This window comes from Clostridium kluyveri DSM 555 (assembly GCF_000016505.1).
GTDB classification, from domain to species: domain Bacteria; phylum Bacillota; class Clostridia; order Clostridiales; family Clostridiaceae; genus Clostridium_B; species Clostridium_B kluyveri.
Map to the genome: position 1 here is coordinate 403,509 of NC_009706.1, position 230,686 is coordinate 634,194.

212 protein-coding genes, 1 other RNA gene, 7 pseudogenes, 2 riboswitches and 2 other annotated features (2 of these 224 only partly in view) are annotated in these 230,686 nt (G+C 31.0%); of the genes and pseudogenes, 154 read left to right on the top strand and 66 right to left on the bottom strand.

Annotation, left to right across the window (positions count from 1 at the left end):
- Both CKL_RS02135 and CKL_RS02140 read right to left on the bottom strand, forming a co-directional pair.
- Positions 1-1,540, bottom strand: partial view of a DsrE/DsrF/DrsH-like family protein gene (locus tag CKL_RS02135; protein WP_011989001.1) — the 5' portion only. It extends 935 nt beyond the left edge of the window; 1,540 of the gene's 2,475 nt are visible here — the first part of the coding sequence; the start codon lies at positions 1,538-1,540; its stop codon lies beyond the left edge, outside the window.
- A gap of 40 nt (positions 1,541-1,580) precedes the next feature.
- Positions 1,581-1,859 carry an ArsR/SmtB family transcription factor gene (locus CKL_RS02140; protein ID WP_011989002.1) on the bottom strand — a complete coding sequence of 93 codons (279 nt, stop codon included), beginning with the start codon at positions 1,857-1,859 and terminating at the stop codon, positions 1,581-1,583.
- A gap of 193 nt (positions 1,860-2,052) precedes the next feature.
- Between CKL_RS02140 and CKL_RS02145 the strand changes: the two genes are divergently transcribed.
- Positions 2,053-3,180, top strand: a complete 1,128-nt coding sequence (locus CKL_RS02145) for a THUMP domain-containing class I SAM-dependent RNA methyltransferase (RefSeq protein ID WP_011989003.1) — start codon at positions 2,053-2,055, stop codon at positions 3,178-3,180.
- A 32-nt stretch (positions 3,181-3,212) separates the two neighbouring features.
- Here CKL_RS02145 and CKL_RS02150 read toward each other — a convergent pair whose 3' ends face one another.
- A complete protein-coding gene (locus tag CKL_RS02150) occupies positions 3,213-4,658 on the bottom strand; it encodes a DEAD/DEAH box helicase (RefSeq protein ID WP_011989004.1) in 1,446 nt (481 codons plus the stop codon).
- 158 nt (positions 4,659-4,816) lie between these two features.
- On the opposite strand from CKL_RS02150, the gene CKL_RS02155 reads away from it, so the two are divergent.
- On the top strand, positions 4,817-5,779 hold the full coding sequence (locus CKL_RS02155; protein ID WP_011989005.1) for a hydroxyacid dehydrogenase: 963 nt from the start codon (positions 4,817-4,819) through the stop codon (positions 5,777-5,779).
- A 71-nt stretch (positions 5,780-5,850) separates the two neighbouring features.
- On the opposite strand, the gene CKL_RS02160 is transcribed toward CKL_RS02155, so the two are convergent.
- On the bottom strand, positions 5,851-6,711 hold the full coding sequence (locus CKL_RS02160) for an AraC family transcriptional regulator (RefSeq protein ID WP_011989006.1): 861 nt from the start codon (positions 6,709-6,711) through the stop codon (positions 5,851-5,853).
- Positions 6,712-6,874: 163 nt separating this feature from the next.
- On the opposite strand from CKL_RS02160, the gene CKL_RS02165 reads away from it, so the two are divergent.
- The 7 genes from CKL_RS02165 (at position 6,875) to CKL_RS02195 (ending at position 15,400) form a co-directional block, all read left to right on the top strand.
- Positions 6,875-8,143, top strand: coding sequence for a dicarboxylate/amino acid:cation symporter (locus CKL_RS02165; RefSeq protein ID WP_011989007.1), 1,269 nt, complete (start codon positions 6,875-6,877; stop codon positions 8,141-8,143).
- 439 nt (positions 8,144-8,582) lie between these two features.
- Positions 8,583-9,773: an aminotransferase-like domain-containing protein gene (locus CKL_RS02170; RefSeq protein ID WP_011989008.1), complete on the top strand. Its 1,191-nt coding sequence runs from the start codon at positions 8,583-8,585 to the stop codon at positions 9,771-9,773.
- 198 nt (positions 9,774-9,971) lie between these two features.
- Positions 9,972-11,648 carry a formate--tetrahydrofolate ligase gene (locus CKL_RS02175; protein ID WP_011989009.1) on the top strand — a complete coding sequence of 559 codons (1,677 nt, stop codon included), beginning with the start codon at positions 9,972-9,974 and terminating at the stop codon, positions 11,646-11,648.
- 20 nt (positions 11,649-11,668) lie between these two features.
- Positions 11,669-12,301 carry a cyclodeaminase/cyclohydrolase family protein gene (locus CKL_RS02180; RefSeq protein ID WP_011989010.1) on the top strand — a complete coding sequence of 211 codons (633 nt, stop codon included), beginning with the start codon at positions 11,669-11,671 and terminating at the stop codon, positions 12,299-12,301.
- A gap of 57 nt (positions 12,302-12,358) precedes the next feature.
- Complete coding sequence (locus CKL_RS02185; RefSeq protein WP_011989011.1) at positions 12,359-13,213, top strand: bifunctional 5,10-methylenetetrahydrofolate dehydrogenase/5,10-methenyltetrahydrofolate cyclohydrolase; 855 nt, start codon at positions 12,359-12,361, stop codon at positions 13,211-13,213.
- Between the two features lie 279 nt (positions 13,214-13,492).
- Positions 13,493-14,752 (top strand): NAD(P)/FAD-dependent oxidoreductase, encoded by a 1,260-nt coding sequence (locus tag CKL_RS02190; protein ID WP_011989012.1) that lies wholly within the window; start codon positions 13,493-13,495, stop codon positions 14,750-14,752.
- Between the two features lie 27 nt (positions 14,753-14,779).
- Positions 14,780-15,400 (top strand): DUF1836 domain-containing protein, encoded by a 621-nt coding sequence (locus tag CKL_RS02195; RefSeq protein WP_011989013.1) that lies wholly within the window; start codon positions 14,780-14,782, stop codon positions 15,398-15,400.
- A 33-nt stretch (positions 15,401-15,433) separates the two neighbouring features.
- On the opposite strand, the gene CKL_RS02200 is transcribed toward CKL_RS02195, so the two are convergent.
- The gene (locus tag CKL_RS02200; protein ID WP_011989014.1) at positions 15,434-16,066 is read right to left on the bottom strand and encodes a RusA family crossover junction endodeoxyribonuclease; all 633 of its coding nucleotides are present in this window, start codon (positions 16,064-16,066) and stop codon (positions 15,434-15,436) included.
- 170 nt (positions 16,067-16,236) lie between these two features.
- Here CKL_RS02200 and tsaD point away from each other — a divergent pair, with 170 nt between their 5' ends.
- The 6 genes from tsaD to CKL_RS02230 all read left to right on the top strand — a co-directional run bounded on the left by tsaD (position 16,237) and on the right by CKL_RS02230 (position 26,536).
- Positions 16,237-17,262, top strand: a complete 1,026-nt coding sequence (gene tsaD / locus CKL_RS02205; protein ID WP_011989015.1) for a tRNA (adenosine(37)-N6)-threonylcarbamoyltransferase complex transferase subunit TsaD — start codon at positions 16,237-16,239, stop codon at positions 17,260-17,262.
- Between the two features lie 478 nt (positions 17,263-17,740).
- Positions 17,741-21,190: a pyruvate carboxylase gene (locus tag CKL_RS02210; protein ID WP_012620136.1), complete on the top strand. Its 3,450-nt coding sequence runs from the start codon at positions 17,741-17,743 to the stop codon at positions 21,188-21,190.
- A gap of 242 nt (positions 21,191-21,432) precedes the next feature.
- On the top strand, positions 21,433-22,293 hold the full coding sequence (locus tag CKL_RS02215) for a patatin-like phospholipase family protein (protein WP_011989017.1): 861 nt from the start codon (positions 21,433-21,435) through the stop codon (positions 22,291-22,293).
- A gap of 82 nt (positions 22,294-22,375) precedes the next feature.
- A complete protein-coding gene (locus CKL_RS02220) occupies positions 22,376-25,297 on the top strand; it encodes an insulinase family protein (RefSeq protein WP_011989018.1) in 2,922 nt (973 codons plus the stop codon).
- Between the two features lie 263 nt (positions 25,298-25,560).
- Positions 25,561-25,836 carry a thiamine-binding protein gene (locus tag CKL_RS02225; protein ID WP_011989019.1) on the top strand — a complete coding sequence of 92 codons (276 nt, stop codon included), beginning with the start codon at positions 25,561-25,563 and terminating at the stop codon, positions 25,834-25,836.
- 166 nt (positions 25,837-26,002) lie between these two features.
- Positions 26,003-26,536, top strand: a complete 534-nt coding sequence (locus CKL_RS02230; protein WP_011989020.1) for a response regulator — start codon at positions 26,003-26,005, stop codon at positions 26,534-26,536.
- Between the two features lie 53 nt (positions 26,537-26,589).
- On the opposite strand, the gene CKL_RS02235 is transcribed toward CKL_RS02230, so the two are convergent.
- Complete coding sequence (locus tag CKL_RS02235; RefSeq protein ID WP_011989021.1) at positions 26,590-28,500, bottom strand: ABC-F family ATP-binding cassette domain-containing protein; 1,911 nt, start codon at positions 28,498-28,500, stop codon at positions 26,590-26,592.
- Positions 28,501-28,813: 313 nt separating this feature from the next.
- Between CKL_RS02235 and CKL_RS02240 the strand changes: the two genes are divergently transcribed.
- The 37 genes and pseudogenes from CKL_RS02240 to CKL_RS19640 all read left to right on the top strand — a co-directional run bounded on the left by CKL_RS02240 (position 28,814) and on the right by CKL_RS19640 (position 61,384).
- Entirely contained in the window at positions 28,814-29,446 is a 633-nt protein-coding gene (locus CKL_RS02240) for a redox-sensing transcriptional repressor Rex (protein ID WP_011989022.1), read from the top strand.
- 214 nt (positions 29,447-29,660) lie between these two features.
- Positions 29,661-30,440 carry a short-chain-enoyl-CoA hydratase gene (locus CKL_RS02245; RefSeq protein WP_011989023.1) on the top strand — a complete coding sequence of 260 codons (780 nt, stop codon included), beginning with the start codon at positions 29,661-29,663 and terminating at the stop codon, positions 30,438-30,440.
- A gap of 175 nt (positions 30,441-30,615) precedes the next feature.
- Entirely contained in the window at positions 30,616-31,755 is a 1,140-nt protein-coding gene (locus CKL_RS02250) for an acyl-CoA dehydrogenase (RefSeq protein ID WP_011989024.1), read from the top strand.
- Positions 31,756-31,771: 16 nt separating this feature from the next.
- The gene (locus CKL_RS02255) at positions 31,772-32,551 is read left to right on the top strand and encodes an electron transfer flavoprotein subunit beta/FixA family protein (protein ID WP_011989025.1); all 780 of its coding nucleotides are present in this window, start codon (positions 31,772-31,774) and stop codon (positions 32,549-32,551) included.
- A gap of 19 nt (positions 32,552-32,570) precedes the next feature.
- On the top strand, positions 32,571-33,575 hold the full coding sequence (locus CKL_RS02260) for an electron transfer flavoprotein subunit alpha/FixB family protein (RefSeq protein ID WP_011989026.1): 1,005 nt from the start codon (positions 32,571-32,573) through the stop codon (positions 33,573-33,575).
- A 223-nt stretch (positions 33,576-33,798) separates the two neighbouring features.
- Positions 33,799-34,608 (top strand): 3-hydroxybutyryl-CoA dehydrogenase, encoded by an 810-nt coding sequence (locus CKL_RS02265; RefSeq protein ID WP_423200914.1) that lies wholly within the window; start codon positions 33,799-33,801, stop codon positions 34,606-34,608.
- A 247-nt stretch (positions 34,609-34,855) separates the two neighbouring features.
- Complete coding sequence (locus CKL_RS02270; protein WP_011989028.1) at positions 34,856-35,749, top strand: sulfide/dihydroorotate dehydrogenase-like FAD/NAD-binding protein; 894 nt, start codon at positions 34,856-34,858, stop codon at positions 35,747-35,749.
- The gene (gltA, locus tag CKL_RS02275) at positions 35,749-37,140 is read left to right on the top strand and encodes an NADPH-dependent glutamate synthase (RefSeq protein ID WP_011989029.1); all 1,392 of its coding nucleotides are present in this window, start codon (positions 35,749-35,751) and stop codon (positions 37,138-37,140) included. Before CKL_RS02270 ends, gltA begins: the two co-directional genes overlap by 1 nt.
- 196 nt (positions 37,141-37,336) lie before the next feature.
- A complete protein-coding gene (locus tag CKL_RS02280; protein ID WP_011989030.1) occupies positions 37,337-38,245 on the top strand; it encodes a DNA-3-methyladenine glycosylase family protein in 909 nt (302 codons plus the stop codon).
- Between the two features lie 130 nt (positions 38,246-38,375).
- Positions 38,376-39,095 carry a TVP38/TMEM64 family protein gene (locus CKL_RS02285; protein WP_011989031.1) on the top strand — a complete coding sequence of 240 codons (720 nt, stop codon included), beginning with the start codon at positions 38,376-38,378 and terminating at the stop codon, positions 39,093-39,095.
- Between the two features lie 354 nt (positions 39,096-39,449).
- Positions 39,450-39,734, top strand: coding sequence for a co-chaperone GroES (groES, locus tag CKL_RS02290; protein ID WP_011989032.1), 285 nt, complete (start codon positions 39,450-39,452; stop codon positions 39,732-39,734).
- Positions 39,735-39,801: 67 nt separating this feature from the next.
- Positions 39,802-41,436: a chaperonin GroEL gene (gene groL / locus CKL_RS02295; protein WP_011989033.1), complete on the top strand. Its 1,635-nt coding sequence runs from the start codon at positions 39,802-39,804 to the stop codon at positions 41,434-41,436.
- Positions 41,437-41,804: 368 nt separating this feature from the next.
- Positions 41,805-43,259: an IMP dehydrogenase gene (gene guaB / locus CKL_RS02300; RefSeq protein WP_011989034.1), complete on the top strand. Its 1,455-nt coding sequence runs from the start codon at positions 41,805-41,807 to the stop codon at positions 43,257-43,259.
- Between the two features lie 152 nt (positions 43,260-43,411).
- Positions 43,412-44,944, top strand: a complete 1,533-nt coding sequence (guaA, locus tag CKL_RS02305) for a glutamine-hydrolyzing GMP synthase (protein WP_011989035.1) — start codon at positions 43,412-43,414, stop codon at positions 44,942-44,944.
- 127 nt (positions 44,945-45,071) lie between these two features.
- Positions 45,072-46,043: a tyrosine-type recombinase/integrase gene (locus CKL_RS02310; protein ID WP_012620141.1), complete on the top strand. Its 972-nt coding sequence runs from the start codon at positions 45,072-45,074 to the stop codon at positions 46,041-46,043.
- The gene (locus CKL_RS02315; RefSeq protein WP_011989037.1) at positions 46,043-46,414 is read left to right on the top strand and encodes a hypothetical protein; all 372 of its coding nucleotides are present in this window, start codon (positions 46,043-46,045) and stop codon (positions 46,412-46,414) included. Before CKL_RS02310 ends, CKL_RS02315 begins: the two co-directional genes overlap by 1 nt.
- Before the next feature lie 6 nt (positions 46,415-46,420).
- Positions 46,421-46,978, top strand: coding sequence for a hypothetical protein (locus tag CKL_RS02320; RefSeq protein ID WP_011989038.1), 558 nt, complete (start codon positions 46,421-46,423; stop codon positions 46,976-46,978).
- Between the two features lie 553 nt (positions 46,979-47,531).
- Positions 47,532-47,762 (top strand): type II toxin-antitoxin system MqsA family antitoxin, encoded by a 231-nt coding sequence (locus CKL_RS02325; protein WP_011989039.1) that lies wholly within the window; start codon positions 47,532-47,534, stop codon positions 47,760-47,762.
- A 20-nt stretch (positions 47,763-47,782) separates the two neighbouring features.
- Positions 47,783-48,145: a cyclic-phosphate processing receiver domain-containing protein gene (locus tag CKL_RS02330; RefSeq protein WP_011989040.1), complete on the top strand. Its 363-nt coding sequence runs from the start codon at positions 47,783-47,785 to the stop codon at positions 48,143-48,145.
- A gap of 6 nt (positions 48,146-48,151) precedes the next feature.
- The gene (locus CKL_RS02335) at positions 48,152-48,490 is read left to right on the top strand and encodes a hypothetical protein (RefSeq protein WP_011989041.1); all 339 of its coding nucleotides are present in this window, start codon (positions 48,152-48,154) and stop codon (positions 48,488-48,490) included.
- A gap of 239 nt (positions 48,491-48,729) precedes the next feature.
- Entirely contained in the window at positions 48,730-49,728 is a 999-nt protein-coding gene (locus CKL_RS02340; protein ID WP_011989042.1) for a DUF6483 family protein, read from the top strand.
- A 19-nt stretch (positions 49,729-49,747) separates the two neighbouring features.
- Positions 49,748-50,260, top strand: coding sequence for a hypothetical protein (locus CKL_RS02345; protein WP_011989043.1), 513 nt, complete (start codon positions 49,748-49,750; stop codon positions 50,258-50,260).
- A gap of 581 nt (positions 50,261-50,841) precedes the next feature.
- Positions 50,842-51,909, top strand: a complete 1,068-nt coding sequence (locus CKL_RS02350; protein WP_011989044.1) for a hypothetical protein — start codon at positions 50,842-50,844, stop codon at positions 51,907-51,909.
- A 141-nt stretch (positions 51,910-52,050) separates the two neighbouring features.
- Positions 52,051-52,701 carry a hypothetical protein gene (locus tag CKL_RS02355; protein WP_011989045.1) on the top strand — a complete coding sequence of 217 codons (651 nt, stop codon included), beginning with the start codon at positions 52,051-52,053 and terminating at the stop codon, positions 52,699-52,701.
- A gap of 109 nt (positions 52,702-52,810) precedes the next feature.
- Entirely contained in the window at positions 52,811-52,963 is a 153-nt protein-coding gene (locus CKL_RS20545; protein WP_011989046.1) for a hypothetical protein, read from the top strand.
- Positions 52,964-52,978: 15 nt separating this feature from the next.
- On the top strand, positions 52,979-53,380 hold the full coding sequence (locus CKL_RS02360; protein WP_011989047.1) for a hypothetical protein: 402 nt from the start codon (positions 52,979-52,981) through the stop codon (positions 53,378-53,380).
- A gap of 116 nt (positions 53,381-53,496) precedes the next feature.
- A complete protein-coding gene (locus CKL_RS02365) occupies positions 53,497-53,901 on the top strand; it encodes a hypothetical protein (RefSeq protein ID WP_011989048.1) in 405 nt (134 codons plus the stop codon).
- Complete coding sequence (locus CKL_RS02370) at positions 53,901-55,466, top strand: phage terminase large subunit family protein (RefSeq protein WP_011989049.1); 1,566 nt, start codon at positions 53,901-53,903, stop codon at positions 55,464-55,466. Before CKL_RS02365 ends, CKL_RS02370 begins: the two co-directional genes overlap by 1 nt.
- A 15-nt stretch (positions 55,467-55,481) precedes the next feature.
- Positions 55,482-56,501 (top strand): phage portal protein, encoded by a 1,020-nt coding sequence (locus CKL_RS02375; RefSeq protein WP_011989050.1) that lies wholly within the window; start codon positions 55,482-55,484, stop codon positions 56,499-56,501.
- A 679-nt stretch (positions 56,502-57,180) separates the two neighbouring features.
- A complete protein-coding gene (locus CKL_RS02380) occupies positions 57,181-57,435 on the top strand; it encodes a hypothetical protein (protein WP_011989051.1) in 255 nt (84 codons plus the stop codon).
- A gap of 113 nt (positions 57,436-57,548) precedes the next feature.
- The gene (locus CKL_RS02385; protein ID WP_011989052.1) at positions 57,549-57,851 is read left to right on the top strand and encodes a hypothetical protein; all 303 of its coding nucleotides are present in this window, start codon (positions 57,549-57,551) and stop codon (positions 57,849-57,851) included.
- Between the two features lie 61 nt (positions 57,852-57,912).
- Positions 57,913-58,275: a hypothetical protein gene (locus CKL_RS02390; RefSeq protein ID WP_011989053.1), complete on the top strand. Its 363-nt coding sequence runs from the start codon at positions 57,913-57,915 to the stop codon at positions 58,273-58,275.
- A gap of 4 nt (positions 58,276-58,279) precedes the next feature.
- Complete coding sequence (locus tag CKL_RS02395) at positions 58,280-59,422, top strand: Ig-like domain-containing protein (RefSeq protein WP_011989054.1); 1,143 nt, start codon at positions 58,280-58,282, stop codon at positions 59,420-59,422.
- A gap of 249 nt (positions 59,423-59,671) precedes the next feature.
- A pseudogene (locus CKL_RS19635) lies at positions 59,672-59,821 on the top strand (GMP synthase (glutamine-hydrolyzing)); the annotation flags it as partial.
- Positions 59,822-60,335: 514 nt separating this feature from the next.
- Complete coding sequence (locus CKL_RS02400) at positions 60,336-61,013, top strand: manganese catalase family protein (RefSeq protein ID WP_011989056.1); 678 nt, start codon at positions 60,336-60,338, stop codon at positions 61,011-61,013.
- A 75-nt stretch (positions 61,014-61,088) separates the two neighbouring features.
- On the top strand, positions 61,089-61,232 hold the full coding sequence (locus CKL_RS20550) for a hypothetical protein (protein ID WP_155814012.1): 144 nt from the start codon (positions 61,089-61,091) through the stop codon (positions 61,230-61,232).
- Positions 61,205-61,384 (top strand): hypothetical protein, encoded by a 180-nt coding sequence (locus CKL_RS19640; protein WP_242652520.1) that lies wholly within the window; start codon positions 61,205-61,207, stop codon positions 61,382-61,384. Before CKL_RS20550 ends, CKL_RS19640 begins: the two co-directional genes overlap by 28 nt.
- A gap of 399 nt (positions 61,385-61,783) precedes the next feature.
- Here the strand turns inward: CKL_RS19640 and CKL_RS02405 are convergent, their stop codons facing one another.
- Complete coding sequence (locus tag CKL_RS02405; protein WP_011989059.1) at positions 61,784-62,815, bottom strand: alpha/beta hydrolase; 1,032 nt, start codon at positions 62,813-62,815, stop codon at positions 61,784-61,786.
- Positions 62,816-63,227: 412 nt separating this feature from the next.
- Here CKL_RS02405 and CKL_RS02410 point away from each other — a divergent pair, with 412 nt between their 5' ends.
- From CKL_RS02410 to CKL_RS20555, 3 genes are all read left to right on the top strand, one after another.
- On the top strand, positions 63,228-63,524 hold the full coding sequence (locus tag CKL_RS02410; RefSeq protein WP_011989060.1) for a hypothetical protein: 297 nt from the start codon (positions 63,228-63,230) through the stop codon (positions 63,522-63,524).
- Between the two features lie 5 nt (positions 63,525-63,529).
- Positions 63,530-63,727: a helix-turn-helix transcriptional regulator gene (locus CKL_RS02415; protein WP_011989061.1), complete on the top strand. Its 198-nt coding sequence runs from the start codon at positions 63,530-63,532 to the stop codon at positions 63,725-63,727.
- Positions 63,728-64,004: 277 nt separating this feature from the next.
- Complete coding sequence (locus CKL_RS20555; RefSeq protein ID WP_011989062.1) at positions 64,005-64,175, top strand: hypothetical protein; 171 nt, start codon at positions 64,005-64,007, stop codon at positions 64,173-64,175.
- A gap of 325 nt (positions 64,176-64,500) precedes the next feature.
- Here the strand turns inward: CKL_RS20555 and CKL_RS02420 are convergent, their stop codons facing one another.
- Positions 64,501-65,454, bottom strand: a complete 954-nt coding sequence (locus CKL_RS02420) for an IS3 family transposase (RefSeq protein ID WP_148204824.1) — start codon at positions 65,452-65,454, stop codon at positions 64,501-64,503.
- On the bottom strand, positions 65,427-65,756 hold the full coding sequence (locus CKL_RS20560) for a transposase (RefSeq protein WP_011989064.1): 330 nt from the start codon (positions 65,754-65,756) through the stop codon (positions 65,427-65,429). The genes CKL_RS02420 and CKL_RS20560 overlap by 28 nt, the downstream gene beginning before the upstream one ends.
- 895 nt (positions 65,757-66,651) lie before the next feature.
- On the opposite strand from CKL_RS20560, the gene CKL_RS02430 reads away from it, so the two are divergent.
- Both CKL_RS02430 and CKL_RS02435 read left to right on the top strand, forming a co-directional pair.
- Positions 66,652-67,167, top strand: coding sequence for a VanZ family protein (locus tag CKL_RS02430; protein WP_011989065.1), 516 nt, complete (start codon positions 66,652-66,654; stop codon positions 67,165-67,167).
- Positions 67,168-68,301: 1,134 nt separating this feature from the next.
- Positions 68,302-68,766, top strand: coding sequence for a pyridoxamine 5'-phosphate oxidase family protein (locus CKL_RS02435; RefSeq protein WP_011989066.1), 465 nt, complete (start codon positions 68,302-68,304; stop codon positions 68,764-68,766).
- A 143-nt stretch (positions 68,767-68,909) separates the two neighbouring features.
- Here CKL_RS02435 and CKL_RS02440 read toward each other — a convergent pair whose 3' ends face one another.
- Positions 68,910-69,179, bottom strand: coding sequence for a hypothetical protein (locus CKL_RS02440; RefSeq protein ID WP_011989067.1), 270 nt, complete (start codon positions 69,177-69,179; stop codon positions 68,910-68,912).
- Positions 69,180-69,704: 525 nt separating this feature from the next.
- On the opposite strand from CKL_RS02440, the gene CKL_RS02445 reads away from it, so the two are divergent.
- Positions 69,705-70,394, top strand: a complete 690-nt coding sequence (locus tag CKL_RS02445) for an MBL fold metallo-hydrolase (RefSeq protein ID WP_011989068.1) — start codon at positions 69,705-69,707, stop codon at positions 70,392-70,394.
- Positions 70,395-70,479: 85 nt separating this feature from the next.
- Here CKL_RS02445 and CKL_RS02450 read toward each other — a convergent pair whose 3' ends face one another.
- Both CKL_RS02450 and CKL_RS02455 read right to left on the bottom strand, forming a co-directional pair.
- Positions 70,480-70,941: a DUF3189 family protein gene (locus tag CKL_RS02450; protein ID WP_011989069.1), complete on the bottom strand. Its 462-nt coding sequence runs from the start codon at positions 70,939-70,941 to the stop codon at positions 70,480-70,482.
- Positions 70,942-71,183: 242 nt separating this feature from the next.
- Positions 71,184-71,411 (bottom strand): DUF3892 domain-containing protein, encoded by a 228-nt coding sequence (locus CKL_RS02455; RefSeq protein ID WP_011989070.1) that lies wholly within the window; start codon positions 71,409-71,411, stop codon positions 71,184-71,186.
- Between the two features lie 419 nt (positions 71,412-71,830).
- Here CKL_RS02455 and CKL_RS21175 point away from each other — a divergent pair, with 419 nt between their 5' ends.
- The 3 genes from CKL_RS21175 to CKL_RS02470 are packed head-to-tail and all read left to right on the top strand — an operon-like array spanning position 71,831 to position 72,851.
- Positions 71,831-72,178 carry a ribosome small subunit-dependent GTPase A gene (locus CKL_RS21175; protein WP_011989071.1) on the top strand — a complete coding sequence of 116 codons (348 nt, stop codon included), beginning with the start codon at positions 71,831-71,833 and terminating at the stop codon, positions 72,176-72,178.
- Between the two features lie 38 nt (positions 72,179-72,216).
- Positions 72,217-72,516 (top strand): GTPase RsgA, encoded by a 300-nt coding sequence (gene rsgA, locus CKL_RS21180; RefSeq protein WP_242649471.1) that lies wholly within the window; start codon positions 72,217-72,219, stop codon positions 72,514-72,516.
- 17 nt (positions 72,517-72,533) lie between these two features.
- The gene (locus CKL_RS02470; RefSeq protein WP_011989073.1) at positions 72,534-72,851 is read left to right on the top strand and encodes a hypothetical protein; all 318 of its coding nucleotides are present in this window, start codon (positions 72,534-72,536) and stop codon (positions 72,849-72,851) included.
- Between the two features lie 286 nt (positions 72,852-73,137).
- Here CKL_RS02470 and CKL_RS02475 read toward each other — a convergent pair whose 3' ends face one another.
- Positions 73,138-73,551 carry an acyl-CoA thioesterase gene (locus CKL_RS02475; RefSeq protein ID WP_011989074.1) on the bottom strand — a complete coding sequence of 138 codons (414 nt, stop codon included), beginning with the start codon at positions 73,549-73,551 and terminating at the stop codon, positions 73,138-73,140.
- Between the two features lie 274 nt (positions 73,552-73,825).
- On the opposite strand from CKL_RS02475, the gene CKL_RS02480 reads away from it, so the two are divergent.
- The 24 genes and pseudogenes from CKL_RS02480 (at position 73,826) to CKL_RS20570 (ending at position 102,772) form a co-directional block, all read left to right on the top strand.
- Positions 73,826-74,413, top strand: a complete 588-nt coding sequence (locus CKL_RS02480) for a TetR/AcrR family transcriptional regulator (protein WP_242649445.1) — start codon at positions 73,826-73,828, stop codon at positions 74,411-74,413.
- Between the two features lie 318 nt (positions 74,414-74,731).
- The gene (locus CKL_RS02485; RefSeq protein WP_011989076.1) at positions 74,732-76,123 is read left to right on the top strand and encodes an alanine/glycine:cation symporter family protein; all 1,392 of its coding nucleotides are present in this window, start codon (positions 74,732-74,734) and stop codon (positions 76,121-76,123) included.
- A gap of 185 nt (positions 76,124-76,308) precedes the next feature.
- Positions 76,309-76,365, top strand: a sequence feature (sodium ion sensor (DUF1646 type); this cis-regulatory element may regulate processes involved in with the transportation of sodium ions).
- A 44-nt stretch (positions 76,366-76,409) separates the two neighbouring features.
- Complete coding sequence (locus CKL_RS02490; RefSeq protein WP_011989077.1) at positions 76,410-77,591, top strand: cation:proton antiporter; 1,182 nt, start codon at positions 76,410-76,412, stop codon at positions 77,589-77,591.
- 233 nt (positions 77,592-77,824) lie between these two features.
- Complete coding sequence (locus tag CKL_RS02495) at positions 77,825-78,814, top strand: D-cysteine desulfhydrase family protein (RefSeq protein ID WP_011989078.1); 990 nt, start codon at positions 77,825-77,827, stop codon at positions 78,812-78,814.
- Between the two features lie 160 nt (positions 78,815-78,974).
- Positions 78,975-80,195 (top strand): DUF445 domain-containing protein, encoded by a 1,221-nt coding sequence (locus CKL_RS02500; protein ID WP_011989079.1) that lies wholly within the window; start codon positions 78,975-78,977, stop codon positions 80,193-80,195.
- A 52-nt stretch (positions 80,196-80,247) separates the two neighbouring features.
- Complete coding sequence (locus CKL_RS02505) at positions 80,248-81,582, top strand: DUF445 domain-containing protein (RefSeq protein ID WP_011989080.1); 1,335 nt, start codon at positions 80,248-80,250, stop codon at positions 81,580-81,582.
- Positions 81,583-81,690: 108 nt separating this feature from the next.
- Positions 81,691-83,256: an Hsp70 family protein gene (locus CKL_RS02510; RefSeq protein WP_011989081.1), complete on the top strand. Its 1,566-nt coding sequence runs from the start codon at positions 81,691-81,693 to the stop codon at positions 83,254-83,256.
- A 21-nt stretch (positions 83,257-83,277) separates the two neighbouring features.
- Positions 83,278-84,846, top strand: coding sequence for an Hsp70 family protein (locus CKL_RS02515; protein WP_041700763.1), 1,569 nt, complete (start codon positions 83,278-83,280; stop codon positions 84,844-84,846).
- A gap of 90 nt (positions 84,847-84,936) precedes the next feature.
- On the top strand, positions 84,937-86,427 hold the full coding sequence (locus CKL_RS02520) for an Hsp70 family protein (RefSeq protein ID WP_011989083.1): 1,491 nt from the start codon (positions 84,937-84,939) through the stop codon (positions 86,425-86,427).
- A 34-nt stretch (positions 86,428-86,461) separates the two neighbouring features.
- Positions 86,462-88,276 (top strand): Hsp70 family protein, encoded by a 1,815-nt coding sequence (locus CKL_RS02525; RefSeq protein ID WP_011989084.1) that lies wholly within the window; start codon positions 86,462-86,464, stop codon positions 88,274-88,276.
- 23 nt (positions 88,277-88,299) lie between these two features.
- Positions 88,300-89,568: a MotA/TolQ/ExbB proton channel family protein gene (locus CKL_RS02530; protein WP_011989085.1), complete on the top strand. Its 1,269-nt coding sequence runs from the start codon at positions 88,300-88,302 to the stop codon at positions 89,566-89,568.
- Positions 89,569-89,623: 55 nt separating this feature from the next.
- Complete coding sequence (locus CKL_RS02535; protein ID WP_070104652.1) at positions 89,624-90,343, top strand: OmpA family protein; 720 nt, start codon at positions 89,624-89,626, stop codon at positions 90,341-90,343.
- Positions 90,344-90,379: 36 nt separating this feature from the next.
- Positions 90,380-91,621: a DUF6273 domain-containing protein gene (locus CKL_RS02540; RefSeq protein ID WP_011989087.1), complete on the top strand. Its 1,242-nt coding sequence runs from the start codon at positions 90,380-90,382 to the stop codon at positions 91,619-91,621.
- 127 nt (positions 91,622-91,748) lie between these two features.
- Positions 91,749-93,776, top strand: coding sequence for a cell wall-binding repeat-containing protein (locus tag CKL_RS02545; RefSeq protein ID WP_011989088.1), 2,028 nt, complete (start codon positions 91,749-91,751; stop codon positions 93,774-93,776).
- Between the two features lie 202 nt (positions 93,777-93,978).
- Positions 93,979-95,814 (top strand): SGNH/GDSL hydrolase family protein, encoded by a 1,836-nt coding sequence (locus CKL_RS02550; protein ID WP_011989089.1) that lies wholly within the window; start codon positions 93,979-93,981, stop codon positions 95,812-95,814.
- A 112-nt stretch (positions 95,815-95,926) separates the two neighbouring features.
- Positions 95,927-96,910, top strand: a complete 984-nt coding sequence (locus CKL_RS02555; RefSeq protein WP_011989090.1) for an ABC transporter substrate-binding protein — start codon at positions 95,927-95,929, stop codon at positions 96,908-96,910.
- Complete coding sequence (locus tag CKL_RS02560; protein ID WP_011989091.1) at positions 96,907-97,596, top strand: GTP-binding protein; 690 nt, start codon at positions 96,907-96,909, stop codon at positions 97,594-97,596. The genes CKL_RS02555 and CKL_RS02560 overlap by 4 nt, the downstream gene beginning before the upstream one ends.
- 66 nt (positions 97,597-97,662) lie before the next feature.
- Positions 97,663-98,469 carry an ATP-binding cassette domain-containing protein gene (locus tag CKL_RS02565; protein WP_011989092.1) on the top strand — a complete coding sequence of 269 codons (807 nt, stop codon included), beginning with the start codon at positions 97,663-97,665 and terminating at the stop codon, positions 98,467-98,469.
- A 44-nt stretch (positions 98,470-98,513) separates the two neighbouring features.
- Positions 98,514-98,681 carry a hypothetical protein gene (locus CKL_RS20565; RefSeq protein ID WP_172634746.1) on the top strand — a complete coding sequence of 56 codons (168 nt, stop codon included), beginning with the start codon at positions 98,514-98,516 and terminating at the stop codon, positions 98,679-98,681.
- A gap of 92 nt (positions 98,682-98,773) precedes the next feature.
- Entirely contained in the window at positions 98,774-99,235 is a 462-nt protein-coding gene (locus tag CKL_RS02575; protein WP_011989093.1) for a putative ABC transporter permease, read from the top strand.
- A 333-nt stretch (positions 99,236-99,568) separates the two neighbouring features.
- Positions 99,569-99,676: riboswitch (SAM riboswitch) on the top strand.
- A gap of 308 nt (positions 99,677-99,984) precedes the next feature.
- Positions 99,985-100,425, top strand: coding sequence for a NifB/NifX family molybdenum-iron cluster-binding protein (locus CKL_RS02580; RefSeq protein ID WP_011989094.1), 441 nt, complete (start codon positions 99,985-99,987; stop codon positions 100,423-100,425).
- 15 nt (positions 100,426-100,440) lie between these two features.
- Positions 100,441-101,112: pseudogene (locus CKL_RS19655) on the top strand (PLP-dependent cysteine synthase family protein).
- Between the two features lie 241 nt (positions 101,113-101,353).
- Positions 101,354-102,502 carry a nitrogenase component 1 gene (locus CKL_RS02590; protein WP_011989096.1) on the top strand — a complete coding sequence of 383 codons (1,149 nt, stop codon included), beginning with the start codon at positions 101,354-101,356 and terminating at the stop codon, positions 102,500-102,502.
- A 117-nt stretch (positions 102,503-102,619) separates the two neighbouring features.
- Positions 102,620-102,772: a hypothetical protein gene (locus CKL_RS20570; protein ID WP_155814014.1), complete on the top strand. Its 153-nt coding sequence runs from the start codon at positions 102,620-102,622 to the stop codon at positions 102,770-102,772.
- Between the two features lie 132 nt (positions 102,773-102,904).
- Here the strand turns inward: CKL_RS20570 and CKL_RS02600 are convergent, their stop codons facing one another.
- Genes CKL_RS02600 through CKL_RS02615 form a run of 4 tightly spaced genes read right to left on the bottom strand, consistent with a single transcriptional unit; the run spans position 102,905 to position 105,835 of the window.
- Complete coding sequence (locus tag CKL_RS02600) at positions 102,905-103,339, bottom strand: hypothetical protein (RefSeq protein ID WP_011989097.1); 435 nt, start codon at positions 103,337-103,339, stop codon at positions 102,905-102,907.
- Between the two features lie 12 nt (positions 103,340-103,351).
- Positions 103,352-103,900, bottom strand: a complete 549-nt coding sequence (locus CKL_RS02605) for a LytTR family DNA-binding domain-containing protein (RefSeq protein WP_011989098.1) — start codon at positions 103,898-103,900, stop codon at positions 103,352-103,354.
- 18 nt (positions 103,901-103,918) lie between these two features.
- A complete protein-coding gene (locus CKL_RS02610; protein ID WP_011989099.1) occupies positions 103,919-104,449 on the bottom strand; it encodes a hypothetical protein in 531 nt (176 codons plus the stop codon).
- Positions 104,450-104,452: 3 nt separating this feature from the next.
- The gene (locus tag CKL_RS02615; protein WP_012620154.1) at positions 104,453-105,835 is read right to left on the bottom strand and encodes an NAD(P)H-dependent oxidoreductase; all 1,383 of its coding nucleotides are present in this window, start codon (positions 105,833-105,835) and stop codon (positions 104,453-104,455) included.
- 239 nt (positions 105,836-106,074) lie between these two features.
- Here CKL_RS02615 and CKL_RS02620 point away from each other — a divergent pair, with 239 nt between their 5' ends.
- From CKL_RS02620 to CKL_RS02635, 4 genes are all read left to right on the top strand, one after another.
- Positions 106,075-106,902 (top strand): alpha/beta hydrolase, encoded by an 828-nt coding sequence (locus tag CKL_RS02620; RefSeq protein ID WP_011989101.1) that lies wholly within the window; start codon positions 106,075-106,077, stop codon positions 106,900-106,902.
- A gap of 131 nt (positions 106,903-107,033) precedes the next feature.
- Positions 107,034-107,255 (top strand): YdbC family protein, encoded by a 222-nt coding sequence (locus tag CKL_RS02625; protein WP_011989102.1) that lies wholly within the window; start codon positions 107,034-107,036, stop codon positions 107,253-107,255.
- Between the two features lie 37 nt (positions 107,256-107,292).
- Positions 107,293-107,850: a beta-class carbonic anhydrase gene (locus CKL_RS02630; protein ID WP_011989103.1), complete on the top strand. Its 558-nt coding sequence runs from the start codon at positions 107,293-107,295 to the stop codon at positions 107,848-107,850.
- 173 nt (positions 107,851-108,023) lie between these two features.
- The gene (locus CKL_RS02635) at positions 108,024-108,284 is read left to right on the top strand and encodes a hypothetical protein (protein ID WP_011989104.1); all 261 of its coding nucleotides are present in this window, start codon (positions 108,024-108,026) and stop codon (positions 108,282-108,284) included.
- Between the two features lie 168 nt (positions 108,285-108,452).
- Here CKL_RS02635 and tlp read toward each other — a convergent pair whose 3' ends face one another.
- Positions 108,453-108,680, bottom strand: a complete 228-nt coding sequence (tlp, locus tag CKL_RS02640; protein WP_011989105.1) for a small acid-soluble spore protein Tlp — start codon at positions 108,678-108,680, stop codon at positions 108,453-108,455.
- A gap of 346 nt (positions 108,681-109,026) precedes the next feature.
- Here tlp and CKL_RS02645 point away from each other — a divergent pair, with 346 nt between their 5' ends.
- Entirely contained in the window at positions 109,027-110,499 is a 1,473-nt protein-coding gene (locus tag CKL_RS02645; RefSeq protein ID WP_011989106.1) for a L,D-transpeptidase family protein, read from the top strand.
- Positions 110,500-110,615: 116 nt separating this feature from the next.
- Here CKL_RS02645 and CKL_RS02650 read toward each other — a convergent pair whose 3' ends face one another.
- The 4 genes from CKL_RS02650 to CKL_RS02665 all read right to left on the bottom strand — a co-directional run bounded on the left by CKL_RS02650 (position 110,616) and on the right by CKL_RS02665 (position 115,142).
- Positions 110,616-111,419: a protein-glutamine gamma-glutamyltransferase gene (locus CKL_RS02650; protein ID WP_011989107.1), complete on the bottom strand. Its 804-nt coding sequence runs from the start codon at positions 111,417-111,419 to the stop codon at positions 110,616-110,618.
- Positions 111,416-112,405, bottom strand: coding sequence for a hypothetical protein (locus CKL_RS02655; RefSeq protein WP_011989108.1), 990 nt, complete (start codon positions 112,403-112,405; stop codon positions 111,416-111,418). Before CKL_RS02655 ends, CKL_RS02650 begins: the two co-directional genes overlap by 4 nt.
- Positions 112,406-112,496: 91 nt before the next feature.
- Positions 112,497-112,967 (bottom strand): ferritin family protein, encoded by a 471-nt coding sequence (locus CKL_RS02660; protein ID WP_011989109.1) that lies wholly within the window; start codon positions 112,965-112,967, stop codon positions 112,497-112,499.
- 78 nt (positions 112,968-113,045) lie between these two features.
- Positions 113,046-115,142, bottom strand: a complete 2,097-nt coding sequence (locus tag CKL_RS02665) for a M1 family metallopeptidase (RefSeq protein ID WP_011989110.1) — start codon at positions 115,140-115,142, stop codon at positions 113,046-113,048.
- A 187-nt stretch (positions 115,143-115,329) separates the two neighbouring features.
- On the opposite strand from CKL_RS02665, the gene CKL_RS02670 reads away from it, so the two are divergent.
- Together CKL_RS02670 and CKL_RS02675 are read left to right on the top strand one after the other, a co-directional pair.
- A complete protein-coding gene (locus tag CKL_RS02670) occupies positions 115,330-117,228 on the top strand; it encodes a sigma-54-dependent Fis family transcriptional regulator (RefSeq protein WP_011989111.1) in 1,899 nt (632 codons plus the stop codon).
- A gap of 234 nt (positions 117,229-117,462) precedes the next feature.
- Entirely contained in the window at positions 117,463-118,629 is a 1,167-nt protein-coding gene (locus CKL_RS02675; RefSeq protein WP_011989112.1) for an iron-containing alcohol dehydrogenase, read from the top strand.
- Between the two features lie 164 nt (positions 118,630-118,793).
- Here the strand turns inward: CKL_RS02675 and CKL_RS02680 are convergent, their stop codons facing one another.
- A complete protein-coding gene (locus CKL_RS02680) occupies positions 118,794-120,131 on the bottom strand; it encodes an MFS transporter (RefSeq protein WP_011989113.1) in 1,338 nt (445 codons plus the stop codon).
- Between the two features lie 327 nt (positions 120,132-120,458).
- On the opposite strand from CKL_RS02680, the gene CKL_RS02685 reads away from it, so the two are divergent.
- Positions 120,459-121,490, top strand: a complete 1,032-nt coding sequence (locus tag CKL_RS02685) for a hypothetical protein (protein WP_012620159.1) — start codon at positions 120,459-120,461, stop codon at positions 121,488-121,490.
- A gap of 123 nt (positions 121,491-121,613) precedes the next feature.
- On the opposite strand, the gene CKL_RS02690 is transcribed toward CKL_RS02685, so the two are convergent.
- Positions 121,614-122,819 (bottom strand): NADP-dependent isocitrate dehydrogenase, encoded by a 1,206-nt coding sequence (locus tag CKL_RS02690; protein ID WP_011989115.1) that lies wholly within the window; start codon positions 122,817-122,819, stop codon positions 121,614-121,616.
- A 322-nt stretch (positions 122,820-123,141) separates the two neighbouring features.
- Between CKL_RS02690 and CKL_RS02695 the strand changes: the two genes are divergently transcribed.
- The 5 genes and pseudogenes from CKL_RS02695 (at position 123,142) to CKL_RS02710 (ending at position 125,168) form a co-directional block, all read left to right on the top strand.
- Positions 123,142-123,708, top strand: coding sequence for a cyclase family protein (locus CKL_RS02695; RefSeq protein ID WP_011989116.1), 567 nt, complete (start codon positions 123,142-123,144; stop codon positions 123,706-123,708).
- Between the two features lie 10 nt (positions 123,709-123,718).
- Positions 123,719-123,904: pseudogene (locus tag CKL_RS19660) on the top strand (DUF2975 domain-containing protein); the annotation flags it as partial.
- Positions 123,905-123,913: 9 nt separating this feature from the next.
- Positions 123,914-124,087, top strand: coding sequence for a helix-turn-helix domain-containing protein (locus CKL_RS02700; protein ID WP_012620161.1), 174 nt, complete (start codon positions 123,914-123,916; stop codon positions 124,085-124,087).
- A gap of 171 nt (positions 124,088-124,258) precedes the next feature.
- Complete coding sequence (locus tag CKL_RS02705; RefSeq protein WP_011989117.1) at positions 124,259-124,618, top strand: cupin domain-containing protein; 360 nt, start codon at positions 124,259-124,261, stop codon at positions 124,616-124,618.
- 142 nt (positions 124,619-124,760) lie between these two features.
- A complete protein-coding gene (locus CKL_RS02710) occupies positions 124,761-125,168 on the top strand; it encodes a GNAT family N-acetyltransferase (RefSeq protein ID WP_011989118.1) in 408 nt (135 codons plus the stop codon).
- Positions 125,169-125,360: 192 nt separating this feature from the next.
- On the opposite strand, the gene CKL_RS02715 is transcribed toward CKL_RS02710, so the two are convergent.
- The 3 genes from CKL_RS02715 to CKL_RS02725 form a co-directional block, all read right to left on the bottom strand.
- Positions 125,361-126,566, bottom strand: a complete 1,206-nt coding sequence (locus CKL_RS02715; protein ID WP_011989119.1) for a MerR family transcriptional regulator — start codon at positions 126,564-126,566, stop codon at positions 125,361-125,363.
- A 211-nt stretch (positions 126,567-126,777) separates the two neighbouring features.
- Positions 126,778-127,872 (bottom strand): acyltransferase family protein, encoded by a 1,095-nt coding sequence (locus CKL_RS02720; protein WP_049759119.1) that lies wholly within the window; start codon positions 127,870-127,872, stop codon positions 126,778-126,780.
- Positions 127,873-127,954: 82 nt separating this feature from the next.
- Positions 127,955-128,185, bottom strand: a complete 231-nt coding sequence (locus tag CKL_RS02725) for an AbrB/MazE/SpoVT family DNA-binding domain-containing protein (RefSeq protein ID WP_011989121.1) — start codon at positions 128,183-128,185, stop codon at positions 127,955-127,957.
- A 359-nt stretch (positions 128,186-128,544) separates the two neighbouring features.
- On the opposite strand from CKL_RS02725, the gene CKL_RS02730 reads away from it, so the two are divergent.
- The 5 genes and pseudogenes from CKL_RS02730 to CKL_RS02755 all read left to right on the top strand — a co-directional run bounded on the left by CKL_RS02730 (position 128,545) and on the right by CKL_RS02755 (position 133,999).
- Positions 128,545-129,549, top strand: coding sequence for a DUF3231 family protein (locus tag CKL_RS02730; protein WP_011989122.1), 1,005 nt, complete (start codon positions 128,545-128,547; stop codon positions 129,547-129,549).
- Positions 129,550-129,888: 339 nt separating this feature from the next.
- A complete protein-coding gene (locus CKL_RS02735; protein ID WP_242649447.1) occupies positions 129,889-130,164 on the top strand; it encodes a hypothetical protein in 276 nt (91 codons plus the stop codon).
- A gap of 356 nt (positions 130,165-130,520) precedes the next feature.
- Positions 130,521-132,410, top strand: coding sequence for an endonuclease MutS2 (locus CKL_RS02740; RefSeq protein ID WP_011989124.1), 1,890 nt, complete (start codon positions 130,521-130,523; stop codon positions 132,408-132,410).
- A gap of 122 nt (positions 132,411-132,532) precedes the next feature.
- Complete coding sequence (locus CKL_RS20575) at positions 132,533-132,739, top strand: hypothetical protein (protein WP_011989125.1); 207 nt, start codon at positions 132,533-132,535, stop codon at positions 132,737-132,739.
- A gap of 72 nt (positions 132,740-132,811) precedes the next feature.
- Positions 132,812-133,999 (top strand): annotated as a pseudogene (locus CKL_RS02755) (IS256 family transposase).
- 227 nt (positions 134,000-134,226) lie between these two features.
- On the opposite strand, the gene CKL_RS02760 reads toward CKL_RS02755, so the two are convergent.
- Positions 134,227-136,581 (bottom strand): type IA DNA topoisomerase, encoded by a 2,355-nt coding sequence (locus tag CKL_RS02760; protein ID WP_011989128.1) that lies wholly within the window; start codon positions 136,579-136,581, stop codon positions 134,227-134,229.
- A 303-nt stretch (positions 136,582-136,884) separates the two neighbouring features.
- On the opposite strand from CKL_RS02760, the gene CKL_RS02765 reads away from it, so the two are divergent.
- The 4 genes from CKL_RS02765 (at position 136,885) to CKL_RS02780 (ending at position 141,047) form a co-directional block, all read left to right on the top strand.
- Positions 136,885-137,559: a response regulator transcription factor gene (locus CKL_RS02765; RefSeq protein WP_011989129.1), complete on the top strand. Its 675-nt coding sequence runs from the start codon at positions 136,885-136,887 to the stop codon at positions 137,557-137,559.
- Positions 137,556-138,617 carry a HAMP domain-containing sensor histidine kinase gene (locus tag CKL_RS02770; protein WP_011989130.1) on the top strand — a complete coding sequence of 354 codons (1,062 nt, stop codon included), beginning with the start codon at positions 137,556-137,558 and terminating at the stop codon, positions 138,615-138,617. Before CKL_RS02765 ends, CKL_RS02770 begins: the two co-directional genes overlap by 4 nt.
- Before the next feature lie 305 nt (positions 138,618-138,922).
- Positions 138,923-139,933, top strand: a complete 1,011-nt coding sequence (locus CKL_RS02775) for an NAD-dependent epimerase/dehydratase family protein (protein ID WP_011989131.1) — start codon at positions 138,923-138,925, stop codon at positions 139,931-139,933.
- Positions 139,934-139,952: 19 nt separating this feature from the next.
- Positions 139,953-141,047 carry a zinc-dependent alcohol dehydrogenase gene (locus CKL_RS02780; protein WP_011989132.1) on the top strand — a complete coding sequence of 365 codons (1,095 nt, stop codon included), beginning with the start codon at positions 139,953-139,955 and terminating at the stop codon, positions 141,045-141,047.
- A gap of 156 nt (positions 141,048-141,203) precedes the next feature.
- Here the strand turns inward: CKL_RS02780 and CKL_RS02785 are convergent, their stop codons facing one another.
- The 3 genes from CKL_RS02785 to CKL_RS21770 all read right to left on the bottom strand — a co-directional run bounded on the left by CKL_RS02785 (position 141,204) and on the right by CKL_RS21770 (position 142,449).
- Entirely contained in the window at positions 141,204-141,866 is a 663-nt protein-coding gene (locus CKL_RS02785) for an HAD family hydrolase (RefSeq protein ID WP_011989133.1), read from the bottom strand.
- A gap of 243 nt (positions 141,867-142,109) precedes the next feature.
- Positions 142,110-142,280 carry a winged helix-turn-helix transcriptional regulator gene (locus CKL_RS21765; protein WP_423200911.1) on the bottom strand — a complete coding sequence of 57 codons (171 nt, stop codon included), beginning with the start codon at positions 142,278-142,280 and terminating at the stop codon, positions 142,110-142,112.
- A gap of 16 nt (positions 142,281-142,296) precedes the next feature.
- Complete coding sequence (locus tag CKL_RS21770; RefSeq protein ID WP_011989134.1) at positions 142,297-142,449, bottom strand: transcriptional regulator; 153 nt, start codon at positions 142,447-142,449, stop codon at positions 142,297-142,299.
- A 134-nt stretch (positions 142,450-142,583) separates the two neighbouring features.
- Here CKL_RS21770 and CKL_RS02795 point away from each other — a divergent pair, with 134 nt between their 5' ends.
- The gene (locus CKL_RS02795; RefSeq protein ID WP_242652522.1) at positions 142,584-143,048 is read left to right on the top strand and encodes an amidohydrolase family protein; all 465 of its coding nucleotides are present in this window, start codon (positions 142,584-142,586) and stop codon (positions 143,046-143,048) included.
- 354 nt (positions 143,049-143,402) lie between these two features.
- Positions 143,403-143,804, top strand: a complete 402-nt coding sequence (locus tag CKL_RS02800) for a hypothetical protein (RefSeq protein WP_012620171.1) — start codon at positions 143,403-143,405, stop codon at positions 143,802-143,804.
- 313 nt (positions 143,805-144,117) lie between these two features.
- On the opposite strand, the gene CKL_RS21460 is transcribed toward CKL_RS02800, so the two are convergent.
- Complete coding sequence (locus CKL_RS21460) at positions 144,118-144,246, bottom strand: hypothetical protein (protein WP_278184181.1); 129 nt, start codon at positions 144,244-144,246, stop codon at positions 144,118-144,120.
- 137 nt (positions 144,247-144,383) lie between these two features.
- On the opposite strand from CKL_RS21460, the gene CKL_RS02810 reads away from it, so the two are divergent.
- A complete protein-coding gene (locus CKL_RS02810) occupies positions 144,384-144,884 on the top strand; it encodes an IS982 family transposase (protein WP_011989137.1) in 501 nt (166 codons plus the stop codon).
- A gap of 47 nt (positions 144,885-144,931) precedes the next feature.
- Positions 144,932-145,222: a TetR/AcrR family transcriptional regulator C-terminal domain-containing protein gene (locus tag CKL_RS02815; protein WP_011989138.1), complete on the top strand. Its 291-nt coding sequence runs from the start codon at positions 144,932-144,934 to the stop codon at positions 145,220-145,222.
- 278 nt (positions 145,223-145,500) lie between these two features.
- On the opposite strand, the gene CKL_RS02820 is transcribed toward CKL_RS02815, so the two are convergent.
- Positions 145,501-146,556 carry an FtsZ/tubulin family protein gene (locus tag CKL_RS02820; RefSeq protein ID WP_011989139.1) on the bottom strand — a complete coding sequence of 352 codons (1,056 nt, stop codon included), beginning with the start codon at positions 146,554-146,556 and terminating at the stop codon, positions 145,501-145,503.
- 177 nt (positions 146,557-146,733) lie between these two features.
- Here CKL_RS02820 and CKL_RS02825 point away from each other — a divergent pair, with 177 nt between their 5' ends.
- Positions 146,734-147,570 carry a helix-turn-helix domain-containing protein gene (locus tag CKL_RS02825; RefSeq protein ID WP_011989140.1) on the top strand — a complete coding sequence of 279 codons (837 nt, stop codon included), beginning with the start codon at positions 146,734-146,736 and terminating at the stop codon, positions 147,568-147,570.
- Positions 147,571-147,809: 239 nt separating this feature from the next.
- Here the strand turns inward: CKL_RS02825 and CKL_RS02830 are convergent, their stop codons facing one another.
- The 4 genes and pseudogenes from CKL_RS02830 to CKL_RS21465 form a co-directional block, all read right to left on the bottom strand.
- Positions 147,810-148,235 carry a PaaI family thioesterase gene (locus CKL_RS02830; protein ID WP_011989141.1) on the bottom strand — a complete coding sequence of 142 codons (426 nt, stop codon included), beginning with the start codon at positions 148,233-148,235 and terminating at the stop codon, positions 147,810-147,812.
- A gap of 203 nt (positions 148,236-148,438) precedes the next feature.
- Complete coding sequence (locus CKL_RS02835; RefSeq protein WP_011989142.1) at positions 148,439-149,482, bottom strand: protein-glutamate methylesterase/protein-glutamine glutaminase; 1,044 nt, start codon at positions 149,480-149,482, stop codon at positions 148,439-148,441.
- A gap of 13 nt (positions 149,483-149,495) precedes the next feature.
- Entirely contained in the window at positions 149,496-149,933 is a 438-nt protein-coding gene (locus tag CKL_RS02840) for a CheR family methyltransferase (RefSeq protein ID WP_172634785.1), read from the bottom strand.
- 59 nt (positions 149,934-149,992) lie between these two features.
- Positions 149,993-150,685: pseudogene (locus CKL_RS21465) on the bottom strand (methyl-accepting chemotaxis protein); the annotation flags it as partial.
- A 132-nt stretch (positions 150,686-150,817) separates the two neighbouring features.
- Between CKL_RS21465 and CKL_RS20580 the strand changes: the two are divergent.
- A complete protein-coding gene (locus tag CKL_RS20580; RefSeq protein WP_155814016.1) occupies positions 150,818-150,958 on the top strand; it encodes a hypothetical protein in 141 nt (46 codons plus the stop codon).
- A 475-nt stretch (positions 150,959-151,433) separates the two neighbouring features.
- Here the strand turns inward: CKL_RS20580 and CKL_RS20225 are convergent, their stop codons facing one another.
- From CKL_RS20225 to CKL_RS02855, 3 genes are read right to left on the bottom strand one after another with little or no spacing between them, the layout of a single operon-like run.
- On the bottom strand, positions 151,434-151,604 hold the full coding sequence (locus CKL_RS20225) for a DUF2188 domain-containing protein (protein ID WP_011989146.1): 171 nt from the start codon (positions 151,602-151,604) through the stop codon (positions 151,434-151,436).
- Positions 151,605-151,655: 51 nt separating this feature from the next.
- Positions 151,656-152,078 (bottom strand): DUF2000 domain-containing protein, encoded by a 423-nt coding sequence (locus CKL_RS02850; protein WP_011989147.1) that lies wholly within the window; start codon positions 152,076-152,078, stop codon positions 151,656-151,658.
- 23 nt (positions 152,079-152,101) lie between these two features.
- Entirely contained in the window at positions 152,102-152,926 is an 825-nt protein-coding gene (locus tag CKL_RS02855; protein WP_011989148.1) for an AraC family ligand binding domain-containing protein, read from the bottom strand.
- A 2,272-nt stretch (positions 152,927-155,198) separates the two neighbouring features.
- Between CKL_RS02855 and CKL_RS02865 the strand changes: the two genes are divergently transcribed.
- From CKL_RS02865 to CKL_RS02895, 8 genes are all read left to right on the top strand, one after another.
- Entirely contained in the window at positions 155,199-155,660 is a 462-nt protein-coding gene (locus CKL_RS02865) for a glyoxalase/bleomycin resistance/dioxygenase family protein (RefSeq protein ID WP_011989150.1), read from the top strand.
- 68 nt (positions 155,661-155,728) lie between these two features.
- Positions 155,729-155,920, top strand: a complete 192-nt coding sequence (locus CKL_RS02870) for a DUF6366 family protein (RefSeq protein WP_011989151.1) — start codon at positions 155,729-155,731, stop codon at positions 155,918-155,920.
- 811 nt (positions 155,921-156,731) lie between these two features.
- Entirely contained in the window at positions 156,732-158,552 is a 1,821-nt protein-coding gene (gene ltrA, locus CKL_RS02875) for a group II intron reverse transcriptase/maturase (protein ID WP_011989152.1), read from the top strand.
- A gap of 224 nt (positions 158,553-158,776) precedes the next feature.
- Positions 158,777-159,340 (top strand): methyltransferase family protein, encoded by a 564-nt coding sequence (locus tag CKL_RS02880; protein WP_011989153.1) that lies wholly within the window; start codon positions 158,777-158,779, stop codon positions 159,338-159,340.
- An 824-nt stretch (positions 159,341-160,164) separates the two neighbouring features.
- Positions 160,165-160,503: an ATP-binding protein gene (locus CKL_RS02885; RefSeq protein ID WP_011989154.1), complete on the top strand. Its 339-nt coding sequence runs from the start codon at positions 160,165-160,167 to the stop codon at positions 160,501-160,503.
- Between the two features lie 138 nt (positions 160,504-160,641).
- Entirely contained in the window at positions 160,642-161,079 is a 438-nt protein-coding gene (locus CKL_RS02890) for a hypothetical protein (protein ID WP_011989155.1), read from the top strand.
- A gap of 516 nt (positions 161,080-161,595) precedes the next feature.
- Positions 161,596-161,739: a zinc ribbon domain-containing protein gene (locus tag CKL_RS20585; protein WP_172634742.1), complete on the top strand. Its 144-nt coding sequence runs from the start codon at positions 161,596-161,598 to the stop codon at positions 161,737-161,739.
- Positions 161,740-161,768: 29 nt separating this feature from the next.
- Positions 161,769-162,026 carry a hypothetical protein gene (locus CKL_RS02895; protein WP_011989156.1) on the top strand — a complete coding sequence of 86 codons (258 nt, stop codon included), beginning with the start codon at positions 161,769-161,771 and terminating at the stop codon, positions 162,024-162,026.
- Positions 162,027-162,117: 91 nt separating this feature from the next.
- Here the strand turns inward: CKL_RS02895 and CKL_RS02900 are convergent, their stop codons facing one another.
- The 3 genes from CKL_RS02900 to CKL_RS02910 form a co-directional block, all read right to left on the bottom strand.
- Entirely contained in the window at positions 162,118-162,420 is a 303-nt protein-coding gene (locus tag CKL_RS02900; protein WP_011989157.1) for a transposase, read from the bottom strand.
- Positions 162,389-163,006: a transposase gene (locus CKL_RS02905; RefSeq protein WP_011989158.1), complete on the bottom strand. Its 618-nt coding sequence runs from the start codon at positions 163,004-163,006 to the stop codon at positions 162,389-162,391. Before CKL_RS02905 ends, CKL_RS02900 begins: the two co-directional genes overlap by 32 nt.
- A 289-nt stretch (positions 163,007-163,295) precedes the next feature.
- Entirely contained in the window at positions 163,296-164,222 is a 927-nt protein-coding gene (locus tag CKL_RS02910) for a LysR family transcriptional regulator (protein WP_011989159.1), read from the bottom strand.
- 255 nt (positions 164,223-164,477) lie between these two features.
- On the opposite strand from CKL_RS02910, the gene CKL_RS02915 reads away from it, so the two are divergent.
- Together CKL_RS02915 and CKL_RS02920 are read left to right on the top strand one after the other, a co-directional pair.
- The gene (locus CKL_RS02915; protein WP_011989160.1) at positions 164,478-166,421 is read left to right on the top strand and encodes an oxidoreductase; all 1,944 of its coding nucleotides are present in this window, start codon (positions 164,478-164,480) and stop codon (positions 166,419-166,421) included.
- Between the two features lie 53 nt (positions 166,422-166,474).
- Positions 166,475-167,677: an MFS transporter gene (locus CKL_RS02920; protein ID WP_011989161.1), complete on the top strand. Its 1,203-nt coding sequence runs from the start codon at positions 166,475-166,477 to the stop codon at positions 167,675-167,677.
- Positions 167,678-168,125: 448 nt separating this feature from the next.
- On the opposite strand, the gene CKL_RS02925 is transcribed toward CKL_RS02920, so the two are convergent.
- From CKL_RS02925 to CKL_RS20590, 6 genes and pseudogenes are all read right to left on the bottom strand, one after another.
- Positions 168,126-168,428, bottom strand: coding sequence for a hypothetical protein (locus tag CKL_RS02925; protein ID WP_011989162.1), 303 nt, complete (start codon positions 168,426-168,428; stop codon positions 168,126-168,128).
- 209 nt (positions 168,429-168,637) lie between these two features.
- Positions 168,638-170,244: pseudogene (locus CKL_RS19675) on the bottom strand (IS1182 family transposase).
- Positions 170,245-170,420: 176 nt separating this feature from the next.
- Positions 170,421-170,778, bottom strand: a transfer-messenger RNA (tmRNA) gene (gene ssrA / locus CKL_RS19680).
- A 468-nt stretch (positions 170,779-171,246) separates the two neighbouring features.
- A complete protein-coding gene (locus tag CKL_RS02940; protein ID WP_011989166.1) occupies positions 171,247-172,635 on the bottom strand; it encodes a membrane protein in 1,389 nt (462 codons plus the stop codon).
- A 91-nt stretch (positions 172,636-172,726) separates the two neighbouring features.
- Positions 172,727-172,849, bottom strand: a complete 123-nt coding sequence (locus CKL_RS21470; protein ID WP_265874612.1) for a hypothetical protein — start codon at positions 172,847-172,849, stop codon at positions 172,727-172,729.
- 18 nt (positions 172,850-172,867) lie between these two features.
- The gene (locus CKL_RS20590) at positions 172,868-173,014 is read right to left on the bottom strand and encodes a hypothetical protein (protein WP_011989167.1); all 147 of its coding nucleotides are present in this window, start codon (positions 173,012-173,014) and stop codon (positions 172,868-172,870) included.
- A 156-nt stretch (positions 173,015-173,170) separates the two neighbouring features.
- On the opposite strand from CKL_RS20590, the gene CKL_RS02945 reads away from it, so the two are divergent.
- Both CKL_RS02945 and CKL_RS02950 read left to right on the top strand, forming a co-directional pair.
- Entirely contained in the window at positions 173,171-174,109 is a 939-nt protein-coding gene (locus tag CKL_RS02945) for a fused DSP-PTPase phosphatase/NAD kinase-like protein (RefSeq protein WP_011989168.1), read from the top strand.
- Positions 174,088-174,876 (top strand): polysaccharide deacetylase family protein, encoded by a 789-nt coding sequence (locus tag CKL_RS02950; protein WP_011989169.1) that lies wholly within the window; start codon positions 174,088-174,090, stop codon positions 174,874-174,876. The genes CKL_RS02945 and CKL_RS02950 overlap by 22 nt, the downstream gene beginning before the upstream one ends.
- A 55-nt stretch (positions 174,877-174,931) precedes the next feature.
- Here CKL_RS02950 and CKL_RS02955 read toward each other — a convergent pair whose 3' ends face one another.
- A complete protein-coding gene (locus tag CKL_RS02955) occupies positions 174,932-176,545 on the bottom strand; it encodes a GxGYxYP domain-containing protein (RefSeq protein ID WP_011989170.1) in 1,614 nt (537 codons plus the stop codon).
- 135 nt (positions 176,546-176,680) lie between these two features.
- Positions 176,681-176,897 (top strand) — a binding site (T-box leader).
- A 63-nt stretch (positions 176,898-176,960) separates the two neighbouring features.
- On the opposite strand from CKL_RS02955, the gene proS reads away from it, so the two are divergent.
- From proS to CKL_RS03000, 10 genes are all read left to right on the top strand, one after another.
- Positions 176,961-178,397, top strand: coding sequence for a proline--tRNA ligase (gene proS / locus CKL_RS02960; protein ID WP_041700903.1), 1,437 nt, complete (start codon positions 176,961-176,963; stop codon positions 178,395-178,397).
- A gap of 206 nt (positions 178,398-178,603) precedes the next feature.
- On the top strand, positions 178,604-180,433 hold the full coding sequence (gene ftsH / locus CKL_RS02965) for an ATP-dependent zinc metalloprotease FtsH (RefSeq protein WP_011989172.1): 1,830 nt from the start codon (positions 178,604-178,606) through the stop codon (positions 180,431-180,433).
- A 54-nt stretch (positions 180,434-180,487) separates the two neighbouring features.
- Positions 180,488-182,617 carry a HelD family protein gene (locus tag CKL_RS02970; protein ID WP_011989173.1) on the top strand — a complete coding sequence of 710 codons (2,130 nt, stop codon included), beginning with the start codon at positions 180,488-180,490 and terminating at the stop codon, positions 182,615-182,617.
- Between the two features lie 69 nt (positions 182,618-182,686).
- On the top strand, positions 182,687-183,730 hold the full coding sequence (gene hydE, locus CKL_RS02975) for a [FeFe] hydrogenase H-cluster radical SAM maturase HydE (protein WP_011989174.1): 1,044 nt from the start codon (positions 182,687-182,689) through the stop codon (positions 183,728-183,730).
- 107 nt (positions 183,731-183,837) lie between these two features.
- A riboswitch (Lysine riboswitch) is annotated at positions 183,838-184,010 on the top strand.
- 229 nt (positions 184,011-184,239) lie between these two features.
- Positions 184,240-185,439 carry an aspartate kinase gene (locus tag CKL_RS02980; RefSeq protein WP_011989176.1) on the top strand — a complete coding sequence of 400 codons (1,200 nt, stop codon included), beginning with the start codon at positions 184,240-184,242 and terminating at the stop codon, positions 185,437-185,439.
- Between the two features lie 45 nt (positions 185,440-185,484).
- Positions 185,485-186,780, top strand: coding sequence for a diaminopimelate decarboxylase (lysA, locus tag CKL_RS02985; RefSeq protein ID WP_011989177.1), 1,296 nt, complete (start codon positions 185,485-185,487; stop codon positions 186,778-186,780).
- A 95-nt stretch (positions 186,781-186,875) separates the two neighbouring features.
- Positions 186,876-195,494 carry a glycoside hydrolase family 94 protein gene (locus CKL_RS02990; RefSeq protein WP_041700767.1) on the top strand — a complete coding sequence of 2,873 codons (8,619 nt, stop codon included), beginning with the start codon at positions 186,876-186,878 and terminating at the stop codon, positions 195,492-195,494.
- 258 nt (positions 195,495-195,752) lie between these two features.
- Positions 195,753-196,778 carry a tryptophan--tRNA ligase gene (trpS, locus tag CKL_RS02995; protein WP_011989179.1) on the top strand — a complete coding sequence of 342 codons (1,026 nt, stop codon included), beginning with the start codon at positions 195,753-195,755 and terminating at the stop codon, positions 196,776-196,778.
- Between the two features lie 255 nt (positions 196,779-197,033).
- Positions 197,034-197,252 carry a hypothetical protein gene (locus tag CKL_RS19685; protein ID WP_155814018.1) on the top strand — a complete coding sequence of 73 codons (219 nt, stop codon included), beginning with the start codon at positions 197,034-197,036 and terminating at the stop codon, positions 197,250-197,252.
- Positions 197,230-197,961, top strand: a complete 732-nt coding sequence (locus CKL_RS03000; protein ID WP_011989181.1) for a serine/threonine protein kinase — start codon at positions 197,230-197,232, stop codon at positions 197,959-197,961. Before CKL_RS19685 ends, CKL_RS03000 begins: the two co-directional genes overlap by 23 nt.
- A 133-nt stretch (positions 197,962-198,094) precedes the next feature.
- Here CKL_RS03000 and CKL_RS03005 read toward each other — a convergent pair whose 3' ends face one another.
- Complete coding sequence (locus CKL_RS03005) at positions 198,095-199,483, bottom strand: radical SAM protein (protein WP_011989182.1); 1,389 nt, start codon at positions 199,481-199,483, stop codon at positions 198,095-198,097.
- An 807-nt stretch (positions 199,484-200,290) separates the two neighbouring features.
- Between CKL_RS03005 and CKL_RS03010 the strand changes: the two genes are divergently transcribed.
- The 3 genes from CKL_RS03010 (at position 200,291) to CKL_RS03020 (ending at position 203,033) form a co-directional block, all read left to right on the top strand.
- A complete protein-coding gene (locus CKL_RS03010; RefSeq protein ID WP_011989183.1) occupies positions 200,291-200,812 on the top strand; it encodes an HD domain-containing protein in 522 nt (173 codons plus the stop codon).
- Positions 200,813-201,050: 238 nt separating this feature from the next.
- Complete coding sequence (locus CKL_RS03015; RefSeq protein WP_011989184.1) at positions 201,051-201,710, top strand: helix-turn-helix transcriptional regulator; 660 nt, start codon at positions 201,051-201,053, stop codon at positions 201,708-201,710.
- Positions 201,711-201,764: 54 nt separating this feature from the next.
- On the top strand, positions 201,765-203,033 hold the full coding sequence (locus CKL_RS03020; RefSeq protein ID WP_012620182.1) for an L-cysteine desulfidase family protein: 1,269 nt from the start codon (positions 201,765-201,767) through the stop codon (positions 203,031-203,033).
- A 67-nt stretch (positions 203,034-203,100) separates the two neighbouring features.
- On the opposite strand, the gene CKL_RS03025 is transcribed toward CKL_RS03020, so the two are convergent.
- The 7 genes from CKL_RS03025 to CKL_RS03055 all read right to left on the bottom strand — a co-directional run bounded on the left by CKL_RS03025 (position 203,101) and on the right by CKL_RS03055 (position 208,652).
- A complete protein-coding gene (locus CKL_RS03025) occupies positions 203,101-203,967 on the bottom strand; it encodes a diguanylate cyclase (protein WP_011989186.1) in 867 nt (288 codons plus the stop codon).
- Positions 203,964-204,314 (bottom strand): hypothetical protein, encoded by a 351-nt coding sequence (locus CKL_RS03030; protein ID WP_011989187.1) that lies wholly within the window; start codon positions 204,312-204,314, stop codon positions 203,964-203,966. Before CKL_RS03030 ends, CKL_RS03025 begins: the two co-directional genes overlap by 4 nt.
- A 274-nt stretch (positions 204,315-204,588) precedes the next feature.
- Positions 204,589-205,386, bottom strand: a complete 798-nt coding sequence (locus CKL_RS03035; RefSeq protein ID WP_011989188.1) for an ABC transporter ATP-binding protein — start codon at positions 205,384-205,386, stop codon at positions 204,589-204,591.
- Entirely contained in the window at positions 205,361-206,251 is an 891-nt protein-coding gene (locus tag CKL_RS03040) for an ABC transporter permease (RefSeq protein WP_011989189.1), read from the bottom strand. The genes CKL_RS03035 and CKL_RS03040 overlap by 26 nt, the downstream gene beginning before the upstream one ends.
- Entirely contained in the window at positions 206,251-207,270 is a 1,020-nt protein-coding gene (locus CKL_RS03045; RefSeq protein WP_011989190.1) for an ABC transporter substrate-binding protein, read from the bottom strand. The genes CKL_RS03040 and CKL_RS03045 overlap by 1 nt, the downstream gene beginning before the upstream one ends.
- 356 nt (positions 207,271-207,626) lie before the next feature.
- Positions 207,627-208,043, bottom strand: a complete 417-nt coding sequence (locus CKL_RS03050; protein WP_011989191.1) for a HutP family protein — start codon at positions 208,041-208,043, stop codon at positions 207,627-207,629.
- Positions 208,044-208,076: 33 nt separating this feature from the next.
- Positions 208,077-208,652: a class I SAM-dependent methyltransferase gene (locus tag CKL_RS03055; protein ID WP_011989192.1), complete on the bottom strand. Its 576-nt coding sequence runs from the start codon at positions 208,650-208,652 to the stop codon at positions 208,077-208,079.
- 182 nt (positions 208,653-208,834) lie between these two features.
- Between CKL_RS03055 and CKL_RS03060 the strand changes: the two genes are divergently transcribed.
- The 16 genes from CKL_RS03060 (at position 208,835) to CKL_RS03135 (ending at position 220,595) form a co-directional block, all read left to right on the top strand.
- The gene (locus CKL_RS03060) at positions 208,835-209,671 is read left to right on the top strand and encodes an Mrp/NBP35 family ATP-binding protein (RefSeq protein ID WP_011989193.1); all 837 of its coding nucleotides are present in this window, start codon (positions 208,835-208,837) and stop codon (positions 209,669-209,671) included.
- Positions 209,668-210,027: a NifB/NifX family molybdenum-iron cluster-binding protein gene (locus tag CKL_RS03065; RefSeq protein ID WP_011989194.1), complete on the top strand. Its 360-nt coding sequence runs from the start codon at positions 209,668-209,670 to the stop codon at positions 210,025-210,027. Before CKL_RS03060 ends, CKL_RS03065 begins: the two co-directional genes overlap by 4 nt.
- Positions 210,028-210,052: 25 nt before the next feature.
- The gene (locus tag CKL_RS03070) at positions 210,053-210,883 is read left to right on the top strand and encodes a P-loop NTPase (RefSeq protein WP_011989195.1); all 831 of its coding nucleotides are present in this window, start codon (positions 210,053-210,055) and stop codon (positions 210,881-210,883) included.
- Positions 210,874-211,773, top strand: a complete 900-nt coding sequence (locus CKL_RS03075; RefSeq protein WP_011989196.1) for an ATP-binding protein — start codon at positions 210,874-210,876, stop codon at positions 211,771-211,773. The genes CKL_RS03070 and CKL_RS03075 overlap by 10 nt, the downstream gene beginning before the upstream one ends.
- Positions 211,748-212,107, top strand: a complete 360-nt coding sequence (locus CKL_RS03080) for a C-GCAxxG-C-C family (seleno)protein (RefSeq protein WP_011989197.1) — start codon at positions 211,748-211,750, stop codon at positions 212,105-212,107. The genes CKL_RS03075 and CKL_RS03080 overlap by 26 nt, the downstream gene beginning before the upstream one ends.
- Before the next feature lie 38 nt (positions 212,108-212,145).
- Complete coding sequence (locus CKL_RS03085; protein WP_011989198.1) at positions 212,146-212,502, top strand: NifB/NifX family molybdenum-iron cluster-binding protein; 357 nt, start codon at positions 212,146-212,148, stop codon at positions 212,500-212,502.
- A gap of 11 nt (positions 212,503-212,513) precedes the next feature.
- Positions 212,514-212,954, top strand: coding sequence for a Fur family transcriptional regulator (locus CKL_RS03090; RefSeq protein WP_012620188.1), 441 nt, complete (start codon positions 212,514-212,516; stop codon positions 212,952-212,954).
- A 3-nt stretch (positions 212,955-212,957) separates the two neighbouring features.
- Positions 212,958-213,404, top strand: a complete 447-nt coding sequence (locus CKL_RS03095) for a DUF134 domain-containing protein (RefSeq protein WP_011989200.1) — start codon at positions 212,958-212,960, stop codon at positions 213,402-213,404.
- 24 nt (positions 213,405-213,428) lie between these two features.
- Positions 213,429-213,812 carry an iron-sulfur cluster assembly scaffold protein gene (locus CKL_RS03100; protein ID WP_011989201.1) on the top strand — a complete coding sequence of 128 codons (384 nt, stop codon included), beginning with the start codon at positions 213,429-213,431 and terminating at the stop codon, positions 213,810-213,812.
- Positions 213,813-213,964: 152 nt separating this feature from the next.
- Positions 213,965-215,653, top strand: coding sequence for an acyl-CoA dehydrogenase family protein (locus CKL_RS03105; RefSeq protein WP_011989202.1), 1,689 nt, complete (start codon positions 213,965-213,967; stop codon positions 215,651-215,653).
- 108 nt (positions 215,654-215,761) lie between these two features.
- Positions 215,762-216,130, top strand: a complete 369-nt coding sequence (locus CKL_RS03110) for a DUF134 domain-containing protein (RefSeq protein WP_011989203.1) — start codon at positions 215,762-215,764, stop codon at positions 216,128-216,130.
- A 121-nt stretch (positions 216,131-216,251) separates the two neighbouring features.
- The gene (locus CKL_RS03115; protein ID WP_011989204.1) at positions 216,252-216,599 is read left to right on the top strand and encodes a FlxA-like family protein; all 348 of its coding nucleotides are present in this window, start codon (positions 216,252-216,254) and stop codon (positions 216,597-216,599) included.
- A gap of 365 nt (positions 216,600-216,964) precedes the next feature.
- Positions 216,965-217,825 carry a Rossmann-like and DUF2520 domain-containing protein gene (locus CKL_RS03120; protein ID WP_012620190.1) on the top strand — a complete coding sequence of 287 codons (861 nt, stop codon included), beginning with the start codon at positions 216,965-216,967 and terminating at the stop codon, positions 217,823-217,825.
- Positions 217,818-218,660: a 3-methyl-2-oxobutanoate hydroxymethyltransferase gene (gene panB / locus CKL_RS03125; RefSeq protein WP_011989206.1), complete on the top strand. Its 843-nt coding sequence runs from the start codon at positions 217,818-217,820 to the stop codon at positions 218,658-218,660. Before CKL_RS03120 ends, panB begins: the two co-directional genes overlap by 8 nt.
- A 1-nt stretch (position 218,661) precedes the next feature.
- Complete coding sequence (gene panC / locus CKL_RS03130) at positions 218,662-219,540, top strand: pantoate--beta-alanine ligase (RefSeq protein WP_011989207.1); 879 nt, start codon at positions 218,662-218,664, stop codon at positions 219,538-219,540.
- 209 nt (positions 219,541-219,749) lie between these two features.
- Positions 219,750-220,595, top strand: a complete 846-nt coding sequence (locus tag CKL_RS03135; protein WP_011989208.1) for an HAD family hydrolase — start codon at positions 219,750-219,752, stop codon at positions 220,593-220,595.
- A gap of 70 nt (positions 220,596-220,665) precedes the next feature.
- Here CKL_RS03135 and CKL_RS03140 read toward each other — a convergent pair whose 3' ends face one another.
- The 8 genes and pseudogenes from CKL_RS03140 to CKL_RS03175 all read right to left on the bottom strand — a co-directional run.
- Positions 220,666-221,931, bottom strand: a complete 1,266-nt coding sequence (locus CKL_RS03140) for a SpoVR family protein (protein WP_011989209.1) — start codon at positions 221,929-221,931, stop codon at positions 220,666-220,668.
- A gap of 5 nt (positions 221,932-221,936) precedes the next feature.
- Entirely contained in the window at positions 221,937-223,148 is a 1,212-nt protein-coding gene (yhbH, locus tag CKL_RS03145) for a sporulation protein YhbH (RefSeq protein WP_011989210.1), read from the bottom strand.
- Positions 223,149-223,152: 4 nt separating this feature from the next.
- Positions 223,153-225,075 (bottom strand): PrkA family serine protein kinase, encoded by a 1,923-nt coding sequence (locus tag CKL_RS03150; protein WP_011989211.1) that lies wholly within the window; start codon positions 225,073-225,075, stop codon positions 223,153-223,155.
- A gap of 475 nt (positions 225,076-225,550) precedes the next feature.
- Positions 225,551-226,033 carry a MarR family winged helix-turn-helix transcriptional regulator gene (locus tag CKL_RS03155; RefSeq protein ID WP_011989212.1) on the bottom strand — a complete coding sequence of 161 codons (483 nt, stop codon included), beginning with the start codon at positions 226,031-226,033 and terminating at the stop codon, positions 225,551-225,553.
- Positions 226,005-227,594 (bottom strand): DHA2 family efflux MFS transporter permease subunit, encoded by a 1,590-nt coding sequence (locus CKL_RS03160; protein WP_011989213.1) that lies wholly within the window; start codon positions 227,592-227,594, stop codon positions 226,005-226,007. Before CKL_RS03160 ends, CKL_RS03155 begins: the two co-directional genes overlap by 29 nt.
- A gap of 14 nt (positions 227,595-227,608) precedes the next feature.
- On the bottom strand, positions 227,609-228,262 hold the full coding sequence (locus tag CKL_RS03165; protein WP_011989214.1) for an HlyD family secretion protein: 654 nt from the start codon (positions 228,260-228,262) through the stop codon (positions 227,609-227,611).
- Between the two features lie 24 nt (positions 228,263-228,286).
- Positions 228,287-229,267, bottom strand: coding sequence for an efflux RND transporter periplasmic adaptor subunit (locus tag CKL_RS03170; protein ID WP_011989215.1), 981 nt, complete (start codon positions 229,265-229,267; stop codon positions 228,287-228,289).
- A 314-nt stretch (positions 229,268-229,581) separates the two neighbouring features.
- A pseudogene (locus tag CKL_RS03175) lies at positions 229,582-230,686 on the bottom strand (amino acid permease); it runs 308 nt beyond the window's last position.

The following is a 230,686-nucleotide window of genomic DNA, read 5'->3' on the forward strand; positions in this document are numbered from 1 at the left end:
CCTTACAATAGGCTATGATTTCTTTATTTTTATCTAGTTCTTCCAGTCTGTTTCTTAGTTCATCTAAAGGAATATTTAAGGCACCTTCAATATGCTGGTTTTCAAATTCTATTTTTGCATGTACATCTAAAATAAGGGTATTTTCTTTGTTATAATTTAAAAATTCTTCTGGAGTTATAACTTCTACTTTCCCGGATAAAATATTTTCTGCCACAAAGCCTGCCATATTCACAGGATCTTTTGCGGATGAAAATGGAGGGGCATAACTTAGTTCAAGTTTGGTCAAATCCTTTACTGTACCCCCAAGGCGAATGACTGCGGCAATAATGTCAATTCTTTTATCCACACCATCATAACCTGTACTTTGTGCACCTAAAATTTTACCTTCCTGATTAAAGATGAGTTTTAAAGATAATGGAAGTGCATCAGGGTAATAGGATGCGTGGGATGTTGGGTGAACATATATAACTTTATATGGAATGTTAAATTTCTTTAAAGTTCTTTCATTATTTCCTGTACTTGCCCCAGTTAAACTGAATACTTTAATTATTGCAGTACCTTGGGTTCCATCGTAGGTAGAATCTACTCCACATATATTGTCTGCTGCTATTCTTCCCTGCTTATTGGCAGGACCTGCCAGTGCAATTGCAGTATTATTACCATTTATGAAATCTATTACTTCTATGGCATCTCCCACAGCATAAATATTTTTAATATTTGTCTGCATTTTATTGTTGACTAATATATGTCCTTTAGTTCCCAAGTTTATTCCACTGTCTTTTATAAAATTTGTATTAGGTGCCACACCTATGGCAAGTATAACTAAATCCGCAGTGACCTTTGTATTGCTGTCAAGGGTTATTTCCACTTTTTCTTCATTATCTTTAAAAGATTTAACTCCGTCATTTAAAATTATATTTACGCCATTGTCCTCCAGCTCTTTTTCAAGAGCAGTTACCATATCTGAATCAAAAGGTGCTAAAATATGGGGCGCAGCTTCAATTAAAGTTACATCAAGACCTCTTTCTTTTAAATTTTCTGCCATTTCAATTCCAATAAAACCGCCGCCTATAATGGCTGCACTTTGAATATTTTCCCTGTCTACCAAAGATTTTATGTTATCTGTATCTGGTATATTTCTCAAGGTCAAAATCCTTTTACTGTTTATACCTTCAATATTTGGTCTGATGGCTTTTCCGCCAGGAGATAATACCAGGTAATCATAACTTTCTTCATAGGTTCCAAGGTCTTTGCTTTTTACCTTTACCGTGTTTTTATTCACATCTATATCGATGATTTCACTATTGATTCTGGCATCTATATTAAACTTACCTTTCATACCTTCCGGGGTTTCAACCAGCAGTCTTTCTCTATCTTTAATAGTATTTCCTATGTAGTAGGGAAGGCCACAATTTGCAAAGGATATATATTCATCCATCTCAAACATGATTATTTCTGCATTTTCATCTAGTCTCCTGAGTCTTGTAGCTGTGGAAGCTCCGCCTGCTACTCCACCTACAATCAATATTTTTTTTCTCATGAAAATTCCTCCCTCTATAATCTTAGTGTTTAATTATAAGTTACTTAAACAAAGCATTAACTAAGTCAATAACTAGTTCATTGCAGACTTTATAATTAATTTCTACCCCATTTCTCATACCTTTTATAATTCCAGCAGCTTTTAATTTCTGAAGATGCTGGGATAGTGTAGATTGAGGTATATTCAGGCACTGCTGCATATGACTTACATTGCAGCTTCCTGTTTCAAGTAATCCCTTAATTACACATAATCTAATGGGATGAGCCATTACTTTAAGAATTTCTGATACTTCTGCATATTTCATATAATTACTGTCCATAACGTACCTCTTTTCCATGGAATTTATTTATCGTTATATTTATATATTACAATATATTGATGTAATAGTCAACAACCTAATTTAAAAATAATTTGTTGGCTGCTTTAAAAAATGTTAATATATTTATACTATATTTTATAATACAATTGTATTATAAGTATTAAGTAAAGCTAAATGGTTTAAGGAGAAAAATATGGAATATACATTGATTGCCACCTCCACTTTTGGATTGGAAGCTGTGGTGGCTGGAGAACTTAAAGAACTTGGATATGATAATTTGAAGCTTGAAAATGGAAAGGTTACTTTTTGTGGAGATGAAATGGATATAGTTACTTGTAATTTATGGCTTAGGACAGCAGATAGAGTACTTATAAAAATGTCGGAATTTAAGGCAGAAAGTTTCGAAGAACTTTTTCAAGGTACACTTTCTGTGGATTGGGGAAATATCATGCTTGAGGATGCATTTATGCATGTGACGGGTAAATCTATAAAATCTAAATTGCATAGTGTGCCAGATTGTCAATCCATAGTTAAAAAAGCTGTGGTTGAAGCCATGAAAAGAAAGTATAATAGGGAAAGATTTCATGAAACTGGAGTGGAATATAAAATAGAAGTGGGTATACTTAAAGACAGGGTAACTTTGACTTTAGATACTTCAGGGGAAGCCCTTCATAAAAGAGGATATAGAGAAAATTCTGGAGGAGCACCTATCAAGGAAACACTGGCTGCTGCTCTGGTACTTTTAAGCAAATGGAATCCTTCACAAATACTTGCAGATCCTATGTGCGGCTCCGGCACTATTGCCATTGAGGCTGCATTAATAGCAAGAAATATGGCTCCGGGATTAAATAGAAGTTTTGTTTCGGAAAAATGGCATATAATTCCTCATAGCTTGTGGCAAGATTTGAGGAAACACGCCCAAAATTCTATTAATAGTAATGATTTTAGAATTCTTGCTTCAGATATAGATGGTAGAGTAATTAAAACTGCCAGAGCCAATGCAAAAAAAGCAGGAGTGGAAGATTATATCGCCTTTCAAAAAATGCCCCTGAAGAAGTTTAGTTCTAGTAAGAAGTATGGGTTCATAATAAGCAATCCTCCCTATGGAGAAAGACTTGGAGAAAAAAAGGAAGTGGAAAATTTATATAAGGATATGGGAGAAGTATTTTCAAGACTTGAAAATTGGTCTTACTTTATAATAACAGCCCACACTGAATTTGAAAAATACTTTGGTAGAAAATCTCATAAAAATAGAAAACTTTATAATGGAAGATTAAAGTGCTATTATTATCAGTATTTTGGAGAAAGAGATGAAAGGTAAAAATCAGGTATACTAAGTACACCTGATTTTTTCTACTTTTGTGCTTTTTCAGCTCGTATTGTTTTACCCTTTATGGTTTTATGTTGAAGTCCTTCGAGAACCATTTCAGCTTTACCAAAAAGTATATCCACGTAGGAAAAATTATCCTTTATATCTATTATTCCAATATCTTCAGGATTTACCCCAGGAATACTTGAAATGGTACCTGCCACATCTCTAGGTCGTATTTTTTTCCTTTTACCTGCACTTATATATATTTTTGTAATATCTCTGTTGAATTTTGTTGATTTATCTTCTTTCCGTTTAGGTGCAGATTTAAGTTTTTCATAAAATAGCTTTTTTCCTGTTTCAACTTCTTCTAAAGAGGGAATACTGCCTTCTTTAATAGTAATATGAAAATATTCTTCTATCTTTTTCAAATAGAGATATTCTTTAGGAGTAACAAAAGTTATGGCAGTTCCATTACTTGTAAAACGTCCTGTTCGTCCTATTCTGTGAATGTAGTTTTCCCTTTCCATAGGTATATCATAATTTATTATGTGGGTTATATTTTCCACATCGATTCCTCTGGCGGCTATATCTGTACATATAAGAAAAGTAAATTCCCCTCTTTTAAAGCTTTCGATTTTATCAATTCTTTCATTTTGAAGCATTCCTCCATGAAGAGCCTCACAGGAATACTTTCTAGCTTTCATTTGTAGAACTAAATCATCTACGTTCTTCTTAGTTCTGCAAAATATCATGGAACTGTCTGGTCTTTCAGTATATATTATTTTATTCAATAGAGAAAATTTATAAGGTGCTTCTATTTTGTAGTACATTTGTGTTATTCTGTCTTTTACTGAGCTTTCACACTGAACCTCTATGTTGAGTGGATTTTCCATATATACATTGCATAATTTTAGTATTTCATCAGGGATAGTTGCAGAAAAGAGAAGAGTAGTTCTATTCTTAGGAAGACTGCCTATAACGGATTCCACCTGTTCCATAAATCCTCTACTTAGCATTTCATCTGCTTCATCTATAACTAAATATTTTATTTTTTCAAGGACTAAAGTATTTCTTTCTATATGATCCAAAATTCTTCCTGGGGTTCCAGTTACCACATGAACTCTTTGTTTTAGTTTTTTTATTTGAAGGCTTATAGGTTCCTTGCCGAATACAGCAGTACAGTTTATCTTTTTTAACCTTCCAATGTATGAAAAATCTTCTTTAATCTGAAGGGCAAGTTCTCTTGTAGGAGTAAGCACCAATGCCTGTGGATTTTTCTCTTCTATTTCTATTTTTTCACAGATTGGTATTGCAAAAGCTGCGGTTTTTCCACTGCCTGTTTGTGATTTCACTATAATGTCTTTATTTTTTAAAATTAGGGGTATAACTTTTTCTTGAACTTCAGAGGGAGAATTATATCCAAGTTTTTGTAATGATTCTAATATAGTATTACTTAATTGAAAATCTTTAAAATTTAATTTATCCATAGTTTTACCTCATATGTTTTTAATAATACTATAATACTATTATGTACTGATAAAGTATAGTAAAAGTTATTTTTACATTAATGTAGTTTGTGAAAGGTAGAATTGTAAATTGATTTAAGATAGAATAGAAAACAAAGATTGTGCAGGGAGGTTTTAATATGAGTTACAAAATTTTAATTACAGAAAGTATAGAAGAAGAAGGGGTAGAATATCTAAAGAAATTCGGATATGAGATAAAAATGCCACGGGATACCTCCGAGGATGTTCTTATAGAGGAAGTTAAAGATTGTGATGCCATACTTGTTAGAATGGCAAATATCACAGAAAAGGTAATAAGGGCAGGAAAAAAGTTAAAGGTTATCTCAAGGTTTGGTGTAGGTGTAAATAATGTAGATATTAAAACAGCATCGGAGCTTTCCATACAAATTACCAATGCTCCAGAGTCAAATAAAAATACGGTGGCAGAATATACCATGGGTCTTATTATAGCATTGGCTAAGAAGTTCTTTCTCTATGATAGAGGGCTAAGAAAGGGAAATTTCAAAGTAAGGGATATTTTAGGCATTGATCTTGAGGGAAAGGTGCTTGGAATTGTGGGCCTTGGAAGTATAGGAAAGCTTCTGGCATTAAAAGCTTCAAAAGGTTTTGGGATGAAGGTTATAGGCTTTAAACGCCATATTGATGAAGAGTCCAAATCACTGGATTATGTTGAACTTACAGATAGCCTGGATTATGTGCTTGAAAATTCCGATTTTGTAAGTTTAAATGTTCCACTTACTAAAGCTACCACAAAAATTATAGGAAAAAGAGAATTGTCTTTTATGAAAAAGGATGCATTTCTTATAAATACAGCTCGTGGAGAAGTGGTAGATAATGATGCCCTTTGTAATGCTCTTTTAAATAAACAAATTGCAGGGGCGGCAACTGATGTATTTGATGGAGAGATACCTTCAAAGGATAATCCCATTTTTAAGATGGAAAATGTAATTGTAACCCCTCATAGTGCGGCTCATACCATAGAAGCCATGAAAAGAATGTCTGTTCATGCAGCTATTGGCATACATGAGGTTTTAAGTGGGAATAAGCCTTCCTGGCCTGTAAATATCAAAAATAATCTATAATAAGCAAAGGGAATGTATTTGGATTTTTTGTAAATTAAATTCGGATATATTCCCCTAAATTTACGGGAAAGTTACTGCTTATAAGTCTTATAATATTTATTTGGAGAAACTCCAAACATTTTTTTAAAAGCTCTTATAAAGTTGGAATAATCACCAAATCCAGATTGTACACAGGCTTCTGCTATATTTTTGCCATTTTTTATCAATAAATTTGACATAATGAGTCTTTTTTGAAGTATGTATGCATGGATTGTATAACCTGTTTGTTCTTTAAACTTGTGCATCAGATAATATTTACTCACATAAAACTCAGAGGAAAGAAAATCTATAGATAGGTTTTGATCTAAATGTCCATTTATATAATTTAAAATATCATTTATGCGTTCGTCATATTTAATGTCGTATAATTCTTTAGTATTTTTTTGTTTTAAAAATAATCTGTTAATGTACACTATAAATTGTAAAAGTAAAGAAATTCTCAGTGTTTCATAACCAAGGTCTTTGCTTTTAAAAGTATCTTTAATATCAAAAAGTATTTTTTTTATTATGTCAATCCAGTTATCTTCTAGTCTCAAAAGATTGAATCCTTGTTTTGAAGCTAATTCAAAGCAACTTAGTAAATTACAATTGTTATTATATCTTATTAAAAAATCTAAATTTATCCACATAATTATTCGCTCGTAGATTTTGTCGGGATCTATTATTGCCTTGTGTATGTCATTGTTATTTATTAAAAGTATATCCCAGGGCTTTAATTTATAGGATTTACCTTCTATCAAATAAGTTACATTTCCACCTATAAATATTACTATTTTATCAAAATTATGATAGTGGAATTCGAAGGAAATGTCTTCTTGCTCTTTTAAATAAAATATTTGAAAATCAGTTTTTAAATAACCTCTCTTTATCTTTAAACCTTTATTTTCTTCCATAGATGATTTACCTCAATAAATATTTATTATATAGAAGTTATAGTATAAATATAATTATATAGTAGGGCATTTTTTGCCATATTTCAAGCACTTTTAGCAATAAAAATAGCAAAAAATTAGAATATAATAATTATTAGATAATATAATTAGGAGGAAATTCACAATGAAAAAGTTTCTTGGGGGATATAAATTTTCTATAGTACTGTTAGGCTCAATAATTATAGGTGCAATTTTAGGTATTTTTTTAGGACATAAGGCATCCGTATTAAAACCTTTTGGTGATTTATTTCTAAATCTAATGTTTATGATAATAATACCACTGGTATTTTTTAGTGTTACTTCAGCCATAGCTAATATGAAAGGCATGAAAAGATTTGGTAAAATTATTGGAAGTACATTTATAGTGTTTCTGTTTACAGCGCTGGCAGCTTCTATAATAGGGATAATAGGTGTTTTTATAGTGGAGCCTGCAAAAGGCATAGATTATATGGCATTAAAACAAATTGTATCTGGAAGTAATGATTCATTGCAGCAAGTTAAGCACGTAGGAGTTTTTCAGCAGATTGTAAATACTATTACAGTTTCAGAATTCACATCTTTATTTTCTAAAAGTAATATGCTTCAATTGATTGTATTTTCAGTACTTTTTGGTATTTCAACAGCAGCACTTGGAGAAAAAGCAGAAACTGTTACCAAATTTTTCACTGCAGCTTCCCGTGTAATGATGGAAATGGTAAGAATAATAATGTATTATGCTCCTATAGGACTTGGATGCTATTTTGCTTCAGTAATAGGGGAGCTTGGACCTCAAATATTGCAGGGCTATTTAAAGGTTTTTATCCTTTATATAATTATATCCATTATTTATTATTTTGGTTTCTTTACTTTATATGCTTTTTTAGCAGGGGGGAAAAATGCAATTAAAATATTCTGGAAAAATGCTGCAGTTCCTACTATCACAGCTCTTGCCACCTGTTCCAGTGCTGCTAGTATTCCTGTTAACCTGGAATTCACAAAAAAGATGGGCGTTCCAAAGGATGTGACAGAAACAGTAATTCCACTTGGGGCAAATATTCATAAGGATGGTTCTGTAATTGGGGGAGTTATGAAAATTGCTTTTTTATTTGGATTGCTTAATAAGAATATGGCAAGCATCTCATCAGTACTTTCTATAATTTTTATATCTTTTTTAGTAGGGGCTGTAATGGCTGCTATCCCTAGTGGAGGCATGATTGGTGAAATGCTCATACTTAGTATATATGGTTTTTCTCAAGGATTACTTCCTATAATTATGGTTATAAGTGTCATAATAGATGCACCAGCTACTGTTTTAAATTCAACAGGAAACACAGTATGTAGTATGATGATATCACGGCTTGTAGAAGGGAAAGAGTGGATTTATAATAGAGTAAGCGGAAATAATAATATTTAACTTTATTTTTTATGTTGACAAACTAAGGATAAAGTGATATTGTATGCAAATAAGAACTATTATCTATAGGTAATAAATTACTAATGATATGGAAGTTACAAATATGTTAGTAACACTTAAATATAGTAAATCGTTGACAAGGAGATAAAACTATACGTGCACTTAAAAGAGAGTTGGCGGTGCTGGGAAGCTGACAGAACGCAGTATAGAAAAGTAGCCTTTGAGAGTGTGGGTCAAAAGGACTTTATGAAGTTCTGAGTAATTCACAACATTGGGATTATGTTATAAATCCGGAATGTGTTTGCATTCTTTAATGAGTGGATGTTTTACATCAATTAAGGTGGTACCGCAGGAAGATGAATTTAAATCCTGTCCTTTGTATTTATACAAAGGACAGGATTTTTTATTTTTATATATTATTAAAAAAGGAGAGATAAACATGAATTTTAAATATGCCCATAGAATGAATGGTTTAAATGCCTCTGAAATTAGAGAATTGTTAAAGATTACTCAACAACCGGAAGTTATATCATTTGCAGGAGGACTTCCAGCACCGGAGCTTTTTCCAATTGATGAGATAAAAGAAGCAAACAGACTTGTACTTGAAGAGGATGGAAAAAGTGCACTTCAATATTCAACTACGGAGGGATATGATCCTTTGAGAAAATGGGCTGCAGACAGAATGAATAAAATGTTAGGCACTTCCTTTGATTATGAAAATATATTAATTACACATGGTTCGCAACAGGCTCTTGATCTTTCAGGAAAAGTCTTTTTAGATGAAGGAGATATTGTAATATGTGAAAGCCCTACATACCTTGCAGCAATCAGTGCTTTTAGGGCATATGGATGTGAGTTTATTGAAGTACCTACAGATGAAGACGGTATGGTTATAAGTGAGCTTGAAAAGATACTTAAAACTACTGAAAGAATTAAACTAATATACGTTATTCCTAATTTTCAAAATCCTACAGGAAGAACCTGGAGTATTGAAAAACGTAAAGAATTATCAGAACTTGCTGCAAAGTATAATGTAATTGTTATTGAGGATAATCCTTATGGTGAGCTTCGCTATGAAGGTGAGCAACTACCCTCTGCTAAATCATTTGATAAAAGTGGAAATGTTTTATGTCTGGGCACTTTTTCAAAAATATTTTGTCCAGGATATAGAATTGGATGGATTGCTGGAGAGAAGGAGATTATAAAAAAATATGTATTGGTAAAACAGTCCACTGATCTTCAGTGCAATACAATTGCTCAAAGAGATATTGCAAAGTATCTTGAATTATATGATATTGATAAACATATAGCAGAAATTCTTAAGGTTTATAAGAAAAGGCGTGATTTAGCTATAAAAACAATGGAAGCAGAATTTCCAAAAGAAGTTACGTTTACAAGACCCCATGGTGGATTATTTATGTGGGTGCAACTGCCAGAAAATATAAATGCAAGGGATGTGCTTGAAAAATGTCTTGAAAGAAATGTTGCGTTTGTTCCAGGTGGCTCTTTCTTTCCAAATGGCGGAAAAGAAAATAATTTTAGAATTAACTACTCAAATATGCCAGAGGATAAAATTGTTGAGGGAATAAAATGTATTGGTGAAGTGTTGGGGAAATTTATTAGGGGGTAGCATCCTAAGGGATTTTGAATTGTAGAAGTACTGATATATCTTAATTTTAATTTCTTTGCAAGCTATTTGTTAATATGTTAATATATAAAATATATTTTGGATAAAAAATGTTTTTTATATATTCTTCTTATAATATCGTTAAGATTTTAACATTTGGAAACAAATTAAATGATCAAAATAGATACGGGGGTACTTTGAATGAATTTTAAATCAGATATACAAATAGCACAGGAATGCAGCATGGAAAATATAAAGGATATTGCAAAGAAATTGAATATTTTTGAAGATGAAATTGAATTATATGGGAAATACAAGGCCAAGATTGATTACAATCTTTTAAAAACTACTAAAGGTAAAAATGGAAAACTTATCTTATGTACAGCTATAAATCCGACACCTGCTGGAGAGGGAAAAACCACTACATCAATTGGAGTGGCAGATGCTCTGGCAAGGCTTGATAAATCTGTAGTTGTTGCACTAAGGGAACCTTCTATGGGACCTGTATTTGGAATAAAAGGAGGAGCTGCTGGAGGGGGATATGCTCAAGTAGTACCTATGGAAGATATAAATTTACATTTTACAGGGGATATACATGCTATGACCGCTGCTAATAATTTACTGGCAGCCCTTATAGACAATCATATATATCAGGGAAATAAGTTAAATATAGATTCTAGGAGGGTTGTTTGGAGAAGATGTGTAGATATGAATGACAGACAACTTAGATTTGTAGTTGACGGATTAGGGGGAAAGGTAAATGGAATACCACGAGAAGATGGTTTTGATATAACTGTTGCTTCAGAAATAATGGCTATATTTTGTTTATCAACGGACATAAATGATTTAAAAGAAAGAATTTCAAAAATAGTTGTAGGATATACTACAGAGGGTAATCCTGTAACCGCCCATGACCTAAAGGCTGAAGGAGCTATGGCAGCACTTCTTAAAGATGCTTTAAAACCCAATCTAGTTCAGACACTGGAAGGAACACCAGCCTTTGTACATGGTGGGCCTTTTGCTAATATAGCTCATGGATGTAATTCCATAATGGCAACTAGAATGGCAATGCATTTTGGAGATTATGTAGTTACAGAGGCAGGTTTTGGTGCAGATCTTGGTGCAGAAAAATTCCTAGATATCAAATGTAGAATGGCAGGGTTGAGACCAGATGCAGTAATAATAGTTGCTACGGTAAGGGCACTTAAATATAATGGAGGAACACCAAAGACAAAATTAAATAATGAAAATTTAGAAACTCTTGAAAAAGGTATTCCAAATCTGTTAAAGCATGTGGAAAATATAACTAAGGTATTTAAGTTGCCGGCAGTAGTAGCATTAAATGCATTCCCTACGGATACAGAGGCTGAACTTAAGTTAGTAGAGGAAAAGTGTAGAGAATTTGGAGTGAGTGTGAAGTTATCGGAAGTTTGGGCAAAGGGCGGAGAAGGCGGAATAGAGGTGGCAAAAGAAGTACTGAGACTTATAAATGAGGGTAAAAATGATTTTCAGTTCGCATATGATGAAAAATTGCCAATCAGGGACAAAATAAGAGCTATAGCCCAAAAAATATATGGTGCAGATGGTGTTACTTTTACCAATCAGGCGGAAAAGGAAATAGATGAGCTTGAAAAGTTAGGCTTTGGGAAAACACCAGTTTGTATAGCTAAAACTCAATATTCCCTGACAGATGATCAAAATAAACTTGGAAGACCAAAAGGATTTAAAATTACAGTAAGACAGGTTAGCATTTCTGCAGGAGCAGGTTTTGTAGTGGCAATAACCGGTTCAATAATGAAAATGCCGGGACTTCCAAAAGTTCCTGCTGCAGAAAAAATAGATGTGGATGAAAATGGAGTAATAAGTGGATTATTTTAAATAGCCGGGGAGGAAATATTATGAAATTAAGAGATAAAAGTTGTATGGATTTTGTGGAAGTACTGGGATCCAAGAGTGCAGCTCCGGGAGGGGGCAGTGCTTCTGCTTTAGTGGGAGCTTTGGGAGCAGCACTTTGTAGTATGGCTTGTAATCTTACCCTAGGAAAGAAAAAATATGCAGAATATGAGGAAAAATTGGAATTTATATTACAAAAGACCTATAAGCTGCAGAGAGAACTTTTAAATATGGTAGATGAAGATGCAAAATGTTTTCTCCCTCTTTCTAAGGCCTATGGGATGTCAAAAGGTACCAAAGAAGAAAAAATGATAAAAGAGAAGACTTTGCAAAGATGTTTAAAAGATGCCTGTGAAGTACCCATAAATATCATTAAAAAGGCATATGATGCTATTAAACTTCATGAGGCTTTAGTGGACAATTGTTCAAAACTTGTAATAAGTGATGTAGGGGTAGGAGTTCAGTGTTTAAGAGCTTCAATAGTTGGAGCACAACTTAATGTAATAATCAATATAGGTTCCATAAATGATGAGGAGTATGTCCATAAAGTAAAATCAGAAATAGAATCTTTAGTTAAAGAAGGTATTGAAATTGCAGATAGGGTATATAGTAAGGTAGTGGAGATACTTTCTATGTAGCAGCATATTTTTAAATAATTACTGTAATATATTTTGAATATAAAGGAGAACGTAAGTATGGGTCTAATAATTAAAGGTAAACCCGTGGCAGATGCTATAAGTGAAACTTTGATTAAAGAAGTGGATAATTTTAAAATACAAGGTATTATTCCTAAACTAGTTATAATAAGAGTCGGAGCCAAGGCAAGTGACCTTGCTTATGAGAAGGGAATATTGAAAAGATGTAATGGAATTGGAATAGAAACATATGTAAAAGAATTTCCAGAAGATATATCACAAAGAGAATTTATAAGGGAATTAAGAAGGTTAAATGAAGATAGAAATGTAGATGGCATAATGGTATTTAGGCCCTTACCCAAACATTTAGATGAAAATATTATAAAATATGTAATTACACCTGAAAAAGATATAGATTGTTTTAATCCCATAAATTTAGCTAAAGTAATTGCAGGGGATAGCACTGGTTTTGCACCTTGTACACCACGTGCAGTTATGGAGATATTGAAGTACTATAATATTGACGTAGAGGGTAAGTTTTCGGTGGTAATTGGAAGAAGCATGATAGTTGGAAAGCCTATGTCAATGCTTCTTTTAAATGAAAATTCCACAGTTACAACATGTCATTCAAAAACTGTTCACCTAGATAAAATTTGTTCTCAGGCAGATATATTGGTGGCAGGTATCGGAAAGGCTGAATTTATAGATTCAAAATATATTAAAGAAGGGGCTGTAGTTATAGATGTAGGGATAAATGTAGATAAATACGGAAAACTATGTGGAGATGTGGATATAAAAAGCTGTCAGTGGAAAAATGTAATTGTGACGCCGGTTCCAGGAGGAGTGGGAACAGTTACTTCTTCTGTATTGGCACAACATGTTGTAGAGGCATGTAAACATAAAAACAAGCTGTAATTGAGTAATTAAATACTATAGACAAGAGAGTCATCTTTTTAGATATAATAATCTCGAATGGACTCTTTTTTTCTATAATGGTATTTTTTAATAAACAATATGGTAAAGTATATATAGATGTGAAATAGTTGTATTTAACAATAATTAAATTTGAAAATCATTCACGTGAGTTATCTTATTAAGTAATTCTCAAAAATTACTTATCCCCAGTTTAAAAGGAGTCAGAGTGCTAGTGATATCACTCTTAGGATAAATTTAGGATGGTTGGAGGTTTTATATGTGGAAAAGTATGATCTTGTGATAATAGGGGGGGGACCGGCAGGGCTATCGGCAGCTGTAACTGCTAAAGAAGAAGGCGTAGATAATATATTAATACTTGAGAGGGAAAATCAGCTTGGAGGGACATTAAATCAATGTATACACAGTGGTTTTGGATTTAGTATATTTAAGGAAGAACTGACAGGTCCAGAATATGTGGAGAAGTCTATAGAAAAGGTAAAAGATATAAAAATTCCATATAAATTAAATACCACTGTATTTAATTTAACCAGAAATAAAATCATAACTGCAGTAAATGAAGAAGAAGGTATAATTGAGATAAAGGCTAAATCTATAATTTTATCAACAGGCTGTAGGGAAAGACCATGGGGTATTATGAATATATCAAGTAGTAAATGTGCAGGTATACTTACAGCAGGCTCCGCTCAGAGGTTTATAAACATAGAAGGCTATATGCCAGGGAAAGAAGTTGTAATATTAGGTTCTGGAAATATAGCTCTTATAGTTGCAAGGAGAATTACTTTAGAAGGTGGAAAGGTGAAGGCAGTTATAGAACCATTATCTTATTATAGTGGGCTTAAAAAAAATATAGTACAGTGTCTTTATGATTTTAAAATTCCCTTAAGATTAAATCATACAATAGTAGATATAAAAGGGAAGGGTAGAGTAGAAGGTGTAACTATTTCTAAAATAGATAGAAACAAAAAAATCATTAAAGGTAGTGAGGAGCATATACCTTGCGATACGGTAGTTTTATCTGTAGGATTATCCCCGGAAAATGAACTTTTAAGAAGTGCAGGAATAAAAATATCAAATATAACTGGAGGCCCCCTGGTGAATGAAAGTCTAGCTGCAAGTATAGATGGGATATTTACCTGTGGAAATGTACTTTATATTCATAATTTAGTTGACAATATTATTTTGGAAAGTATAAATGCAGGTAAAAATGCAGCAGCCTATATACAAGGCAAAAAATTTAATGGTAGTAAAATAAAAATATTGGCTCTTCATGGTGTTAAATATACAGTTCCCCAGTATATAAATATAGAAAATGTAGACAAAACCATAAATATTATATTCAGGGTGACAAATTTATTCAGAGATAAATTTATATCCGTATATTTTGATGGTGTCAGGGAAATGCATATTAAAAAGAAAATGCTTACCCCATCGGAAGTAGAAGAAGTTAAATTTACTAAGGAATTGTTGGGAAAATATCCTAAATGCAGACAAATAACTATAAGTGTACAAAAAGATTGATATACTTTCATATTAGGAGGATGCTGTATGTATAAAGATGAATTGGAAAAATTGATACAGGAGTTTGGCAATTTTACACAGTTAAAGCTTGAAAATATACCAGATATAGATTTATACATGGATCAAGTTACAACTCTTATTGAAGAAAAATTGGGACATTTAAAAAGAACAGAAGGAGAAAGTACTCTTACTAAGACTATGATAAATAATTATACTAAATCGGGAATACTTATGCCTCCTAAAAAGAAAAAATATTCTAAACAACACATTATATTGATAGTATTGACATACTATTTGAAACAAATCTTATCTATAGGCGATATACAAAAGTTATTTTCTCCCATAGTAACATCTATAATAAAAGGAGAAGACCGCAGAGAAGAATTAAATAGTGTCTATAAAAGTTTTCTGGAAATAGAGAAAAGTGAAATAGAAAGTTTTATAAAGAATTTTGAGCATAAAATTGGATTAGAAAATATTCTTAAAATTGAAGGAAATGATGAAAAAACAGTCTTTGAAGACAAATTCCAGTTAGAAGGGGAAAAGGATATAGTTGATCTTATACTAGTGGTAATCATGTTAATTGTAAAGGCCAATATGGAAAAGAGAATGGCTGAAAAGATAATTGATAAATTTTTTACAAAATAAAAATATACATAAATTTATGTATATTTTATTTCATTATTTAAATAGTTTATTAAAGCATTTCCTGCACAGTATAGTTTTCCCTTTATTCCCAGATATCATATCATCCTTGGTTACCTTTTTTCCACAGATTTCACAGTGACAATTTATATATTCCCTGCTGTAGTTTAATGTTTTTTCTGACTTTTTAAGCTTATTTCCTCTATTAGGTGGAGGAGAATAATTTATAGGCTCTCTTATTACAGGATTTTCTGAAATTTTATACTCTACATTATACAAACTTTCTCCAAATAGTTCTAATTCAAAGCGAGGATTGTCCTTATCGTAAAATTCTTCTATGATTATTTTTCTTATTTGGGCATCATTTACTATTAATCCGCTTTTTTCAATTCCATCGAATATACTCTTGGTTATATTGTTTGTATCGGGATGTCTTTTTTTACTTTTATAGTATACTTTAAGTAGTGCTATTAAAGATTCGGATATAACAAGTCCGGGATTTTGATTTCGACATTCATAAGCTATCTGTTCTTCATACAGGGCATATCTGTCATGATATTTACCCGAGTTATAAGGTAATATGGCTCTTCCCTGTACATTGAATAACTTAAAATTTGATTTTGATATAGGGGAACCATTGATAATTATTTTTGCATAGGGTTTATTCATTTTTCTATCTCCAGTATCATAGATTACATATTGTATTAATAAAAACTTGTATTGTTTAAATATATCATAATTCTAGCCTCCATAGGGTATTTTAATGTATTAACTTGTATTTTTAATAAACTAATACTAAAATAAGTACAGTTAAATAACATTAAGAAAGGTATAGAATCATGGATAAAGATTTAAGAATACTTGCCATTGAAAGCAGCTGCGATGAAACTTCTGCAGCTGTAGTAGTTAATGGGAGAATTGTATTGTCTAATATAATATCTTCCCAGATAGATATTCATAAAAAATTTGGAGGAGTGGTACCGGAAGTAGCATCCAGAAAACATATAGAGGTTATAAGTGTGGTAGTAGAGCAGGCTTTAGAAGAAGCCCAAATAACATTTAAAGATATAGATGCCATAGGAGTAACTTATGGTCCCGGTCTTGTAGGGGCACTTCTTGTAGGACTTCAATATGCAAAAGCATTATCCTATGCCTTAAACAAACCCTTAATAGGAGTAAATCATATAGAAGGACATATAAGTGCTAATTTTATACAATATAAAGACTTAAAGCCACCTTTTGTATGTCTGGTGGTATCTGGAGGCCATACCTATCTAGTGTATATGAAAGATTATGGAAAGTTTGAAGTGTTGGGGCAGACTAGGGATGATGCTGCTGGAGAAGCATATGATAAAATAGCAAGAGCTATTGGCCTTGGATATCCAGGAGGACCTAAAGTTGATAAAATAGCAAGAGAAGGAAACCCAGATGCCATCAAATTTCCAAGGGCAAATTTTCATGATAATAAAACTCTGGATTTTTCTTTTAGTGGTTTAAAATCTTCAGTATTAAACTATTTAAATCAAAAAAGTATGAAAAAAGAAGATATAAACAAAGCGGATGTAGCGGCTTCTTTTCAAAAAGCTGTAGTCAGTTTTTTAGTGGATAATTCATTAAGGGCGTGTAAATTAAAAAATGTAAACAAAATAGCAGTAGCAGGAGGGGTAGCTTCCAATACTTGTCTTAGGGAAACATTCAAAAGTCAGGGAAGTAAAAATAAAGTAGATGTTTTATTCCCTGAACCTATACTTTGTACAGATAATGCAGCTATGATAGGCAGTGCTGCTTATTTTGAATACATGAGGGGAAATACAAGTTCTTTAAATTTAAATGCAATTCCAAATTTGAAGTTGGGGGAAAGATAATATATATTTTTGTGTCAAACTCCACTTGAACCTATGAAGGATTTGATCGAAATAATTCAAGAAAATGTAACATATATGACACTAAATTAAATGTCATATATGTTATTATTGTTACTATATTTACATATAATATAGAGTAGCATAATTATTATATATAATACACTATTTACAAAAGCAATTTTAAGATATATAATAATTTGTGTTGAGATTGATTTTTTATATAAAAAGAAGTTGCAAATATTACTTTAATCTATAGCTTTAGTTTATGAAAAATAAACGTATAAGTCTGTTTGGACGTACTATCATATGTATGACATAGAGATATTTTGGGGCAATTAGTTATAATTAATATATGCAAGCATAAAAAAAATAAAATTCAATTGAAATAATTTTAATACTTATATATAATAGTACTATATTGTCTAGATTTAATACTAGTTGTTAATAAATATGCAAAATATATTTTTTATAAAAGGGGATGGTTGATTTGGCAAATAAATTTAAAAGAGTTCTGGTAGCCAATAGAGGAGAAATCGCTATAAGAATATTTAGGGCATGTGAAGAATTGGGAATAACTACAGTTGCTATATATTCAAAGGAAGATAAAAGAGCCCTCTTTAGAACTAAAGCAGATGAATCTTATCTATTAAGTAGTGATAAAGGACCTATTGAGGCATATTTAGATATTGATGAAATAATAAATATAGCTTTAAAGAAAAAAGTTGATGCAATACATCCAGGCTATGGGTTTTTAGCAGAAAATCCTGAACTGGCAAGAAAATGTGAACAAGCAGGTATCGAATTTATAGGACCTACTTCATCTATGATGGAAATGCTTGGGGACAAGATAAAATCCAAAATTGTTGCCAAAAAAGCAGATGTTCCTACAATACCAGGGATACAGGAACCTATAAAAACAGAAGAACAAGCCCTTGAATTTGCAAGATATTGCGGATATCCTGTTATGGTTAAAGCAGCTGCCGGCGGCGGCGGTAGAGGAATGAGAATAGTGAGAGAAGAAAAAGATCTTTTAGAATCCTATAATAGTGCTAAAAGTGAATCCATGAAGGCCTTTGGATCAGAAGATATATTTATTGAAAAGTATATTGAAAGTCCAAAACACATAGAAGTTCAAATTCTCGGAGACAAACATGGAAATGTAGTTCATTTATATGAAAGAGATTGTTCCATACAAAGAAGGCATCAGAAAGTAATAGAATTTACACCTTCTATAGCATTATCGGATGAAAAAAGAAATGAAATATGTGAAGATGCGTTAAAAATTGCAAGAAGTGTAGGATACAGAAGTGCGGGTACTTTGGAATTTTTAGTAGATAAGCATGGAAATCATTATTTTATAGAAATGAATACCAGAATTCAGGTAGAACACACAGTAACTGAAATGGTTACAGGAATAGATTTAGTTCAAGATCAAATACTTGTTGCGGAAGGGTATGAACTTGGTTCCAAAGAGGTAGGAATAAAATCTCAAGATGATATAAAGATGAATGGTTATGCTATTCAGTGTAGAATTACCACAGAAGATCCATTAAATAATTTTGCACCAGACACTGGAAGAATCGATATGTATAGGACTGGCTCCGGCTTTGGTATAAGACTTGACGGGGGTAATGGATTTACAGGAGCCGTCATAAGTCCTTATTATGATAGTCTACTAGTAAAAAATATATCATGGGCAAGAACTTTTGAGGATGCTATAAGAAAGTCAATACGTTCCATAAAGGAGACTATTATATCGGGAGTAAAAACTAACAGCGATTTTTTGATTAATGTTTTAAAACATGAAAAATTTATAAAAGGAGAATGTGATACTAATTTTATTGCAGATACTCCAGAGCTTTTTAATATAACTCCAAAACTTGATCCAGAACTTAGTATAATGAAGTATATAGGAGAAAAAGTAGTAAATGAAACTCGTGGTAAAAAGCCGTCCTTCAATGTACCTGTGGTTCCTAAAGTAGATGAAAGCCTTAGACCAAAAGGTACAAAGCAGATATTGGACGAACAAGGACCACAGGGGTTAGTTAATTGGATAAAATCCCAAAAGAAACTTTTGGTTACAGATACTACCATGAGGGATGCCCATCAATCACTTATGGCAACTAGGGTTAGAACTAGGGATATGGAAAAAATAGCAGCAGCTCAATCTGTTCTAGCCGGAGATATATTTTCTATGGAAATGTGGGGAGGAGCAACTTTTGATGTAGCATATAGATTCTTGAAGGAATGTCCATGGGAAAGGGTTGAAAAACTTAGAGAAAAAATACCTAATGTATTATTCCAAATGCTTTTAAGAGGAGCTAATGCAGTAGGATATAAAAATTATCCAGACAATGTTATAAGAGACTATATAACAGAATCTGCAAAAGTAGGTATTGATGTATTTAGAATATTTGACTCACTAAATTGGCTTAAGGGAATGGAAGTTGCAATAGATCAGGTATTAAAAGAAGGCAAGATAGCAGAAGCCTGCATGTGTTATACAGGAGATATACTCGACAGCAGCAGAGGCAAGTATACTCTTAAATATTATGTAAATTTAGCTAAAGAAATAGAAAAGACAGGAACTCATATTTTAGGTATAAAAGATATGTCTGGATTATTGAAACCTTATGCAGCATATGAGCTTATAAAGGCACTTAAGGATGAAATATCAATACCAATACATCTTCATACTCATGATACCACAGGTAATGGAGTTGCAACTGTACTTATGGCTACTCAAGCAGGTGTGGATATAGCGGATCTTGCATTTAACAGTATGTCAGCTCTTACCAGTCAGCCAGCGTTAAATTCTGTAGTTGCAGCGCTTAAAAATACAGAAAGAGATACTGGACTTGATGCAGATAACCTTCAAAAAATAGCTAATTACTGGGAAGATGTTAGACCTGTATATAGCCAGTTTGAATCAGGACTTAAGTCAAGTACTGCAGAAATATACAAATATGAAATTCCAGGAGGACAGTATTCTAACTTGAAACCTCAGGTTGAGAGTTTTGGCCTTGGAGATAGATTCGAAGATATAAAGGAAATGTATAAAAAGGTAAATGCTTTGGTAGGAGATATAGTTAAGGTTACCCCTTCCTCTAAAATGGTAGGAGATTTAGCTATATTTATGGTGCAGAATAATTTAGATGAAAACACTATATATGAGAAAGGAAAGAATTTGAATTTTCCTGATTCTACAGTTTCATACTTCCAGGGGATGATGGGTCAACCTATGGGTGGATTTCCAGAAGAATTACAAAAATTGGTATTAAAAGGAGAAAAGCCTTTAGATGGAAGACCAGGAGAATTTCTACCACCAGAGGATTTTGAAAAAATAGAAGAACATTTGACTAAAAAGTTCAAGAGGAAGTTTAATAAAAAAGAGATTTTAAGTTATGCGCTCTATTCTGATGTGTTTGAAAATTACTTGAAGTTCATAAATGAATACGGTGATCTCAGCCGTATGGACAGTGATGTGTTTTTCTATGGACTTACTGAAGGAGAAATGTGTGAAGTTGAAATAGGAGAAGGAAAGAGCTTGTTTATACAGCTCCTTGATATTACTAAAGTTAATGCTGAGGGATGTAGGTTCTTAGTATTTGAAGTTAATGGAAATAAGAGGGACATACAGATTAAAGATAAGCATGCTTTTGAAGGAGGTTCAGCAGTTCAACAAGCCGAAGCAGTTATGGCTGATGAAGACAATGAAAAAGAAATTGGGGCAAGTATACCAGGAAGTGTTATTAAGGTGCTTGTAAAAGCAGGAGATGAAATTGAAGAAGGACAGACTTTAATTGTAATAGAGGCCATGAAAATGGAAACTAACGTTACTGCTAGTGTTCCAGGTGTTGTTGAGGGAGTTTTTGTAAAAGAGGGTCAAAGGGTTAAAACTGGTGAACTTTTAGTTAAGTTGAAGTAAGCTGGTTTCAAAATAAAAGTTTCATGATTTAACCAAAAAACAATGTTTATTCTAAAATAACTGTAATATTTAATTATTATATAAGTAGGCACTATTTAAAATTTTTTAAGATAAGAAATTTTAAATAGTGTTCTTTTTTATAATTTATTATTTAAAATAGGTAACTTCACTAACTTAACCAGTTATGTTAAAATATATTAACAATAAAATATGAGATTATTCACAAGCGAGGTGTAGAACACATGGAGAATATAGGTTTAGTTTTAGAAGGAGGAGGTATGCGAGGGTTATATACTGCAGGAGTATTGGATTTTTTCATGGAAAAAAATTTGTATTTTCCATATGTTATAGGAGTATCTATGGGAGCTTGCAATGGATTGTCGTATATATCCAGGCAGAAGGGTAGGAATAAAAATATAAATGTGAATTATGTAAATGATCCAAGGTATTTAAGTTATAAAAATCTAATACTAAAAAAGGGCCTGTTTGGAGCAGAATTCATATTTGACGAGTTACCTAATAAATTGGAAATATTCGATATAGAAACTTTTACTAAGGCAAAGGAGAAATTTGTAGTTGCTGTTACAGATTGTGATAGAGGTGAGGCTGTATATTTTGAAAAAAGTGAATGTAAAGATAAAGATGTATATGATGTAGTAAAAGCTTCAAGCAGCTTACCTTTTATGGCACCTGTTGTGAAATTCAGGGGATTAAACTTATTGGATGGAGGAGTGGCAGATCCTATACCTATAAAAAAATCTATGAAAGATGGAAATAATAAAAATGTAATTATTTTAACTAGAAATAGGGGATATGTTAAGAAACCTTTTAAGATGAAATTCTTGGCACGAAAAATATATTCACAGTATAAGGGACTGACAGATGCCATGGTGTATAGATATAAAAAGTATAATAGTACCCTAGCCTATATAGAAAAGCTGGAAAGAGAAGGCAGGGTTTTTGTTATGAGACCCAGGGAGAATTTAAAGGTTAAAAGAATAGAAAAAGATAAAAATAAACTTATAGAATTATATAATCAGGGATATAAGGAAGCATCACAGTGTTATGATAGATTAAAAGAATGGATTAAACAATCAAATTAAGTTATATAATATAAATATAAGTTTTAATTTTAGTTAATGATATTAGTAAAATATATAAGATTAATAGGAGAGAATTGATAATATGGATTTAGGAAAAATATATAATGGTTTTAAACTATTAGAGAAAAAAAACTTGGAAGAAATAAACTCCATGGGAATGCTTTTTGAACATGAGAAAAGTGGTGCAAGGTTGTTTTTTTTAAAAAATGAGGATGAAAATAAAGTGTTTTCAATAAGCTTTAGAACTCCACCAGATGACAGCACTGGAGTTGCACACATACTTGAACATTCTGTACTTTGTGGCTCTAGAAAATTTCCGGTAAAGGAACCTTTTGTGGAATTGGTAAAAGGCTCCTTAAATACATTTTTAAATGCAATGACCTTTCCAGATAAGACTATGTATCCTGTAGCCAGTGTAAATGATAAGGATTTCTCAAATCTTATGGACGTATACCTAGATGCAGTTTTTTATCCTAATATATATAGGTATCCAGAAATTATGATGCAGGAAGGATGGCATTATGAACTGGATAGTATAGATAAGGAAATAACTTATAAAGGGGTAGTTTATAATGAGATGAAAGGAGCTTTTTCATCTCCAGAATCTATATTGTTTAGAAAAATATCAGAATCATTATATCCGGATACCCAATATGGAGTGGAATCAGGAGGAGATCCAGATGTAATACCAGAATTAACTCAACAACAGTTTTTGGCTTTCCACAGTAAATATTATCACCCGTCTAATAGTTATATATATTTATATGGAGATATGGATATACTGGAAAAATTAGAGTCTATAGATAGAGAGTATTTGAGTAATTTTAATAAAAGACAAATAGATTCTAACATATTAGAACAGCTTTCTTTTGATTCCCAAAGGGAATTTACAATAAAATATCCCATTTCAAGTGGTGAAAAAGAAGAGGGTAAAACTTTCCTGAGCATGAATTATTCAGTGGGAAAAGTTATAGATAATGAATTATATCTGGCTTTTGATATACTTGAACATTTACTTTTAGAAACTCCTTCTTCTCCTCTAAAAAAAGCTTTAATTGATGCCAATATAGGAAAAGATGTATTTGGAATATTTGAGGCCAGTATGCTTCAGCCTATGTTTAGTATAGTAGTTAAAAATTCTAATGAAGATAAAAAGAATGATTTTAAAGAATTGGTGGAAAAAACTTTAAAGAATATTGTGAATAAAGGTATGGATAGAAAACTTATAGAGTCTTCCATAAATATAAAGGAATTTCAGCTCAGGGAGGCGGATTACAAAGGGTACCCTAAAGGATTAATATATGGAATGAAGTGCATGGATAGTTGGTTGTATGGTGGAGAACCTTGGACGCATCTTTCCTATGAATCAGTATTGAATAAGATAAAATCACAGGTAGATGATAATTATTTTGAAAATCTTATAGATAAATATATTTTGAAAAATAATCACAGTTCTATGCTGATAGTTAAACCTGAAAAGGGACTGGCAGAGAATAGAGAAGCAGAATTAAAGAAGAAGTTGAAGGATTTTAAGGAAAGTATTTCAGATAATGATATAGATAGTATAATTAAAGATACCTTAAAATTGAAAGAAAGACAAAATATAAAGGATAGTAAAGAGGACTTGATGAAAATACCTCTTTTGTCCATATCAGATATAGAGCCAGAGCCTAAAAAATTGGAACTCAGAGAGAGAGAAGAAAATGATATAAAAATATTGTTTTATCCTACATTCACCAATGGCATATATTATGTAAATCTATATTTTGATACTCAAGGAGTAAAAGAAGATCTAATACCATATTTATCCCTTTTAAGTACAGTACTTGGAAAGGTCAGCACAAAAAATTATGATTATGAGGATTTGACGAAAGAAATAAATATATATACAGGAGGTATAAGTTATTCACCACAGATATTTGGAGAAAATAAGAGCAATAAAGAATTTTATCCTAAATTTATAGTTAAGTCCAAAGTTTTGGTTAATAATCTGGAAAAATTAATTTTACTATTGAAAGATATAATAAATTATACTAAATTTGATGAAAAAAAGAGATTAAAAGAAATAATTCAAGAGACTAAATCCAGGATGGAAATGACTATGTTTCAAAGAGGACATATAGTGGTTGCAAACCATGTTTGTTCCTATTTTTCACCTATGAGTAGATATGAAGATATATTAGGTGGACTGGAGTTTTATAATTTTATATGCCAGTTGGAAAAGAATTTTCAAGATAAGGTAGAGGATATAATAAGAAAATTAAAAGAAGTTTCTAATGAAATATTTAATAAGAGAAATCTAATTATAAACTTAACTTGTGAGGAAAAAGATTATGGTATTTTTAAAAATAAGATAAATGAGTTACTTTCTGAATTAAAAGATGAAGAAGTAACTAAGGTAAAATATAAATTTGATTTAGGAGCTAAAAATGAAGGTCTTATGACTTCTTCAAAAGTTCAATATGTAGCTAAAGCTTATAATTATATGGAACTTGGCTATCCTTATACCGGAAAACTCTTGGTCTTAAAAGCTATAGCCAATTATGAATATTTATGGAATCAAATAAGAGTTCAGGGAGGGGCTTATGGGAGTTTTGCTTCTTTCCAAAAAAATGGCAATGCTTTTTTTACCTCCTATAGAGATCCTAATTTAAAACGTACTATTGAAGTTTATAATAATGCAGCAGAATATTTTAAAAATTTCAAGGCAGATAGTAGACAAATGACTAAATATATAATAGGAACTATATCAGATCTGGATTTTCCATTATCACCGTCTATGAAAGGAGAACGTGCTGCGGAATATAATATAAAGCATATAACCTATGAGGATTTACAAAGGGAAAGGGAAGAAATATTAAATACTAAAGAAGAAGATATAGTTGCTTTTGCAGATCTGATTTATCATATTATGAGTAAAGATAATATATGTGTCATGGGAAATGAAGATACCATAAGAGAGAATAAAGACATATTTGAAAATTTAGTAAATCTATTTGAATAAATTATTATAAAATATACAATTAATTTAGTGGTTAAATTCCACAGTGTAATAATTTTATTTATACTGTGGATTAGACTTTTATCCGAAGGCGGGAATTAGCTAATACTTCTACCTTCTTTAAAGGAATAAGCACTGCTGTGCGCCTTTATAAGTTTTTTAAAGGTTCAGATGGAGATAAGCATTTCTCTATAGCAAACTCCACCTGAACCTTTGAATCACTTGATATTATTATAAAGTATTTTTAAATAACTAGGAGGGACATTATGGCATTAGCAAATGTTAGTATACAGGTTTTGCCTGTAGTTGAAGAGATAAATTTATACAAAGTGGTGGATAAGGTTATAGAATATATAGATTCTTGTGGAGTGAAGTATGAAGTGGGGCCTATGGAAGGTGAGTTAAGTGAGCTTTTAAAAATAGTAGAAGCTGCACAGGAAATATGTATAAAATGGGGTGCATCCAGAGTGGTATCTGTAGTGAAAATAGATTATAAACCACAGGGAGTTACTATGGGAGAAAAAATTAAAAAATATAGATAATAGGTCAGAATATTTTTCAATTCGAAGTATATGAACTGTATTATCCATTGTATAAATGAGTATAATATAATTTTTATGGTATGATTAATGCTAAAATTTAGTTGAAAAATAGCAGCTTATGATTTAATATATAGAGTATATAAAGGATATGGTGGTGGGTGAAACCATGAGGAAAATATTATTAGTAAACGATTGTAAACTTGAAAGTATTATTATGAAAGATAAACTAATAAATATGGGCTATGAAGTGGAAATTTCTAATGAGTATGGTGTCTTTTCAAAAGTTAATAAATTTAATCCAGAAGTTGTTATAGTAAATTTTGTGATGAAGGAGATTACTGGAGATAAACTTATAGAGAAAATAAAAATCAAAAATCATAATATTGTCTGTATCCTTTCTTCCTGTGATAGAATAAATTTAAAAGATTTTAAAGGAAAAGGCGTAGATGAGGTTATAAATACACCTATAGAGGAAAAAGAACTTTCTATGCTGATAAATAAAGCTATATTAAAGTATCAGGTAAAGGATGCTGATTCCGAAGATAATAGAATTGACCATAAAGAAAATAATAAAATTGAACATAATAATGTAGTAGCTATATTAAAAAAAGTAATTTTGTTTTGTCCTTATTGTGGAGGAAAATTAAAAAATGGAAGTAATTCTTTTGTATTTTGTCCATACTGCGGTGAAAAAATATAATAGAAATCATGGAGGAAATTAGTGCATATTCTAACGCCCTCCATATCTGTATCTTAAAACATTTCTTCCCATGTATTATATAAATCATCTAGTTTATTTTGTGTAATTAAAATTTCTGAGTGTATTTCACTACTTTTATTGGGATCTGAATAAACTTCCTCTAGACATAGTTTCTGTTGTAGCTCTAATATATAATCTTCTAACTTTGATATTTGGTCTTCAGTAGTTTTTATGAGAAGATTTTTTTTTCGTTGATTTTTTTCATAATCTTTTTTTCTCTTTTTATCATGCCGTGTTTGAGTTTTAGTCTTTGAAATACTTATCTCCTCTTGAAATCTCAAAGGATTTTTTTTCTTTTCTGTATAGTAGGTATAATTACCTACATATTCTTTTATTTCACTTTGGCTTAATTCATATATTCTGTTTATTGATTTATTCAAAAAATATCTGTCATGAGATATTACAAGTATAGTACCATCATAATCCAGTAAAGCTTCCTCTAAAGCTTCCCGAGAAGCTATATCTAAATGATTTGTAGGCTCATCCAGAAGCAAAAAATTAGATTTAGACAGCATTAGTTTTAATAGATTTATTCTGCATTTTTCTCCACCACTTATGGAAGAAATTTTTTTAAATACATCCTCCCCTGTAAATAGAAAACTGGCTAGTGCATTTCTAATTTCGGTAGTAGTAAGTTTTGGGAACTTATCCCATACTTCGTCTATTATAGTTTTTTCAGGATCTAAATCAGATTGTTCCTGATCATAATACCCTATTATGATATTTTTACCTAATTTACAAATCCCTGTATTGGATTCTATTTGTCCCATGATTATTTTAAAGAGAGTGGTTTTACCACAGCCATTTTTACCTACAATTGCTGTTTTATCCCCTTTTTTTACTTGGAAATTTACGTTCTGGAATAATAATTTCTCATTAAATCCTTTACTTAAGTTTTCCACATAGAGTACATCATTACCGCTATTTATCTCAGTTTTAAATATTATATTTTTAATTTTTATATCTTTATCTGGAGGAGGCAGCCTATCCATTTTATCCAACATTTTTTGACGGCTTTCTGCTGCTCTTATGCTTTTTTCTCTATTAAAGGATCTGTATTTTTCTATAATTTCTTCCTGCTTTTTTATTTCCATCTGTTGTATGTTATACGCTTTTAATTGAGTCTCGTAGTTCTTTTTTTTAAGCTTCAAAGAGTTAGTATAATTTCCATTGTAAAAATTTATATGACCATTTATAAGCTCCATAGTTGACTGTGTTATAGTATCTAAAAAATATCTGTCATGGGATATTATAATTATGGTTCCTTTATAAGATTTTAAATAGTCTTCAAGCCATTCTATAGCTTCTAAATCCAAGTGATTAGTAGGCTCATCTAGTAAAAGTATATCCGGTTTTGTTAAAAGCAATTTACAAAGGGCAACTCTTGTCTTCTTACCTCCACTTATTATGCTTATAGGATCATGAAATTCATTCATGGAAAAACCTAGTCCTGTTAAAATTTTATTTATTTCTGCTTTATAGGTGTATCCTCCTCTATTTTTATAAAGTTCTGAATAGGTAGTATAATCGTTAATCAATTTGTTTCTATAGTCTTCATCTTTGGAATCGTAGGGCTCATTCATTAAAGTTTCTAATTTATTTAATTTATTCTCTAAGTCAGTTATGGCTTGAAATACGGTGAGCATTTCATCGTATATGGTATTTGAAGAATCAAGTGATAAATGCTGGGTCAAATAGCCTATTGTTTTAGTCTTATCTATAAACATATCTCCACTATCTGGAGCTATATTATTAGTTAAAATTTCAAACAGGGTAGACTTTCCAGCTCCATTTGGACCTATTAGTGCTACACGATCTTCTTCGTTTATATTGAAAGTTATATTTTCTAATATGACATCTATTCCATAACTCTTATGAATATTTTTACAGCTTAAAATAATCATAGCAATAACACCTTCCTCAATTTAATATTTTACTATGTAAAATGATTTTTTTATAGATTTTATTTAAAATATAGAGAGTATTTATTGATATAATAGAAATCATTGATATAATAGATGTAATATAAATATTATAAAGATTGAAAAACCTTAATAAAAAATATAAAATAATAAAAAATAGGAGATTAACATATGTTATAATTGAGATAATACTATATAGGAATAAAATTGAATTATGAACTTATAGTATAATTTATTTTGATATATAAATTTTAGTATATAATTAAAACATATAGTTATGGATATGAGGTGCGGTATGGATAAGAAAAAAGATATATCAATGTCTGTTATAAAGAGACTGCCTAAATATCATAGATATTTAGGCAACTTAATGAGAAATGATGTAGATAGGATATCTTCAAAGGAGTTAAGCGAAAAAATAGGATTTACAGCTTCACAAATAAGACAGGATTTAAATTGCTTTGGAGATTTTGGTCAACAAGGATATGGGTATAATGTAAGTGAATTATACAGCCAAATGTGCAATATACTTGGACTTACGAAAGTATATAGAACAGTTATAATAGGCGCAGGGAATATAGGGCAAGCTATATCTAATTACATCGGTTTTGAAAAATTAGGTTTTGAATTAAGAGCTATATTTGATATAAATCCAAAGCTCATAGGTATCAGTATTAGAGATATTGAAATAAGGGATATAGATTATTTGGGTGATTACCTAAGAGAAAATGTTATAGATATAGGTATAATATGTGTTCCTAGTAATAATGGTCAAAAGGTTTGTAATATTTTGGTTAAAAATGGAGTAAAAGGTATATGGAATTTTGCTCCGGTGGATCTTATTGTACCAGAGGATGTAAAAGTAGAAAATGTTCATTTAAGTGACAGTTTATTGACCTTGAGTTGTCTCCTGAATGATATAGAATGATCCTTAAAGTTATATATTTTTATCGTAAATGCTAAAATGAAATATTAAATAAAATTTATTTAATATTTTATATTAATTTATATTGAAATATATAAGGTTAAGGTATATAATAATAAATGAAGTGAAAACTTCAATTATTTTTAAGTGTATTTGTGATATTATTAACAATACTTTGTTAATGTTACTTTTAAAAGGTTTAGGAGGGAGGAGTAATATGGAATTTAAAAATATCATTCTTGAAAAGGATGGAAATGTGGCTTCAATAACGTTGAATAGACCTAAGGCATTAAATGCATTAAATGCAGCAACTTTAAAAGAGATAGATGCCGCAATAAACGACATTGCTGAAGATGATAACGTATATGCTGTGATAATTACTGGGTCAGGTAAAGCTTTTGTAGCAGGAGCAGATATAGCTGAGATGAAAGATCTTACTGCAGTTGAGGGAAGAAAGTTTTCAGTTCTTGGCAATAAAATATTTAGAAAATTAGAAAATTTAGAAAAACCAGTTATAGCAGCTATAAATGGATTTGCACTGGGTGGTGGCTGTGAATTGTCATTGTCTTGCGATATAAGAATAGCTTCATCAAAGGCTAAGTTTGGTCAACCAGAGGTTGGTCTTGGAATTACTCCAGGGTTTGGAGGTACTCAAAGACTTGCAAGAGCAATAGGCGTTGGTATGGCTAAGGAACTTATATATACCGGAAAAGTAATTAATGCTGAAGAGGCATTAAGAATAGGTTTGGTAAATAAAGTAGTTGAGCCAGATAAATTATTGGAAGAAGCTAAAGCTTTAGTAGATGCTATTATTGTTAATGCACCTATAGCTGTTAGAATGTGTAAGGCTGCTATAAATCAAGGACTTCAGTGTGATATAGATACAGGTGTAGCTTATGAAGCAGAAGTATTTGGGGAATGTTTTGCTACAGAAGATAGAGTAGAAGGAATGACAGCATTTGTAGAAAAAAGAGACAAGGCTTTTAAAAATAAGTAATTTAATATTATTATAAATCAGATAAATAACTTAATTTAAGATTATAAATTAATAACTCACGTTTAAATTGTGATCTTTATTTTGATTAAAGGTTTACAAATAAAGGTTTACAAGAAATAATAAATAAAAGATATGTGCTATATTTAGTATGAAAACTATTTAGGAGGTAAAATAAATGGATTTTACATTAACAAACGAGCAAAAATTTGTAGAACAAATGGTAAGTGAATTTACTGAAAATGAAGTTAAACCTATAGCTGCTGAAATAGATGAAACAGAAAGGTTTCCTCTTGAGACAGTAGAAAAATTTGCTAAATACGGAATGATGGGTATGCCTTTTCCAGTTGAATACGGCGGCTCAGGTACAGATTATTTATCCTATATAATAGCAGTAGAAGGACTTGCAAAGAGTTGTACTTCATCATCAACTATATTGTCAGCACATACTTCACTTTGTGCAGCACCTATTTATGATTGGGGTACAGAAGAACAGAAACAAAAATACTTAGTTCCTCTTGCAAAGGGAGAAAAACTTGGAGCATTTGGTTTAACTGAACCTAATGCAGGTACTGATGCTGCTGGACAGCAGACAACAGCTGTTTTAGAAGGGGATCATTATGTATTAAATGGACAAAAAATATTTATTACAAATGGTGCATATGCAGATACTTTTGTAATATTTGCAATGACAGACAGAAGCAAGGGTACAAGAGGAATAACAGCATTTATAGTTGAAAAAGATTTCCCTGGTTTCTCCATAGGAAAATCTGAAGATAAGTTGGGAATTAGAGCTTCCTCAACTACAGAACTTATATTTGAGAATTGCATAGTTCCAAAAGAAAATATGTTAGGAAAAGAAGGAAAAGGATTTACTGTAGCAATGCATACTCTTGATGGAGGAAGAATTGGTATAGCAGCACAAGCGTTAGGTTTAGCAGAAGGCGCATTAGCTGAAGCACTTAATTATATGAAAGAAAGAAAACAATTTGGAAAAGCTCTTTACAAATTCCAGGGATTAGCATGGATGGTTGCAGAATTAGATACTAAAATAGAAGCTGTTAAACAACTTGTTTATAAAGCAGCAGTAAATAAACAAATGGGTCTTCCATATTCAGTGGAAGCTGCAAGAGCTAAATTAGCTGCGGCTACTGTAGCTATGGAAACAACTACTAAAGTTGTTCAAATCTTTGGTGGATATGGATTCACTAAGGATTATCCAGTAGAAAGAATGATGAGAGATGCTAAGATAACTGAAATATATGAAGGAACTTCACAAGTACAAAAGATGGTTATTTCAGCAAATTTATTTAAATAAATAGGAGGAGTTCATAATGAAAATAGTAGTTTGCTTAAAGCAAGTACCAGATACAACTGAAGTTAAAATAGATCCAAAAACAGGAACATTAATAAGAGAAGGCGTTCCATCAATAATAAACCCAGATGATAAAAATGCACTTGAAGAATCAATTGCTTTAAAAGAAAAAGTAGGGGGTACAGTTACAGTAGTAAGCATGGGGCCTCCACAGGCAGTGGATGCACTTAGAGAAGCTCTAGCTATGGGAGCTGATGAAGCAATATTAGTTTCAGACAGAGCTTTTGCAGGAGCAGATACTCAAGCTACTTCCTATGCATTAGCAGGAGCACTTAAAAATTTAGAATATGATTTAATATTTGCAGGAAGACAAGCTATAGATGGAGATACTGCACAGGTTGGACCTCAAATAGCAGAAAAATTAGGAATACCTCAGATAACATATGTAGAAAAAGTTGATGTAGATGGAGATACTTTAACAGTTCAAAGAGCTTGGGAAGATGGATATGAAGTAGCAAAAATTAAAACTCCATGCATGTTAACTGCTATAAAAGAGTTAAATCAACCAAGATATATGAACATGAAGAACATATTTGAAGTTTTCAAGAAAGAAGTTAAAATATGGAGTGCTGACGACTTAGATGTAGATAAAAATAAACTTGGTCTTAATGGTTCCTGCACAAAAGTTAAGAGATCACATACAAAAGAAGCAAAAGGAGCAGGAGAAATCGTTAATAAACCAATAAAAGAAGCAGTAGCATATTCAATTTCAAAATTAAGAGAAAAACATGTCATTTAATATATAGGAGGGGTTTAGAATGAACTTAGCAGAATACAAAGGCGTATGGGTATTTGCTGAACAAAGGGATGGAGAACTACAAAAAGTAGCACTTCAATTAGTTGGAAAAGGAAGAGAATTGGCAGACACTTTAGGAGTAGAATTAACTGCTGTATTACTTGGTAGTGAAGTAGATGATTTGGCAAAAGAATTAGTTGCATATGGAGCAGACAATGTTTTATACGCAGATAGTCCTCTTTTAAAACATTATACTACAGATGGATACACTAAAGTAATAGATGAACTTATAAAAGAAAGAAAACCAGAAATATTACTTATAGGAGCTACATTTATCGGAAGAGACTTAGGACCAAGAGTTGCAGGTAGAGTTTTTACAGGTCTTACAGCAGACTGTACAGGACTTGATATAGATGAGGCAACAAAAAATTTGATGATGACAAGACCTGCATTTGGTGGAAACTTAATGGCAACTATAGCTTGCGAAAAAACAAGACCTCAAATGTCAACAGTAAGACCAGGAGTTTTTAATGCGCTTCCAAGAGATGCTTCAAGAACTGGAAAAATAGAAAAAATAGCTGCAAATGTTGCAAAAGATGACATCAGAATTGAAGTGCTTGAAGTAGTTAAATCTGCTGGCGATACAATAGATATTTCAGAAGCAGATGTAATTGTATCAGGTGGAAGAGGACTTGGTGGTCCAGATGGATTCAAAGTTCTTAAAGAATTAGCAGATTTATTAGGTGGAACTATAGGTGGATCCCGTGCAACTATAGATGCTGGCTGGATAGATAAGAGCTATCAGGTTGGACAAACTGGTAAAACAGTAAGACCAGGTCTTTATATTGCATGCGGAATATCAGGTCAAATACAACATTTAGCTGGTATGCAGGATAGTGGATTTATCGTAGCTATCAATAAAGATGAAAACGCTCCAATGATGCAAGTAGCGGATCTTGCAATTGTAGGAGATTTATATAAGGTTGTTCCAGAATTTGTAGAACAAGTTAAAGCTTTAAATCTTTAATTGATTTTATAAATATTTATAATCTATAAATAGTATTTCTATGTGTTAGAAACCTCCCCTGCAGTATCAATATAGTATTGCAGTGGAGGAAACTATATGAATAAATGCTTTTATTTTAAGCATACTAATTTTAATTTATTACTAAAATTCAATCATATTAAATTTTTAAGGAGGAGTGACATATATGAGTATTAAAAGTGTAGCGGTTTTAGGTAGTGGAACTATGTCTCGTGGAATTGTGCAGGCTTTTGCAGAAGCAGGTATAGATGTAATTATCCGTGGAAGAACTGAAGGTAGTATTGGAAAAGGTCTAGCAGCAGTAAAGAAAGCTTATGATAAAAAAGTATCAAAGGGGAAAATTTCCCAGGAAGATGCTGATAAAATAGTTGGAAGAGTAAGTACAACAACTGAACTTGAAAAATTGGCTGATTGTGATCTTATAATAGAAGCAGCATCAGAGGATATGAATATAAAGAAAGACTATTTTGGAAAATTAGAAGAAATATGCAAGCCTGAAACAATTTTTGCTACTAATACTTCTTCATTATCTATAACTGAAGTAGCAACAGCTACAAAGAGACCAGATAAATTCATAGGAATGCATTTCTTTAATCCAGCAAATGTTATGAAATTAGTTGAAATCATAAGAGGTATGAATACTTCACAAGAAACTTTTGATATTATAAAAGAAGCTTCCATTAAAATAGGAAAAACTCCTGTAGAAGTTGCAGAAGCTCCAGGATTTGTTGTAAACAAGATATTAGTACCAATGATCAATGAAGCAGTAGGAATTTTGGCAGAAGGAATAGCTTCAGCAGAAGATATCGATACAGCTATGAAATTAGGCGCTAATCACCCAATGGGTCCTTTAGCATTAGGAGATCTTATTGGACTTGATGTAGTTCTTGCAGTTATGGATGTACTTTATAGTGAAACTGGAGATTCAAAATATAGAGCTCATACATTACTTAGAAAATATGTAAGAGCAGGATGGCTTGGAAGAAAATCAGGAAAAGGATTCTTCGCTTATTAAAATTATGTGATTTAGATAGATTTAAATGTATTTTAAGTAATATTTAAATTATAATAATTAAAAAGAATTTTGGGCTAATTAATGATTAGTCTAAAATCTTTTTTTAATTATATAGTTTTTTATAGTAGTGAAATTATTTTGGTAGTATGATATAATATAATAAAGGGCTTATGTTTGAAATTAGATTTAAGTCTTAAAGTTAAACGTTTTATAATAGTTATTAGTTTTTTCAGATGGGGTGAATGGAATGTATAAAATTGTAGACAAACAAGCTCTTGCACCTAAGATATATTCAATGGATATAGAGGCGCCAAGAGTAGCTAAGTCCTGTCTTCCAGGGCAATTCATTATAGTTATAATAGATGATAAGGGTGAAAGAGTACCTCTTACCATTTGTGACTATGATGCAGAAAAAGGAACAGTAAAGATAGTATTTCAAACAATGGGTGCATCAACACAAAAATTGGCGAAATATGAAAAAGGAGATTCTATTAGAGATTTCGTAGGGCCTTTGGGAATGCATTCAGAATTTCTGGACGAGGATTTAGAAGAACTTAAGAAAAAGAATATTATATTTGTAGCAGGAGGAGTAGGAACAGCTCCAGTTTATCCGCAGGTGAAATGGTTAAGTGAGCACGGAGTAAAAGCTGATGCTATAGTAGGTTGTAAATCTAAGGACCATTTACTTTTGGAAGAAGAAATGAAGGCTGTAACAGATAACCTATATATAGCTACTGATGACGGAAGCTATGGATATAAAGGATTTGTTTCAGACAAACTTAAGGAACTTCTAGATGATAAAAAAGGTAAAAAATATGATTGTGTAGTTGCTATAGGGCCAATGATTATGATGAAGTTTTTATGCAAACTCACAAAAGAATATGATTTAAAAACTATAGTAAGCTTAAATCCAATAATGGTAGATGGAACTGGTATGTGCGGAGCTTGTAGGGTTACAGTAGGTGGAGAAGTTAAGTTTGGATGTGTAGACGGACCGGAATTTGACGGACATTTGGTTGATTTTGATGAAGCTATGAGAAGACAAGCTATGTATAAGACCGAAGAAGGAAAGAAAATTCTCCAAGCAGAAGAAGGAGACACCCATCATGCTAAGGGATGTAATTGCGGAGGTGACAAATAATGGCTGTAGATAGAATGAAAAGAGTACCAATAACAGAACAGGATCCAAAAGTTAGGGCAACTAATTTTGATGAAGTATGTCTTGGATATACTGAAGAAGAAGCAGTACAAGAAGCATCAAGATGTTTAAATTGTAAAAAACCAGGATGTGTTTCAAAATGTCCTGTTTCAATAAGCATACCACAGTTTATTGAACAAATTAAAAATAAAGATTTTGAAGCAGCAGCTAAAGTTATAGCAAAATCCAGTGCGCTTCCTGCAGTCTGTGGAAGAGTATGTCCACAGGAAAGTCAATGTGAATCAAAATGTGTACTTGGAATAAAAGGAGAAGCTATTGCAATAGGAAAACTTGAGAGATTTGTAGCTGACTGGTCAAGAGAAAATGATATAGACCTTTCAGATAAAGAAGCACCAAAGGGTAAAAAAGTAGCGGTTATAGGAAGTGGCCCTTCAGGACTTACCTGTGCAGGGGATTTGGCAAAACTTGGATACGATGTTACTATATTTGAAGCACTTCATGAAGCAGGCGGAGTTTTGGTTTATGGAATTCCAGAATTTAGACTTCCAAAAGATACTGTAGTAAAGCATGAAGTAGAAAACGTAAAAAAATTAGGTGTTAAGATAGAAACAAATGTAATAATAGGAAGAACTATTACTATAGACGAACTTGTAAAAAATGAAAAATTTGATGCTGTATTCATAGGCTCCGGTGCAGGACTTCCAATGTTTATGAATATACCAGGAGAAAATTTAAATGGTGTATTTTCAGCTAACGAGTTCTTGACTAGAAGTAATCTCATGAAGGCATTTAAAGATGATTATGCTACACCAATAAAAGTTGGTAAGAAAGTTGCAGTAATAGGCGGAGGAAACGTTGCTATGGATGCAGCTAGAACGGCATTGAGATTGGGAGCAGAATCATATATAGTATATAGAAGATCAGCAGAAGAAGTTCCAGCAAGGGCAGAAGAAGTTCACCATGCTAAAGAAGAAGGAGTACAATTCCATCTTTTAACTAACCCTATAGAAATATTAGGTGATGAAAAGGGTTGGGTTAAAGGTATGCGTTGTATAAAGATGGAACTTGGAGAACCAGATGCATCTGGAAGAAGAAGACCAGTTCCAATAAAGGGTTCAGAATTTGAATTAGAGGTAGATACAGTAATAATGTCCCTTGGAACATCACCAAATCCATTAATAGCATCTACAACAAAAGGACTTGAAATGAATAAACGTAAGTGTTTAATAGCAGAAGAAGAAACTGGACTAACTACAAGAGAAGGAGTATATGCAGGAGGAGACTCAGTAACTGGAGCTGCTACTGTTATACTTGCTATGGGAGCAGGTAAAAAAGCTGCAAAAGCTATAGATGAGTACTTAAGCAAGAAATAATCTATTTTCTAGAAAAGCTGTATTAGGTTAATGACCTAATACAGCTTTTTATATTGGCAGTGTAATGAAATAATATTGATTGCCTTTATCTTGTTCTGGATTATTATATAAAATTCATTTCAATTTAAGAATCATTTAATGAAATCATAAGATAGTTAGTGTATAATGATATTAAAAATTTGTAAGGAGTAATTATATGGATTTTAATTATATAGAAAATTTACAAAATGGAGTTATATTAAAAGATGTAAGAAATTTTGAGTTACCCCATATATTTGATTGTGGGCAATGCTTTAGATGGAATAGAGAGAAAAATGGGAATTACATAGGAACAGCTTTTGGAAAAGTTATAGAAGTAGAAAAAAAAGAAGATGATGTATTCATATATAATACCTGTGAAAAAGACTTTAAAGAAATATGGTGTGAGTATTTTGATCTATACCGGGATTATGGGGAAATAAAGCACATATTAGGTAAAGATCCTATTTTAAAAAAAGCTGTAGGGTTTGGAGGGGGTATTAGACTTTTAAAACAGGAACCTTTCGAATTAATTGTTTCTTTTATAATATCTGCTAACAACAGAATTCCCATGATAAAGAAAGCTATAGAGAATATAAGTAAAAGATGGGGTGAAACTTTAGAGTTTAAAGATAGGGTTTATTATGCCTTTCCTAAATTAGATAGACTGAAAGAAGCTACATTAGAGGAAATGGAAGCCTGTGGAACAGGTTTCAGAGCAAAATATATTGTAGATACCATATCGAAAATTTATAATAATGGAACAAAATCTGGAGAAAGTTATCATGAGGAGTATGATATTGATTGGATTAGGATGCAGGAAGATGAAGCCTGCCATAAAGAATTACAGAAGTTTATGGGCATAGGCCCTAAGGTAGCAGACTGTATTATGTTGTTTTCCATGCAAAAATATTCTGCATTTCCTGTAGATGTGTGGGTTAAAAGAGCTATGAATCATTTTTATCTGGCACCGGATGTATCTTTAAAAAAAATAAGAGATTTTGGAGTAGATAAATTTGGAAAATTATCAGGATTTGCCCAGCAGTATCTATTTTATTATGCTAGAGAAAATAATATAAAAATTTAGCTAGTAAAAATAACTTTTACAAATAAGTATTTTATATTGGGTTAAAATATACTAAAGTAAGTTTTTAATTCAGGATAATGAATTGAACATAGTCATATTAAAATATAAGATGGATCAGGGGATAAATTATATGTTAAAACATGTTGAAAAAAATTCAAAATATTATAAATTTTATTTTACACTGCTCATTGTATTTTCCATATTTATTATTTTAGCCTATACATATTATCATGAATATATATACTTGTTTACAGAACCTGCTAAACTAAAAAGTTTAGTAATGTCTTATGGCAAATATAGTGTATTGGCATTTATAAGTATTCAAATTTTGCAGGTGGTAGCTTTTTTTATACCAGGAGAGATTATTCAAATTGCAGGAGGATATATATATGGAGCATTTTGGGGGAGTTTAGTATCTATTATAGGCATAATCATAGGCAATATAATTGCCTATGGTATATCTAGGCGCTGTGGAAGACCCTTTGTAAATAGAATAATATCCAATAAAAATTTAACGTTTTTTCAGAAAATATTAGATTTAGGCAGTATAAATACCATAGTATTTATACTATATTTAATTCCTGGAATACCCAAAGATATTTTGGCCTATATATGTGGTATATCTAAAATTAGATTTAAAAATTTTATAATTTGCTCACTATTAGGAAGATTACCGGCAATAGTATTATCTGCTTATTTTGGAGCAGAAATATATTCTGGTAATAAAATAATAATTGTGAGTATAGTTGTGATAGCTGTATTCTTATTTATTGTAGGAATTTTTAAGGGAGAAAAAATATTAATGAAATTTTTAAAAAATAAAGCATCTCAAAGTAATGAACAACTTTAGTATTCTAATCTATGTTCTCTTCCAGTAGAATATTATCATTATTTCAATTTTTATATATGGTTATTTCCCAAGTTAAATTATATCAATTTTGTATATATGTAATTACAATTGGAAAATACTAATAATATATAACGCATGTGAAATTATTAGTAATAAGGTGAAATAAGGATATAATCAAAGTATAACCTATATTTTTTGCCATAAATAGTTGAATAAGTGCAAAATTTAAATTTGAAAATATAAATGCTATTCATTATTATAATAATTGTATTAGCACTCATAATTAATGAGTGCTAACAATAAAGCTAAAAATAATTTAAAATAAATTCAAAGTATTTTTAAGGAGGGGTTTAGATGAAAATTAGACCACTTGGAGACAGAGTTGTAATTAAAAAAATTGAGGCAGAGGAAACTACAAAAAGTGGTATCGTTTTGCCGGGAAGTGCTAAGGAGAAACCGCAAGAAGCAGAAATTGTGGCAGTAGGACCTGGTGGAGTGATAGATGGAAAAGAAATTAAAATGGAAGTTAAAGTAGGGGATAGGGTATTGTTCTCTAAATATGCTGGAAATGAAGTAAAAATAGATGGAGTGGAATACACTATTCTAAGACAGGATGACATACTTGCTATAATTGAGTAGTAAATTAAAGTATGATATTAAAAACAAATAACTATTTATATAACGGAAGTTGTAAGGAGGGTTTTTTATGGCAAAAAGTATTTTATTCAGTGAAGATGCTAGAAAAAAAATGCAAGAAGGCGTGGACAAATTAGCTAATACAGTAAAAGTTACTCTTGGACCTAAGGGAAGAAATGTAGTACTCGATAAGAAATTTGGTTCTCCACTTATAACAAATGATGGAGTTACAATAGCAAAGGAAATAGAACTTGAGGAACCTTATGAAAATATGGGAGCGCAGCTTGTAAAGGAAGTTGCTACAAAAACTAATGATGTAGCAGGAGATGGAACAACTACAGCTACATTACTTGCCCAGGCTATAATAAGAGAAGGATTAAAAAATGTTACAGCTGGAGCAAATCCTATGCTTATAAGACAGGGTATAAAAATAGCAGTAGATAAGGCTGTGGAAGAAATAAAGAAGGTTTCAAGGACTGTAAATGGTAAAGAAGATATAGCAAGGATTGCGGCTATATCAGCTTCTGATGAAGAAATAGGTAAATTAATAGCTGATGCTATGGAAAAAGTGGGCAATGAAGGAGTTATAACTGTTGAAGAGTCAAAGACCATGGGGACAGAATTAGATGTAGTTGAAGGTATGGAATTTGACAGAGGTTATTTAAGTGCATATATGGTAACTGATACGGAAAAGATGGAAGCTGTATTAGATGATCCTTATATTTTAATCACAGATAAAAAAATATCCACTATTCAGGATATACTTCCATTGCTGGAGAAGATGGTACAACAGGGTAAAAAATTACTTATAATAGCTGAAGATGTTGAAGGAGAAGCACTTACAACTTTAGTTGTTAATAAATTAAGGGGAACATTTACTTGCGTGGCAGTAAAGGCACCAGGTTTTGGTGATAGAAGAAAGGAAATGCTCCAGGACATAGCAATACTTACTGATGGTAAGGTAATATCGGAAGAACTAGGAAGAGACTTAAAGGAAGTTTCATTAGAGGATCTTGGAAGAGCAGAATCAGTAAAAATTGATAAAGAAAACACTACCATAGTAAATGGAAGAGGGGATAAAAAATCTATACAAGATAGAGTATCCCAGATTAAAGCACAGATAGAAGAAACTACTTCCGAATTCGATAAGGAAAAGTTACAGGAAAGACTTGCAAAACTTTCAGGTGGAGTAGCTGTAATAAAAGTTGGAGCAGCAACAGAAACTGAATTGAAAGAAAAGAAAATGAGAATAGAAGATGCCCTTGCAGCTACAAAGGCTGGTGTTGAAGAGGGTATGGGACCAGGAGGAGGAACTGCATATGTAAATGCAATCCCAGAGGTTTCAAAACTTACTTCAGATGTGGCTGACGTAAAAGTTGGTATAGATATAATAACAAAGGCATTAGAAGAACCAGTTAGACAGATAGCAGCTAACGCAGGAGTGGAAGGTTCCGTAATAATTGAAAAAGTTAAAAACAGTGAACCAGGCGTAGGATATGATGTGTTAACTGATAAGTATGTAAATATGATAGACAATGGAATTGTTGATCCTACTAAAGTAACAAGATCTGCACTTCAAAATGCAGCATCTGTAGCAGCTACATTCTTAACTACAGAGGCAGCAGTGGTAGATATACCAGACAAGAATAATGCTGCAGGATTGCCAGGAGCACCAGGAATGGGCGGAATGGACGGAATGTATTAAAAATATGTATAACTTAAAACAAATATTGACCCGATATCTATTTAGATATCGGGTTAGTTTTTTGTTTTAAGAATATTATAAATTCACGTTGACAAAAACTAAAAAATTGAATAAAATAGTGTAAATAGTTAATAAGATAGAGAGAAATATATTAAAATTCGTAAAAAATTAAATAAGTTCTTTATTCAATTCATATATCCTGAATATGGTAGGGAAATGTCTGCAGGAAACCATAAATTTCTGAATGTTATTGGAATTATTATGGTAAAGTCATATTAATTTTCTTTAAGTGAATTTAATATGTTTTTTTTATTACGTTATATTTTAAGAATATTTTATAAAATAATTTAGAATTGGAGTGATTTTAAGTGGCAAAGATTTTAAAAGAAGCATATACTTTTGACGATGTGCTTTTAGTACCAAATAAATCTGAAGTTTTACCTGGAGAAGTTCTATTAAATACTAACTTAACTAAAGATATAAAATTAAATATACCTCTTATCAGTGCTAGTATGGACACGGTTACGGATTCAAAAATGGCTATTGCTATGGCAAGAGAAGGCGGCCTTGGAATAATACATAAAAATATGTCTATAGAACACCAGGCCATGGAAGTGGACAAAGTAAAAAGGCAGGAAAATGGTGTAATTACAGATCCATTTTATCTTTCACCGGATAATAGTATAAATGACGCATTAGCACTTATGAGCAAATATAGAATATCGGGTATTCCAATTACCGTAAATTATAAATTGGTAGGTATAATTACAAACAGAGATATAATCTTTGAAACAGATTATGATAGAAAGATATCAGAAGTTATGACCTGTAAAAATCTTATAACAGCTCCGGAAAACACTACTATTGAAGAAGCAAAGGAAATACTGAAGACTCATAAAATAGAAAAACTTCCACTAGTAGATGGCAACAATAATTTAAGAGGGCTTATAACTATAAAGGATATAGAAAAAGTAAAAAAATTTCCTAATGGAGCAAAGGATGTAAAAGGAAGACTTTTATGCGGTGCTGCGGTAGGAGTAACTAAGGATATGCTGGACAGAGTAAATGCTTTAGTTAAAGTGGGGGTAGATGTAATAACCGTAGATACATCCCATGGGCATTCACAGGGAGTATTGGATGCAGTTAAAATCATAAAAGAAAAATATCCTGATATACAAATCATTGCAGGAAATGTTGCAACTGCAGAAGCTACTAAAGATCTAATTAAAGCGGGTGCAGATGCAGTTAAAGTAGGAATAGGACCTGGTTCTATATGTACTACGAGAATAATATCAGGAGTAGGAGTACCACAGCTTACTGCAGTAATGGATTGTGTAGAAGAAGCTGATAAATATGGCGTTCCAATTATTGCAGATGGAGGAATAAAATATTCAGGAGATATAGTAAAAGCATTGGCAGCAGGAGCAAAGGTAGTTATGATGGGATCTATGTTTGCAGGTTGTGAGGAAGCTCCTGGTGAGACGGAAATATATAAAGGAAGAAGTTATAAAGTGTATAGAGGAATGGGATCCCTGGCTGCCATGGCTTGTGGAAGTAAAGATAGGTATTTTCAGGAGGGAAATAAAAAACTGGTTCCAGAAGGTGTTGAAGGAAGGGTACCTTATAAAGGACCTTTAGCAGATACTATATTTCAGCTTTTAGGAGGAATACGTTCAGGTATGGGATTATTAGGGGCACCTACTTTAAAGGACTTATATGAAAAAGCTACTTTTGTAGTTCAATCTTCCGCAGGCCTTAGAGAAAGCCATCCTCATGATATATCTATGACTAGGGAAGCTCCTAATTATAGTATTGCACAGTGATAATATTGTATAATTAAATAAAGAACTATCTGTTAGTATTTATGACTTTTAATAGTTTATAATATAGGAATAAACTATAATTGATCTTCACAAAATATAAGGATGGATCTAAATAAAAGCAGTTAAGTAAATTTTACATTGGGAGGACACTAATGGAAAGAGAATTAGTTATTGTAGTTGATTTTGGAGGGCAATATAATCAACTTATAGCAAGAAGAGTGAGAGAAAATAATGTATACTGTGAAATAGTCCCTTATACCTATTCTGTAGATAAAATAAAAGAAAAAAACCCCAGAGGAATAATATTTACAGGAGGACCTAATAGTGTATATGATGATAATGCTCCTAAAATAAGTGAAGATATATTTGAAATAGGTGTACCGGTTTTAGGTATATGTTATGGTCATCAACTTATATGTACTACACTAGGGGGGAAAGTTGAAAGTGCACAAGTAAGGGAATATGGAAAAACAGATGTGGTTCTCAATAATAGCAGTGGTTTATTTTCTGGTATAGATAAAAATGAGAGTTGTTGGATGAGTCATACGGATTTTGTATCATATCCTCCAGAAGGATTTAAAATAATAGGAAAATCAGGAGAAAGCCCTGTAGCTGCTGTAGAGAATATTGATAAAAAAATATATGGAGTTCAGTTTCATCCAGAAGTTGAACATACCCCTTTTGGTAAAAAGATGCTTTCTAATTTTTTATTTGATATATGTAATTTAAAAGGAGATTGGTCTATGTCTTCTTTTGTGGATGAAAAGATAAAATCAATAAAAGAAGAAGTTGGAGATAAAAAGGTAATATGTGCCATGTCCGGTGGAGTAGATTCTTCAGTGGCAGCAATGATTGTACATAAGGCTGTAGGAAAGCAGCTTACCTGTATATTTGTAGATCATGGTCTTTTAAGAAAAGATGAAGGAGATCAGGTTGAAGATATATTTAAAAAACAGTTTAATATGAATTTTATAAGAGTAAATGCAGAGAAAAGATTCTTACAAAAGTTAAAAGATATATCCGATCCTGAAAAGAAGAGAAAAATAATAGGAGAAGAATTTATAAGAGTATTTGAAGAAGAGGCTAAAAAGTTAGGAGAAATAGCTTTTCTGGTCCAAGGAACCATATATCCTGATGTGGTAGAAAGTGGGCTTGGAACATCTGCTACTATAAAAAGTCATCATAATGTAGGCGGATTACCTGAAGATATGGATTTTAAACTTATAGAGCCTCTAAGGGAACTATTTAAAGATGAGGTTAGGGCAGTAGGTGAAGAACTTGGTATACCTCATAAATTGGTGTGGAGACAACCATTTCCGGGACCGGGACTTGCTATAAGAGTTTTAGGAAATATTACAGAGGAAAAGCTTCAAATAACTAGAGATGCAGATGCAATATTTAGAGAAGAAATAGCAAAGGCTAATTTAGATGAAACTATATGGCAGTATTTTGCCTGTCTTCCCAACATACGCTCTGTAGGAGTAATGGGGGATGAGAGAACTTATTGCTATACTATTGCATTAAGGGCTGTTATATCCACAGATGCCATGACTTCTGACTGGGCTAGAATACCTTATGAAGTTTTAGATAAAGTTTCAAGAAGAATTGTTAATGAAGTTAAAGGAGTAAACAGGATTGTTTATGATATAACCTCAAAACCTCCTGCTACAATTGAGTGGGAATAACACAGAATGGCTTAAACCCTAGATATATCAATAAAATAAGTTAATAAAAGTGTTTATGAAAAGTGTTGTTAAATTAGTTTTTCATAAGCACTTTTTTGATGTTTTTTAATAAAAAATAAGGGTGGTCATGAAATTGAAAAAAGGTATATCAAAAGGAAAGCAATTATTCAAAAATGAAAGCCAAATTATTAAAAAAACATACCAAGAAGCATTTAAGGAATACATTGCTATTTCTAAGGTTAGAGGATTATCGGAAGATACAATAAAAACTTATTATTATCACAATAAATATTTTTGTGAATTTCTAGGAAAAAATAAAAATTGCGGTGGCTTAGATGTCAAAACAATAGAATCATACGTACTTTTTTTACAGGAAAAAGGTATGAAAGGGACTACCATTAACAGTTATTTACAAAACATATCGCCAGTTTTAAAGTATTGTATGAAAAAAGGATATATTTTTGAATATTTCAATATACCCTATGTTAAAGTACAACAAGAACATAAAGAAATTTTTACAGAAGATGAACTTAACACACTTTTACAACCTCCTAAAAGTAAAGATTTTGTAAGTATTAGAGTATATACTTGTGTTTGGTTATTAGCTAGTACGGGATTAAGAGCCAGTGAATTAAGGCACTTAAAAGTCAATAATTTAAATATGATAGATAGAATAATAACTTGTAATTATACTAAAAACAAAAAAGCTAGATATCTTCCAATAAGTAGTTCTCTTTATGAAGTTTTAGACAATTACTTAAATTTAAGAAAAGGTGATGGTGAAGACTACTTATTTCCGACTGTATATGGAGATATTTTAAGCCGAACTTCTCTACAAAAAGGCATAGTTAAATATTGCCATCAAAGAGGGATTAAAAAAAGTGGAATTCACATATATAGACACACATTTATTACTCGTTCAGTTGAAAAGAATGTATCTCCACTTATACTAAAAAATATTACAGGTCACGCGACTTTCAAACAATTGAACAATTATTATAATTCAAGAATGTCAAGCATGGTTGAAGTTATAGATAACATTGCCCCTCAATTAAATAAAAAAGAAAATCATTTTAAAAAGAGAGGAGGTAGAAAATAATGGCTAAAAAAAGAGAAGAAATAAATGTAGATAAAATTATATTTAAGCCATTAAATGGTTTTGTTGACCCAGGTTCTACCCCTTATACCGAAAATTATAGAGATTTAATATTAAGAAATTATGAGAGTTACGAGAAAGACGACAAAAAGAGATGTCATTTATTTACTAAGTACTTTCAATACCATATTTGGAATTTTGGAGAAATACCAAGTTATGATAAATTAAAAGAGTATTTGGAAATTAAGACAGATAAAGCTTTTAATAAATATATTGTTGCTATAAATAAGCATTGGCATTGGGTAGAAACAATTTATATTAAACCTAAGTGGAAAATTAGATTTAAAAAAATGAGATTGCAGGTTAGGGGGTAGAAGGTAATGTTATTGAGTGAACAGTTAAAAGAAAAACTTAGAAACGAATTCATGCCCATCAAAACATTGAAAATTTTTAGTAATGCAGATGCTTTAAATCTTAAAATATCCTTCGTAAACTCCCTCTCAAAGGGCATAAGAGGTACTTGTAGTAGAATATTGGATTTCTTTGAAGGAAGGGTTAATACCGATGATACTAAAGATAACTATATGATTTGTTATGCCAGCCAACAACAAATAGCTGAGGAATTAAAGCTAAGTAGAGAATGGATATCTAATTGTATAAATAAGATGAGTGAAAAAGAGAACTGTATTTTTACAAAGGTTAGACAAGGATTAAATAAGGCAAATTATTATATTATGGGGAAGAAAAAGGAATTAGTGGATTTATTAAAACAAATATATAAAGCACAACAGGAAGAAGCTAAAATTAAAAATGCAGAAAAACAGGACAAGCAAAAGAAGGAATATAAAAAATATAACAATGGTACTAATTTTAAACAAAGAACATATGACTTTGAAAAGTTAGAAAAGCAATTATTAGGGTGGGAAGACATAGAATAAAAGTACAAAAAGTTAAAGAGATTATATAAGTTGCACCCCATATAATCTCAACACATACACAATAATATATTATTAAATATATTATATCACTATTTTTAAAAGATTTCATCAAAAATTTTTTAAATTTTAGGTTTATTAAAGTCAACCTTTTTTAGATAAAAATTTAAAAGGGTTTATTTGCTATTCAGAAAAATATGCATGTCTTATAAAATATTAAAGAACAATTCTTAAATAATAGCAACTCTAAAGTGTAATACCTATCTTTATACGTTAAATTTCCAATTTCATTATTAAAATCCTCAAAATTGACCTTGTTTATTTCTGGATGTGAACTGTAGTTTTGAGAAATGATAATGTCAGTTTACAACCAAAAGTGAATAAGGATTTAAATCAAGATGTTAGTGTGAAAATACGGAAATATATATACTTCTATATCTATATTTTTAATATTAATTGTTAATAGCAGGCGATATATATTTGGATGATAATAACATATTATTCAGATAAATATTAATGGTATAATGGCTTAAGAACCGTAAGGAAGTGATTGAAGATGAATTGCATTTTATGTAAAGGAGATTTAATACAAGGTAAAGCCAATCATATTGTCGATTTAAACGAAAATATTATTATAATTAAAAATGTTCCGGCCAAAGTTTGTAAACAATGTGGAGAATATTTTCTTGAAAATGATATTGCCTTAAAGGTAGAGAAAATAGTAGAAGAAGCTAAGAAGAATAAAGCTGAGATATTGGTTATTAATTATTCTGAAGTAGCTGCTTAAAAAAGGATTGAAATAAAAATATGAAAGAAAAAATAAATCTGTATTTAGATGACCTACGAGATTGTCCAGAAAATTTTATATTAGCAAAAACTATAGAAGAAGCAATATATTATTTGGAAAACTATAAGGTTGAAATTCTATCACTTGACCACGATTTAGGAGAAGATGAAAAAGGTAATTTGTTACCAACAGGGTATGATTTAGTTAAATATATGTGTGAACAAGGATTAAGAGCCGATAAAATATATGTGCATACTAATAACCCCTGTGGTAGATTGAATATGTATGAGACATTAATAGGGGCACAAAGAAGAGGATTCATAGATACAGATATTGAAATTTATAATCGTCCAGTAGTGCCAAATAAATATACAGAAAGGTAAATATATATGGATTTTAAACAAGATAAAAAAGGAGAATATGAATATAAAACAGCTAAACAGATGAAAGAGTTAGCAGATCAAGAGAATGTTAAACTGTTAGACATTGAAAAAGAAACTGAAAAAGCACTAAGAAAAATATTAGATATGATTGAAATGATGGCCCAAAAGGGAGATTACTCTACGAGTTATATGTGCAATAAAGCTGAATCTAGTGTTGTAGGTAATGTGATTCAAGAACTTCAAAATTTGGGATTTAGAACACAGTTGCTAGAACTTAGTGGTACTAAAGTAATAAGTATTAAGTGGGATTTAAAAGATAATGTTGAAGAAAAGAATAACAATTGAATGTTAATAGAAAAAAGTTAAAAGAGCTATTAGCGAGATAGTATGACTAAGAGTTCTTTTATTTTTTAGGCATTTAAATAAAATATAATAAATAAAGGTCAATAATATATATATGAGTAGATAATGTTATAATTTACTTAGAAGTTAATTAGGAATCTAATAATAATAATTAATGATGTAATAATGCCATTTTAAAATTAATTATATTTGAAATAGTAACTTGTAGGGGGATTTTTAACATGTCTAAGATTCATATAAGGAATTTAGAAATTATGCGAAAAATTAAAGAAGGGGTAGAACTTGAGGAATTAGCTAAAGAGTATAAAATGTCTGATTCAGCAATTATTTCTATAATTAGGAAGTATGAAGAATTAGAAGCTTATTCTAATGAAATGGAGAACTTAAAAGCAAATAATAAAATGAATGAAGAAACAGAACTATATGATTTGTGTAAATTATTAAAATTTCATACTCATAGTATTAATGCTTTAATACATAAAAACATTAGAAGTGTTGATAAACTTCTATCATTAAGTCAAGAAGAATTCTATGCGATAAAAAACCTTGGAAAAGTAAGTCAAAAATATATAAAAGAATGTATAAGTGAATATAAAGAAAAAATAAAACAACATTCTAATACGAATGATAATTCTAATAAAAATGAAGTAATAGAAGAAGTTAATATTGAAGAATCTGAACTTGAAAGATCTATAAATAATCAAGTAAGAGGTGTGGGAGCCAATAGAGAGTATATTTATAAACTTATTGAATATGTAAATAATGGGAAAAGTGATTTGGGATTTTTGCAAAAAGAAATAGGCAAAGAATTTGAGAGGATAGAAAGTGTAAACAAAGAATTACTGGAAACCTTAATAAATTTATATATGGCTAGAGTTATGCCTTGGGCAGATAATGCAAGAAGATATAAAGTTGATATGGAATGGAGATTACAGTGCCTATTGTATAAATACAATAATGATGATGGAACTATTTCACAAGATGGGTTATTGGAAATCATGGTTAAAAGAGATATAAATGATGGTAAACTTAAGGAAGCTCAGAGTAAAGTAATTACAGCAGTAAATTCACGTAAATCAAAACGAAGTTATGAAATTGCAGTATTCTTTTATGAGCAGATCGATAAATGGGATGAAGATAAACTTGCTAAGTGTAACTTTTCAAAACAAAAAATAAAAGAAGGATTAAAGTTTGTAAAAAAATTATATGAGCAGGGTTAATTTATTTGCTTGTAAATATTTGGGAATAAAAGAAATACCTTATGAAAGGATTGAATTTAAAGATGAGAATGAGGAATTAGAAAGATTATTGCTAGAAAATTTTTATAGAGAAAAGACATTTGTTCAGAAAATGAAGGAAGCTGAATTGTGGGAGGATATAGTCAGAATTAAAGCTGAAGAAAGAAGATTAGCAAATTTAAAACAAAATACCGAAGGGGACATTGGTCTTCCTCGGAAAAACACAAAAAATGAACAAGGTAAAACTAGTGATATAGTAGCAGAAAAGATAGGAACTAGTGGGAAAACATACGCTAGAGCTAAATCAGCCTTTAAAGAAATAAAGAGGTTAGAAAGTGAAGGTAAAGAACAAGACGCAAAGTTTTTAATAACTATATTGAATGAAAATGTTAGAGGGGCAAAGGATATTGCTAAATCAAATAAAATATCTCACACTCTCATACAAACTAATATACCGCAGTTAATCAGCATACTTCTGGTGATACTACATCTAGTGAAAAAATTAAAGAATTAAATAATAATTTAGATGAATTAAAAACAACTCTAAGTGAATTAGAAAAAAATGTAATTGATACCAGAAATTCGATTTCTGAATTAGCAAATACAATAACAGATAAAATAAAACAGGTTATTCAAAAGAATAATGAGATATATAAGGAAGAATTAGAAAAGAATAAGAAATTATTTACTGATGCTATAGATGATGAGATTGAAAAATTAGATGAAGCACAAAAGAAATTACAGAATAATGAAACCAATCAGGAAAATATTTCAAATGTTGTTCAATTACAGAAACAGTTAAATGCCTTAGATTTAAGGGCTGATGATGAAGCAAAAGCAAAAAAGTCAGAAATACAAAAAGAATTAGATGAAGCAAATAAAAAATTAAGGGAAGATACCCAAAATCAAAATATAGAAGCTAGAAAAGATGCATTAAATAAAGCTAAATCTGATTATGAAAAATTAGTAGAGTCTTATAATGAATCTATAGATGCATCCAACACAGATGAAGTAATAAATAAACAAGCTTCACAAGCATTAATAAATGGTTATTTAGTAGATTCTGAAGGTAATAAAATAGATTTAGAAACAGCATTGCTTAATTTTGAAGATAGATTTGGTGAAGGTTTAACAGCAATAGGAAATAAAATAAAGACGGAATTAATAGATCAATTAAAAGAAGTTAAAAATTTATTAAATGAATTTGGAACTTTAGATGCGACTAAGATAGCTATGTCTAATAATATAAAAAGTGTATATGGTACTGGAGTAGATTTAGAAAACGCAAAAGCTATATTAGGAACAGATGGATATAGGTATGTAGATACTGATTTGGTATCTCCTGTAGATTTAGAACCTAAAAAAGGTGATATTTCATTAGGTGGAGTTATTCCTTCTAATTTATTAAATGGTGCAACTAATTTAACTGGTGCTGATAGATATAAAACGGAACAGATGATTCAAATGTATGCTGATTCTACTAATGGTAAGTATTCTACAGTATCAGAATATAATGAAAATACATTAAATGAATATATAAAACAAAGATCCAACGATAAAGGAACAGTATATGCTAGTGGAACGGATTTAGAAAATGCAAAGAAATATTTATCTAATTTTGGATATAGTTTTATAGATACAACTGATGTAAGTAAGATGAACTTAACATCTAATGATGTAGTTGTGGGTGGAGTAGGAGTAATGAAAGGAATATCAGAAGCTTTAGAAGCTAACGCCACATGGTTATGGGGTATGAATAGGACTGAAACTGAACAGGATATTATAAGTTATGCTAAGAAACTAACAAATTATCCCGTTAATACAATAGGTTATGCAGATGGTGGAATTGCTGATTTTACAGGATTTACAATGGTTCATGGTAGTAAAAGTAGACCAGAAACAGTATTAAATTATGAACAGGGAGAGAATCTACACAGTTTCTTAACAGACATTCCTGCTTTAAGTAAAAATGTAATGGATCAAGTATATAATAGGTTTGCTGGTATAGGAAAGTTTAATCCATTGAAATTACAAATGGATACAGGAGATGGAGGTATTGTAAATAATAGTGTTAATTTTAATGTTGATAAAATGCAAGGAACAACAGAAGAAGCAAGAAGTTTTGCAAATAAAGCAATGAATTTTATAAGGAAGCAAGGATAATTTCTTTGCTTTCTTTATTTATTAAAGGAGGGTTTTATTATAAATTACACATTTGAACCAAAAGAAAAATACCATTTTGATGAAGAATACAAAGCTATAATCCAAAAAAGTATTGGAGAAGAAGTTTTAAAATGGGATGAAGTGTATCCTAAAGATTGGGGATTGAATTATGATTATTATAGGCATTACTCCAAATATGGTACTGGATGGAATAAAGCCAGTAATTTGTTTCACCTAGAATTTAAAACACATGCGTGGTTAAGGTTCCAAGTTTTAGAGAATTTATATATTGGAAACGCTATGTGCTATGGGGAGTACATTGATATCAATAAGACATTTAATGCTGGAGATATAGTAACAATTAATATGGCTAGTAGTGTAGAGTTTGGGAAAAAGGGACAAGTAAGTTCTAACAGTGCAAATATAACAGCATACTATATATTGCCATTTACATGGCATAATTTTATAAAGGAAGAAAGTAACAAATACATAAAAGAATATTACAAAAGTGAAACTCAATACAATTATCTAAGAGATCATTACTATAAAAGCAAAGTGCAAGAAGTAGATAATAATAGAAGATACTTTAGGAATGGATTTGATAAATTTGTAGAAGATGACACCTTGAGTAGTTTATTGGATTTGGATACAGAAGTAAAAAATATGAAAATGATTAATGAAAGTACGCCATTTGGGGATACAGAACAATTATATTATATTTACAATTATCCATATGGATGTAAGTGGTTCAATGAGATGATACAAAAAGATGGTCGACTTTTTTATGAATAAAAATTGATTTTATATTAGTGTTATTGTATAATTAAATTGTAAAAGTATATAATTTTAAGTATGTTTTATATTTATATAAATATCTACTATTTCTAATGGAGGTATTATTATGAAAAGATCATTAAACCTAAATAAATTGAAAAACAGACAAAGAACTAATATTAGTTCAGAAGAAGCATTAAAAGATGTTATACCTTTTAATTGGAGTAAAGAAGTATTAGATGGTAAAAAGAAAATAACTGTTAGTGGGGTTACTAAGTAAAAGTGGTGAAATATATTGTGTAAAGTTGGAGATATAATTCTCATTAAAAATTATAAAAGACATGGTAAAAATCTAAGGCAACATTCATTTATTGTTCTAAGTAATGAATCGGGAAAAATTGAAGGATTGAGTTATGACATTATATGTAATGTTATGTCTTCATTCAAAGATGAGAAACAAAAAAATAAAAAATTAAGTTTTCCAGGTAATTTTCCTATTGCACACGATGATTCTATTGTTAAAAATAATAATGGCATGGATGGGTTTATTAAGACTGAACAATTATATTACTTTAAAAAAGAAAAATTAGATTATCTGGTTATTGGCGAATTGAAAGAGGATATATTTAATTTAATATTAGAATTTATAGAAAATGAACTTGATATACCTTTAGAAGATATAACTGATAATTTATGAGAGTAAAAATAGTACAAGCTTTTAATTAATCTATAAAAATTAAGATATTTAAAGAACTTATAGCAATATAAGTTCTTTTTTAATGCAAAAAATTAATAAGGAAAGGGATTGATAAGGTGAAAAAAAGTGTACCTGCTGAAATAAAAAAGATACTAAATAGTAATAGCCAAAAATTATCTTATTTTGTTAAATGGTATGTAGACAGTGATAGGAGTGAAGAAAATTATGATAAAGAAATAAAATCCATGTGTCAGGTGGAATATGAGACAGCCATGAGTGATTGGCTGTTAAGAGAAGATGTACAGGGAGCTATTAAGGCATATCTAAAGAGTGTTAGGAATTTAAAGATGCTGGATATTTACAATAGTATGTACGATAAAGCTGTAAACAAAAGTGATGTTAATAGTGCCAAGTGGTGCCAGGATTTTTTAACAAGTGATTTTTTTGAAAGTAAAGAAGATGAAATTGATAATTACTTAAGTGGGATTAACATACCTGGATTGAAGAGAGGTGATAAATAATGGGATTAAGTAAAGAAACTGCACAAAAATTAAAGTACCTGTGGGAAGATGGTCATGAAATTGAATGGATTGAAACATTTATAAAAATAGTTAATAAGGATACGAAATTAGTACCTTTTATACTTACGCCAGAGCAAAAAAAATTTGTTGAAGAATTAGTTAAATACGGTATTGTACTAAAAAGTAGACAACTAGGAATTTCTGTAATTATAATTGCTTTAAGCATAAGGCAGTGTATTGTATATCCTAATTCAAATTGTTTACTTGTATCACACGATCAAAAATCATGTAATGCCATATTTGATAAATTAAAACAACAATTTAATTCATTACCTATGTGGTTAAAACCTAAAGAAAACGCTAATAACCGTCAAGAAATAAAAATGGCTAATGGTAGCAAAATTTCTGCTGTCTGTGCTGGAAATAAAGATGTAGGTCGTGGGGATACTTTGCATTTAGTACATTTAAGCGAATTTGCATTTTGGAAGATGCCTGAAAAACAATTAAATTCTATTACTCAGGCATTAGCACCAGATGGAAAATTAATTATAGAATCTACTGCAAACGGTCTAAATTATTTTTATAATTTATATTTCCAAGCTAAAAACAATGAAAATAGTTATAAGAGTTTCTTTTTTAATTGGATTGATGGAAGTACATTATTTGAGAAGGATTATGAAAATAGTGTTGAAATATATAAGGCAAAGAATAATAATGAATTGCTTAAAGTAGAAGAATTAAATGATGAAGAAAAGGAACTTGTTAATTTAGGAGCCACCATGGAACAATTAATGTGGAGAAGGTTAAAAGTTGCCAGTGGGGGACTTGATGCCTTTCATATGGAGTACCCTAGTCAAGATATAGAAGCTTTTATTTCAACAGGAGCAAATGTATTTGATAATAAAAGAATAACTGAAGTTCAAAGATCGATTAAGAAAAATAATTACATACCAAAAAATAATATAACTGATTTACCATTAGAATTACAAAAGTTTTATGGTAGGTCATTTTTTATTTACCAAATACCACAAGTAGGACAAAAATATTATATCGGTTGTGATTTAAGTGAAGGTGTGGGGTTAGATCATTCTGTGGTAGAAGTATTTAGTCAAGATGGTGAACAAGTAGCAGAATTCTATAATAATAAGGTTAAACCATATCAGATGGCTGAAATAATCAATATGATAGGAAGATATTATAATAAGGCACTTCTTAATATTGAGCGTGCTAGTGGAGGTAATAGTTGTATTGAAAGGTTGAGATACAACTACAAATATTTAAATATGTTAAAGCAAAAAATGTTTGATGAGAGAAATAAAGCTATTTGGCGACTGGGATTTGAAACAAATAGTAAAAGCAAAAATATTATAATAAATGACTTTATTGAATTATTTGATACAGGAGCTATAAAAATAAACTCTTTGAGATTGCTTCAAGAGATGCAAACATTTGTTATCAATGATACTGGAAACATGGGAGCTAATTCAGGAAGTCATGATGATTGTGTAATGGGTACAGCTTTGGCATTATTTGCCCTTAAAGATGGCAGACATTATAAATGGTAAGAAAGGATTGATTAAGTGGATATAAAAGAATACATAAATTGTAATTATAATGGGAGTAAGACATGGTTTTGCGAGGAAGTAAAGCAAAGTTATAATTTAAGCAGAATTAGTAAAATAGTGTGTAATAAAAACTATTTGGCCGGAAAGCATAAAATATTAGGAAAACCTGATATGCAATTTAAAGGTGGAGAATATAAAACCAAAAAACTTATTATACAAAAAGCAAAGACTATTTTAAATTTCCATAGTACATATCTTTTGGGCAAGCCATTGTCGTTAACAGGAAGTGAAAACAAAGTTAAAGAATATCAAATTATATATAGAGGGGCAGATTACAATGAAATTGATTTTGATATAATTGATAATATAGGTAAATATGGAGATGCGTATGAATATGTGTATCTGGATGAAAATAAAAATATATGCAGTAAATTAATTGATAGTGCTGATGCTTATCCAGTTTATAACAATAGTAATGAATATATAGCATTCATAGAACATTGGACAAGTACGTATAAAAATATTGATAGCAACGTAGAGTATTTTACTATATATTACACAGACAGAGTAGAACAGTGGAATAATGAAAGTGGTAATTTAATTATGGTTAGTAGCAGTAATAATTTAAGTGGATTGCCCATTCATTATCATAATAAAAATGATATTGATCCTAATTTTGGAGTATCTTTGTTAGAGGATATAAAGTTCATTTTGGATGAGGTAGAGGATTTATTATCTAAGCTAGGAGATGCCATATATACATTATCAATTAACCCTATTCCAGTTACTATAGGGCAGGAGTTGCTTGAAAAAACAATTAATGCAGATGTAGTAGGGTATGCAATTTCATTGGAAGATGGGGCAGATATGAAGTATATAAATGCTACCATGGATTATAATACCATAAAAATATATTTAGATAAGCTAGAACAGGAGTTGAATAGGTTGAAAGAGGAAGACGCTAATGATAGTGGTAGTAAGGATGATAATGTACAGGTTAACAGAAATAATTTGGATGGAAAGATTGTTAACTGATATTTGAAAATTAGTTAACATAATATCGAGTTGTACTGAGTAGTCAGTTTCTTTTTTATAACACACAAAATTTTAAAAAATTAAATATCTTAACTTAAGGATGTCATTATAATTATTAAGAAATAAAAGCATACTTGAAAATTTTACCTGTGGTGCTAGGCAACAAAAGAGCAAATTCAATGATATAATATACATAATATGCAGTATTGATGAAACTTTATACAATGTAAATAAAAGGCATATTATAGTATAATTAATGTGATATATAGTAATAAAAGGTAAAATAATTACCAATTTTTCGTATTCTCAATAGTAATTTATAGATAATTAAAATGCGAAGTTGTATAAATGCAGGTATATCAATAGGTTAGAGAATTTCATATGATATTTACAAGATCGCTAAATTATATTTAGCGAAGTTGTTATATCAATTGAGTTTAACTATCATTTAGAAGTTCCCTTGTAAATGTATAAACTTACAAGGGCATTAAAAGAAGCAATTCCCCTCTTCTGTTAATTTTGTTGTAGTTAGTACAATTTTTACCCACAGCAAAAATTGAGTTTTTCACACTAAAATACCTTTAAACCTACCCCGTTAACCCGTTTGAGGGTGTTTTGTCTCTTAGGTTTATGTGAATAAAATTCATAAGAAGCTGATAAATGAAAGGAAAGATTTTTAATGAGATGGAGTGAAGCACGAAAAATATATCCTAATAAATGGCTCTTGTTGGAAGCGATAGAAGCTTATTCAGAAAAAGGTAAAAGAATTGTTGAAGATTTTTCAATTATAAATGTACATGCTCAAGGGAAAGATGCTCTAAAAGAATATGCAGAAAAACATAGAAAGAATAAAAATAGAGAAATGTATGTTTATAATACAAAAAATAAAGAACTATTGATAGAAGAAAGAAATTGGATTGGAGTGCGTACATAGGAATAATAATAGAAGAGGTAAGGTTAAACATAATTATATGAAATGAAGATTAAAAGGGCGTCCAATTAGAGGATGTCTTTTTTATATCTAAAAACAAGAAAGGAAGTAATACTTTGGGAAGTGTAAAATATAGCAAAATAAAAACAAGCAATGGGTTAATAAATTTAAACATGAATGATAATGTTGAAATACATGAATTTGATTGTGATAATTATGAATATTTAAAAGTTTATGCTGCTGCTGGTAGATTAAAGTTATATGTAAATCATTCAGATGATTATATATCAATAGATGTTAATGGACTTATAGAATTTGAATTAAAAGATTTTCAAATAAATCATGTTAAATTTGAATTGGATGATGTGCCAGAAGGTGGAGTAAGGGAAGGTTATTTACAATATTATCTATGCAAATAAGGTGTCCAAAATTAAGGGTGCCTTTTTATATATTTAAAATAGGAAAGGAAGAGGTATATTAATGGCTATAACTGTATTAGAAAGGTTGAAATTAGAATTACATCATAAAGATTATTTTAAAGATGAAGAATACTCTATATATTTAAAAGAAAATAATTTAGATCCTATAGATACATATAATAAGGAAGAAATGCAAAGGAAGTTATTGTTTACAATTATAGATATATTAGAAACATTAGTAAACGATATTGATTTAATGCGAAAGATAGAAGATCCAACAACTCAATTGAGTATATCTGAATGTTATAAATTATTAGAAACAAGAATTCAAAAAATTAAAGATAGAATCGCGACATTACCTGATCCAGATGATGAAGATGGTAACTCCAATATTTTTATGTTATTCAGTAAGAATAGGTGGTAGCTAAATGAATACATTATTAAATTTTTATAATGTTGCAATAAAAAGAATGGGAAAGACCTGTGTAGTAAATGGTATTAATATTGTAGGTATTTTCAAGGAAATAGAAGACAAAAATTCAATAGATACAAAATATTTTATAACTGCTACAAATATAAAACAAGGTGATATAATAGAGTATAATGATATGAAGTATTTAATAATTAATAAGAATGAAAATATTAACGATGTTTATAATGTATACATTATAAGGAAATGCCCATATACAATTAACTTTAATATAGGTGGCTCTATAAATGTTGTTACAGGATATATAGAAACAAAAATGTTTGATGTCAACGATTCTAAAAAAATAATATTACCAGGAGGAACCATTATTGTAACGGTTCCATTAAATGGAATAACAAGCAGAATTGAAATCGAACATACATTTATAAAGATGGGGGCAGTATGGAGAATTATTGGACTTGATCTAAGTTTAGAAGGATTGTTAAAAATTACTGCTAAAGAAACTCAAATATCTCCATCTAACGATATGGAAAATGAAATAACTGGAGGAGGTAAGTTTTATAATTATGTTATGACCTTTACTCCTAAAAACATCAATATTAATGTAGGAATCACACAGAAGATAATAACTACAATATCAAAGGATGGCAATATTGTGAGTAATCCTATAATTACATATTCTAGTAATAATACATCCGTAGCCATTGTAGATTCAAATGGAATTGTAAGTGGTATTTCTCAAGGCACTTGTAATATAACAGTAACATTTGAAGGGGACTCACAGGTATATACAAAAGTAATACCAGTAACAATCAATGCTGTAGTAGCAAAAACAGTTAAATCCTCAACAAATTATAACGATATTGGAGAAATTACAAAACAAATAAAATTATTACGAGGTGATACTGCGAATATTACAGTATATGCTTACAAAAATAATTTAAAAGAATCAGATACATTTACATTTAGTTTTTCCGGTGTTGATTCTACTTATTACATTAAAAATATTATAGATGGCAATAATTTTAGTATTAAAAATGTTAGAGGTAGTGGTGGACAATATCTGACGATTACAGCTATTTCAACATCAGATAGTAGTGTAACAGGCAGTATTGAAATTAGATTAGCTGGAGAATGGTAATACTATTTTATTTAATTAAGTGTAATAAAATATAGTTTCAGTAAAAGTAAATTTTTTTACTGGAATTTAGGTGCTAAATCTCTGGAATTTCCGTAAAAATGTTGACTAGATAAAGAGTTAAATTTATAATAAATTTAGAAAAACGTCATAAATGCTTTTTATGATGTATCGAAGGGATTTGAAAAGTGGTTTTGAAGGTATGCCACAAAACATATCGAAAGATAAAAACATTGCAGGTATTGAAAATACTCCACAGATGCCATGACTTCTGACTGGGCTAGAATACCTTATGAAGTTTTAGATAAAGTTTCAAGAAGAATTGTTAATGAAGTTAAAGGAGTAAACAGGATTGTTTATGATATAACCTCAAAGCCACCAGCAACTATTGAGTGGGAATAAAAGTGATGTGCTGTTAAGCCAGTGTTTACAGAATGTTGAAATAGATTTATAGTTGAATAATTAAGTTAGTGAAAAGTAATTAGGATAGAAATATCTTAGTTACTTTTTTCTGTTTTTTGCAGTGTTTTTGGAGGTGATTCGTATATGCGAAAAGGTGACATCAAAGGGGGCAATTATTCAAGCAAAAACCAGAGATAAAAAAGACTTATAAAGAACTGTTTGAGGAGTTCATAATATCAATAAAGATAAAGGGGAGGAGCAAATACACACTAAGAAGCTATAAGCACCACAATAAATATTTCACTGATTTTTTAGGGGCAAATACATTAGCATTAGAAGAATGGTGTATATTACGGATTACATATAGGATAATGAAGTAATGATATTTCATCCCCAAAGCAAAACGAATGAGGCAGGCCGTGACAATGTACTATGGTTTAAACTAGAAATGAAGATGAATAAATAAGGAGATAAAGCAAAGAATAAACTTATATCTAATAAGGAGGTGAGTAATTTGTTTAGACATGAAAAGCAATTATTGAATAATATACAGGTAAAAGTCGAAAGACCTAATCCTCAATATGCTGCTCTTATGCAGGAGCAATTGGGTGGAGGAAATGGTGAATTAAAAGCAGCATTACAGTATTTATCTCAGAGTTTCAGAGTAAAGGATCAAACAATAAAAGATTTATTTCTCGACATTGGAACAGAAGAACTTAGTCATATGGAAATAGTCGCAGAAACTATTAATTTATTAAATGGACATAATGTGAATTATGAATCAGTAGGAAGTGGAGAAATTCAAAGCCATGTGCTTGGTGGATTGGCACCAGTTTTAATAAATTCTTCAGGAGCACCGTGGACTGCTGATTATGTGACAGTCACAGGAGATCTTGTGGCGGATTTGCTTTCTAACATAGCTTCAGAACAAAGAGCCAAAGTTGTTTATGAATACTTATATCGTCAAATTAATGATAAAGAAGTAAGGAACACGATAGACTTTTTGTTGAATCGTGAAGAGGCACATAATGCATTATTCAGAGAAGCGTTGAATAAAATTAAAGATATGGGCTCAAATAAAGATTTTGGTGTAACCGAAGATTCCAGATTATATTTTGATTTATCTACACCAGGTAAATATTTTGATTCACCTAAGCCTACTGAACCAAGTTTCGCAAATCCGAGAAGATAAGTTGAAAGGAGCTCCTAACGGGGCTCTTTCTTCATCTCCAAAACAAACAAAGCAACTAGCGACTAGGTGGTGATATTGAATGAACTAAGGGCACCAGATGTAAAAGAACAGGTTAGGCAGGACTATTTAAATGGTATGAAATATAAGGACTTGGCAGAAGAATATAATGTCAATTTGAATACAATAAAGTCATGGATATGGGAGAACTCTGTAATTTAATCAAGCAGTATGATGAAATGGTTCATAAGAACCCAGATATGGCAACAGAAGAACAGAGGTTGAGGATAGAAAAATTTAGGGTTGAGATTGAGAAGGTTAAAGGTAATAAAGAAACCACTTCCAATACAGCTCAAATGAGGGGGTTAATGTAAATGAAATGGAGGCCCTTTGTATTGTTTAGTAAGGTTAAAGTTAGCAGGAGGAAATTTAGTGGGTTAATTGTAAGTAATTATTGAGATGTGAATAATTAATCTATATAAATTAATTTCTTACAATCAAATACAATTTAATTTTTAACCTACACTCCAAATAGTATAATTGAATAATAATCATACTATTTTTTTGATTATTCTAAGAATCTTTATAATAAAAGCTCTGGCAAAACCAGAGCTTTTATAGATTAAAACATATTGAAATAATATTAAGGAACCAACGTGAGTATTCTCATGATCATTAACCATTATGTCCAATTTACTATATTTTATATTCATTTCATAAGTGTTTATGCAAAGATTGGAACTATTTAAATGAATCTGTATTTTGCATATTTATTAAAGTTCTTTTTGAAGATATGAGGAAATTTGATTTAGAGCCTTATCTGATTCACTTGTAATCTGATTCATTAATAGGAATCCATGGGTTACACTTTTATATCGAGTAACAGCTACCTTAACACCAGCTTCTTTTAATTTTTCAGCATAGGTTTCGCCTTCATCTCTTAGAGGATCAAATTCTGCTGTTATTATGAGTGTGTCAGGAAGTCCTTTAAAATTTTTTGCTAAGAGTGGAGATGCATAAGAATTAATTCTATCTTCTTTTTTTGGTACATACAAAGAGATATACTTTTGCATATCTGTCATTGAAAGATTAAAATCGTTAGCAAAATAAGACCAGGATTTACTGTTTAATTCAAATATGTTTGTAGAAGGATACACTAATACCTGACAAGCTATATGGGAACCATTTTTATCGCGTTCCATTAGAGAAGCTGCTGCAGAAAGATTTGCTCCTGAACTGTCTCCTACAAGAGCTATATGTGCCGAATTTCCATTTATGCTTTCTGCATTTTTATAAGTCCACTGGAGTACAGTATATACATCATTAAGTCCAGCTGGAAAAGGATTTTCTGGAGCAAGCCGATAGTCCACAGATATCACAATTGCATTTGTATTTTGTGAAAGTTTTCTGCAAATATTGTCATGAGTATTGAGGCTTCCTCCAATCCAGCTGCCACCATGCGAATAAATAATTACAGGAAGCTTACTAGCAACTTGAGGTGTGTATATACGCACTGGTATTTGTATTGACGATGTAGGTATACTTAAGTTTTTTATATTAGAAAAGTATATAGGTTCAGTATTCCATCTGGTAAAATCTTTATCAATGATATTTCGTATATCATTTATTGACTTATTATTAATTGAATTGGGGTTAATATATTTCTTGATTTTTAGCATGATGGCAATTCTTATATGAAGTTTGCCATAGTTTGTTGTAGTCCAGCTTTTAACGATTAGATAGCTTATTATAATAAAAATCAAGGTAGCAATGGTAAATATCCAGATACCTTTTTTTCTTTTCATTTAATTAAACCTCCACCTCCAAGAATGCAATAAATTATACTGTTAAAATATAAAGAATATTACATGTAGCTTATGTTAACGATATTTTATTATACTAAAATTTGCAATTATGTTTTTATCCAAAAGGAAGGATATGAATTTCTTAGAATATTAAGAACAATATGATGTTAGCTTATCTATATATTTATTTTCCCAATATCCTTGCCCATTCCCCCTTTTTGTTTCATTATACCTAATCTAAAACAATTCGTGAAAATTCCTGTAGAGAGTGTACTGAAATAATGGGCAGGGGGCATAAGAAAAGTGCTTTTAAGAACTGATAGCTTTAAAAATGTAAAAAACTATTGACATTTTATGGCTCAAGCAGTATGCTTTTAATATAAAATACTTTTGACATTATGGAGGCTTATTTATGAGAAAAATGGATGAGATGGAATTAAAGATAAACCAGGAAGGAATCAAATGGAGTTGGTTTTTTATGGTGTTGTCCCTTGTTATATGGGGTGGATATAACTATGTTAAAATCCAAGAAGTGTCGCTTCCTCTAACTCTAGTCACATTACAGTTTTTGGTGTACTTTTTTGTTACAAGCATTGCTAAATTAAAGGTGGATGATGACAGTAGCAGAAAACAAATATTGATTTATTTTGGCATAATATTCTTGATAATTGTATTTGGTGCAATTTTGTATTTCACTATTAGTTGTTGATAATTATGAAGAATAGTATAAAAAAACTACGTAAAGAAAAAAACTATAGGCAAGAAGATTTAGCTAATGCATTAGGCGTCACAAGACAGACAATAAATGCAATCGAAAATAACAAATATGATCCAACTCTATTGTTAGCCTTTAAACTGGCCAATATACTTGGAACAACAGTAGATAAACTTTTTGAACCTGATCTAACATAGAAGCATACCGCCTTGTGCTCATGGGATTAGGGTAGGGATATGGTGTTAACAGCCTTCTTAAGCTATGATAATGATATAGATGTATAATGAAGAGGGGAGTTTAGTATTCACCTCTATTGTATTTTATAAGATATATCTAATTCCTTAACGATTTAACAAAATAGGAATGAAAATATATATAAAAAAGGTGTTTATGATATTTCTTAAATTAATAGAATATTTTAAGCACTTTTTTATGTTTTTTGTGCTTTAAAAGGGGGCGTTTTAGAAGTTAAGTGTGGAGATCGTAGGTAGTCAACAATTTAGAAAAAAATTAAATAAGGAGACGAAAAAGTATAGTGAAGTTTATGAACAGTTTATACAACAACTGAAAATTAAGGGAAGAGTAGAGAGACAATTAAAAGCTCCCATTATCATAATAAATATTTCATGGAAGGGAATCGCATGAAGACGTAAGTGAAAAAACTAAATTTGATCAGACCTGCTGTCCGCCAAAGGATTAAAAAGCTTCAGGATAATGGAATAATTAAAAAGTATCAAGCAATAATTGATTGGGATAAATTGAGCCAGATAAAGAGTGCCAATCAGCATTGACTTATGCAGAAAAAACAAGATGTATTATTAGTTTTGAAAGGAGTTTTATGCGGATAGTATTTGAATGAAAAAATAAACATATACAGAAAGATAGACATGAATATGATTTATGTAACGAGGGATCGGATTAACCCCCTCGTTTTGGACAGAATCTAATAAATTCTTCATTTCTATTAAATTTAGACCCTTATTTGAATGTTTGTTAGGTTTTCTTCAAAATAAAGGTTATAAAATTCATGTGGAGCCATAAATCTTAAACTTGAATGTAATCTCCTATTATTGTAGAATTCCATAAATTCATTTACTATTTTGTATGCTTCTCCATAGCTTTGAAATTCATTAATTTTTAAACACTCATCCTCAAGTATTCTGTGAAATGATTCTACATGTGCGTTTTTATTTGGCGTCTTCACTGGTATTCTCTCATGTTCAATTTTAAGTTCTTCACAGCATTCATCAAATTTATGACTTATAAACTGGGGTCCGTTGTCTGTTCTTATTACTGGCTTTTTAGAGTCTTCCTCAAACAAGTTTCTTCTTATTAAGCACTTCCTCAGTAGTGCTGCAGCATCTTTAGCCTCACAGTGTAAACCCATGTGGTAATCTATAATGCTCCTATCAAAGATATCAATTAAATTTAGTAAGTAGAAGAATTTATCCTCACCTTCTATATAGCCATATTTTATATCCATTTCCCATAGTTGATTTGAGCCTGTTATAGTTCTGTTAATTGCAATATTTCTCTTTATTTTAGTTCTAATTATTCTCTGATCTTTAAGTATTCTGAGCTCTTTGCAAAGCCGATAAACCTTCTTATGATTAATCACAAGATTACAATATTTTCTTAAATGGTAAGTTATTTTTCTATATCCATAGTTAATAGCATCCCCGTCAATGGCCTCCAAAATAAATTCCTTAATCTGATCATCGCATACTTTCTCACCATCTCTGTTTATACTATATCCTTTTGGCTTTCCACCTTTAGGCCTAGTCTTTTCTTTGCCTTCTACACTTAAATTATAGTAATATGTTGATCTTCCGAGTTTAACTACTTTAAGTACAAATACTGCATTGTATCCTTGCTCTATATACTTTTTAGCTATTTCTACTTTTTCCTTAATTGAGGGTTTGATTTTTTTATTAAATCTCTAAGAATTGCTATTTCTAAATCTTTTTCTCCTAACAATTTTTTTAGATGATCATTTTCTTTTGTTACCTCTGTCAGCTCATTTTCAAGTTCTTTTTCTCCCTCAACTAAAGCTTTTCTACCAGGCTTAATTTTAATCTCATCCTTATCCTTAGAATTCCTTATCCACGTAAATATAGTTGATTTTGAGAGCCCATGTCTCCTTGATACCAGTGAAACATTTCCTACTTCTTTCACTTCTCTTAATACCTCTTCTTTTAATTCTTTCGTATAACTTTTTCCTTTCATAGTTTACCTCCAATCACTTTCTACATTATAATAAATATAGATGTAATGGTCCAAACCTATTTAGGGGCTTAAGAGGGATCTACATCCAATAGAACAATGGAATGGTGGTAAAGTTCATTTAATTAACGATTCCGTAATACACCTTATGCGGGGGCAAATATATACTATAGACAAATTAAAGTTTTTTACTATAGGGGGGTGCTTCTTCAACAGATAAGCAAAGTCGAATTAGAGGTATATCTTGGTGGGAAGCAGAAGTACTAAATTATACTGAATTTAAAGAAGGACTAAGCAATTTAGAGAGGGATAATTGGGAAGTTGATTATATAATAACCCATACTTGTTCCAGCAGTGTTCTTAATCAAATAAGTGTAATATTTGGATTTCAATCCAGACTAGAGGATGTTGTTAACAAATGTCTTGATATAATAGAAGAGAAGACTAAGTTTAAACATTGGTATTTTGGACATTCCCACGAAGACATTAATATAGATGAGAATCTAATATTGTAGATAATGTAATTTAAGAACTTCAAAAATTAGGATTTAGAACCGCTTTGTAGGTGTAATGAATAATTCTAATATTATTTCAACATGTGATTTACTATAAGTTAACAATATATAATCATATAATGTTATAATTTACTTATAAGCTAACGTATAAAAGTAAATTTAAAGGGCGGCGTAATTTATAAATGTATGAGAAGGATTATATAAAAAGATTGATAACGTCAATTGGGCAAATGTTAGTTGCTATTTCGGCTGGAAGAGATGCTGTAAAAAGTAATATAAAATTAGATAATAATTTGGAAGCTCATATCATATTGTAATGTTACAACTGGTAAGAAAAATTTAAATGAAGAACAAATTTTTATAAAACACTATGGAGGATACATATGGAAAATAACAAAATAAAGCAACAGCCATTAACAACTTGCTTACTGGTAGTGTATTTGCTTATATTAACTTGGATTATAGTATTTAAAATGGAATTTTCAATTCAGGAGTTAGATCGTTTTCGTGGCATTAACTTAATTCCATTTCATGAATCGGTAATTGTAAATAACAGGATTGAATTTTCAGAAATATATCAAAACTTATTTGTATTTATTCCTTTTGGACTTTACATTAGTATGTTGAAAAGCAACTGGTCTTTCTTAAAAAAGATTGTTCCAATAGCAAGTGTGAGTTTATTATATGAGTTATTGCAGTTTATATTTGCAATAGGTGCTTCTGATATAACTGATCTTATAGGAAATATTGTTGGAGGAATTATTGGAATTATAATTTATATTGTTCTTAGCAGATTATTTAAAACAGATTTTAAAACAAATAAAATTCTTAATATTATTGCGTTAATTGGAACAATTTGTGTAGTTATGTTTTTAGCACTTTTAGTTATAGGTAATTAATCATTTTATTACTTCTTTTAAACGTCATAGAATTATTTTAAAGGCATTAGAAATAAGAGGTATGTGTAATTTACCTCTTTATTTTTTTGGTGCCTCAAATCGCATTTTTCGAAAAATGGGTACTCCGAAAACGTTGATGTAAGTGTGTTTTTAAAATAAGGAAATTAGGGATATATCCTCTAGTTATTAAACTTATGTTCTCTATGCCATTTTAAGTATTTTTTATGTTTTTTCAATACTAATATTTCCGAACATACAGTATAATAATTTTATTATATCTGGTATAGTTAGATGTTCTGGCAACAAAAAATAATGAAACTTTAAGAATACAAGTTAAAAAATATATTAATTAATAGAAAAGTTAGCTTGGAAATAATATATCATACTAAAATTGATGATGACGGGATTGTTATTATTAATTCTAATGGAAATAGGAGAAATTTTAGTATAGATACTTTAATAGATGATAATTTTAAAGGAAGGGGTTCATGAGTAATAAGTGCAGTATTGGCTAGTATTCCTCAAGTGGTTAAAGATACTAGTTAAGGAACAAATGTGTTAAGATGGAAATGTAACAAGTAAAATAAATATCATCAATTGATATTTAATACTTTTTAACGTACATTCACATCCTTTCTAATTAATTTTATAAATATATTTAGCCTATAAAAGCTTACTGATTACCATTACACTATGTGTCTGCATATCGGCATTTATTTCTTGTACATAATGGTGTGTCTAAATCTATACGGAAATACATTCTTCTATCATTTTTAACTGAAAATTTGTCCATTATGATTAACCCCCTTTAGTAATATTGATTACTTTAATCTTTGGTAAATAGTGAACTACTACCACTTATAGAAGTGGATGATAGCTTCTGATCAATATATTTAGATGAAACAAAAATCTGTAGCTTTTGAGAGTTGTAAATGTGGAAAATAATAGTATACTTATAGTATTATAGTTTGTTACATAAATGATACTATTAGAATGCTAAAGAATTGTTAAGAAGGTGTAAAGTTAATGAGTGATTTTTGAAATTTTCTTTGAGGCTGTACTTGCTATTGCATTAACTGCATTTGATGAATAACATTCTAAAATGAATTTTAAAAACGATATGGAGTGATTATTGTGTTTAAGGAAATGCGAAGAAAAGACAGAGAACTGAAAAATGATGAAGCTATTGAAATTTTAAAAAATAACAGTTATGGTATTTTATCAACTGTAAGTAAAAATAGTTATCCTTATGGGGTACCAGTAAGTTATGTTTTTTTAAATAATTCAATATATTTTCATTGTGCTGTTAAAGGACATAAATTAGATAATATATTAAATAATAGTAAAGTATCTTTTTGTGTGGTTGGGCAAACTTGTATTTTACCTGACAAATTTAGTACAAAATATGAGAGTGTAGTGGTATTTGGAAGGGCAGTTGAAATTTTTGATGATGAAAAAAATACAGCTCTTTTAGAAATATTAAATAAATATTCGCCAGATTATATTGAAAAAGGAAAAGGATATATTAAAAACTCAAGTAAAGCAACTAAAGTAATAAAAATTAGTATTGGGCATATTTCTGGAAAAGCAAGGAAATAGTTAATTTAGCGTTCAATTGTAACATTTTTATCATAATAGAATAATCCCACAATTGGTAAATTTGAAATTAGATGAATGAGATATACTTTATAGTTTATGCTACATGTAATAATTAATAAAAAAGGGATATAGAGGGTCCTATTCTATATTTCTATATTTTTCGTTTCACCTTTTAAGCAATTTCCAGCATATGCCCAGCCTTCTTCAGTTTGCATGAATGTTGGATATACATATTCTCTTTTTCTATCAATATATACTTTAATGGGTTGCATTATCTGGATTATATCATTTTCACATACTACAGGTAATGAACGAAGGAAGTAAGCAATCATTTGAAAATCAACTAAATCTCCAACTTGTAGATAGTCGTTTATATCTCCTTCCCATGCTTGATATGTTTTAACTTTCTTCATTTTTATCAGCCCCTATTATGGATTTTTTATAGTACCCTGTTGTATTAATTTTTTAATATCTACAGTTATGTAAAGATATTTTTACTTCTTTATGCTCATAGATATTGTACCAAATAATTTCCCATCCTGTATATGCTTTTTTATAATATTTATAATATCCTTCTAATGAATAAATGTTTATTCTTATAAAAGTTGCAATTGAGACAAATGTGAAGTTAATAATATATCTTTTGAGGTTAATATTATCGATGTATCAAAGAGATTAAAGTGTACTTAGTGTGGGCAGACTAAGTTTAATATTTAAAACATTACATACATTTCATTTGAAAGGTACTGTCTAACTAAGTATTTTCAAACAAAAATAGTAGGCATTGGTGCAAAGTTTATTGAATAAGACTTTTCTGGAATTAAATATTTAAAAGAAAGGGTGACGAATGCTGAAACTGTAATTATACATCTAAAATGTGATGGAGAAATTGAAGAAGTTTTAAAAGATGTTAAAAGTATTATGGAGGAGTAGAAATTATGACATTAAATTTTTTGGGCAGAGGTTCGGCATTTAATATAAAAGAAGGAAATAATTCGGCTTATATAAAAGAAAATAATAAATTAATACTACTGGATTGTGGAGAAAGTGTTTTTGAAAAAATAGTTAGTAAAAACCTCTTAGAAGATATTAGAGATGTTCACGTGTTAATTACTCACCTTGATTCAGATCATGTAGGTAGCTTAAGTAGTTTAATCTATTATACCAGATATATAAAGCAAATAGTAAGTAATGTTTATTTTCCTGATAGTGATTTATATAATTTATTGAAAATACAAGGACACATGGAAGGACAAGATTATAGATTCAATTATATAGATATTGATACAAATACTTCCAGTGAATTTGGTAATATTAGGCCAATAAAAGTAGAACATATAGAAACGTTGAATTGTTTTGGCTATTTATTGTATGTAAAAGGTAAGTTGATTTGGTATAGTGGTGATTGTAAAAATGTTTCAAATATTATTAATGAATATGAAATTGATGAATTTTATCAAGATACCTGTTTGGCTGATTATGAAGGGAACATTCATACATCATTAAGGATATTGTGTGAAACCATTCCAAAACATAAAAGGAGCAAAATATATTGTATGCATATTGATTGTGAGGAGCTAATTAAAAAAGCAAAACATGAAGGGTTTAATGTTGTTGAAATAAATTAAATTGCAATTAGGGTGTCTATTTTTTACTTAAATTTATATACTAAATTTAGCAGTACTAAAACTATGAGAATTATTTTATTTAAATTTAGTTTGTTTTTAAATTGTTTTTTACACTCTTAACCAAGTTAACTATATTCATGTAAGCTTGCTGGGTTCCTTTGGTCACAATGGGTCTACCAAAATTTACCCAATGCAATTTTCTTGAAGCATATCCACCTATATTCATAAGAAGATTAACAGTTGGCTTGGTATCTACAATAAGAAGTTCATTATTGTTCCCGTGTAAAATAGAGTACATATCCTCAATGGCACGTACAACTAAATTTTGATTGTACTTTCTGGCTAAAGTGTAGACTTTTGCATTAAATTCGTCTTCTCCAATATACATCAACCGTCCGATTTGATTTTTTTCAATTTTATCAAAGGTTGGCAAACTAAGTAACTCTTTTTTATTTGGTATTCTATCCACTGGTAATCTATTAATATGTATATTAGCTGCTACTGACGTAGAGTGAGCTCCTCCTACATCATGGTATATAACTATCATAATTATTACATCTACTCTTTTACAATGGATTTTATAAATATATATAGTGTGTTTATATTGTTAAAAAATATTATATTTATAATGCTTTTTAATTTTCATGCAGGTAAAATATGATAAGACCTGTACCTTGATTAGGGTGCAGGCTTCATCTTGTAAATATAATTTATTCACTTTCTAGCTATTTCATCACTTCATTATCTAAATTAAAGACAAATTATTTTAATTACTTATAAAAAAAGTGGTTAAAATTTTGGTAAATCCTTTAAATTCTCAACATCCATAATATCAGGATCTGCTACTAGATATTCTCCTCCATCTTTACCCTTAACTACACCAACTCCCTCAATTATATGCTCTCTTGCCATCATTATGGCATGATTTAATGGAAGTATTTCACCATTTTCAAGTAAGACATCCGTGATTTTTCCGTCATGATTTTTCTTTATCTTAATAATTTTTGAATTTTTCATTATGCAGTCCTCCTACCTCAATAATATGGTTATAGTCATTCAAATATATTTTAATAAAAAACTCGATTATTTATGCAAAATTTTTGTTAACTAATAGAGATTTTTCATAAAAGAACATATTTACTTGATGTGAAAACCTGGTGATATAAATGGAGACAGTATATTTAGCTTTTAGTGAATTGACATATCAACGCAGCAATTATATGATAGTGTTAAACATATGGGTTAAAGTAACATGTTCATTAATTTAAATTATATCTAGATTAAAAATTTCAAAAAGAAAGGTATGATGTTTTGTGTTAAATATAAATAAATACTCTAAAGTGGCAATTGTAGTAAATGGGGAGGTGTGTGAGGAATAACTATTAGAACCTCCCCTCTATAATAAATTTATTTACTTAATATGGGAGGAATAAGAATTGGATAAAATAAATTTATATAATTTGGGTTTAAATGAGAGATATATTCAGGAAACTGAAATGTATGAAAAATACCTATATATTGCAAGGGTATCCACTCAGTATAAGGATATGTATAAGATAATTACTGAAAATGGAGAAATATTGGCCAAAGTTTCTGGCAAATTAATCTATTCATCAGATTCAATTACTGATTATCGGGCAGTTGGAGATTGGGTTTTAGTAGATAGAACCACTGATATAAATGGAAATGCAGTTATTCATCGAATTCTTTCAAGAAGAAGTTATTTCGAAAGGAAGGTATCAGGAGCAAAGACTAAGGATACATTACAAATGGTAAAACTATAGCTTTTATTGGCTCATCAGATGTTGGTAAGTCTACTCTTATTAATAAGCTTATAGGTAAAGAGTTCTTAAAAACAAATGATGTAAGAAATGATGATAAAGGCAGGCATACCACTACTCACAGGAAATTGATTTTAGTTCCTGGTGCTGGAGTTGTAATAGATACTCCTGGAATGAGAGAATTAGGTATAATAAGTGCAGATTTAGATAAATCTTTTAGTGATATAGAAGAAATAGCTAAAAGGTGCAAGTTTTCAGATTGTCAACATGAAAGTGAACCTAAATGTGCACTAACTGCTAAAAATACTAATTATTATATCATTTGTGAATTATGTAAATGAAAAGGAGTGTAAGAATTATGGAGATAAAAGGACTCAACGAATTTCAAAAATCACTAGAAGATATGTCAAAGGAAATTGAAGAGTTAGAAAATAAATTAGATGTATCATTTGATAAGTTGTTTAATGAAAGCTTTATGCAGCAGTATACATCTTATAAGACTTGGAATGAATTATTAAGTAAAAGTGGCTTTGGAGTGAAAAACGATGAGGATTTTAAAAAGATTCCAAATAAAAAATTAAACAGATATATTAGAAAAGTAACATCTTTTAAAAATTGGGAAGATATGCTTAATAAAGCTACTGAAATTTATATGTATAAACAAATAGGAATTTAATTTGTTAGTTATCCGAAGGCTGTAATTAGTTAACGCCTCCATCTTCTTTAAAGTGGGGTATAAGCACTGCTACGCCCCTGGGTTCTTTCCCTAAAGGATAAGTATTCTAAGTGCTAAAGACACTAAGAATACTGTTAATATGGTTCAGATTACGATGCATATTCCTTATAAGTAAACTCCACCTGAGCCTAAGAATCACTTGATATAGAAATATAGCTAACGTGAGTTTAATAAAAAATCTTAGTAATTTTAATGATGTAGGCTTTAAGTATAATTTAAACTCACGTTATAGTAATGACTGTAATTTTTTAAATAACTCTGTATGCTTTTTCTTCAGATTAATTATTTTAAAATTATTATCAACAAAAGTGTGTAGTGTGCTTCCTTTTGCAATTTCCTTTTGGTCATTTTCTCTAATAACGGAATAGTTAAATTTGGCTTTAACGGGTGTCAATTCTTTAATCCAAGTCTTTATTATTAGTTCATCTTCATATTTTGCTCCCTGTATGTATCTGCAATTACTTTCAATTAGAGGAAACATTATGCCGTTTTCTTCTATTTTTGAATAACTTATACCAATATTTTTTATAAATTGTGTTCTAGCCTCTTCAAAGTATATATAATAATTAGAATGATGTACTATACCCATTTTATCAGTTTCTACATATCTAACAATCACTTTTGTCTCACTTATATACAAGATTCGCATGTCCTTTCTATGATAGAATTATTATATGTAATATTATAACACTTATTATTATTGAAATGAAATTGTAAAAAAATTTAGATCTAGAAGTAGTTTTGTATTAACATAATAGACGGACTGGTCTATTGCGAATTAAGTATATATCTTATTCTTTATTTAAATATTATAGCTAATTTATGTAAAGAGGAAATAGCACGAGATTGAAAGGTATTGCTATTGAAAAACATGATAAGATAGCTTATTCTATAGTTGAAAGGAAGAAATGGATATGGCTAAAAACACAAAAGGGGAACAATCTAGGAATAAGTTAATTAAATGTGCCGCAGGGTTATTTCTACAGAATGGATACAATGCCACTGGAATTAATGATATTTTAACACGTACAGGACTGCCAAAAGGCTCTTTTTATTTCCATTTTTCAAGTAAAAAAGACCTGGCAATTAGTGTTTCAACTTATTTTGAAAAAAACATAGAAAAATGGATATCAAAAACTGCGGAGGGGAAAGTATGGGAAGATTTTGTAACAGATTTATTAGAACAAATGATTGAGGCAGCAAAGAATAATAAACATTTTGGATGTCCTTTTGCTGTATTGGGATTGGAGGCTGCTTTTTCTCAACCCGATATGGCAGAATATTATTTTAAATCTATGAAGAAAATGATAGGTATATTCACCAGGGTTTTTGAATTTTCTGGAATTTCTTCTGATAGGGCATGTATTATTGCAAATCGTGCTTTTGCTATGTATGAAGGATATCTGGTATATTACAGAATAAGTAAAGACATAAACATATTAAAAATTATGCAAAATGATCTTATAGCACTCTATAAAGATTATAAGCAGGCGGAAACGTGATGGGTAAAAATGGTAAATGGCCATAAGGTATTTAAAATACCTTATGGCTATAATTTATTTAGCATTGATAATGTGGAGGGTTTTCAACATAATAATACATTATTTAAAATAGTGGAATTAGATATTTAGAATATTAAAGAATGTCATAATTGTGAGAAAATAAAAGCATTTTCACGAAATATTAAATGATTGTGAACAGTGGGGCTTGTGTATTATTGATAAATGTGAGTTTATTTGATACAATGTTAACAATATGATTAATTTTTATCATTAGTTTTTATGTTTTTATCAATATTATATGAGAGGAGTGTTGTTTTAATGGAAGGACTTATTAATGCATTGAACAGTATAGACAGCATTTTATGGGGTGTGCCCATGATTGTCGTACTTTTTGGGACACATATTTTCTTTACTTTCAGAACTGGATTTATCCAAAAGAAAATATTTACAGGAATTAAATTATCTGTTACTAAAGATCCTGATGGTGAAGGAGATGTATCTCAATTTGGTGCCCTTAGTACTGCTTTAGCAGCCACTATAGGTACAGGTAACATAATTGGTGTTGCAACAGCAGTAACTTTAGGGGGACCTGGTGCTGTGCTTTGGATGTGGTTTACAGGTGTGTTTGGTATAGCTACGAAATACGCCGAATCTCTTATATCTGTAAAATATAGAGTGAAAACTGAAGATGGAACTATGCTTGGGGGAGCTATGTATGCCCTTGAAAAAGGACTTAAAATGAAATGGCTCGGGGTAATTTTTTGTATATTTACTGCTTTAGCTGCTTTTGGAATAGGGTGTTCTACTCAGACAAATGCAGTTGCATCAACTTTACATAATAGCTTTGGAATTCCTACATGGATTTCAGGAATTGTAATTGCTATTTTTGTAGGTGCTGTTGTTATTGGGGGGGTACAATCTATTACTAAAGTATGTGAAAAGTTAGTACCCTTTATGGCTATATTTTATGTACTAGGATGTTTAATTATTTTAGTAATGAATGCAGACGTTTTAGGACAAACAGTTGTTACTATAGTTAAAGCAGCGTTTTCTCCACAGGCTGCAGGAGGTGGGTTTATAGGATCTACTGTTGCCATTGCTTGCCGTTATGGTGCTGCAAGAGGTTTATTTTCCAATGAGTCAGGTATGGGTTCTGCTCCTATTGTAGCAGCTGCTGCTAAAACTAAAAATCCTGTGAGACAGGCCCTTGTGTCTATGACAGGTACTTTTTGGGATACAGTAGTAATATGCTTAATGACAGGACTTGTAATTGTAAGCAGCGTAATTAAGAATCCTGCTATTGATACAAAGACTTCTTCCCTACTTACAAGTGCTGCTTGGGATCAAATTCCTGTAATAGGCCCGATTATAATAGCCATTGCATTAGCTATATTTGCACTTTCTACAGTACTAGGATGGTCTTATTACGGAGAGAGAGCTGCTGAATATTTATTTGGTAAGAAGATTATTAAACCTTACAGAGTCGCATGGGTAATAGTAGCCTTAATAGGTACACTTGTAAGTCTTGATCTTGTATGGACAATTGCAGATATATTGAATGCATTGATGGTAATTCCAAATGTAATAGCAATGATGGTAATTCCAAATGTAATAGCAATGTTTCTTCTCAGTGGAGTTATTGCAGCTGAAACCAAGAAGTATGTTAACAATCTTGATTTGCCTTCAGAAGATAAGGAAAAGGTATCTTAATTTAAATGTTATTTAGGGAAACCAATATTTTTATAGAAATTTAGAATAAATTGTAATATGATATTGGATTGTATTGCAGATATTGATTAAGATTATTATATATTTGCGGAAAATTTTTGAATATGTTATTGTTATTATTGTAGGCATAACATATGTGCATAATAGAATACTGACTATATAATTTCGGTTGAACAAATTTTAATTTGATTTCAAGATAAATATGACTTTTAGGGTGGAAAGTCCTTTATAGGACTTTCCATTATTTTTTTAAATTTAGGAGGTAGCTATGGAAAAAGCATTGTTAAATATTGTATTGATACTTGTATTTACAAAAATAGGAGGAATAATAAGCAGAAGGATGAAAATGCCGGAAGTGTTGGGGGCATTAATTGCAGGTGTGATACTTGGACCGGTTGTATTAAATATTGTACAGTATGATGATAATATAAAATTGCTTTCAAACCTTGGAGTAATTTTACTTATGTTTCTTGCGGGACTGGAGACTAATGTAGAAGAATTTAAACAAGCTGGATTGTCATCATTTATAATTGCAGTGGGGGGAATAATACTTCCACTCGTTTTGGGGACTTTAGGGGCGTATATGTTTTTCAGTGATTTTTGGGAGAATATATTTGTAGGAGTTATTCTAACTGCTACCAGCGTGAGTATTACAGCAGAAACTCTTAAAGAGCTTGGAAAACTAAATACAAGAGCGGGCATAAATATTCTTGGAGCAGCAGTAATAGATGATATTCTCGGGCTTATACTTATATCTATAGTCCTTGCGGTAGCACAAACCTCCGGTTCAAATACTGAGGTTTCAAGTACATTGTCAATTGTATATGTATTTGTAAAAGTAATTTTATTCTGTGTGGCTTCTATAATTGCAGTGGCATATATGCCAAAATATATGAATAAATTCAAGAGTTATATAAAACCGGGAAGAGAATTTTTTACATTTTCTATAGCATTTGCCGTACTCATAGCATATATTGCTGAAATTTTAGGTATAGCAGCTATTACCGGGGCGTATATAGCTGGACTCATACTTTCATCATTTGTTCATAGAGAATATTTAGAGAGAAATGTAAAAGCAATCTCATCAGGTTTTTTATCTCTTATATTTTTTGCAAGTGTTGGAATTGAAGCAAACTTGCAAGGATTAACTTTAGAAGTAGTTCTTATTACTCTAGTTATGTTTGTCATAGCAGTTATTGGTAAGGTAATAGGATGCGGTGCTGCTGCTAGACTTATGAAGATGAGTAAAAGTGAATCTGTTCAAATTGGAGCTGGAATGATCTCAAGAGGGGAAGTAGCAATTATTACTGCAAATATAGGTCTTCAAAAGGGGATAATTTCAGAGGAAATATTTCTTCCAACTTTAATTGTTGTGATATTGACTACGATTATAACACCTATTCTACTCAAATTATCTTTTTCTCATAAAAGAATGGCCAAATTGCATTGAAGCAGTTACATATGAGTGACTGCTGTGTGCAAAGTATGGAATTATTGATTGTGGATAACTATTTGGGCAGTGATATCATCACTTCTTGAATAGTTATTTTATATAAATATTATAAAAAATAATTGCATTAATTTCTATAAAAACTATTAGATATGGATTTAATGTTATATTGTATTGATTTATTTGTTATAATTACAATGTAGGAAAGATTTTTTAAAGGTGGAGATAATTAAATGATTAAAATTCCAGAAAGAATGAACATGGCTAATTTGCCAACTAAAATAGAGAAAATGGAGAGACTATCCCAAAAACTAGGTGGACCAGATATATATATAAAGCGGGATGATCAGACAGGAACAGAGATCTCTGGAAATAAGATAAGAAAGTTAGAATTTTCTGCAGCAGAAGCTTTGAATAAAGGATGTAATACATTAATTACTTGTGGTGGAATTCAGTCGAATCATTGTAGGGCTACTGCAGCAGTGGCTGTAAAGCTCGGTTTTAAGTGTTGTCTGGTTCTAAATGGCAGTAATGATACAGAAGTCGATGGAAACCTTTTACTGGATAAGCTTTTAGGAGCTGAAATTTATTTTGTTTCTCAAAAAGAATATGAAAATAGAAGAATGGAAATTATGAAAGAAATTAAAACCAATATGGAAAATAAGGGGCTGAAACCTTATATTATTCCAGAGGGTGCATCAAATGGAATAGGAGGTTTTGGTTATTATAAAGCTGTACAGGAAATAATGCTCCAAGAAAGAGAAATGAAAGTACATTTTGATGGAATTGTTATTGCTACAGGTTCCGGGGGAACCTATTCAGGACTGTTATTAGGCAGCAGAATATTAAATTATGATGCTAAAATTTATGGAGTTAATGTATGTCAGAATGAGAAATATTTTAAGGACAGGATTTATGAAATATTGCATGATAGCATGAAATATATTGATGTGAACCTTAATTTTTCAAAGGATGAAATAAATATCATAGATGGATATGTAGGCAGAGGATATGCTTTGAGCCGTGAAGAGGAACTGGAATTTATTAAGGAACTTGCAGAGTTAGAAGGGATAATATTGGATCCTGTATATACAGGTAAAGCAATGTATGGATTGACCCAGGAAATTAAAAAAGGGAAATTCAGTAAATATAAAAATTTATTATTTATCCATACTGGAGGAATATTTGGAATATTTCCTCAAAAATCTCAGTTTAGAGTTTAATTTGTGATCCATATTTGAATAAATAGGAAAAATAAAAAGGGAGACTTTGACAAATTGGCAGGGACATAGGATAATAGTAAACATGCCGTATAATTCTGGAAATCATATATTAAAAGACATCGGATAAAACTATAAAGCTATGAAAGTGGGTTATTGTAAGATGAATCGCTATAAGGCAACAATAATATTGATTATAGTTACCCTTGGATATTTAATAACTTGTCCTTTTTATAAGACTTTTTGGGGCGGATTAATAAGCAGTGCTTTTTGTGCTTCCATGATTGGAGGCTTTGCTGACTGGTATGGTATTACTGCATTATTTAAAAAACCTCTTGGAATTCCTTTTAAAACAGAGATAATACCGAGAAATAGAGAAAAAATACTTGATGGTCTAGTTAATATGGTTACGGAAGAATTATTGTCTAAGGAATATTTAAAAAGTTTTTTATTGGAATATGATACTTCTAAACCTATTTTGAAATTTTTATTTGAAGATAATGGGAATAAGGATATCAAAAAAATAGTTGGATTAATAGTAGAAGAAAGTTTAACTGGAGATAATTCAGGTAATAGAGGTATAAATTCCAATTCACTTATAAATAAATTGATGGAGTTTAATTTATGGAAAGCCATAATTTCTTCTTTGCAGATTTCTCTTACAAAAGGCGGTGGAGATAAAGCTATTAATTTTATAATTGAGGAAATACAAACAATTATAAAGACAGAAAAGGCCAGTAAAATACTTGAGGAGCTTGTTGGTAAAACAAAGGTGTCTTATGAAAGAGGTGCTAGAAGAAGGGCAATAGTGAATGCAGTGGTATTAGACTTTATACTTAATTTATCTCCAGATAAAATTGCTGTAATAATTCAAAAAGATCTGGTTCAATATTTAAATAATATCAAGAATTTGGATAATCAGGAAAGAATTAAATTTAAGAAATGGATTGTCATTAAACTAAATAATATAGTTTCAGATGAGGATATGGAAGAAAAATTTAAAGCTTGGAAAATAAGCGGGTTTAAAGATGTTGGCATTGACCATTATACAGGGGAACAATTCAAAGAAAATAAAATAATAAAAAGTTTTACGGGTGAAATAGAAAATGAAATTTACAGTTTTATCTGTAAATTTAGGGATAATATAGATATGCAGAAAAAAGTAGATATTTATTTAAAAACACTGCTAAATAAATTTATTGATAATTTCCATAGTAGCATAGGTAAGGTTATAGAGGAGAATTTAAATAAATATTCAAATGATATGCTCATAGAATTAATTGAATCAAAGGCAGGAAATGATCTGCAGCTGATTAGAATCAATGGTTCTGTAGTAGGTGGCCTGGTAGGGATTCTGTTTTTTCTTTTAAATAATATATTTTAAGTATTTAATTGTTTTGTGTTGATTTTTACATATCTTAAATAGGAGAAATAAGATGAGAAACAAGAAAATAGCAGATATGCTTTTAGTAATTTTATTTATTGCTTTTTGTATAAGTGTTTTTCTAAAAATACATTTTCATAATAATTTTTATGTGAGAATGATAGGCTTTGTTATAGAAGCAGCTTTAGTAGGAGGCATTGCCGATTGGTTTGCTGTAACTGCACTGTTTAAAAAGCCTTTAGGATTTTCATGGCATACTGCCGTAATACCTAGAAATAGAGTTAAAGTGGTGGAGCAAATAGTTAATGTGGTAGAAAATGAACTTTTAAGCAAAAAGATATTAAAAGAAAAAATAGATGAATTAAATATAATTGATAGTATAATTGAATTTATTGAGAATAGTGCTAAAAATAAGACAGTTTTTTATAGACAATCAAAAGATTTTGTTGAAAATATTATGGGGCGTATTGATTCAAGTAATGTGACCTCATTTATTGAAGAAAATTTTAGATATAAATTAAAAGAATGTAATCTATCTTTATGGCTCAGCAGTGTGCTTAGGTTTGCTGTAGAAGATAAACATTGCAAAATAATGTTTAAATCTATGGTGGAAGAAGTAATTATAAAAATAGATGAGGAAAAAGTAAATAAAGAAATTAGTAAAGTTATAGATAAACTTGTGAAAGATAATGTAAACAAAGTAAAAGGATTTAAAAAAGTTCTCATGGAATTTGCTCTAGGGTTAGGTAAGGGAACTAATACTATAAATGTAGGTGATATTGTTTCTTCAATTCAGGAACAGATAATAGAAATGCTTTATGGATTAAAAGATGAAGAGGAATTAGTTCATATTGAATTCTTAAATAAAATTGAAATCCTAATAGGAAAACTTAAAGATGATGAAGAATTAATAAATAGTATTGAAAAGTGGAAGCAGAAAACTATAGCAAAAATTGAAGTACAGGATGGATTGCAAAGAATGGTAACAGGTATTTCTTATATTTTTAAAAATGAACCTGATGAAAAAATTCAATCTGATATAGATAATCTGATGCCTTTAATTAAATGGGCAAAAGATGAACTTCATAATTATTGGAATCACCTTAAAGGGGATAGTAAATTTAAAAGTACAGTGAATGATTACATAAAAGAATTAATTTATGATATGGTTAAATCAAGTTATGGCGTTATTGGTACTGTTATAAAAAAAGTGTTAAATAACATGACAGATGAATCATTAAATAATTTTATCCAGTTGAAAGCTGGCAATGAATTAAATTGGATACGCATTAATGGAAGTATAATTGGAGCGGCTTTTGGTTTTATTGTTTTTCTCTTTATAAATCAGGTGTATTTACCTTTAATTACAAAAATATTTCATTTGTAATATTTTTAATAAAAGTATACAGTAAGTATAAACATGACAATATAGTCCTTAACAGTTTGTTATTGATAATATTGTCATTATTTTTCCAATAGAAAGGAGACATTGAATATGTCAGCAGTTGTAGGTATTGATTTAGGTACTACTAATTCAGTTATTTCTTGTGTAAAAAGGGGAAAGGTAGAAACTATACTTTTAGATGGGAAAAATACTTTTCCGTCCGTAGTATCAATTAGTAACGGCAAAATTATTACAGGATATCCAGCCAAAGCCAAGCTTATAATGGATCCTTCAAATACCGTAGGTTCAACAAAAAGGGATATGGGAAAGGACATTACGTATATTATAGGGAAGCAAAAAATGACTCCACAGGATATAGCCTGTGAAATATTAAAGGCTATAAAGGAAAAAGCAGAATTTACACTGGGAGAAGAAATCACCCAGGCAGTAATAACTACACCGGCATATTTTACATCGGAACAGAGAAAGGCAACAAAAAATGCAGCTAGGAAAGCTGGATTTAATGTGCTTAGGTTAATGGCAGAACCATCTGCCGCGGCAGTAAGCTATGGTATAAATCAAAATAAGGATCAAATTATAATGGTATATGATTTAGGGGGAGGAACCTTTGATGTTTCAATAATGAAGATAAGGGGAAATAAATTTGAAGCTATTGCCATTGACGGAGATTTCAGACTTGGGGGAGATGATTTTGATGAAAAAATATGCAGTGTTTTATATAAGAGAATAAAGGAAGATACTAAAATTGATATTGAAGTTGGAAAAGAAAGGGAACATATGGCTGCAAGACAGAAAATTAAAGAGGCTGCTGAAAATGCTAAAATTGAGCTATCTTCAAAGGAAAATACCTCAGTTATCATCCCTAATATTTTAAGAGATTATCATCTGGATTTTGAATTAACAAGGGATGAATATTATAATTTGATAAAACCCCTCATTGATAAAACCATAGAAAAAGTGAAAAGTGTATTAAAAGATGCCAATATGACTCCAGAAGATATTGACAGATTGATTTTAGTGGGGGGAGCTACCAAGACTCCAATAATTAAAGAGATTTTAAAAAAGGAAATAAGAGATCCATTTACCGCACCCAATGTAGATGAAGTAGTATCCAATGGAGCTGCCATATTAGCTTTAAGTCTTTCAAATTCTATAGCCAGTGAAGAAAGCAGTACTATTACAGATATATTTAAAGAAGAGTTTGTGCTGGATGAAAAAGTTAATTTTAGTTATGGAGTAGCTCTTTTAAATAGCCAGAATGTACTGGAATTTTGTCCGGTTGTTCATAAAAATACGTTATTACCCTGCCAGGCAGGCTTGATTGCCTATACTGTGGATGAATATCAAAAAGTTGTTACATTTAGAGTTTTTAGGGGAGAGCATAAAGAACTGGAAAAGGATGAAGAAATAGGACAATTAAAAATTTCTATTACTAGGCCTGAAAAAGAAGAAGTAGCAGTAGGTGCTATTTTTGAGATGGACGATGACAATATAATCCACTTTACAGGAGTAGAATTGATGGAAAACAGTTATACAATGCCTATTATACACAGTGCTTATGAAAATGATGGACAACTAGATTTGAATTTAGTTGAAGAATTAATTAGAAGTGAAAAAATCAAGTCTGAAAAAATTGATATAAAGGCCAAATCATAATTTTTGGGGAGGGGAATGAAGATGGCAGGACTAGAAATAAAGTATAGTAAATACAAATTAGGTATAGATTTAGGTACTTCAACTTCAGTAGTTTCAGTATATGAAAATGGCAAAACCAGGGTGCTTAAAATAAATGGAAAAGAGTGCATGCCCTCTGTGGTATCATTTATTGATAAGAATACAAAACTTATAGGAGAAGAGGCCAAGGGCAGAGCTATGCTTGATCCTTCAAATACCGTAAGTTCTATTAAAAGACATATGGGAGAAGAGGGATATAAGCTGTCTATTTTTGAAGAACCCTATAGTCCAGAGCAAATAGCTTCAGAAATTCTTTCAAAACTTGTAGATGCAGCTTATGAGCAGAAGGACTTTGAACCGGAAGGAAGTTTATATGATGTGGTAATATGTGTGCCAGCCAATTTTACAGATAATGCAAAATTAGCCACTAAGAAGGCAGCGGAAATGGCAGGCTTAAATGTGTTGGCTCTTTTGGAAGAACCTGTAGCTGCAGCTATTATGTATGGATTTGACTCAAATAAGGATCAAAATGTTCTAGTATATGATTTGGGAGGAGGAACTTTTGATGTCTGTGTACTGAAGATACAGACCAAGAAAAATAATGCAGATAGGGATAAGTATGAGATTTTATCTAAAGAAGGCATATCAAAGCTTGGGGGAGATGATTTTGACAGAAGTATTATGGAAATTATAAATGAGGATTTTAAATTAAAAAATAAAGGCATTGACTTATTGGATATGGAAAAAGATCAGGGGATCAGCAAGAAAAAAATGAAGGCCGCAGGGCAAAAACTAAAAGAAATTGCGGAAAATGTGAAAATTGAGTTGAGTTTTAAAAATAGCGCCAGTGTACTTTTCCCTAATATAATACAGACAGGAGAAGGAGAACTTTTGCATTTGGATATGGAAATTGCCAGAGATACTTTTGAACAAGCTATTTCTCATCTGGTTGATAAAACCTATGAAATTGTAAAATTAGCACTTGATAATGCGAAACTTTCTATGGAAGATATTGATAAAGTAATCCTGGTAGGGGGATCTTCTTTAGTGCCTTTAGTTAAAAATAGAATTAAAGAAGTTTTCAAAGTAGAGCCCTATAGTGATTTTAATCCTATTACCATAGTAGCAGAAGGAGCGGCAATATTTGCAGCTTCCATGGGAACCCCTGGCGAGGGAGATGTTTTTAATATTGTAACTCATAATCTAGGTATCATGACAGAGGGGATGGAATTTTCGAATATAATAGAAAAGGGTACAGAAATTCCTAAAAAAGCTTCTGTAGTCAGGGAAAAAGAATATAAGACCCAAAAAGATGAACAGACAGAAGTTATTATATATGTATATCAATCCTCAGAGGACATAGCTTTTGTAAATGAAAAAGATGATGAAGGCAGGGAAAAGGCTGTATTTATAGGAGAGTTCAAGCTAAGTAATATTCCTCCTGCGCCAAAGGGAGAACAGAAAATAACTGTTAAGTTTGAAGTGAATGAAGAAAATATTATAAAAGTAACTGCCACTGCTTTAGGTACGGATTCCAAGGAAGAAATAACTTTAAATGTAGTTAAGGAATAGAAATGTCTTAGGGCAGTTAATTATATTAATTTTAATGATTTTTGTAAAAATTTTAATATATACTTTATATTCAGGAGGGAGAGTAATAACATGCCTTATGACAGCCAAAATAGACCGGTAATTGGAATTGACCTTGGAACAACTTTCAGTTCTATTTCATTTTGGACAGGGCAGGGGGTTCAGACATATTCTCCAAGAGGGAGTAATGTTTTTCAATCAGTAGTCTATTTTGATGAAAGAAGCAAGGAATTCATCTATGATACGGTGGCCTTTAACAGCGGAATTTTTGAACCTTCAAATGTTTGTATTGGTGTAAAAAGATTAATGGATAATAAAGATATAAAGATAAAATTTGGGGATAGACAATTTTCACCTATAGATATTTCTGCCATGATACTAAAATATATGTATAAAAGTGTACAGGATATGTTTCCAGAAGGAGTGTATAATGCCTCTGGAGTTGTAGTTACTGTGCCTTATTATTTTAAAGCCAATCAACTGGAAAATACTTCACAGGCGGCTAAAAAAGCAGGATTGAATCTTGTAGGTATAATTCAGGAACCCATAGCTGCTGCCCTGGCATATGGATGTCTTCACAGTAGTGATAATATCAAAAGAGAAGAAACAATACTTATTTTTGATTTAGGTGGAGGAACTTTTGATCTGACAATTTTCAGGGTAAAAGAAGACAGTGAAAATTTGATTTTTGAAGTACTTGGAATCGGAGGAGATGACAGGCTGGGAGGTATGGATTTTGATAATGCTCTTTTAAAACATATTATACAAGCTGAAGGAATTGATTTTCAATCAGAATCCAATGAAAGGTTGAGAAAAAGGGGGAAACAGGCACTTATGGCAGAAGCTATAAAAGCCAAGGAAACATTGAGCTTTACAGATAGTGCCTATATGGCAGTACTCAATGTCATACCCGGAGTAAATGTAGATAGAAATTTTACAAGAGATGAATTTCAAGAGATTATGGAGGGCTATTATGAAAGGATAAGGAATATAATTAAAAATACGCTAAATAGGGCTAATGTGACGCCAGAGGATATCAATAAGGTTATCAAAGTTGGCGGCTCCAGTAAAATTCCTATGTTTGACAGCTTGCTAAATGATATAGTTGGAAAAGGCAAGATTTATTCAGACATTGATCCAAGTCTGTGTGTTTCTCAAGGGGCAGCCATATATGCAGCATACCTTACCAGCAATTTAAATACCAGAAAGAAAATAATCATTATTCCTGTAACTGCCCATGCCCTGGGGGTTGAAGATGCTAAAGGTAAATTTGTAGTGCTCATTCATGAAAATAGAAAAACGCCTGCCAGAAAAACTCTTACTTTTTATACAGATCAGGACAATTGTACAGATGTAGATGTACAAGTTTATCAGGGAAATCGTAGGATTGCAAAAGAAAATGCCCATATAGGTACAGTACATGTCTCAGGTCTTATTCCAGCACCTAAGCGCACTCTTGAGATAAATATAACCTTTGAAGTGAAGGAAAATCAAATTGTTATTGTAACTGTGGCGCAAAAGGAAAGTAAAATAAAAAAAACCGAGGTGTTGAGATTGTATTAAAATTGTAAAATCATCAATGAAGGGGGTGTAAGCTTTGTATTATGATTGTCACCATAATCCAGTTATAGGTATCGATTTTGGAACCACATACAGTTCTGTATCAAAATGGGATGGAAAAAAAGCAGAGATATATGGAAAAATGGGGGAATATGCAATACCCTCTGTAGTTTATTTTAAGCAGGGGAAATTTGATGTGGGCAATGGGGCTCTGGCAAAAGGAATATTTTATCCTGAAAATTATATTTCGGGTATTAAAGGAATCATAGCCTGTGGGCAGGAAACTGTACTTTTAGATAATAGGGAATTTACATTAAAAGATATATGTTCTGTTATTTTTAAATATATTTATAATAATATCAAAACTACTGTACCAGAAGATAAGTTTAAATGTGAAGGGGCAGTTATTGCATTACCCTGCTATTTTCAGGATGAGCAGTGTAATATCATAAAAGAAGGGGCAAAATTGGCAGGCATTGAACTTATTGGAACAATCCAGGAGCCTGTGGCAGCAGCCCTGGCTTATGGAATGTACTTACCTTTAAATAAAAAAAGAGAAGAAAATATACTTGTGTTTGATTTTGGGGGAGGAAGTCTTGATATAACAGTTCTTAAAGTTTTAGAGAAAAAAGATGAAATCCAGTTCAATATATTGGCTTCAGAAGGAAGTGAAAGTCTAGGGGGAATGGATTTTAACGGGGAACTTTATGATTATATACTCAAAAAAGAAAACATTGACTTTAGTGATTATGACCATAAAATCACCAATCTATGTAGAAAAAATTTAATGGAACAGATAGTTAAGGCAAAAGAAATACTTTCCTATGATAGTGAAATAGCATATATAAAGCTTTATAATGTACCACCGGGAAAATTTTTAGACACAACCCTCACATTAGAAGAATTAAATAAATGTATTAAACACCATATGATATCCATAAAAAATATGATTGAACATGTCATTGTTTTATCAGGAATTCCCATAAAGGATATTCATAAAATAATTAAGACAGGGGGCTCCAGTAAAATTAAAACAGTAGACAGTATTATAAAAGATGTCTTAGGAGAAAAAGAAACCTATGAACATATGGATTACAAGGAGGTTGTATCAAATGGGGCAGCTATTTACGCTGCTTATAAGACAAAGAACTTGTTACTAAACAAACAAATTTCCATTTTTACGCACTGTATGGAAAAATCTCTTTATTTTATATGGATGATTGACTGTTCAGGATCTATGAATATTGATAATAGGCTGGATTATGTAAAAGAGGGGATGAAGTGTGTAATATCAGAAATAGAAGGAAAATGCAGATTGGATAATATCACTTTGAATTTTGGTGTTATAAAATTTTCTGATACTGCTGTATGGAATGTAGAAATAGGAGAAAAAATAAATGACAGTATTTATGAGGATATGAATCCAGGGGGAATAACTTCTCTTGGCAGTGCAATTGACATGGTTTCTAGTGAGTTAAATAAGATTAACATTGATTATAGAACTTTAACGCCAGTAATATTTCTAATAACTGATGGAATGCCCACAGATAACTATGAGGGAGCAGTAGAAAGGTTACTGGTTAACTCTGTGGGAAAGAATTCTTATAAGGATGTTATTGTATTAGGCGGGGATGTTTGTGAAGAGCATATGTGTAAATTTGTTGATGACATATCGAGAAAACCTAAAATAGTATTACAAAAAGAACATATAATTGAGAGCATATGTTCTCAGGCCATAAGCGGTGTAGAATATGTAAAGGATAAATTCATGGAGAAATATAGTCAGTGTATAGAATCTCCGGGTAAGAAAATAAAGGGAGGACTTTTACTTAAAACATCTGAAAATAAATAATAAACTTCAAGGGAGGAAGTTTAATGATAGGTTTGACCAATTTTATAAAGGGAATATTCAGCAGTGATGTTAGTACTGCAATTTTTTTCATAGAAGTTATAATGTTTTCAGTTGATATATTTCTCTATAGGATAGTTTATGGAGGACTAAAAAATATGGATGAAGGCATCTCCAAAAAATCTTTTTTTGGTATAGAAGATATAGTAGAGGGATATAAAGATATTGTAAGTAGATCAGATTATATAAACACCAGATCCTATATAGAGGCTTACTTTTCAAATTATAAATACTTATCACATAACAGGCTATTCAATAAGTTAGATATTCCTGTAATAAATATTATAAGTGTAATTCATATGACCATATCTGTGTTTATTCTTATGGGAGTTCTGGGAACATTTACAGGCCTTACCATATCTTTAAATTCTCTTAGAACGGGGGAATTTACTGTAGACAATATAAGTCCTATATTGTCGGGTATGGGAGTAGCCTTTTATGCCAGTATAGTTGGTATTGCATTTTCATTAATACTTACATTTATCACCAGAGTGTTTGATGCTGAACAACTACTTATGAATATTATGGTCAAGCTTCAGAATTATATGGATAATAACCTGCGTAAAAATAATTTTCGTGAGTTCTTTGAAAAAACAGAAGCAGCTATTGAAAAGTTATCTGCTTCAAATGATAAAACCATAAATGAATTTGGAAAAACCTCGAGAGAAATTATGAATAAGTCTTTAGACACCATGGAAAAAGCTTATGAATTTGTGAAGAAGTTTTCTGATTTTCCAAAGGAATTTGAAAAATCTATGGAATACATGACAAATTTTAATAAAAAATTAAAGGAATCTGTGGAAGGGTTTGATTTGATTTTTAAAGGCTTTAGTAAACTTACAAGCACCCTCAATAAAAGTATGGATAATTTGGATAAAAAATTTGATATTTTAGATGATTGTATTATGGATATTAATAAAGGTCAAAAAAAGGTGGAAAAAAGTTATGTGGATATATACGAAAAATTAGATAAATTAACCTATGATTTTTATGCTTCTCTTGATAATTTAGAAAGTCACCAAAAAAATTTTTTAGAAGAAATGAAGAATCTTTATGAGGATATAAAAGTGAAATATTATGAATTTAAAACCTATGTGGTTGCCTATAATGAACAAAAAAGTGAAATATTTGCCCAGATATATAAAGATATGAAGGAGTACCAGAGCAATCATGATACTATTTTAAATAATATAGCTGACAAGGTGGAATATTTTAGTGAAGAGTATAAAAAGTAACACGGCATTTTGGGCAAAGTAAGATAAAATGTGGTATGTGGGAGGAGCGGATAAAATGTTTGGCAGGTATAGTAGAATAATAAGAACATCAAGGGATAACGGGAATATATGGCGTATATTTACTGATCTTTTAAGTACCATATTGTTATTTATATTATTATTTTTTATCTATACTAATGCTGTAAAACATGCGGAATTGGATTTGCAGCAGAAACAATTAAAAAATCTCAGACTGCAGGTGGAAAAAGTAATAGGAGTAAGGCAAAGTATCATTGAGGATATAAGAAAATCTTTTCAAAATGCCGGGTTGGATATCAATATAGATAAGAATACAGGGGATATTGTGTTTAGCAGTGATGTACTTTTTGAATTCAATAAGGCTGATATAAGACCGGAATTTAAATCCAATCTGGACAAATTTATACCTCAATATGTTAATGTGCTTACTTCCCCTAAGTATATAAGTTCAGTTTCGGAAATAGTTATTGAAGGACATACCGATAATATAGGAGATTATAATTACAATATGGACCTGTCACAGAAAAGGGCAAACAGCATAGTAAACTATATATTAAATAATAACTTTAAAAATTTAGACAGCTATAGTAAAGAGAACCTAAAAAATATTATTACTGCAAATGGAAGATCCAAAAGTCAGCTTATTAAAAATTCTGATGGAAGTGTAAATCAGGAAAAATCAAGAAGAGTAATATTCAAGTTTAGATTAAAAGATGAAGAGTCTATTAAACAAATAGACAGTATTCTTTCAAAATAATTTTTAGCTGTTTCACAGGTAAGAGGTGAACATTAAATGAAAAAAGATGTGGAAATAGTATTGAAAAACTTAATTGAAGAGTACGGCATGGAGCTTTGCAGCAACAAAATAAAGTTGATGGGGCTTTTAATGGATCTGTGCAGCCAGTATGAGAGAGAAGTTAGAATTTTAATTAAGGTTTTAGATACAAATATTATATCTGAAATTTTAAAGGGCACTAAAAAAGAAATAAATGAATATGAGCATAACCAATTAGTGAATAACTTAGAGTTGACAAGAGAAGATGCTCTATGGGCTTTAGAGACCTGGTTTAAATCCATAAATTTTAAATACCCAAATATTGAAAAAGATGATGGTGTATTGGAATTGAAAAAAAATGAGAAAATTAAATCAGGAGCAACTACAAGAATAAAGTATGTTCTTATCTGTTTTATTATTGGAATAATTGTTTTATATGCGGGAATTTTTTTTATCCCCAATCAGGTTAAAGATGAACATTTATCAATAAGTACAGGAGATTATATTGAATTTGGAAAATATAATGGCAGTCCTATATTATGGAGGGTAATAAATAAAGATGTAAATGGATATATGCTTTTTTCGGAAAAAATAATCTGTTTTAAAGCTTTTGATGCCAGTGGAGATAAAACAGATGGCAGAGGAGATGAGGATAGGATAGGTTTTGGAAGTAACTATTGGGAGAAATCCAATTTAAGACAGTGGCTTAATTCTTATGATAGAGAAGTGAACTACAGCACTCAATTACCAGATAAGAATCATGTATCCCATAATTCTTATGATAAACAACCAGGGTTTCTGTATAATTTTACATATAAAGAGAGAAATAGTATAAAACAAGTAACCCACAAGTGTATACTGGCTCGTATAGATAAGGATGCAATGGATGGAGGTACAGAATTGTATGAATATAATATAGAAATTGCAGATTGTATAGCAAATTATGATTCCAGTTATTATGAAAATGTTACAGATAAAGTTTTTTTACTTTCAACAGAGGAAGTGAAAAATTTTGTCTATGATAGAACATGGGAGTATAAAAAAAGCTCCACAGAAGATAACAGTATTTCCTGGTACTGGTTACGCATTCCTTCTGCAGATTATTCTGATATTATACGGGCAGTAGGAGAAGGTGGTATATATGGTGATAATGCAAATGATGGTACAGGTGGGGTGGCACCTGCTTTATATTTAAAAAGTGAAGTAACTCCAATTAATGGTGAGGGAACTAAAGATAGCCCTTATAGGGTTATGAAGTAATCTCTAAATATTTATTTTATGTTTTTAATGGCGATCTTGCCATTATTTTTGTATTGAGTTGTACTATTTCTTAAAGTACAATTTTTGTATATAATTTAAATATTTTTTAATAATTGGAGGTTTTTTAGTGAAGATAAAGAAATTATTAGTATTTTTAATCACATTTACTATGACTGCAGCACCTGTTACATTTAGTACTAAGGCTACTTCCTCTATTTCAAGACGAGAGGCACAGGAGAGGGCTTATGAAATGGCTTATGTTACCTGGAAATATGATAAAAGTTTAAATGGTAATGTTACGGATTATATAGAATTGCCTGGATATTTAAAGGATAAAACTACTTCAGAGGAAGTAGGTATTCCCTATAATTATGGAGGCTCTGACAGCATCGGTAGGAGTTCTAATAGATTGTGGAGTAACTTTTTTGATGCCCTTACCAAAAGAGCTACTGCAGGCAATGTAAAATTTGAAGGTGGGTATAAAGGTGAAACTGCAGGTATAGATGCTGCAAGTTTTATCCAAGATTCTCTTAAGATTTCAGGTACAAAACTTACTACAAACAGCATAAGCAAATATTTAACTGCCATAGACTTCAACAGTTTGACAAATATGGATATACTTTTATCTAAGGGGAAACATGCAGCTTTTTTTCAATCCTGGGTTTACAATGACCTGGGAGAAGTAGTAGGAGCTACTACATTGGAGGCTACCATTGACAATGATGACAATACAGGTCAGAAAGTTAAGGAGTACTACAGGTCTAAAGATTATATAATGAATAATTTTAAGGCATATAGATATAGTTATATAAGTGATGACTATATAGAAGATAATGCACTGGAACCTAAACTGGAAGCTCCTTTATACGGACAAGCTATTGATAAAAACGGGAATGGTATTAATCTTAAATGGAATTTTGATAATGAGGATAATGGACAATATCAAACTTCTTATAGGATAAGGATCTATAGTGGAGATTTAAATAGTACTTCAGACTCATCAGGAATATTGGTTAAACAAGTTTATCAGGATTCTCAGGCTAAAGAAGCAAATGTATATTTTAGTGATATGCCAGAGGGAAGCTATTATTTTATTTTGGAAGTTAAAAGTAATAAGGGTTACTGGAGTAGTCCATTAGCAGCTCCTTTTGAATTTACAAGTGATACAAGTAAATTTCCTTCTAAAATAAATAGTGTGGCAAGGTATGGAGGAAGCAGCAGGTATGAAACCTCAAAGATAATAGCTGAAAATAAATTTAAAAATTTCAGTTTGGAAAATATAGTTATAACAAATGGAAATGATTTTGCAGATGGCCTGGCGGGAGTTACTTTGGCTAGAAAACTTAATTCTCCTCTACTTCTTGTAGACAATGAACCTTCAGATGAAGGAAGTCAAATTACATTGCAGTATATAATGAAAAATGTTGGGAGAGATGCTAAAATATATCTGCTGGGGGGAGAAGGGGTTTTAAGTAATTCTTATGTAGAATATCTAGAGAAAAATGGATATGCAAAAGAGAATATAGTAAGGATTGGCGGCTCTAACAGACTCGAGACTAGTGTTAATATTGCCAAAGAAATGGATATTTCAAAGAATAAACCTATTATAATAGCTAGTGATTCTTCCTTTGCAGATGCATTAAGTGTGTCATCTAAAGCAGCCTCAGATCGTGTACCTATTTTATTAACTTCAAAAGATGGATTAAGTGAGAAAGTTATAGAGTATATAAAAGATGTGAAACCTTCTAAGGTATATATATTGGGAGAAACCGGAGTTATTTCAAAAAGTGTAGAAGATAGTATTGGTGAAATTACTAATTTAGATAGTAATAAAATTATCAGGCTGGGTGGAGAAGATAGATATATAACCTGTGAAAAGATAAATAAATATTTTTATGGAAATCAGTGGACAAAAGTCTATTTGGCTAATGGGGAAGATTTTGCTGATTCATTAAGCGGAAGTGCAGCAGCTGCAGTAGATAGTGGAGCACCTCTAGTTCTTGTATCAGAGTATTCCTATGGTACAGCAGGAAAAACAATAAAAAATCTTACAAGAGATAAAAAAGTCACACTTAATGTATTAGGAGGAGATAAGCTAATAACAGAATATCTTATTTCCAAGATAAATAATGCTGCAGTTAGTGCAGAAGAATAAATATTAGAAGGGGTGGTGTAAACACCCCTTCTATATTTATTTTTATGTGGATAAAATTGATACAACATTCCATTATCATTGTAAATAATATAAAATTCACATTTTTATTCAATATTGTTATCACAATTATTAAGTATAATTGTCTAGAGAAAGATTAAGATAATTATTAAATTTATTTAATTCATTAGGTGGGATTTTACTTATGATGAAGATATTAAATAAGATATTTCTTTTGACTATGATTGTTATTATTATAGTATCAGCTACAATAGTGTTAGCTGAAGATAATACTAATTCAATAGAAAGAGATGAATCACAAGTGGAAAATATTAATAGTTTCAACAGAGTAACACTTCACGATGCTTGGGTAGCTTGGGAAAATAATGAGAAATTTCCTGTTGCATTTTTTGGAGATAGTACATTTGATGGCAATCAAACATCAGGATGGGTTAAAAATGAAATAGGACAAGATCATCAGCCACCTAATGCCTTTACAACATATTTACAAGATTTAATTAGAAAATATACAGGTTCTACTGTGGCTAGAATATATAATGCTGGATTTTCTGGACAAACTGCTGACTGGGGATATTCAAATATCAGTGATATTTTTTCAAGGGCTTATTCAGATGTGAAAATGATTGGTATAGGATTTGGTATTAATGACAGGCTTAATAAAACCTCAACTAAAGATTATAAGGAACAGTTCAAGAAAAACATAGAAAATATTATAATATGGTGTTTTAAAAATAATATACAACCATTTTTAATTACTACTCAGGCTACAGTAGAACCTGGAAGTATTGATAACTTAAATTATCCATATCGTACAAGTGAAAATATAAACTCTATAGCAAATACAGTAAAAAAAGAGTTATCCAAAAAGTATAATATTGAATTAATAGATATGAATTATTATACTTCAAAACTTCTGGCAAATAATGAAAGCGATACTTTGAAAGATATAATTAGTACCGATCATCTCCATTTTGTTGATAAGGGCCATAAATTTGAATCTGAAGTATTGTTTGCATACTTTAATCCAAGAGTAATTATATTAGATGGCAAGAAACAAATGAAATTAGATTTTACTTCACAGTACATAAAAAGTAATATATCAAGTGATAAGGTGTCATTGGAGGACAATCAGATTAATCTTTGGTATACAAATTATTTATTTAATAACTTTATTTATTGTGATAAAGAAGATATGTCTGATGTTTTACTTCAAGATTTTATAATTTTAAACTTGTCGAGTAATTTGAATTTATATAGTATACAGATTCAGATACCTGAAAATCCAGGGTACAGTTTACCTTCATCAGATATTCAAAAGCCATATGTTACATTTAATGATACAAATTATATTTTAAATGATACTTTTATAGATAGCTATTTCTCTCTGGCAAATATGTATAAATTATTTTTAGTTGATAAATTAAAATTTGGTTTGAATGAAATAAAACTATACTCTGGACAATTTAATAGAGTGGCAGCAGTTGGTTTTTACATCTCACAAGATTTTAAAAATTATACTTCTAAAATATCTATATCTCAAAATAATGGTACTGTTACAAAACAATTTTTAGCTCCATATAAATTACAAAATTATTTTGAACATAAAGTATTATTTAAACTTAAATTAGACACTAATATATCTGATTCAACAGATGTATTTATCCCTGTTGTAGATAGAATAAATTCAGGATTACTTTTAGGTATCAAAGATAATACAATAAAGTTATTTTCATACGATAGAAATAGCCCATCTCTGGATAATATTGAAAATTTAAATCAATTATTGTGTTGTGATATTGGCTCAAGTTCAAAGGAGCTAATGAAATCTACAGGATTATATGTTGAAATCAATGCCACCTATATTAAAGTATATACAGATTTGAAATCATCACCTGTATTATATTATGAAACTAATGGAAAGATTATCGGTTCGGGTATATTTGCCAATTTTATAAAAATACTTAATCAAAGTGATAATGAATATGCTATAGTCACTACTGATACGCTATATAATCAATAATAGAAAATTAAGGGGTATTAAATAGTTTTATTAATTCATAAGTCTATGAATTGATAAAATAACAAAATATTATTATAATATATATAAATGATATAAATATGAGGAGATAATAATGGGAGATATCAATTTAAAAAATTTGGATCTGCTGGCACTACTGCCTTGTCCTCTAAAAGTTCCTGTAGAAATTGCATTTGAAAATCATTTACATGATGGTGTGTGTAGTGAAAATAGTGTATTAAATTATATTATTGAGGGAAATGCAAATAAGCAGATTTCATATAATCAACAGGTGGAAGAATATACAGATATAGAGTCCATACCAGATATTACAATAACTTCGGGAATAAATAGTTTTTATTATAAAAGTTTCAGAGAAAATTTTGTTGAAAAAGGATATTTCTATGATGCATTAAGCCCCCGGGTTAATTCTATATTTTCAGACAGTGGTATAAAAGATTCTGAAGGCAATTATACCATAATAGCCTTAAATACATTGGTTATGGTAGCTGATATGAAAGCTTTAGGAGATATTAAATGTCCATGTACATGGAAGGAACTTTTAAGGCCTGAATTTGAAAAAAAAGTTGCTATAAGAGGATATAATGATTCATTTTGTGAGACAACTTTACTTACTATATTCAAACAGTGTGGATATGAAGGAATAGAGAAATTAGGTAGAACTGTGAAATATGGATGGCATCCATCCCAAATGGTAAAAATGGCTGGAAGCGGAAGAAACGGGGCACCTGCCGTAAGTGTCATGCCTTATTTTTTTACTAAAACCATGCAAAATAAAAAAGATGTAAAAATAATATGGCCTGAAGATGGAGCTATTGTAAGTCCTATTACAATGATGGTAAAAAAGTCCTGTAGAGAAAAACTAGCTAAAATTATAGATTTTTTTACAGGTGATAAATTAGGTGAAATATGTGCAGGGGCATTTTTACCTTCTTTAAATCCTGAGGCTTCCAATAAAATACCTAAGGGAGCTACTTTTAATTGGATAGGATGGGATTTTATAAAGGAAAGAGATATAGGTTCACTTATAAAAGAATTAAATAATATTTTTATTGAATCTCATAGAGGTAAACTATGAAGTTAATAACAGTTTCAGGACCCCCTTCCACAGGAAAAACATCTGTAATACTTAAAACCATAAATTCCATTAAACTTAAAAATTTAAAAGTTGGAGTAATTAAGTTTGACTGTCTTTCTACTTATGATAACGAGGTATATAGTGACAGGGGAGTTGAAGTAAAAGTAGGTGTTTCAGGGAATCTATGCCCTGATCATTATTTTGTGGCCAATATTGATGAGTGTATAAATTGGGGGCTAAATAAAGCTTTTGATATTTTAATAAGTGAAAGTGCAGGACTGTGCAATAGATGTTCTCCCTATATAAAAGAAGTACTTGCGGTTTGTGTCATTGATAATTTATCGGGAATTAATACACCTCAAAAAATAGGACCTATGCTTAAATATGCAGATATTATTGTAGTTACCAAGGGAGAAATTGTATCTCAAGCTGAACGGGAAGTTTTCACATTTCGTATAAGACAGTGTAATTCTAAAGCCGTTATACTACATGTAAATGGAATAACCGGTCAGGGAAGTAATGAACTTGGAGAGCTTTTCATTAAAGCCCGCCATATTGAAAACATAGAACATAAAAAATTAAGGTTTACCATGCCCTCTGCATTATGTTCCTATTGTCTTGGGGAAACTGAAATTGGTAGTGACTTTCAACTTGGAAATGTTAAGAAAATGGAGTTATCCGAATGAGCAAACTCCACCTGAACCTCTGAATCACTTGAGAAATATGATTAAGAACATTTAAAGGAGTTGTGTTTGTTGTCAGATAAAAAAGTTATAGAAAATGACGATAAATCTACTGTTAATAAAATAACTGTTATTGGAGGGTATGATAAACAGGGTAAACCTGAAAATATAACACTGGATTTAAATGTGGGACAGATTATATCTATAGTAGGACCTACAGGTTCAGGAAAAAGTCGTCTGCTGGCGGATATAGAATATATGGCTCAAAAGGATACACCTACAGGCAGACAAATACTTATAAATGATAAAGTACCGGATATATCAAATCGCTTTTCTTCAGAAGGAAAATTGGTGGCACAGCTTTCTCAAAACATGAATTTTGTAATGGATGTTACAGTAGGTGAATTTTTGACTATGCATTCAAAGTGCAGGAAAAATTATGGTTCAGAAGAGATAGTGGATAGTATAATTAAAAAAGCCAATGAACTTTCAGGGGAAAAATTTTCTTATTATACTCCTTTAACTGCTTTAAGTGGAGGACAGTCCAGGGCTCTCATGATTGCAGATACTGCCTATTTAAGTACATCTCCTATAGTTTTGATTGATGAAATAGAAAATGCGGGTATAGACAGAAAAAAGGCACTGGATGCTCTAATTAAAAAAGAAAAAATAGTACTTATGGCCACCCATGATCCAATTTTAATACTTATGTCAATTAAGCGCATAATTATCAAAAATGGAGGAATAAGTAAAGTGATTTTTACAAGTCCTGAAGAAAAAAAAGTTCTTGAAAGTTTACAATCTATGGACAATAAAATATCATCATTGAGAAATTTATTGAGAAATGGTGATATTGTAGAGTCTATATCTTCATAATCAATTAACTTTTGCCTTTGATATACATAAAAAACTTTTCAAGAATGGAGAATATATCTTCTATATCCCAGCAGTATTCGGCAAGTACCCAGGGAATAGCGGCATCTTCAGGAGAAATAACATTATCGGTAAATAAATTTACTGATGTGGCAGGAGGTCTTAAAGAAATATCATATAAATTTGAAAGTGAAATAGATAAATTTAATATATAAACAGCATTCCTAACATAAAAAATTGATTTGGTGTATAAACTATAATATAGTTTAAAGAATAAGGTTTAAGCTAAAATAGTTGGAGGCTGAATATGATATCCTATAAGTATATAAATTTAAAAAAAGATTTAATCTTAATATTTATAATGGGCAGTATTTATATGATCCTAGAAGGCTTATGGCATGGATGGACACATATATCTATGCTGGTAGTAGGAGGTATATCGGCTTTCTTTATTGGGAAATTAAACGAAGGGCATGGCTTTTCTAATCGTAGGATGTGGGAACAATGTTTAATAGGCACCCTTATAATTTTAGTATTGGAATTTGTTTCAGGGGTCATTTTAAACATATGGCTTCAGTTTGAAATATGGGATTATTCTAATATCTGGGGAAATATTTTGGGACAGATATGTATTCCTTATGCTGTAATATGGTTTTTACTGGTCCCATTTAACATATATGTTGATGATTACTTAAGATATAAGTTTTTTGGAGAAAAAAAGCCAGAGAAACTTATAACAAATTACAAACGCTTATTTTTATATAAATAATAAAATTTGTAACTATTTATGAAAGCGTTGTATACAATATATAGAAAGCAATTTAAACTTAATCAGAATACAAAGTATGTTTTATACTTGTGATAAACTTTTAGATGAAAATGGAGTGCTGTGGGACTATTCTTTAAAGTGGTTTACAGCGCTCCACTTTTATATTAAAAAATCAGCAAAAAAATTTTTTAATATAAATAAAATTAGTGTCTCTTCTACAGTAGTTTTTATAAATTTAGTATTGACATAATAAAACATAATTAATATAATAAGCATATAATTGATTATTATAAATATTTAAAAAATAAATTGGCTGAAACTTAATACAGTATATTCTTATCAAGAGCGGCGGAGGGATAGGCCCTATGAAGTCCGACAACCGACATTTTGTGCATCGGTGTCAATTCCTACAGAGTGTGTTAATACTCTGAAAGATAAGAAAAGTAGAAATCTTATAAAATTGTTTTGTTAATAGAGGCTATTTTTCTTATATAGGAATTATAGTCTTTTTTTGTTAGCTAGAAAATACTTTTGTAGAAAATGTTATAGAGCATAGAAGATTCACTTTAAAATGGTTGACTAGGAAACTAGAGGCTATATTTTTCTTATTGGAGAATATAGCCTCTTTTTGAAAAGTATGGCTTCTTTTATTTTTAAAGTTTCTATATGGATTATATGGTGATTTCCAATATATTTAATTTATGAATTAGAGTGTTAAATACATTAACAAAGAAGGAGATGAAAGTATTATGGGATATAATATTGCAGTTGCTTCAACAGATGGAGTCAACATTGATAAACATTTTGGAGCTTCAAATTCTTTTTTCATAATAAAAGTAAATGATGATGGAACCTATGAGAATTTAGGAGAAAGATTAGTTGAGAAAAATCAAAGGAATAGTGTGAATTGTAGTTTATGTTCATCTAAACATTCTTGTGGTAACATTAATCCCAAGATTCAAAGAAAAATAGAAGCTATTTCTGATTGCAGATGCCTGTTATGTAGTAGATGCGGACCTAGTTCAGAAAAGCAATTGGGGAAAAATAACATTTCTGTATTTGGTATTAATATGAAACTTGATGAGGCGTTAAAAACGATAATAAGATATTACAAGAGAAGTGATGAACATAAATTATTGAAAGGTATAAAAAAACAGAAAATAAATTCTTTTCAAGGAAGAAGGTATTAAATAGGGAGTGATTACATGGGCAGATTTTCTACAAAGTTAACTGAATTGGTGGGAAATACACCATTATTACAGTTGACTGACTATAACAAAGAAAAAAAATAAGGGGTAATTTAATTGCAAAACTAGAATATTTTAATCCTCTAAGTTCAGTTAAAGATCGTATTGCTCTAGCTATGATAGAAGATGTTGAAGAAAAGGGATTAATAAATAAAGATACTGTAATTATTGAGCCTATAAGTGGTAATACAGGAATTGGCCTAGCGTTTGTAGCTGCTGCAAAGAGATATCATATTATCATAACCATGCCTGAAAGTATGAGTGATGAACGTAAAAAGCCATTGAAAGCATTAAATGTTGAACTAATACTAACACCCGCAAAAGATGGAATGAAAGGTGCAATAAGAAGGGCAGAAGAACTTTCTTTTCAAATTGAAAATTCATTTCAACCTCAGCAATAGGGACAATTACAGGGGTTAGTGAAGGATTAAAAGAAAAAAATCCTAATATAAAGATAATCGCAGTAGAGCCATATGATTCGCCAGTTTTATCTGGAGGAGTACCTGGTCCCCACAAATTGCAAAACGTCTAGAATTTAAAGGAAAAAATGTGGTAGTTCTATTGCCTGATACAGGAGAGAGATATCTGTCTACAGATCTCTTTGATAGAATGGATAAAATACAATTTTAAATTATAAAATATTAGTCAGCCAGATGGCAGATTGGAGGAAAGATGAGCAAGTTTGTTGACAGACCACGATACTCATGTGCACTAGGAGGTGTACTGTCTACATTAAGAGCTATTCCTAGAGCAATACCCATCATACATACAGCTTCAAGGTTGTGGCTATAATTTACACAATGCAACTAATTCTGGTTCAGCTTATCTAGGAGGAGGTTATTGTGGAGCAACATCCCTGCCTAGTACAAATGTGACGGAAAGGGATATTGTTTTTGGTGGAGAAAAAAGATTAAAGGAACAAATAGAAAGTACATTAGAGATAGAAGAAAGATTGAAAGCTGGTATTGCCTTTGGAGGAACGTGCGCCAATTTAAAAGATTGCTTGAATAAAGCATGTTTGAATAATGCAAATCGCAGTTTTTCTCAAACTTATGGATGCCAACATGGATTAAGTCTTGGAATTTTAAATACATTATGGCTGAGTACTAATCTGGATGAATCAGATGTAATAAGTGGAGGAGAAAAAAAGTTGAGAGATACAATTATATATGCTGATAAGGAATTCAGGCCAGAAGTGATTATTGCAGTAAGTGGATGTGTTCCGGCATTAATTGGAGATGATATAGATGGAATAATCTCTGATTTGCAATCAGAAGTTGCCGCTGCTTTAATGCCTGTTACTTGTGAAGGATTTAAAACAAAAGTAATGGCTACGGCATATGATGCAGCTTATAATGGTATAATGAAAAAACTTTTAAAGAATGTAATCAGGGAAGAAAATTTAGTTGAAGATGATTTTGAAGAAATAAAAAGAAAATATTTACTTACCAGACATGTTAATATTTTTAATGTGGGCTCTATGAGTAGAGCTGATGAACTTGAACTAGAAAGGTTGTTAAATGCCATAGGGTTAACTGTAACTTTTCTGCCTTGTTACTCTGCACCAAAAGATTTTGCATATTCTTTGGAAAATTCTTTAAATGTAAGCATATGTGGAACACATGATGATTATTATATTAAATATGTAGAACAAGAGTATGGAATTCCTTTTATAATTGATACAATCCCAATTGGAAGAAAGAATACGGCACGTTGGGTTTTAAAAATTGTAGAGCACTTTAATCTAGAAAAAGAAGCAGAAGCTTTTCTGAAAAAAGAAGATGAATTGCTTAATGAAAGTCTTAAACCATATAGAAAAAAGCTTAAAGGTAAAAGGATGCATTTAGGAGGAGGGGCTATCAGAATAGTTGCTACTGCAGAAGTATTACAGGATTTGGGAATGGAGATTGTAGGATTTAAAGGACATCATATAGATAAATTCATAGAACCAACCTTTGAGGCCCTGGAGAATATAGATGATGTTGTATTTAATGTAGCAACTCAACAACCTTTTGAATAGGTAAATGTTGTAAATAAATTAAAGCCAGATGTAATTGTAATTCATAGTGGAATTAATAATATTACTGCTAAACAAGGCTTACCTATATTGCCTCTGTTTGGACCCACCAATATTTATATGGGATATACAGGTGTATTTGAAATTGCCTGTAGACTCAGTAGAAAAATCAAAAACAATCAATTCAATAAGAATATTTCAAAAAATAGATCACTTCCTTATAAAAAAGAATGGTATGATAAGGAGCCGTTTACTTATATAAAAGAAGATTAAAAAATGGAAAGCATAGTAAAGTAAATTGAAAAGAAAATTTTCAATAAGAAAAAATAGTGCAAAAAATATGGGGGATTGCAATAAAAATACCCCTATAGGTATACATTCATATAGTGAAAAATTTTAATGTAATTAGGATTTTCTTTTCAATTGCTGTTTTTTATTTTTTAGTTTTGAATTTAAATCCAAACATTTTCTATAGGAATAGTAAGAAAAGCTCATTCCAAGAAGTTCTGCTGATATTAAAATTGATATTAATTGTATCAGGGATATAGTATTATTATAAGCTAAATAATAGTAAAAGGATGGCATATAGGAAATAGCTCCTATTATTATAAATACTGATATAAATGCCAGTTTTACATCTTTTTGTTTTATGGCAAATATATATATGAAAACAGACATAGAAATTGTTCCAATAGCTCCCCCAATTATGGAAGATATAATTAATATAGTTATAGTTTCACTGTTTATGTTTACAGCGGTTACTTGAACCATACCTACAAATAATCCTATAAACATGGATATTGACAAATTAAATAAAAAATCTTTTAAATTTCCTTTCATGTTTAGTTCACCTCAGAATCCCAGGAATTTTTTGAAATCATTTAAATATTTTCGTGTAACATAAATCTCCTCGTCTATATCCATGATTCTTAATATAAGCTTACTATTAAACCATGAAATAATACGATCTACTTTCACTATGTTTACAATAAAACATTTGCTCACTCTTATAAATTCTTTATTTTCCAACTTTTTTTCCAATTCGTAGAGTTTTTCCTTCACCTTGTATTTTTTATCTTTTGTCTTACAAAATACATTGTTTCCTACAGATTCGAAATAATAAATATTATCATAAGTGAGTACTTTAAGTTCATCCTCTTCACATTTTCCTGTTATTATATTTTTAATTTCTTCCTTACTGGCTGTGCTCTGATCTAAATAGTCCATTAAAAGGTTTAGGGTGCTCATATCAAAATATATGCCTATTTTCCCTGATTCTAAATTAAATCCTTTTTCGATAATGCACACTTTCGCATCTTTACTGATTGTTATTTTACGGTTAGTAAGAACTTCCTCTAATATTCTTTTTATGTTCTCTGAGCAAATTAAATTCATCTCCATATAAAACCCTCTTCTATTTTAAGCTTCTGGAAGTAATCCCGGGATTATAATAGACAATGCAATTCCCAGGACTATTAATATATTTATAACTATAATAGTAATGGTATTATGGGTTGTTAATTCTATAATAGCATTAACTAAGTATATAGTCGTCCATATCTTTGTTATCAAAATATTAACCTCTATAAATAATGGAGATTCTCCAAAGCCTTTTTTGTATCCACTTTTAGCTTCATACATAGTATAGGGCTTTTTTATCATAATAGAGATAAATCCCATTAAACCCAATGTTATATAAGAAGTTAAATATCTATACTCAACAATAAAGTTCATTTGAAAATAAAAATATAATATATTGGATGTGATGAAGTATACTAGTAACACACAAGACATAATTCCTATATTCTTATTTATTACATTTTTTATAAATAATATTACAATGGAAACTAAACCTAAAATTAATCCTAGTTTATTTGAGATACTCCAGAGAAGTATTAAAGGCACAAAGCCTAGTGTTACATTTAAACTTGCTTTTAAACTATTAACCATTACTTAGTTACCTATTTTTTGAAGAACTTTTTTATGGCCCGTAATCATATGATCAACCATATTTCTCTGAACTTCTTTTCTGAATTTTTCTTTTCCCATAAAGTATCTCATAACCTTCACCTGCATTTTTTGCTTAAAGGATATTTTTTTTATCAGTCCATTTTTTTTATAGTACTTATAATCAGCTGTAAATATGGCTCCTAAGTGGCCTTCTATGGCATCGGAAAACAATTTTCTTGAAGCTACGCTCAAAAAGGTTTCGGATTTAAAATAATTTTTTTCACAGTAGTTCACACTCATTTTAGCAAAGGTATATATTTGATTATCTATAATATCATTGTTTTCACTTTCATCAGTGACAAATCCAATTAAATTTCTATCTTCTCCAGTATATAACTCTAATATTTGTCTCAAATTTTGGTGCTCACTTAATTTTCCTGAAATAATATAGCCTATTTGTTTACCCTTTAAGAAAGGAATATGGGTGTAACAAAAACTTCTGTCATAATAGAGTTTAAAGCGTGAGGATAAAAATCTATCTTTTATAGTGCCGGCAAAAATAATTATATCTCCATTATTAATAATATAATCTAAAAATTTTCGGTAACCATCCTTGTGGTGGTAAACACATATATTTTCTTGGGCGCAGTTGCAGCAGCCTAGACAAGGACCTTTTATATCTATCTGATAAAGATTAAATACTTCTACTGAACTTTGTAAATAGCTTTTATATTTATCAATCATTTCATTAAGATTACTGTCTTTTTCTTGGGCGTCTGTTAAAATAATTATTTTTTTAGTAGTATGAATAAACTTATCTGTTTTACCTGCATTGTATCTAAATGTGCTTTCACTTAAGGTGTTAAATAACTTATTAGTAATTAGGTTTTCATTAACATAAGTAAGTAAATTTTCAAAGAATAATTTAAGTTCTTGTCTTCTGTTTTCCTTTGTTAAATCCTGCATTTCATGGGATAGATATTCTACATAGTTCATGCCCAGATCCTCACATATTGCCCTCATGTAATTATATGCATGAATATCTGCATAATGAATAGAAGTAGAGAATACACTGGTATATTTTGCTGAAAAATAACCTGTTAAATTATTTTCAAATATTAATTCAATAAACCTTTTATAGTGAGAAGGTACCAGGGCATAATATAGAGGAAAAGCCCATATGACAGCATCTGCCTCTCCAATTTTTTTACATAAAATTTCTAATCCTTCCTTGGATCGCTTATATTTTTTTATATCTTTTATAATGTAGATATACTCAAATTGATGATTTTCATAATTCTGTTCCAGATATTTCATTGATTGTATTGTAACACTTTTGTGTGATTTTGGACTTCCATTTAAGACGATTATCTTCAAAAACAACACCTCCTGCTCTCTGATAATTTTATTTTATAGAGCTATAGAGATTAAAAATATAGTTTTCTTTTAACATGCATTATTCAATTGGTAAGATGCATTATTGAAGGTATTTATGAAGTGAGTAAATAGAAATAACTACATATTTAAATAATAAATATGTAGTTATTTCTACAAAATTTTCAAAAAATAGTTTGAAGGAAAAGTAAATCTTTTGTAGAATAATTTAATATAGGAGAGTGATATATATGTCAAATCATTTGGAAGGAAAATTTAGCACATTTGATGGCATTGAGTTATTTTATACTAAAGATGTGGTGGATTGTGCTAGGGCAGTAGTTGTAATAGTGCATGGACTTTGTGAACATTCAGGGAGATATGGGTATTTTACAGAAAAGTTAAATCAATTTAACTATACCGTTTACAGATTTGATAATAGAGGACATGGAAAATCTGAAGGAGAAAGAGGATATGTAGAAGATTTTCAGTATTTTTTTCAGGATGCTGATAAAATGGTAAACATGGCTCAAGAAGAAAATAAAGGAATGCCTGTTTTTATGTTCGGTCATAGTATGGGGGGATTTATTACAGCAGGCTACGGAATAAGATATAAGGATAAATTGAAGGGACAAATATTATCAGGAGCTGCAGTTTTAGAACCCCCAGCTTTTAAAAACTTAAAAGAGAATGATTATTTTGAAAAAAATCCAAGGGAAAAATCCCCTAATCTTTTAGTCAAATTCATGTGTAGAGATAAAGCGGTGATTGAAGATTATAATAATGATCCTCTTATATTAAGGGAAACCAATATAAAACTCTTGGGAGAATCATTTATAAAGGGATCTAAATGGATTGGAGAAAATGTAAAAAGTTACAAGTATCCTTGTCTTATTCTTCACGGGGAAAAGGATAAAATAGTTAGAAGAGAAGAATCTGAATGGCTTTTTAACAATATAAGTTCAAAAGATAAGTCCATAAAAATATATTCTGAATGTTATCATGAAATATTAAGTGAAAAAGATCAAAAAGAAAATGTTATAGAAGATATACATAAATGGATTGAAGAAAGAATTTAGAAAAGTTCTTAAATATATTTGAAATAATAGTTTTTACAGATTACAGCTTAAATGCACTTTGCATTAAGCTGAATTTTTATATGGTATAATTGAAATATTAATATTTAATGAATATAGGAGGCAGGCATATTATGGCAGATATAAAATATGATATAGAAGAAACTATAGGAATTATTTCAGAATCACCAAAGGGATGGAAAAAAGAATTAAACTTAATCAGTTGGAACAATAATGCTCCTAAATTTGATATTAGAGATTGGTCACCTGAACATACAAAAATGGGTAAGGGTGTTACTTTAACCAATGAGGAATTAAAAAAGCTAAAAGATATACTAAATGAAATGAAATTATAGAAGATATGAATTTATTTAAAAATTTTGGAGGAATACCATGAATAAATTACAGCAAATATTGGATTATAATCGTTGTTTTGTAGAGAATAAAAGGTATGATAAATATACTACCTCTAAACACCCGGATAAAAAGTTGGTGATTTTATCGTGTATGGATACTAGGTTAACAGAGCTTCTTCCAAAGGCGTTGAATTTTAAAAATGGGGATGTGAAACTTATTAAGAATGCCGGTGCTTCTGTGATGCATCCCTTTGGCAGTATAATGAGAAGCATTGTAGTTGCTGTATATGAATTTCAGGCAGATGAAGTTTTGGTAATTGGTCACCATGATTGTGGTATGAGCAATTTAAATTCAGATAAAATTTTAAAACAGGCCATAAAGCGGGGGATCGCTAGTGATGTGATAATAACTTTATCTGATGCTGGTATTGACATAAAAAAATGGCTGCAAGGGTTTAATTCTGTAGAAGAATCTGTAAAAGAAAGTGTGAGTTTGATAAGAAAGCATCCTTTAATTCCAAGAGATATAAAAATTCATGGGTTAATAATGGATCCCGAAACAGGAAAATTAGAAGTTATTGTTAATGGATATTAAAAAGGTGAGAAAGCCTTTAATTAATTGGAGATTTTTCATGTAATGTATTGATAAGGTAACTGTTTAAAAATATTTTCCCAATAGATTTTTATTATACATAATCGTAATAAATTTGAATATATAAATAATATCAAAGGACTATAATAAAAAAATATTGGGGAGATGAGGGTTTTATGCAGGATACCATATTGTTAAGTAAAATATCAAGAGGGTTGGATGAATGTTGTAAGAAAGAAGGAATTTCGAAAGTAAATAGCATGTCTGTTATTGTAAATAAACGCAGTTGTATTAATTCTAATAATCTATTTGAATATCTTAAAAATTATAATGAAAATATAATAGATATTTGTACAGAAATAAAAATTGAAATTGGAGATTTGCCAGATGAAACCGCTATTATTAGGAATATAGAAGGGGACTTAATTGAAGAATAATTAAGCTTTCTTAGATTCAATCTGAATTGTTTTTTTACAGCACTAAAAGATTCCTGTGACTGTTATCATGGGAATCTTTTTGATATAAAATAAATTTATCATGTTTGGGTTGTCAATTGATGAAGGGCATTTTATCAAACCTTGAACATACATTAAAGTAAATATCATTTACTGATATCCATTTTTTTTGTCTATTGCTTCATCTTTAATTTCTGCTTTCATGGAATTAAGAGAGTTTTTCCTTCTTTTATTTTTTTCTATTAGTGTTTTTTTCGTTTTTTCATCATCTGTTTTTTTAATCATTTCTTCTGCAAGATTGATATTTTTAATATTATTAGTGATATTGTGCTGAATTCTATCTACGTTATTTGTTCTGTCATCTGGCTTATTTTTCATATTTGCGTATCTCCTTTTACTTAATGTATATTTTATATAATTACAATAGTTATTTTAATAAAGTGAATAAACTTATTTAAGATTAACTTTTTAATTTAAGCAATTTTTAAATTCTAAAGATAGTGTTACCGTAAGGCAAAATTTTTATTCAATTTATGGTGACAGACAATAGTATAGATATAAAAAATAAAAGGCTTTAAAATATAAATAATTAATATAAAAATTGTATTGATATTAATTAAGCATAAATGTTATAATATAAGAAATTATGACTATAATTGTTATTTAATAGTACTTATTTACCGCTATAATTTTATTTAAAGTAAATTTATTTTTAGGAGTATTTTTGTTGTCAAAAATATATAAGATGATGGCATTTAGAAGAAAGTACGTGAAAAACAATTATGAAAAACTAGGTTATAGAAGGGAAGATACTATGGAAATTGTAGATAGGCGCAATAAAATTGTCGCAAAGATGGCAATTTTTATTTGCGCTTTACTTATTGTATATTTATTTGCGTCAATGTATTTCATAAAGCATTTATATTTTGGTTCTAAGATTAACGGTAGAGATGTATCAGGTAAAACAGTGGAAGAAATTAAGAAACAAATGACATCGGAGCTGAATACATATACTTTGAACATAAGAGAAAGAGACGGCAAAAAAGAACAAATTAAAGCAAGGGATATTAATTTAAAGTATAAATCAGATGAACAATTTCAGAATTTTAAAGATGAACAGAATCCTTTTAAATGGGCCTTATCATTTTTAAATACAAAGAGTTCTAATATGACAGCTGAGGTTTTATACAATAAAGAACAGTTAACAAAACAGGTGGACAATCTATCTTGTTTTACGTCCAGCAATATAATTGAGCCTAAAGAACCTAGTTTTAAATATGTAGGTAATTCCTTTAATATTGTAGATCAAGTAAAAGGCAATAAGGTAGATAAAGATATTCTACTAAAATGTGTATCAGATGCCGTATCTAAAATGGAGACTACAATAGATTTAGAATCTGCCAATTGTTACATAACTCCAAAGTATACTTCAAAATCTGAGAATGTTATAAAAGCTAGGGATGTGCTCAATAAATATGTGGCTTCAAAAGTTACCTATACTTTTGGAGATAGTAAAGAAATTTTAGATGGCTCAACAATTAATAAGTGGTTTATAGTTGATGACAATTTTAATGTTACACTTGATGAGGAAAAAGTAAAGGAATATGTAAAATCACTTGCCAATACTTATAATACCGTTGGTAAAACGCGAAGTTTCCATACATCATCAGGAAACACTTTAAATGTTAGTGGTGGTACCTATGGCTGGCAAATTAATATTAATAAGGAAGTACAGGATTTAATTGGGGTAATAAAACAGGGACAAGCCGTAACGAAAGAACCAGTATACAATCAAACCGCAGTTTCCCACAGCAGCAATGATATTGGAAATACATATGTAGAAATAGATATGGGAAATCAACATATGTGGTTTTATAAAAATGGTTCACTGATAGTGGAAGGAGACATTGTTACAGGCAATGTAAGTTTAAATACCGCAACACCTGGAGGAATTTACAAATTAGAATATAAAGAAAAAAACGCTACTTTAAAGGGGCAGGATTATAACTCTCCTGTTAGTTTCTGGATGCCATTTAATGGAGGCATTGGGATTCACGATGCAAGTTGGAGAAGTGTATTTGGAGGGGAAATTTACAAGACAAATGGTTCTCATGGGTGTGTAAATTCACCATATGGTTTAGCACAGACAATATTTCGTAATATTGACGTAGGCACTCCTATTGTATGTTATTATTAGAAAATTTTTTAGAATATCAAGTGATTCATAGGTTTAGAATGGTAGTTAATTCTAGCTCTTGGATAAAAAGATTCCCAGACTTATATCATGGGAATCTTTTTTGCTGTAAAGTAGCTTTACCACGTCTGACTTGTCTTGACAGAGGATACTTTATCAGTTCTTGAAGATGCATTAAAATAAATATCCGCTAATTGTTTGAAATTTGGTCTTGTAACAGAATCCAATAGGTATGCTGAATGTGTTGCTCCTATAATTCGACGTTTATTTAATGCTGTAATTATTTCATCTGCAGTTTTTATGCCTATTCCATGGCCATAATATTTTCCATTTCCCAGTACAATTACATTTTCACCCTGCCATTCTGGAGTTATAGGATTCACTTCAGGATTTTTAAAGTATCTGCAATCTCCTGGTAAATAAACATCCACATCAATAATAACATCTAAGGAAAGATTTTCATCTGTGTTCTGCCAATCCATCAAATATATATGTTTAAAAGTGGAGTCAAAAATTTTTTCACGGAAAGAACTAAGACAACCTTTGTAATATACTATGACTATTGCCGTGGCACATTCTGTACCATATTTACTGCTGTTTTTATAGATGTCATCAATGGCAGCAGAGGCTCTTACCCCTTTCTTCAATAGAAAACCACCTTGTTTTGTCCTTTCCCAGTACTCTGGGTTGCATATTGATTTACGAAAAGTACGAAAACGAAACTTACTCATGCTTAATCTTACAGATGCATCTACAATATTTTTTCTTAAATCCAGTTCGAATTTTAATTCTTCCAGGGAATTATAATAATAAGTTTGGCTGCTTGAGGAAAGTTCATTAAGAATATATCTTTCTATGCTGTTATCTTTATATTGAGCTATTATTGAATTTATATCAAAATTACTGTTTGAAATTTTAATCATTGTAATACTCCTATTCTAGCAATTTTTATCTGTTTTTCCAGGGAGTATTCACGCCATATATGCCATAAATATATGTTTTTATAATGTATTCTAAATGAAAAATTTGCAAGCAGCACTTTGGTATTAGAATCCAATTTCTTAAACTGGTCTAATAAATTGGATTCTTTTTTTGATGGAGAACATAAAGTTTTTCCAGTATTAGGGGAAATACTTTTACATAAATATTTGCCTTCAAGAACTATCTTATAGGGTTTAGGATTTGTAGTCTGATGAAAACTTTCACCAGTATATTTTAAAAATGCACTATTTTCTTTCATCCAATTTAAAAATATCGTGTATTTTCTTTCTTTGGTAGTAACCTTATCTATTCCTGGTATAAAGTTCAATAACTTAGATGCTATTTTAACGTCTTCTACATTGGAAGATAGCAAGCGTTCTCCAATAATATTTAAGCTTTTTGGATTGGCACATTCAAAAAAACCCCATACCAGATCATGGATGAAAAATCCTTTTTGGTATCTTTTAAAAATCATATCTGCCATAATAGGAAGCAGGGTGGTATCTCTATAAACTTTTGTTAGAAGTATGGATGTAATGTCTAAAACCTGATCGTATTCATCATTTATACCATCATCATGAAATCCGGTTTCCAATATCCACTTTAGAACTGAATGGATTATTTGTATATAATCAAAGGATACTTGTTCCGATGCCAAATCATATTTTTTATCTGTTAGTATTTCTTTTACAATCAAAAGTGCTACTTTGTTTTTTTCTGTTAAACTGTTAAATAAGTTATTTTGCTGAAGTATTTCTTCAAGAATAAATAAAATATTAAATCCCAAATGCTTATCGTTGATAAAATCTAGTGCTTTTTTTAAATTTTTTTTAGATAATTGAAGGAAAAAGTTTTTTAAATCATCTATTCCCTTGTCAATCCTGATTTTATCTAAAAAACTTAAGGTATTTGGATCTAAACTATACATGGATACTCTATATCTCCTTAATATATCTATCCATACATATTTATTTTTATAGATATAATTTATACTAATATATGATGAATTTTTTTAAAAATTATTCTAGCAGTTTTCTAAACATATTTTCATGTTCTTCTTCTTCTCTTATGATAATGGATATAACTCTATAAATTCTATTATTTACATCATTTATATTTTGTAGTAATCTACCTTGAATATTTAAGAGAAGTGCTACATTGTTTCTTTCAAATTCTATGGCAAATTCAATTAAGTGCCTGGGTGTATTTACTTCAGGAATCTTGATATTTTTTTTAAATTCAAATAAAAGTCCTGAAATTTTATCGTAGAGGTAAAAATCGATAGAATCATCCAATTTACCTTTCAAGCTAGAAGACAGACTTTCATAATATTCAATATGTTTTTGTTCTTGTTTTGCAATAGTTTTAGCAAGTATATTAATTTCTTGAGATTCATTTTTAAAGTGTTCTTCTATTTTTAAGTACAGTTTTAACGACATATTTTCAATATCAATAAGACTTTGAAGTAGATCAAATATTTTATAAGTCACATTACTCAACTCCTGTTAAATGATTTGGATATTTTAGTGGAATTTTATGTTTTAGAGAATCATTTTTAAAGTGATTCTCTAAAATCTTCCGTTAAAGAATTGTTTATTGTCTATGGATATGGTAAATTGAGAATTTGTAATTAAATTTAAATCTGTATAAAATGAATTGTCTTTTGTCCAGAAAAACACTAACATTAGTTTATTATCATTCTTAGGATTTTTAATAGTAAAAGCTCCATTTATATTTTCATTTTTAAAAGAAAAATTGTCACAGGAAGTAGTATTTTTAGTTAAAAGTATTGGAAGATCATCTTTCATAGAATCAAAGACTTTATTGTTCCATGGATTACCAAAGAGTATTATATTATTATTTTTTATATCCTCATCAGTTACATCTTTATCTTCTTTTATTGATATATTGCTGTTAGATGTCATAGTTTTTATAATATTATCTAAGGACTCTTTTTCATCTGTAGCTAAATTAGAGGGCTTTACTAGTAGGGCTTTTTCACCATTTAGTATCCTAAGCTGAAGGCTGCCAAGAATTAATCCGTTGTTTTCTTCTAAATTTCTAAGCATATTCCTATATTGTTCATTTGCTAGTTTTTCTATTTGTTCATCTGTAAGCTTCAAATTTTCAGCAATATAATTGTCGGAATTTAGAGAAGATTTAATGATATCATTTACATTTTTGCCTGCTTTTTTTTCAATGACACTTAAAAATCCTTCTATGGATGAATTTTTAAATTTATATTCTTTAAAGTAAGTTTGCATTATATCTAAGAATACAGTATCTCCTACTCTTTTTCTTAAATCTTCGATTAAAAGAGGACCTTTGCCATATATAACCATAATATATGCAGTTCCATTAACATCATCATCAAATTTATCCACCCCTGATCCTATACTGGGAAATTTATATTGGGATGAAAGTGCTCCAATACTTTCATTACTATATGCAGGTATCATATTTAGTATGCCGTTTTGGGAATATTCACCTTCAGTTTTTTCAAAGTAATAGGCTGTGGAAAAAGTTGCTAAAGACTCATCTAAAAATGGTTCTTTAAATTCATTATTTCCCACAGTTACATACCACCATTGATGACTTACTTCGTGAACTGCAGCTTGTGAAATAAATGAATCCTCATATAAACTGGATATATATTGATCGTTATTAGAGCTTGGTATCTTCTCAGGATACATTGGCATTTGAATTATTTGGGGATATTCCATTGCTCCTCCAGATAGATGACTTTCCATTAGGTCTAACTCATTGTAAGGATATTTACCAAATTGCTGGCTGAAAAATTGAACTGCACCTACAGCTGAATCCAGAACATCTTCAGCGGTACTATTATCACTATAACCTTTTTTAGCTAAGTAATAACTGTTTACTTTTATTCCATCTATTTCTTTAGACAGAACCTTGTAATTAGGACTCATTATAATGACAAAATCCCGTACACTACTGGCATTTAAATTCATTATTTTACTATTTTCATCAGAAGATTGTTCTTTTTCCTCCCCAGTAGATGCCACTACATAATCTTTAGGAACTTTCAAGTTTATGTTATAGTCTGCTATATCGCTGTAATTGGACTCTCCTACTATGTTGAAAACATTTTCATCCCATTTGTTCTCTTTATTATCGTACATTGATAGTATGGGATACCAGTTGGTTAAAGAGTAGTCATTGTCCATATATCCTAATCTCGAAGTTCCCATAGGTAATTTTAATTTAAAACTAATGGAAATTTTTATATTTTTATTGATTCCAAAAGCTTCATTTAAACTTATTTTCAGTATTTGATCATCTTGAGTAAACTTCACATCTTTTTCATTCATAATGACTTTAGTTATATATATATCTCCTTTTTGTGATTCAGTTAAATCTTCCATACCAGCTATACCAACCAAGGAGGGCATGGTTTCTTTTTTGTTATAAGAGTCTGGATAAAGGTGAAATACTATATCATTTAAGCTTGTACCAGTGCTATTTTTAATAGTAACTTCTTCACTTCCTGTCAAAGTTTTAGTGTTTGCATTAAAGTTTAGATCCATATTGTACTTTGCAGGAAGAGTTGAGGCTTTAACAATTCCAGTTTTAAATAAACACAGAGTCAATAGAGTTAGAAAAGAGATTAAAATAATATTCTTTGGTTTCTTAAAGTTCATTTTAATATCACATCCTTTATTAATAAAGTCATTTTTAAAATAGTATAGTTATCAAATGAGATGTATTTTATGTAAATTATATCATATATTATGGAAATAAAGTATGGAATTGTCCTCTTTATTTTGAATAAAATCTAGAAAAATTATTAAAAAATAAATTATAATTATAAAAAAGGGGGTAATCTAGATGTTTAAACTATCCACTCATGGTGAAATAATCAGTAGATCTTTTAATAGGTGCATTAAATATCACATGGAAAAAGGTATACCCAAACCCAAACGAATACTCAACAGCAGGGAATTAGAAAACTTAATAAAGAAGAACAATGAGATTATAAAAATAGCAAGACCGTTTATGGAAATACTTTATGATTTTTTAAAGAAATCAGGTTTTTCATTGTATCTTGGGGATAAGAACGGGATTGTATTAACTATTATAGGTGACAAAGATATAGTAATAGAGCAAGCAAAAGCTGGAATAGTAGAAGGTGCTGATATGAGCGAAAAAAGTGCAGGTACAAATGCAATGGGGACTGCTATTTTTGAAGATTCATCAGTTCAAATTTCAGGCGAGGAACATTTCATAAACATTTTTCAGATTTATACCTGTTGTGCTTCTGTTATACACAATGAACAGGGAGACATAATAGGATGTCTAAATCTAACTGGGAAACGGAAACTTGCCCATCCTCATACATTGGGACTTGTTGTATCAGCAGTAAAGTCCATTGAAAATGACTTGAAATTACATAAATCTCAGAATGAATTGTTTAAAGCATACCAATACTTGAATAAAATTATGAATTCCATAGATTTTGGAATTTTAGCCGTAGATAATAATGGAATGGTTAAAGCTATAAATAATAGTGCCTGTAGTATGCTTGGAATAAATAGAAAATATATTATAGATAAAAATGTACATAAGGTTTTATATAATTGGCAATATATACTTGATGAGCTAAAATCAGGAAATGTATATAAGGATAAAGAAATTTTATACTCAGATAAAAAGAAGAGGTTCAATTTAAATGTGTATCCAATAAAGGATAAAAGTGATTATGTCACTGGAATGGTGGTTATATTTAAAGATATTCAGAATATATATAATCTGGTTAATAAATACATGAGCGGATCTGTTACTTATACATTTGATGATATAATTGCCAAAAGTGAAAAAATGATAAATTTGAAAGAACAGTTAAAAAACATATCTAATAGCCCGTCCACCGTATTAATCCAGGGAGAAAGCGGCACAGGTAAGGAGCTTATTGCGCAATCCATCCACAATAGCAGTGATAGAAAAAATAAAAGTTTTATAGCGATAAATTGTGGTGCCATACCAAAGAACTTAATAGAAAGTGAATTGTTTGGATATGAAGAGGGGGCATTTACAGGGGCAAAACACGGAGGACGTGCAGGAAAATTTGAGCTTGCAAATGGGGGTACTTTATTTTTAGATGAAATTGGGGAAATGCCTTTGGATATGCAAGTAAATCTTTTAAGGGTTCTTCAGGAGAAGTGTATTACCAGAATAGGGGGAAATAGATATATAAAAATAGATGTGAGAATAATTGCAGCTACCAATAAAAACTTAAGGAAAGAAGTAAAAAGGGGGACTTTTCGTGAAGATTTATATTATAGATTGAATGTAATACCTATATATGTGCCGCCGCTGAGGGAAAGGGACATGGATATAAAAATACTTATAGATTATTTTTTGGAAATAAAAGCTTTTAAACTTAAAAAACCTGTTCCAACAATGAAACCTTATATATATGAAAAGCTTTTAAGTTATAATTGGCCTGGAAATGTCAGAGAATTAGAAAATTGTATTGAAAACATTGTAAACATGAATGGAAGTACATCTTTCTATTTCCAAAACAATCCTTCAGAAAATAAACAAAACGGCTCTTATGACGAAAGTTTCAAGTACAATATGTGTTCATTGGAAGAATGGGAAAAGAGGGCAATAGTAAATTGTATAAATAATTGTGATGGTAATATATCAAAAGCTTCTAAAATTTTAGGAATAAATAGAAGTACATTATACGCAAAGATAAAAAAATATGAAATCAATTTTTTTTAAAGTGTATGAAAAAACAGCACTGTTGCAAAAAACAACACTATTTCTTAAAAAAATGTTGCTTTTTACAACAATTTTTTAAATAATTATTTTTATTTTTATAAAATATCTAGCTATAGCAAATCTTCTCATAATGAAAAATGCATTGGCATAGTACTTGCTGATATATTGAATTTATAGAATATAATTTTTAGAAGTTTGTAAATTGGCATGAATTCAATAATGAGGAGGAAAGTAATGGGAAGATTTACTTTGCCCAGGGATATTTACTTTGGTGAAAATGCCCTGGAAAATTTAAAAAATTTAGATGGAAATAGAGCAGTAATTGTCGTAGGTGGGGGCTCCATGAAAAGGTTTGGATTCTTGAATAAAGTTGAAGAATACTTAAAAAAGGCAGGTATTGAAGTTAAATTAATAGAGGGTGTGGAACCTGATCCATCTGTGGATACTGTTATAAATGGTGCTAAAATAATGAGAGATTTTAAACCAGATTGGATAGTAGCCATGGGGGGAGGATCGCCCATTGACGCTGCTAAGGCAATGTGGATATTTTATGAATACCCTGATTTTACATTTGAGAAGGCAATAGTGCCTTTTGGACTTCCTAAATTAAGGGGAAAAGCACAATTTGTTGCTATACCTTCTACAAGTGGAACGGCAACTGAAGTGACAGCATTTTCTGTAATAACGGATTATAAATCTAAGATTAAATATCCTCTTGCAGATTTTAATCTTACACCTGATGCAGCTATAATAGATCCAGCTCTTGCAGAAACAATGCCCAAAAAGCTTACAGCACATACTGGAATGGATGCACTTACTCACGCAATAGAGGCGTATGTGGCGAGTTTGCATTCGGATTTTTCAGATCCACTTGCTATGCATGCTATAATCATGATTCATAAATATTTATTGAAATCCTATGAAGCAGATAAAGAAGCTAGGGGACATATGCACATAGCCCAGTGCCTTGCCGGAATGGCATTTTCAAATGCACTTCTTGGAATAACTCATGGCATAGCTCATAAAACTGGTGCAGTATTTCACATACCTCATGGATGTGCCAATGCTATATACTTACCTTATGTTATAGATTTTAATAAGAAGGTTTGTTCAGAAAAGTATGTTGAAATAGCTAAAAGACTCAAGCTTCCAGGAAATAATGAAGATGAACTAATAGATTCATTAACTGAAATGATTCGTAATATGAATAAAAAGATGGATATTCCTCTTACAATAAAGGAATATGGTATAAGTGAAATCGATTTTAATGAAAATCTAGATTTTATAGCTCATAATGCTATAATGGATGCTTGTACTGGATCAAATCCAAGAAAAATAACTGAAGAAGAGATGAGAAAGCTTTTACAATATATGTATAATGGGCGAAAAGTGAATTTTTAGGAGATAATGGTCTGCCCGACCCATTGGTTAAAGTAATCGGCTTATGAGTATACAAAAATATACCACCACAATTCAAAAGATAATAAAGAATGTGGATTTTGTCCACATTCTAACTGTTTATATTTAGGATTAGTCCGCGTTTGTTCTGAAATACTTAATTCAAGTTAAGATACATTAATTTCGTCAAGAGTTCTACCTTTAGTTTCAATACCTATTATAGCAACGACTACAGCAACTGCTGCAAATACTATAGTTAATATGATAAATACATAAGTGAAGCCAACTTGGTTACCTTTAGCCTCATAGACTAGTCCAACTATATAAGGAGCAGCAATAGCACCAATACGACCAATTGCAGCTGCCCAACCAACTCCACTACCTCTGACACTCGTAGGGTAAACTTCTGGAGTATAGGCATATACAGCACCCCAAGCACCTAAACTGAAAAAGTAGAGTAAACACCCGAAAACAAGTACAGTAGTTACAGAGGTTGCTTGACCAAATAAGTATGATGACAGAGCAGTACCTATAAGGTAAACTACTAAAACCGGCTTACGGCCAATCTTTTCTATTAGGTAGGAAGCACTATAATATCCTGGTAACTGTGCAATACTCATAATTAATATGAATTGAAAGCCCTTTACCAAGCTGAAACCTTTACCCACAAGTAAAGTAGGAGTCCATAAAACAAAACCATAATAACCAAAATTAATACCCAACCATAAAATCCATAACACAAAAGTACGCCTAAAATAAGTTTTATTCCATAAATCTGAAAGGGTTGCGGTACTTATTTTCCCTTTTACCTGGTCATCTATGGCCACTTCACTAGTATTTATCCCAGCCTGGTGCTCCATTTTACTTACGATTTCATCAGCTTCTTTGAAACGTCCTTTTTGTTCCAGATATCGAGGGGATTCTGGAATATTTCTTCTCAGATAGGCCGCATATAGTGCCGGTATTCCTCCTAGGAAAAATCCAATACGCCATCCATAAACAGGAATTAGAAGGTAGGCAATTAAAGCTGCAGCAATCCATCCCCAAGCCCAAAAGCTTTCAAGTAAAACAACCATGCGACCACGTGCTTTAGCAGGGGAGAATTCACTAACTAAAGTAGATGCTGCTGGCAGTTCACCACCTAAGCCCAATCCGGTTAAAAATCTTAGGAAGAGCAGTACAGTAAAGTTAGGGGCGAGCCCGGATACGGCACTAGCCAATCCATATAGTACAAGAGTAAATGTAACAACTGTTCTTCTACCCCACCTGTCAGCTGCCATTCCAGCTACGGCAGCACCAATGGCCATTCCCACTGCGGAAGCACTTCCCAATAAACCGAGATCAGCAGGGGTGAGTTGCCATGATTTTCCGATCGCAGCCATTACGCCAGATACCATACCTTGATCCATGGCATCAAACAACCAGCCTATACCTGCTAAGAACAGCACTTTCCAAAGCATAGGTGTAACTGGCAACTTTTCAATTCTTTGCGAAATAGTACTCATTTAATTCATCTCGCTTTCTGTATTTATATATTTTTTTATCCAGTGTCTTTAGTTCTATGTAATACTATCACTATGTCTGTAATAATAACAATTTACCACATAAATATTCACCTCTAGATACTATAAATTTTATAACGTTAACATCTATATTATAATGTATATATAAGTGTAAATACAATAACTTTATTAATTCATTTAGAAGAATAGCAGTTAATTGTTAATGGAATCTGTATATTACGAATTGCCAAGGATTAATTTTAGAATTTGACACAGATATATATCTATTTTATAATTTAGGTACATAACGGAAAAAATAAGGAAGCGAAGATGAATATGATAACTTTTATTAAAACTGCAGTTGTAACTATAATAATATCATTTATATCTGGATGGCTGCTAGACCACTATAAAAGCCTGGCACCTAAAATATTATGCAATGTTGGAAATGGTGTACCTATAAAGATAAATAACAAAAAGGTTCATGCATATGTGGTTACTATAACAAATGTATCAAATAAAATAATTCATGAACTAACTATAAATATACAAAGTTTAAAAAACAATTTACAAATTGCAGATGCCAAAATAACAAAGGGTTTAAAATTTCACTCCTCAATAAAAGATAATGTTTTAGATGTCTCCATACCTTTTTTAAGTAAAAAGGATAAGTTTTCAATTACATTATATATAGAGGACAAAGATGGATTGCAAAGTGAACCCTTTATCACAATTAGATCACCTGAAAAATTTAAAGAAATACGTTCTATAGGGAAAACAGGTAAGTTATCTTTATTGTCTGATAAGCCCCAAAATATAAATGGTAAAATTTCTAAAAAAACTAGAAAAACTAAACCAATGTCTTTCAATAAAAAAACATTGGTGTCCATTACATCCATTGTATTAGTTATTATGATTGGAATTTTAGGAAAATTTTATTTTAAAGGGCTGTTTACTAGTGCAAAAACTACCGATAAAACCACTGTCCACCAACAGCCTACTGACAATACAGAATCATCAAATAAAACAACTAAAAATACAGATTCGAAAACTTCATCAAATAACACAAATGGAGATATAAACTCAAAGGTATCATCGGATGGAACGACTCAAAATACAGATTCAAAAACATCATCAGATGGAACGACCCAAAATACAGATTCAAAAACATCATCGGATGGAACGACTCAAAATACAGATTCAAAAACATCATCAGATGGAACGGCTAAAAATACAGATTCAAAAACATCATCAGATGGAACAACTAAAAATACAGATTCAAAAACATCATCGGATCAAACAACTAAAAATACAAATTCACAAACATCATCAGATGAAACAACCGAGAATACAGCTAACTAGTATTATTTTAAGGTTCAAATGGAGAAAAACATTCTTTATGTACAAACTTCATCTGAACCTAAGATAAGAATCACTTGGTAAAAAAGAAAGCACTCACACTAAAATATAGTATCCTCTTTAATACTACTCTTCTAATCTCTTCTTTATTTCTAAAAGGAATTCCTCAGTATTAACTATTTTCTTATTTTCTAACTCTGAAAGTGAAGCTAAATCTTTAGTCATAATACCTTCCTCAATAGTTCTAATAGATGTATTTTCAAGTCTATCTGCAAATTCAACTAATTCATTTATTCCGTCTATTTCTCCTCTTTTTCGTAGAGCTCCTGTCCATGCAAATAAAGTAGCCATGGAATTTGTGGAGGTTAACTGTCCTTTAAGATGCTGATAATAATGTTTTTGTACAGTACCATGAGCAGCTTCGTATTCATAATAGCCTTCAGGTGACACAAGCACTGAAGTCATCATTGCAAGACTTCCAAAAGCAGTAGCAACCATATCCGACATCACATCGCCATCATAATTCTTACATGCCCATATAAAACCACCTTCTGATTTTACAACTCTGGCAACAGCATCATCAATTAGTGTATAAAAATATTCTATACCAGCATCATTAAACTTAGCATCATATTCAGTATCATATATTTCCTGGAATATATCCTTAAATCTATGATCATAGGTTTTGGAAATCGTATCCTTTGAAGCAAACCATAAATTTTGATTCATATCCAGTGCATAATTAAAGCAGGAGCGTGCAAAGCTTTCAATAGATTTATCAAGGTTATGCATTCCCATTACAACACCTGGTCCATTGAAAACATGAAGTGTTTGTCTTGTTTCTTCTCCTTTTTCAGAGGTGAACACTAATTCCATTTTACCAGGTTCTTCTACTTTGTACTCTACATCTCTATACACATCACCATATGCATGTCTTGCAACTGTAATAGGTTTTTCCCATGTTCTCATAAGAGGTCTTATACTGTTTACTATAATAGGTGTACGGAAAACTGTACCATCCAGAATTGCTCTTATTGTTCCGTTAGGACTTTTCCACATACTCTTAAGGTTATATTCCTTAACTCTTTTAGCATTTGGAGTTATAGTAGCACATTTTACACCAACACCATATTTTTTTATTGCATTTGCAGCTTCAATAGTTATTTCATCATTAGTTTCGTTTCTTTTAACAAGTCCAAGATCATAATACTCAGTTTTTAAGTCTATGTATGGTTCCAAAAGTAACTCCTTAATCATCTTCCAGATGATTCTAGTCATTTCATCTCCGTCCATTTCTACTAAAGGTACGTTCATTTTAATCTTTTCAGTCATTATTAGTCCTCTCTTCATTTATATTTTTTATGTATTTTTTGACCAAATATATTTTATTATAAAAGAAATAGACAGTACATGCAAGTTAGCCTTGCATTTTACTAACGTCAGTTTTATTCTTATATTATACATTCAATTTAACCAGAAGTGCTATTAGTAAAATGGCTATTAACTAGTGAAGATATTACAAACTATCAGTGTAGAGATAATAAAAAAGAAATATGTTATAAATTAATTGAGAAAGGTAAAGTTTTACTTGATAAATATTTCAAGTGACACTCTGTGAGACACAGATAAATGAATTAAAATAAGGGGTGATAGTGTGTTGATTGATTTAAGCGTAAAGGTTACTAGGTCATCTAATAAAGATGCTTTAGATAATGAAAAAATGGTTTCTTTTGGTCATTCAGGTACTCATTTTGATGTAATGAATAAAGAGTTTCCATTGGTGTTTACAAAGAGAAAAGGTATAGTATTTGATGTAAGTGGGATATTTGACAGAGATATTGATGTGTCGGATATTGATATTAGTTTTGTTGAAGCGGATATGTTTATTGCTTTTTATACAGGTTTTATAGAAAAGGAATATTATGGTACAAAGGTTTATTTTACATTACACCCACAATTATCAGATGAGTTAATTGACCAGTTGATTCACCGTAGAGTTTCAATTATTGGTATTGACTTTGCGGGAGTAAGACGTGGCATTGAGCATACACCCAAAGACCAATATTGTGCTGACAAAGGTATATTTATTATTGAGAATCTTTGTAACTTGGGTAAAGTTTTAAATGGAAAAAATATAATGAAGTTTACAGCAAACACCTATCCAATTAATTTTGCAGGTATGACAGGATTGCCTTGTAGAGTAGTAGCTGAGGTTGAATAATTAATACAAAATTATATATGTAGTACTAATACCATTTGCAGCTCCTATAGCGGATGCAGACGACGCTCCGGGTCTCATGGGATTTCCAATCATTTTTATTTTTGTTTCAATTGTGATTGCAGTCTTTGCTGCTGTTCTTCAAAGGCTTTTACAAGATGCTATTGATATAAAATCGGAAAATGATTTAACAGTCTGAGGTGATAAAATGGCAATTATAATCAATATTGATGTGATGCTGGCTAAAAGGAAAATGAGTGTAACAGAACTTACAGATAAAGTTGAAATAACTATGGCGAATATTTCTATATTAAAGAACGGAAAGGCAAAGGCTATTAGATTTTCAACTTTAGAGGCAATATGCAAAGCTTTAGAATGCTAACCAGGTGATATTTTAGAATACAGAAATGATACGTAAATGGGAAGCTGAATACTACAAGTAGATTAGTTTTAAATGTTGAGTGAAGTTTACTTGAGGAGGTAATGTATTAAGATTAAATTAATTCAACCTGCAATGCTGCCAAAGACCTATGAATACAAAGGAGATGTTTAAATGGATAAGATCAACGTTTATGAAAAATTGAATCTTTTTAACGAGCATTGGAGTCCAAAAATTTTAGGTGAAATTAACGATTCTTATGTAAAGATTGTTAAACTTAGTGGCGAATTTTTATGGCACACTCATGAAAACGAAGATGAAATGTTTTATATTTTAAAAGGGTCATTAATTGTTAAGTTTAGGGATAAGGATGTCATTTTAAATCAAGGAGAATTTCTTATTATTCCAAAGGGAATTGAGCATATGCCAGTTGCTAAAAAAGAAGTGCATGCAATGTTAATTGAAGCAAAAACAACATTAAATACTGGAGATGTTAAAAATGAGAGAACAATAGAGAAACTTGATAGAATTTAGTGTAGATTAATCATATTGCTTTCTATGAAGGTTGATTCAAGGTCTTTATTGGATGTATAGAGAAATTATTAAATATCTATCTAATAAAACTGACAGTGCAAATGAGTTAAATTGAACAATAACGGGAATGGGAGAAATAAGTATGAGCATAAGATTGGCTGAATACAAAGACTTAGAGCAAATGGTGAAAATCTATAATCAAGCAATTGAAACACATCGTTGTACTGCTGATATGGATACTTTTTCGGTGGAAGAAAGGATTTCTTGGTTTGAGGAATATCAATGTTTAGAGTATCCACTTTATGTATATGAAATTGATAATAAAGTTGTAGGATATCTACATTTTACTGGTTATCGTAAAGGAAGAAGAGCTATGAGATATACTGCAGAAATCAGTTACTATATACATAATGACTATCAAGGTCAAGGGATTGGAACAAAAATGATGGAATTTGCACTTGAAAAGAGTAAAGAATGGGGTTATCTACCTGAAGTTGCAGATTTTGACGGAGAAGTATGTTCACATTTATATTATGGATTAAAGATATAGAAATAAAAGTTAAAAATTGAATATTATTGCATAATATTTCTTAACTTGTGTCACAAGTGTAATTTAATACGATACCTCCTTATTTTTTAGTTCAAAACTGTCGCACTAATTTTTTAGTGCAACAGTCCCTTATGATATGTCATATTGAGTATTTAGCCTATTATCATATGCTTAACATACACTTCTAATTCATTACTTATTATTTTCAGCATAAAACTTTAGGGCTTCTCCAATAAATTTAGATGCACCATTTCCATATTTTTTATCTGTTGCTTTTATAAATTCAGGTTTTGATAAATAAAAATCTGCCATATATCCTAAATAATTTTCTCCCTCATCTACTTTTAAAGTTTCGTGTATTTTTCGGGTCTCATTTGCTATTTCAGAAACAATTTGTTGAATCTCTTTCGAAGTAGGAGCTTTACTTAAGTTAGATCTAAGCTTTTTATATAGAGTTTCTATTTTGGGCTCATAATCCCTCAAATAAATTTTTAAAGCTTTTCCAATAAATTTAGACGCACCTTCTCCATATTTTTTATCAATTTCTTCTATCCACGATATACCACTTCCACCATATTTCTCATCAACTTTTATTCCCTTAGGAAATACTAAGTGAAATTGTACCATAGTGTACCAATAATAGTCTCCCATATTAGTTTTAAAAGCTTCATAATCTTTTTTAGCTATAGTAGTTATTTCACCAGAAATTTGTTGAATTTCCTCTGAAGAAGGATCTTTACTTAAGTCAGCTGTAAGTTTTTTATATAGCTCTTTTAATTTGGGATGCTTATCGTAAAGACAATCTTTTTTAAACTTATCAATTTGTTCTGATTTAGTTATTGCCAGACTATTATTTAAATTTTTCTTCAAAGCTTCAGTAAATTTTTTTATACTTCCATAATGCTTTATAGCATCTTTAGCAATCTCAGCTTCCTTAGATTTACATTTTTTAATAAATTCATTATAATTATCTACACTACCATAAATTCTAATTACTTTATCCTTATTTTCTTTCTTAAATTCTTCTAATACATTATAATATTCAGTCATATCAAATTCTTTAAAACTCATCGTATTCGTTCCCTTCAAAGTTTTATTTATAAGATCTATCAAGCTATTCAATCTATCTCGTTTTAAAACGATTAGCTTTTTATGATTTTCTAGTGCTTTCATCTTATCAAAGTGAGGACTAGTTATGATTTCTTTAATTTCTTTCAGTGGTAAATCAAGTTCTTTGAAAAACAAAATCTGCTGCAAAGTTTCAAGAGCCTCATTATCATAAATCCTGTAGCCTGCTTCTGTTAATTTAGTTGGTTTTAATAATCCAATTTTGTCATAGTGATGAAGCATACGCACACTTACTCCTGTTAAATCCGAAACTTGTTTTACTGTTCTCATAACTTTACCTCCAACTTTGATTTTAGAGCTGTGAATACTGACCAATACTCTGCCGGCTATGAGTTTTAGTTTATATTTTCAAACTCTATTTTTATATTACACTATGACATAGTGTTAGGGTCAACACTTTGAAAAAATTTCTATGTAAAATGAAAAGATTGCGAATTAAAATATTGTGGATTATACTAATAACCCACAATATTTACTTTTTTTAGCTAGAATGCTTTGATATCCCTAAAAGCAGGAAACTTAGCACAGGGATACGACTTATTATTTCATATAAAAGGGGCATTGTCATAATTTCAATGATTAATAAAATAAAATAATATAACAGCATTGGTAGTTGTAAGTATGTGGTTAATAAATATGCACTTATTGTTAAAACTGGATAATGCAGCACATATATTCCAAATGTTCTTTTGTTCATATATTCTGTAAAGTGATTTGTTCCATTAAACCATGCCTTTCCACAACCTAAAATTGCAAGAATAATTATCCATAGGTAAAAATTAGTAAATAGGCTTTGTAAACAGGTTGCAGTGGTATAGTTATCTCCATAATAATAAATTGTATAAGTAATTCCACAAATAACTGCAGAAATTAAAAGTGGTAAATGCCATTTCTTAAGCCTTTCCTGCACTTCATCATGTGAAAAAACGTAATATCCAAGTAAAAACATAAAAATATAGATACCATTGCGATATACAGTAATAAGGGGTGTGTTTAAAATAAAAGAACTTCCCCATACTGCAAAGAACAACAACAAGATAATTATCATATTTGTTTTTTTGCATATTTTCCATAGTGTATCATTTTTATCAAATTTTCTAAATAGCAACAATATCATAGACGCTAAAAATAATTCATGTGCAAACCACAGAGGTCCTATTCCGCAAAGTGAATAAATCAGATATTTTATAAAACCTGGAATAAGATTTCCTTTGCCACCAAACATATCTACATAATGATTTGTAACATAACCACTTATCCAACCCAAAATAAAAATACCTGCAATCGAAGGCACTAACAGCCTTTTGACACGCTCTTTTGCAAATTGTTTTCCGGTTCTCTTTTGTAAAGAATAACGTGCAGATATTCCTCCTACTAAAAATAAACAAGCCATAAACCAGGGGTATATAAAATACAGCATTACATCCATCTGTGGTATTCCCTTTACCCCAATATTAGATATTACTCCTACACTATTGAAAATATATATTATATGATAAATAACAACTAATATGATAATACCCCAACGAATATTATCCAAATAACTTTTTCTCATAATTAACTCCTGTATTTCCATATGATTGAATTTATAACAGCTGCGACATTATTCCTTAAAATAGCAGAGTATTTCTTACACAGATTTTCTACTTCAAGTACACTCATTCTTCGTCATCCTCCCTTTCTGGAAGGTCTCCGTCAAAAATTGTTTTGGTCAGTTTTGTGAACAGTGATTTTGGAGGTATTGCTATACCTTTCTTCTTATCAGCAAGAACTATAATAGTATCGCCAGGATTGATATCAAAAATATCTCTGGCTTCTTTCGGGATAACAAATTGTCCTTTTTCACCGATTTTTACTGTCCATGCATACTTGTCGTTTGGATGCTTCATATTATTTCCTCCATTCATTGTGAGTATTGTATTGAAAGTATGATTTGTATGATTTATGTGATTTAATTATAGTCAGTTATTTTTAAAAAGTCAAGATTTTAAACATTTTAGTAATAACACAGCCGCCGGTATTAAGCCATAGTAATTACTTGGGATATCACCACCAGGCTAAGACAAAAAATGGGCAATTGTAATCAGATAATGATATGGTTTACTTATTATTTAATTCACAGTTTGAAAATAAAGTGACATTTAAAATAAATACTACTTTAAATGAAAACACAATGTGTAGTTTACATAAAGTGTTGATATTCGGAGAAGCTAATTTATATAATACATTAAACCAGGAGGTTATTTTTATGCCAGATTTAAAAAATATAAAGTTAGTTTCATCAGAAATATCAGGTCTTTGGGATTCATATATGAGTGATAGCTTAGTAATATGTGTTCTTAAACAGTTTCTTAATAATGTAGAAGATAATGATATACAAACATTGTTACAGCATACTTTAAATTTATCAATTCAGCATATTTCAATAATTACAGATATATTTAATCAGGAAGGGTTACCGATACCTCAAGGATTTACTGATAAGGACGTAAACATAAATTCACCACGTCTATTTAGTGATACTTTCTATGCCGCATATATTAGTTTTATAGCAAGAGTAGGAATGCACGATTATACTCTTACCTTAAATCAAATAGCTCGTTCAGATATTAGAAAGTATTTTTCAAAATGTATCACTGAGTATATAGGCTTGTATAATAAAGCAGCAGAATTAAGATTATCAAAAGGTATTTTTATAAGGGCACCGCATATAGAAGTTCCTAAAGAAGTTCAATTTGTAGGAAATCAAAGCTTTATATTCAATATTTTTAAAAAAAAGCGTGCATTACTAGCTAGGGAAATAACACATATATTTTCGCTTATTTCTGCAGATATAATAGGAGATGCTCTTGCGACAGGTTTTAGCCAGGTTTCTAGAGATAAAAAGATTTCAGCGTATTTCCTTGAAGGTAAGCATTTAGGTCAAGAAATAATTGCTGAATTAACATCAATTTTAGTAGATGAAGATATTCCGATTCCAGCTACCTCCGAATCTTTTGTAACGGATTCAACTGAGTCACCGTTTTCGGAAAAATTGATGTTGTACCATGCTTTGATAATGACAGCGGCGGGGGTAAGTAGTAAGGGAGCAGCAATAGCACAAAGCATGAGGGCTGATTTAGAAGGTATGTATACTAAACTCATAGCTAAGATTATGAAATATACTAAAGATGGTATAGATATTATGAATGATAATAAGTTTCTTGAACAACCACCACAAGCGATAAGTCATGAAAAATTAGTTAAAATATGAAATGGCTAAATATTGAATAATTTCAATATTGTATTATTTATAACCTGTAATTTATGAGGAATTCTTTATATTATGTATATATCAGAAATAGGCACTGTTAAGGACAGTGTCTATTTTTATATTATTTACAAATAGTTATTACGTAGGACATTGGATTGTAACAAATACTGTGTATAATTATAAGTACTTTAAGGAAATAGTCTTAGAACAAATAAAAAATAATGTTGTTAATATTATATCCCTTCAAAAATAATATTATATAAAATAGGCACTCGTCATTTAGGGTGCTTATTTTGTAGAAATTTAATAGATATAAAAATTTAGGAGGAAAGAATGTATATGGATAAAGAGAATTTAAGGCAAGAAATATTAGACATACTAGAAAAACATAATTATATAAGCAGGTTAAGTGAATGCCCAATGACTACTTTAAAATTTCTTTTAAAAATAGATGATGCTTCTTTAATTTATGATGCTTTATGTGAACTTCAAGAAGAAGATAGGGTAATAAAAAGTTTTGAACCATTTGCCGGTAATTCGAACCAGAAAATTAATGCATCAAGATGGTATTTAAAACAACAGGGAGAAGAAGAAAACCCTGAGAGTATAGAGTAATTTCTATTCATAAATAAATGAGATTTTTAAATGAAGTTGATAAAGTGTATACTTTGGTATATAATATTTGATATTAGATAGATTTCAAAAAGAGAGGTAATTTTGTGAGTGTTTAGTATCTAAAAATAGGTAATTTAATATTGATTCTAAAATTGAGGGTGCAATACCTTTAATTATTATGGAATTGATTACTATTTATAGATACAAGTCCACGAAACTACTTTGGGGTGCAGTACCCTTTATTAAGTTTGCAATTAAAGCTGTGGAGTATCCATGGCTTTTTTATTTTATAATTAATACTATGAAATCTATCTAGGTTTCGTCGGCTTGAATAAAGTTGAGGAAGGAATTTTAAAATGGATAATACAACATTAGAAAAATTACATTATTATGAATTAAAGGAGATAGTAAAAGGATATTGCGCAAGTGGCTTGGGTAAATCCTTAATAGATAAACTAGAGCCAAGTACAAATATAGAGGTAGTAAATAGAAGGTTAGATGAAACCTCTGAAGGAAGGACACTTTTAGATGCTTCTTATCATATACCCTTCGATGGAATATTTAATGTAAATCCACTTGTAAAGAAAATGGAAAAGGGTGCAGCATTAGATCCAGAGGATTTAAGTACCATGGAAAACTTTTTAAGAGGCTGCAGAAAGCTTAAATTATTTATGAAGGATAAGGAAGGTTATGCTCCTACTTTAAGCTCATATAGCTTAAATATAACAGATTTAAGTTATATAGAAGAGGAAATAAATATATCGATATCAGGAAATAGAATAGATTCCAGTGCTTCAAAGGAGCTAAAAAAAATAAGAAAGCAAATTGATGTATGTGAAGGTCAAATAAAAGGAAAGCTTGAAAAGTTTCTAAAAAATCCTTCAAATAAAGAGTATATACAAGAATTTTTTGTAAGTCAAAGAAATGGAAAATATACGATACCTATAAAAGCTGCCTTTAAAAATCAAGTTCAGGGTGAAATTGTTGAAACTTCAGTAAAGGGCAGTACTGTATTTATAGAGCCAAATGCAGTAGTGAAATACACTTCTGGGCTAGCAGCTTTAAAAGTTGAAGAGTCTATAGAGGAATATAAAATATTAGCTACTTTAACAGAAATGCTATATGAAAGAATAAGAGAAATTAAAATGAATATTGATGTAATAGCTGAGTATGACATGGTTTTGGCAAAAGCAAAATATAGTAGTGACATAGAAGGAATAAAACCTAAACTAAATGAGCATGGTTATATAAAAATAGTTAAGGGAGGCTATCCTTTAATTAAAAATGGAGTACCCTTAGATTTTGAAATAGGAAAAGATTATAGATCATTAATAATCACAGGACCTAATGCGGGAGGAAAAACTATAGTATTAAAAACTTTAGGAATGTTAACTCTTGCAGTTCAATCAGGGTTTCATATAAAGGCTAAAGAAGGCACAGAGATTGCTGTATTTAACAAAATATTTGTAGATATAGGTGATAATCAAAGTGTAGAAAATGCTTTAAGTACTTTTTCATCCCATGTGAAAAATTTAGCATATATAATAAAAGAAAGTAATAAGTCAACATTATTGTTGTTTGATGAAATTGGCGGTGGAACAGAACCGAATGAAGGTGCAGCCTTAGCAATAGCTATTTTAGAAGAAGTGTATTATAAGGGCTGTATAACAGTATCGACAACCCATTATGGAGAGATTAAAAACTTTTCGGAGCAGCATCCAGACTTTGAAAATGCAGCTATGGAGTTTAGATGTGACACATTAGATCCATTATATAAGCTTAATATAGGAAAGACAGGAGATAGTAATGCTCTTTATATATCAAAGAAAATGGGTATTTCAGATAATATAATTGAAAGAACTAGAAGATATATAGAAAGTAAGAATTATAATTATGAATTAATAAGGGATAGCAAAATTATAAAGAAAAAAGATATTCAAGCAGATAAAGGTGAAAGTTATGAATTTGTTGCAGGGGATAAGGTTCTTTGGATGGATAAGAATGAAAGTGCCATTGTTTACAGGGAAAGGGATATGGATAATAATGTAACTATTTTATTTAATAAAGAATTTGTTAATGTAAATTGCAAAAGATTAAAATTAGAAATTAAAGCTTCAGAGCTATATCCAGAAGGGTATGATTTAAATCAATTATTTGTTAGTTTCAAGGAAAGAAAGCTTGAAAGGGATATAGAAAGAGGATCTAAGAAGACTTTAAAGAAACTTAAAAAAAATCATTTGAAATAATATAGATAATTGCATTTATTCAAGAGTTAGATTTTATTGCATGTGATAGGGAAGTAGCTATTGGTAATATTATTTACTCGAAAGTAAAGATAATTAATGAAGATAATGAAGAGTTTCAAGTTTTGTGCATAGGTCCTCTTGGAGTATTACCTTCTTATCAAAGTAAAGGTATTGGAACTTTACAAAATAAAGATGGGGAGCCAGAACATGTACCTGCCAAGAATTACAGCAGCGAAATACACAGATTTATAAAGAGTATTTGGAGGGGTATGGTTCACAAGATTTATCTAAAAATATTTTTTATCCTTGAAAAAGTATTGAGGCTGTGAAAAAAAGTCTGTAAATTAAGAAAGATATGTAGCTTTCTATGATAAAATAAAAATCATAGGAGGCTTTTATTTATGGCGAGGAAAAAAGATGTTTATAAGGTAAAACCCATGACTGAAGGTAAGAAAAATATTATTTCGGATCTTCTCAACGAGTACGATATCAAATCAGCAGAAGATGTTCAGGAAGCATTGAAAGACCTGCTTGGAGGTACTCTCCAAGAAATGCTAGAGGCAGAAATGGATGATCACCTGGGATACAAAAAATATGATCGTTGTGATGAAACAAACTGTAGAAACGGCATAAAGCCAAAGAAAATACGAAGAAAATACGGTGAAATGGACATAAATGTTCCCTAGGACCGACAGAGTACCTTTCAGCCACAGACAGTAAAAAAACGTCAAAAAGATATTTCAACTATTGAAGACAAAATAATTTCCATGTATGCCAAGGGTATGACAACAAGGCAGATATCTGAAATTATTGAGGATATTTATGGCTTTGAGGCAAGTGAAGGAATGATATCAAACATCACCGATCGTTTACTACCTGAAATTGAACAGTGGCAGCAGCGCCCGCTATCAACCATATATCCAATCGTTTTTATAGATGCTGTGCATTTTTCGGTTAGAGATAATGATATAATACGAAAACTTGCCGCATATATCATTCTCGGTATCAATGATGAAGGAAAGAAGGAAGTTCTGTCTATCCAGATTGGCGAAAATGAAAGCAGTAAATACTGGCTCAGTGTCCTAAACGAACTCAAGAACAGGGGTGTAAAAGACATACTTATTCTCTGTGCTGACGGGCTTTCTGGTATAAAGGAATCAATATCTACGGCATTTCCAAAAACAGAATACCAGAGGTGTATTGTACATCAGATACGTAATACATTGAAGTATGTGTCATATAAAGACAAAAAAGCCTTTGCCTCAGACTTAAAGACCATATATCAGGCTCCGTCAGAAGAAATAGGCCATAGGAATATGGAAGTAGTAGCTGAAAAATGGCAGGATAAATATCCGGGAACAATGAACAGCTGGTCAAAAAACTGGGATGCCATAAGCCCTATATTCAAGTTTTCAACGGATGTCAGGAAAGTTATCTATACTACAAATGCCATAGAAAGTCTTAATAGTACATATCGCAGGCTTAACAGCCAGCGAAGTGTATTTCCAAGTGATACAGCACTTCTTAAGGCCTTGTATCTTGCAACTTTTGAGGCCACTAAAAAATGGACATCAGTCCTTAGAAACTGAGGGAAGGTACATGATGAGCTGTCCATAATGTATGAGGGAAGACTTCCTGAATAAAAATAGAACCATCGAAAAAAACGCCTGCAAATAGGTGTTCTTGACATACATGTTTTTACACTGTATATTAAAAAATAAGGCAGTATTTCATTTTACTGATATCTGCCTTTAATAATTATCATAGAAAGCTAATTTACAGAAAAAGCCTTCACACTCTCTACTTTTTTTTATATTTATTCTTTAAAATCAAAAACAATCTTACTATCCTTTATAATTAAAAATGCATCAAAAACCTCTCCATTCTTACTTTTGAATCCTTTTATAAGATTAGTTTTTTTATCTTTTAGTAACTTTTTAACCATAGATTCCGTTATGCTTTTACTTGCTATTTTGCTACCTATAAAAAATTTACAGCCCTCTTTCCACTTATCACATCCATAACCCGATTTATTAGCTATGACATTACCTTTTCCACACACTGGACATGTTCCTAATCCTTTACTTTCAGAACTAAAATCAAATGCTACATTTTCATCTTTTATTGTCAATACTGCATCAAAACTTTTTCCGTTTTTACTCTTAAATCCTTTAATGACATTCGTCTTTTTATTTTTTATAAGCTTTTTTGCCATTGATTCACTTATGTTTTTTCCTGCTATCTGCTTTCCTATAAAAAACTTACAACCTTCTCTCCACCTACTACAACCATAACCAAATTTATTGGCCATAATATTACCCTTACCACATATTGGGCATACTCCCATGCTCTCATATTTCTTACTTTCTATTCTATCAATTTTAATTTCATCTCCTTTTCTAATTATATTATTTAATTCACTTTTTACATTATATATTATTGTATTTATTTCTATATCATTCTTATAAACCCCTTTAAGTTGTTTTCCAAATTCAACTGTTTTTCCTTTATCTAAATCAATATTTAACCTTTTTAGTACGTCTATAAGCCTTATACCCTTATTCTCACATTCAAAATGTCCCTTTACTTCTTTTATATATTCATACTTTTGGGCATTTTTAATTATTACGGCTCTGGTTGCAACAGTGCCTATCTCGCAGCCTTCAAGTATCATTTTATATTCTTCATCATCATTTGTATTTTCTAAGTCCTGAATCTCTTTTTTCTTAAAAGGATTTTTAAGAAAATTATTTAATTCCGATTCCGTTACTCTGTTGGGCTTTTGAGTTTGCTTTTCATCCACTGAAAGTTTAGTATCTAATTTCTCATCTTCTACAAAATCAGGTAATTCATTTTCTTTCTTTATATTTTCGTATTTTAAGAATCCCGTTTGTTTAATTACATTTCCTTTAAGCTCTATAACTTCATCAACTATTCTTATTATCACATATGTTTCCTCTATTATTGTTTCTTCATTTAAAAAATTACTTATAAACCTATTTCTTATTGCAGTATAAACTTTTTTTTCATCTTCACTTAATTTCTCTATCTCCGGTATTTTTGTAGTCGGAGTAATGGCACTATGCGATTCTACTTTATTGTTATCAAATATCTTTTTCTTATCTTTAAAATCTATATCTACATTAAATTTTTCTTTCATTACTTCAATTATACTTTTTATTTTTCCCTTTTCATTTTCTGCTAAATATTCCGTATTAGTTCTCGGGTATGTGGTAAATCCGCATTCATATAGTTTTTGTAAATGTTTCAAAGTATCATCTAGTGACATCTTAAATTGTTTAAACATCTTATTTTGAAGTGTATCAAGAGAAAATAATTTAGGTGGCTGCTTCTTGACTTTTTTCTTTTCTACTTTATCAACTATAGCTTTTTTATCCTTTAAGCTATTTAATAAATTCGCTGCCTTTTCTCTTTCATCTGCTGAAAATCTTCTATCTTTTAATTTAGCTTTTATCTCTAAATTATCTTTTTTAATGACAGCTCCTATCTCAAAATAAGTTTCTGGCTTAAAATTTTCTATTGCCCTGTCCCTGTCATAAATAAATTTTACAATAGGTATTAAAACACGACCCACAGGTAAAAAGGTTTGTGATTTTATACTTAGATACCTGGTTAAATTTATTCCATATGTCCAGTCTAAATACGTCCTTGCAAGACCTTCATTGTATAAGTTCTTGTAATCTCTATTATCTTTTAAATTTCTTAGTTCTTGTCTTATAGTTTGTGTAGTCTGTTCTGGAAGCCATAATCTCTTAACGGGCTTATTAATGTTTTCTTCTTTAAAAATCCTACTGATTATATTATTTACAATTACTTCGCCTTCTCTATCTGCATCACCACAGTTGACTATTTCAGTAACATCGTTTCTCCTTATCAAATTCTTTATAACTTCATATTGCTTTTTTACTCCTTTATCTTCTCTAATTTTAAATTTAAAATCTTCAGGTACAAATGGTAGTTCATCTAGATTCCATTTAGTTTTACCTCTCTTAAAATAGTTATCTACATCATATAACCTCAATAAGTGTCCATAAGCAAAAGTGATTAAATAATCCCTATTTTCAAAGTATCCATCATTTCTATTCATATTTCCAATACTCTTAACAATATTCAATGCCAAGCTTGGTTTTTCTGCTAGTATCAATTTCATTTCTTACTCCTTACATAAATTGATCATATTTATTTATTCTGTAGTGTAATAGAGGACTTTCACAAGCGAATCATCAGATATTTCATTCATATTTGCAGCTCTGCTAATTGAGAAAATTACAGCGTTGTTTAACATTTATTTAACAACAGTATTTTATAATAAAAAAAGTTAATTATAAACCCTTGATAACATAAATTATCTTTTAAAAATATTAATAATTCCAGCATAAAGCTCAAAAAATTGATTGAAAAAAGGTGAAATCTTTATTATAGTTAACTTTGTAATATGAAGGAGGAGAAAAGCATGATTAACATACTGGTAGTTGAAGATGATATAAAGATTAATCATATTGTATGTGCTTATTTAAACGATAACGGTTATCATGCAATTGGGTGTAAAACAGCCATGGAGGCTTTTGATAAAATGATGGACAATATTATAGGTATTATAATTTCGGACATAATGATGCCTGAAATGGATGGATATGAATTTGCTAAAACTGTGCGAAAACAGAATAAAAATATTCCAATTCTTTTTATGACAGCAAGGGACGATATTTCTTCGAAGAAAAAGGGATTTAATATTGGAATAGATGATTATATGGTAAAACCTATCGAGCTGGATGAGCTACTTATGCGTATAGAAGCACTTCTTCGGCGTGCTAATATTGCTAGCGAACGTAAACTGGCGGTTGGTTCACTAACTTTAAATGCAGATGAAAATATGGCATACCTGAATGGAGAGGAAGTACCATTAACTGTTCGGGAGTTTGAAATTTTATTTAAACTTTTATCCTATCCAAAGCGGACTTTTACCAGAACGCAGCTGATGGATGAGTTTTGGGGAATAGAAAGTGAAAGTACCCCTCGTACGGTAGATGTTTCCATTACAAAATTGAGAAGTAAGCTTGCAGAATGTAAGGACATTGAAATTGTAACAGTGCGTAGTCTTGGGTATAAAGTGGTGATAAAGACTTGAAAATTCAATATAAGGAACCAAGAGATAAAAGAGTAAATGCAAAACATTCTTTTGGGAAAGAGTATCTGGTAACATTAGGTACGGTTTTGCTTTGTTGTTCAGGTGCAGTTCTTATCAATGATGCATATATGGCGGAACAAGCAAATCCATGGAGTATGGTGCTAGGTATCAGCAGTTATTTGGCAATGATATGCTTTATCGTCAGCGGAGTGATACGGTGGATTAAATATACAGCATATACAAAACCAATGGGGAAAATTGGTCATGCAGCCAGAAAAGTGGCAGTTGGAGATTTTACAGTACGTATTGCTTCTGAGCGTAAAGATGGAAAAAAGGATGAAATGGAGTTACTAATTGATGATTTTAATAAAATGGTGGAAGAATTAGCTACTATTGAAACATTGAAAGGTGATTTTATTTCAAATATTTCTCATGAAATAAAGACTCCGCTATCTGTTATTCAAAGTTATGCGACTGTACTGCATAATGGAAATATATCAGAGGAACGAAGACAAGAATATCTGGAAACAATCCTTGAATCTACAAGAAAACTTTCAGCATTGATTACGAATATACTTCGATTGAATAAATTAGAAAATCAGGAAATTATACACGGTGAAACATATTCACTGGATGAACAGTTACGCTGCTGTATACTGGCATTAGAAGAGAAATTTGAAGAAAAGTCTATCGAATTTGATGCAAATTTGGAGGAAGTAGTTATTACTACAGATGAGAGCCTATTAGAAATCGTTTGGAATAATCTATTGACAAATGCCATTAAATTTACAGAACTTGGGGGTTCGGTGATGGCGGAATTAAAGGTGGAAAATGGTATTGCAATTGTATCCATAAGTGATTCAGGCTGTGGTATGGATGAAGAAACTATACGCCGTATTTTTGACAGATTTTACCAAGGAGATACATCACATTCTCGTGAAGGATATGGACTGGGATTAGCTCTTGTGAAACGTATTATAGCTCTTGTGGATGGCAATATTACAGTTAAAAGTAAACTTGGGAATGGAACAATTTTTATGGTGACAATTAAATTATGATATGTGGAATCTCTCATAGTGAAATATTGTGGAAGATTTTTGTGTTTAACAGTACTTTAACAAAACTTTAACCTTATGGAATATTTGCAGGATATTATAGAAATATCAAATAAAAGTTAAGGAGAATAATATGAACGAAAAAAATTTTACTATGAATGAATATCTGGATGTGAATGTTAAAACAAGGCAGCTGCTATAATTGATCAGAATTATGATGTAATATATGAATCTTGTGAAAAGGCATCAAACCTTTTGAATTAATTATTATTGCAACATTATTAATAAACATAGAGGAGAATTTAGATATGAATAATAGAATTTATTTATTAACCGGAGCAGCAGGACTTTTAGGAAGCAATGTATCAAGACAACTGATTGATCGTGGAGAACAGGTGAGGGCACTTGTGTTAAATGGAGATCCGGCAGTTAAATATATACCGGAAGAAGTAGAACTTGTAAGTGGAGATGTGACGGACACAGAATCTTTACAAAAATTTTTTACAGTATCTGAAAGCACAGATATCTATGTTATCCATTGTGCAAGTATCGTTACATTGAATCCAAACCCTAATGGGAAGGTTCATGCCGTAAATGTAGGTGGAACTCAGAATATCATTGATAAATGTGTAGAGCATCAGGTTAAAAAATTGGTGTATATTAGCTCTACTGGAGCTATTCCAGAGCTTCCTGGTAATATGCCAATTAAGGAAGTAACTCATTTTGGAATAGAAGGATTGGTTGGTTATTATTCTGTTACTAAAGCAGAAGCTTCACAATTAGTAATAGATGCATTGGCAAAGTATCCGCAGCTGGATGCATCCCTTGTTCATCCAAGTGGAATTTGTGGCCCCAATGATTATTCTTTTGGACCAGTTGCAGATTTTATAATGCAGTACGTAAATGGTAATATGCCAGCAGGTGTTGCAGGAACATTTAATAGTGTTGATGTTCGCGATTTGTCAGAGGGAGTAATTGCCTGCTGTGACAAAGGAAGACGTGGACAATGTTATATTATGAGTAATGATCTTGTATCAATGCAGGATATGTTTAAGTTGATAAATCATGCAGCAGGATTAAATTACAATCCAAAGATTCTGTCAGTACCTGTAGCAAAAGTTGTGGCAAAAGTAATGGGAGTTGTGGGTAAAATCACAGGAAAGCCAGCACGGTTGACAGGTTTTGCAATTTATAACCTGACACGTAATAATAATTTTAACTGTAGTAAAGCAGTCCATGAACTTAGATTTAAATGCCGTCCATTTGAAGAAACAATCAGTGATGAGGTTCGTTGGCTGAAAATGGAAGGAAAAATTTAGAGTGATAAGGAGAATTATTATGTATGAAATGAGAACAAATAAAAATAAATTAACTATGAAAGCTTTAATTTACAAAGGGATTAAGGATGTAGAATTGCAAGAAAAGAAGATTCCTATCTGTGGACAAGATGATGTAATTATAAGAAATATGAGAGCAGGTATCTGTGGATCGGATGTAACCGGATATCTGTATGGTGGAGAAAAAGTTGCAATTTACCCAGGACGAGAATTTGGCCATGAAATGGTTGGCTATGTACATGAAAAAGGGGAAAATGTTACTTGTGTGCAAGTAGGGACAAGGGTATTTGTTGATCCGACATTCTGTACGCCAAATCCATATGAAGCAGATATGGCCGGAGCATTTTCCCAGTATGTAAGAGTCCAAAATGTAAAGGAAGGATATAATCTGTATATCCTTCCAGATAATCTTTCCTATGATGATGCAGTTTTAATTGAGCCATTCAGTGTTGGAACTCATGGAAAAAATACACCGCAGGTAAGAGCCGATGAAAATGTACTAGTTATAGGAGCAGGAACAATCGGTCTTTGTGCAATGAGCAGTCTTATAGCACGAGGAAATAAAAAAGTTGCCGTATTGGATATGGATGATAATCGTTTAAAAGTTGTTGAAAAAATGGGGGGTATTGGCTTTAATTCAAAGCAGGGTATAGAAGCCACTGAAAAATTTTTAGAAGAATATTTTGGTGTTCTGGAAAATAAGAACCATCGTATTGACATGAAAGATGGAAGGTTGACGGTTACGGAAAATTCAGTAATAGACATTGATGTAGTGATTGATTGCGCAGGGGTATCAGAATTTGTTGATGAATTTATGAAACATGCAAAACAGCATGCAAGATATTCCTGTGTTGCATTACATAAAAAAGAAGTACCAATCCGTTTTCATGAAGTCATGAGTACACAATGTGTATTAATGGGTTCAAGAGGATATACAAGTGAAGACATCAATGAAGTAATTGATAATCTTTCCCAGAATAATTCAAAAGTAACAGAAATTATTACACATGTATTCAAGTTAGAAGATGCAAAAGAAGCTTTTGAAATAGCATCTTCCCCGGATAAAGCAATCAAAGTTGTTTTAAATATGGAATAATAAATTTAAATAAGACGGTACAAACCAAATTTTCAAGAAATAATAACTTATGGGTCAGACTGCCGACAAAATATTTTGTCAGCAGTCTAAGAAAGCTTTGATTTCAGGGGCTTTTCTTATACAAAAATTTATATGCTTCTAGATAGGCCGCTAATTCTATGTTGATAGATCGCCTAATTCTAATAAACATTCAAAAGAATCTATATATCTATCACAAAGCAGCTGTATTTCTTTTTTTGATTTACATGCATATTCATCGTATACTCCAACGGTATAAAAACCTGCACTTTTTGCTGTTCTGATTGCATAGTCGGCATCTTCATAAACTATGGTATCTGCTATACTTGCTTTCATTTTTTTTAGAGCAAGATAATAGATATCGGGCTTGCTTTTTCCAGCTCCAACCTCATCACAGCATACTACAAAAGAAAAATATTGTAACACTTCCAGACGTTTCAGTGCTAACTCTGCCAATTGTACTGGTGTAGCTGTGGCTACACACATTATTATGCCATTTTTCTGTAAATATGAGAGATATTCTTTGACATATGGTTTTAATGGTATTTGGTACCTATATTTATCCATAATTAATTGATTTATGTCAGAAATAATTTGTTCTGGGCAATCCCTGATTTTTAACTCTTTTCTAAAATAGTTGACTGATTCTGTCATAGACATTGCACTTATAACTTCATTCAGGTTTTCTGGGAATTTAATTCCTTTTTTTGTTAAATAATTTTTTCCAAGATTCTTCCATGCAGGCATAGAATCCATAATTGTGCCGTCCATATCAAAAATAGCATGTCTATATTTTCTCAATATTTATTCCTCCATTTATAATTTTTCAAGTTATATTGATTATACTATCAATTAGGAATATGTGAAACATCATGATACTGCCTTTCCACTTCTATTTCGGTTTTTCTCAATGAACCATACACCCTGTGAATTATAACTTATTTAATGTAAGGCACCCTTGTCTACACAGATAATCTGACACCTGCGTTATTGTTTATAAATAAAAAAAGCATAAAAAGTAAATACACCCGCGGTGTGTACCCCTTATACCTCAAACTCATTGTTCTTGCCCCAATCACACATATACTTGACAATGGGTATAAGACTTTGTCCCTTTTTGGTGAGGGAATATTCTACTTTCGGAGGAGTTTGAGGATACTCCTTTCGCAATATAATATTTTTATTTTCTAATTCTTTTAATTGTGAACTTAACATTTTATGAGTAATACCATTAATATTTAATATTCTTTTTTAAAACTCCATATCTTATCGTACCCATACAAGCAAGTAGATAAATTATTTTTAATCTCCATTTTCCACTTATAACTGATAAAGTGTATTCAAAGGGTTCTTTACTACTGATATAACAAAGTTTTTCTGACATACTTTCACTCTCCTTTATGATAGTATATAACAAAAAAGTGCATACTATTATTTTTTGTAGCTAATTTATAATAAAGATGAGTTACAACAATACACCCAGAAAAAGCAGATAACTTGGAAAATTTGAAAAACGAGATGAAAATTTTAAATGATATTGTATCTGGAAAAAGAAATTCTTTGTTAGATGCAAAAGCTAAGTCGATGGATGAACTTAAAATTGAAGAGAATATAGTAAAAAATAAATATGCTGGTATGGGTGAATTTACACTTCCAAGTGGACAAATAAAAATATTAACTATTATTTTTCAGGCCTCTATGGTGTTTGGGAAGTTACCAATTTGGATACACGTATTTAATCCTTTAACCTTACAAGATATCAAGGAAATAGGTGAATTAAGTAAAGCATTCCCTGACATTCCTGTTATATTAGGGCATATGGGAGGAAGTAACTGGTTGACAGCTATAGAACTTGCAAAAGAGATACCAAATTTATATCTTGATACATCTGCTTATTTTTCCACACTTGTTTTGAAGATAACTGTAAATGAAGTTTTACTAAAATGTATTTTTGGTGTAGATATGCCCTATGGAGACTATTAATTAAACTATATATTTAGGAGGAAGTACATCAATTTACTATTTTACAGGTACAGGTAATTCGTTAAAAATAGCTAAAAATTTAAGAGAGGAATTAAAGGATACAGAACTTATACAAATTAATATAAAAATGATTCTTTAAATAAGGAACGTTATAATCATCCAGATATAAAAGTACAGGAGTTATCTCAAGAAAAATTATCTTAATATAATCTTTAGTTAACATATTGCGCAGTCTTCTTTATTTATGTCACAAATGTTTATATAATACGACATTTATGTTATTTTTGATGCGAAAAATATATCATAATTAGAAACGACTTTATAGACAAAATTGAAAATGATAATGATATTACATTGAAGAAAGAATCTAACATGTCTCCTGACGCTTTCGGGGATGTATACCAAGAAGTGTCCCCTATATATTGGATAGGCTCAAATGTTTGCGCTATGAGTACAGGAAGAGGACCTGGAACTCTAGACTTGTCGACTTCATACACTGAATCAGCAATGGTATCAGCATCATTTTCATATTCTGCATCTGATTTATCTGCTGATGTTGGATTTAGTGTAAGCATTTCATATACTATATCTCTCAGTTATAGTGTATATTTATCATCTGGCCAATCTGCTACAATTAATGTTTATCCAATATATGCAGGTTCCCTATTTAGTAAAACAAATATATTTACCGGTAGCGTTTATTATGGAAGAGCTTATAGACCTATAGGCGCAGAATATCGAGTTACCTATTATTAAAATGAAAAAAATCAATATATTTGTTTAATTATAGGGTTTGTCCTCTACAATGGGTTACAGACAGAGCCAATTTACTACGCAGCAGAATTTAATGCACATATTTTCACATTACAAAGTTTATCTTGGATGTTGTTTATTTTATGCATAGTAGTATTATTTATAATAAATAACAGTAATAACAAGTAAATTTGTAAAAGTAACTCAAATAAGAGCCTATCTTTGAATCCATCTACTAACTTTTATAATTACACATAGATGAGCTGGTAATCATCTATAGAAAACTAAAAGAACAAAGTGAAGTTAACACTCTAACTCACTTTGTTTTCTTATAGTGATTTTCCATTATTTCTACAAGATTCATTATAAAGTTTCTATCATGAACATTTTTTAAGTTTAAATTATGTTTTTCTTTTGTCCTGCCCAGTAAGTAGTCTAAACTCACATCGAATATATCTGCTAGTTTAACCGGACTCTTTAAACTAACGTGAGTTCGAAAAAGTAAAAAGAAATATTTAAGGTATAAAAACCCCATTAAAATGTTTTATTATTGTAAGTGATAAAACAAAAGGATGGGATTTCATGCAAGATTTATTAATAAAAATATTTTATAACGTAGACAGTTACTGTATACTTCTTGAAGAATATTATAAAAATTATTTTTTAAGCAATGATAAAGGTGAAATTTTATCCTTCTACTTAACCTCTGGAAATGTAGATGATAGAAATTTGACTGTTATAAAAAATCTAACAAAAGAGCTATTTGGAAAATTGTTTGGAGACAGAGGATATTTGTCACAGAAAGTTGCGGACATGTTATACCCTAAAGGTATACATCTGATAACAAGGTTAAGAAAAAATATGAAAAATAAATTGATGTTAATGGAGGATAAAATTCTTCTCAGGAAGAGATCAATAATTGAAACAATAAATGACCACCTAAAAAATACATGTCAAATAGAACACAGCAGACACAGGAGTGTCAGTAATTTTATGGTGAATGCGGTTTCAGGTCTAATTGCATACAGCTTTCTTCCTAAGAAACCATCTTTAAAGTTAGACCAATACACTGTTTTAGCTTAATTGAAGCAATCTAGAATAAAATGTAACCCATTAGTGAGTCTATTTTTTTGTATTTTGTCTATGGTAAAGTTAACCATAAACAACCTCAAATTTTCGAACTCACGTTAAATAAGTCGCTAGTAAAAGTAAAAGAGATTATTGAGGAAGGAAAAAAACTTGGAGAATTCTTAGGTAATATTGATTCTAACTCAATGACTTTGTATGTTGTTTCAACAATAGAGGGTGCCGTGGCACTTTGGATTATGAATCCTGAAATTGATATACAGATGTTATTTAGAAATAATTATAATTGTGTGTGGAGAAGCATTAGTAAAAGTGATAAATATAATGAAGAGTAAGTGAATGTGAAGAAATAAATTTTTGTATTTTTCTTATTAAGCCAAGTATTAATTCTCCTGATGAATTTACACTGCCACTGCGTTTGGTAATTATACCCTAATTTTATTACAATAGGGCAAAAAACCGTACCGAATTTTTTGAGTACGGTTATAATTGTAAATTTGAGTGATAGAGACGAGAGGTGGTCATTTGGCATTTATAACCCACTACGTTTACTCGATATCTGCATCTGATATATAATATTTATATTTTGACATTTTAAAAATAAATAATAGATCTATAAATTATAATTATCTTCCAATAAATTATTAAGTTCATTGCTATTAAGCACGTCTAATTCTTCATCTTTTTCATTGCTATCTGTATCTAAATCAATAATAACACTTCTTTTTTTATTTCTTGATAATTTTCTTTTATTCTTATCTTCTAAAGCCATTTTTATTAAATTTATTGATTCTGTGGGAGTTTCACATCCTCCAAGAACCACTATATTATTTTTCTTGTTATATGTTATATATGTACTCCTATAAACCTCAAATAATTTAGTTACTTCATAGGGATCATATCCGTCAATTTTTAAATTAATTGCCAAATAGTCACAATCGTATACATCTTGTTGGACAAATACACTATTTTTTATTGCTAAATCAATAGCAGTCTTAACATCTTTTAAACCATCATACAACTTTAAAATAAGTCCCGATCCATCTGCCGTATTTATTCTGAATGAATCTTTATTATCAATGCTGCCATCAGAATGGATACCTACTATGTTATAGGCTAAATCTAAACTTTCAATCACTTCATTATTAATTTCTTTATACGTATTTCTTTTATTATTATCTACAAATTTGACATCATTTATTAAATCCATTATGCTATTTATATCATTCCAACATTCTATTGTATTTTTAAATGCTAACTCATCTTCCTTTAAACTAGGTAAAATAGCTACTACATTTACTTTAGAATTTGGTAGTACTTTTTTTACTATTTGTACAAAGGTTTTTATTGCCCCAGAGCCTGTTCCTCCAGCCATAGTTGTGAGTACTACAACTACTTCTGTTAAAGGATATTTGATTAATAATGTTCCTATAGCATTGGCATTATCTCTTATCATTTCTTTAGATTTAGTTCTATCTCTTCCCGAACCATCTGTTCCTGGATATACATACACATTTTTTCCCATATCTGCGTTTTTCAATGGTTTAATGTCAAATAAACTGCTATTTATAAATAACCCATTGTATCTTGAATTTTTACTTAATAATCCATCTACAATATTTCCGGCACCTTGACCTAATGCAACTAATAACATTTTACCTTTTTCCATAATTACGCTCCCTTATTTAAAACTAATTTTTTCATATCTCACTTTAACACTAGCTTGTATTTTCTATATTTATTATCGAAAAAAGTCAGAATAACCTTATATTTTTTAAACCAATAATATTTTTTACTTAAGCTTACCTGCTATTTGTTCGAAAAAGAAGGAGGGGGAGTAATTATCATGGATAATAAAGATAAATATATAGATACACAAAAAGTTGAACATAAAATTCAAAATAGAAAAAGGGGCGAAATATTATATTATTCTATGAGTCAGGTTGCTGATTTGTTGAATGAAAATATTAGTAATATAAAATACTATACAAATATATTTGATAATCTTTTAAAAATTGAAATAATAGATAAAGAATTGCGTTATACTAATGATGATATTGATAATTTAGAATTTTTAATAAAATTAAAAAATAGAGGCATGACTCTTAAAGAAATTGAAGAGTATTATAGTAAATTACCTTTAAATGATAATGAAGTCCAGCATCCAGGAAGTAATTTATTATCGGTTGAGGAACTTATTGATTCAATTAAAGAAGAGCAGCGAATTCAACTTGACAATTTTAAAATTCAATTAAATAAAGATATACAAGATGCCAATTTATTATATGTTAAAAATATTACCTTAACAATTATTGATGCTCAAAATAAAAGCCTTAATAAATTCAAACAGGATTTATTTGAGGAAATTAGAGAATATCTGAACTCTAAATTCGATAAAATTAATGAAATTAACCTAGATTTACATAACCAATTTATTAATAATATAACAGAATTTGTATCTAAAAAAATCGACAGTAAAAATAACGAATTAAAAGTGAATTTACAAAATGATTTTAATGCATTTTTTCAATCGTGTTTAACTAATAGTGAACGTTTAATAAAGGAAGTTAAAAGTTTCAAAAAAGTTATAGAGAATGCTTATTATACCCAATACCAGGTAGAAATGGATAATGCTAATTCAGGATTTTTGAATAAATTACTTCAAATATTTAAATCTAAATAAAATTTGAAGAGATTAATTTTATACTCTTGTTTGAAGCTGTAAAAAGGTTGCTGACAGAAAGTATTTTTCTGTCAACAACCTTAGTTTTTATATAAGACTATTACACAATATTATTCGTTTAATCCTAACAACACATAGAATGTGTTTATATTTTTTGCCTTTTACATACATAACAGCTCAATTTAATTACTCCCTTTAGTAGTATCATTATGAATATCGTTTTTTCCTTACCGCTATTTTTAATTCTCATCCTCAAAGGTAATCTTCATCTTTTTTAAAATATAATAGGTAAATGTTGTAGATGCTACAAAAGTTTCTTTTTCATCAGTAATATTTACATTAACTACCATGGTGTTTTTCCCGTGCTTTATCACGCTAGCTTCTGCAATAAGTTTTTCCACACCAATAGCAGCATTGAGAAAATTAATAGTTCCATTTAAGGTTGCAACTCTGTTTTCACAAAATGCAGTAGATGAAGCTCCCACCATATCTGCAAAGGTAAAAATGACACCTCCATGTACAGCATTAATGGGATTTATATGTACTTTCTTAATAAGGAGTTCCCCACAAGCGTAGCCCTCCCTGATTTCCAGAATCTTTACTCCAATATCTGTTGCAAAATCACCTGGTTTATTTCTTTTCTCTATGAGCTTTTTATAATCCATTTTTTATCCTCCTATCCTTGTACAAATATTATAAAATGTCAACCTGTGCATATAAAAATTGTATCACATTTATAATAGGGGTCTCTAGTATTAGAACAAGGAGCAGATACTGATTTTGGATTTAAAAATATTGAGTGCATTAAGATTAATAGCATAAAAAATTCTATCAACTTTTGACCGATGCTAAAATCAATTGGATAAGCTTATCCTTCCTTTATTAATGAATATATTAAATTAGGTATATTTTCAAGAGATACTTGTTTTTCTACTGCTCCAATATCATATGCTACTTTCGGCATCCCATAGACTATACTTGATTTTTCATTCTGACCAATGGTTCTTGCACCGGCTTTCCTCATAGATAGAAGACCTTTAGCTCCGTCATATCCCATGCCTGTTAGTATTACTCCTACAGCATTACTACCAATTTCTTTTGCTACAGATTCAAATAGTAAATCTACTGAGGGACAGTGACCATTTACCCGTTCTCCAGAAAAGCATTCAACTTTATATTTGCCGTCTATTTTTTTAAGCCTCATATGTTTATTTCCAGGTACTATTAGTACATTTCCCATTTCCACTATGTCTCCAGTCTGGGCTTCCTTTACTTTTAGGGAAATTGAATTAGTATTTAACCTTTCTGTAAACATACGTGAAAATATAGGAGGAATATGCTGGACTATAACAATGCCTGGAGTATTTCTAGGAAGATATTTCAATACATTGTATATAGCCTCTGTTCCTCCTGTGGAAGCTCCAATTGCAATTATTTTTATTTTATTAACTACTTTACTACTTTTATGACTTATGATCCCTCTTGATATATTATTTAATTCTCTATTAGGTACTTTAGCTATTGAAGCTATTTTAATTTTAAGTATAAGCTCCTTTATAAATATCTCTACATTTTTAACAGACTGGACATCAGGTTTTGTAACAAAATCAACTGCTCCTGCCCTCATAGCTTCGAATACCGATTCACTTATTGTACTGACAACAACCGTAGGCAGAGGATATTGTGGTATAAGCCTCCGTATAAATTCTATACCGTTCATCTTAGGCATTTCCACATTACATATCATAACGCTAGGATGAAATTTCGGTATCTTATCCCTTGCGTCAAAGGGATCAACAGCTTTTGCTATTACTTCTATGTATGGATCAGAGGAAATCCCCCTTGATAATACTTCTCTGAATACGAGACTATCATCAACTACTAATACTTTTATCTTTTTTCCCGTCCGCACAATATCACCTTGATTATTCTTTCATGTATACAGCAGGCATAATATATTTGTATCTTGTTTCTTCTCTATTTAAGGATTCCGAATAACCAATAAATAAATATCCGCCAGGCTCGGTGATACCATAGAATTTGTGAACCAATTCTGTTTTTGTTTTAGTGTCAAAATAAATCATTACATTTCTGCAGAATATGACATGAAACTTCCGTTTAAATGGAAATACTTTATCCATGAGATTAAATTTTCTATATATGATTTCATTCCTTATCTTATCCACCAGTACACTATTTTCATTATCATAATATTCCGAGAAACTATTAAAATTGTTCTGCATAAGTACATTATGAAACCTACCCTCCACAAGCGCCTGTTTTTCTTCTTTCAAATGAATACCATAATTAGTTTTTATGTAGTCTGCGAGTTTTTTGAATTCTTTTTTCGTAATTGCAACTATGGATCTTACCTACCTTTTGATAATAAGATAGCTTTTCAGCTCATCCTTTTTAAATCATACTAATATTTGCCAAATTCTTTGTCACTTAATGCTATTTTAAGCTTGGATGCAGCGGCTTCATCACCAGCCGCATTTGAATTACTAGTACTAGCTCTATTTTTTTTCAGCTAAACCTTCTAACATTTTAAGTACCTCTGGATTTAACTCATCAAAATTACTTATAAGAGAACTATCTTTTTTAAGTTCAAACCTACTAACCATGTTCTTAAGTATTTCTGCTTGATTAGATAACTCTTCACTTGCTGCTGCACATTCTTCAGAGGTTGTGGAGTTAGCTTGAACAACTTGCAATACTTGTATAATACCCTGATTAACCTGTGAAATTCCTGAAGCCTGTTCACTAGAAGCAATTGCAATTTCACCAACAAGGGTAGTGGCTTTCGAAATAGCTTCAACAATACTATTTAAGGCTTCTGCTGTTTTGTACCATGTTCTACCTTCTTAATAGATCCTTCTATAAGTACCGTTGTCTCTTTAGCTGCATTAGCACTCCTTGCAGCAAGATTTCTCACTTTTTCTGCAACTACAGTAAAACCCTTACCATATTGTCCTGCCCTTGCAGCTTCAACGGCAGCGTTTAATGAAAGTATATTGGTCTGAAATGCGATTTCATCAATGACTTTAATAATTTTTCATATATTACTGGAAGCCTCATTAATTTCATCCATGGCTTTTAGCATTTCATGCATGCGGTTTATCACATGAGATTCACTTTATTATGTCATACAAAAGTTATAATTTTCAGGTATTCTATTATAAAAAATTTAGTTAAAAAGAATGTTTGGATGATAATTCTATACAAGTAAATTTTAGGAGGGCTTTTTATGTGGATAATTATAGCAACTACAGTGTATTTTTGTATTATGTCAACAATTTTGAAACTTTGTAAAGCTGCTTCTATGGCAGATAAACAACAGGAAAAAATGTACAGCAAGGCTATAAAGGAAGCTGCTGAAAATCGTTGAAGCTTATGAATATGGACAGGAGTTAAAGTAACAACAAAAAATATGTTGTGACATAGTACATTCAGAGTTTCAGAGGAATCTGGAGCTCTTTTTAATGAAGATAGACTTGTATTTAATGGTAAAAAGTGTGGGTATAAGTATCCTAAAATAATTTGGGATTAGTATATAGCAAAAATTTTGCAGTAAAATTAAAAACCAGGGATTATCCATCACTGGTGTGGTGAAAAAGACAATGGCTATATTCAGAAAGTAAATAGAAAACATAAAAACTTTAATACAAGGAAAGTTTTACACAAATATAGGATATGTAAGATTAGGTTTATTATACTGGGAATAGAAGGAATTATGTGAAAGAGAAGTGTAAATATAAAAGGCTAGATTGAAATGATGATGTTAAGATAGCAATGCTTAAGGCTAACTCCTAGCTATGATAAGAATTAGCCTTTTGTGAGCATGGATATGTCCGTAACTATTTTTAGATTTTATCATTTTTATCATGGATGTCTAATTTAGATTTTTTATTTTTTATCTTTTTTTTAGCAATATCAATGGATTCTTGTTTGGTATTAGTAGTTTTAGAATTATCTATACCTAGCATCTTCCATATTGCAGAATCAGGGTTGCCAATAATATTTGAGTTGCTCATTATAATCGCCTCCTTTTAATACAATATTCAATATAAATATGTTATCATATATTATCTTAAAAGTGGCATGGATCCTGTTAGTTTATTTACTTTTTTCTTATTCCCATAAATGGCAATTCCAAAATAATTGTGGTCTTGCTCTGATGTGACTGCTGCTTTTGTAATATATTCGCTGTATATGTTACAACTTTGTGCAACATCAGAAAAATCAACAACTATCAAATCGCCAAATTCAGATTTATATAAACGTTCTCGCAAATTTTTCAGAATTTCCTTATCTCCGCGCAGTATTGTAATAGGTATTGAAATAATTCCCAAATGAGTTTGATTTGAAGCATCCATTACATCGTCCCCTACCTGTTCAGGGATATGCTTTCCGAGTGTTACACCCAAGATGGCGGAAGTATTGGCTATGACACCAATTGGCAGTTGTGAATCTATAATCATAATGCATTTCATATTAGAATCATTCATTTTCAAGTCCTCCTTACAAACACTCAATAATGCAAATCTTTAAAGATGTTCATATATTGTTTAGGTGTCAGTCCGATAAATTTCTTAAAAAAGTTTGAGAAATGGCTCTGGTCAGTAAACCCTGTTTGAAATGCTACGTCAATTGGCAATACGCCCTGCTCCAAAAACTTTTTTGCCTTATCAATTCGTATCGTTTCCAAATAACTGTATGGCGAAATCCCCTTTTGTTTGGTAAAGGAGCGTAATAAATAGTACTTGCTTAGTCCAGTCAGATTGCTTAAATCGTCTAGTGTGATATTCTTCATGTAGTTTTGTTCTAAAAACTCACAAATGGCTTTCGCTTCTGTGCTCTGTTCAACTTTTGGTGATGTTATGTCTTGTTCTGTGTATTCTTCGATTAGCTGATCCAAAAGGAAAAAGAATAGTTCTTCTTTTCTAAAATCCTTTTCCTCTTGCATGATCATCAAATGCAGTTCCTTTAGCAGTGAAACTAATTCGCTGTGAAAAGCAACTTGTGATGTAAAATAGGGTAAATAGTCTCTGTTCATTATTTCAAAAACAACTTTGCTCATAATCTCCGGTTGAATATTGATACAGCGATAATCCAGCGTTTTACCATCAATTTGCTCACATGTATGATTGTCTCGTGGATTAAACAGTAATAGATCTCCAGGTGCTATAGTATATTCCTCATTTTTACAGGATAGATACCGTTGGCCGTTTTCAATAAATCCAATCACATAATACTCATGAAAGTGGTTGGGGAATTTTTGCATAATCCCTTGAAAATGATAAGCTTCCATCATTAAATCTGAATCGAATTTCACAGTTCTTACTTCTTTTCCCAAGAATGCACCCTCTTTCCTAACTATCTGATAATCAGTGTATCACAAATTGTCGTATCATTCTTGTATGATATTGCTCTGTGAATTCTCCATGCCTATAAGCAATGTTTTTGTATACATTATTCATCTGCTAGTTGTCTATTCTATTGTCTTTTTGTAAGATTTGGGGAATACATTCTATCCTGAAATTTTACCTTACCGTAATTATCGACTTTTGTAAATTCATGAAGATATACATTAATACTATACTATTCAATTAAGAGGAGTATGGTATTTTTTAGTGCAAAGTATAGATAGCAAAAATATTAGGAATTATTCAGGAATTAAGGATAGGCACTATTAAGACCGTGTCTATTTTGTTTATAAATAGTTAATAAATATAACATTAAATTGTAACAAATACCATATATAATAATAAGTGTCCTAAGGAAATAGCCTTAGAGGAAATAAAAAATAATATTGTTAATATTATTATCTTCAAAATAAATTGTGAAAATAAGCACTGGTTATTTTAGGTGCTTATTTTTTATTATGTGTGGATATAAAATAGTTGTTTATATTCATAAAGACTTTTTAAAATATAGCTAATGTATATACAAGAGTATGTACATTAGCTATAATATATGTTAGTATATATTATATGTTGCTATTATTGCAATGCAATTGGTGACAATCTCCGAAGTTTAAATCTTTATCACATACATTGTGACCTATTAGAGAAATAAGTACCTGAAATAATAAAGTGGTACTTGTTTCTCTATGTACAAAAGTATTTAAAATATATGTAGTTTTTGAGGCAATTGATTAAGTTCAGGTGTCTTTTGGTATGTGTAAATATTTATTTAACCTGTACAAAATAACATAGTAACAATTGATGTATATAATACACAATAAGGCATGTATAATATTATAATATCCCCTGGGCATTGAGGATACATAAGGCTGTGTTTGTGTTTACAGGGTACTTTAAATATGGATGCAGCCAACCACTCTAAATCTAATATAAAAATAAACTCTTTACACGTAAAGCAGGCATCCTTTATTCAGGATGTCTATTTTTTTATATTGTTCACAGATAGTTATTATATATGACATTGTTTGGTAACAAATACCGTATATAATAAATAGTGTAAATAGCTTAAAATTAGTTTCCCATGATGTATAAATTTAAGCCAGTGTCTGTGGTTGCAGGGCACTTTAAATTTAAATGCAACTATTATAAGTTATATATTTACTGAACCCTTAAAATAATACTGAAAATAAGCACTTAGCATTGAGGTGCTTATTTTATTATTTGATTGTTTTAAGGAAATTTTAAGAATTAGCGTGTAAAATATTACTAGTGATACACTGGTTACCTTAGCGTATAAAGTGATAAGATAATAAAATCTGTTCACAAATAGTTAATCATTATGCCATTAAGTTGTAACAAATACTACTTATAATTATAAGTACATTTAGTGGACAAGTACCAATGCTGAATTAGTAGTTTATAAAGTATGCCCCCTAAGCATAAATGTAAACTGGTGTCTGTAGTTGCAGGATACTTAAAACTTAAATGCAACTACCACAAGATAGTATAAGTTTAGACTCCTTAAAATAATATTATCATAAAAAAGCACTCGTCTTGGTGTTGCACTTTTTTTGTAACAAAGCCTTCGTCCAATAATTCAACAAATGCTTTATATATCTGGTTATTGTTCTCAGACCAATACATAAAAGGTGTATTCTGAATTATTTTTTTGATTTCGTATCCGGTCAATGGTTCTCCGTTTAGAAGCCCCAGAATCACATGGTTTAATGACATAATAAATCCCTCTTGAAATTCTACCTTTATATCATATGTTAATGATATAAAGGTAGTCAACAGGTTCTTTGCTTTTAATTTGGAAAAGCTGCTATTACTTAAAAAGATAGAATCTTGTTTTGAACGCAAAAGCCCTGCCACTTGCCGGTGGAAACCCACAGGTGGCGGGGCTTTGATGATTGGCAGAGTTTATATAATTCTATATTCTCTCTATTAAATACAAATACTATTGTTAATTGTGATGATGGCAGAATAAAATATATTATTGAAGATAAGATTATTATAATCAATCTAAAATAAAGCGTTTAACAATATTCTGTAATTCTTATATAATTAAATTAATAAATGAAATAAGTAGGATGCTGTAAGTGGATATATTAGACGATATTATTATTTTAAAAAGATATGGTAAGTGTAAATTTGTTTGCAAGAAAAATTATGTATATGTTTGTATGATGGAGGATTAGTATGGAATTTAAATTGGCACTGTTAGCGGTTAAAAATGTGAATGTTTCTAGGCAGTTTTATGAGGAACTTTTTGATCAAAAAGTTGTTCTTGACTTAGGACGAAACATAACATTTAGTGGTGGGTTTGCAATACAAGAGGATTTTACATGGCTTACAGGTTTGCCGGTTGAATCTGTTATAGAGAAATCAAACAATATGGAATTGTATTTTGAAGTAGATGATTTTGATGCATTTATGCAAAAAATAGAGGATTACAAGAATATTGAATATGTTCATCCACCTAAGAAACATGAGTGGCAGCAACGGGTTGTTCGGATTTATGATCCAGACCATCATATTATAGAGATAGGAGAATCTATGGCAGTTATAGCAAGGCACTATCTTGCAGAGGGTTATTCTGTAGAGGAAACATCAAAAATTATTCAGCATCCAGTTGAATTTGTTAAGATGTGTAAATATTAAATCCTCTCAAATTATAAACATTCATATAATTGGAATCATAAACTCATTAATACTATGGGGGTAAAATTATGGATAAAGAAGATAAACGTAAGATGGAAGAATATAAAAAAAATTCAATGGCTAACTTGGCTGATTCAGTAAATCGTTCACAGATAGGTGATTTAAGTCAATTAACAAAGGGAAATTTACTTACAAGGATTATTATTAGTATTATAGTTATTGGAATACTATCATTAATATTCTTTGCTATTAATAATTAACAATGTCTGTTAAGGCCATTACAGTCATATATCTAAATGATTTTATAAATAGTTTAGGACACATTATAAAAATTATGCGAGTGCGACACGTTCCTAAGTGAAAAGCTTAGGCACTAGGGAGTCGCTTAATTTCCCTAGGAGAACTGATAGTTTGAAAAGTCAAATGATGAGGTAACGCTTTGAAGGGCTTTCTCTAATCTACGACTGGCATTTAATGAATAAGCATTGAAGTGTCAGATAGCTCGTTGAAGTCGGCTGAGAGTACACCCTAACGGATTATGCTGAGGAAATGTGAACCAGAGGTGGTCAAGTGTATGATAGGTCGGGAGTCTATAAAATATCTATGGTGAGTATGATACAAAATAAAGAAAGTATCTGACGAATGACTGATTGTAAGGGTCTAAAAATTTGAATAATAGAAATGTTATTGCTACAAATATAGTGTCCAAGAGGTTGAGTAAGATTTCGCGTTATGAAAAACCTTATAATGTTATAGGCATTATTGTTTGAATAGGCTTATAGGAAACACCTAATGATATATGAAAAGATAAAATTATTGGAACGTGGTAAGCGTTGAACATGAAGGACTTATTTCCAATGAAATGTTGATAGGGAAATTCTCTTAAATAGATATAACTTATCTTAATCAATGTGAAAGTAGAGCCACAGTACCTATGAAATTAAGATAATAATTAATGGAGGGATAGGCTCTAGTCAATATTTACATTAAAGCAAATAATCACAATAATCATTAGGTTCGAGTATGACTAAAAGAGGCTAAAATTTCAGAAATGGAGTTACTAACCGACTAATGACAACCTTAAAGAAAAAGCACGAGAAAAGACAAAAATTGAGAAACAGCGAATATTATGATATGCAAAAATATTTTGACACGTTATATGAGGAAAGTAATAAAGGTAAGAAATTTAAAAACCTGCTAACTTTAATTTGCGATGAAAGAAATATTTTCCTAGCATACAGAAACATAAAGAAGAATAAGGGAAGTAAAACCCAAGGTGTTAACACAAATACAATAATGGATATTGGAGAGGAAAACCCTGATGAATTAGCAATATATGTTAGGGAGAGACTTATTAACTACAAACCTCAACCGGTTAGACGAGTGGAAATACCCAAGCCCAATGGTAAAATGAGACCTTTGGGTATACCTACAATTGAGGATAGAATAATACAGCAATGTATAAAACAAGTCTTAGAACCTATATGTGAAGCTAAGTTTCATAAAGATAGTTATGGCTTTAGACCCAATCGTAGTACACATCATGCTATAGCCAGAACTTACTCATTGGCAAATATAAATAAACTAACATACGTCGTAGATATTGATATAAAGGGTTTCTTCGATAATGTAAATCACAGTAAGTTGTTGAAACAAATGTGGACAATGGGTATACAGGATAAAAATCTACTATGTGTAATATCCAAAATGTTAAAAGCAGAAATTAAAGGGGTAGGGATACCAAATAAAGGTACACCTCAAGGTGGAATTTTATCACCATTGCTTTCAAATATAGTTCTAAATGAATTAGATTGGTGGATTAGTAACCAATGGCAAACACTCAAAAGCAAATTTCCTTACAAACGAGAAATCTTTAAATATCAAGCATTGAAAAGAAGTAAATTAAAAGAAGTTTATATAGTAAGATATGCAGATGATTTTAAGCTATTCTGTAGAAGCTATAATAATGCTAAAAAGATATTTAAAGCTGTGACAATGTGGCTAAAAGAGAGATTAGGGCTGGAAATAAATGAAGAAAAATCGTCTATAGTTAACCTAAAACAAAAATACTCTGAATTCTTAGGCTTTAAATTCAAACTAAAATCAAAAAATAAAAAGCATGTTATAACATCAAATGTTAGTGATAAAGCGAAGGAAAGAATAAGAAAGACATTAATAGATAGAGTAAAACAAATACAGAAAAGAGCAAATGCAAGTGTAGCAAGCAAGTACAATGCAACTGTTCTTGGAATGCATAATTACTATAAAGTGGCAACAGAAGTTAACATAGATTTTAGCAAAATAGCCTATTTGGTCAATCGAGTTATTTATAACAGATTAAGAGGTTTATCTACTAAAAAAGGTTTCAAAAGTGAAGCATATAAAAAACTCTATGGAAAATATAACTTCAAAGAAGTAAGTATAGCAAAAATGACATTGTACCCGATTGCAGGAATAACTACAAAACCACCGTTAAACTTTCCAATAGGTGTAAATAGCTATACTGTTGAAGGAAGAAATAAAATACATGAAAATCTAAAAAGGTACAATGCCAAACTACTGAGATATATTACAGAAAACCCAATTAGGGGTGCTACAGTAGAGTTTAATGATAATAGGATATCGTTATATATAAGCCAAAATGGAAAATGTGGTATAACAGGCAAGGTACTAGAACATGGAGAAATCGAAGTACACCATAAAATTCCTAAAGGAAAAGGTGGAACGGATAAATATAAAAATCTAATAATCGTTAGTGAAGCAATACACAAATTAATACATGCTACAGTAGCAGAAACCATAGAGAGATATAAAAATATACTAAAACTTGATAAATACCAAATCAGAAAAATAAACACTCTTCGTAAAATGGTTGGAAATTGTGATGTATAGCAAATAAGTAAATATTGATGGGACGCCGTATGAGTTGGAAACTCTCACGTACGGTGTTAACTGGGGGAAAAGGTGGAGATAGTTTCAAAACCTTACCTATCAGAATACTAAGTAAAATAAATTGTTTTTTTGAAAATTGAATAATATGGTGCATTATGTAATTAGTGATAGTTAATAATAAGAATGGTAAAGTAAATTATAGCGAACAAAAAGGAGCGATAATTATGCAGGGATATTTTGCGGTTATAACTATAATCTTACTTGTGATAATGATTTTATGTCGTGTTTTTCTATTACGTAAAATGGGTATTAAAGCTATAAAATTTGGTGAGATAGACAAAAAAGACTTCATTATTATCCCATTTGTTTTGGTTTTCTTTTATCTTGTATTTACAAGTGCTCTGAACTTGCCTGAAGTAGGAACAGAATTGTTTAACAATGAGATTGTTGGCTGGATTGGTGTAGTGTTATGTGTGATAGGACTCTTATTATTTCTGTTAAGCTTGATTTCCTTTGGAAAAAGCTTTAGAGTCGGAATAGATGAAGAAAAACCAGGTGATCTAATAACAACAGGTATTTTTGCAATTAGTCGCAATCCTATTTACGTTGCTTTTGGGTTTATACTGCTTGGAGTATTTCTAATTTTCTCAAACTGGATATTATTGTTGTACTTAATTGCAGGTTTCTGGCTTTTTAATCGCCAAGTTCTTCGTGAAGAGGATTCTTTGAAAAAGATTTATGGCAAAGAATACTTGGAATACTGTAAAAAAGTCCGTAGGTACCTTTGATGTAAAAGAAAGAATCCTGTATTAATTGGCATTTTTCTTATTTCATAATTACATTAAAAAATGAATAAATGTTTTGAACACTGTATTATTGAAAAGTAGAAATTAAAATAATACTTTAATAAATAGCGTGTCCAAAATTGGATTTATTATACAGAGAATTTAATATAGATTAATTGAAATTTCAAGCAGAATTAAACACCGGGGATTATCCATCCCCGGTATAAAGAGAAATAAACAATATATAAGCATAGTATCTAGTTTACACACAAGGTTAGATATTATTAATCTAATATATTGATATAACCTTATAAAAATATGATGTGCAGAATTTTAATTAATATGTTGGAAATTTAAGGGGCGATGAAATGAAATATAAGCTTGAGGAATATGCAAAACAACATAATTTAAAAATGATTTAGTTTACAGAACAAATATACTCTAATACAACTTTGTTCTGAATGATACAAGTTTAATACTTTTATTCACCAATCAAATATAGAAACAATATATCAGCAATTTTGGAACTGGAGTATTCAATTAAAGAAAAAAAGTTATTTTACAGTAATATAAAAAAATTGTTTTATGGTACAGGTCTTTTGACGCTGATGCTTGGTATAGTTGTTGGAATCTTTTATTTTTCTAGGCTAACCAGATATATATAATGAAGAATTCAGTAGGAAGCATTCAAAAGGGTGAATTTAGTAAAGTAGATAAAGTTAATCGAAATGATGAATTGGGAAAGATGTCATTGGAATATATATGGATGATTTAAATTTAATTGATAATGCTATAAAATATAATAAGCAAAATGGCAGTATACATAATTGAATGTTATAAAAATGACAAAGATAACTATAAGTGTTTCAGATACTGGAATAGGTATGAGTGCAGAAGTACTTCCTAAAATTTTTCAACCTTCCACACCAAATAATGATATTTTAAAAGAGCAAATTAAATTCCTCCAATATAACTTGAATATTGATTATAATGCAGGGTTAGTTATAGATGGAGTAACAGGTAAAAATACACTTGCAGCATTAAAAGAAATTCAGGATATTACTAAATCTCATTTAGTTTTATGGATTCAACAGAAGTTAGAACAATATGGATATCTAAAGGAAAATTCCTATATCCAAATGTTGTATAATGAAGCAACTTTTTAAGCTGTAACTAAACTACAAAAAGCATGGGGTAGATCCATATCGGGACAATTGGATCTTTCTACTTGTGATATATTTTTGACAAATTAGAGAGCATTAAAGTGTTCTTTTTTTAATATAAAAAAATAGGAGGAATGTGTAATGAATATCTATCAAATAATTATAACTATAGTTGTTATTATAGGGGTATGTGGCTCCGTAGGTTTCTTATTTCCTTTAAGCAATAAAGTGAGCAGGGCCACTGGCATATTAGACCTAATAGATAAGTTAGGAATTAAGTCCACTAAAGCAGCTCAACAATTAGCAATATCATCTCAATTGCCTTTAGAGCAAAGGAAAGAAAAAGCTAAGGAAAGTATTAAAGAAGGATTGGCAGCATTTAAAATAACTATTACACCTAAATTAGAAAAAGTAATTGATGATACTATTCAAGAAATGGTGTTTGATTCAAAGGCACCAGAGGAACAAAGGAACCAGTGTCAAAAGGCTCTGTTAGAGCAGATATCTCAGCTTCAGGTACAGATAAGCCAACTTGCTACAGAGAAAAGTCAGTTGGAAGCTCAAAATGCACAGCTCTGACAACAAATATCTACTATTCAAAGCACTGTACAAACAGTACAGAATTGAGTTTAGTGGTCTTAACAGGCCACTATATTTTTTGGCTTATAGCTTATTTGAACATATTGCAAAATTATATATTATATATTTATAAGGTTAATATCCTTATTTAATTTTTTATAACCAATATAATTTAATAAAAGCTCTGGTATTTGCCAGAGCTTTTATTGAGGTAATACTAATACATAATGAGTAAAATATAAAAATATTCTTATGGTATTAACCATTATATCCAATTCATTGTATTTAAAACAAAAGAGAGCTTTAGGTTTAAAATATATTTACAATATATGTAAAATAGTATATCATATACTTATGAAGTCAACATTCCTGAGTTTATTATTTACAACCCAATATATGCTCCAAGCCTACCAGAGATTTTTCTAGTAGGCTTCACTTTTATGTCTAAATATGGACAAATTGTTACTATATTGTTACAATTAAATAAAATATACATAAATGGGGGAGGGAATTATAGTGGAAAATAAAAATCTAATAAAATGTAAAGCTTGTGGTGCGGATATTGCAAAGAGTGTTAAAAAGTGTCCGCATTGTGGAGAAGACCAGAGAAATTATTTTATGAAGCATAAAATAATAACAGCTCTGCAAGGCCTAAAGTAGAGGACAAAAAATATAGTTATGATAAGTTTATGCAGATTGAAATAGGCATGACTTATGAACAGGTCAAAACAATTTTAGGGGAGGGTACAGAGGAATCTTCCACAGGCGATGGAGATACTAAAACTATAACATATAGATGGAAAAACAGCGATGGAAGTAATCTCTCTGTGACATTGCAAGGGGATAGAGTTATGAATAAGACACAAACATTTTTACAAAGTATGGATGCTAAAGTAACTATGGATAAATATCCTATTTCAATAAAGATAGATTTTTTGCTCTTTTAAAAACTACTTTTGTGGTTATTCTGATATTTGTTAGAAATATTATGCTTCCTATCTTGACTTTTAAGATTTCTTATGGGAACAACATATTTTTCTATGAATTTTGTAATTGGATTAATTTTTCCTCTCTAATTCTATCATTTGGTTCAATTAACAATTTTATAAATTTTTCTTTAAATAGTCCTATCGCTATATTTTCATTGATCCTGATAGGATACTTATATTTACGCTTCTCTGTTTCTTTTTCTATAGTTTTATTTGATGAATGTAAGACGTCCTGTATCATGTTGTAAACAACTATTTGTGCCCAAAAGTCTTGGTATACATATAATGCTGCTTTTCCTTTAACACTTTCTAGCTTCATTTTATTCTTCAGGGTATGATATTTTTTTTTCAATTTCCCATCTCTTAAAATATAGATTCTCTATTTCTTTTCCACTGAATTCAGTTGGGAGATTTGTCATCAGTGCAAGTTCATTTCCAGATGGTAATTTAGATAAAACAATCCTCGATGAAGTATACTTTTTTGACCTTAATTCCTCCACAATTTCAGGATGATTCTTTTTTATTTTTGTTAACCTTGGATTTGTATGCATAAGCTTTACAACTTCATCTTCTGTAATCATAAACTCCCGTTCTTTTTTATAATCATTGCTGGATAGTCTAAACAAATACTGAACTCCATTTTCCTCTAAAAAGTGAATTAATTCTATTGACAGATATCCACGGTCAAATACAACAATAAAATTTGTATTCGGCAGTATCTTTCTTATGGCATTAATATTTTTCTTTGCTAGCTCACTTTCACTTGTTTTAATAGAATCTATTTGCAAATCTAAAAAGAAATGATTAAATACATCAAATATACTACTTACCAAAGCTCTTACTTGACCTTTGGAATGATTATTACCACATTCTCCAAAAAATGCTCTATTTTCATCAGAATTTGGGACTTTTGCTTTACTTCCGTCAACAGCAAACACTAGATGATTATTCCATAATAAATGATTATTAGTATAATGCTTGTCAATGTTTTTAAAATACGTTTTATTTTCATTACAGATTACCTCCTTTTTTATATCTATAATATTAGTAAAATAAACTTTTTAAATATAGACGTTATTTTTTTACGGTTACTTATATATTTTTTTAATGCAAATTTAATAGTTCATTAAACTTAATGCTTTGTATCTAAATAGTAAATCCTTGAAATATGTCCCTAAAAACTACTTCGTCGAATATGTACTGTATGATGAATTTTTATTTGGAATCTCATTCATTGGGATCCTGAAAAGTTATTGTACTCTGATGATTATTGAGTGTAGGAAGTTGTTCTTTTATATATCGATAAAATGCCAACATATTTTCAGTCAATTCTTTGTTTTTTTTCTTTACGAAATATACATCCCAGCTAAAGTTATCATCCGGGAATTTATAATATCTGAGCTTGGGATCATCCGGGCGTATGGTATGTGCCGGAACAACAAACAGAAGATTGTTATGTTCTGCAATCTCTCTTAAGGAGTTGAAATCACTAGAGGATATATCAATGATTGGGTTAAATCCTGCATTTCGACAAGCCGCAACAAAATTGTGGCGGATGTGAAATTGTGTACTGAACATGGCATATCTTTGACATTTCAAATCATCCATCTGGATATGTTTTTTTCGGTATAATTCGTGTGTCCACGGAATACACAGATATGTCTGTTCTTGAATTAAACATTCAGCAGAAAAGCGGTCTGTATTCATGACACCAATTGTAATACAAAAATCATATTCGTCTTTTTTCAAAAGTTCTTCCAGATAAAAGTCTGCATGATCTGTATATTCAATATTCACATGTGGATGTATATTCTCAAAATCAGTAATCAGTTTATAAGGCAGTACAGAAACTACTCCAAAGGCCATACCAAGAAAAATAGTTTCCTGAGGAACATCCTTTATCTGAGAAATATGGGAATACATATATCTTTTTCGCTCTAAAATAATACGACATTCATCCAAAAAATACGCGCCATATTGCGTGAGGGATACTCCATTGGTATCTCTGTAAAGCAGTTGGCATCCCAGCTCTTCTTCTAATTTTCGAACTATTTTGGATATGCCTTGCTGGGACACATGATATACCGCAGATGCCTTATTGATACTTTTGCACTCGCATACTGCTATAAAGACCTCCATTTGTCTAAATGTCATAACTCATCCTCCTTCATAACTTTTTTTAAATATCGTTTACATATATTAAATCATAGCACACTATACAATAAATTTCTTGTAGAAAATAGCACAATTATGATTAAAAATCGCCAATATTTACGAAACGCTCTCTTGTATACAACCTTTTGCTTGTACTGATACAATGATTTTTCTTCTTTTTTGTTTTAATTTTATCATATATACTTAAGTTGTCAAAAAATTATCAAATTCAGATAAAAAGAGGAGGAAAAAGCTATGAAGAACAAATATTATCCACATCTTGCAAGTCCTATTAAGATTAATGGAGTTACTTTTAAAAACAGAATTTTTGGTGCGCCGATGTCCAATCCAGAATTAGACACAGACTGCAATATGCGGAAAGAAGAAATCGCATTTCATGAAAATCGTGCACGCGGTGGCCTTGCTAGTGTAGCTATTGGTCTTGGTATTGTAGATGCCATTGGTCGTACACACACGAAAGAAATAAAACTCTATGATGTAATGTCTCTCCCTTCACTTAAGGAAGCTGCCAACGCTATGCATCGTCACAATTGTAATGCAGTAATGGAGCTCGCCCACGGGGGAAAATATGGGAATGCCCGTGGTCATAGCAATGCTGATGGCACATTAATTGGGCCGAATGATGAAGTAAATCCAGAAGGACTTCAGGTTCGCAGCATGACAGATGAGGACATCTACAGAGTCGCAGATTGTTTTGCTGAGGGTGCAAAACTGGTGAAAGAAGCTGGCTTTGACATGGTACTTATCCACGGTGGTCATGGATGGCTGCTTGGTCAGTTCAGTTCTCCAACGATGAATCACAGAACAGATAAATGGGGAGGCAGTCTGGAGAATCGTATGTGTTTCTCACTGCTGGTAATAGAAAAAATACGTGAAGCTGTTGGACCTAATTATCCAATTGAATTCCGTATGAGTGGAGCAGAGTATACGAAAGATGGATACACAATCGAAGAGGGCATTAAGATGGCCAAAATGCTGGATGGGAAGGTCGATATTATCCATGTTTCTGCTGGTATTCATGAAGACCCGGAGGTATTTACATTTACTCACCCATCTATGTTTATTGAACATGGATATAACGTATATCTTGCGTCTGAGATTAAAAAGCATGTTAAGACCCCGGTTGCCACATTAGGCGGACTAAATGATCCGGACATGATGGAAGAAATTATTGCTTCAGGAAAAGCAGATATCATACAGGTTGCACGTCAATCACTCGCTGATCCATATTTTCCAGAGAAAGCGTTTTCAGGAAATGCAGATGATATTACTCGTTGCTGCCGCTGCTACACCTGTTTCTTCAATTATTTAACAAACAGAACATTTTGCTGTGCGTTTAACCCGGTTATTGGTAATGAGCTTGAAAATAAGCATGCATTCCCGGCCACAACGCCAAAGAAAGTTATCGTAGTTGGTGGTGGCCCAGGCGGTATGGAGGCAGCTATTACAGCAGCTGATCGTGGTCATTCTGTTACTCTTTATGAGAAAAACAGTAAACTTGGCGGACAGCTTCTTTCTGAACAATATATTCCTTTTAAGCAGGATATGTTCAACTTTGTAAAAGTATTAAAGGGACGTTTGGAGAAATCAGGCGTCGATGTTCGTTTGAATACAGAACTTACTGCTGAGCAGGCAGCAGCAGAAAATGCCGATGTTATTATTACAGCTATTGGCGCTAAACCGATTGTTCCACCAATCCCTGGAATTGATAATGAGAAAGTTGTTGGTCTTGAAGCTCTTCATCAGCCAACTCCTGCACTTGGACAGAAGGTTCTTATCCTTGGCGGCGGTCTTGTTGGATGCGAATGTGCAATTTACCTGGATAGCCTTGGAAAGGATGTTACAATCGTTGAGATGAAAGGCGACTGGGCAGCAGATGCTTACTTTATGCATAAAAATGCAATGATAATAGCAATGCGTGACAGCAATATCAAAATTAATGTAAATACAAAAGCAAAGGCTGTTACAGCTGAAGGACTTGCCTGTGAGACGACCGATGGTGAAGTTACTTTTGAGGCTGACAGCATTTTGTTAGCAGCAGGTATGAAAGCTGACCGTGCAGTTGCAGACAGCTTCTATAACGCAGCACCACGTGTATTTCAAACAGGCGACTGTATTAAACCGGGTCGTGTTGTTGAGGCAGTTACAAACGGTTACTATCGTGCACTGGATATTTAAGATTAGATACTATCATTTTGCATAATAATAAGAAAATGAGAGGAAAATGAGAGATGGGAAAAAATAATAATGGGAAAGTAAAAATTGGTATTTACCTGTGTGCAATCCTGATGATGGGTGCTATTGCTGTAGCAAGTAACGTGGCAAGTATTGCTGCCGCTTTCCCAGAGGCTGGTCAGACAAAAGTAGTTGCTTACTTGATTTCAGCTCCATGTTTGGTCGTTATTCTGGTGACACTGATTAGCGGTAAATTGATGGATTCTATTCCGAAGAAAACACTGATGATTGCTGGTGTTATATTCTGGCTGGTAGGCGGAACACTTCCTTACTTCATGAGCAGTCTGGGAACGATTTTAATAATGCGTCTTCTCTTCGGTGTTGGTGTTGGTATTATTCAGTCGCTCTGTCCAGCACTAGTAGTTGAAAATTTCAAGGATCCTGCAGAAAGGGCAAAGGTTATGGGAAACATGACCTCATTCCAGATGCTGGGAGCACTATTTTTCTCACTGGTATCTGGATATCTTGGAAGAATCAGCTGGAATATTGCATTTTTGGTCCACTTGATTGCAACTCTATCTCTGATTGCAGCCCTTGTATGTATTCCATACAAGCAGCTGGTTAAGGCTGAAACACCGAATGAAAAGGCGAAATTCCAGCCAACGGCTATGATGTGGGTTTGGTGTGTAGCGTTTTTTGTATATATGTCTGGTGCACAGACCTACGCAAATTTCGCGTCATCACTCATTACAGAGCGTGGGCTTGGTGATACCGTAGCAGCCGGTTATTCATTGGCATGCTTCGCACTGGGCGGATTTGTTATGGGATTCATCTTTGGCAAGGTGTCGGATATTTGTAAAAAACTCACACTTACCGCTGGATGTGTGCTTCTGTCGGTGTCATTCTTGATTATGACATATGCACCAAATCTTTCAATGTCTTACATTGGAGCGTTTATGTGTGGACTGGCATTTTCAATCTGTATGCCATGTATCCTGAACGGTGCCGGAGGAGCTGTTTCACAGGCTTCTTCAGGTATGGCTGTTTCCATTGCAACATGTATGCAGAATGCAGGTATGACAATCTGTCCATACCTCGTAACAGCAGGAGGAGCAATTTTTACATCATCCCGGACACTTACCAGAACTCAAGGCGCTATGTTATTCTCCATTATTATACTTCTGATTCTGGCGGTTGTATTTACAGTTATTGCATTTACAGGGAATAAGAAAACAGCATGCGGTATAAATGCATCATAAAGAGGAAGCCTTTCTTGGCTCCCCCAAATAAGTGGGAAAGGGATATTTAAGAAGTCTACAGCATCTTTGATAACACCCGTAAGGCATAATACTATAACGAAACAGATAACCCTAGAACCAAAGAAATTGCCTGTAGATCAATGTATAAATATCTTTTGTTTAGGCCTGTACAATATTTATAAAAGTTCCAAGATTGTTTAAATGGACATACTTAAAACTTTTATAATAAGCAGCATAAAACAAACAATGTAAAATTAAGAGACTTTATGTTCTATGAAGTCTCTTATTATTTAGTTATTCCCTAAAAAATAAAAATTAGCTTTTATCATTTCTATTTTATTTTACACATACCTATGTATGTTCTCTTTTATACTAAATATGTACCAGATTTGTTTCACAATTTTTATTTATTTTGTTAACAAAATATAAGAGCCCGAGGACCAGACTCTTATTCACTAATATTCAATTGCCTTTTCAATCCTTCCTGAAGAACATGCGAAAAATTCAAATGTGCCTTTTCAGCCTCTGTATTAAGCCATGAAGGTATTGTTAAAGTCTTTTTAACAGTCCTATTATCATATTCTCTTATAACCTTTTTTAATTCAACTTTTACAAGTATAACTACTTGAGTATTATTTAATTTTGCATTATTCATTTTAGTTGCTTCAGGTATGCCTTCTTTATCTTGATATAAATCAAATAAGCACAATTTCAATGCATATGTGAACCTTTTTGAGTTTTTATTTTCCATCCTTTCTCTTCTGCCAACTTAACAATTTCCTTTAAAAATATAAGGGGCTGTCGCAAAACTACTTTAAAATAGTTAGCGATGCCACTTTTTAGCATTAAAATAAAAAATAATCCGAGAAAGGGAGATGTAAAAAAATCTCCCTTCTTGGATTATTTTTTTTGGACGAACTTAATAAAGCTTCCCTTATTTTATAAATTTTTTCTTAGAATTTAGGCAGACTTGATTTTATGAAGATGCATTCTACATCTTTCATTTTGTATTTTTGAGTGTAACTTATTTATGTTATATGCAAAACAAAGCAGTATAAATTCAGTTTTCACACTGCTTTTGCCATGTGTCAAAAATCGATTGAATTGATAGTCATTTTTGAGAACACCAAAAGCACCCTCAACTTGTATTGAGCGATTAACTCTTAGTAGAATTCCTTTGGAAGAAGTTATGTTTTCAAGGGATATTTGGCGTTTTTTAACAAAGGTTTTGGATACTTGCATCCGTCGATTTCCTGCAGCTTTAGTGCATTTGGGCTTAAATTTACATGAACTGCAATCATCACACTCATATATAGTTATTTTTGATTTATATCCAGTTGCTGATGTTCTATACATTATACCAATAGGTAGTAAGTGTTTCCCGTTGTGGCAGATATACTCGTCTTTTTCTTAATCATAGGTCATATTCTCCCGTTTGCTTATGTTGTTCTTAAAGCTTTTCTTCTTCCACTTCTCATATGTCTGAGGCTTTATGTAGTAATTCTCAGTATTCTTTTCTAAATACAAATAATTCTCTTCGCTCTCATATCCAGAATCTGCAATTACATTTTGATAAGTCGCTCTAAGATTTGATTGTAGATTCTTAAGAAAAGAAATCAATATGGTAGCATCACTCCTGTCTTGGAACACTCCAACTCCTATGACATACTCGCTTTCAACGCCAATCTGAACATTGTATCCTGGTTTTAGTTGTGAGTTTCGCATATGGTCATTTTTCATATGCATGAAAGTTGCATCAGGATCTGTCTTCGAATAACTATTTCTTCCATCAAACAGTTGATTATGAGTATTATATTTTTTCTGACGCTCATAGTAATTTTCAAGTTCTTCCTTGAGCTTTTGGAGCTTTGTCTTTCGCTTTCCAATACCATGGACAAACTCTATCTTATCCTGCTGACGCTTTTCCTCAAGATAATTCAATACCTTTTCTATGTCATCCAGCAGCGTTTCTTTTGTAATTGCGAAGTTAGTTATATACTCAAGATTGATTGTTTCAATACATTTGAGTATTTTTACAAACATTTTTGTTTCATTTTTGTTGACGGATTTCTTCCAAACAAATGTATATCTATTAGCATTAGCTTCAATTTTTGTCCCATCTACAAAAAGATTTTCATATTGGATATCTCCAAGGTCATGTAGATACTTAACCTGTTGATAGAATAGGTCCTCCACGGCTTTCCCCAGATAACCTTTGCGAAATCTTGCTATTGTTGAGTGATCCGGAGCTTTATATCCTTGCAGTAGCCACATGAAATTCACATCTCTATTGCAAGCAGTTTCAATTTTCCTGGTTGAATAGATACCTTCAGCATAAGCATATGCAAGTATCTTGAATAGGATTTTAGGCTCGACCGCAAATTTTCTCCCCACGTGGGAGTATACGCCTTGTATAACTTTTCGTAATTCAACTCCTCTGTAATATGGCTTAGCAATCTAACTGAATCATCCTCTGGTATTATCTTTTCAAAATCTAAGGGCAAAACCAATTGATAATATCCATCAAATTCGGTATAATTCTTTTGTTGGGTTTCGAATTTTCGCATAATTCAATTCTACAACACTTACGGGTCTTTCTGGACCTGCATTTTATTTTTTGCATGAAATTAGGGCTGCTGCACCCTAACTTTTATTTATTAGTTGTGCAACAGCCCCTTTTCTCATACAAAAAAACCGTACTGAATTCAGTACGGTTGTATGTATCATTTATCGTGGGTTTTACTGGTGGAGGCGAGGGGAGTCGAACCCCTGTCCGAAAGCAGAAACATTTGAGCATCTCCGAGTGCAGTCCTTATTTTAGAATTCCCTCTCTTAGACGCCTAAGGACAGGCTTCTAAGTTCAGTAGCTTCATAAATTCCGTTTCCAGGTCAAAGCTTTCCTGGACTCGTTTCCCCACTGTCGACGCCAGACCCTAAGTCGTGGGAATCTTAGGCTGACGAGCTGCTATATTAGGCAGCTAATGCTAAATTATCGTTTTCGTTTATATTTAAACCCCATAGTTTTTTAACGCGGGCCCACAGGATTCCCTCGACTCGCTTCTCAAACACATCTTACCCCCGTCGAAACCAATTACGCCCCCAAGTTGATAATTTAATACTACATATAGCAGTAAGCCAATGTAGTATTAAATTATATCATTTAAGTTGTTTTAAGTCAACTTGTTTAAATATGAAAATTTATAATATCAAGTAATTCAGAGGTTCAGGCAAAGTTTGTATATGAGGAATACTTCTTCTCCATCTGAACTTTAGAAAAACTTATCCAAACGTGTAACAATGTTTACTTCCTTTTGAAAAAGATAGGAGTATTAGCAATGTCAGCGTTTGGATAAATGGATATTCAAGCATATTTTAAAAAATCACTTTCATTATACTTATATAAAGTGTAATTTGATTATCTTAAAGTAGATAATAAGTGAAATATGTGCGGCTAAATGCAGTATCAATATTACACTATAACCGTAAAATTATCAATAGTATACAAAAGTATATTAAGTTATATTTATGGTAAATACATTAATTCTTAAACCAATTTCATCTATTATACATTATATCAAAAATGCTGCACATAAAGTAGTTACAAGTAAACCGATTATCACAGGTTTTAGATTTCTTCTGGCTAGTTCAAAGGCATCTACTTTGCATATGGCAGCGACAGGTATTACTGCCCAAGGAATTATAGTTCCTCCACCAACCCATATACCTGCTATTTGACCTAGGGCTGTTAACGTAGCTATTCCTCCGCCTATTGCAGTAGAAAATAATTTGGCTACGGATCCTACCAGGGATATTCCTGAAAAGCCAGAGCCGTCCAATCCTGTTATGGCACCTACAGCAGTTAAAGTTCCAGAAGCCAACAGCGGATTTAAAGGTACTATATTTGAAAGAGCCATTCCAAGGTCGTTAACTATTCCGTGAGAAGATTGAGGCAACACTTTACCGAATATTTCAATAAAGGCTGAATCACCCAGATAAAAGAATGCTGCTATAGGAATAACCACACCAAATACTTTAAAACCAAATTGAAGCCCTTCTACAATATGAGCTGTAATATTTTCTAAAGATTTTTTACCATAGGCTATAATTGAAATAAAGCTTAGAATAAACAGAGAAGTTCCTCCAATTAGAGCAGTAGCATCTCCACCTTGGAGTTTATACATATACATTATTATTATATCTCCTAAAAATATAGCTATAATCAGTATAGTTAATATTTTTCTAAATATATTGGAGGATATAACATTTTTTTCTTCATATGTTTCTTCTTCTTTATTAAAACTGGTATTCAATTTGTTATTTTTTATGTCTTTTCTCAGCATATAAAAAGCTGTTACTGTAGTCACTATTCCCATTACTATAGTTAATGGAATACTTGCAGACATTACACTGGAGACTCCTATTCCTGCTGCATCTGCTGTAAGTTTAGGTGCTCCCTGTATTATAAAATCACTGGACAGGGCAATACCGTGACCGAATAAGTTCATAGCTACTGCAGCTCCTATAGGAGGAAGGCCCACTTTTTTTGCTATGGGTAAAAATAACGCACCTATGAGAGCTACTGCAGGAGAAGGCCAGAAAAACCAGGATAATGTCATCATAACTATACCTATGATCCAATAGCACATCCAGTAGGATTTAATTATTTTCTTAAAAGGTGATACTAATTCTTTATTTATTCCTACTACAACTAGCACATTGCTCATGGCAGTTATTATGGAAATAATAAAGATGGTAGGCATAAGTTCTTTAGTGGCATAAATGAGACTATTGAAAATTTGTATAATGGATATATATATAGAATGGGTTGAGAATATTCCAAGGGTAAAAATGCCAACTATACATATGAGAGATATATCCCTTTTTAGAATCATAGCCAGGATTATCACTAAGATAAAAATAAGGTATATATAGTGCAGATTGGTTAATACAACATTCATATCCATCCTCCGCATAAAATAAATATATTAATAATTTATGCGGAGGAAAATTCCATGGTGATTGAAAAAATAAGTGTTTATCTAAAATATTTTACCTTGTTGATTGCTTTTTTGAATTTTTATTATGGTTTTGTGCTTCTTCTGTAATAGGTGTCTGTCCTTTACTTTTCATTTTCCTGGCTTTTTTATTGTCAGGTTGACTATCTTTTGGCATTATTTCAAACCTCCTAAATTAATATGTCTTCTTATTTCCGGTTTTAGCTTTTCCTTGAATTTCCGGAACAGGTTCTAAAGTGTTCTTTTTAATGTGAGTTTTTTTGTTGCTTTCAGTTCCATGCGGGTCTTTCGGATCAGGTCTTCTGGTACCTGCTTTAGCCATAGAGACACCCTCCTTAAAATTCATTCAAAATATAATTTATAATTTTATATTTCTTTCAGTAATATTATTTGTGAAAAATTGAAAAGATATATATGAATTATTAAAAAGACATACTGTTAAATTTAACTATTAATTTTTAAGAGAGGTGATATATTTATGAAGAAAAAATTTAGCATATTTATGTTGATTATATTTGCAGTATCATTTATGGCAATGTCTGTAGTATATTCTAGAGGTATTTTTAACTCACAAAATGAAGATGAGCAGCTTAGAATAGATTCTAAGAGAGAAGATGAGATGCCAAAAAGATTTAGAAAGACCACAGATACTATTAAAGAGGATGACGATCTTCCTAATTTAACTGGGTTTTCTTCATTAAATGAATCAGGGGGTGCGCAGTTTACTACAAAAAATATAGGACTTATGAAAAAGGCTATAGGCGATATGCCTATATTTATAGTAGATTTGAGAGAAGAATCCCATGGATTTATCAATCATTTTGCAGTGAGCTGGCTAGGAGAAGATGGGAAAAATAAAGGAAATAAAGGATTGACAAAGGAAGAAGTATTAAAGGATGAAGCTAAGAGATTGAATAGTATTAAATTAAAGGAACCAATTACCATAAAAAATAAAGAAATTATACCTACTAAGGTACAAAGTGAAAAAGAGTTAGTAGAAAAGAATAAAATGTTTTATGTAAGAATACCTGTTACTGACAATGAAAGACCTAGTGATGAAATGGTAGACTATTTTATAAAATTGGTAAAAAAGTTCCCTAAAGACAGTTGGGTGCACTTTCATTGTAAAGCTGGTATTGGAAGAACCACTACTTTTATGGTGATGTATGATATCATGAAAAATGGTAAACAGGTAAGTTTAGAGGATATAATGGAAAGGCAGGTCTTAATTGGAGGAAAAAATCTTCTTAAGCCTTCTTATAAACCGGGAAGTTATTCTTCAGAAAGATCTGAATTTATAAAAGATTTTTATGAATATGTAAAAGAAAACAAGGATGGATTTAATACCAACTGGTCTCAATGGGTAAAAGATAAAAGAGAGGTAGGCGTATTGGATTGGAATATAAAAATAGCATAATAATAAATAGTATAGTATTTATTATTATGGTTTTTGCAGCGGTGAATTTAAATGTAACTATAGTTATGGCAGAGAATACAAAACAAAATACAGGAAAATCCATAAGTGCCGATGAAAAAAAGATTATTTATCTAACTTTTGATGATGGTCCCAGTAATATAACCAATAATATCTTGAATATATTGAAAGAAAAAAATGTAAAGGCTACATTTTTCGTTATAGGAAATCAAATACCAGATAATGAGAATATAATAAGGAGAATCGCAAGTGAGGGACATAGTATAGGGCTTCATACCTATACTCATAAATATGGTAATATTTATAAGAGTAGTGATAATTTCATTAAGGAGATGAATATTACAGGGGATATGGTTAAAAAGATTACAGGATTGGAAAGTCATATAATAAGATTTCCAGGCGGCAGCAGAAAACATTTAAATAATAAACTTTTACAGAAATTACATGAAAATAAATTTAAAATATATGACTGGAACATACAAGCTTCCGATGGAATTAATGCTAAAACATCTCCTTATAAAATATTTAAAGAGACTACCACTAATCCAGAAAACCTTAATTCAATTATACTTTTAATGCACTGTGATTATATGCATAAAAATACTTGCATTGCTCTTCCTAAAGTAATAGATTATTATAAAAATGAGGGATATGAATTTAAAATTATAACAGAAGATACTGAAGAGCTATATTTTCCTATATCTACTAAAAGAACTTCAGGATTCTTTAAAAAAATACTTACAAATTAAAAGTCTAAGGCAAGATATTAAATTATAATATGTCTTGCCTTAAACTTTTATATTATCAATGTTTAATATTAGTTTTTATAAGTTCCATAAAGGTGTCAGGAGTAACCACTTTTATTTTAGAATTTTTATTTAATTCACTTATAACCTTTTCGATATCATCCATAGTTTTACTCCAGGCGTGTACATATACAAAAGTATAGGAGTTGGGATTAGTTATATCAGTATATCCTTTATCTGCATAAGAATTAATTTTTTCAACTAAGGTGTTGTTCCCTTCTAATTTCGACCATAGAAGATTTCTACATGAAACTATTGGTTTACCATTGCTCCACAGTATTTTTCCTTTATAGTCGTCCTGTCTGTGATAATTTAAATAAAATATGCCCTGTATATTGGGATATACGGTATACTTATCCCATAGAGCTATATTATCAAAAGACCAATTATCTAAAATTGAAATATATTTTTGATCTACATTTTTCATATAATTATTTAACCTTTTAATATTTAATTCAAGGGCATCTTCTTTAAGTTTACTGGGATACATGTAACCTGCTCCAGAAGGAGATACAATAAAGTTGTCATTGTAATCCTTTTGGGAAGCACTTTTATAATACAGCTTAAATACAGTAGGAGCCAGTTCGTATAGAGAAGGACTTATGGTGAATCCCATGTTGAATTTGCCACGGCTGGGAGAGCCATACCACTTTTTAGAGCTATAATTGTTTCCAAGAGTCCACTGTTGATTATCTCCATCTGACATAATAAATGTAACAAAATGAGTGTTCTCTTTAGGAAAACTATTTGAAGAGTTATTTTTTCGAGTTAAAGTTTGGCATGGAAATGCACTAAGTACAGTTAAATTATAGGACCAGTCTGCAGGAACTATGCTTACGCCGTGTTTTGAAGCTTCTTGTACATTTTCATATTCATCTGGCCCCCAGCCTAAACAAATGGAGTCCTTCTCCATGGAGCTAAATACTTTGTCCCGTAGGGGAAATTCTTTAGGTGTGTCTTCATAAAATACAAGACATTTACTCATTATGGCATAATCCCTTAAAGCTGTGCTTTTATTTGGAGACAGTTCAATCACAATAGAGTGGCTTAATTTAGAATTCCATAGATTATTGTAGGCCCAGTATTTATCGGTATTTCTGCAATCACCTTTCAATTTTTTTATACCATGATCTCTAAGCTTATTTTCTATGGATTCATCAATGGCTATGCAATTTTTTAAAGCTGCTAGAGAGCAGGCATTATTTATTGAAGGATCTTTAGAAGAAGAATTACTATAAAGTACATATCCCTTTACATATGATTTGAATTTGTCCAGCAAATACCAGGGATCCTTTACTATGTCATAAGTTACCCCATGATTTTGTTTTAAATCATCCAGCCATATATTGTAATCTGGGTGACTTTTGCTTAAAATATATATCTGGGAATATGAACTATTTGATATTACTCCCTGCAGAGTAGCTATCATTGTCCTTTCTTCTGGAGTTAAATTATTTTCATATATTGCGTAAAGGTGAGTAGGTTTTTTAGGGTTCTTTATATAATAGGAGTGCAGAGAAGAAGCACTTGCACCTGAATTAAATATATTGATACATAGGGTAAAAATAATAACTATGGTAAAAATTTTGTTAAGTTTATATTTTAATTTCAAAAATTACACCTCCTTAGTACTTATTATGCAAATTTTTTTAATAATTTATGTGTATATAGTATTGTTCAAAAATATATTGACAATAGATTTTTTATAACCTATCATATAAAATGTTATTGTAATTAACTGAATATTAAAAATGCAAAGAAGGGGACTAGTAAATTTTATATTCTTTTTTAGAGAGGAAACATCTGGTGAGAGTTTCTAAAGAATTATTTTGAACCTGCCCTGGAGTTTCTGTATTTTAATTATTAGAGTGCAGCGGTGATAATCGTTAAAGTTTTAAGCGAGTATATTTGGTATCAAATATATTAATCAGGGTGGTACCGCCGATATAACCTCGGTCCCTTTAGGGGATTAGGGGCTTTTTTATATTTAAAATAATTTATAAAAATTATAATTAAACTTGGAGGTAATTAAATTGGATAAAAAATTGGTAGAGCAAATAACATCCAGAGATGAGGATTTTGCTAAGTGGTATACTGATATTGTGAAAAAGGCAGAGCTGGCTGACTACTCAAGTGTAAGGGGATGTATGATAATAAGACCTTATGCTTATGCCATGTGGGAACATATCCAGGGCTATCTGGATAGAAGATTTAAAGAGACAGGTCATGAAAATGTATATATGCCCCTTTTTATTCCAGAGTCACTTCTTGAGAAGGAAAAAGATCATGTAGAAGGATTTGCTCCTGAAGTTGCCTGGGTTACTCAGGGAGGGAATGAAGAACTTACAGAAAAATTATGTGTGAGACCTACTTCAGAAACTTTATTTTGTGAACATTATGCTAAAATAGTTCAATCTTATAAGGATCTTCCAAAGTTATATAATCAATGGTGTTCTGTGGTAAGATGGGAAAAAACTACAAGGCCTTTTTTGAGAACTACTGAATTTCTGTGGCAGGAAGGTCATACAATACATGCTACTAAAGAAGAAGCAGAAGAAGAAACTATAAGGATGCTTAATATATATGAAGAACTATGCAGAGAAATGCTGGCTATTCCTGTTTTAAAAGGACAGAAAACTGAAAGTGAGAAATTTGCAGGTGGAGAAGCCACATATACCATAGAATCATTAATGCATGATGGAAAAGCGCTGCAATCCGGTACATCCCATTATTTCGGCCAAAATTTTGCAAAACCTTTTGAAATGCAATATTTAGATAAAAACGGTAAATTGCAGTATGTGTATCAAACTTCCTGGGGAATAACCACTCGTATTATAGGAGCTCTTATAATGGTACATGGAGATGACAATGGATTGGTAGTTCCGCCAAGAATAGCTCCCCTGCAGGTAATAATAGTTCCTATAGCACAGCATAAGGAGGGAGTGCTTGAGAAGGCAGATGAATTAAAAGAGGAATTAAGTAAAATTGTACGGGTAAAAATTGATGATAGTGATAAAATGCCAGGGTGGAAATTTAGTGAACATGAAATGAAAGGTGTACCTATTCGTTTAGAGGTGGGACCTAAGGATATTGCAAAAAATCAGGTAGTACTCGTAAGGAGAGATACTAGGGAGAAGATAATGGTACCTATGAGCAATCTTTGTGATGAAGTACCAGCGTTATTGGATAATATTCATAATTCTATGTTAAAAAAAGCAGAGATGTTTATAAAAGAAAATACACATAATGCTGTAGATATGGAAGAATTTAAGGCTATACAAAATAATAAAAAAGGTTTTATAAAAGCCATGTGGTGTGGGGATGCCAGGTGTGAAGAGAAAATTAAAGAACTTACTGGTGCAACTTCAAGGTGTATTCCGTTTAATCAGGAACATATTTCAGATAATTGTGTATGTTGTGGAAAGAAAGCAGATAAATTAGTTTATTGGGGCAGGGCATATTAAAATAATTATTTAGAAAATACTGCTAGATATAGATGACTTGGCAAATAGTTATAATGAAAAGAAATACTGTGAATTTTCATAGTATTTCTTTTTTATATTAATAAATAACTTTGAAAATATATTATAAAGTATTAAGAAAGAAAACATTTATTGTTATAATATAACTAGAATTATAAGTCATAGTGATGTGGAGGCTCATACAAATTATGTTGAATGGTAAAAAATTCAAAAATAATAAATTTATATATTTTATTTGTTATGCATTGTTAGCTATTATAATTGTATTTACAGTTAATGAATATTTTAACGGATTAAAATATGAGCATATAAAATACAGTGATTTTGTCAATTATATTAACCAGAATAAAATATCCCAAGTTAAAATAGGAAAGGATAAATTGTTCATAACACTTAAGAGTAAGCAAAATGAAGAAGAAAAAATACTTTATACGGAAAAGTTAAATGATCCAGATTTAATACAAAAATTAGATGATGCCAATATTAAGTTTGATGGGTCATCCCAAGAAAATGCTGTAATGAAGAACATTTTTACAGGTTGGATTTTACCTGTAATTATACTTATGTTTTTTGCAAAAGTTATTTTAGGAGCATTAGGTAAAAGAATGGGCAGTGGAGTTATGTCCTTTGGTAGAAATACTGCCAAGATATATGCAGAAAATGAAACTGGTGTTAATTTTGAAGATGTAGCAGGGCAGGAGGAAGCTAAAGAATCTCTTGTCGAAATAGTGGATTTTCTGCATAACTCTCAAAAATATGCTTCTATAGGAGCTAGATTACCTAAAGGTGCACTTCTTGTAGGTCCTCCGGGTACAGGAAAAACTTTGCTTGCAAAGGCGGTAGCAGGAGAGGCGAAAGTTCCCTTCTTCTCCATATCAGGTTCTGCTTTTGTGGAAATGTTTGTAGGCATGGGCGCTGCCCGGGTAAGAGATTTATTTCAACAGGCACAGGAAAAAGCTCCCTGCATAGTTTTTATAGATGAAATAGATGCAATAGGCAAGAGTAGAGGGGGAAATGTGTCGGGAAATGATGAAAGGGAACAGACTTTGAATCAGCTTTTGGCGGAAATGGATGGATTTGATTCTTCAAAGGGTGTAGTGATATTAGCTGCTACAAATAGACCGGAAGTTTTAGATAAGGCACTTTTAAGACCGGGAAGATTTGATAGGAGAGTAGTAGTTGATAGACCGGATTTAAAGGGTAGAGAGGATATATTAAAGGTTCATATAAAGGGAGTTAAGGTTTCAAAAGATGTAGATTTAAATGCTATAGCAAAATCCACCCCCGGAGCTGTAGGAGCAGACCTTGCCAATATAATAAATGAAGCAGCACTTAAGGCTGTTAAAAATAACAGGTATGAAGTAACTCAGGATGACCTTCAAAATGCCGTGGAATTAATTATAGCCGGTAAGGAAAAAAAGGATAGAATACTTTCTCCGGAAGAAAAACGGCAGGTTGCTTTTCATGAAGTAGGGCATGCACTGGTAGCAACACTATTAAAACATACAGATCCTGTTCATAAAATAACTATAGTACCAAGAACTATGGGATCTCTTGGATATACAATGCAGCTTCCTATAGAAGAGAAGTATTTGATTACCAGAGAAGAGATGATAGATCAGATATGTGTTATGTTAGCTGGAAGAGCTGCAGAAGAGGTTAGGTTTAGCAGTATATCCACAGGAGCTGCCAACGATATTGAAAGGGCAACTGAAACTGCCAGAAGTATGGTTACCGTTTATGGAATGACAGAAAGATTTGATATGATGGCACTAGAATCAATGCAAGATAAGTATCTAGATGGCAGACCAGTGCGAAATTGTAGTGCAGAAACGGCTTCAATTATTGATGAGGAAACTTTAAATATAATAAAACAATGTCATAACAAGTCCAGAGAACTTTTAAAAAACAATATAAAATTACTTGAAAAAATATCAGAAGAACTTATTGAAAAGGAAACTTTAATGGGGGATGAGTTTATGGGCATAATAAGAATGTACAGAGGTAAAGGAAAATAGATCTTATCGATAGGAACTTTAATAATTAAAAGTCAATGAAATGGAGATATAAATATGTATGAAGAGAATTCAAAAAAGGATTTACACAGGGAACTTGAACTCAATTTAGAAAAACAAAAGCTAAAAGAAGTGTTAAAAGAAATTAAAATCCAAATATTAAATTATGTGAATATTAGAAAACAAATTGTAAGTTCCATACTTGACTTGAGAGAAAAAAACTTAGAACAATATAGAGATGATGAAGACCAATATGTAGAATATTTTAGTCATGAAATGTATGCAAGAGAAGAACAGTATAGATTGGTGAATAAGAATATAAGAGAACTTTCCATACTTAAATCCTCACCTTATTTTGGAAAAATTGAGTTTGAGGATAGTTATGGGAGGGAAAGTATATACATAGGGAGATTTGGAATGACTGCAAGGGAAGACTATGAACCCATTGTAATAGATTGGAGATCTCCTGTTTGTGCTTTGTTTTACGAGGGGAAATTGGGAACTTTGAAGTATAAATCTCCTGCAGGGGAAGTTGAAGCAGAAGTACTCTCAAAAAGGCAATTCATTATAAAGAAATCCAATCTTCTGGGGATGTTTGATTCCAGTCTGGACGTAAAAGATGAAATATTACAAATGGTACTCAGTAAAAATGCAGGAGAAAAGTTAAAAGATATAGTAATGACTATACAAAAAGAGCAGGATAATATAATAAGACAGCCAAGAAAAGGAGCAGTTGTGGTGAATGGGGTAGCGGGAAGTGGCAAGACTACTATAGCTTTGCACAGGGTGGCATATCTTCTGTATAATTACAGGAAAATACTACAGGAAAGGGTACTTATACTAGGTCCTAATAGTATATTTATAGACTATATTTCAAGAGTACTTCCTAGTTTAGGAGAAGAAAAAGTTATTCAAACAACTTTCAGAGAATTCTTTGGCAGTATGATAAACCTGCCATATATAATGAGTTTTAGGGAGTATACAGAAAATGTTGTAAATAAGAATAGAGAATTTATTGATGAGGTTATATATAAGGGTTCTTTAAAATATATGGATGATATAAATAAATTGATTGATGTTGTGGAAAAATCTTATTTTAAAATGGAGGATGTACTATTTTATGATAAGGTAATATTGTCTAAGGAACAGATAAATAAAATGTTAATATATGATTTTAAAAGTATGCCTTTATTCAAAAGAGTTAGGAGACTAAAGAGAATTATCTATTCAAAAATAAGAGATGAAAGAAATATTTTAGTAAATCTTATTCAAAAAGACTATAAAGATAGAATTGAAAATATGACAGAGGGAGAACTTAATGATTTTCAAACTGATCTAGAATATAAAAGACGAAATAAAATAAGAAATGTGATATATGAAGTAATAAAAATTAAAAAGGAAAAATTAAAGTGGATGAATGAGCCGGATGTGCTTTCTATATATAATTACTTTAATAAAAATAAGCCTCTGATTTATAATGATCTAGCTGCTATTTTATATCTTAAGATAAAATTAGAAGGATTAAAATATAACAAGGGAATAAGGCATATAGTGATAGATGAAGCTCAAGACTATTCACCTCTTCAGTTTTGGGTTATCAAGGAACTTACAGACTGTAAGTCATTTACCATAGTAGGGGATGTAAATCAAATGATTATACCCTCAGAGAATAAATGTGCCATGATGGGATTAAAAGATATTTTTACCGATATAGAAGTGAAGAATTTTTCATTGGACAAAAGCTATAGATCTACAAATGAAATAATTAGTTATGCAAATAAATACTTGAAACATAACAAAATAATATCCTTAGTGAGAAAGGGAAAAGAAGTTATAGAAAAACAAATAGATAATCATAAAGAACTTGTGGACAAAATACTCCATGATGTTGTAGAATTAAAGGAGAGAGGTTACGAAAGTATTGCTGTAATATGTAGGGATTTAAAAAATACAGAAGCTTTAGGTAATTTAATTAAAAGAAGGATGCATATAAATCTTATAGATAGAGAAAATATGATTTATTCTAGTGGAGAAGTTATTCTTCCATCTTATTTTGCTAAAGGTCTGGAATTTGATGCCGTTATAATGGTAGATACCTCTCAAAGCAATGACGATACATTAAAGTATATAATGGCCACAAGAGCTCTACATGAATTGTATGTGTATAAGACTTCCTCGATTAATTAAAGTTTCTAAGCTTCAGGTTTTGTTAAATTATCCTGAAGCTTAGTGTTTTATAAAGGAGTTTATAAGATTATGATAAATAAATCAGTGCAGTTAATTGAAAAAGCAGAATATGGACATAGATTGGATAAAAACGAAATAGTTCACTTGCTTCAGGATGATGGATGTAATGAGAAACTTTTTGAGGCAGCTGACAGGATAAGAAAAAAATATGTTGGTGATAAAGTTCATCTAAGAGGATTGATAGAATTTTCAAATATGTGTAAAAGAAATTGTATGTATTGTGGATTAAGGTGTGATAATAAAAATATTGAAAGATATAGAATATCTCCAGATGATATTATTGAACTTGCTAAAAAAGCAGAGGGGTATGGATATAAAACCATAGTTATGCAGTCTGGAGAGGATGATTACTATACTGTAGATAAGCTTAAATATATAATATCAAATATAAAGAAAATGGATATGGCACTGACTTTGAGTATAGGTGAAAAGACTTTTGAAGAATACAAATCTTTTAAAGAAGCAGGTGCAGATAGATATCTAATAAGGATAGAAACCACAGATGAAAAGTTATATAAAAAAATGCATCCGGATATGAGTTATAAAAATAGAAAGAGATGTTTAAGAGAACTTAAAATTTTAGGGTATGAAGTAGGCACAGGATGTTTGATAGGACTTCCAAATCAGAGTGTTGAATCTTTAGCAGAGGACATATTGTTTTTTAAAGAAATAGATGCGGATATGATAGGAATAGGCCCTTTTATTCCAAATGAAGATACTCCATTAAAAGATGAAATGGGAGGGAATTTTATAACTAGCATAAAAGTTATGGCTGTAATTAGATTGTTAATGCCAGATATAAATATTCCGGCTACAACAGCCATGGAAAGTTTGGAGCTAAATGGTAGGGAAATAGCTCTTCAAAGTGGGGCAAATGTGGTTATGCCCAATGTAACAGAAGGGGTGTATAGAAAACTTTATGCTCTTTATCCAGGTAAAATTTGTACCGGAGATACACCGGCTCATTGTAGAAACTGCATTACAGGAAAAATAAATAATATAGGTAGAAGTATTTCTGACTCTAAAGGATTTAGAATAAAATCAGTGGTTTAGTAAATCAAAATAATTGTCTAAAAATAATGGGAAAAAAGTTTTCTGACTAAAAAAGTTGAAATTAGTAAAAGTTTATGATAAACTTAGGGCAATTTAATAATTTTGCTGCCTAGGGTAGAGGTGCTGTAATTAATAGTATTTATTTTTAATCGGCAGATGTTTGAGGAATAAAGAAAGGAATTACAGCCGAAAAGTTAGTTTGGCGAACCTAACTTTGGCTTTGCATATAATATGTGTAAGGCTGTCACTGAGATATACTTGGTGGAGAGCTACAAGGTACACAGCTGTGCATAATGTGCAGTATAGGTCTGTGTTCCTTTACTGCACTTATTTTTTATCCTGAGGAGGTAATTAGCTACTGCTCCAGCTTCTTTAAAGTGGAGTGGGTGTGCAATGCTGCACATATGGATAAATTCTTTTAGGATTCAGATGGAAAAAAGTATTATTTTATAAGTGAAATTCATCTAAACCTAGAAATTATATGATAATCAGAAATAGGGAGGAGTATTATGGCAATTATTGTTCAAAAATATGGAGGAAGTTCTGTAGGCACTCCAGAGAAAATAAAAAATGTAGCAAATACTGTAGTAAATAAAGTAAAGGCCGGGAATAGTCTGGTAGTTGTAGTGTCAGCTATGGGAGATACTACGGATGATTTAATAGCGCTTGCAAGACAAATTACGGATAATCCGGATAAAAGAGAGCTGGATGCACTTTTATCCACGGGAGAAATGATGTCCTGTGCACTGCTTGCAATGGCTATCAAAGATTTGGGATATGATGCGATAAGTTATACAGCGTATCAAATTGGAATAAAAACCAGTGGTCAATATGGTAAATCTCTTATAGATGATATAAATGCAGATAGAATGAAGAAAAGTTTAGATGAAGGCAAAATTATAATTGCAGCAGGCTTTCAAGGTATAAATGATGAAGGAGATGTAACTACCCTTGGAAGGGGTGGTTCAGATACCACAGCTGTGGCTATAGCTGTAAAGTTAAATGGAGTATGTGAAATATACACTGATGTAGATGGAATATACAGTGTGGATCCTAGAAAATATAAAAATGCTAAAAAATTGGATGAAATAGATTATGAGGAGATGCTGGAACTTTCAAGTCTAGGGGCCCAAGTTATGCATTCTAGGTCTATAGAACTTGCACAAAAATATAATATACCTGTGTATGTAGGATTAAGCAATAGTAATATAAGAGGAACAGTTATTAAGGGGGTAGATACAATGAATTTAGAAAGTAAACCAGTAACAGGACTTGCGACCAGTGATGAGGATATTGCAATTACAGTAAAAGATATTAAAAATGATATAAATATTATTTCAAATTTATTTGAGAGTGTAGCAGAAAAAAAGATTAATGTAGATATGATAAGTCAAACTGCACCTATAGATGGCAAGGTTAATGTATCCTTTACCATACCGAAAGATGATATGAAGGAATGTCTAACTATTTTAAAATCATATTTTGATAATAATCAGATAGATATAGATAAAGACATAACCAAGTTTTCCATAGTAGGTATAGGGATGAAAACTACTTCAGGAGTAGTTGCAAAAATGTTTAAGTTATTTAGAGAAAATAATATAGCTGTAAAGATGATAACTACATCAGAAATAAGAATTACCTGTGCTATAAAGCAAGAAGATAAAATGAAAACAATAAGTATTATAGCAGAAAAATTTAACTTATAAGGGTTTAATTATGTTTTTGGCAAAAACTTTTAGGAGGATACCAGTGTGAGATTAATAGGCAATATGGAAGTTAAAGATAATGTTTTATATATTGGGGGAATAAGTACTGAGAAATTGATAGAAGACTATGGAACTCCACTTTATGTAATAGATGAAAAATTAGTTAGAGATAAATGTAGAAGATATTATAAAGCTTTTAAAGCACACAAAAATAATAAAGTCACTTATGCTGGTAAAGCCTTCTTAAATTTAGCTATGTGTCAGATAATAAATAGTGAAGGACTGTATTTAGATGTGGTGTCAGAGGGAGAGCTTTATACCGCTTTAAAAAGTGGCTTTCCTATGGAAAAAATTTATTTTCATGGAAATAATAAAACATTAGAAGAGATAGAAATGGGAATAGATCTTGAAGTGGGAAGATTTGTAGTAGATAATCTTTATGAAATGGATAAGATAAATTCTTTGGCAAAGGAAAAGGGCAAAATACAGAAGGTACTTTTAAGGATAACTCCTGGAATAGAAGCTCATACCCATGAGTATATAAAGACAGGACAGATAGATTCCAAGTTTGGATTTACTATGATAAACGGTGAAATCATAGATGTAGTAAAGAAAGCTATAAGTCTTTCTAATATAAAACTTACAGGTATTCACTGTCATATAGGCTCGCAGATATTTGAAACCAAGCCCTATGAGGATGAAGTTGAAATTATGCTGAAACTGGTAAGGAAGATAAAGGATGAAACTGGATACGAAGTAGAAGAGCTGGATCTTGGGGGAGGATTTGGAATATATTACACTCCAGAGGATAAGCCTAAGACTGTAGAAGATTTTTGTAGTATTATACTGGAAAGGGCAGAAATGAAATCAAAGGAATTAGGTATAAGAGTACCATCCTTAGTAATAGAACCTGGCAGATCCATAATAGGGAATGCAGGAACGACCCTTTATACCATAGGTGCAATAAAAGAAATTCCGGGTGTAAGAAAGTATGTGTCTGTAGATGGAGGAATGGTAGATAATATAAGACCTGCACTCTATAATGCTCCTTATGAGTGTACCGTAGCAAATAGAGTAGAGGATGACAGTAAGGAAGTGGTAACTATAGCAGGAAAATGCTGTGAATCAGGAGATGTATTGATAAAAAATGTACAACTTCCAAAAGTTCAATCAGGAGATATATTGGCTGTATTTACTACAGGAGCCTATGGATATTCCATGGCAAGTAATTATAATAAGATTCCAATTCCAGCAGTGGTTTTAGTAAAGAATGGACAATCAAGACTAATCTCTAAAAGACAGAGCTTTGATAATATGATAGAAAATCAAATAATGTTGTAATTTAATTCCATCCTACTTGGGAATTTATATTTTCACTTTTATTGGGAACAATAATGAAAGTACAATTCTTTTTCACAAGAAAGGATGGATTTTTTATGCTTTATGTTATAGGTATAGCTATAATTATATTCCTTGCAATGATCTATAAAAATTTAAATAAGTGTGTTGATGTGGATGAAAATATGGTAGATGACATTCCTACACTTAATCTAGGTAAAGAAGAATTAAAAAAATATGCTAGAGAAATATCAATTATACCCGCACAAGTTAAGAAAAGAAGCTGTAAGAAAAAATTAATTGATAGTTTAGATAAAAATTATAAAAATATTTTACATGGATATAATTTTTTCAACATGGAAATTAAAAACAGAGGGGATATAGTATTTTGTGCTGAATGGCTTTTAGATAATTTATATTTGATTAAAAAAGAGTATAAGGATATAAAAACTAATATGCCGGGAGATTATTACAAGAATCTTCCTGTAATTACTAAAGGAGCTATGAAAGGATACCCTAGAATATATTACATAGCAAGGGAAATGTTACAGTGTAGTTACGGTACTGTAAGTGAAGAGGCTATAGAGACTTTTATAAGTGCCTATGAGGAAAATACAGTATTAAAAAGCTGTGAACTTTGGGCACTGCCTATAATGCTTAGAATAGCCTTAATTCAAAATATAAGTAATATAACAGAGAATATAGTATTTATGCAAAAGGAAAGAAAAAGAGCGGAGTCTGTAGCAGAAGGTATTATAAATTCTGGAAGCAATATAGATTTTGAAATTGAACGATTTAGAAGAGATAGAATAAAATTTACTTCACCTTTTACGGAAAGATTTATAAAAATATTAAGAGACAATTTTATAGATAGTGTGAAAGTATATGATTGGATAGATGAAGAATTAGATAAAGAAGATAGCAGTGCTGCAAGGGCAGTGAATATAAATCATCAAAAGCAGGCTGTATATCAAGTATCCATGGAAAATTCCATTAATGGTATAAGAGAAGTATGTGCATTGAACTGGAAGGAAAATTTTGAACGTCTAAGTTATGTAGAGCAGGTGTTAAGAAAGGATCCAGCAGGGGTTTATGAACTCATGGACTTTAATTCTAGAGATTATTACAGGCATAAAGTAGAAAAGTTATCTAAGAAGATAAATGTACCCGAGTCCTTTATAGCGAGAAAGGCTGTGGAATGTGCAGAGGAAGCATCTGGAGAAGTATATGAAAAACATGTGGGATATTATCTCATTGATAAAGGCATATCCTGTCTTAAGAAAAAGATAAAATCCAGTGGAGAAGAATATAAAAAAGTGAATTCTGAAATTGGAACTAATATAACAGTAGATCTCTATATAGGGACTATAATATTTGGTACTATTTTTTTGGATTTGTTAATAAATGGAATGAATTTTTATGGCCAGAATTTGCCCATATGGAAATACATAGCAGCCGCTGTAATACTTTTAATACCAAGTAGTGAAATATTTATATCCATATTCAATTGGAGCATAAATAAACTTGTAGAAACTAGATTTATACCTAAGATGGAATTTAAACAGGGTATACCGCAGGAATTTAGTACGGTAGTTGTGATTCCAGCACTTATAAACAATGTAGATAGGTTAAAAAGTCTTATAAGTGATTTGGAAGTGTATTATCTAGCTAACGAGGAACAGAATTTGTATTTTGCATTACTTGGAGATTTTAAGGATAGTTTCTATGAAGAAGAAAGCGGGGATAAATTAATAGTAAAAATTGCTTTAGAAGAAATAAAGAGCCTTAATAAAAAATATGGGAATGGTGACAGAGATAAATTTTATTTTTTGAGCAGATACAGAAAATATAATGAAAAAGAACAAAAATGGATTGGATGGGAAAGAAAACGGGGAAAATTAATGGAATTTAATTCCCTTGTAAGGGGAAACAAAAATACCAGCTATAATGTTATCAGCGGAGACATAACAAGCTTATGCGATGCAAAGTATGTAATAACATTGGATGCAGACACCAAACTTCCGAAGGACACAGCTAAGTTACTTATAGGAGCTATGTCTCATCCATTAAATATTCCTTATGTTGATAAAAACAATAAAAAGGTATTGAGAGGGCACGGATTAATGCAGCCTAGAGTGAGTGTAGGAGTGTTAAGTGCAAATAAAACAGTCTACTCTAATATTTTTTCTGGAGAAACAGGTATAGATATATATACAAGTGCCATTTCCGATGTATATGAAGATTTGTTTGATGAAGGTATATTTACAGGAAAGGGTATTTACGATATAGATGTGTTTAATGATATTTTACAAGATGAAATACCTGAAAATACTGTATTGAGCCATGATTTGCTGGAAGGATCTTATGTAAGGGCAGGACTGGTAACTGATATAGAGCTTATAGATGGATACCCTGCCTATTATGATTCCAGTTGTAAAAGGCTTCATAGATGGGTCAGAGGGGATTGGCAGCTTTTACCATGGCTGTTTAAGAAAAATTCTTTAAATAAACTATCTAAATGGAAAATAATAGATAATCTAAGAAGAAGTGCTGTGAGTCCTGCAGTTATAATACTTATTATAGGGGCTTTAACTTTATTCTCTAATTCAGATAATTTGCTTTTAATAGCCCTTATTTCACTACTCTGTCCTATATTCTTTGATGTATCGGAAACTGTGGTTTCTCCTGTAAAAGGGATAAGTCTTTCAGGAAAAGTGAGTAATTTTAAAGTTGCTATAGAACAGTTTTTCCTAATATTAAGTTTTTTGCCTTATCAGGCATATTTAATGTTAGATGCTATAGTGAGAACGCTCTATAGGGTTTTTATAAGTGGTAGAAATTTGCTTCAGTGGCAGACTGCTGCAGATGTGGAGGCAGCTTCAAAAAAAGAATTTAGCCATTATTTGAAAACAATGTGGATAGGTAGTGTTATTGCGATTGCAATAGGCCTTTTAGGATTTATGAACTCTTTGGAAACTGCATTTTTAGTATTACCATTTTGTGTGGTTTGGTTCTTTTCGCCTTGGATAGCATTTAATATAAGTGAAGATAGAAATAATGATAAAGAGGAACAAATAAACGACGAGGATAGAAAATTGTTGAGGGAACTTGGCAGAAAGACATGGGCCTATTTTGAAGACTTTATAACTTCGGAAACCAACTGGCTTTCACCAGATAACTATCAGGAAAAACCTTATAAGGGAATAGCTTATAGAACTTCTCCGACTAATATGGCTATGGGTATTACTTCTAACGTAGTAGCCTATGATCTGGGATATATAAGCATATCGGAGTTTCAGTACAGACTTCATAATATACTTTCAAATATGGAATCTTTAGAAAAGTATAAAGGTCATTTTTATAATTGGTATGATATAAAAAATAAAAAGCCACTTTATCCAAGATATGTATCTACGGTAGACAGTGGTAATCTAGTAGGATATATATGGCTTGTAGAAGAGAGTTTGGATGAATATATGGGATATCCTCTGATAAATAAAAATTTGCCTTTAGGTTTGAAGGATACTTTGAAATTAGCAGAAGATGAGATCTATAAAGAACTTAAAATTAAACAGGTATATAGAAGTTTTATAGATAGGCTTTCTAGTGATGATTTGAATAAATTTGAAGGGGAAGATGAAATCAATATATTCTTATTGAGATTATTTTTATATGAATTAATAAAAAAATCTATGGAATTCGATAAAAAATCCATAAAATTATATTGGAATATGAAAGTTTACAATATGTGTATAAAATTTTTGGAAGAATTAAATAACGTATTTCCATGTATTGCTTTTATAGATGAAGAACCACAATTCAAAGATCTTAAACATAGGTTTAATGATTTAGCAGCTAAGGTACCTTTAGAAGAGGTTCCAGCAGCTGTTGATGAATTAATTAATGAATTTGCTCATCAGAAGGAAAACAATAATGTAAATGCTTTGAAGGAGCTTTTGTTGCAGACTAAGTCGAATGTAGAAAAGATTATATTTGAAATAAAAACTATAAAAAATACTTTATCTAATATGGGAAAAGAGCATAATTTCAGTATGTTGTATAATAAAAAAAGGCAGCTTTTTGCCATAGGATATGATGTGGAAAAAGATACTTTAGGTAAAAATTATTATGATTTGCTTGCATCAGAAGCAAGGCAGGCCAGTTTTGTAGCTATAGCTAAAGGTGAAGTGGAACAGGCACACTGGTTTAATCTGGGAAGAGCTATGACTTCTGTAGGCGGAGGTAAAGGATTAGTTTCTTGGTCTGGAACTATGTTTGAATATTTGATGCCTCTTATAATTATGAAAAAATTTCCTGATACTTTGTTTAGTGAAACTTATGAATATATAGTTGAAGTACAAAAAAACTATGGAGATAAAAAACATGTGCCTTGGGGTATCTCAGAATCTGCATATTATGATTTTGACATAAATTCCATATATCAATATAAGGCTTTTGGAGTTCCAGGGATAGGATTAAAAAGAGGTCTTACCAATGAATTGGTGGTTTCCCCTTATGCTTCTGTAATGGCACTTCAAGTTGATTTTAAAAATGCATTGAAGAACATAAAAAGACTTATAGAACTTAAGGTTGAAGGAATATATGGATTTTATGATGCCATAGACTATACTTGTGAAAGATTATCTAAAGGCAGAAAAAGTGCCATAGTAAACTGTTTTATGATACATCATCAGGGAATGAGCTTCATGTCTCTGGATAATGTGCTTATGAAAAATATTTTACAAGAAAGGTTTCATAGAATTCCAAGGGTTAAATCAGTAGAACTGCTTCTGCAGGAGAAAGTTCCAAAATCTATTATCTATAATAGAGAAGAACACAGTAAAGAGGCAAAACCCTTATTTAAAGAGGAAAATATGGTGGGGAGAAAATATACCACTGCAGTCACTAAAGCACCAGAGACAAATATAATTTCAAATGGAAATTATTATTTGATGATGACAAATAGCGGCAGTGGATATAGTAAGAGAAAGGATATTATGGTATATAGGTGGCGTGAAGATGTTACCACGGATAATACGGGAATGTTCTTTTATATAAAAAATATAAATTCAAATGAGTATTGGAGTGCCACCTTTGAACCCTGCAAGCACGAAGGAGAAGATTATGAGGTTATATTTCTTCCTGATAAATGTGAATTTAAAAGAAAAGATGGCAATTTAAGAACTTATACCGAGGTCACCGTATCTCAGGAAGATGAAGGAGAAGTAAGAAGAATTTCAATTACAAATAGTAGTAATTATAAAAGAGAAGTTGAAATCACCAGTTATTTAGAAGTAACCCTTGCGCCATATAATGCAGATTTGGTTCATCCTGCTTTTGGCAATTTATTTATAGAGACTGAATTTGTTCAAGAACCAATGTGTATTATTGCAAGTAGAAGGCCTAAGTCTAAGGAGGAAAAATTATGGCTTATGCAAACCATAGCAATAGAAGGGAAACAGATAGGCTCTGTTCAATATGAAACTAGCAGAGTTAATTTCATAGGAAGAAATAGAAATCTTATGAATCCCAGAGCTATGGATAATGATGCTCAATTAACTAAATCTATAGGTGCGGTAATTGATCCCATAATAAGTATGAGGGTTAGAGTGGTTATAGAGCCTGGAAAGACCTGCAGGGTAGCTTATAGCACTGTAACTGCAAATTCCAAGGAAAAGGCAATTGAACTTGCCAATAAATATAGAAATATGTCCAATATAGATAGAATATTCCAGCTGTCCTGGACAGAAGTACAATTGGAAATGAAATATTTAGGAATAAAGTCAAATCAAGCAAATATGTACCAGAAAATGGCCTCGAGGATTTTATTTATAAATGGTTTATTTAAAGACCGATATGAATATATTACTAAAGTAAAGCAAGGGCAGTCAGCACTATGGCCTTATGGAATTTCAGGAGATTTACCTATAGTTCTTCTTATTATAAGAGACGAAAAGCATATGGAACTTGTAAGGCAACTTGTAAATGCACATGAATATTGGAGCTTGAAAGGATTGTCGGTAGATCTGGTTTTGTTGAATTTGCAGGATACTTCTTATGTACAGTTACTTCAGGATAAGATAAGAGATACAGTAAATTCCAGAAGGGCAGCTAGGAAAAATGTACCTGGAGGAATATATATTTATAATAACAGTACCATTAATAGGAGGGATATAGAATTTTTTATAGCTGTATCCAGAATTGTGATAGATGCTGAAAAGGGAGAATTTTTAAAACATATTAAAGATACTGAAGGGAAAAGAGCAGCTTATGGAAATATAAGTAACAGGTATAAGAATAATACTTCAAATTACAGTTTTAAGATCCCAGAACTTCAGTATTTTAATGATATAGGGGGATTTTCTAAAGATGGAAAGTCATATTTTATAATATTAAAAAATTATAATAACACCCCTGCTCCATGGATAAATGTTATATCGAATAAAAAATTTGGATTTCATATTTCCGAAAATGGAGTATCCTACACATGGAATAAAAACAGCAGAGAAAATAAACTTACCACATGGTCAAATGATCCAGTAGTAGATGGAGAAGCTGAGGCACTATATATAAAGGATGAAGTCACGAAGCAGATATGGAGTATATCTCCTAAACCCATAAGAGATTCAGGAGAATATATAATAGAACATGGCTTTGGATTCTCTACATTTAAACATGAAGCTAATGAAATATTAGGAGAGATGACTGTATTTGCAGATATTGAGCACAGTGTAAAAATCTGTCGGGTAAAATTAAAAAATATGGGAGTAGTTAAAAGAAAACTTTCACTCACCTATTATGCAAAATTGGTACTTGGAGTTTGCCATGAACAAACAGCCCAGTATATATACACAGGATTTAACAGTAGGGAAGAATATATATATGCTGTAAATCCCTATAGTGAGTGTTTTGGAAGAGGCATATGCTATATGAAAATTTTAGGAGGGAAAGACTCCTCATATACTTCAAGTAGAGAAGAATTTATAGGTAGAGGAGGAGATGTATCAAAGCCAAAGGGTTTAGGATATGAAAGTTTTTCCGGTAAAATAGGAGCTGGATTTGACCCTTGTTTTGCTGAAAATACAAGAATAGAGTTAAATGAGAATGATGAAAGTGAAATTTTAATTCTTTTGGGACAGGAAGATAGCTTTGAAGAGATAAGCAAAGTAATTGAAAAATACAGCAGTGTTGAAATTTGGCTTGAGGAGTTAAGCAAGGTTAAGCACTACTGGGAAAGGATGTTTAATGTTATACAGGTTACTACACCAGATAATTCCATGAATATTATGTTAAATGGATGGCTTATGTATCAAGTAGTGGCATGTAGGTATTTTGCAAGAACTGCATTTTATCAGTCTGGTGGAGCATATGGATTTAGAGATCAGCTTCAGGATGTGATGGCTATTTGTTACTTAAATCCTGATATAACAAGAGAGCATATACTGTATAGTGCTTCAAGACAGTATTTAGAAGGTGATGTACAGCATTGGTGGCATCCTTATGTGGAAAGTGGAATAAGGACCAGATTTTCAGATGATCTATTGTGGATGCCTTATGTAGTAGCAGACTATGTACAAAATACAGGGGATTACAGCATACTGGATGAAGAAGTACTATACCTTGAAGATGAACAGTTGAAAGAAGGGGAAGATGAAAGATATAAAATATCCAGTGTTTCAAATAAGAAAGGAAATATTTATGAACACTGTATAAAGGCTATTGAAAGATCCCTAAAATTTGGTCCTCACAATATACCTCTTATGGGTTCAGGAGATTGGAATGATGGCATGAGTACTGTTGGGAATAAGGGCCAAGGTGAAAGTGTATGGTTAGGATGGTTTTTATATAGTATATTGGATAAATTTCAGTCCATATGTAAATTTAAGAGAGATGATAAGCGTTCAGATGAATATTTAAAGTTAAAAGAGTTTATAAGAGAAAATATAGAAACAAATGCATGGGATGGAAGCTGGTATAGAAGGGCGTATTTTGATAATGGAATCCCTCTTGGATCCGTTGAAAATGATGAGTGTCAGATTGATTCAATTTCACAATCCTGGGCGGTTATATCAGGTGCTGCTAAGGAATCAAGGGCCAGAGAGGCTGTAGATGCTCTGGAAAGAAATCTTATAAGAGAAGATAAAGGAGTTATGCTTCTACTTACTCCAGCTTTTGATAAATCTGCTTTGGAACCTGGATATATTAAGGGATATATACCTGGAGTTAGAGAAAATGGAGGTCAATATACCCATGCTGCTATATGGTCTGTTTTAGCACTTGCTAAGATATGTCATAATGATAGAGCGTATAAAGCCTTTTCCATGATAAATCCTATAAATCACACTAAAACCTATTTGAATTGTGAGGTTTATAAGGTGGAACCTTATGTAATGGCGGCAGATGTATATGCAGTGGATTCTCATGTGGGAAGAGGAGGCTGGAGCTGGTATACAGGTGCTGCGGGATGGATGTATAGAACTGGCATAGAGACAATTCTGGGATTGAAGCTTAATGAAAATTATGGATTTACAATTTCCCCTTGTATACCAACTAGCTGGAAGGGATATACTATAAAATATACCAGAGGACAATGTATATATAATATAAAGGTAGAAAGAAATTCTGAGGTAGGAATATGGCTTGATGGTAATATGATCCACAATAAGATTGTCCCCTTTCTAAATGAAGGAGAACATGAAGTAAAAGTAAATATATAATATAATTATACCTCCTAAATTCATTTGGGAGGTTATAATTTTAAATAAGTCTAACAATTAGAGATATGTACTATATAATATAGTATGGTATAAATTAACATAGCAATTTTTAAATGTTTATAGTACAATATATGATGATATTTAGTGAAATTTAAATCTTTTGGGATTTAGGTGATACAGTGCCAGTAATACCCTATGATTGTGTATCATAGGGATTTTTCATACATTAGATGTTGAAACATGGAGGTAATGGAAATTATGGAAGAGAAAAAAAAAGTAATATTTAGCGGAATTCAGCCTTCGGGAAATTTAACCATAGGTAATTATTTAGGGGCTTTGAAAAATTGGGTAAAGCTTCAGGATGAATATGATTGTTATTTTTGTGTAGTAGATTTACATGCAATAACCGTAAAACAAGAACCAAAGGATTTAAGGAGGAGAACTCTTGAAGTATTGGCTATATATCTGGCAGCAGGGATAAATCCAGATAAGAATACCATATTTATTCAATCTCATGTACCAACACATAGTGAAGCGACTTGGATTTTGAATTGTTTTACTTATGTAGGGGAACTTGAAAGAATGACTCAGTATAAGAGTAAATCTCAAAACTCTGGGGGAGGAGAATCTGTACGTGCAGGACTTCTTAATTATCCTGTGTTAATGGCTGCAGATATTCTGCTCTATAATACAGATCTTGTTCCTGTGGGAAAGGATCAAACGCAGCATATTGAACTTACAAGAGATATAGCAGAAAGATTCAATAATCTGTATAGTCCTACATTTAATATACCAGAGGGATATATACCAGAAGATGGTGCGAAAATAATGGATTTACAAAATCCTACAAAGAAAATGTCTAAATCCTCGGATAATCCAAATAGCTATATATTAATTATGGATAGTCCTGAAATTATAAGAAAAAAAATTAATAGATGTGTTACAGATAGTATTGGAAAGGTAAAATATAGTGATGATCAGCCTGGAATAAAAAATCTTATAACCATATTAAGTGCGATAACTGGAATAACTCATGAAGAAATAGAGAAAAAATATGAGGGAAAAGGATATGCACAGTTTAAAAGTGATACCGCAGAAGCTATAATAAACGAACTTAGACCTCTTCAAGAAAGAGTAAATGATTTGCTTAAAGATAAAAAGTATTTAGAGAATATATATAAAAGAGGAGCAGAAAAAGCATACTATGTATCCAGTAAAATATTGAGAAAGATGCAAAAGAAAATAGGGTGTATACCTGTATCAAGATCAAGTGAATCTTATTAACAATATTCTTAGTGTTTTTAGCACTTAGAATACGTTATCCTTTAGGGGAAGAACTCATCCAAGTTTATACCACTTAATGCTGGCTTTCGGATAAGTGTGCTTGTTTTAAATATTGACATATATAAAGGAATAGCATACTATAAAAATACAAAAAATATTTTTAATTGACAGTTTAGTTAAAAATATATTTAAAAATAGTTTGAAAAGAGGTGTATATAGTGAGTTTTCTTTCAAGATCATCAAAAAAAAGAAAATATGCAAATAATCACCAGGGAAGTAGATACTATAAAAGAGAGGGCTTTTTTAGTCGTATATTCAGGATGTTTGGTTCATATTCTAATTCACATAGAAGATATAAAAAATATTATTCGTACAGTCCAGATGAAAGATACCATTACGATGAAAGAAGGTATCCACCTAGAGAATATCGTAGGAAAAGACATAAAAGCTCGTGGTCTTAATTCCTATTTTTAGACAAAGAATATATCCACCAGACTATTTGGTTGGCAAATACAAAATTATAAAGTTATTGGGTGAAGGACGGTTTGGTATATGCTACTTAGTTCATGCACATGCCAGAACGTATATATTTAAACAAATTAAACCTAGAATTATGAAAAAATATAAAGATAAAATTATATTTGAACAACAAATACTTTCAAATATTGATTATCCTTTAATTCCTAAAATAATTGATGTAATAAATACAGATAATATATATGGATATATTTTAGAATATAAAAAAGGCAGTACATTGGAACAGAGGATTTTTGGAGATAATCACCAATTTAAATCTTTTGAGATTTATACCATAGCAAGTAAACTCATAAAAATAATAAAATATCTCCATAAAAAAAATATTGTGCATAGAGATATAAGATTGCCTAATGTAATTGTTAATCAAAACGATGTTTATCTTATCGATTTTGGACTTGCAAGACCCATAGATAACGAAAAGTATGTATACTGTGAGGATTTTTCATATTTAGGTCATTTACTTATTCATCTATACTATTCTTCTTTCAAGAAAACTAGCAGAAAATCAAGGCCATGGTATAATGAACTTGGATTATCATCCGAAGAACTAAATTTTTTAAAAAAGCTGCTGGGATTAAATGATGTTTATAAAAATATCTTTAACCTAGAAGAAGATTTTTTGAAATTGAAGATAACCCAATTATAATATCTTGGTGGGTAAAAATAAGTAGAAGATCAAATATCTAGTATGAAACAAGTTTCCTGATGAAATGATATTTGTCAATTTGTGATTTTGATCTTCCACTTTTCTTACGATTACCTTTTTATAATTATTATGGTTAACCTTTTGACATGTTATAGTTACCGTTATTATTAAAATCTTCTTTAAATGCTTGCTCTGCAGCAGGCTTAAATTCTTCAGACAGCTTATCTAATTTTTCCATAAATTCTTTATCCTTAATCATCAATTCTGCGCTAGGATGAGTAGCATAAGCACCTGTTTCCTTTACAATATCTCGAATGTTCTGAGGATTATCAATCATAGGGCATGGCATTAATAAGTTTTTGTTATAGGGCTGTCTGTTTCTCAAGTTTTTAAAATAAGATGATTTAAATGCCTCCATGAGGGGCTTGTTTTTAACATTTACTGTAGCAAAGTGAGAAAATATACATGGTTCTACATCTTCTTTTGAGTTTATGTGACAATAATATTTACCGGCAATGCAACCTCCTACATAAGGAGCATCATTAAAGAAGTCAATTGTAAATATTTCCTTTGTAGTTCTGATTTTTCTACTTTTTCTTCCAAGTTCTATTCTCTCGTTTGGAGAAAGCATATAATCCATTTCTTTCACTGGATCATCTCCAACAGGCATAAACATAAAGTACCAGATCATTTTGCATCCCTTGTCAATAAGCATATCTATAAATTTTTCTGAAGTAACAACATCAACATTGCTATTAGATGTAGCTGAGGAAGCTCCAAAAAGTATTCCTCTTTCATTTAACATCTCCATACCTTTTATAACAGAATTAAAAATTCCATCTCCCCGCCTTGAGTCCGTTTCGTTTTGCCATCCTTCGATTGACAGCATTGGCATTACATTGCCTAGTTCAGCTAATTTATCAGCTAATTTTTCATTAAATAGAGTACCATTGGTAAATGGGGTAAAGTACATATCATTGTATTTTTTATAAATATCCAACATGTATTCATTGAAGAAGGGTTCTCCACCTAAAATAATTACATAGTATATCCCCGCATCTCTAGCTTCTTTAATAAGTCTATCTACTTCTTCATAAGGAATATCATCTTTTTTATTATAATTTGCAGCATAACATCCAGTGCATCTTAGGTTGCATCTCATTGAAGGACTAATAAGTAGTACAAAGGGAATCTTTGTATCATTTTTTATACCTATTTTCTCTCTTTTAGCAACTCCATACCATATGGCATTACCAATAAAATTGGAATAGAATTTTTTCAGGCAATTTTTATTTGTATTTTTTAATATATTTTCAATATATCCTTTTACCGATGGCATGTCATTGTAGTATTTTTTTATACTTACAATCTTGCTCTTTGTAAATTCATCTCTGCTTGCTTTTTCGGCAATTTCAAACAATTTGTTCACATTTTTTTCTGGGTTTTTATCGATTATTTGAAATCCAGTTCTTATTATAGTTTCTTTTAATTTTCTTCTTAAATTGTCTAAATTAAGTTCCATATAAAAGTTCCTCCTTATAATTAAGTTATTCCTTAAATTTATCTCTTTTTTATGGAAAATTTATAATTTTTTAATATGAGTACCTTTATGTATAGATTTTAAGAAATATTCTATTAAATAAAGAAATAAAGTCCAAAGATGCATTATTTATTTTGAATAGAATATTTTAATTTATACAATAAATAATCAGGATGCTTAAATTAAAAGAGTTGTGACATAATAATTTTATTTAAGTATTATCATGTCAGAGCTTATCTAATAAATTATCAATAGGGCTTATAATATAGTGGTTTCATAGGAAATAGGTAGAAAAAATCATTTGTTTTAGTTAACTGTACTGAATCTAATAATCATTTGATAAATACAATTAATGCTGACATAATTTTTAAAGATACATAGGTGTAAACCTTTAAGATTTAAAACTGTATTTGGTATTCTGTTAGGGTAAATATATCCTATTTTATCATCTCCCTTGTTTAATATTCAGGATATAATTACTTTCTGTAATAAGATTATTATAAACCTATATATATATGGTTATCAACTTTTTTTATGTGAAGCATATCGCTTATAACGGCTCCATAACATGAGGATATGTATTGTATTTAAGTGTTTTAGGAAAGTTAATATAATAATTAACATTTATATTGTTGTATTTTTTTATAAATGAAGTAAAATCAATAATGTATGTTCTTAATTTTAATTAAGTTTCAGTGGTATACGCTGTTGGTTTTAAAAATTTAGAAAAATAAAAATAAATAAAAAGGAGAGGTTAAGTTTGTCTAAATTTTCTTAACCAAAATCATAGTGATTGAGTTAATAAAATCAGTTTGTAAATTGAAAGAATATGTAGAAGATTATGAGGGATATAGGAAATGTATTAGTGATTTAATTCAACATGAAGATGTGATTTCTATGAAAAATTTTATACAGCATGGTGATATAACTTGTCTTCAGCATAGTACCTATGTATCCTATATGAGCTATTTGGTTTGTAAAGATTTGGGTCTTGACTACAGTTCTGCTGCCAGAGGGGGATTGCTTCATGATTTTTTTCTATATGATTGGCATGTGAAAAGGTATGATAAGGGATTACATGGATTTACCCATCCCTATACCGCACTGGAGAATGCAAACAGGATTTTTCAGTTAAATGAGGTGGAAAAAGATATTATAGTAAAACATATGTGGCCATTAACATTAAAATTACCTAAGTATAAAGAATCTTTCATAGTGATGTTTGTAGATAAATATTGTGCATCTATGGAAATTATTAATTTTCATAGTAAAGATAATATTTACAGACTTATGAGTAAAATTTTATCATAACAGTATCAATAATAATTCCCCCAGTTTTTTTGGATTTAGATAAAGAAAAGCATTTTTATAGTAAATTTAACTTGAATTCAAAAATCACTTAATGGAAAGATTAATATTGCAAAGTAAGCAGTATGCTGATATACTAATAATTAATTATTATGATGATAAATAATTATCATATAACAGTAATAATATATTTCCCATAATGCTTAGGAGGATTCTAAGATAGCTTTGGGGTGAAAAAGGGGTGAGGGAAATCAATTCTTATCTTAAGAAATATGTATCACTGGTAAAGTTTTTAGGTGAAGTTTTAGGAGAAGATACAGAGGTTGTATTACATGATATAACAAATGTAGACAATTCAGTTGTGGCTATAAGTAATGGTCATATAAGTGGGAGAAGCATTGGGGCACCTGCTACAAATTTGGTATTAAAGATATTAAAGGACGGAAAATATAGTCATAAAGATTATATAACAAATTACAGAGGAATATCCTCCCAGGGAAATATACTAAGATCTTCTACCTATTTTATAAAAGATAATAATAAGGAAATCATTGGAATGCTCTGTATAAATATAAGTTTAGAAAGATTTAGAAAGTTAAGGGATTTTCTTGATGAATTTATATATATAAAAAATGATAGTTCAAAGGTAGAAGATGTAGAAAAGCTTGGACAATCTGTCGAAGGAATTGCCCTAGAGAGTATGCAGGAAATCATTAAAAGTACAGGAATACCTCCAGAGAGAATGTGTCAGGAGGAAAAAATTGAAGTTGTAAAAAAATTGAATGAAAGTGGAGTATTTTTACTTAAAGGGGCGGTAAGTGAAATTGCGGGACAATTAAAGTCCTCTGAAGCTACTATATACAGGTATTTAAATAGAATTAAAAAGGATGTAGATTCTTAAAAGATATATTTTTATTAGGATAAGATAAAACAATTATGAAAGGAAAGTGTTGTTATGTATGAGGGAATGATTAGGTTGTTGCACAAAGAGGTAGTACTTGCTCTTGGATGTACAGAACCTGTAGCAGTGGCTCTTGCAGCTGCAAAGTGTAAGGAGACTTTAGGCAAGATTCCTGAGACAATAGAAATATTGGCAAGTACTAACATACTTAAAAATGGAATGGGTGTTGGAATACCAGGGACAGGCATGGTTGGACTTCATATTGCAGCAGCACTCGGCGTTACTGGAGGGAATTCCCATAAACTATTAGAAGTACTTTCGGATATTAAATCAGAAGATGTTAAAGCAGCAAAAAGGATGATTGATGAGAAAAGAGTAGGTATTAAACATAAAGATGCATCAGAAAAGCTTTATATTGAAGCTGTATGTAAATATAATGATGAATACTCAAGGGTAATCATAAGCGGCAGTCATACTAATATAGTTCTAGTTGAGAGCAATGGAGAAAAAATATCGGAAGAAAATGGACAAGATATTTTAGAATATAAAGAGATAAAAAATGAAAAAATTACTGTGGATTACATATATAAGTTTATAAATGAAATTTCTACTGATGAAATTATATTTTTGCTTCACGGGGCGCTTATAAATAAAAAGTTATCGGATGAAGCTTTAGCTAATCATTATGGTTTGGGTGTGGGAAAAAATCTTTATGAAAATGTAAAGTATGGACGAATTGAAGATAGTATGGAAGTACGGGCCAAATATACCACTGCAGCAGCAGTAGATGCAAGAATGGCAGGATGTTCTCTCCCTGTAATGACTAACTCTGGTAGTGGGAATCAGGGTATTACAGTTTCTATGCCAGTTTTAGCAGCAGCTGAAAAATTGAAAATTCCACAGGAAAAGTTAATAAGAGCTCTTGCACTTAGTAATTTAATTGCCATACATATTAAAAGTAATTTGGGAAGGTTATCCGCATTATGTGGCTGTGTAGTTGCTTCTACTGGTGCCTGTTGTGGTATAACCTATATTTTCGGGGGTAAACTTGAGAATATAAAATATGCTATTAAAAATATGATTGGAGATATATCGGGTATGGTATGTGATGGTGCAAAATGCGGATGTGCACTTAAGGTATCTACAGGCGTCAGCGCAGCGGTTCAAGCAGCCATGCTGGCGCTGAGCAATGTAGAAATATCACAAAATGATGGTATAATTGATAAGGATGTAGAAAAGACTATAAAAAATTTATGTGAGCTTGATACAAAGGGATTGAAAGAAGCAGATGATGTAATATTAAATATTATGACCTGCAAGTAAACTTTAATTAAATGATGCATAATTTTAGAAGCTGCCAATAAAGGTTATCGGCAGCTTTTTATATAATTTATGCAATTGCATTTATATCCAAATTACCAGTGATAATTGGAGTATTGGTGCTTTGTTTTGCTTTTGTAGACAATAAACTTGCTGTATTTACTAGTTTGTTTATTATGTCTAAACTATCGGTTATTTTACTACAATTATGTATATCACAACTTGCAATGCCAATGGATGCAGAAACTCGTATATTATTTGGGAATTCATATGAATCAATAATATTTAATATGTCTTGGGAAATTAATTTACTTTTATTTATGCAATATGGAGTCAATATGGCAAATTCATCTCCTGCATATCTACACAGACAACAGTCCGTTGGAATGCTTTTTTTCAATATGGCACCTACATTTTTCAATATAATGTCTCCATTTATGTGACCATATTTTTTATCGATGAGGCCAAAGTTATCTAAATCTAAAAATATAATGGTTGTATTTTGTTTGTTTTCTATAAATTTATGTGCATTGTAAAACATATAATCACTTTTATAAAGTCCAGTGAGTAAGTCGATATGTTTGCTGAATTCCACATTTAGGCTTGTCCTTGATATGTATCCCATAATATCATCATCATTTTCTAAAAGTATGATATTAATATCTTTATTTGAATCGAAAACTTCTTTAATATTCCAAATATGGATGTGGCAATTAATGCAAATATATCTGTCAGACATAATATCTGCCAGTATCCTATTTGGGTGCGCTCTGACTAATTCTTTTTTAGTAACTATACCCATTAAGTCTTTATTTTCATACACTATGAAACAGTCTATATCATCTTCACAAAAAATATTTTGGATTCTCCTTACTCCATCTAGAATGTCTACCTTCATGAAATTTTTTTCTGCTATGTTAATAGCCTTTTTATTCATAAATCTACAGATTTACTAACATGTAAAATAATATCAACCTGTGCCTTTACAATAATTGATTCGTTAGCAATCTTTCCTCCTTCCTCCATTATTATGGGAATAAGTTTATCCTCTGAAAGCATATTTAATAGAGATTTTCTAACTACAATTGCTTCGATATAATCATGTTTGATTTTTATTATGTCATATTGTTCTGGAGATAATACGTCTACCATCCTTCTTGCAGCTTCAGGTCCAATTGGGGCATGTTTGCCTACTATTAGTATATCCTGCATTGGAGGCATTTCAAATTCCGAAAAATGCATATTTATCTCTGCTCTTTTTGTTCCTTCTATTTTACTTTTCATTATCTTGCCACCTTCTACATAATTCACATATTATGTTATCATATTTTGTCTAATTTTTCTATTATATGTATTATATTTTAAGTGAAATTATTTAAAAAATTTTGATGAAACAATTTCCTCATGTATCTATTATGTGAAAGTTGGTCATTTATTATTAATGGAAAAATAAAGTGAGTATAAATAAAACTATGCCTGAACCTGAGAATTATTTTATTAAAAAGGTCATGATTAAAGGTGGTATAACCTTTATTTCATGACCTTTTTTCTTACCATTTTAGGAAAATAAAACTCTGTCACTTAATCCTTCCTGTTTTCCCTGAACTCTTTCAAAGGATTTAAGTAGTTTATCTATGGTTAATTTGCTTTTTTCTTCTCCTCTTACGTCCATAACTATCTTGCCCTCGTGCATCATAAATAGTCTGTTTCCTAAGGTTATGGCATGATTTAAGTTGTGGGTAACCATGAGGGTAGTTATTTTATTTTCCACTATTATTTTATCTGTAATTTCTATTATACGTTCTGAGGTTTTAGGATCCAGAGCTGCTATATGCTCATCTAAAAGCAATAGTTTGGGCTTGCACATTACTGCCATTATTAAAGATAAAGCTTGTCTTTGCCCGCCAGATAAAAGATTTACTTTGGTATTAAGTTTATCTTCCAATCCAAGATTTATCTGAGACAGCATTTCAATGAAAAGCTTAGTATTGTTTTTATTTACACACATTGTGAGTCCATACCTTTTTCCTTTATTGTAGGCTATAGACATATTTTCTAGTATAGTCATGTTGGGTGAAACGCCTTTTGAGGGATCCTGAAATACTCTTCCTATATTTCTGGTTCTTTTATATTCAGGAAGCTTGCTTATTTCTTCACCATTTAATATTATAGAACCTTTATCGGCACTTAAAGTGCCGCATATTAAATTGAGCAGAGTTGATTTTCCAGCACCGTTACTGCCTATTATGGTGACAAAATCACCTTCCTCTACTGTTAAAGATAAATTGTCATATAATATATTTTCATTTAAAGTATTCTTATTAAATACTTTATGCAGTCTTTGTATCTTTAACATAGGACTCACCTCCAAGATTATGTTTCTTGGTTTTGAAACTTAATTTTTTTCCATTTAAGGATAGAGCCAGAATTACTATTAAGGCAGTTACCAATTTTAAATCATTAGACTGGAGGTTACACAAAAGTGCCAATGCTATTGCACCCTTATATAATATAGAACCCAGTAGTGCTGTAGTAGTGGATTTTAATAACTTTATTCTTCCAAATACAGATTCTCCCAGTATAACTGCTGCAAGACCCATTACTACAGTTCCAGTTCCCATTCCCACATCGGAAAAGCCTTGATATTGGGCCATCATTGAACCAGATAAAGCTACTAGTCCATTTGAAATGGCAAGTCCGATTAATTTTATGTTATCTTTATTAAGACTAAGAGAAGTTACCAATTGCTCATTATCGCCTACAGCTTTTAATGCAAATCCCATTTTAGTTTTTAAAAATAAATCCAAAAGTACCTTTACTATAACCATAATAATAAACAGCATCAATAGAAGATTTATATTATTTGAAAATATGGTTTTTTGCCCAAATAAGGCCACATTAGATTTTGTCATTATCCTTAAATTTATAGAATATAGACCTATCATTACTAAAATACCAGACAAAAGGTTGCTTATTTTTAATTTTACATGAAGAATTCCTGTAAAAATCCCCCCCACACATCCAGCACCAAAAGATAAAATAGATGCTGCAAATGGATTCATTCCTTTTACTATACATATAGCCGTTACAGCGGCACCTAGGGGAAAGGTACCATCTACAGACAAATCAGGAAAATCCAATATTCTAAAGGTTATATATACTCCAAAAGCTGCTATGGAGAATATAAGCCCCTGTTGTAATACACTTATCAGTATATCCACTAATTAACTCCTCCCTTTACTTTTTCAGCTTTGGAGTTTAAATCATCTGGAATAGTTATATTGAGCTTTTTAGCTGCATCTTCATTTATAACAAGCTGCATGTCCTTTAAAGTGGTAATAGAAAGTTCACTAGGTTTCTTACCGTTTATTATTTCTACAGCCATAAGACCTGTTTGGTAACCTAATTTAGTGTAATCAATGCCTGTAGTGGCAAGAGCACCACTAGTTACCTGTCCTTTTTCAGAGCCAATTACAGGTATATTTTTCTTGTAACATGTGTTTACTACGGTAGCTATAGATGAAACTACTGCATTATCTGTAGGTACATATAATGCATCAATTTTTCCAACTATGGAATCTAGAGATTGAGGAACTTCACTTACATTTGTAACTCCTGCTGTTACAATTTCCAATCCATAAGATGGAGCAGCTTTTTTAGCATTTTCCACCTGAATTTGTGAGTTGGTTTCACTGGTATTGTATACAATACCTAACTTTTTAGCATTAGGTACTAATTTCTTCAAAAGCTCAAATTGTTTTCCTATTGGTAGATCATCTGAAGTTCCTGTTACATTAGTTCCAGAGTTTTCAAGAGATTTTGCAATTCCTGCTTTAACCGGGTCTGTTACTGCGGTTATAAGTATAGGAATATCCTTGGTAGCATTATAAGCTGCTTGGGCAGAAGGAGTTGCTATTGCAAGGATCAAATCTTCTTTTTGTGACACAAAGTTTTGAGCTATGCTCTGAGTTGTAGGCATATCGCCCTGGGCATTTTGATAATTTATCTTAATGTTTTTACCATCTTCATATCCTTTAGCCTTTAATGCCTCTATAAAACCTTTTCTAGCGGAATCAAGAGCTGGGTGTTCCGTAACTTGGGTAATACCAATTTTAATTACTTCTTTGTTCTTAAGAGTTGATTTAGAACTGCTTGATGATGTTGTCCCACCACATCCTCCTAGAATTGATGCAGCCAATAAAAATACTGCAAGAAATGAAAGTTTTTTCTTTCCTACCATACTACTCATCCTCCAAAATAATATTTTATATTTGTATTTATATATTGAAGTGTATAGGATATATAGCAAAAATAAAAAAAAGTTCTGTGTCAGCAGAACTTTTAGATAACAGAAAAATTTTTTGTAACTTAAAATTTTTATATCTTTAGACTATATTATGTTCTACATAAACTACCAATTCTACTTAATCAAGTTCAATATAGTATTTTTTATTTTAAAATTACTATGTTATAGATTCTGCCATACTACATTATATTTTTATATAAAACTAGCCTACAATATATAAACATACGACATAATTATACTTTATATAGCATAGCTTGTCAAACACCATAAAATACACTTTTTGGAAGCTCTTATACAGGAATAGAACGATGTCCAAGTCCGATTACTACCTCATTTAAATGCAGCAATCCTATGCTCATGAATATACATACACTTATATGTTCCTTATTTCGTGCTATACCAATTTTACCTCCTACATTCAGTCCATTTGCTTTTTGAATAATTTGAAAGAGGGCCTCTCTTGTAGCACCTGCTATGGCACCGTCATGCACGTGATAATTTTCTCTTATAAGACCTCTCTTTTTAGATGCTACCAAGGCTCTTTCAATTATTTTTGGTATGCTATTATTGATGTTTCCTCCTATATCTACAGCGGCAGTTAAAATACCTTTATCTTCAAAAAACTTCTCCAATTTTTTTTCATTTTCCCTAGAGGAGATGGACATTTCGATAGAAGCTTTTGCTACATCGGTACTTTCTATAATCATATATTTCGCCTCCATAATTAATAATTAAATGAATTATTTTTGTGCTGTTAATCCATAAAAGTTTTCCCCTATATTTACAAGGGATATATTTGAAAATTTAATTTTATCTAATACCTTCATAAGATGAAATTTATCCAATCTATGTTCTAAAGGAGGGCCAAATTCTCCTTGAATTTTTTCCCATTCTATAATAGCTAGTCGTCCTTTGGGAGAGAGAATTCTTCTAATTTCATTTAAAAGTTTTTCTTTATCTAATGCCTCGTGAAGTACATTACTTATAAAGGCAAAAGATATTGTGTTGTCTTCCAATTTTAAATTATTTTCTGTTGTTAATAAAGTCTTTATATTAGACACAATGTTATACTTATTTATATTTATTTCAACTGCCTGAAGCATTTCGGGCAGAATATCCATTGCAAATATCTTTCCCATCTCTCCTACGATTTTACATGCTGGTATTGAGAAATATCCAATTCCACAGCCTATATCCGCCATTATATTGCCCTGTTGTAATCCAAGTTTTATAAGGGTTTCCTCAGGGGGAAGCAATCTCCTCCTGGTGGCATTATCCAGTTTATGTTTGTTCTTTGCATCAAATTTATGAGCCATAAGTTACAAAATCACCTCCCAATATATTATTAATGCTCTTTGCTTTTTAGTATTCTTTCTTTCATACATAATACTATATCAATAATTTATTTTCAATTTTTTTAAATTGGCATTTGACAATAACGATAAATAGTAGTATTATGAAAGTGGCAAATGCCAATATAAATACAGGAGATGATTTTGTGTCAGAGTGCAATTCATGCCCGTCAAATGGTGGGTGCAGCAAGGATAAGGAAAATTGTATGGTTAAAAACAATCCCTATAACAATGTAAAGAAAATTATTGGTGTTATGAGTGGCAAAGGGGGAGTAGGAAAATCATCAATTTCTGTTCTTATAGCCAGACACTTGAAAGAGATGGGATATAGCGTAGGAATTTTAGATGCAGATGTAACAGGACCAAGTATTCCTAATTTAATGGGTTTAAGAGGGAAGAAAGCAGAAACCAATGAAGAATTTATATTACCTGTAGAAACACAAAGTGGAATAAAAACCATATCATTAAATTTACTTTTACAAGATGAAAACCAACCGGTTATATGGAGGGGACCGCTAATATCTGGAGCAGTAAAACAATTTTGGACAGATGTAATATGGGGAGAACTTGATTATCTGGTAATTGACATGCCACCTGGAACAGCAGATGTTGCACTTACAGTAATGCAGTCTATTCCTATAAGTGGCTTAGTCATGGTATCTATACCGCAGGAGTTAGTCTCTATGATAGTTTCAAAGGCTGTGAATATGGCGAAAGCTATGAATATCAGTATTTTGGGAGTTATTGAAAATATGAGTTATATCACTTGTCCTGATTGCGGAAAGAAGATAAAATTTTTCAATGGGAAAAATACAGAGAAGTTTTTAAAAGAGATGAATTTGAAATTTTTAGGAGAGCTTCCTATGTTGAGCAGCGTAAGCAATTTGTCAGAGCAGGGAAGTGAGAGTATAGATGAGAGCCTTAAAAAGATTTTTAATCCTATCGTTACTAATATTATAAATAGTTTGGAGGAAAAAAGATGAAAATAGCAATTTCAGCACATGGGGTGGAGGCAGACAGTTTGTTGGATGTGAGATTTGGAAGATGTAAGTATTTTCAAATCCATGATACTGAAGGGGAAGAAATTAAGGTATTGGAAAATAAAGGTCAATTTTCGGGAGGTGGTGCTGGTATCGCAGCGGCACAACAAGTACTTGATGAAAATGTGGATGTTATAATTACCGGGAGTTTAGGACCTAATGCTTTTAAGATTGTTGATAAATCAGGAATTAAGGTTTATAAATGTGAAAGCATTGCTGTGAGTTCTGTTTTAGAAAAGTTTGAAAAAGGTGAACTTAAGGAATTGACACAATCAGGACCGGCGCATCATGGAATTTAGAATAGGATTTTAAGGAGGAAGTAACTTGAATATAGCAGTATTAAGTGGAAAAGGAGGTACAGGTAAAACTACTGTGTCTACAAATATTGCCCTTGCGTTAAAGGCAAATTATGTAGATTGTGATGTAGAAGAACCAAATGGATTTTTATTCTTGAAACCACATATTGAAAAAACAGAACAAGTTAAGGTAAAATATCCATTTATAGATGATGAAAAATGTATTTCCTGCGGCTTATGTGTGGAAGTCTGCGAATTTAATGCTCTTGCAAAGATTAAAGAGGATATTATATTATTTCAAAAGCTGTGTCATAGTTGTGAAGCCTGTAAAATTGTATGTAAGCAAGATGCCTTAAATTATAGGTATAGGAATACTGGTAAAATAGAAAAGGGTTATGCACAAAATATAAGATGTCTAAGAGGAGTACTTAATGTAGGAGAACCTATGGCAGTAGCTGTGATAAAAAAGCTTTTAGAAAATGTGCCACAGGGAGTAAATATAGTTGACTGTAGCCCAGGTACATCCTGTAATGTAGTAAATACTATGAGATATGCAAAAGGGGCAATACTCGTTACAGAGCCCACTGAATTTGGATTTCATGACCTTAAAATGGCTGTGGAAGTGGTAAAAATATTTGATATTCCTTTTGGAATAGTAATAAATAAAGATAATGGCGAAGAAAATATAATAAAAAAGTACTGTAGGGAAAAAAATATACCCTTAATAGGCAGTATTGCCTATAGTAAAAATATAGCTGAAATTTATTCAAGAGGAGAAATTCTATATAATAATCCAGAATACAAAAAGACCTTTGATGACATGGCAAAAAGTGTACTGGGGGTGCTAAAGTGGAATTAGTAGTATTAAGTGGAAAAGGAGGCACCGGAAAGACTACCATTGCAACAGCACTATCAGAACTTGCAAAAGATGTGGTCAGAATAGATTGTGATGTGGATGCCCCTAATTTATATCTTTTTTATAAGGGTGTGGATATAGAAAAAAAAAGTTTTTATGGCGGCAAAAAAGCAGTTATAAATGAGGAGTATTGTAATAAATGTGGAAAATGTGAAATTATATGTAAATTTAATGCCATCAAAAATTGTATGGTAGATGATTTTCTCTGTGAAGGCTGTGGGGCGTGTACTTTAGTATGTCCTGAAAAAGCAATTGAACTGGTGGAGGATAAGTCAGCTGAAACTTTTATTACAAGTACAGACAAAGGTATAATTTCCAGGGCACAGATGGATATAGGCAGCGATGGCTCAGGGAAGTTAGTTACCTTTTTAAGAAATAATGGAAAAAGGTTCAGTATGAAAGATGCACTAACAATTATTGATGCTTCTCCAGGAATAGGATGTGCTGTCATTTCATCTGTAACTGGCAGTGATGCAGTGTTGCTTGTTACCGAACCTACAAAATCTGGGCTTGAAGATTTGATGAGGGTGACTGCATTATGTATGAATTTTGGGGTATTTATTATGGTATGTATAAACAAATATGATATAAATCATGATATTACCATGGAAATAGAAAGATTTGTGATAGAAAAAGGATTGGCGTTAGTGGGGAAAATACCTTATGATGATACCGTAATAAAATCAATAAATGAGTTGAAATCAATTATATACTACGAAGATAGTGAGGCCTGTAGATCCGTTAAGGAAATGTGGGTTAACATAAAAAACATATTTACTAAAAATTTTAAAATGGAGGAATGTATAAATGAAAAAAGCAGTGGACTTTTATGAAGAAGGATATAATTGTGCAGAATCTATAATAAAGGTGGTAAATGAAGAAAAAAACTTAAATATCCCCGTATCAATAGCAAGTCCCTTTGGAAGGGGAATGACTGTGGGAAGCAGTTGTGGGGCGATAACAGGAGCACTTATGGCTTTAGGTGCGGTAAAAGGAAGAAAAGAAGCAGTGGAGCCTAATCAGTCAAGGGATTATACAAAAAAAATTATGGGCAAAATAAAGGAGAGATATGGAACATTTCAATGTGCAGAGTTGAAGAAAAAAGGTGTATCCTGTGCTGAAATAATTGAATATACTCATAATGTTTTAAAAGAATATCTAGATTAATTTTATAATAACACATATTATTTAAGGAGGATATAATTATGAAAATAGCAGTTGCAAGTGAAGGAAAATATGTAAGTGGACACTTTGGACATTGTGAGGGATTTACAATTTATCAGGTAGAGGATAAAAAAATAAAAAATGAAGAATTTAAACCTAATCCAGGACATAAACCAGGATACTTACCGGTATTTTTAAAGGAACTAGATGTAAATATAGTAATATCAGGAGGAATGGGTGCTACTGCTCAAGAGATTTTCAATGAAAATGGAATAGAGGTTGTAGTAGGAGCAGAAGGTTTATGTAGTGATACTGTAGAAAAATTTATAAAAGGCGAACTTAAATCCACAGGCAGTGTATGCACTGAGCATGCCCACGAAGGTCACTGCAGCGAGTAATATTTAATAAGATGGATAAAAATCTTTTGTTATACAAGAAGTTAATTAAAAATAAAGGATATGAGTTCACTATACAGAAGAGAATTTTACTTTTAGAGATGATAAATGCCAATACTCATTTATCTGTAAAGCAAATTTATGAAAGAATTAAAGACAAAAATATTGGTCTTGCTACAGTATACAGAAGTTTAAAGATATTTGGCGAGCTTGGTATAGTAAAAAAAATCAATGTTGATAATATCAATTACTATGAGATAAAAATTTTTAGCGGGAAACCTCTTCATGTACATTTTAAATGTGATAAATGTAATAGTATAATAGATGTAGATAATTTAGAGCAGGATCTTTCATATATCAAGTTAAATAAAAAAATTGAAGAGAAAAATGATGTAGAAATATATGATGTAGATATCATGTTAAAAGGACTGTGCAGTAAATGCAAAGGAGGATAAAACATGGCAAGACCAATAAAATTTAGGAAGGTAGAATTTTTTCCTAAAAGCACCTATTTTGTACCTTGGGGAAAGGCTAAATGCAAAATTAGTGAAACAGTTTTAAAAGTGGAAGAGCTTGAGGCCATGAGGTTGAAAGATATTGAGGAATTGAATCAGGAAGAATGTGCTGAAAAGATGCAGGTATCCAGACAGACTTTCCAAAATATAATTGATAGTGCAAGAAGAAAGGTAGCTGTGGCTTTGACACAGGGAAATGCTATAAGAATAAGTGGGGGGAATTACACGACTAATTTTTGTAAATTTAAGTGTTTTGATTGTGGTGAACTATATGAAGTGAATTATGAACAGGACAGACTTCTTTGTCCTGTTTGTGGTTCACAAAGGGTTTTATGCAGTAAAAAAGCAGATTTTTGCACAAAATGGTGTAAGAATAATAAGTGTGAGTAGTATATTTTTAGGGGGATGAAAAGTATGTTTACAAGTGAATATACAGATACTGTTATTGAGCACTTTATGTGTCCTAGAAATGTAGGTATCATAGACGATTCGAATGGTGAGGGAAAAGCTGGAGATGCATCCTGTGGAGACTCATTAAGTATATATATTAAAGTGGAGGACAATATAATAGAGGATATCAGTTTTTTAGTTTACGGGTGTCCTGCATCTATAGCTACAAGTAGTATGACAACAGAACTAGCAAAAAAGAAAACCTTAGAAGAGGCATTATCTATTGGAGAAGATGATATAATAGATGCCCTAGGAGGATTGCCGGATCATAAAAAACACTGTTCTAATCTTGGTGTTAAAGCCTTAAGAAGTGCTATTTATGATTATCTCCATGAAGATAAAAAATAAAAATGTTTAAAAAGGTGAGAAGTAAAAGTTGGACCATATAGTAATTTAAGGTATGTAATGATATAATCTATTTATAACTTTTATTGTAATTAGTGAATGTACTTTTTTCTATTTACATGTATGTTGAAAATTATATTTAGGGAGATGGTCTTATGAACTTTGAACTCACCAAAGAACAACAAATGATTAGAGATAATGTTCGAAAGTTTGCAGAAGCAAAAATCGAGCCTATTGCATTTCAACTAGATGAGAAAAATATATTTCCTGAAGAAATAGTTAATGAGATGGGGGATCTATCTATTATGGGTCTTCCATACCCAAAAGAATATGGTGGAGCGGGAAAAGATGTATTGAGCTATGCTATTGCGGTAGAAGAACTATCAAGGGTAGATGCAGGTGTGGGTGTTATATTATCTGCACACACATCTCTTGGAACTTGGCCTATTATGGAGTTTGGGACAAAAGAACAAAAAGAAAAATATCTAGTTCCACTGGCCTCGGGCAAGAAAATTGCTGCTTTTGGTCTTACAGAACCTAATGCTGGAAGTGATGCCGGCAAGACAGAAACTACAGCGGTTTTAGAAGGCGATCATTATGTCATAAATGGTTCTAAGGTATTTATAACAAATGCGGATTATGCAGATACTTATGTAATATTTGCGGTTACAACTCCAGGTTTGGGAACCAAGGGAATAAGTGCCTTTATTATTGAGAAGGGTATGGATGGATTTACTTTTGGTACTCATTATAATAAAATGGGTATACGTTCTTCCGCTACAGCAGAGCTTTTATTTAAAAATTTGAAGGTACCAAAATATAATCTTTTGGGAAAAGAAAATGAGGGCTTTAAAATTGCCATGCAGACCCTAGAAGGTGGGCGCATAGGTATTGCGGCACAGGCACTTGGAATTGCCCAGGGTGCATATGAGAAAGCACTAAGCTACTCCAAGGAAAGAGTTCAGTTTGGAAAACCTATTTCAAGACAACAATCCATAGCATTTAAACTTGCGGATATGGCTACTAAAATTCGGGCGGCTAGATTTATGGTATATAGTGCAGCTGTATTAAAGCAGGAACATAAAAATTATGGAATGGAATCCGCTATGGCGAAATTGTATGCTTCTGATATTTGCCTTGAAGTTGTTAATGATGCAGTGCAAATATATGGGGGCTCAGGATTTATTAAAGGATTTCCTGTAGAGCGTATGTACCGTGATGCTAAGATCTGTACAATATATGAAGGAACTAATGAGATTCAAAGACTTATTATCTCCAATGATATTTTAGGTAAACCTAAAAAAGAACCTATTGAGGAAAATAAAGAAAATAAAGTTAATAAAGCAAAACCTATAACGGGAAACCGTAGGAGGGTCATTATAAAAGAAGGCTCTCCAAAAGAAAAGGTGGATGCATTTTTAAATTATATTAAAAGTGAAAATATAGATATTAATAAAAGTGAAGCTTCTAAAGGAAGTATAGCAGACGCAGATAAAGTATGCAGTATAGGACTGGGATTAAAGGATAAAAAAGACTTGCCTTTAATACAATCACTAGCGGATACAGTTGGTGCTGAACTTGGCTGTTCCAGACCTGTGGCTGAAGAAAGGGAATGGCTGCCACTTGATCGTTATGTAGGCATATCGGGTCAGAAATTCGGTGGAACATTTTATCTTGCCATTGGTATATCAGGACAAGTTCAACATTTAAAGGGAATTGAAAATGCTGGAATTATAACTGCTATAAACATAGATGAGGATGCTCCTATATTTAAGAGTTCAGATTATGGTATTGTAGGAGATCTATATGAAATTGTGCCGCTGCTTATTGAGGCTTTAAAATAGAATTTGTAATTTTTTAAGAGGTGATTATTCACCTCTTATTTTAGTATGTAAAAAAGTCAAGAATTGCATTATAATATTCTGGTACGATAAAACTAAAGAGGTGATAAAATGGCAAGGCCAAGAAAATGGAGGAAAGTCTGTACATTGCCGCAAATTAATAAATTTGGACCTGTAGATATATCAAAAGATATAAATGAACCTATAATAATGACTGTAGAGGAATACGAAACTATAAGGCTTATGGATTTAGAAGGATTAAATCAAGAAGAAAGTGCAAGTGTAATGGGAGTGGCACGTTCTACTATACAGAGAATATATGATGATGCCCGTAAAAAGATAGCAAAAAGCTTGGTAAACGGGAAAATATTAAAAATAGAAGGAGGCAGTTATAAACTTTGTAGTGACTTTAACAATAAGGAAAACTGCAGTAAGTGTATTTGTAATAAATACAGACAGTATGATGAATGTGCTGAGTAAATACACTAAGAACATTATTTGGTTTATTTTTTTAATAAAGATATGGATTTTAAGGAAATATTAATATTAATATAGTAAATTTACCTAAGGGAATATAATAAAATTTTTAGGAGGTATTAATATGAGTATTTCATCAATTTCTTCTATGTCAACTGGCACAACTGTAACTTCGTATAATAGCAGTAATGACACAAGTCAATTAGAAAAGCAGGCAGCTAATATTAAACAGCAGATACAAGAAGAGAGTGCAAGTGACGATGATGAGCAAACAAAACAGGCTAAAATCCAGCAGTTACAGGCGCAACTGCAGCAGATTGAATCACAGATTCAGCAAATGCAATCTCAAAAAACATCGAAAACTCAAACTTCTGTGGATAGTATAAAGTCAGAAAAAATGGAAAATAGCAATACTAATAAAACCAATGATGGTAAAAATAATTCTGATAACATAGTAGATGTATTTGCTTAAAGTATATTTATCAAAATAGTGTTCCATGAATTTGGACTTTTAAATTAGTATGTATTTTAAATTTTTAAAGTATTAAAGACTCTGATGACTCAGGGCCTTTAATACTTTAAGAAACATTAGGAATATGTTTATATAAATATAATTTACAAAATTAATATATAATATACTGGGAATTTGAACAAAATATAAGTACTTGAATAGAACTTTAATGTGTGCTAGAATAGCTTTGGGTAGTATCGTTTTGAGCTGCACCATAAGTGTTGATAAATTATTCTTCTGCTCATATCAATTTTTGAAAGAGACAGGATGCGATTTGATTTTAAAATTTTGTTTGTATTTTTGTGTTGTAAAGAGATGGTGATGCCATGAAATTTAATATTGGTTTTGTTGGAGCTGGTAGAGTAGGAGTAACCTTGGGCAAGTATTTTTCCCTTAATGGATTAAACTTGAAAGGCTACTACAGTAAAAGTAGAAGTTCAGCAGAGGAAGCTGCTGATTTTACATCCAGTAAATATTACGAAGAACTTGAAGCTTTGATAAAAGATTGTAATGTTATTTTTATAACAACCCCTGATGATATTATACAAGAAATATGGAATAAAATAAAAAAATACAAACTGAAAAATAAAATAATCTGCCATTCAAGTGGTTCTTTGTCCTCTTCAATCTTTTCAGATATTGACACTTTAGGAGCATTCGGATATTCTATCCATCCCATGTGTGCTTTTTCAGATAGGTTTAATACTTATAAAACATTATATAAAATTTATTTTTCCATTGAAGGACATGATGCTTACATCACAGATTTAAAGGGACTTTTTGAAAAAATGGGTAATAAAATTATTATACTTGACAAAAGTAAAAAACCCTTATATCATCTTGCCAATGTGACAGTTTCTAATTTAGTGCTTTCTCTTTTAAATATAGGATGTGCATATCTAGAAGACTGTGGTATTAATAGGGATGATGCAATTAATGCTCTTATGCCTTTGATTGACAATAATTTAACTAACATAAAAAACAAGGGCTTTATAAATGCATTAACTGGTCCTGTAGAGCGTGGAGATATAGAGACTATTAAACATCATCTTGAGGTTATACCAGAGGTGCATAAGAATTTATACAGAGTATTGTCTTTGAATCTAGTGGAGCTGTCAGAAAAAAAACATGTGGGAACAAAATGGGATAAAATAAAAAATGAACTTGGAGGTAATGAACATGGCTAAAAATAATGTTTCTACTTTTGTAAGTGCAAAACATAATAATGAAAAGATTACAATGCTTACTGCTTATGATTACTCTATGGCTAAGCTTATGGATGAATCCGGTATTAATGGTATTCTAGTTGGAGATTCACTGGGCATGGTATGTCTTGGTTATAAAGATACCTTAAGTGTTACCATGGAGGATATGCTTCATCATATTAAAGCGGTTACAAGAGGGGCTAAAGATGCGCTGGTAGTGGGAGATATGCCTTTTATGTCCTATCAGACTTCTGTATATGATGCGGTAAAGAATGCAGGCAGGATAATTCAAGAGGGACTGGCGGGAGCTGTAAAACTTGAAGGGGGCGTTTCAGTGTATGAACAGGTGAAAGCTATTGTAAAAGCTCAAATTCCTGTAATGGGACATATAGGTCTTACCCCCCAGTCTGTTAATGTATTTGGTGGTTTTAAAGTTCAGGGCAAGGATGAATCTAAGGCAAAAAATATAATTGAAGATGCAAAAAGACTTGAAGAAGCGGGGGCCTTTTCTATTGTTTTAGAAGGAATACCTTATAAATTAGCTAAAATTATTACAGAGACAGTATCTATACCCACTATTGGAATAGGTGCAGGGAAGTATTGCGACGGACAGATATTGGTATATCAGGATATGTTGGGATTATTTTCTGATTTTAAACCTAAGTTTGTTAAGTCCTATGGAAATGCTGGGGAAGTTATAAGAAAAGCATTTAAAGACTATATTACTGAAGTTAAGGAGGGTATTTTTCCCGATGAAGAATATAGTTTTAAAATGGATGATAGTATTATAGATAAATGCATTAAAGAAGGTGTGTAAAATGGAAACGATTGTATTAAAAAGGCACGATAGTATAAAAAGAGTAAAGACAGTGGGTGAGGTAAGAAAACAGATAAAAAAATGGAAAAGAGAGGGATTTACTATTGGGCTTGTACCTACTATGGGATTTTTACATGAGGGGCATGAAAGCCTTATAAAAAGAGCAGCAGAGGAAAATGACAAAGTAGTAGTTAGTGTATTTGTAAATCCTACACAATTTGGTGAAAATGAAGATTTAGGATCCTATCCTAGAGATATAAAAAGAGACGAGGTTTTGTGTAAAAAAGCTGGAGCCAATTTAATATTCAATCCAGAACCTTCAGAGATGTATTATAAAGATGCAAGTACTGTTGTAAATGTAAATGGTTTGACAGAAGGTCTGTGTGGTGCAAGGAGACCCGTTCATTTTGGGGGAGTGTGTCTTGTAGTTTCAAAATTATTTAATATTGTAACTCCAGATAGGGCTTATTTTGGCGAAAAAGATGCACAGCAGCTTGCAGTTATAAAGAAAATGGTAAAAGATTTAAATTTTGATATAGAAATAGTAGGATGTCCTATAGTAAGGGAATTTGATGGTCTTGCCAAAAGCTCAAGGAATACTTATCTCTCCTTTGAAGAAAGAAAAGCAGCCAGTATACTAAATGAAAGCCTTATTTTAGCAAAAAAAGCTTTGAATTTAGGAGAAAGAAATGTAGGCAGGATAAAGGATATGATTAATGAAAAGTTAAGTTCAGAAATCTTAACAAGGATAGATTATATTGAAATTGTGGATAGTTTAAGTCTGGAACCTGTACAGAGTATATCTTCTTCCATTCTAGTTGCAATTGCGGTATATATAGGAAGAACCAGGCTTATAGATAATTTTACTTTTAAAGTATAGATTGTATAATGTACTTATTGTACTTTAGGATATTGGGATAGTGTATTTAATTACATTTTATATCTTGATATCCATTTTTTCATACTATAAAATGTTTAATCTATGTAGAATAATTACTTATACTAGAATATAATAAAGTTAAGTCATAATAGAACAAGTGATTCTTGGGTTTAGGTAATGATGATTTAATTAAATTGGAGGAAAATATTTTGACTTTATATATTTCAGATCTAGATGGAACATTATTAAATTCAGAACAGGTTGTAAGTGAGTATTCCGTTAGAATTGTAAATAAATTAATAGCACTGGGGATAAAGTTCACTGTTGCTACTGCCAGATCTTATGAGGCTTCAAAAAATATATTAAAGCCACTAAATTTGAATTTACCTATTATTTTAAATAATGGATCTTTTATATATGATCCTTCTTTGAATAAAAATATCAGAGAAAATTATTTAGATAAAAGTATAGTTGAGTTTATTTTAAGGCATTATAGTTTAAAGAAAATTTCTCCTTTTGTATCTGGAATAGATCTTAATGGAAATAAAAAAATATTTTATAAAGGTATTTTTAATGAAGGCCAGAGAATATATATAAATTCACGAAAAAGGCAAGAGGATAAGAGACTTACTATGGTAAAGGATTTTTCAAAGATTGGAGAATACAATATTATAAATATATTTGCCATAGAAAAAGGAAATGAATTAGATTATTCTTATAGATTATTTAAAAATACTATAGATGCTACCTGCCATTATACAGAAGAAATTTATTCAAAAGGTTTTTTCTGGCTGGAGGTTACGAATTCCTATGCTAATAAAAAATCTGCTGCAGAATTTTTGAAAGATTATTTAAAGATTAATGAACTTATTTGTTTTGGAGATAACTTAAATGATAAACCTCTTTTTGAATTGGCAGATGAAAGGTATGCAGTTGAAAATGCTTACAAACCATTGAAGGATATTGCTACTGGAATTATTCCCTCTAATGATAAGGATGGAGTGGCTAAATTCCTTTACCACAAATATAAAAATTTTACAACTAAACTAAAATAATTTAGCTGTGTGAATTATAATTTTAAAAAGTCTTTAATAAATTAGAGAACATTTATTAAAGACTTTTAAATTATCTTAAGGTTATATATGAAATTTTTTTATTTTCATTACAGCAAACCTGTACACTTTCATCTTTCAGCTTTGTATTTAATCTGACTGGATATCCCCAAAGTTCATAAAGATATTTTAGAGTAGCTTCCATATAACTTGAATTTAATTCTCTTCCTTCATAAATATGATTTAACACGAGGGCAGTATCTTTTTTTGATATACTGTCAACTACAATATTGGGGATTAAATTCATGCCGCAGAGATTACAAAGGGTATTTCTAATTTTCAGCCATCCGTCTCCATCTGGGATCTCTCTTACTACATAGTCATCTCCTCTTTTACCATATTCAAATAAGTTTAATTCGTAGCATAGTTCTTCGGTGAGGTATCTTCTTATAAAGGACTCATCGCGTTCTAGCATCCGCACTTCAAATATTTTATCTATTCCGTATTTTTTCTCTAGGTTTTCAAACATTTTAAAACCAACATAATAAGGATTTATACTTCCCATAGTGGGGGCTATAACGTCATTATGTCTTTTTATAAATTCCACATAAAGAGAAGCTGTCAGATTAAGCTGATTTAAAATTTTGTAATGCCAGTAACTTGCCCAACCTTCATTCATAATTTTTGTTTCAATTTGGGGTATAAAATATAAGGTTTCATTTCTAACTACATTTAAAACATTTTTTTGCCATTCTTCTAAGGTACCGTGGTTTATTATAAATGCTATAATGTCATCTTTACATTCTTCTTCTGTTTTTTTAAGTCCCACAGTTCTCACTGTTTGAAATCTTATAGCATGGGCGGTATTTAAAATTTTTTCCACCTCTTCGTATCCAATGCTAGGATCATTCACATATTCTCTTATCATATCTGCGTGGTTTTTAAACATTTCGATAGCATAGGATGCATTAGTACCTTCTTTAAATAGTCTGTTATTCTTAAAAAAATCATTATGTCCATATACATGGGCCATAGTTAGAATTTGCAGAAGCAGTGTATTATCTTTCATTAAATAGGCAAGACAAGGATTTGAATTTATTACCATTTCATAAGGAAGACCTGTAAGATTATATTTATATAGTGATTCTGATCTGTCGTAGGCCTTTCCAAAGCTCCAATGGGGATACCTAGAGGGCATTCCCACATAAGCTTCATAGGCAATCATATCCTTATAACTTATGATTTCAAATTCCTGAGGGTAAAAGTCAAGACCTGATTCTTCAGCTTTGGACTCTATTATATGCCCCCAGGTTTCTAAGTCCTTATTTGTATATTCCACGGAAATCACCTCTCTTCCAATTCTTTATTCAGTATTTTTTTCAGGGATTTCCATAAATCTTGTTTTTCATGAATAGTAACTACAGTAAAGTTATTATCAGTAATTTTATTTTGAAAAATGTGTTTTATACTGCTTCCATAAGGACTTGGAATAATTTCAGCGTAGCTAAAAAGATTGCATACTTTACATAGGTCCTTAGCGCATTTTAATGCCAGACTATTATCTTCGCTCCAATTATCCCCATCACTAACATAAAAAGTGTAAACATTCCAGTAAGCAGGATTATAATTTTCTTCAATTACTTCTAAAGCTTTTTTTAAGCCACTGGATATATAAGTTCCACCAGATTCTACTTTGTGAAAAAATTCATTCTCTGTAACTACTTTAGCAGAAGTAGAATGAGAAATAAATTTTACTTCTACATTATTGTATTTCATTTTTATAAATCTGTACAATACAAAGAAAAAAGATCTAGCTAAAAATTTTCTAGTACTATCCATAGAGCCTGATGTATCCATTACACAAATAATTGCAGCGTTTAGCTCTAGTTTTGGTTTCCTTTTTACTCTGAAATATCTTAAATCATCTTGTTTAAATGGGAATCTGGATTTTATAGTTGTATTTTCTGGCAGTTTATTTTTAGGATCAGACTCCAGTTCCCCATGAATTTCACGTAAAGCCCTTTTAGTACCCTGCTGTCTTTTTAATTTTTCTACCACAGTTCTTTTTTTAGCAAGTCTCGGGTTTATCCCTTTTCTCTGATAACCGGATTTTTTAGGAGAATTATTAGAGAGAATCTGTGAAAATTTCTTTTTATCCATTAGAGGAAGCTCCAGATCTTCCATCAGGTAATCTAAAACATCTTCTATGGTAACTTCTATTTCATACATATCTTCTCCTTCTTGATTACCTGCACCTTGATTACCCTTTCCATCTCTGTCTTTTATGGCTTTTCCAATTCTATCTCCTTTTTTTTGGGAGCCATCTCCGCTGCCTACTCCAGAACTATTGTCTCCATATATAAATTGGTATTCTTTTATACCTTTTATGGGAATCTTAACTTTTTTGTTTTTACTTTGACCTATGATGCTTTCTTCAGATATTATGTCCGCCAAGTTATCTTTAATAGATTTTTCTACCAATTGTCTATGGCGTCTTCTATCTTCTAAAGATCTGTCATGATGGTCATTAACATCAAATTCTCTGAAAATAGCCATAAGATCAATCCTTCCACAAATTATTGGCAGCATATTTTAAGATAACATCACAGCAGTGATCGCAGTAACCTGTTGCCTTTAGCTCTTCTACCATGGAATTGTATTTTACATCTTGGTCTTTATCTCTAACTCTGGATTTAGTTATAATTCTAGATAATTCTTTTACTGATGCTGTAAGCTTTTTTTCAATAGCCTCTTTAAGTGGTTCATAGGAGGTATATTCGATTTTACCTCCATTTCTTATAATATAGAACATATATGAGGTGACATCTGTTCTAAAACCCTTGGAGGAGCTTTCAGAAACGCCTATATGCTGTTCTATAGATCTCATGAAAGTTTCGTCAGGATCAAGTTCTTCTCCAGTGGAATGATCTTTGATTTTATTTTTATTTACATAAGCTTCAGCATGATCTAGATAATTATCAAAAAGACTCTCTGCCTGTTCTTTAAAACTGTGTATAAAGGCTCTAGTCACTTCTTTTTCAAGCAGTTTATTATATTCTTTTCTTATGGTATCTTTTAAAAATGTTAGATATTTCTTTTTGTCATCTTCTGCAATATCTAAATCCTTAACTGATTTTATTAAACTTTCCATTACACTTAGGGGATTTATACAATTATATTCTGAATTAGAAAGTGCCTGATCTAAAGCTTTTATAATGAATCTTGTGGATATTCCTGTCATACCTTCTCGCATGCCAGCTTCTTCCTTCAATTCTGAAAAGTCAATTTTTTTAGTACTTCCTTTTTCTACTATATCTTCCCCATTATAAATTTTTAATTTTGTCATAGGATCCACCTTGTTTGAAGGTGAAAGCCTGGATAAAATGGCAAACATTGCTGCAATTTCCATAGTATGCGGTGCTATATGGGCGTTAAATTGGCTTTTACCAAGTATTTTTTTATATATTTTAACTTCTTCGTTTAATTCCATACAATATGGAACCTCTATTTTTACTATTCTGTCAAGAATTGCTTCATTGGTATGATCGGATTTAAATTTATTCCATTCTGATTCATTAGAATGTGCTAAAATAATTCCGTCAAAATAAATCATTGAGCCTTTCCCAGGAGATGGAACAGATTTTTCCTGGGTAGCAGTAATTATGGTATGGAGATATTCCACATCATTTTTAAATACTTCTATAAATTCTACTAGTCCTCGATTTCCTACGTTGAATGCACCATTAAGAGAAAATATTCTAGGGTCATCTTCAGGGTAAATGTCCATCTTTGATATATCAATAGAGCCTGTGAGTACAGAAGTATCCTGATTGTTAGGATCCACAGGAGGTACTACGCCAATTCCTTTTCTAGAACGAATAGAAAAATCAGTAGTTATTACAGGAAATTTTTCATATTGCCCATTATAGTCATGTTTAAGTCTGTATTTACAAATGGGGCATAGATCTCCCTCTATTTCAACATTCAAAATTTTTTCAAAATCATGTTTTAAATGATTGGGTATTAAATGAAGAGGTTCTTCTCTCATAGGACAACCTTTAAGTGCATATATTGGTTCTGATGTTTCCAGGGCTTTTTTTATGGATTCAACTAAAGAGGATTTTCCAGCACCTACGGGTCCTACTAGGTAGAGTACTTGTCTTGATTCTTCTCCTTTCATTGCAGCTGAATGGAAGTAATTAACTAATTTCATTATCACTTTATCAATACCAAAAAAATCATTTTTAAAAAAGTTATATCTTCTTATAGGTTCATTTCCATGCAATTTCTTAATTTTAGGGTTTTCTTCAGGGTTTAATACCTCGTATTTTTTATCTATTATAATATCATACATTCTCTTATGAGCTAATTTTACTATTTGAGGATTATCCTTTACGATTTGTAGATATTCTAAAAAAGTGCCTTCGAATTCATGTTTTTTTCTTAGTTCTCTATCTTTTTCAATTATATCTTTAAAGTTCATATTCTCCTCTCCTTTTTACTTTATCTATTACATACTACGCATGATGAATATTTATTATGTATAATAATGATAACTATGGGACTTAAATTAATTAAGTAAATATGTTCAAATGATTTTTTAAGTAGCTGTTATATTAAAAAGGAGTATATATTATTAGATTTTCAAAGATTTGGTTTAAAGTAGAATAAAAAATAGTCGTTTTTATGTAATTGAAAATTAGATAAGTGAATACTTTTATAATTTAAGTATTAATTTATTAAATGAGAGATTTGTTGCAATCATTATATTGCTTTCCTGTAGTGTTGTCAATGTATTTATCATAGATAAATCTTTACTAAATTATTATTTTTCTAATTATGGTTTATTAAATTATATGAAGATTAAATTTTTTTGGCACTTATAATTAAATATTTAAGGATAAAAATATAACTGGAAATTATATTTTCCAGTTATGTGAAAAATCAAATAATGTAGATTAATTGCAATTCTCTTCATCTAATAATAAAATAAAACTTTCTAATGCATGAATAATTTTTTCTACGCTGGTTGGATCCATATTCTTTATAGTATTAGATATGCAGTAGGCAATAAAATGTTCTTTCATTCTGACTATATCATTATTTTTTTTAAAATCCTCAGAAACAGAGAGTTTTACGATTCTTCTGTTGTTCTCAGGTATTTCTCTTATTACCACGCCCTGGCTGACTAATCGGTTTACTATACCTGAAACTGTGCTTTTGGTCAGCATTAGATGGTCACTTAATTCATTAAGAGTTATATCCGGTGTTTTATATAAATGAAATATAACAGTAAGCTGAGGGGCTGTGAATCCATATTGTTGTGCTATTTTTTTGAATTTGCACCTAAAAGTTCTATGGATAGTTTTAAAAAGACTAATTATTTCATCAGATTGTTTGGTTATTAATTCATCATTCCAACATGACGGTTCCTCCTTCATTATACTTCTGCTCACCTTCCTTATTTTGTTTTTTAGGTATTTTTTTGTTTCTCATCATTAAAGTTAAAATTATGGCTAAAACCAATACAATAGAGATTATGGCCAGGGAATAGGCCATAGCGTCTATTGTAGCTTGGCCTTGAACCATTTTTGCAAGTGTGGATACTGCAGAAGCTTTAGCTGCTTTTAGGGATTGTCCTTCATACATATATGCTTGTGTTAATGTGCTTATAGTGTTATTAGAGGTTGCATTATAGATATTTATTTGTTCAGATAGTTTTAAGTAATTATAATTAGTCTTACTCTGTATTATTGTTGACATTATAGTTATACTGAGTGAACCCGATATTTGACGTATGGTATTGGAAAGAGCAGATGCCCTTCCAATTAAATTTTTTGGCACCGCATTCATCCCAACAGTATTAATTGGCATCATGGCCAGCCCTATTCCAACTGATCTCAAGCATAAAACAAGAGTTATCATTTCTCTACTGGAGTTCATATTTATTAAAGTTGAAATATGATAAGAACTTAGTCCTAATATTATTATACCAGGTATTACAAGTGGTTTTGCACCAATTCTATCAAATAAATTACCGCTTATGGGCATCAAAAGTCCTGTAACAATGGCGGCTGGCAGCATAATTATACCTGTTTCCATTGCAGTATAACCTCTTATATTTTGTAGAAACAAGGGTAATACATATACTCCCCCCATTAATGCTAATGTTAAAATACAAGATATAATCTGACTTGCACTAAAGTCAAATAGTTTAAAGACTCGTAAATCAAGCAGCGGATCCGGGTGAGTAAGTTCATTTACTACAAATAACACAAGACTTAAACATCCTAAGGTTAAAAGTATAGGATATTTTACATCCGCCCAATCAATGGAGGTCCATTCACCTAATACATAGAGTAGACTGACTACACCTATTGTAGAAGATAAGAATCCTATTATATCAAAGGATTTCAATTGCTTTCTTTTTGAATCTTTTAATAAAATGGCAGCTAATACAACACCTAGTACGCCTATAGGTACATTTATATTAAAAATAAGTCTCCAATCCATTTTTTCAATAATATATCCACCTAGTGTTGGTCCTATGGAAGGTGCCGCCATAGCGGCTATTCCCCAGATGCCAAGGGCCAGGCCTATTTTTTCTCTTGGGAATATTTCATATATCATAGCCATCCCAACAGGCATTATCATGCCTCCACCAATGGCCTGAATAATACGGAAACATATCATTGATGTGTTGTTCCAGGCAAATCCACACAACATAGAGCCTAATGTAAACACTGTCAGTGCAAACATGTATATTTTTTTAGAGCCAAAAACATCTTGAAGATATCCAGTAAGAGGTATAATTGCCCCAAGTGCCAGGGTATATGCTGTAAGTATCCATTTTGAATCATCCATTGATACTCCAAAAACAGCCATCATCTTGGGAATTGCAATATTAACTATACTACTATCTAGTATAGACATAAATGTACCAATTACAACTACAATTAATGCCAGCCAGCTGTATAGAGAATCATGATTATTTTCTTCCATTATGTATCACCTCATTACTTAACATGGATTTTCACAACAGCATTGGTGCCTGGAAGTATTTTATTATTAAATTTATTAATGGAGATTTTTACAGGTATTCTTTGAACTACTTTTGTAAATGTACCACTAGTTGAAGAAGGTAGTATAGATAAGGCAGATTGTGATGCTTCCCCCACAGATTTAACTTTTCCTGTAAATTTTTTTGAACCATATTGGTCTATAGTAATAGTAACGGATTGTCCAATTCTTACTTTGCCAAGTTTTGTTTCCTCGATATTAGCAGTTATATAAAGCTTATCTGGATCTATTAATGTAGCCAAGGTTTGACCCGATGACCAAATTTCACCGATGGTTCCTTGCTTTTTAATGACTATACCGTCAATAGGAGATCTTATTAAAGATTCATCTACACTTGAATCAGGAAGGTTAACCATTTCCTGGCGTGCCAGTATTTGATTTTTTATAACGGTATCTCCTTCTTCTATATTAAGTTCTAATAATTTTCCACTAATTTGTGGAGTTACATTAACTAAATCTGCACTTACTGATGCATCATCAGTGGAAACATAATAGGTATTTTGATACCAATAATAGCATCCAATACTACCAAGTGCTGCTACAATTATTATTAATATTCCTATAATCAATATTTTCCGTTTTTCTTTCATAATTAAGGTACCCTCTTTCTTGATTTATTTATCCAGACCAATTTCTGCAAACATTCCAGGTTTTAGATTTGTATCTTTGTCTGTTAAGGTTACTTTAACTAGGATGTCTCTACTTTGGGAATTTAATGTAGAATTTATAACAGCTATTTTACCATGGAATTCTTTGTCAGGTATTTCAGATACTTTAGCAATTACAGATTGTCCTTCAGAAATTTTACTTATTATGTCTGCTGGAGCATAGGCATTTACATACAAATTGTTGGTATTAATTATAGAAACAAGTACTTTATCTGTAGATGCTATATCTCCTACATTAATGTTTCTTGCATTTACTATTCCAGAGATAGGTGCTGTAATAATGGCATTATTAAGTGATGTTTGAGCAGTTTTTAAAGCTGCTTGAGCCTGGGTTATCTGAGCTTGATAAACATCTATAGAGGATTTTGTAGGGCCGTTGTTTAACATATTAAGTTGTTCCTGGGCAGTTTTATATTGTGCTTCTGCGGCAGATAATTGCTGATTGGCTGTATCTAATTCTTGTTGGGTGGCCGCTCCTTCATTTAACAATGCTTGTACACGGTCATAATTTTTCTTTACTGTTTGGTAGGATTGAGATGCACTGTTTAGGCTAGCCTGGGCCTGGGCTATTTGTTCGGGGCGGGTACTATTTTGTGCATTTGTTAAATTAGCTTTCGCAGTATTAAGAGCAGCTTGGGCTTGATCAACCTGGCCTTGTAGATCTGTTGTATCTAATTTTATAATAACATCACCTTCGTTCACTTTTGAACCTAAGTCTACTGATATTTCAGAAACTTTTGCTGAAACCTTTGCAGTTACATCTGCTTCTTCGTTTGTTGCAATTTTACCACCCATTAAAAACTGGGTATTGGTACTTTGTTTAATGGTCTTGGTAGTTTTACTGGTAATGGTGCTTGTACTAGTAACAGAACTACAACCACTTAAGAGTATTGCTGCAACTAGACAAGATAAAGTAAGTCCTTTCATTTTTATCTCTCCTCAATATAATGTTTGTATAGTTTGTATAAATACTGTTCGCATATTAACAATATTTATTATATAACCATTTAGTTGCATATTCAACAAAATTATTCTAAGTATTTAATATAAAATTTGTTTTTTATTTTTTGCTATTATGAGATTTTTGAATAAATAAAATAATCTATTCAAAAGGAATAGATTAGGATATAAATCATTTGAAATTTTGGATATATACCATAGAAAACAATGGAAGAATTTCTATTGGACAGAAACTGCTTGTCTTTTTCGCAGTTTCTGTTATATGTAGATATGTTAGTTTTTTATTTACCAATAATTTCGGATGAAAAAACACTTTTAGTAGATTTTGCTTTATTAATACCGAATACATAGTAGCAAACTATTAAGATAGCAAACCAAATAGGTGCAACTATAATGGCAACTAGAGTATCTTTATTAAAAAACATCATTATAACTACGAAAGCTAAAAATGCTAAAGTAATCCAGTTCAAATAAGGGTAACCAAATACAGGAAAATGTAACTTTTTTACTTCTTCAGGGTTAAGTCTTTTCCTGAATTTAATTTGAGCCACTAAAACTATTCCCCATACCCAGATTGCTCCAAAGGTTGCAACGCTGGTAACATAAGTAAATACTTTGCCGGGAACAAGATAGTTAAGCACAACTCCTATCAACAGGAAAAATGCTGAAATTACAATTCCCGTTACTGGAACATGTGATTTATTAAGTTTACTAAATACTTTTGGGGCTGATCCCTGCAGGGAAAGATTATAAAGCATACGTCCTGTGCTAAATATACCGCTGTTACAGGAAGATAATGCTGCGGTTAACACTACAAAGTTTATAATGCCTGCTGCTGCTGAAATACCCAGTTTATTGAAAGTAAGTACAAAAGGACTTCCTATTGTACCAAGACTGTTCCACGGATATAGGCACATTATTACAAAAAGTGCTCCCACGTAAAATACTAGTATTCTCCAAAACACTTTATTAACTGCAGCCGGTATGGTTTTTTCAGGATTTTTTGCTTCGCCAGCTGTAACACCTATAAGTTCTGTACCAAGATATGCAAACATAACCATTACTATTGAAAGCATTGGACCCCATAAACCTTTAGGTAAAAAGCCTCCATGAGACCATAAGTTTGAAATACCGATAGGTTTTCCACCATTACCTATACCAAATATAATCATAAGAAGTCCTAAGCCTATCATTATAATAATTGTAACTACTTTAATAAGTGCAAACCAAAATTCAAATTCTCCATAAGCTTTTACGGCAATTAAATTAACACAGGTCATAATAACCAGTGCTGCTAGAGCTGGTATCCATTGGGGCATATTTGGAATCCAAAATTTTACATACACACCTACCGCAGTGATTTCAGCCATACAAGTTACAACCCAC

Bases quoted from the DNA above. Each gene is read 5' to 3' on its own strand.
- CKL_RS02140 (WP_011989002.1), bottom strand. From the start codon at position 1,859: ATGGACAGTAATTATATGAAATATGCAGAAGTATCAGAAATTCTTAAA.
- CKL_RS02145 (WP_011989003.1), top strand. From the start codon at position 2,053: ATGGAATATACATTGATTGCCACCTCCACTTTTGGATTGGAAGCTGTG.
- CKL_RS02150 (WP_011989004.1), bottom strand. From the start codon at position 4,658: ATGGATAAATTAAATTTTAAAGATTTTCAATTAAGTAATACTATATTA.
- CKL_RS02155 (WP_011989005.1), top strand. From the start codon at position 4,817: ATGAGTTACAAAATTTTAATTACAGAAAGTATAGAAGAAGAAGGGGTA.
- CKL_RS02160 (WP_011989006.1), bottom strand. From the start codon at position 6,711: ATGGAAGAAAATAAAGGTTTAAAGATAAAGAGAGGTTATTTAAAAACT.
- CKL_RS02165 (WP_011989007.1), top strand. From the start codon at position 6,875: ATGAAAAAGTTTCTTGGGGGATATAAATTTTCTATAGTACTGTTAGGC.
- CKL_RS02170 (WP_011989008.1), top strand. From the start codon at position 8,583: ATGAATTTTAAATATGCCCATAGAATGAATGGTTTAAATGCCTCTGAA.
- CKL_RS02175 (WP_011989009.1), top strand. From the start codon at position 9,972: ATGAATTTTAAATCAGATATACAAATAGCACAGGAATGCAGCATGGAA.
- CKL_RS02180 (WP_011989010.1), top strand. From the start codon at position 11,669: ATGAAATTAAGAGATAAAAGTTGTATGGATTTTGTGGAAGTACTGGGA.
- CKL_RS02185 (WP_011989011.1), top strand. From the start codon at position 12,359: ATGGGTCTAATAATTAAAGGTAAACCCGTGGCAGATGCTATAAGTGAA.
- CKL_RS02195 (WP_011989013.1), top strand. From the start codon at position 14,780: ATGTATAAAGATGAATTGGAAAAATTGATACAGGAGTTTGGCAATTTT.
- CKL_RS02200 (WP_011989014.1), bottom strand. From the start codon at position 16,066: ATGAATAAACCCTATGCAAAAATAATTATCAATGGTTCCCCTATATCA.
- tsaD (WP_011989015.1), top strand. From the start codon at position 16,237: ATGGATAAAGATTTAAGAATACTTGCCATTGAAAGCAGCTGCGATGAA.
- CKL_RS02210 (WP_012620136.1), top strand. From the start codon at position 17,741: ATGGTTGATTTGGCAAATAAATTTAAAAGAGTTCTGGTAGCCAATAGA.
- CKL_RS02215 (WP_011989017.1), top strand. From the start codon at position 21,433: ATGGAGAATATAGGTTTAGTTTTAGAAGGAGGAGGTATGCGAGGGTTA.
- CKL_RS02220 (WP_011989018.1), top strand. From the start codon at position 22,376: ATGGATTTAGGAAAAATATATAATGGTTTTAAACTATTAGAGAAAAAA.
- CKL_RS02225 (WP_011989019.1), top strand. From the start codon at position 25,561: ATGGCATTAGCAAATGTTAGTATACAGGTTTTGCCTGTAGTTGAAGAG.
- CKL_RS02230 (WP_011989020.1), top strand. From the start codon at position 26,003: ATGAGGAAAATATTATTAGTAAACGATTGTAAACTTGAAAGTATTATT.
- CKL_RS02235 (WP_011989021.1), bottom strand. From the start codon at position 28,500: ATGATTATTTTAAGCTGTAAAAATATTCATAAGAGTTATGGAATAGAT.
- CKL_RS02240 (WP_011989022.1), top strand. From the start codon at position 28,814: ATGGATAAGAAAAAAGATATATCAATGTCTGTTATAAAGAGACTGCCT.
- CKL_RS02245 (WP_011989023.1), top strand. From the start codon at position 29,661: ATGGAATTTAAAAATATCATTCTTGAAAAGGATGGAAATGTGGCTTCA.
- CKL_RS02250 (WP_011989024.1), top strand. From the start codon at position 30,616: ATGGATTTTACATTAACAAACGAGCAAAAATTTGTAGAACAAATGGTA.
- CKL_RS02255 (WP_011989025.1), top strand. From the start codon at position 31,772: ATGAAAATAGTAGTTTGCTTAAAGCAAGTACCAGATACAACTGAAGTT.
- CKL_RS02260 (WP_011989026.1), top strand. From the start codon at position 32,571: ATGAACTTAGCAGAATACAAAGGCGTATGGGTATTTGCTGAACAAAGG.
- CKL_RS02265 (WP_423200914.1), top strand. From the start codon at position 33,799: ATGTCTCGTGGAATTGTGCAGGCTTTTGCAGAAGCAGGTATAGATGTA.
- CKL_RS02270 (WP_011989028.1), top strand. From the start codon at position 34,856: ATGTATAAAATTGTAGACAAACAAGCTCTTGCACCTAAGATATATTCA.
- gltA (WP_011989029.1), top strand. From the start codon at position 35,749: ATGGCTGTAGATAGAATGAAAAGAGTACCAATAACAGAACAGGATCCA.
- CKL_RS02280 (WP_011989030.1), top strand. From the start codon at position 37,337: ATGGATTTTAATTATATAGAAAATTTACAAAATGGAGTTATATTAAAA.
- CKL_RS02285 (WP_011989031.1), top strand. From the start codon at position 38,376: ATGTTAAAACATGTTGAAAAAAATTCAAAATATTATAAATTTTATTTT.
- groES (WP_011989032.1), top strand. From the start codon at position 39,450: ATGAAAATTAGACCACTTGGAGACAGAGTTGTAATTAAAAAAATTGAG.
- groL (WP_011989033.1), top strand. From the start codon at position 39,802: ATGGCAAAAAGTATTTTATTCAGTGAAGATGCTAGAAAAAAAATGCAA.
- guaA (WP_011989035.1), top strand. From the start codon at position 43,412: ATGGAAAGAGAATTAGTTATTGTAGTTGATTTTGGAGGGCAATATAAT.
- CKL_RS02310 (WP_012620141.1), top strand. From the start codon at position 45,072: ATGAAATTGAAAAAAGGTATATCAAAAGGAAAGCAATTATTCAAAAAT.
- CKL_RS02315 (WP_011989037.1), top strand. From the start codon at position 46,043: ATGGCTAAAAAAAGAGAAGAAATAAATGTAGATAAAATTATATTTAAG.
- CKL_RS02320 (WP_011989038.1), top strand. From the start codon at position 46,421: ATGTTATTGAGTGAACAGTTAAAAGAAAAACTTAGAAACGAATTCATG.
- CKL_RS02325 (WP_011989039.1), top strand. From the start codon at position 47,532: ATGAATTGCATTTTATGTAAAGGAGATTTAATACAAGGTAAAGCCAAT.
- CKL_RS02330 (WP_011989040.1), top strand. From the start codon at position 47,783: ATGAAAGAAAAAATAAATCTGTATTTAGATGACCTACGAGATTGTCCA.
- CKL_RS02335 (WP_011989041.1), top strand. From the start codon at position 48,152: ATGGATTTTAAACAAGATAAAAAAGGAGAATATGAATATAAAACAGCT.
- CKL_RS02340 (WP_011989042.1), top strand. From the start codon at position 48,730: ATGTCTAAGATTCATATAAGGAATTTAGAAATTATGCGAAAAATTAAA.
- CKL_RS20545 (WP_011989046.1), top strand. From the start codon at position 52,811: ATGAAAAGATCATTAAACCTAAATAAATTGAAAAACAGACAAAGAACT.
- CKL_RS02370 (WP_011989049.1), top strand. From the start codon at position 53,901: ATGGGATTAAGTAAAGAAACTGCACAAAAATTAAAGTACCTGTGGGAA.
- CKL_RS02380 (WP_011989051.1), top strand. From the start codon at position 57,181: ATGAGATGGAGTGAAGCACGAAAAATATATCCTAATAAATGGCTCTTG.
- CKL_RS02390 (WP_011989053.1), top strand. From the start codon at position 57,913: ATGGCTATAACTGTATTAGAAAGGTTGAAATTAGAATTACATCATAAA.
- CKL_RS02395 (WP_011989054.1), top strand. From the start codon at position 58,280: ATGAATACATTATTAAATTTTTATAATGTTGCAATAAAAAGAATGGGA.
- CKL_RS19640 (WP_242652520.1), top strand. From the start codon at position 61,205: ATGGATATGGGAGAACTCTGTAATTTAATCAAGCAGTATGATGAAATG.
- CKL_RS02405 (WP_011989059.1), bottom strand. From the start codon at position 62,815: ATGAAAAGAAAAAAAGGTATCTGGATATTTACCATTGCTACCTTGATT.
- CKL_RS02410 (WP_011989060.1), top strand. From the start codon at position 63,228: ATGAGAAAAATGGATGAGATGGAATTAAAGATAAACCAGGAAGGAATC.
- CKL_RS02415 (WP_011989061.1), top strand. From the start codon at position 63,530: ATGAAGAATAGTATAAAAAAACTACGTAAAGAAAAAAACTATAGGCAA.
- CKL_RS20560 (WP_011989064.1), bottom strand. From the start codon at position 65,756: ATGAAAGGAAAAAGTTATACGAAAGAATTAAAAGAAGAGGTATTAAGA.
- CKL_RS02430 (WP_011989065.1), top strand. From the start codon at position 66,652: ATGGAAAATAACAAAATAAAGCAACAGCCATTAACAACTTGCTTACTG.
- CKL_RS02440 (WP_011989067.1), bottom strand. From the start codon at position 69,179: ATGAAGAAAGTTAAAACATATCAAGCATGGGAAGGAGATATAAACGAC.
- CKL_RS02445 (WP_011989068.1), top strand. From the start codon at position 69,705: ATGACATTAAATTTTTTGGGCAGAGGTTCGGCATTTAATATAAAAGAA.
- CKL_RS02450 (WP_011989069.1), bottom strand. From the start codon at position 70,941: ATGATAGTTATATACCATGATGTAGGAGGAGCTCACTCTACGTCAGTA.
- CKL_RS02455 (WP_011989070.1), bottom strand. From the start codon at position 71,411: ATGAAAAATTCAAAAATTATTAAGATAAAGAAAAATCATGACGGAAAA.
- CKL_RS02470 (WP_011989073.1), top strand. From the start codon at position 72,534: ATGGAGATAAAAGGACTCAACGAATTTCAAAAATCACTAGAAGATATG.
- CKL_RS02480 (WP_242649445.1), top strand. From the start codon at position 73,826: ATGGCTAAAAACACAAAAGGGGAACAATCTAGGAATAAGTTAATTAAA.
- CKL_RS02485 (WP_011989076.1), top strand. From the start codon at position 74,732: ATGGAAGGACTTATTAATGCATTGAACAGTATAGACAGCATTTTATGG.
- CKL_RS02490 (WP_011989077.1), top strand. From the start codon at position 76,410: ATGGAAAAAGCATTGTTAAATATTGTATTGATACTTGTATTTACAAAA.
- CKL_RS02495 (WP_011989078.1), top strand. From the start codon at position 77,825: ATGATTAAAATTCCAGAAAGAATGAACATGGCTAATTTGCCAACTAAA.
- CKL_RS02500 (WP_011989079.1), top strand. From the start codon at position 78,975: ATGAATCGCTATAAGGCAACAATAATATTGATTATAGTTACCCTTGGA.
- CKL_RS02505 (WP_011989080.1), top strand. From the start codon at position 80,248: ATGAGAAACAAGAAAATAGCAGATATGCTTTTAGTAATTTTATTTATT.
- CKL_RS02510 (WP_011989081.1), top strand. From the start codon at position 81,691: ATGTCAGCAGTTGTAGGTATTGATTTAGGTACTACTAATTCAGTTATT.
- CKL_RS02515 (WP_041700763.1), top strand. From the start codon at position 83,278: ATGGCAGGACTAGAAATAAAGTATAGTAAATACAAATTAGGTATAGAT.
- CKL_RS02520 (WP_011989083.1), top strand. From the start codon at position 84,937: ATGCCTTATGACAGCCAAAATAGACCGGTAATTGGAATTGACCTTGGA.
- CKL_RS02530 (WP_011989085.1), top strand. From the start codon at position 88,300: ATGATAGGTTTGACCAATTTTATAAAGGGAATATTCAGCAGTGATGTT.
- CKL_RS02535 (WP_070104652.1), top strand. From the start codon at position 89,624: ATGTTTGGCAGGTATAGTAGAATAATAAGAACATCAAGGGATAACGGG.
- CKL_RS02540 (WP_011989087.1), top strand. From the start codon at position 90,380: ATGAAAAAAGATGTGGAAATAGTATTGAAAAACTTAATTGAAGAGTAC.
- CKL_RS02550 (WP_011989089.1), top strand. From the start codon at position 93,979: ATGATGAAGATATTAAATAAGATATTTCTTTTGACTATGATTGTTATT.
- CKL_RS02555 (WP_011989090.1), top strand. From the start codon at position 95,927: ATGGGAGATATCAATTTAAAAAATTTGGATCTGCTGGCACTACTGCCT.
- CKL_RS02560 (WP_011989091.1), top strand. From the start codon at position 96,907: ATGAAGTTAATAACAGTTTCAGGACCCCCTTCCACAGGAAAAACATCT.
- CKL_RS20565 (WP_172634746.1), top strand. From the start codon at position 98,514: ATGGAGAATATATCTTCTATATCCCAGCAGTATTCGGCAAGTACCCAG.
- CKL_RS02575 (WP_011989093.1), top strand. From the start codon at position 98,774: ATGATATCCTATAAGTATATAAATTTAAAAAAAGATTTAATCTTAATA.
- CKL_RS02580 (WP_011989094.1), top strand. From the start codon at position 99,985: ATGGGATATAATATTGCAGTTGCTTCAACAGATGGAGTCAACATTGAT.
- CKL_RS20570 (WP_155814014.1), top strand. From the start codon at position 102,620: ATGGGATATACAGGTGTATTTGAAATTGCCTGTAGACTCAGTAGAAAA.
- CKL_RS02600 (WP_011989097.1), bottom strand. From the start codon at position 103,339: ATGAAAGGAAATTTAAAAGATTTTTTATTTAATTTGTCAATATCCATG.
- CKL_RS02605 (WP_011989098.1), bottom strand. From the start codon at position 103,900: ATGGAGATGAATTTAATTTGCTCAGAGAACATAAAAAGAATATTAGAG.
- CKL_RS02610 (WP_011989099.1), bottom strand. From the start codon at position 104,449: ATGGTTAATAGTTTAAAAGCAAGTTTAAATGTAACACTAGGCTTTGTG.
- CKL_RS02620 (WP_011989101.1), top strand. From the start codon at position 106,075: ATGTCAAATCATTTGGAAGGAAAATTTAGCACATTTGATGGCATTGAG.
- CKL_RS02625 (WP_011989102.1), top strand. From the start codon at position 107,034: ATGGCAGATATAAAATATGATATAGAAGAAACTATAGGAATTATTTCA.
- CKL_RS02630 (WP_011989103.1), top strand. From the start codon at position 107,293: ATGAATAAATTACAGCAAATATTGGATTATAATCGTTGTTTTGTAGAG.
- CKL_RS02635 (WP_011989104.1), top strand. From the start codon at position 108,024: ATGCAGGATACCATATTGTTAAGTAAAATATCAAGAGGGTTGGATGAA.
- tlp (WP_011989105.1), bottom strand. From the start codon at position 108,680: ATGAAAAATAAGCCAGATGACAGAACAAATAACGTAGATAGAATTCAG.
- CKL_RS02650 (WP_011989107.1), bottom strand. From the start codon at position 111,419: ATGATTAAAATTTCAAACAGTAATTTTGATATAAATTCAATAATAGCT.
- CKL_RS02655 (WP_011989108.1), bottom strand. From the start codon at position 112,405: ATGTATAGTTTAGATCCAAATACCTTAAGTTTTTTAGATAAAATCAGG.
- CKL_RS02665 (WP_011989110.1), bottom strand. From the start codon at position 115,142: ATGAACTTTAAGAAACCAAAGAATATTATTTTAATCTCTTTTCTAACT.
- CKL_RS02670 (WP_011989111.1), top strand. From the start codon at position 115,330: ATGTTTAAACTATCCACTCATGGTGAAATAATCAGTAGATCTTTTAAT.
- CKL_RS02675 (WP_011989112.1), top strand. From the start codon at position 117,463: ATGGGAAGATTTACTTTGCCCAGGGATATTTACTTTGGTGAAAATGCC.
- CKL_RS02680 (WP_011989113.1), bottom strand. From the start codon at position 120,131: ATGAGTACTATTTCGCAAAGAATTGAAAAGTTGCCAGTTACACCTATG.
- CKL_RS02685 (WP_012620159.1), top strand. From the start codon at position 120,459: ATGAATATGATAACTTTTATTAAAACTGCAGTTGTAACTATAATAATA.
- CKL_RS02690 (WP_011989115.1), bottom strand. From the start codon at position 122,819: ATGACTGAAAAGATTAAAATGAACGTACCTTTAGTAGAAATGGACGGA.
- CKL_RS02700 (WP_012620161.1), top strand. From the start codon at position 123,914: ATGGCAATTATAATCAATATTGATGTGATGCTGGCTAAAAGGAAAATG.
- CKL_RS02705 (WP_011989117.1), top strand. From the start codon at position 124,259: ATGGATAAGATCAACGTTTATGAAAAATTGAATCTTTTTAACGAGCAT.
- CKL_RS02710 (WP_011989118.1), top strand. From the start codon at position 124,761: ATGAGCATAAGATTGGCTGAATACAAAGACTTAGAGCAAATGGTGAAA.
- CKL_RS02715 (WP_011989119.1), bottom strand. From the start codon at position 126,566: ATGAGAACAGTAAAACAAGTTTCGGATTTAACAGGAGTAAGTGTGCGT.
- CKL_RS02720 (WP_049759119.1), bottom strand. From the start codon at position 127,872: ATGGAAATACAGGAGTTAATTATGAGAAAAAGTTATTTGGATAATATT.
- CKL_RS02725 (WP_011989121.1), bottom strand. From the start codon at position 128,185: ATGAAGCATCCAAACGACAAGTATGCATGGACAGTAAAAATCGGTGAA.
- CKL_RS02730 (WP_011989122.1), top strand. From the start codon at position 128,545: ATGCCAGATTTAAAAAATATAAAGTTAGTTTCATCAGAAATATCAGGT.
- CKL_RS02735 (WP_242649447.1), top strand. From the start codon at position 129,889: ATGGATAAAGAGAATTTAAGGCAAGAAATATTAGACATACTAGAAAAA.
- CKL_RS02740 (WP_011989124.1), top strand. From the start codon at position 130,521: ATGGATAATACAACATTAGAAAAATTACATTATTATGAATTAAAGGAG.
- CKL_RS02760 (WP_011989128.1), bottom strand. From the start codon at position 136,581: ATGAAATTGATACTAGCAGAAAAACCAAGCTTGGCATTGAATATTGTT.
- CKL_RS02765 (WP_011989129.1), top strand. From the start codon at position 136,885: ATGATTAACATACTGGTAGTTGAAGATGATATAAAGATTAATCATATT.
- CKL_RS02775 (WP_011989131.1), top strand. From the start codon at position 138,923: ATGAATAATAGAATTTATTTATTAACCGGAGCAGCAGGACTTTTAGGA.
- CKL_RS02780 (WP_011989132.1), top strand. From the start codon at position 139,953: ATGTATGAAATGAGAACAAATAAAAATAAATTAACTATGAAAGCTTTA.
- CKL_RS21765 (WP_423200911.1), bottom strand. From the start codon at position 142,280: ATGTTAAGTTCACAATTAAAAGAATTAGAAAATAAAAATATTATATTG.
- CKL_RS21770 (WP_011989134.1), bottom strand. From the start codon at position 142,449: ATGTCAGAAAAACTTTGTTATATCAGTAGTAAAGAACCCTTTGAATAC.
- CKL_RS02795 (WP_242652522.1), top strand. From the start codon at position 142,584: ATGAAAATTTTAAATGATATTGTATCTGGAAAAAGAAATTCTTTGTTA.
- CKL_RS02810 (WP_011989137.1), top strand. From the start codon at position 144,384: ATGCAAGATTTATTAATAAAAATATTTTATAACGTAGACAGTTACTGT.
- CKL_RS02820 (WP_011989139.1), bottom strand. From the start codon at position 146,556: ATGGAAAAAGGTAAAATGTTATTAGTTGCATTAGGTCAAGGTGCCGGA.
- CKL_RS02825 (WP_011989140.1), top strand. From the start codon at position 146,734: ATGGATAATAAAGATAAATATATAGATACACAAAAAGTTGAACATAAA.
- CKL_RS02830 (WP_011989141.1), bottom strand. From the start codon at position 148,235: ATGGATTATAAAAAGCTCATAGAGAAAAGAAATAAACCAGGTGATTTT.
- CKL_RS20580 (WP_155814016.1), top strand. From the start codon at position 150,818: ATGTGGATAATTATAGCAACTACAGTGTATTTTTGTATTATGTCAACA.
- CKL_RS20225 (WP_011989146.1), bottom strand. From the start codon at position 151,604: ATGAGCAACTCAAATATTATTGGCAACCCTGATTCTGCAATATGGAAG.
- CKL_RS02850 (WP_011989147.1), bottom strand. From the start codon at position 152,078: ATGAATGATTCTAATATGAAATGCATTATGATTATAGATTCACAACTG.
- CKL_RS02865 (WP_011989150.1), top strand. From the start codon at position 155,199: ATGGAATTTAAATTGGCACTGTTAGCGGTTAAAAATGTGAATGTTTCT.
- CKL_RS02870 (WP_011989151.1), top strand. From the start codon at position 155,729: ATGGATAAAGAAGATAAACGTAAGATGGAAGAATATAAAAAAAATTCA.
- ltrA (WP_011989152.1), top strand. From the start codon at position 156,732: ATGACAACCTTAAAGAAAAAGCACGAGAAAAGACAAAAATTGAGAAAC.
- CKL_RS02880 (WP_011989153.1), top strand. From the start codon at position 158,777: ATGCAGGGATATTTTGCGGTTATAACTATAATCTTACTTGTGATAATG.
- CKL_RS02890 (WP_011989155.1), top strand. From the start codon at position 160,642: ATGAATATCTATCAAATAATTATAACTATAGTTGTTATTATAGGGGTA.
- CKL_RS02895 (WP_011989156.1), top strand. From the start codon at position 161,769: ATGCAGATTGAAATAGGCATGACTTATGAACAGGTCAAAACAATTTTA.
- CKL_RS02910 (WP_011989159.1), bottom strand. From the start codon at position 164,222: ATGACATTTAGACAAATGGAGGTCTTTATAGCAGTATGCGAGTGCAAA.
- CKL_RS02915 (WP_011989160.1), top strand. From the start codon at position 164,478: ATGAAGAACAAATATTATCCACATCTTGCAAGTCCTATTAAGATTAAT.
- CKL_RS02920 (WP_011989161.1), top strand. From the start codon at position 166,475: ATGGGAAAAAATAATAATGGGAAAGTAAAAATTGGTATTTACCTGTGT.
- CKL_RS02925 (WP_011989162.1), bottom strand. From the start codon at position 168,428: ATGGAAAATAAAAACTCAAAAAGGTTCACATATGCATTGAAATTGTGC.
- CKL_RS02940 (WP_011989166.1), bottom strand. From the start codon at position 172,635: ATGAATGTTGTATTAACCAATCTGCACTATATATACCTTATTTTTATC.
- CKL_RS21470 (WP_265874612.1), bottom strand. From the start codon at position 172,849: ATGCCAAAAGATAGTCAACCTGACAATAAAAAAGCCAGGAAAATGAAA.
- CKL_RS20590 (WP_011989167.1), bottom strand. From the start codon at position 173,014: ATGGCTAAAGCAGGTACCAGAAGACCTGATCCGAAAGACCCGCATGGA.
- CKL_RS02945 (WP_011989168.1), top strand. From the start codon at position 173,171: ATGAAGAAAAAATTTAGCATATTTATGTTGATTATATTTGCAGTATCA.
- ftsH (WP_011989172.1), top strand. From the start codon at position 178,604: ATGTTGAATGGTAAAAAATTCAAAAATAATAAATTTATATATTTTATT.
- CKL_RS02970 (WP_011989173.1), top strand. From the start codon at position 180,488: ATGTATGAAGAGAATTCAAAAAAGGATTTACACAGGGAACTTGAACTC.
- hydE (WP_011989174.1), top strand. From the start codon at position 182,687: ATGATAAATAAATCAGTGCAGTTAATTGAAAAAGCAGAATATGGACAT.
- CKL_RS02980 (WP_011989176.1), top strand. From the start codon at position 184,240: ATGGCAATTATTGTTCAAAAATATGGAGGAAGTTCTGTAGGCACTCCA.
- CKL_RS02990 (WP_041700767.1), top strand. From the start codon at position 186,876: ATGCTTTATGTTATAGGTATAGCTATAATTATATTCCTTGCAATGATC.
- trpS (WP_011989179.1), top strand. From the start codon at position 195,753: ATGGAAGAGAAAAAAAAAGTAATATTTAGCGGAATTCAGCCTTCGGGA.
- CKL_RS19685 (WP_155814018.1), top strand. From the start codon at position 197,034: ATGCAAATAATCACCAGGGAAGTAGATACTATAAAAGAGAGGGCTTTT.
- CKL_RS03005 (WP_011989182.1), bottom strand. From the start codon at position 199,483: ATGGAACTTAATTTAGACAATTTAAGAAGAAAATTAAAAGAAACTATA.
- CKL_RS03020 (WP_012620182.1), top strand. From the start codon at position 201,765: ATGTATGAGGGAATGATTAGGTTGTTGCACAAAGAGGTAGTACTTGCT.
- CKL_RS03025 (WP_011989186.1), bottom strand. From the start codon at position 203,967: ATGAATAAAAAGGCTATTAACATAGCAGAAAAAAATTTCATGAAGGTA.
- CKL_RS03030 (WP_011989187.1), bottom strand. From the start codon at position 204,314: ATGAAAAGTAAAATAGAAGGAACAAAAAGAGCAGAGATAAATATGCAT.
- CKL_RS03035 (WP_011989188.1), bottom strand. From the start codon at position 205,386: ATGTTAAAGATACAAAGACTGCATAAAGTATTTAATAAGAATACTTTA.
- CKL_RS03045 (WP_011989190.1), bottom strand. From the start codon at position 207,270: ATGGTAGGAAAGAAAAAACTTTCATTTCTTGCAGTATTTTTATTGGCT.
- CKL_RS03050 (WP_011989191.1), bottom strand. From the start codon at position 208,043: ATGATTATAGAAAGTACCGATGTAGCAAAAGCTTCTATCGAAATGTCC.
- CKL_RS03055 (WP_011989192.1), bottom strand. From the start codon at position 208,652: ATGGCTCATAAATTTGATGCAAAGAACAAACATAAACTGGATAATGCC.
- CKL_RS03065 (WP_011989194.1), top strand. From the start codon at position 209,668: ATGAAAATAGCAATTTCAGCACATGGGGTGGAGGCAGACAGTTTGTTG.
- CKL_RS03080 (WP_011989197.1), top strand. From the start codon at position 211,748: ATGAAAAAAGCAGTGGACTTTTATGAAGAAGGATATAATTGTGCAGAA.
- CKL_RS03085 (WP_011989198.1), top strand. From the start codon at position 212,146: ATGAAAATAGCAGTTGCAAGTGAAGGAAAATATGTAAGTGGACACTTT.
- CKL_RS03090 (WP_012620188.1), top strand. From the start codon at position 212,514: ATGGATAAAAATCTTTTGTTATACAAGAAGTTAATTAAAAATAAAGGA.
- CKL_RS03095 (WP_011989200.1), top strand. From the start codon at position 212,958: ATGGCAAGACCAATAAAATTTAGGAAGGTAGAATTTTTTCCTAAAAGC.
- CKL_RS03100 (WP_011989201.1), top strand. From the start codon at position 213,429: ATGTTTACAAGTGAATATACAGATACTGTTATTGAGCACTTTATGTGT.
- CKL_RS03105 (WP_011989202.1), top strand. From the start codon at position 213,965: ATGAACTTTGAACTCACCAAAGAACAACAAATGATTAGAGATAATGTT.
- CKL_RS03110 (WP_011989203.1), top strand. From the start codon at position 215,762: ATGGCAAGGCCAAGAAAATGGAGGAAAGTCTGTACATTGCCGCAAATT.
- CKL_RS03115 (WP_011989204.1), top strand. From the start codon at position 216,252: ATGAGTATTTCATCAATTTCTTCTATGTCAACTGGCACAACTGTAACT.
- CKL_RS03120 (WP_012620190.1), top strand. From the start codon at position 216,965: ATGAAATTTAATATTGGTTTTGTTGGAGCTGGTAGAGTAGGAGTAACC.
- panB (WP_011989206.1), top strand. From the start codon at position 217,818: ATGGCTAAAAATAATGTTTCTACTTTTGTAAGTGCAAAACATAATAAT.
- panC (WP_011989207.1), top strand. From the start codon at position 218,662: ATGGAAACGATTGTATTAAAAAGGCACGATAGTATAAAAAGAGTAAAG.
- yhbH (WP_011989210.1), bottom strand. From the start codon at position 223,148: ATGGCTATTTTCAGAGAATTTGATGTTAATGACCATCATGACAGATCT.
- CKL_RS03150 (WP_011989211.1), bottom strand. From the start codon at position 225,075: ATGAACTTTAAAGATATAATTGAAAAAGATAGAGAACTAAGAAAAAAA.
- CKL_RS03155 (WP_011989212.1), bottom strand. From the start codon at position 226,033: ATGAAGGAGGAACCGTCATGTTGGAATGATGAATTAATAACCAAACAA.
- CKL_RS03160 (WP_011989213.1), bottom strand. From the start codon at position 227,594: ATGGAAGAAAATAATCATGATTCTCTATACAGCTGGCTGGCATTAATT.
- CKL_RS03165 (WP_011989214.1), bottom strand. From the start codon at position 228,262: ATGAAAGAAAAACGGAAAATATTGATTATAGGAATATTAATAATAATT.
- CKL_RS03170 (WP_011989215.1), bottom strand. From the start codon at position 229,267: ATGAAAGGACTTACTTTATCTTGTCTAGTTGCAGCAATACTCTTAAGT.